General features: G+C 43.0%; 199 protein-coding genes and 7 tRNA genes (2 of these 206 only partly in view). 83 read left to right on the top strand and 123 right to left on the bottom strand.

Annotation, left to right across the window (positions count from 1 at the left end):
• The 6 genes from mfd to DL796_RS10180 form a co-directional block, all read left to right on the top strand.
• Window positions 1–282 carry the 3' end of a transcription-repair coupling factor gene (gene mfd, locus DL796_RS10205; RefSeq protein ID WP_110201606.1) on the top strand. It extends 3,183 nt beyond the left edge of the window, so the window shows 282 of its 3,465 coding nt (coding positions 3,184–3,465); its start codon lies off the left edge, out of view; the stop codon is at window positions 280–282.
• Window positions 283–363: 81 nt separating this feature from the next.
• Window positions 364–1,137 (top strand): CsiV family protein, encoded by a 774-nt coding sequence (locus tag DL796_RS10200; RefSeq protein WP_110201605.1) that lies wholly within the window; start codon window positions 364–366, stop codon window positions 1,135–1,137.
• A gap of 27 nt (window positions 1,138–1,164) precedes the next feature.
• On the top strand, window positions 1,165–2,304 hold the full coding sequence (locus DL796_RS10195; protein ID WP_110201604.1) for a saccharopine dehydrogenase family protein: 1,140 nt from the start codon (window positions 1,165–1,167) through the stop codon (window positions 2,302–2,304).
• Window positions 2,305–2,330: 26 nt separating this feature from the next.
• On the top strand, window positions 2,331–2,570 hold the full coding sequence (locus DL796_RS10190; protein ID WP_110201603.1) for an EF-hand domain-containing protein: 240 nt from the start codon (window positions 2,331–2,333) through the stop codon (window positions 2,568–2,570).
• A gap of 383 nt (window positions 2,571–2,953) precedes the next feature.
• Window positions 2,954–4,474 carry an L-piperidine-6-carboxylate dehydrogenase gene (gene amaB, locus DL796_RS10185; RefSeq protein WP_110201602.1) on the top strand — a complete coding sequence of 507 codons (1,521 nt, stop codon included), beginning with the start codon at window positions 2,954–2,956 and terminating at the stop codon, window positions 4,472–4,474.
• A gap of 67 nt (window positions 4,475–4,541) precedes the next feature.
• The gene (locus tag DL796_RS10180; protein ID WP_110201601.1) at window positions 4,542–5,576 is read left to right on the top strand and encodes a Glu/Leu/Phe/Val family dehydrogenase; all 1,035 of its coding nucleotides are present in this window, start codon (window positions 4,542–4,544) and stop codon (window positions 5,574–5,576) included.
• A gap of 123 nt (window positions 5,577–5,699) precedes the next feature.
• On the opposite strand, the gene DL796_RS10175 is transcribed toward DL796_RS10180, so the two are convergent.
• Window positions 5,700–6,929: a hypothetical protein gene (locus DL796_RS10175; RefSeq protein ID WP_110201600.1), complete on the bottom strand. Its 1,230-nt coding sequence runs from the start codon at window positions 6,927–6,929 to the stop codon at window positions 5,700–5,702.
• A 644-nt stretch (window positions 6,930–7,573) separates the two neighbouring features.
• Between DL796_RS10175 and speD the strand changes: the two genes are divergently transcribed.
• The 5 genes from speD (at window position 7,574) to aguB (ending at window position 12,973) form a co-directional block, all read left to right on the top strand.
• On the top strand, window positions 7,574–8,047 hold the full coding sequence (gene speD / locus DL796_RS10170; RefSeq protein ID WP_110201599.1) for an adenosylmethionine decarboxylase: 474 nt from the start codon (window positions 7,574–7,576) through the stop codon (window positions 8,045–8,047).
• Window positions 8,048–8,079: 32 nt separating this feature from the next.
• Window positions 8,080–8,928, top strand: coding sequence for a polyamine aminopropyltransferase (gene speE, locus DL796_RS10165; protein ID WP_110201598.1), 849 nt, complete (start codon window positions 8,080–8,082; stop codon window positions 8,926–8,928).
• A 193-nt stretch (window positions 8,929–9,121) separates the two neighbouring features.
• Window positions 9,122–11,047: a biosynthetic arginine decarboxylase gene (speA, locus tag DL796_RS10160; protein ID WP_110201597.1), complete on the top strand. Its 1,926-nt coding sequence runs from the start codon at window positions 9,122–9,124 to the stop codon at window positions 11,045–11,047.
• 1 nt (window position 11,048) lies between these two features.
• Complete coding sequence (locus DL796_RS10155) at window positions 11,049–12,092, top strand: agmatine deiminase family protein (RefSeq protein ID WP_110201596.1); 1,044 nt, start codon at window positions 11,049–11,051, stop codon at window positions 12,090–12,092.
• A 23-nt stretch (window positions 12,093–12,115) separates the two neighbouring features.
• Window positions 12,116–12,973, top strand: a complete 858-nt coding sequence (gene aguB / locus DL796_RS10150; RefSeq protein WP_110201595.1) for an N-carbamoylputrescine amidase — start codon at window positions 12,116–12,118, stop codon at window positions 12,971–12,973.
• 84 nt (window positions 12,974–13,057) lie between these two features.
• Here aguB and DL796_RS10145 read toward each other — a convergent pair whose 3' ends face one another.
• From DL796_RS10145 to DL796_RS10130, 4 genes are all read right to left on the bottom strand, one after another.
• Window positions 13,058–13,429, bottom strand: a complete 372-nt coding sequence (locus tag DL796_RS10145; protein WP_110201594.1) for a VOC family protein — start codon at window positions 13,427–13,429, stop codon at window positions 13,058–13,060.
• Between the two features lie 9 nt (window positions 13,430–13,438).
• Window positions 13,439–14,116, bottom strand: coding sequence for a rhodanese-like domain-containing protein (locus DL796_RS10140; RefSeq protein ID WP_110201593.1), 678 nt, complete (start codon window positions 14,114–14,116; stop codon window positions 13,439–13,441).
• A 78-nt stretch (window positions 14,117–14,194) separates the two neighbouring features.
• A tRNA-Arg gene (locus tag DL796_RS10135) sits at window positions 14,195–14,270 on the bottom strand.
• Between the two features lie 58 nt (window positions 14,271–14,328).
• Entirely contained in the window at window positions 14,329–15,195 is an 867-nt protein-coding gene (locus DL796_RS10130) for a LysR substrate-binding domain-containing protein (RefSeq protein ID WP_110201592.1), read from the bottom strand.
• A 98-nt stretch (window positions 15,196–15,293) separates the two neighbouring features.
• On the opposite strand from DL796_RS10130, the gene DL796_RS10125 reads away from it, so the two are divergent.
• Entirely contained in the window at window positions 15,294–16,418 is a 1,125-nt protein-coding gene (locus DL796_RS10125; RefSeq protein ID WP_110201591.1) for an S-(hydroxymethyl)glutathione dehydrogenase/class III alcohol dehydrogenase, read from the top strand.
• Window positions 16,419–16,443: 25 nt separating this feature from the next.
• Window positions 16,444–17,283 carry an S-formylglutathione hydrolase gene (gene fghA / locus DL796_RS10120; protein WP_110201590.1) on the top strand — a complete coding sequence of 280 codons (840 nt, stop codon included), beginning with the start codon at window positions 16,444–16,446 and terminating at the stop codon, window positions 17,281–17,283.
• Between the two features lie 67 nt (window positions 17,284–17,350).
• Here fghA and DL796_RS10115 read toward each other — a convergent pair whose 3' ends face one another.
• Window positions 17,351–19,297, bottom strand: coding sequence for an alpha/beta hydrolase family protein (locus tag DL796_RS10115; protein ID WP_110201589.1), 1,947 nt, complete (start codon window positions 19,295–19,297; stop codon window positions 17,351–17,353).
• 89 nt (window positions 19,298–19,386) lie between these two features.
• The gene (locus DL796_RS10110; RefSeq protein ID WP_110201588.1) at window positions 19,387–22,203 is read right to left on the bottom strand and encodes a TonB-dependent receptor plug domain-containing protein; all 2,817 of its coding nucleotides are present in this window, start codon (window positions 22,201–22,203) and stop codon (window positions 19,387–19,389) included.
• 238 nt (window positions 22,204–22,441) lie between these two features.
• On the opposite strand from DL796_RS10110, the gene DL796_RS10105 reads away from it, so the two are divergent.
• The 5 genes from DL796_RS10105 to infA all read left to right on the top strand — a co-directional run bounded on the left by DL796_RS10105 (window position 22,442) and on the right by infA (window position 26,273).
• Window positions 22,442–22,864, top strand: coding sequence for a LexA family protein (locus DL796_RS10105; protein WP_110201587.1), 423 nt, complete (start codon window positions 22,442–22,444; stop codon window positions 22,862–22,864).
• A complete protein-coding gene (locus DL796_RS10100; RefSeq protein WP_110201586.1) occupies window positions 22,864–24,120 on the top strand; it encodes a Y-family DNA polymerase in 1,257 nt (418 codons plus the stop codon). Before DL796_RS10105 ends, DL796_RS10100 begins: the two co-directional genes overlap by 1 nt.
• A gap of 125 nt (window positions 24,121–24,245) precedes the next feature.
• Window positions 24,246–24,956 (top strand): leucyl/phenylalanyl-tRNA--protein transferase, encoded by a 711-nt coding sequence (gene aat / locus DL796_RS10095; RefSeq protein WP_110201585.1) that lies wholly within the window; start codon window positions 24,246–24,248, stop codon window positions 24,954–24,956.
• Between the two features lie 41 nt (window positions 24,957–24,997).
• Window positions 24,998–25,726, top strand: coding sequence for an arginyltransferase (locus DL796_RS10090; protein WP_110201584.1), 729 nt, complete (start codon window positions 24,998–25,000; stop codon window positions 25,724–25,726).
• Between the two features lie 328 nt (window positions 25,727–26,054).
• Window positions 26,055–26,273 carry a translation initiation factor IF-1 gene (gene infA / locus DL796_RS10085; RefSeq protein ID WP_110201583.1) on the top strand — a complete coding sequence of 73 codons (219 nt, stop codon included), beginning with the start codon at window positions 26,055–26,057 and terminating at the stop codon, window positions 26,271–26,273.
• Window positions 26,274–26,367: 94 nt separating this feature from the next.
• On the opposite strand, the gene clpA is transcribed toward infA, so the two are convergent.
• Window positions 26,368–28,638 (bottom strand): ATP-dependent Clp protease ATP-binding subunit ClpA, encoded by a 2,271-nt coding sequence (gene clpA, locus DL796_RS10080; protein WP_110201582.1) that lies wholly within the window; start codon window positions 28,636–28,638, stop codon window positions 26,368–26,370.
• Between the two features lie 55 nt (window positions 28,639–28,693).
• On the bottom strand, window positions 28,694–29,026 hold the full coding sequence (gene clpS / locus DL796_RS10075) for an ATP-dependent Clp protease adapter ClpS (protein WP_110201581.1): 333 nt from the start codon (window positions 29,024–29,026) through the stop codon (window positions 28,694–28,696).
• A 243-nt stretch (window positions 29,027–29,269) separates the two neighbouring features.
• Here clpS and DL796_RS10070 point away from each other — a divergent pair, with 243 nt between their 5' ends.
• On the top strand, window positions 29,270–29,791 hold the full coding sequence (locus tag DL796_RS10070; protein ID WP_110201580.1) for a TIGR00645 family protein: 522 nt from the start codon (window positions 29,270–29,272) through the stop codon (window positions 29,789–29,791).
• A gap of 53 nt (window positions 29,792–29,844) precedes the next feature.
• Here the strand turns inward: DL796_RS10070 and DL796_RS10065 are convergent, their stop codons facing one another.
• Window positions 29,845–30,174 carry a YegP family protein gene (locus DL796_RS10065; RefSeq protein ID WP_110201579.1) on the bottom strand — a complete coding sequence of 110 codons (330 nt, stop codon included), beginning with the start codon at window positions 30,172–30,174 and terminating at the stop codon, window positions 29,845–29,847.
• A 192-nt stretch (window positions 30,175–30,366) separates the two neighbouring features.
• On the opposite strand from DL796_RS10065, the gene DL796_RS10060 reads away from it, so the two are divergent.
• Complete coding sequence (locus tag DL796_RS10060) at window positions 30,367–30,843, top strand: DUF3465 domain-containing protein (RefSeq protein WP_110201578.1); 477 nt, start codon at window positions 30,367–30,369, stop codon at window positions 30,841–30,843.
• Between the two features lie 5 nt (window positions 30,844–30,848).
• On the opposite strand, the gene DL796_RS10055 is transcribed toward DL796_RS10060, so the two are convergent.
• The 3 genes from DL796_RS10055 to DL796_RS10045 all read right to left on the bottom strand — a co-directional run bounded on the left by DL796_RS10055 (window position 30,849) and on the right by DL796_RS10045 (window position 36,468).
• Window positions 30,849–31,439 carry a carboxymuconolactone decarboxylase family protein gene (locus DL796_RS10055; RefSeq protein WP_110201577.1) on the bottom strand — a complete coding sequence of 197 codons (591 nt, stop codon included), beginning with the start codon at window positions 31,437–31,439 and terminating at the stop codon, window positions 30,849–30,851.
• Window positions 31,440–31,456: 17 nt separating this feature from the next.
• Window positions 31,457–34,357 (bottom strand): M16 family metallopeptidase, encoded by a 2,901-nt coding sequence (locus DL796_RS10050; protein WP_227593058.1) that lies wholly within the window; start codon window positions 34,355–34,357, stop codon window positions 31,457–31,459.
• 155 nt (window positions 34,358–34,512) lie between these two features.
• Complete coding sequence (locus DL796_RS10045) at window positions 34,513–36,468, bottom strand: M1 family metallopeptidase (protein WP_110201576.1); 1,956 nt, start codon at window positions 36,466–36,468, stop codon at window positions 34,513–34,515.
• 339 nt (window positions 36,469–36,807) lie between these two features.
• On the opposite strand from DL796_RS10045, the gene DL796_RS10040 reads away from it, so the two are divergent.
• Both DL796_RS10040 and DL796_RS10035 read left to right on the top strand, forming a co-directional pair.
• Window positions 36,808–37,626, top strand: a complete 819-nt coding sequence (locus DL796_RS10040) for a cyanophycinase (protein ID WP_110201575.1) — start codon at window positions 36,808–36,810, stop codon at window positions 37,624–37,626.
• A gap of 50 nt (window positions 37,627–37,676) precedes the next feature.
• Window positions 37,677–38,285: a hypothetical protein gene (locus tag DL796_RS10035; protein WP_110201574.1), complete on the top strand. Its 609-nt coding sequence runs from the start codon at window positions 37,677–37,679 to the stop codon at window positions 38,283–38,285.
• A gap of 78 nt (window positions 38,286–38,363) precedes the next feature.
• Here the strand turns inward: DL796_RS10035 and gltX are convergent, their stop codons facing one another.
• The gene (gltX, locus tag DL796_RS10030) at window positions 38,364–39,782 is read right to left on the bottom strand and encodes a glutamate--tRNA ligase (RefSeq protein ID WP_110201573.1); all 1,419 of its coding nucleotides are present in this window, start codon (window positions 39,780–39,782) and stop codon (window positions 38,364–38,366) included.
• 332 nt (window positions 39,783–40,114) lie between these two features.
• On the opposite strand from gltX, the gene DL796_RS10025 reads away from it, so the two are divergent.
• The 3 genes from DL796_RS10025 to DL796_RS10015 all read left to right on the top strand — a co-directional run bounded on the left by DL796_RS10025 (window position 40,115) and on the right by DL796_RS10015 (window position 42,512).
• Window positions 40,115–40,190: transfer RNA gene (locus DL796_RS10025), tRNA-Val, on the top strand.
• A 208-nt stretch (window positions 40,191–40,398) separates the two neighbouring features.
• Window positions 40,399–41,781 (top strand): FAD-binding oxidoreductase, encoded by a 1,383-nt coding sequence (locus tag DL796_RS10020; RefSeq protein ID WP_227593057.1) that lies wholly within the window; start codon window positions 40,399–40,401, stop codon window positions 41,779–41,781.
• 74 nt (window positions 41,782–41,855) lie between these two features.
• Window positions 41,856–42,512 carry a hypothetical protein gene (locus DL796_RS10015; RefSeq protein ID WP_227593056.1) on the top strand — a complete coding sequence of 219 codons (657 nt, stop codon included), beginning with the start codon at window positions 41,856–41,858 and terminating at the stop codon, window positions 42,510–42,512.
• A 48-nt stretch (window positions 42,513–42,560) separates the two neighbouring features.
• On the opposite strand, the gene DL796_RS10010 is transcribed toward DL796_RS10015, so the two are convergent.
• The 13 genes from DL796_RS10010 to DL796_RS09950 form a co-directional block, all read right to left on the bottom strand.
• Entirely contained in the window at window positions 42,561–45,863 is a 3,303-nt protein-coding gene (locus tag DL796_RS10010; protein WP_170114249.1) for a ligand-binding sensor domain-containing diguanylate cyclase, read from the bottom strand.
• A 25-nt stretch (window positions 45,864–45,888) separates the two neighbouring features.
• Window positions 45,889–46,455, bottom strand: a complete 567-nt coding sequence (locus tag DL796_RS10005; protein ID WP_110201571.1) for a lysophospholipid acyltransferase family protein — start codon at window positions 46,453–46,455, stop codon at window positions 45,889–45,891.
• Between the two features lie 13 nt (window positions 46,456–46,468).
• Window positions 46,469–47,989: an amidophosphoribosyltransferase gene (gene purF, locus DL796_RS10000; RefSeq protein WP_110201570.1), complete on the bottom strand. Its 1,521-nt coding sequence runs from the start codon at window positions 47,987–47,989 to the stop codon at window positions 46,469–46,471.
• A 1-nt stretch (window position 47,990) separates the two neighbouring features.
• The gene (locus DL796_RS09995; protein ID WP_196597998.1) at window positions 47,991–48,662 is read right to left on the bottom strand and encodes a CvpA family protein; all 672 of its coding nucleotides are present in this window, start codon (window positions 48,660–48,662) and stop codon (window positions 47,991–47,993) included.
• A gap of 91 nt (window positions 48,663–48,753) precedes the next feature.
• Entirely contained in the window at window positions 48,754–49,596 is an 843-nt protein-coding gene (locus DL796_RS09990) for an SPOR domain-containing protein (protein ID WP_110201569.1), read from the bottom strand.
• Complete coding sequence (gene folC, locus DL796_RS09985; RefSeq protein WP_110201568.1) at window positions 49,587–50,903, bottom strand: bifunctional tetrahydrofolate synthase/dihydrofolate synthase; 1,317 nt, start codon at window positions 50,901–50,903, stop codon at window positions 49,587–49,589. The genes DL796_RS09990 and folC overlap by 10 nt, the downstream gene beginning before the upstream one ends.
• Window positions 50,904–50,927: 24 nt before the next feature.
• Window positions 50,928–51,791, bottom strand: coding sequence for an acetyl-CoA carboxylase, carboxyltransferase subunit beta (accD, locus tag DL796_RS09980; protein ID WP_110201567.1), 864 nt, complete (start codon window positions 51,789–51,791; stop codon window positions 50,928–50,930).
• A gap of 116 nt (window positions 51,792–51,907) precedes the next feature.
• Window positions 51,908–52,696: a tRNA pseudouridine(38-40) synthase TruA gene (truA, locus tag DL796_RS09975; RefSeq protein ID WP_110201566.1), complete on the bottom strand. Its 789-nt coding sequence runs from the start codon at window positions 52,694–52,696 to the stop codon at window positions 51,908–51,910.
• 95 nt (window positions 52,697–52,791) lie between these two features.
• Window positions 52,792–55,152, bottom strand: coding sequence for a FimV/HubP family polar landmark protein (locus DL796_RS09970; RefSeq protein WP_110201565.1), 2,361 nt, complete (start codon window positions 55,150–55,152; stop codon window positions 52,792–52,794).
• Between the two features lie 252 nt (window positions 55,153–55,404).
• Window positions 55,405–56,424, bottom strand: coding sequence for an aspartate-semialdehyde dehydrogenase (locus DL796_RS09965; RefSeq protein ID WP_110201564.1), 1,020 nt, complete (start codon window positions 56,422–56,424; stop codon window positions 55,405–55,407).
• A 76-nt stretch (window positions 56,425–56,500) separates the two neighbouring features.
• Window positions 56,501–56,824, bottom strand: a complete 324-nt coding sequence (locus tag DL796_RS09960; RefSeq protein WP_110201563.1) for a hypothetical protein — start codon at window positions 56,822–56,824, stop codon at window positions 56,501–56,503.
• A 53-nt stretch (window positions 56,825–56,877) separates the two neighbouring features.
• On the bottom strand, window positions 56,878–59,577 hold the full coding sequence (pepN, locus tag DL796_RS09955) for an aminopeptidase N (protein ID WP_110201562.1): 2,700 nt from the start codon (window positions 59,575–59,577) through the stop codon (window positions 56,878–56,880).
• Between the two features lie 68 nt (window positions 59,578–59,645).
• Window positions 59,646–60,041, bottom strand: a complete 396-nt coding sequence (locus DL796_RS09950; RefSeq protein WP_170114248.1) for a hypothetical protein — start codon at window positions 60,039–60,041, stop codon at window positions 59,646–59,648.
• A gap of 195 nt (window positions 60,042–60,236) precedes the next feature.
• Between DL796_RS09950 and DL796_RS09945 the strand changes: the two genes are divergently transcribed.
• Window positions 60,237–60,626 carry a hypothetical protein gene (locus DL796_RS09945; protein WP_110201560.1) on the top strand — a complete coding sequence of 130 codons (390 nt, stop codon included), beginning with the start codon at window positions 60,237–60,239 and terminating at the stop codon, window positions 60,624–60,626.
• Between the two features lie 569 nt (window positions 60,627–61,195).
• Here DL796_RS09945 and DL796_RS09940 read toward each other — a convergent pair.
• Window positions 61,196–61,816: a MopE-related protein gene (locus DL796_RS09940; protein WP_110201559.1), complete on the bottom strand. Its 621-nt coding sequence runs from the start codon at window positions 61,814–61,816 to the stop codon at window positions 61,196–61,198.
• A gap of 12 nt (window positions 61,817–61,828) precedes the next feature.
• Complete coding sequence (locus DL796_RS09935) at window positions 61,829–62,428, bottom strand: putative metal-binding motif-containing protein (RefSeq protein WP_110201558.1); 600 nt, start codon at window positions 62,426–62,428, stop codon at window positions 61,829–61,831.
• Window positions 62,429–62,814: 386 nt separating this feature from the next.
• Here DL796_RS09935 and pdhA point away from each other — a divergent pair, with 386 nt between their 5' ends.
• From pdhA to DL796_RS09900, 8 genes are all read left to right on the top strand, one after another.
• On the top strand, window positions 62,815–63,891 hold the full coding sequence (gene pdhA, locus DL796_RS09930; protein ID WP_110201557.1) for a pyruvate dehydrogenase (acetyl-transferring) E1 component subunit alpha: 1,077 nt from the start codon (window positions 62,815–62,817) through the stop codon (window positions 63,889–63,891).
• On the top strand, window positions 63,891–64,871 hold the full coding sequence (locus DL796_RS09925; protein WP_110201556.1) for an alpha-ketoacid dehydrogenase subunit beta: 981 nt from the start codon (window positions 63,891–63,893) through the stop codon (window positions 64,869–64,871). Before pdhA ends, DL796_RS09925 begins: the two co-directional genes overlap by 1 nt.
• Window positions 64,868–66,601, top strand: a complete 1,734-nt coding sequence (locus DL796_RS09920) for a 2-oxo acid dehydrogenase subunit E2 (RefSeq protein WP_110201555.1) — start codon at window positions 64,868–64,870, stop codon at window positions 66,599–66,601. The genes DL796_RS09925 and DL796_RS09920 overlap by 4 nt, the downstream gene beginning before the upstream one ends.
• A gap of 161 nt (window positions 66,602–66,762) precedes the next feature.
• Window positions 66,763–68,877 carry a prolyl oligopeptidase family serine peptidase gene (locus DL796_RS09915; protein WP_110201554.1) on the top strand — a complete coding sequence of 705 codons (2,115 nt, stop codon included), beginning with the start codon at window positions 66,763–66,765 and terminating at the stop codon, window positions 68,875–68,877.
• A gap of 361 nt (window positions 68,878–69,238) precedes the next feature.
• Complete coding sequence (gene proB / locus DL796_RS09910; RefSeq protein WP_110201553.1) at window positions 69,239–70,066, top strand: glutamate 5-kinase; 828 nt, start codon at window positions 69,239–69,241, stop codon at window positions 70,064–70,066.
• A gap of 187 nt (window positions 70,067–70,253) precedes the next feature.
• Window positions 70,254–70,388, top strand: coding sequence for a hypothetical protein (locus DL796_RS11800; RefSeq protein ID WP_265090374.1), 135 nt, complete (start codon window positions 70,254–70,256; stop codon window positions 70,386–70,388).
• A 59-nt stretch (window positions 70,389–70,447) separates the two neighbouring features.
• On the top strand, window positions 70,448–71,257 hold the full coding sequence (gene proB / locus DL796_RS09905; RefSeq protein WP_110201552.1) for a glutamate 5-kinase: 810 nt from the start codon (window positions 70,448–70,450) through the stop codon (window positions 71,255–71,257).
• A 19-nt stretch (window positions 71,258–71,276) separates the two neighbouring features.
• Complete coding sequence (locus DL796_RS09900) at window positions 71,277–72,563, top strand: glutamate-5-semialdehyde dehydrogenase (protein ID WP_110201551.1); 1,287 nt, start codon at window positions 71,277–71,279, stop codon at window positions 72,561–72,563.
• A gap of 168 nt (window positions 72,564–72,731) precedes the next feature.
• Here DL796_RS09900 and DL796_RS09895 read toward each other — a convergent pair whose 3' ends face one another.
• Entirely contained in the window at window positions 72,732–73,160 is a 429-nt protein-coding gene (locus DL796_RS09895) for a hypothetical protein (protein WP_110201550.1), read from the bottom strand.
• 164 nt (window positions 73,161–73,324) lie between these two features.
• Window positions 73,325–73,882, bottom strand: a complete 558-nt coding sequence (locus DL796_RS09890) for a hypothetical protein (RefSeq protein WP_110201549.1) — start codon at window positions 73,880–73,882, stop codon at window positions 73,325–73,327.
• Between the two features lie 287 nt (window positions 73,883–74,169).
• On the opposite strand from DL796_RS09890, the gene DL796_RS09885 reads away from it, so the two are divergent.
• On the top strand, window positions 74,170–74,898 hold the full coding sequence (locus DL796_RS09885) for a helix-turn-helix domain-containing protein (RefSeq protein WP_110201548.1): 729 nt from the start codon (window positions 74,170–74,172) through the stop codon (window positions 74,896–74,898).
• A gap of 86 nt (window positions 74,899–74,984) precedes the next feature.
• Here the strand turns inward: DL796_RS09885 and DL796_RS09880 are convergent.
• From DL796_RS09880 to DL796_RS09825, 12 genes are all read right to left on the bottom strand, one after another.
• Window positions 74,985–75,060 (bottom strand) — tRNA-Lys (locus DL796_RS09880).
• Between the two features lie 195 nt (window positions 75,061–75,255).
• Window positions 75,256–75,331, bottom strand: a tRNA-Lys gene (locus DL796_RS09875).
• Between the two features lie 132 nt (window positions 75,332–75,463).
• Window positions 75,464–75,664 carry a Fe-S cluster assembly protein IscX gene (iscX, locus tag DL796_RS09870; protein WP_110201547.1) on the bottom strand — a complete coding sequence of 67 codons (201 nt, stop codon included), beginning with the start codon at window positions 75,662–75,664 and terminating at the stop codon, window positions 75,464–75,466.
• A 24-nt stretch (window positions 75,665–75,688) separates the two neighbouring features.
• Window positions 75,689–76,027, bottom strand: coding sequence for an ISC system 2Fe-2S type ferredoxin (fdx, locus tag DL796_RS09865; protein WP_110201546.1), 339 nt, complete (start codon window positions 76,025–76,027; stop codon window positions 75,689–75,691).
• A 9-nt stretch (window positions 76,028–76,036) separates the two neighbouring features.
• The gene (hscA, locus tag DL796_RS09860; protein WP_110201545.1) at window positions 76,037–77,902 is read right to left on the bottom strand and encodes a Fe-S protein assembly chaperone HscA; all 1,866 of its coding nucleotides are present in this window, start codon (window positions 77,900–77,902) and stop codon (window positions 76,037–76,039) included.
• Between the two features lie 10 nt (window positions 77,903–77,912).
• The gene (gene hscB, locus DL796_RS09855) at window positions 77,913–78,446 is read right to left on the bottom strand and encodes a Fe-S protein assembly co-chaperone HscB (protein WP_110201544.1); all 534 of its coding nucleotides are present in this window, start codon (window positions 78,444–78,446) and stop codon (window positions 77,913–77,915) included.
• A gap of 186 nt (window positions 78,447–78,632) precedes the next feature.
• A complete protein-coding gene (gene iscA / locus DL796_RS09850; protein WP_110201543.1) occupies window positions 78,633–78,956 on the bottom strand; it encodes an iron-sulfur cluster assembly protein IscA in 324 nt (107 codons plus the stop codon).
• A gap of 25 nt (window positions 78,957–78,981) precedes the next feature.
• Window positions 78,982–79,365, bottom strand: a complete 384-nt coding sequence (gene iscU / locus DL796_RS09845) for a Fe-S cluster assembly scaffold IscU (RefSeq protein ID WP_110201542.1) — start codon at window positions 79,363–79,365, stop codon at window positions 78,982–78,984.
• Between the two features lie 19 nt (window positions 79,366–79,384).
• Window positions 79,385–80,599: an IscS subfamily cysteine desulfurase gene (locus DL796_RS09840; protein ID WP_110201541.1), complete on the bottom strand. Its 1,215-nt coding sequence runs from the start codon at window positions 80,597–80,599 to the stop codon at window positions 79,385–79,387.
• A 52-nt stretch (window positions 80,600–80,651) separates the two neighbouring features.
• Window positions 80,652–81,119 carry an Rrf2 family transcriptional regulator gene (locus DL796_RS09835; protein ID WP_110201540.1) on the bottom strand — a complete coding sequence of 156 codons (468 nt, stop codon included), beginning with the start codon at window positions 81,117–81,119 and terminating at the stop codon, window positions 80,652–80,654.
• A gap of 238 nt (window positions 81,120–81,357) precedes the next feature.
• Window positions 81,358–82,146 (bottom strand): serine O-acetyltransferase, encoded by a 789-nt coding sequence (gene cysE / locus DL796_RS09830; RefSeq protein WP_110201539.1) that lies wholly within the window; start codon window positions 82,144–82,146, stop codon window positions 81,358–81,360.
• A gap of 56 nt (window positions 82,147–82,202) precedes the next feature.
• Window positions 82,203–82,997: an RNA methyltransferase gene (locus DL796_RS09825; protein WP_227593055.1), complete on the bottom strand. Its 795-nt coding sequence runs from the start codon at window positions 82,995–82,997 to the stop codon at window positions 82,203–82,205.
• A gap of 269 nt (window positions 82,998–83,266) precedes the next feature.
• On the opposite strand from DL796_RS09825, the gene DL796_RS09820 reads away from it, so the two are divergent.
• Both DL796_RS09820 and DL796_RS09815 read left to right on the top strand, forming a co-directional pair.
• Window positions 83,267–84,043 carry an inositol monophosphatase family protein gene (locus DL796_RS09820; RefSeq protein WP_110201538.1) on the top strand — a complete coding sequence of 259 codons (777 nt, stop codon included), beginning with the start codon at window positions 83,267–83,269 and terminating at the stop codon, window positions 84,041–84,043.
• A gap of 145 nt (window positions 84,044–84,188) precedes the next feature.
• Window positions 84,189–84,998, top strand: a complete 810-nt coding sequence (locus DL796_RS09815; RefSeq protein WP_110201537.1) for a DUF1338 domain-containing protein — start codon at window positions 84,189–84,191, stop codon at window positions 84,996–84,998.
• A 351-nt stretch (window positions 84,999–85,349) separates the two neighbouring features.
• On the opposite strand, the gene DL796_RS09810 is transcribed toward DL796_RS09815, so the two are convergent.
• On the bottom strand, window positions 85,350–86,279 hold the full coding sequence (locus DL796_RS09810; RefSeq protein WP_110201536.1) for an electron transfer flavoprotein subunit alpha/FixB family protein: 930 nt from the start codon (window positions 86,277–86,279) through the stop codon (window positions 85,350–85,352).
• Window positions 86,280–87,029, bottom strand: coding sequence for an electron transfer flavoprotein subunit beta/FixA family protein (locus tag DL796_RS09805; protein ID WP_110201535.1), 750 nt, complete (start codon window positions 87,027–87,029; stop codon window positions 86,280–86,282).
• 167 nt (window positions 87,030–87,196) lie between these two features.
• Between DL796_RS09805 and DL796_RS09800 the strand changes: the two genes are divergently transcribed.
• The gene (locus DL796_RS09800) at window positions 87,197–88,852 is read left to right on the top strand and encodes an electron transfer flavoprotein-ubiquinone oxidoreductase (RefSeq protein ID WP_110201534.1); all 1,656 of its coding nucleotides are present in this window, start codon (window positions 87,197–87,199) and stop codon (window positions 88,850–88,852) included.
• A 70-nt stretch (window positions 88,853–88,922) separates the two neighbouring features.
• On the opposite strand, the gene DL796_RS09795 is transcribed toward DL796_RS09800, so the two are convergent.
• The 6 genes from DL796_RS09795 to phhA form a co-directional block, all read right to left on the bottom strand.
• Window positions 88,923–90,185 carry a DUF3466 family protein gene (locus DL796_RS09795; RefSeq protein WP_110201533.1) on the bottom strand — a complete coding sequence of 421 codons (1,263 nt, stop codon included), beginning with the start codon at window positions 90,183–90,185 and terminating at the stop codon, window positions 88,923–88,925.
• Between the two features lie 32 nt (window positions 90,186–90,217).
• The gene (gene maiA, locus DL796_RS09790) at window positions 90,218–90,868 is read right to left on the bottom strand and encodes a maleylacetoacetate isomerase (RefSeq protein WP_110201532.1); all 651 of its coding nucleotides are present in this window, start codon (window positions 90,866–90,868) and stop codon (window positions 90,218–90,220) included.
• A 22-nt stretch (window positions 90,869–90,890) separates the two neighbouring features.
• Entirely contained in the window at window positions 90,891–91,874 is a 984-nt protein-coding gene (locus DL796_RS09785) for a fumarylacetoacetate hydrolase family protein (protein ID WP_110201531.1), read from the bottom strand.
• A 232-nt stretch (window positions 91,875–92,106) separates the two neighbouring features.
• Window positions 92,107–93,237: a homogentisate 1,2-dioxygenase gene (locus DL796_RS09780; RefSeq protein ID WP_110201530.1), complete on the bottom strand. Its 1,131-nt coding sequence runs from the start codon at window positions 93,235–93,237 to the stop codon at window positions 92,107–92,109.
• Window position 93,238: 1 nt separating this feature from the next.
• The gene (hppD, locus tag DL796_RS09775; protein WP_110201529.1) at window positions 93,239–94,297 is read right to left on the bottom strand and encodes a 4-hydroxyphenylpyruvate dioxygenase; all 1,059 of its coding nucleotides are present in this window, start codon (window positions 94,295–94,297) and stop codon (window positions 93,239–93,241) included.
• 335 nt (window positions 94,298–94,632) lie between these two features.
• A complete protein-coding gene (gene phhA, locus DL796_RS09770) occupies window positions 94,633–95,436 on the bottom strand; it encodes a phenylalanine 4-monooxygenase (RefSeq protein ID WP_110201528.1) in 804 nt (267 codons plus the stop codon).
• Between the two features lie 412 nt (window positions 95,437–95,848).
• Here phhA and DL796_RS09765 point away from each other — a divergent pair, with 412 nt between their 5' ends.
• Window positions 95,849–97,843 carry a transglycosylase SLT domain-containing protein gene (locus DL796_RS09765; RefSeq protein WP_110201527.1) on the top strand — a complete coding sequence of 665 codons (1,995 nt, stop codon included), beginning with the start codon at window positions 95,849–95,851 and terminating at the stop codon, window positions 97,841–97,843.
• A 102-nt stretch (window positions 97,844–97,945) separates the two neighbouring features.
• Here DL796_RS09765 and DL796_RS09760 read toward each other — a convergent pair whose 3' ends face one another.
• Entirely contained in the window at window positions 97,946–99,160 is a 1,215-nt protein-coding gene (locus DL796_RS09760; protein ID WP_110201815.1) for a hypothetical protein, read from the bottom strand.
• Window positions 99,161–99,361: 201 nt separating this feature from the next.
• Here DL796_RS09760 and DL796_RS09755 point away from each other — a divergent pair, with 201 nt between their 5' ends.
• The gene (locus DL796_RS09755) at window positions 99,362–99,655 is read left to right on the top strand and encodes a DUF6763 family protein (protein WP_110201526.1); all 294 of its coding nucleotides are present in this window, start codon (window positions 99,362–99,364) and stop codon (window positions 99,653–99,655) included.
• 263 nt (window positions 99,656–99,918) lie between these two features.
• Window positions 99,919–101,670, top strand: coding sequence for a response regulator (locus DL796_RS09750; RefSeq protein ID WP_110201525.1), 1,752 nt, complete (start codon window positions 99,919–99,921; stop codon window positions 101,668–101,670).
• On the opposite strand, the gene DL796_RS09745 is transcribed toward DL796_RS09750, so the two are convergent.
• Window positions 101,663–103,078 (bottom strand): formimidoylglutamate deiminase, encoded by a 1,416-nt coding sequence (locus DL796_RS09745; protein WP_110201524.1) that lies wholly within the window; start codon window positions 103,076–103,078, stop codon window positions 101,663–101,665. The two genes, DL796_RS09750 and DL796_RS09745, sit on opposite strands and share 8 nt — an antisense overlap.
• Before the next feature lie 41 nt (window positions 103,079–103,119).
• Between DL796_RS09745 and hutI the strand changes: the two genes are divergently transcribed.
• The gene (gene hutI / locus DL796_RS09740; RefSeq protein WP_110201523.1) at window positions 103,120–104,340 is read left to right on the top strand and encodes an imidazolonepropionase; all 1,221 of its coding nucleotides are present in this window, start codon (window positions 103,120–103,122) and stop codon (window positions 104,338–104,340) included.
• Window positions 104,341–104,439: 99 nt separating this feature from the next.
• Here the strand turns inward: hutI and azu are convergent, their stop codons facing one another.
• Both azu and hutG read right to left on the bottom strand, forming a co-directional pair.
• On the bottom strand, window positions 104,440–104,865 hold the full coding sequence (gene azu / locus DL796_RS09735; RefSeq protein WP_110201522.1) for an azurin: 426 nt from the start codon (window positions 104,863–104,865) through the stop codon (window positions 104,440–104,442).
• A gap of 116 nt (window positions 104,866–104,981) precedes the next feature.
• The gene (gene hutG, locus DL796_RS09730; protein WP_110201521.1) at window positions 104,982–106,208 is read right to left on the bottom strand and encodes an N-formylglutamate deformylase; all 1,227 of its coding nucleotides are present in this window, start codon (window positions 106,206–106,208) and stop codon (window positions 104,982–104,984) included.
• 162 nt (window positions 106,209–106,370) lie between these two features.
• On the opposite strand from hutG, the gene hutC reads away from it, so the two are divergent.
• From hutC to hutH, 3 genes are all read left to right on the top strand, one after another.
• Entirely contained in the window at window positions 106,371–107,102 is a 732-nt protein-coding gene (gene hutC, locus DL796_RS09725) for a histidine utilization repressor (RefSeq protein ID WP_110201520.1), read from the top strand.
• Between the two features lie 67 nt (window positions 107,103–107,169).
• Window positions 107,170–108,870, top strand: a complete 1,701-nt coding sequence (gene hutU / locus DL796_RS09720; RefSeq protein ID WP_196597997.1) for a urocanate hydratase — start codon at window positions 107,170–107,172, stop codon at window positions 108,868–108,870.
• Between the two features lie 52 nt (window positions 108,871–108,922).
• Window positions 108,923–110,452, top strand: coding sequence for a histidine ammonia-lyase (hutH, locus tag DL796_RS09715; RefSeq protein WP_110201519.1), 1,530 nt, complete (start codon window positions 108,923–108,925; stop codon window positions 110,450–110,452).
• Between the two features lie 422 nt (window positions 110,453–110,874).
• Here the strand turns inward: hutH and DL796_RS09710 are convergent, their stop codons facing one another.
• Both DL796_RS09710 and DL796_RS09705 read right to left on the bottom strand, forming a co-directional pair.
• Window positions 110,875–111,216: a hypothetical protein gene (locus DL796_RS09710; RefSeq protein WP_227593054.1), complete on the bottom strand. Its 342-nt coding sequence runs from the start codon at window positions 111,214–111,216 to the stop codon at window positions 110,875–110,877.
• 64 nt (window positions 111,217–111,280) lie between these two features.
• Window positions 111,281–111,862 carry a YceI family protein gene (locus DL796_RS09705; protein ID WP_110201517.1) on the bottom strand — a complete coding sequence of 194 codons (582 nt, stop codon included), beginning with the start codon at window positions 111,860–111,862 and terminating at the stop codon, window positions 111,281–111,283.
• A 162-nt stretch (window positions 111,863–112,024) separates the two neighbouring features.
• Between DL796_RS09705 and DL796_RS09700 the strand changes: the two genes are divergently transcribed.
• Window positions 112,025–113,476, top strand: coding sequence for a DUF4139 domain-containing protein (locus DL796_RS09700; RefSeq protein ID WP_227593053.1), 1,452 nt, complete (start codon window positions 112,025–112,027; stop codon window positions 113,474–113,476).
• Between the two features lie 76 nt (window positions 113,477–113,552).
• Here the strand turns inward: DL796_RS09700 and DL796_RS09695 are convergent, their stop codons facing one another.
• From DL796_RS09695 to sdhC, 9 genes are all read right to left on the bottom strand, one after another.
• A complete protein-coding gene (locus DL796_RS09695; RefSeq protein WP_110201515.1) occupies window positions 113,553–116,291 on the bottom strand; it encodes a M16 family metallopeptidase in 2,739 nt (912 codons plus the stop codon).
• 257 nt (window positions 116,292–116,548) lie between these two features.
• Window positions 116,549–117,421: a succinate--CoA ligase subunit alpha gene (gene sucD / locus DL796_RS09690; RefSeq protein WP_110201514.1), complete on the bottom strand. Its 873-nt coding sequence runs from the start codon at window positions 117,419–117,421 to the stop codon at window positions 116,549–116,551.
• Complete coding sequence (sucC, locus tag DL796_RS09685; RefSeq protein ID WP_110201513.1) at window positions 117,421–118,587, bottom strand: ADP-forming succinate--CoA ligase subunit beta; 1,167 nt, start codon at window positions 118,585–118,587, stop codon at window positions 117,421–117,423. The genes sucD and sucC overlap by 1 nt, the downstream gene beginning before the upstream one ends.
• A 77-nt stretch (window positions 118,588–118,664) precedes the next feature.
• Entirely contained in the window at window positions 118,665–119,897 is a 1,233-nt protein-coding gene (gene odhB / locus DL796_RS09680) for a 2-oxoglutarate dehydrogenase complex dihydrolipoyllysine-residue succinyltransferase (protein ID WP_110201512.1), read from the bottom strand.
• Between the two features lie 49 nt (window positions 119,898–119,946).
• Window positions 119,947–122,763 carry a 2-oxoglutarate dehydrogenase E1 component gene (locus DL796_RS09675; protein ID WP_110201511.1) on the bottom strand — a complete coding sequence of 939 codons (2,817 nt, stop codon included), beginning with the start codon at window positions 122,761–122,763 and terminating at the stop codon, window positions 119,947–119,949.
• A gap of 186 nt (window positions 122,764–122,949) precedes the next feature.
• On the bottom strand, window positions 122,950–123,648 hold the full coding sequence (locus tag DL796_RS09670; RefSeq protein WP_265090372.1) for a succinate dehydrogenase iron-sulfur subunit: 699 nt from the start codon (window positions 123,646–123,648) through the stop codon (window positions 122,950–122,952).
• Between the two features lie 31 nt (window positions 123,649–123,679).
• Window positions 123,680–125,446: a succinate dehydrogenase flavoprotein subunit gene (gene sdhA, locus DL796_RS09665; protein WP_110201509.1), complete on the bottom strand. Its 1,767-nt coding sequence runs from the start codon at window positions 125,444–125,446 to the stop codon at window positions 123,680–123,682.
• A 3-nt stretch (window positions 125,447–125,449) separates the two neighbouring features.
• On the bottom strand, window positions 125,450–125,797 hold the full coding sequence (gene sdhD, locus DL796_RS09660) for a succinate dehydrogenase, hydrophobic membrane anchor protein (RefSeq protein ID WP_227593052.1): 348 nt from the start codon (window positions 125,795–125,797) through the stop codon (window positions 125,450–125,452).
• Complete coding sequence (gene sdhC, locus DL796_RS09655) at window positions 125,791–126,165, bottom strand: succinate dehydrogenase, cytochrome b556 subunit (protein WP_110201507.1); 375 nt, start codon at window positions 126,163–126,165, stop codon at window positions 125,791–125,793. Before sdhC ends, sdhD begins: the two co-directional genes overlap by 7 nt.
• Before the next feature lie 344 nt (window positions 126,166–126,509).
• Here sdhC and gltA point away from each other — a divergent pair, with 344 nt between their 5' ends.
• The 4 genes from gltA to DL796_RS09635 all read left to right on the top strand — a co-directional run bounded on the left by gltA (window position 126,510) and on the right by DL796_RS09635 (window position 133,922).
• Entirely contained in the window at window positions 126,510–127,805 is a 1,296-nt protein-coding gene (gene gltA, locus DL796_RS09650) for a citrate synthase (RefSeq protein WP_110201506.1), read from the top strand.
• A 269-nt stretch (window positions 127,806–128,074) separates the two neighbouring features.
• The gene (locus DL796_RS09645; RefSeq protein WP_110201505.1) at window positions 128,075–129,160 is read left to right on the top strand and encodes a tryptophan 2,3-dioxygenase family protein; all 1,086 of its coding nucleotides are present in this window, start codon (window positions 128,075–128,077) and stop codon (window positions 129,158–129,160) included.
• Between the two features lie 291 nt (window positions 129,161–129,451).
• Window positions 129,452–131,866, top strand: a complete 2,415-nt coding sequence (locus tag DL796_RS09640) for a sugar-transfer associated ATP-grasp domain-containing protein (protein WP_110201504.1) — start codon at window positions 129,452–129,454, stop codon at window positions 131,864–131,866.
• Window positions 131,847–133,922 (top strand): tetratricopeptide repeat protein, encoded by a 2,076-nt coding sequence (locus DL796_RS09635; protein WP_170114247.1) that lies wholly within the window; start codon window positions 131,847–131,849, stop codon window positions 133,920–133,922. Before DL796_RS09640 ends, DL796_RS09635 begins: the two co-directional genes overlap by 20 nt.
• Window positions 133,923–133,956: 34 nt before the next feature.
• On the opposite strand, the gene DL796_RS09630 is transcribed toward DL796_RS09635, so the two are convergent.
• Window positions 133,957–134,466, bottom strand: a complete 510-nt coding sequence (locus DL796_RS09630) for a GAF domain-containing protein (protein WP_110201502.1) — start codon at window positions 134,464–134,466, stop codon at window positions 133,957–133,959.
• A 203-nt stretch (window positions 134,467–134,669) separates the two neighbouring features.
• Between DL796_RS09630 and DL796_RS09625 the strand changes: the two genes are divergently transcribed.
• The 4 genes from DL796_RS09625 to DL796_RS09610 all read left to right on the top strand — a co-directional run bounded on the left by DL796_RS09625 (window position 134,670) and on the right by DL796_RS09610 (window position 137,884).
• Window positions 134,670–134,867, top strand: a complete 198-nt coding sequence (locus DL796_RS09625; RefSeq protein ID WP_110201501.1) for a DUF1289 domain-containing protein — start codon at window positions 134,670–134,672, stop codon at window positions 134,865–134,867.
• An 86-nt stretch (window positions 134,868–134,953) separates the two neighbouring features.
• Window positions 134,954–136,351, top strand: a complete 1,398-nt coding sequence (gene asnS / locus DL796_RS09620) for an asparagine--tRNA ligase (RefSeq protein WP_110201500.1) — start codon at window positions 134,954–134,956, stop codon at window positions 136,349–136,351.
• A gap of 97 nt (window positions 136,352–136,448) precedes the next feature.
• Window positions 136,449–136,667, top strand: a complete 219-nt coding sequence (locus DL796_RS09615; RefSeq protein WP_110201499.1) for a CBU_0585 family protein — start codon at window positions 136,449–136,451, stop codon at window positions 136,665–136,667.
• Between the two features lie 38 nt (window positions 136,668–136,705).
• Window positions 136,706–137,884, top strand: coding sequence for a hypothetical protein (locus DL796_RS09610; protein ID WP_110201498.1), 1,179 nt, complete (start codon window positions 136,706–136,708; stop codon window positions 137,882–137,884).
• Here the strand turns inward: DL796_RS09610 and DL796_RS09605 are convergent.
• From DL796_RS09605 to DL796_RS09580, 6 genes are all read right to left on the bottom strand, one after another.
• Entirely contained in the window at window positions 137,847–138,398 is a 552-nt protein-coding gene (locus tag DL796_RS09605; RefSeq protein WP_110201497.1) for a nitroreductase family protein, read from the bottom strand. The genes DL796_RS09610 and DL796_RS09605 overlap by 38 nt on opposite strands.
• A 115-nt stretch (window positions 138,399–138,513) precedes the next feature.
• On the bottom strand, window positions 138,514–139,059 hold the full coding sequence (locus tag DL796_RS09600) for a hypothetical protein (RefSeq protein ID WP_110201496.1): 546 nt from the start codon (window positions 139,057–139,059) through the stop codon (window positions 138,514–138,516).
• A gap of 192 nt (window positions 139,060–139,251) precedes the next feature.
• On the bottom strand, window positions 139,252–139,479 hold the full coding sequence (locus tag DL796_RS09595) for a hypothetical protein (protein WP_110201495.1): 228 nt from the start codon (window positions 139,477–139,479) through the stop codon (window positions 139,252–139,254).
• 96 nt (window positions 139,480–139,575) lie between these two features.
• On the bottom strand, window positions 139,576–140,028 hold the full coding sequence (locus DL796_RS09590) for a hypothetical protein (protein ID WP_110201494.1): 453 nt from the start codon (window positions 140,026–140,028) through the stop codon (window positions 139,576–139,578).
• A 791-nt stretch (window positions 140,029–140,819) separates the two neighbouring features.
• Window positions 140,820–140,895, bottom strand: a tRNA-Glu gene (locus tag DL796_RS09585).
• Between the two features lie 291 nt (window positions 140,896–141,186).
• Window positions 141,187–141,687, bottom strand: coding sequence for a Spy/CpxP family protein refolding chaperone (locus tag DL796_RS09580; protein ID WP_110201493.1), 501 nt, complete (start codon window positions 141,685–141,687; stop codon window positions 141,187–141,189).
• A gap of 228 nt (window positions 141,688–141,915) precedes the next feature.
• Between DL796_RS09580 and DL796_RS09575 the strand changes: the two genes are divergently transcribed.
• Window positions 141,916–142,614: a response regulator transcription factor gene (locus tag DL796_RS09575; protein ID WP_110201492.1), complete on the top strand. Its 699-nt coding sequence runs from the start codon at window positions 141,916–141,918 to the stop codon at window positions 142,612–142,614.
• A gap of 4 nt (window positions 142,615–142,618) precedes the next feature.
• On the top strand, window positions 142,619–144,004 hold the full coding sequence (locus tag DL796_RS09570; RefSeq protein ID WP_110201491.1) for an ATP-binding protein: 1,386 nt from the start codon (window positions 142,619–142,621) through the stop codon (window positions 144,002–144,004).
• A gap of 193 nt (window positions 144,005–144,197) precedes the next feature.
• On the opposite strand, the gene DL796_RS09565 is transcribed toward DL796_RS09570, so the two are convergent.
• The 3 genes from DL796_RS09565 to DL796_RS09555 form a co-directional block, all read right to left on the bottom strand.
• Window positions 144,198–144,608 (bottom strand): hypothetical protein, encoded by a 411-nt coding sequence (locus DL796_RS09565; RefSeq protein WP_110201490.1) that lies wholly within the window; start codon window positions 144,606–144,608, stop codon window positions 144,198–144,200.
• 943 nt (window positions 144,609–145,551) lie between these two features.
• Window positions 145,552–145,627: transfer RNA gene (locus DL796_RS09560), tRNA-Glu, on the bottom strand.
• A 102-nt stretch (window positions 145,628–145,729) separates the two neighbouring features.
• A tRNA-Ala gene (locus DL796_RS09555) sits at window positions 145,730–145,805 on the bottom strand.
• Between the two features lie 127 nt (window positions 145,806–145,932).
• Here DL796_RS09555 and DL796_RS09550 point away from each other — a divergent pair.
• The 4 genes from DL796_RS09550 (at window position 145,933) to pyk (ending at window position 154,219) form a co-directional block, all read left to right on the top strand.
• On the top strand, window positions 145,933–147,975 hold the full coding sequence (locus tag DL796_RS09550; protein WP_110201489.1) for a S9 family peptidase: 2,043 nt from the start codon (window positions 145,933–145,935) through the stop codon (window positions 147,973–147,975).
• A gap of 200 nt (window positions 147,976–148,175) precedes the next feature.
• Complete coding sequence (locus DL796_RS09545) at window positions 148,176–149,441, top strand: efflux RND transporter periplasmic adaptor subunit (RefSeq protein ID WP_110201488.1); 1,266 nt, start codon at window positions 148,176–148,178, stop codon at window positions 149,439–149,441.
• Window positions 149,442–149,448: 7 nt separating this feature from the next.
• Complete coding sequence (locus DL796_RS09540) at window positions 149,449–152,631, top strand: efflux RND transporter permease subunit (RefSeq protein ID WP_227593051.1); 3,183 nt, start codon at window positions 149,449–149,451, stop codon at window positions 152,629–152,631.
• 142 nt (window positions 152,632–152,773) lie between these two features.
• Entirely contained in the window at window positions 152,774–154,219 is a 1,446-nt protein-coding gene (gene pyk / locus DL796_RS09535; protein ID WP_110201486.1) for a pyruvate kinase, read from the top strand.
• Between the two features lie 17 nt (window positions 154,220–154,236).
• Here the strand turns inward: pyk and DL796_RS09530 are convergent, their stop codons facing one another.
• The 5 genes from DL796_RS09530 to DL796_RS09510 all read right to left on the bottom strand — a co-directional run bounded on the left by DL796_RS09530 (window position 154,237) and on the right by DL796_RS09510 (window position 160,083).
• A complete protein-coding gene (locus tag DL796_RS09530) occupies window positions 154,237–155,193 on the bottom strand; it encodes a DMT family transporter (RefSeq protein ID WP_227593050.1) in 957 nt (318 codons plus the stop codon).
• A gap of 79 nt (window positions 155,194–155,272) precedes the next feature.
• Window positions 155,273–156,331 carry a MaoC family dehydratase gene (locus DL796_RS09525; protein ID WP_110201485.1) on the bottom strand — a complete coding sequence of 353 codons (1,059 nt, stop codon included), beginning with the start codon at window positions 156,329–156,331 and terminating at the stop codon, window positions 155,273–155,275.
• 49 nt (window positions 156,332–156,380) lie between these two features.
• Window positions 156,381–157,286, bottom strand: a complete 906-nt coding sequence (locus DL796_RS09520) for an HpcH/HpaI aldolase/citrate lyase family protein (RefSeq protein ID WP_110201484.1) — start codon at window positions 157,284–157,286, stop codon at window positions 156,381–156,383.
• The gene (locus DL796_RS09515; protein ID WP_265090371.1) at window positions 157,286–158,965 is read right to left on the bottom strand and encodes an acyl-CoA synthetase; all 1,680 of its coding nucleotides are present in this window, start codon (window positions 158,963–158,965) and stop codon (window positions 157,286–157,288) included. Before DL796_RS09515 ends, DL796_RS09520 begins: the two co-directional genes overlap by 1 nt.
• Window positions 158,965–160,083 carry an HpcH/HpaI aldolase/citrate lyase family protein gene (locus tag DL796_RS09510; protein WP_170114262.1) on the bottom strand — a complete coding sequence of 373 codons (1,119 nt, stop codon included), beginning with the start codon at window positions 160,081–160,083 and terminating at the stop codon, window positions 158,965–158,967. The genes DL796_RS09515 and DL796_RS09510 overlap by 1 nt, the downstream gene beginning before the upstream one ends.
• Before the next feature lie 166 nt (window positions 160,084–160,249).
• Here DL796_RS09510 and DL796_RS09505 point away from each other — a divergent pair, with 166 nt between their 5' ends.
• Window positions 160,250–161,242: an HpcH/HpaI aldolase/citrate lyase family protein gene (locus DL796_RS09505; protein ID WP_170114246.1), complete on the top strand. Its 993-nt coding sequence runs from the start codon at window positions 160,250–160,252 to the stop codon at window positions 161,240–161,242.
• 59 nt (window positions 161,243–161,301) lie between these two features.
• Here the strand turns inward: DL796_RS09505 and DL796_RS09500 are convergent, their stop codons facing one another.
• The 3 genes from DL796_RS09500 to DL796_RS09490 all read right to left on the bottom strand — a co-directional run bounded on the left by DL796_RS09500 (window position 161,302) and on the right by DL796_RS09490 (window position 165,327).
• Window positions 161,302–163,563 (bottom strand): carbohydrate binding family 9 domain-containing protein, encoded by a 2,262-nt coding sequence (locus tag DL796_RS09500; protein WP_110201482.1) that lies wholly within the window; start codon window positions 163,561–163,563, stop codon window positions 161,302–161,304.
• 101 nt (window positions 163,564–163,664) lie between these two features.
• The gene (locus DL796_RS09495; protein ID WP_110201481.1) at window positions 163,665–163,961 is read right to left on the bottom strand and encodes a peptidylprolyl isomerase; all 297 of its coding nucleotides are present in this window, start codon (window positions 163,959–163,961) and stop codon (window positions 163,665–163,667) included.
• A gap of 58 nt (window positions 163,962–164,019) precedes the next feature.
• Window positions 164,020–165,327 carry a choice-of-anchor H family protein gene (locus tag DL796_RS09490; protein ID WP_110201480.1) on the bottom strand — a complete coding sequence of 436 codons (1,308 nt, stop codon included), beginning with the start codon at window positions 165,325–165,327 and terminating at the stop codon, window positions 164,020–164,022.
• Between the two features lie 236 nt (window positions 165,328–165,563).
• On the opposite strand from DL796_RS09490, the gene DL796_RS09485 reads away from it, so the two are divergent.
• The gene (locus DL796_RS09485; RefSeq protein WP_110201479.1) at window positions 165,564–166,289 is read left to right on the top strand and encodes an FAD-binding oxidoreductase; all 726 of its coding nucleotides are present in this window, start codon (window positions 165,564–165,566) and stop codon (window positions 166,287–166,289) included.
• Window positions 166,290–166,402: 113 nt separating this feature from the next.
• On the top strand, window positions 166,403–168,127 hold the full coding sequence (locus tag DL796_RS09480; RefSeq protein WP_110201478.1) for a dipeptidyl-peptidase 3 family protein: 1,725 nt from the start codon (window positions 166,403–166,405) through the stop codon (window positions 168,125–168,127).
• Window positions 168,128–168,183: 56 nt separating this feature from the next.
• Here DL796_RS09480 and DL796_RS09475 read toward each other — a convergent pair whose 3' ends face one another.
• Window positions 168,184–169,956 (bottom strand): DUF7927 domain-containing protein, encoded by a 1,773-nt coding sequence (locus tag DL796_RS09475; RefSeq protein WP_196597996.1) that lies wholly within the window; start codon window positions 169,954–169,956, stop codon window positions 168,184–168,186.
• Between the two features lie 119 nt (window positions 169,957–170,075).
• On the opposite strand from DL796_RS09475, the gene tusD reads away from it, so the two are divergent.
• From tusD to DL796_RS09425, 10 genes are all read left to right on the top strand, one after another.
• The gene (gene tusD, locus DL796_RS09470) at window positions 170,076–170,468 is read left to right on the top strand and encodes a sulfurtransferase complex subunit TusD (RefSeq protein ID WP_110201476.1); all 393 of its coding nucleotides are present in this window, start codon (window positions 170,076–170,078) and stop codon (window positions 170,466–170,468) included.
• Window positions 170,469–170,487: 19 nt separating this feature from the next.
• A complete protein-coding gene (gene tusC / locus DL796_RS09465; protein ID WP_110201809.1) occupies window positions 170,488–170,847 on the top strand; it encodes a sulfurtransferase complex subunit TusC in 360 nt (119 codons plus the stop codon).
• Between the two features lie 9 nt (window positions 170,848–170,856).
• Window positions 170,857–171,114, top strand: coding sequence for a sulfurtransferase complex subunit TusB (gene tusB, locus DL796_RS09460; RefSeq protein WP_110201475.1), 258 nt, complete (start codon window positions 170,857–170,859; stop codon window positions 171,112–171,114).
• Window positions 171,111–171,437: a TusE/DsrC/DsvC family sulfur relay protein gene (locus DL796_RS09455; protein WP_110201474.1), complete on the top strand. Its 327-nt coding sequence runs from the start codon at window positions 171,111–171,113 to the stop codon at window positions 171,435–171,437. The genes tusB and DL796_RS09455 overlap by 4 nt, the downstream gene beginning before the upstream one ends.
• A gap of 132 nt (window positions 171,438–171,569) precedes the next feature.
• Entirely contained in the window at window positions 171,570–172,229 is a 660-nt protein-coding gene (locus DL796_RS09450; RefSeq protein ID WP_110201473.1) for an MlaC/ttg2D family ABC transporter substrate-binding protein, read from the top strand.
• A 466-nt stretch (window positions 172,230–172,695) separates the two neighbouring features.
• Window positions 172,696–173,628, top strand: a complete 933-nt coding sequence (locus tag DL796_RS09445) for a hypothetical protein (protein WP_110201472.1) — start codon at window positions 172,696–172,698, stop codon at window positions 173,626–173,628.
• A gap of 602 nt (window positions 173,629–174,230) precedes the next feature.
• Window positions 174,231–178,499, top strand: a complete 4,269-nt coding sequence (locus tag DL796_RS09440) for an RHS repeat-associated core domain-containing protein (RefSeq protein ID WP_110201471.1) — start codon at window positions 174,231–174,233, stop codon at window positions 178,497–178,499.
• Window positions 178,490–178,927, top strand: coding sequence for a hypothetical protein (locus DL796_RS09435; RefSeq protein ID WP_110201470.1), 438 nt, complete (start codon window positions 178,490–178,492; stop codon window positions 178,925–178,927). Before DL796_RS09440 ends, DL796_RS09435 begins: the two co-directional genes overlap by 10 nt.
• A 47-nt stretch (window positions 178,928–178,974) precedes the next feature.
• Window positions 178,975–179,256 carry a type V toxin-antitoxin system endoribonuclease antitoxin GhoS gene (locus tag DL796_RS09430; protein WP_110201469.1) on the top strand — a complete coding sequence of 94 codons (282 nt, stop codon included), beginning with the start codon at window positions 178,975–178,977 and terminating at the stop codon, window positions 179,254–179,256.
• A 287-nt stretch (window positions 179,257–179,543) separates the two neighbouring features.
• A protein-coding gene (locus DL796_RS09425) for an IS3 family transposase (protein WP_110201467.1) occupies window positions 179,544–180,619 on the top strand; the annotation gives its coding sequence in 2 pieces (ribosomal slippage) (window positions 179,544–179,793 and window positions 179,793–180,619; 1,077 coding nt in all).
• Window positions 180,620–180,663: 44 nt separating this feature from the next.
• Here the strand turns inward: DL796_RS09425 and DL796_RS09420 are convergent.
• From DL796_RS09420 to DL796_RS09345, 16 genes are all read right to left on the bottom strand, one after another.
• Window positions 180,664–181,293, bottom strand: coding sequence for an IS1/IS1595 family N-terminal zinc-binding domain-containing protein (locus DL796_RS09420; RefSeq protein WP_196597995.1), 630 nt, complete (start codon window positions 181,291–181,293; stop codon window positions 180,664–180,666).
• Between the two features lie 473 nt (window positions 181,294–181,766).
• Window positions 181,767–182,240, bottom strand: a complete 474-nt coding sequence (locus DL796_RS09415) for a peroxiredoxin (protein WP_110201465.1) — start codon at window positions 182,238–182,240, stop codon at window positions 181,767–181,769.
• 31 nt (window positions 182,241–182,271) lie between these two features.
• Entirely contained in the window at window positions 182,272–182,451 is a 180-nt protein-coding gene (locus DL796_RS09410; RefSeq protein WP_110201464.1) for a PspC domain-containing protein, read from the bottom strand.
• A 145-nt stretch (window positions 182,452–182,596) separates the two neighbouring features.
• Entirely contained in the window at window positions 182,597–183,013 is a 417-nt protein-coding gene (gene arfB / locus DL796_RS09405; RefSeq protein WP_110201463.1) for an alternative ribosome rescue aminoacyl-tRNA hydrolase ArfB, read from the bottom strand.
• A 6-nt stretch (window positions 183,014–183,019) separates the two neighbouring features.
• The gene (gene trhO / locus DL796_RS09400) at window positions 183,020–184,042 is read right to left on the bottom strand and encodes an oxygen-dependent tRNA uridine(34) hydroxylase TrhO (RefSeq protein WP_110201462.1); all 1,023 of its coding nucleotides are present in this window, start codon (window positions 184,040–184,042) and stop codon (window positions 183,020–183,022) included.
• Between the two features lie 127 nt (window positions 184,043–184,169).
• Complete coding sequence (locus tag DL796_RS09395) at window positions 184,170–184,577, bottom strand: hypothetical protein (RefSeq protein WP_110201461.1); 408 nt, start codon at window positions 184,575–184,577, stop codon at window positions 184,170–184,172.
• A gap of 12 nt (window positions 184,578–184,589) precedes the next feature.
• Window positions 184,590–185,324: a M48 family metallopeptidase gene (locus tag DL796_RS09390; protein WP_110201460.1), complete on the bottom strand. Its 735-nt coding sequence runs from the start codon at window positions 185,322–185,324 to the stop codon at window positions 184,590–184,592.
• 8 nt (window positions 185,325–185,332) lie between these two features.
• On the bottom strand, window positions 185,333–185,632 hold the full coding sequence (locus DL796_RS09385) for a GIY-YIG nuclease family protein (protein ID WP_170114245.1): 300 nt from the start codon (window positions 185,630–185,632) through the stop codon (window positions 185,333–185,335).
• 4 nt (window positions 185,633–185,636) lie between these two features.
• Window positions 185,637–186,164, bottom strand: a complete 528-nt coding sequence (locus tag DL796_RS09380; RefSeq protein ID WP_110201459.1) for a C40 family peptidase — start codon at window positions 186,162–186,164, stop codon at window positions 185,637–185,639.
• 103 nt (window positions 186,165–186,267) lie between these two features.
• Window positions 186,268–187,254, bottom strand: a complete 987-nt coding sequence (locus tag DL796_RS09375) for a serine/threonine protein kinase (RefSeq protein ID WP_110201458.1) — start codon at window positions 187,252–187,254, stop codon at window positions 186,268–186,270.
• Window positions 187,255–187,278: 24 nt separating this feature from the next.
• On the bottom strand, window positions 187,279–188,850 hold the full coding sequence (locus DL796_RS09370) for a SulP family inorganic anion transporter (RefSeq protein WP_110201457.1): 1,572 nt from the start codon (window positions 188,848–188,850) through the stop codon (window positions 187,279–187,281).
• A gap of 114 nt (window positions 188,851–188,964) precedes the next feature.
• Window positions 188,965–189,558 (bottom strand): DUF502 domain-containing protein, encoded by a 594-nt coding sequence (locus tag DL796_RS09365; protein WP_110201456.1) that lies wholly within the window; start codon window positions 189,556–189,558, stop codon window positions 188,965–188,967.
• Between the two features lie 13 nt (window positions 189,559–189,571).
• On the bottom strand, window positions 189,572–190,009 hold the full coding sequence (locus tag DL796_RS09360) for an SRPBCC family protein (RefSeq protein ID WP_110201455.1): 438 nt from the start codon (window positions 190,007–190,009) through the stop codon (window positions 189,572–189,574).
• A 72-nt stretch (window positions 190,010–190,081) separates the two neighbouring features.
• On the bottom strand, window positions 190,082–191,263 hold the full coding sequence (locus tag DL796_RS09355; RefSeq protein WP_227593049.1) for a GNAT family N-acetyltransferase: 1,182 nt from the start codon (window positions 191,261–191,263) through the stop codon (window positions 190,082–190,084).
• A 569-nt stretch (window positions 191,264–191,832) separates the two neighbouring features.
• Window positions 191,833–194,067, bottom strand: coding sequence for a M3 family metallopeptidase (locus tag DL796_RS09350; protein WP_110201453.1), 2,235 nt, complete (start codon window positions 194,065–194,067; stop codon window positions 191,833–191,835).
• 194 nt (window positions 194,068–194,261) lie between these two features.
• On the bottom strand, window positions 194,262–195,518 hold the full coding sequence (locus tag DL796_RS09345) for an MFS transporter (protein ID WP_110201452.1): 1,257 nt from the start codon (window positions 195,516–195,518) through the stop codon (window positions 194,262–194,264).
• Between the two features lie 248 nt (window positions 195,519–195,766).
• On the opposite strand from DL796_RS09345, the gene DL796_RS09340 reads away from it, so the two are divergent.
• Window positions 195,767–196,303, top strand: a complete 537-nt coding sequence (locus tag DL796_RS09340; protein ID WP_110201451.1) for a hypothetical protein — start codon at window positions 195,767–195,769, stop codon at window positions 196,301–196,303.
• 241 nt (window positions 196,304–196,544) lie between these two features.
• Window positions 196,545–198,269, top strand: a complete 1,725-nt coding sequence (ggt, locus tag DL796_RS09335; RefSeq protein ID WP_110201450.1) for a gamma-glutamyltransferase — start codon at window positions 196,545–196,547, stop codon at window positions 198,267–198,269.
• A 66-nt stretch (window positions 198,270–198,335) separates the two neighbouring features.
• Here ggt and DL796_RS09330 read toward each other — a convergent pair whose 3' ends face one another.
• From DL796_RS09330 to DL796_RS09315, 4 genes are all read right to left on the bottom strand, one after another.
• Entirely contained in the window at window positions 198,336–198,929 is a 594-nt protein-coding gene (locus DL796_RS09330; protein ID WP_227593048.1) for a GNAT family N-acetyltransferase, read from the bottom strand.
• Between the two features lie 204 nt (window positions 198,930–199,133).
• Window positions 199,134–200,228: a PepSY-associated TM helix domain-containing protein gene (locus DL796_RS09325; RefSeq protein WP_110201449.1), complete on the bottom strand. Its 1,095-nt coding sequence runs from the start codon at window positions 200,226–200,228 to the stop codon at window positions 199,134–199,136.
• Between the two features lie 20 nt (window positions 200,229–200,248).
• Window positions 200,249–202,354, bottom strand: a complete 2,106-nt coding sequence (locus DL796_RS09320; RefSeq protein WP_110201448.1) for a TonB-dependent receptor — start codon at window positions 202,352–202,354, stop codon at window positions 200,249–200,251.
• Window positions 202,355–202,519: 165 nt separating this feature from the next.
• On the bottom strand, window positions 202,520–202,807 hold the full coding sequence (locus tag DL796_RS09315) for a DUF6694 family lipoprotein (RefSeq protein WP_110201447.1): 288 nt from the start codon (window positions 202,805–202,807) through the stop codon (window positions 202,520–202,522).
• A 130-nt stretch (window positions 202,808–202,937) separates the two neighbouring features.
• On the opposite strand from DL796_RS09315, the gene DL796_RS09310 reads away from it, so the two are divergent.
• Together DL796_RS09310 and DL796_RS09305 are read left to right on the top strand one after the other, a co-directional pair.
• Window positions 202,938–203,831 (top strand): pseudouridine synthase, encoded by an 894-nt coding sequence (locus DL796_RS09310; RefSeq protein WP_110201446.1) that lies wholly within the window; start codon window positions 202,938–202,940, stop codon window positions 203,829–203,831.
• A 62-nt stretch (window positions 203,832–203,893) separates the two neighbouring features.
• The gene (locus DL796_RS09305) at window positions 203,894–204,163 is read left to right on the top strand and encodes a DksA/TraR family C4-type zinc finger protein (protein ID WP_110201445.1); all 270 of its coding nucleotides are present in this window, start codon (window positions 203,894–203,896) and stop codon (window positions 204,161–204,163) included.
• A 28-nt stretch (window positions 204,164–204,191) separates the two neighbouring features.
• Here the strand turns inward: DL796_RS09305 and DL796_RS09300 are convergent, their stop codons facing one another.
• On the bottom strand, window positions 204,192–204,776 hold the full coding sequence (locus tag DL796_RS09300; protein ID WP_170114243.1) for an exopolysaccharide biosynthesis protein: 585 nt from the start codon (window positions 204,774–204,776) through the stop codon (window positions 204,192–204,194).
• Window positions 204,777–204,900: 124 nt separating this feature from the next.
• Between DL796_RS09300 and DL796_RS09295 the strand changes: the two genes are divergently transcribed.
• Entirely contained in the window at window positions 204,901–205,650 is a 750-nt protein-coding gene (locus DL796_RS09295) for an SDR family NAD(P)-dependent oxidoreductase (protein WP_110201443.1), read from the top strand.
• On the opposite strand, the gene DL796_RS09290 is transcribed toward DL796_RS09295, so the two are convergent.
• Together DL796_RS09290 and DL796_RS09285 are read right to left on the bottom strand one after the other, a co-directional pair.
• Complete coding sequence (locus tag DL796_RS09290; protein WP_110201442.1) at window positions 205,651–206,283, bottom strand: flavin reductase family protein; 633 nt, start codon at window positions 206,281–206,283, stop codon at window positions 205,651–205,653.
• An 80-nt stretch (window positions 206,284–206,363) separates the two neighbouring features.
• Complete coding sequence (locus DL796_RS09285) at window positions 206,364–207,839, bottom strand: bifunctional 2-methylcitrate dehydratase/aconitate hydratase (RefSeq protein ID WP_110201441.1); 1,476 nt, start codon at window positions 207,837–207,839, stop codon at window positions 206,364–206,366.
• Between the two features lie 179 nt (window positions 207,840–208,018).
• On the opposite strand from DL796_RS09285, the gene DL796_RS09280 reads away from it, so the two are divergent.
• A complete protein-coding gene (locus DL796_RS09280; protein WP_110201440.1) occupies window positions 208,019–209,305 on the top strand; it encodes an NAD(P)/FAD-dependent oxidoreductase in 1,287 nt (428 codons plus the stop codon).
• Window positions 209,306–209,337: 32 nt separating this feature from the next.
• Here DL796_RS09280 and DL796_RS09275 read toward each other — a convergent pair whose 3' ends face one another.
• The 3 genes from DL796_RS09275 to DL796_RS09265 form a co-directional block, all read right to left on the bottom strand.
• Window positions 209,338–210,381 (bottom strand): Vgb family protein, encoded by a 1,044-nt coding sequence (locus DL796_RS09275; protein WP_110201439.1) that lies wholly within the window; start codon window positions 210,379–210,381, stop codon window positions 209,338–209,340.
• Window positions 210,382–210,574: 193 nt separating this feature from the next.
• Window positions 210,575–211,309: a hypothetical protein gene (locus tag DL796_RS09270; protein WP_110201438.1), complete on the bottom strand. Its 735-nt coding sequence runs from the start codon at window positions 211,307–211,309 to the stop codon at window positions 210,575–210,577.
• A 109-nt stretch (window positions 211,310–211,418) separates the two neighbouring features.
• Entirely contained in the window at window positions 211,419–212,585 is a 1,167-nt protein-coding gene (locus DL796_RS09265; RefSeq protein WP_110201437.1) for a dipeptidase, read from the bottom strand.
• 134 nt (window positions 212,586–212,719) lie between these two features.
• Here DL796_RS09265 and DL796_RS09260 point away from each other — a divergent pair, with 134 nt between their 5' ends.
• Window positions 212,720–213,193 carry a winged helix DNA-binding protein gene (locus tag DL796_RS09260; RefSeq protein WP_227593047.1) on the top strand — a complete coding sequence of 158 codons (474 nt, stop codon included), beginning with the start codon at window positions 212,720–212,722 and terminating at the stop codon, window positions 213,191–213,193.
• Between the two features lie 38 nt (window positions 213,194–213,231).
• On the opposite strand, the gene DL796_RS09255 is transcribed toward DL796_RS09260, so the two are convergent.
• The 7 genes from DL796_RS09255 to DL796_RS09225 all read right to left on the bottom strand — a co-directional run bounded on the left by DL796_RS09255 (window position 213,232) and on the right by DL796_RS09225 (window position 222,794).
• Window positions 213,232–213,933, bottom strand: a complete 702-nt coding sequence (locus DL796_RS09255) for a hypothetical protein (protein ID WP_110201436.1) — start codon at window positions 213,931–213,933, stop codon at window positions 213,232–213,234.
• A gap of 25 nt (window positions 213,934–213,958) precedes the next feature.
• On the bottom strand, window positions 213,959–215,170 hold the full coding sequence (prpF, locus tag DL796_RS09250) for a 2-methylaconitate cis-trans isomerase PrpF (RefSeq protein WP_110201435.1): 1,212 nt from the start codon (window positions 215,168–215,170) through the stop codon (window positions 213,959–213,961).
• A 195-nt stretch (window positions 215,171–215,365) separates the two neighbouring features.
• Window positions 215,366–217,954, bottom strand: coding sequence for a Fe/S-dependent 2-methylisocitrate dehydratase AcnD (gene acnD, locus DL796_RS09245; RefSeq protein ID WP_110201434.1), 2,589 nt, complete (start codon window positions 217,952–217,954; stop codon window positions 215,366–215,368).
• A 23-nt stretch (window positions 217,955–217,977) separates the two neighbouring features.
• Window positions 217,978–218,502 carry a hypothetical protein gene (locus tag DL796_RS09240; RefSeq protein WP_110201433.1) on the bottom strand — a complete coding sequence of 175 codons (525 nt, stop codon included), beginning with the start codon at window positions 218,500–218,502 and terminating at the stop codon, window positions 217,978–217,980.
• A 467-nt stretch (window positions 218,503–218,969) separates the two neighbouring features.
• Complete coding sequence (gene prpC, locus DL796_RS09235; protein WP_110201432.1) at window positions 218,970–220,115, bottom strand: bifunctional 2-methylcitrate synthase/citrate synthase; 1,146 nt, start codon at window positions 220,113–220,115, stop codon at window positions 218,970–218,972.
• A 169-nt stretch (window positions 220,116–220,284) separates the two neighbouring features.
• Window positions 220,285–221,163, bottom strand: a complete 879-nt coding sequence (gene prpB, locus DL796_RS09230) for a methylisocitrate lyase (RefSeq protein ID WP_110201431.1) — start codon at window positions 221,161–221,163, stop codon at window positions 220,285–220,287.
• 125 nt (window positions 221,164–221,288) lie between these two features.
• On the bottom strand, window positions 221,289–222,794 hold the full coding sequence (locus DL796_RS09225; RefSeq protein WP_110201430.1) for a fumarate hydratase: 1,506 nt from the start codon (window positions 222,792–222,794) through the stop codon (window positions 221,289–221,291).
• A gap of 174 nt (window positions 222,795–222,968) precedes the next feature.
• Between DL796_RS09225 and pabB the strand changes: the two genes are divergently transcribed.
• The 3 genes from pabB to DL796_RS09210 all read left to right on the top strand — a co-directional run bounded on the left by pabB (window position 222,969) and on the right by DL796_RS09210 (window position 226,024).
• A complete protein-coding gene (gene pabB / locus DL796_RS09220; RefSeq protein ID WP_110201429.1) occupies window positions 222,969–224,420 on the top strand; it encodes an aminodeoxychorismate synthase component I in 1,452 nt (483 codons plus the stop codon).
• Window positions 224,421–224,462: 42 nt separating this feature from the next.
• Entirely contained in the window at window positions 224,463–225,044 is a 582-nt protein-coding gene (locus DL796_RS09215; RefSeq protein WP_110201428.1) for a CoA pyrophosphatase, read from the top strand.
• A gap of 86 nt (window positions 225,045–225,130) precedes the next feature.
• A complete protein-coding gene (locus DL796_RS09210) occupies window positions 225,131–226,024 on the top strand; it encodes a TIGR01777 family oxidoreductase (protein WP_110201427.1) in 894 nt (297 codons plus the stop codon).
• Window positions 226,025–226,035: 11 nt separating this feature from the next.
• On the opposite strand, the gene DL796_RS09205 is transcribed toward DL796_RS09210, so the two are convergent.
• From DL796_RS09205 to DL796_RS09185, 5 genes are all read right to left on the bottom strand, one after another.
• A complete protein-coding gene (locus DL796_RS09205; protein ID WP_110201426.1) occupies window positions 226,036–227,586 on the bottom strand; it encodes an amidohydrolase family protein in 1,551 nt (516 codons plus the stop codon).
• Between the two features lie 137 nt (window positions 227,587–227,723).
• Complete coding sequence (locus tag DL796_RS09200; RefSeq protein WP_110201425.1) at window positions 227,724–228,524, bottom strand: SAM-dependent methyltransferase; 801 nt, start codon at window positions 228,522–228,524, stop codon at window positions 227,724–227,726.
• Window positions 228,525–228,536: 12 nt separating this feature from the next.
• The gene (locus DL796_RS09195) at window positions 228,537–230,255 is read right to left on the bottom strand and encodes a tetratricopeptide repeat-containing diguanylate cyclase (RefSeq protein WP_110201424.1); all 1,719 of its coding nucleotides are present in this window, start codon (window positions 230,253–230,255) and stop codon (window positions 228,537–228,539) included.
• 7 nt (window positions 230,256–230,262) lie between these two features.
• Complete coding sequence (locus tag DL796_RS09190; protein WP_110201423.1) at window positions 230,263–230,478, bottom strand: hypothetical protein; 216 nt, start codon at window positions 230,476–230,478, stop codon at window positions 230,263–230,265.
• A gap of 161 nt (window positions 230,479–230,639) precedes the next feature.
• Window positions 230,640–230,686, bottom strand: partial view of a 5'-nucleotidase gene (locus tag DL796_RS09185; RefSeq protein WP_110201422.1) — the 3' end only. 856 nt of this gene lie beyond the right edge of the window; 47 of the gene's 903 nt are visible here — the last part of the coding sequence; its start codon lies beyond the right edge, outside the window; its stop codon occupies window positions 230,640–230,642.

Here is a 230,686-nt window from a genome sequence, read left to right as displayed (position 1 = left end):
GGCATTTTACCGCCAGAACTTAAAAACCTGTTTGCCATTAACGAGCTTATTCTCGAGGCGGTGCCATTAGGAATTAGCAAAATCGATTTAGTGCACTCAGGTGTTCGTATTCGCTTTAATCAGGATAGTCCTATCGATCCGACTAAAATCATTAAGTTGATACAGATGAACCCAGCTTTATACCGTTTTGAACAAAACGTCATTCTTAAAATTCTAACTGAAGAAGAAGAGCTTAAACCCTTACTAAAAGCGATAAGGCTGGTATTTGAGAAGCTTAAGTAGCCACAACTAGGGCTAGGCATATACCAATTTCGTGTTAAACTCATTGCTCCATATGGGGTGATACAACTACTATTTAAACTGATGAAAAACAAACTAATACAACTACTTATAACCTTTTTGCTTGCGTTCTCGGCGGTTAGCCTCAAGGCTCAAACCGTATTCGATGTGGAAATGGTATTCTTCAAACGCATTGGCGATCTTCATTTTACTGGGCAACAAGAGCCCATTACTCTGGATGAGACTGAAGTTAGCGAATACCTATTAGCGGGTTCAGAAAGCTTATTGCCCGAAGGCTATGCCCTATTAGCTCGTAACGAAAGAACTCTTGAGGGTGTTTATCGTCGCTTACGCTCTAGTCCAGAAATGCGTCCCCTGCTACATATCGGCTGGCGTCAAGAACTCAAAAATAAAAATGAAACGCCTTGGCTAACTTTTAGTCTACAAGACCAGCCTGAACAAGAAGGTTTAGAGGGCTTTCAGGGCGTAATACGCTTGAGCCGAAATCAAGGGCTGTTACTAGAGAGCAGAACTATTGGTTATAAAGAAATTCCGGACAGCCCGAGTACAGAGACTGAAGCAATTGACACTAACCAAGATGCAGAACTATTAGATCTGCCTTTTGAAACAGAATCCGAACAAGTCCCTACAGAAAATGATGCCGTCAACGCCGCCAAAGAAGAAGTTACTGTTCAAGACTTACAAATGCCAGATCAACTGAGCGGTTTTTTTGAAATGTCAGAGACAATTAAAGTAAAGTTGGGCAAGCTGTATTATATCGATCACCCGACTATGGGACTTTTGGTTAAAGTGACGCCCTATCAAGCCAGCCTTGAAGAGCAAGAATCTTTAAACTAACTATCGTATTAATTAAAAGGAAGCTGTATGAGTAATGTTGTTGTACTTGGTGCCGGTATGGTCGGTAGTGTTATCGCACGAGATATGTCCGAAAAACACGAAGTATCGGTTGTCGACAATAATACACAAACACTGAAACTGTTTAAAAAGCGTTTACCGTCTATCGATACCATTGAAGCTGATGCCCTTAATGGTGAAGCGTTAAAAGAAATACTAGAGCCTTTCGATCTAGTAATTTCAGCAGTACCAGGACACTTGGGCTTCAATACTCTAAAAAACATCATTGAGTCTGGTAAAAATGTGGTGGATATCTCTTTTGCCGCTGAAAACTGTCTCGAACTGGATTACCTTGCGAAAAAACACAAGGTTACAGCTGTAATTGACTGTGGTGTTGCGCCGGGTATGGATAACCTTCTACTTGGTTTTCACAATACCAAAATTGAGGTGACTGACTTCGAGTGTTATGTCGGCGGTCTCCCAAAAATCCGTACAAAGCCATTCGAGTACAAAGCTCCTTTCTCGCCTATCGACGTTATTGCTGAATACACGCGACCTGTACACTATTTTGAAAATGGACGTGAGCTGGTAAAAGAACCACTTACAGATCGTGAGCTAATCGATTTTGATCGCGTTGGTACGCTAGAAGCTTTTAACACGGATGGTTTACGCAGTTTGATTTATACCATGAATCATATTCCGAATATGAAAGAGAAAACACTGCGCTACCCGGGTCATGTGGAAGCTATTCGAACACTGAAACAAAGTGGCTTTTTTGATACCGAGCCAGTAACCGTAAATGGTATGGAAATCAGTCCTTTAGAGTTCACATCTAAAGTGCTTATTAATGAATGGAAGTTAAAGCGTAAAGAGCCTGAGTACACTATCATGCGAGTAAGAATTAGTGGTCTTGAAAACGGCAAACGCAAAGAGTTTATTTACGATCTTTTCGATGAGTACGACACCATTAAAGAAGAAACTTCGATGGCGCGAACAACTGGCTTTGCTGCTAATGCGGTCGCTAACTTGATCCTTAAGCAAAAATTTGACAAGGTCGGAGTCTATGCGCCAGAGCATATCGGCGGCCATACAGATTGTTGTAAAACGGTTATCGACTATATGGAAGAACGCAAAGTCCGCTACCGCCTAGAAGTGAACAACTTGGACTAATCACCACTAAAGCACAAAGGAGCTTTATGAAAGCACTAAACGATAAACAAATTGAAGCCGTAAAAGAACATTTCAATTTTTTCGACCGCGATAACAACGGTGCTATCGATGTTGAAGAGTTTGCAGAATTATTGAGAGTTTTGTCACCTGAATCTACTCAAGAACAAGCTCAAAAAGGATTCTCGCTGATAGACACTGACGGTAGCGGCTATATTGAGTTTGATGAATTTCTTGAATGGTGGAAAACCTGCTGGTGGGAATATTAGGACGCCCTCTTTTCTCTTACTGTGGCTCTAATATAGAGCCATTTACAAACCCACTTCGCCCTAAAGCACAATAGAACAAACAATACTGTAATAACTTCCTCTAATTTATTGGGACTTTTCGGTCCGACTACACCGCCCTAGCATTACGGACTTATCTCGATGCAAAAGTTTTATTTTAATAATATTTACTAATGAATAGCATCTAATCTATAGAGATATCTTTTCAAACTTGTCCGACCAGCTCTAAACTTGTACAAACTTTAATCAACGAGCCTAAAATTTACTGGCGGAAATGGGTCTTGAGTGGTAAGGTTGCTCCGCAAAATTGAGATACAAGAAGATACAATTCTTGCTAATCGGTTTAATTTAAGTCAGGGGACTTTATGGAATTCTTACAAGAGTTAGGTATTAAAGCGGTCAACCAATCTGCGAGTTGGGGCCAGGGTTATACCGATACTCAAGATGCAGGTGTGATTGAATCAATCAACCCTGCCACAGGCGAATTAATAGCTAAAGTAAATGCTACGTCTGAAGAAGATTACAACCTCGTCATGCAGCAAGCTGAAAAAGCTTTTGCTGAATGGCGTATGGTCCCTGCCCCAGTCAGAGGTGAATTAGTTCGCCAAATGGCAGAAGCTTTACGTCAGCATAAAGATGCCTTAGGAAGTTTGGTCAGTGCCGAAATGGGCAAGATCAAAGCCGAAGGCGATGGTGAAGTTCAAGAAATGATTGATATGGCTGACTTCGCAGTCGGTCAATCGCGTATGCTTTACGGCAAAACCATGCACTCTGAACGCCCTGAGCACAGAATGTATGAGCAATGGCACCCGCTGGGTGTTACAGGCGTTATTTCCGCTTTTAACTTCCCTGTCGCGGTTTGGTCATGGAATGCATTTGTCGCTGCTGTTTGTGGAAATACGGTGGTATGGAAACCATCACCAAAGACGCCATTAGCCGCTATTGCAGTACAGAATATCTGCAACAAAGTTTTAGAGAAAAACGGTTACAAGGGTATCTTCTGTCTATTTATAGATACCGAAGAAAACGCTTTATCACAGAAGTTTATAGAAGATAAGCGTGTTAAGAAGATGTCATTCACTGGTTCTAGCGAAATCGGCCGTATGGTTGGCATGAAGGTCGCAGAACGAATGGGTAAGTCCCTTCTTGAGCTATCGGGCAACAATGCTCTGATTCTCGATGAATCGGCCGATTTAGACTTAGCCGTTCCTGCTGTGGTATTCGGTGCAGTTGGAACCGCTGGGCAACGCTGTACATCCACGCGACGCTTAATTGTCCATAAAAACGTAGCCGACGAAGTCATTTCGGCCATCGCTAAAGCTTACAAGCAGGTTAAGATTGGCAACCCGCTCGATAACGATACCTTGATGGGCCCTCTTATCGACGAGCAGGCAGTGAAAAATTTTGAGCATACGGTAGCTAAAGCCAAAGAAGCTGGTGGCGAAATACTGGCTGGTGGTAACCGTAAAGAAGGCGCAGGCCACTTTGTTGAGCCTACTTTTATTCGTGCAGAAAATCATTGGGACATCGTTCAAACTGAAACCTTCGCCCCAATTTTGTATGTGATGACCTTTGACACGATTGATGAAGCAATTGCGATGCAAAATCACTCTAAAGCGGGTCTATCATCAGCAATATTCACTAGCGATATAAAAAATGCCGAGCGGTTCCTGTCAGCCATAGGCTCTGATTGTGGTATTGCTAACGTCAACATAGGCACTTCTGGTGCTGAGATTGGCGGTGCATTCGGTGGTGAAAAAGACACTGGCGGCGGACGTGAAGCAGGCTCAGATGCTTGGAAAGCGTACATGCGACGTCAAACGAATACTATTTTCTGGGGTGAAACTCCAGTACTCGCCCAGGGCATAAAGTTCGATCTGGGCTAATTGATTTTTATTGATGCCACACCATGAGTTGTGGCTTTTGTTGTTTTCCTTTTAATAGGAGTTTTATATGGCGGTTTTTAACCTTCGTGCTTATGATGATCACGAACAAATCGTATTTTGCCGAGACGTAGAGTCCGGACTTAAAGCAATTATTTGTGTGCACAACACAAACCTAGGACCAGCCGTTGGTGGCTGTCGTATGTGGGACTACAATTCAGATGAAGGCGCTTTAATTGACGCACTTCGTCTATCCCGAGGCATGACTTATAAAAATGCTATGGCTGGCCTAAAAATGGGTGGCGGTAAATCGGTCATCATCGGTAACTCTAAGACTATGAAGTCTGAAGAGTTATTCCGTGCCTTCGGTCGCTTCGTTGACAAATTAAGCGGTAAATACATCACTGCTGAAGATGTCGGTATCAACCCGCAAGATATGGCTATCGTGAACAAAGAAACTGATCACGTTCTTGGTCTTGAAGGCAAGTCTGGCGACCCTTCTCCAGTAACTGCTTACGGTGTTTTTACTGGCCTTAGAGCGGCTGTAAACCACCGCCTAGGTCGTAGCGACTTAGATGGCTTAAAAGTGTCTGTTCAAGGTCTAGGTCACGTAGGTTACTACCTATGCCGTCATCTTCACGAGCAAGGTGCAAAACTTATCGTTACTGATATCAACAAAGAAAGTGTTGATCGCGTGGTTGACGAGTTTGGTGCAACAGCTGTTGATACTGACGAAATTTATCACCAAGACGTTGATGTTTATGCTCCATGTGCACTTGGCGCAACCATCAATGACAATACAATTCCTAAAATCCGTGCCTCAGTGATTGCTGGCGCAGCTAACAACCAGTTAGCAGAAGATCGCCACGGCGATATTCTTATGGAAAAAGGTATTTTGTACGCACCTGATTACGTTATTAACGCTGGTGGTATCATCAACGTGTCGTTCGAAGAGAACTACAACCGTGATGCAGCGCTTAAGAAAGTAGACGAAATCTACGGCACTTTAACCGAAGTTTTCGACGCTTCTAAAGCTGAAGGCCGTCCAACTAACGTTATTGCTGATGAATTAGCACGTAAACGTGTTGCAGACGCTAAGAAATAAGCCTTAGTAGGCAATAAAAAAGCGAGCTCTATGCTCGCTTTTTTGTGCTTGTTAATCGCTGATTAGAACAACTTAACTCGGTGGAAGCTTTATCAAAAACTTCCACCAAGAAAGTCCAGCCTCTTAATCTATCGCATACTGGAAGTAGATACGATAGGCGGTTGACCAAACTGGGAAATCCACCTTCATCAAGAAGCAGGTATAGTCATCTCTGCTACACTTTGACATTGAGAATAGATCATCGACCAATTCATTAGCCATTGGATAACCAAGCTTTTCACTGAAGTCTTCGTGAGGACCACAAAGTCCTAAATCAGCTTCGTCATGGAAACGATCGAACCACAGAGAATCTGGACTTGTAATAATATTGCTAAGCTGGGCACCACTTGAATAAATACCGGCATTAGCCACACTACGCATGGCGTACTTTTTGTCCAAGAAGCACACTAGATATAAAGACTTTGTTGGGTAACGCGTATGAGCGCCCACACAACTGGCGTTCTTGCCGCCATGGAATGGTCCTAATTGCTCTTGAGGGTAATTTTTGATGACCCCAATATTCTGCTCTTCATTACCAGCATTTTCTGTTGGAACCACCATCCAGTTATCGCCCTTGGTGAAATCATTTATTCGGTTAGAAATAGACGGACTGGTCAATTCTTTGATCACAGAAACAGAGCTCAAACTGTCGCCAAGCTGATCCGTATTCGACACTAATTCTGGCTTATTTACCTCTATTGAGTCTTCGCCTGGCACGATTGGAACCATAATCGGTCTTGAGTTTTCAGTAGTTTGACAGCCTTCATAGTAGCTGAGCGTGAACTGCTGAAGGTATTTGGCGTTTTGTTGGCTTTCTTTAATGATGCAGGCAAAAAATGAGCTCTCCATCGACTCGCCCGTAACCAACTTGGCAGCTTCATACAAAGCTTGACGTGCATCTTTCTTAGACGTAGTAGCCTCTGAACCTGTGGAACTAGACTCTTTTACTAGCTTCTTCAAGGCTGAATGGCTACGAGAGTATTCGTAGATAAGATTTTCGAAGCGCTGAACTGCAGAGCGAGCATCTTCAATTAGCTTCGGGTTAATACTCTTTTCTTGAGCAAGGTCAATAAAGCCCTTTAAACCTGCTGGCCCTGGTAGGCTCTCAATAACCTCAAGCCCATCCACAGCCTTATTAATGGTTTCAACCATTCTCTGACAGGTCGATTTATTGGCCGTTAACCATTTCGACATTCCCGTAATGGTTTTGGCATGATTTGGGAAGTCCTCCACAAGGTTGGCTAACCCATTCTTAATGCGTTCTCCCTCACGACCTATAAGTGATAACTCTTTACGAGATAATGTCTTACTCACGGTTCTCTCCACTAAAAAAGCAAATCTGCATTTATCAAGTCATTATTGCATAATCCATGATTTACCTCACATAATTTTTTGCGATATTTATTGAATAATGCGCTACTTTGAGAAGTAAATCGATACATTTAGCTAAACATATATGAATTCAAATATCTTATAAAGCCTTAATCTTTTACTAAATTTTAAATATGTTTTATGCAAGCCAACAAAAGGTGTAAAAATCTCTGACACTTTTTGCGCAAAAACGAAATATATCTCAAACGAATGTTCATGGCTAGTTTATTTAACGTTTTTTTGAGCTTGCCTGTTATTGGAGAAAATCACCAACAATCACTTTCAAGACTAATCCCAAATAAGTTTTGATTGTTTTTCATACAAAAAAGTACGAAAAAGTATTGCAATTTGAGCAAAAAAGCGTATAAAGCACAGTCTAAATTGTGCTGGTTAAAGCTGTTTTTATTGAGTTTGATTAATTAAAACAGATTATATGATAACTACTTGAATTTATTATATTTTAGCCTGCTCAGTAGGTCTGGGAAGTTTCTATCGTTACGCCCCCAGAGTTTATAAATTTAGAGCTTTCACTATCAATTTTGGCTCTAACTTGCTTATGGCTCCCAAATAAATAGGAGATTACAGAAGTGTATAAAGACTTCGACTATAACCAAGAGATTGATCCTACTGACGCAACAGACACTCAGTGGCCTTCTTTTAAGAACGTCAATGAGAACGATGAGCGAAACGATCATTTCATACAACGTGATGGCAAGCAGTTTGCCGGTACGCACCTAATCATAGATTTATGGGGCGCCTCTAAACTTGATAATTTACAGGTTATGGAGCAAGCCTTTCGTGAAGCTGTGACCGAATGCGGCGCTACCCTGCTCCATATCCACATGCACCATTTTACGCCTAACGGTGGCATTTCTGGTGTTGCTGTACTTGCAGAATCTCACATAAGTGTCCACACTTGGCCTGAACGCGACTATGCTGCGTTTGATGTTTTCATGTGCGGTGATGCTGAACCGCATAAAGCCGCTGAAATCCTACGCAAAGCTTTTTTACCATCGGAGTTATCGGTAAAAGAAATTTTGCGCGGTGAAGTTCACAATTAACAAAGCCAAGCTAAGAGATATTAAATAAGACAATGAGCAAACGTTTTATAGAAACGCTTTACAAAACTTATGGCCAAAGTTTTGTCATCGATGAGATTTTGTTTGAAAGCAAAACCGACCACCAACACCTGATCATCTTTAATAATGAGCAGTTCGGTCGCGTTATGGCTTTAGATGGTGTTATCCAAACCACTGAAAAAGACGAATTCATTTACCATGAAATGCTGGCGCATGTGCCTTTATTCGCCCATGGCAATGCTAAGCGTGTTTTAATTATTGGTGGTGGTGATGGCGGTATCCTGCGCGAAGTTCTGCGTCACCCTGAAGTTGAGCATGTAACTATGGTTGAGATTGATCAAGCCGTGGTCGATATGTGCAAAAAGCACTTTCCTGCTCATTCGGACGGTGCCTTCGATGATTCGCGCGTAAATCTTGTGATTAATGATGGCGTGGAATTTATCGTCAACAACAGCGACAAATTCGATGTAATTATTTCGGACTCAACTGATCCAGAAGGTCCTGGTGAAGTGCTGTTCAGCTCACGTTTTTATGAGGGCTGCAAAAACAGCCTTACTGATGGTGGTATCCTAGCCACTCAAAACGGCGTAAGCTTTATGCAAATCGATGAAGTTGTTACCACTTATAAACGTTTCGAAGGCTTGTTCGCGGATCGCTGGTTCTACAGCGCTCCAGTGCCAACCTATATCGGCGGCATTATGACATTAGCGTGGGGAACTGATGATGAATCACTGCGCCAACAGTCTGCGCAAGAGATTCGCGAGCGATTTACGAAGAGCAACATCAAGACCAGGTATTACACGCCTGAGCTTCATGTCGCCAGCTTTGCGCTACCCCAGTATGTGGTTGATGCTTTAAAGTAAACCTTCATACGAACGGACAATCCAAGGCGGGCTAATAAGCACCGCCTTTTTTGTGCCTCGATGTCGAGCAACTTGTCGAGCAAAATGAAAAATTCGGCTACCCTGTTTAAAAGACTGGATTGCCTTTATACTAACCTACTGATTCATAGCTGGTCCTAATACTAGGCTAGCATTGATTGGAGATAGAACAGTAATGACTGTTACAACAAACGATTGGTCAATTGAGCAAGCGCGCTCATTCTATAACCTTGCTTATTGGAGCGATGGTTTTTTCGACCTTAATAATAAAGGTGAGTTAACGGTGTCTCCTGATAAGGACCGCCCAGACTTGTCTTTTTCGTTATCATCAGTCTGCAAAGAAGTACAAAAACGCGGGTTTCAACTACCTGCCCTACTTCGCTTTGGTGATATTTTGCATCACCGTGTAAATAGTTTATGCCAAGCTTTTAACCAAGCCATCACAGAGCTCGACTATCAGAGCAAATACACCGTCTGTTACCCGATTAAGGTTAATCAACAGCGTCGTGTAGTTGAAGGCATCGTCAAAAGCCAAGCCAAAATCGATAAAGAACATAAACAAATTGGGTTAGAAGCCGGCAGTAAGCCTGAGCTTATGGCGGTTCTGGCTATGTCTGAGGACACTAACTCAACAATCGTCTGTAACGGCTATAAAGACCGCGAATACTTGCGCTCGGCGCTTATTGGCACGCAGTTAGGCCATAAGGTTTATATCGTCATTGAAAAGCTTTCTGAGCTTGAGCTGTTGCTTGATGAAGCCAAACAAATGGGCATCAAACCATCCATCGGCGTTAGAGCGCGTTTAGCTTCTAAGGGTGAATCCAAGTGGCAAACTTCCGGCGGCGAGCATTCTAAATTTGGGTTATCGGCTAGCCAGATTCTGCGCTTAGTCGAAATTTTACAAGAGCAAGATCAGTTGGATATTTTCCAGCTGCTACACTTCCACCTAGGCTCACAAATCACCTCTATTCAGGATATTCGTAACGCACTAAAAGAATGCGCACGTTTTTATGCTGAATTGCACACACTGGGCGTTCCTATCACGACCGTGGACGTTGGTGGCGGTCTTGGCGTTGACTATGAAGGTACACACAGCCAAAGCCACTGCTCGATGAACTACACGCTTGAAGAGTATGCTTATAACGTGGTTAATGCTTTCCATGAAATTGCCGAGTCCAGTGATTTACCACACCCCAACATTATTACTGAATCAGGTCGCGCTTTAACGGCACATCATGCGGTGTTGATCGCTAATGTGATTGATTCTGAGTCACCGGTTCAGCACAAGGTGGAGCAGCCTGAAGAGAACGCCTCTGCTATTTTGCAGAACTTCTGGAATATTTATCAAGACATTCAAGACGCGGATAACGCTAAGCTCATTCAGGCCTTGCACGATACTGGCTATTACCTCAATGAAGCTCAAGGTATGTTTAGCCACCAAGTGCTGAGCCTTGCCGAGCGCGCTGTTGCCGAACGTTTGCATCGCCAGATATTGTTAACGATCAAACAAAAGCTAATACCTGAAACTTTGGAGCAAGAAAGCATTTTAGCGAACTTGAATGAGCAGTTGGCGAGCAAGTATTTTGTGAACTTCTCTATTTTCCAATCCTTACCGGATGCTTGGGCAATAGATCAAATTTTCCCGGTGATGCCTCTAAAGGGTTTAGATCAAGAGCCTACGGAAAGTGCTATTATTCAGGACATAACCTGCGATAGCGACGGGCTATTGGAGCAATATGTTAACAATCATGGTATTACCTCGACCATCCAGTTACCGCAATACCAGCATGGTGAAGAGTACCTTTTAGGTTTCTTCTTGGTCGGGGCTTATCAAGAAATCCTTGGCGATATGCATAACTTATTTGGCGATACTCACACTATCGACTTAAGTCTTAACCAGGCTGGAGAACTCGATATCAATGGCACCAATTATGGCGCTGGTGTGGACGAACTCTTGGATTATGTTGACTTTGATGCCAAGTCTTTACTAGAGTCGTACCGTCGCCAGCTGAAAAACAGTGGCCTAGAGTTAACCCAACAACGCCAATACCTTGCTGAGTTAAGAGAAGGTATTTATGGCTACAGTTATTTAGAAGAGTGATATGAATAATCTATCAAACCGTCGCTGGCCTGCCGAGTGGGAACCACATAAAGCAACTTGGATGGCTTGGCCCTGTCGCCAAGAAATTTGGACTCATGGTATCGAAAAAGCTCAGCGCGCTTTTGCTGAAGTTGCCAATACTATTTCTGAGTTCGAGCCAGTTCATATGTTGATAAGAGCTGAAGATGCGTCCGTCGCGCAGAAGCTGTTAAGTTCAGACATTGAGCTACACTTTTATGCGCTTGACGATAGCTGGGCCCGCGACATAGCTCCGCTGTGGGTTAAGGAAAGTTTGGTGGAAGAAAGTTTGGTGAAAGAAACTTTGAACGAGGGTGAAAACTCTTCTAGCAAGCCTTTAGCTCTCGACTTTCTGTTTAACGCTTGGGGTAATAAATTTACCCCTTACGCACATGATGCAAAAGTCGCAGAGCATATAACTCAGCTGAGCCAAACGAAACGTGAAGCACATGACTTTGTGCTTGAAGGTGGCGCAATTCATGGTAATGGTGCCGGTACGCTACTGACCACAGAAGAATGTCTGCTTCATCAAAATCGTAACCCAAGGCTCGATAAGAACACTATCGAACAGCGTTTGCTACAAGCCTTTGGTGCAAAGGAAGTTATCTGGCTTAAAAATGGTTTAGCTGGCGATCTAGATACTGATGGGCACATCGACAATATTGCTTGTTTTGTGGATGAGAAAACCATCATTACTCAGTCTACAGCAGATACTCATAGCGAAAACTACAGTATTTATGGCGATAATAAAGCCATCATCAAAGATGTTGGCTTTGAGCTTATTGAAATTGCTGAGCCAGAACCGCGTTATAGCGATGGCGTTCGCGTGCCCCTGTCGTACATAAACTATTACATTGCTAATGACATAGTTGTGCTTCCTTCGTTCGGCTGTAAGCAAGATGAGCAAGCCTTTTCGGTAATGAAGGATTTATACCCTTCTAGACAAGTGAAGCAAATAGATGCAAACGAAATCCTCGTTGGCGGTGGCGGAATACACTGCATTACCATGCAACAACCGCTAATCTAAAGTTGGTAAAGTGAGATAAAGAGATGAGAAACGTAACCTTTTCCGCGACACAGTTTGCTGTGAGCAGTGATTTTGATGAAAACTTAAGTCTTGGCGAATCTCTGGTTAGAGAAGCGGCGGCTGAAGGCGCTCAAGCAATACTGCTACAGGAACTATTTGCCGGCTATTATTGGTGCAAAGATCAAGACCCAAAATATTTCGACTGGGCCGAACCTTACGACACAAGCAAAGTGTTACAGCACTTTTCAGCACTTGCTAAAGAATTAAAGGTAGTACTTCCGATCAGTTACTTTGAGAAGTCTGGCAATGCTCACTTCAATTCGCTTGCCATGATTGACGCTGACGGAACCGTACTAGATAACTACCGCAAAATGCACATCCCAGATGGCCCAGGCTATCAAGAAAAGTTTTACTTTAGCCCAGGTGATACAGGCTTTAAGGTGTGGCAAACACAATATGGAACTTTTGGCGCAGCTATCTGCTGGGATCAATGGTTCCCTGAAACGGCTAGAATCCTTGCGTTACAGGGCGCTGAGGTGATTTTTTATCCCACAGCAATTGGCACAGAGCCGCAAGATCCAAACTGGGACTCACGCCGCCATTGGCAAAGAGTGATGCAGGGTCACAGTGGTGCTAACATGGTACCGGTAATCGCCTCGAATCGAATTGGAACTGAGCAAGGCGAAAGCTGTGAGATTAGTTTCTATGGCTCGTCATTTATCACGGATAATTTTGGTGAAAAGGTCAAAGAAATGGACAAGACGTCCAAAGGCGTTATTACGCAGGAATTCGACTTAGATCTGCTTGCAAAGCAAAGAGCTAGTTGGGGCTTGTTTAGAGATCGTCGCCCAGATCACTATCAGCGAATTACTCAACTTTAGGATAAACAGTTTGATGTAAACACAAGAGCCATACTGATAAAGCATGGCTCTTTAATCTGGGCATCAAGGCTATTGAGCTTAAGATTATTTTAATTGCCACAGCTCGATTTTGTTACCTTCAGGATCTAAAAACCAAGCAAAGGTGCCCATTTCATCCTCACAAGCTTCCCCGACCAAAGTACCACCAGCCACTTCAACTTGCTTTAAGCATTGCTGAATATCATCAACAATAAAGTTCACCATAAACTCCTTTTTAGAGGGCTCAAAGTAATCCGTATCGTCTTTAAAAGGTCCCCAGACAGTACAGGCGTTCTTAGGCGCATCTACTTGTAAAAAGTGCGAACCTCCATAACTCGGATCGATATTAAAACCTAACGTATCTCGATACCAGCGCCCTAATTCATCACGGTTTTTCGATTTAAAGAAAATGCCGCCAACTCCAACTACCTTTCCCATAAGCCGCCCTTATTCATTACTCATTAGACTTTCGGTAACACTTTGATCGACAGCGTTAATGACGTTGGTATATCCTAGTTTTTCAAGGCTCGCTTTCGCTTTAGCAGCGCGATTACCGCTACGACAATAAACAACTACTAGTTCATCTTTATCAACCTCTAACTCAGAAGCCCTACTCGGAATTTCATCAAATGGCATATGGACTGCATCAATGTAGTGACCAGTCTTAAACTCTTCGTCCGTGCGCACATCCACCACTGTTGCCGCCTTAAAATCACCTCTTGTAAACGCTATAAAATGCGCTGTGTAACCATCAGGATCTATCTTTTGATTGACCGCTGGATATGGCTTTAAATAACCTAACTTAAAGATCATATTTTCGACAACAAGTGTATCAGTTGCATCAGGACCAAGACTCAGCACTTTTTGGACAGGCGTGTTCTTTAACGTGTAGTTGACCACAACATCAACATTACCCTGATGAATACATTCAGCACCCTTTGGGCAGCGAGAATCTTGCTTTACACGCTCAAATTGAAACTCAACGTCATTAATAAGAATTTTTTCACCTGCTTGCAGAGTAAAGTCTTTCGGTAAGTCGGTCGACTCTTTTACTAACCCATCATCACGACATGCTATCGTCAGTAAGGTTAATGCAGTAATTATTAAAACTTTCTTTAAGGACATGATGTCTCTCCTGTAGCGCTTGGCTGATACATCTATAAGAAATTCATTGTTGTCGTTAACAATAAAAATTGCAAGGAATGGCGTCCCCACCAGGACTCGAACCTGGAGCTTAGGCTTAGGAGGCCCATGATTTATCCAGTTAATCGATGGGGACAAAAGTCAGTATTTTCGATTGGATTAATTATAAGTATTGCCGATAAAAAAAAAACAAGTCATTGAATATTTTCTACCAAAAAGTCGATCAATACTCTGAGTTTCGGCGACATAAAACGGTTTTGTGGATAAACCGCCCAAATCCCCTCAACTGGAATTCGATAGCTTTCAAGCAAGGGAACCAATAAACCTTGGGTGATGTAGTCTTGCGTATAGTAATCAGGCAGCTGTACGATTCCAATACCATTGAGCGCGGCTTGCGTTAAGCCAAAGCCACTGTTGTAGCGTAAATTACCTTTTACTTTAACACTCTTCTCCCTTCCTTCCACGACGAAACGCCAGTGATCGAGAGTCCCCAGAAGGCAGTTATGATTAGAAAGTTCTGAAATCGTATGTGGCGTACCGTATTTATGTAAGTATTCTGGTGCTGCGCATACATAATTCGAACGCTTGCTCAGTTTACGCGCCATCATGGTAGAATCTTCTAAATCGCCAATCCGAATGGCAAGATCGTAATTCTCTTCGACTAAATCAACCCTTTTGTTGGTCAGGTAAGCTTCTACCTCAATATCTGGGTAGCGCATGACAAACTTATTTATTAAGGGTAAGACAATCTGTTCGCCATAAGTTACCGTCGCGGTCAGCTTGATTTTACCTTGTGGCTTGCTTTGCAGGTTTAGCAACTCATCTTCGGCATGTTGCAAACCATCAAGCACCGCACGGCAATGCTGATAATAGATACTTCCTTCTTGGGTAATAGTCACCGTTCGAGTCGTTCTATAAAGTAGCTTTACCCCTAAACGACTTTCGAGCTGGCTTATTTGTCGGCTTACTTGTGCCGTCGATAAATCGAGCTTTTTCGCAGCTGCTGTAAAGCTTCCCTCCTCCGCTACCGCCACAAACTCATTAACGCCCTGCCACTGCACATTGTTACCATATAGTAATAGTGAATTGTCAAATTAGATATTATCATTATTTAATAAATAAATATAATAGTGCCATCGTTAAACAAGAGGAGACTCTCATGTCACAAGAATTTATTAAATCAAAAGCAGCCGTTGCCTGGGAAGCCGGCAAACCATTATCCATCGAAGAAGTTGATGTTATGTTGCCGAAAGCTGGCGAAGTTTTAGTTCGCATTACAGCTACAGGCGTATGTCATACCGATGCTTTTACTCTATCAGGCGATGATCCTGAAGGCGTATTCCCAAGTATTCTAGGCCACGAAGGTGGCGGTATTGTCGAACAGGTAGGCGAAGGCGTAACCAGCGTTGAAGTTGGTGATCATGTGATTCCACTTTACACACCCGAGTGTGGCGAATGTAAGTTCTGTCTTTCGGGCAAGACCAACCTATGTCAGAAAATCCGCGAAACACAAGGCAAGGGCTTGATGCCAGACGGAACAACTCGCTTCTACAAAGACGGTAAACCAATTTACCACTATATGGGCTGCTCAACATTCTCAGAGTACACAGTATTACCAGAAATCTCACTAGCCAAAGTTAATAAAGAAGCGCCTCTAGAAGAAGTTTGCTTACTAGGTTGCGGCGTAACAACTGGTATGGGCGCAGTGATGAATACAGCTAAAGTTGAAGAAGGCGCAACCGTCGCTATCTTCGGTCTAGGTGGTATCGGCCTATCAGCAATTATTGGTGCGACAATGGCTAAAGCATCACGAATCATTGCGATTGATATTAACGAAAGCAAGTTTGACCTAGCCAAAAAGCTTGGTGCGACAGATTTTATTAATCCAAAAGACTACGATAAGCCAATCCAAGAGGTTATCGTTGAGCTAACCGATGGTGGCGTCGACTATTCGTTCGAATGTGTTGGTAACGTTAACTTAATGCGCTCAGCGCTAGAGTGTTGCCATAAAGGCTGGGGCGAATCGATCATTATTGGTGTTGCAGGCGCTGGTCAAGAAATCTCTACCCGTCCATTCCAGCTAGTCACCGGTCGCGTTTGGAAAGGTTCTGCGTTTGGTGGCGTAAAAGGACGCTCAGAGCTTCCTGAATACGTCGAGCGTTATATGAAGGGTGAGTTTAAATTGAATGACTTCATTACACACACCATGAAGTTAGAAGACATTAACGAAGCCTTTGATCTGATGCACGAAGGAAAAAGCATCCGTACTGTTATTCACTATTAAGATAGTTTTCACTTAGGAGATATTTATGAATCTTGAAAATGTGAGCGCCAATAAATCATTTGGTGGCTGGCATAAACAATATAGCCATCAGTCCAAATCGCTCGGTTGCGCTATGCAGTTTGCTATCTATTTACCACCTCAAGCAAGTGAGTCAAACCCTGTGCCAGTTTTATACTGGCTATCAGGCTTGACCTGCACCGACGAAAACTTCATGCAAAAAGCCGGCGCCCATAAAATGGCTGCCGAGCTTGGCGTCGCTATCGTAGCACCTGACACAAGTCCGCGTGGTGATGATGTAGCTAACGATGATGCTTATGACTTAGGGCAAGGCGCTGGATTTTATATCAATGCCACTCAAGCCCCTTGGGACAAGCATTATCGTATGTACGACTACATCAATGATGAATTGCCGGAGCTTATTAAGCAAACATTCCCAGTTAGCGATAAGTGGGCAATATCTGGACACTCAATGGGTGGCCATGGCGCCATCATGATGGCTTTACGCAGCCCAGGGAAATATACATCGGTATCGGCCTTTAGTCCGATAGTGAATCCTGTAAAAAGCCCTTGGGGCGAAAAAGCATTTACAGCTTACCTAGGTACCGATAAAGCCTTATGGAAAGAGTATGACTCGACTGAACTCCTTAAAAAGAGTGATGTTAAGCTCCCTCTTCTCATTGACCAAGGGTTGTCAGACAACTTCCTAGCTGAGCAATTAAAGCCCCAAAATTTTGTCGCAGTAGCTACAGAAAAGGACTACCCATTAACCTATCGTGAGCACGAAGGGTACGACCACAGCTACTACTTCATTAGTAGTTTTATTGAAGACCATTTAGAGTTTCATAGTAAGCACTTGTCTTCATAACTCTTTATGTCTCAGCCTCTAAGCTGAAATTAAAGTATAAAAAAAGCCGCTTAACGCGGCTTTTTTCTTAGTTCACTCGAGAACTGGTCACTCTGCTTTTTAAATTCCTATTTAGGAACTGTAGCATTTTGGTATAAGCTTCTACACGATTGTCTTCATCGGCAAAGCCATGTCCCTCATTTGGTTTAACCAATGAATCGTATGGGATGTTGGCTTCTTCAAGCTTTTCTGTAAGAACCTCATAATGCTCTATTGGTGTTCTTCGATCACCAGTACCATGAACAATCAATAGATCTGCTTTAATTTTGTCTACAAAATTAACGGGAGAGCGTTCATAAGCAAACTCCTCATTGTCATAACCCCAAGCATCGTTCAAAAACTCACGACCACTTTCTCGCTCATAGATATCTGAATATTTAAAGACCTTAATATCATAAGCTCCGGCATAACCAATAGCACATTGGTACAAATCAGGCTCTTTAACCACCCCCATCAAAGCCGCATAAGCACCATAACTGGCACCAGCAATACAGATTCGATTTTTATCAGCAAACCCTTGCTCAACAGCCCATAGCGTTGCATCAGTTAAATCATCCTGCATCTCGCGCCCCATCTTTTTGTAATGGTCGAACTGAAAGCTTCTTCCTCGTCCTCCAGAACCTCGATAGTTTACTTGAAGCACTGCATAGCCATTATAGGCATAGTAATGAGCTTCTGGGTCATAATACCAACGGTCATAAGGACCATAAGGGCCACCGTGTACCAACACTACCATAGGCAAGTTCTTTTCTTTACCCTTAGGTAAGGTCAGGTAACCACGGATTTCCAGACCATCTCTGGCTTTGAAAGAAACAGGATGCCTTAAACCAAGCTCCTCAGTTTCAATCCAAGGCAAGCTCTTCATTTCAAACGAGAGCTTATTCTTTTCAGAATCATACAAATAGAATGAGCCAGGGTCTTGGTCATTTGAAACCTTTACAATAGCGAAACGGTTATCTCTAGTCGGTTGGCCTATGTCAACAACCTTATCCGGAAATGCACTTTCCAGCATGGATTGAATCTTAAAAGCTTTTGATGATTTATCGAAAATTGTAACCTCTGGATAGTTAGGCTGACGCTCTACCCCAATTATCTTAGGGTCATCGTATTTAAATTCGTAGACATAATCTTCGATGTCAGCATCGCCCTCCAAAAGGTACTGCAACTTCTTCTCTTTTGTTTTTAAATCAATTGAGTAAAGCCCAGATTTTCCTTCATCAACATTAGAAAAAACTAGTAACTTACTATCATTATCATAAACTTGTAGAGGACTAATCATGCCATCTTCACGTTTAAACTCTGCAAACTTCTCCCACTCTCCCTCTTTATTCTTTAGATAGAGCAAAATTAGGTTTTGGTCATCGTCGTCCACACCAATACTGACATATGCTTTATTATTCTCACCAATTAATAAGCTTCCGCCTTTCACAGCTCCAGTCTCAAGTTTTTTGTAACGACTAGAATAAACATCAAACTCATAGAGTCCTGGGTAGCCTCTTTCATACATTACTGCTAGAACTTTCTCGTCATCTCCATCTAGGGTATCAACTACCCTAAAACCTTTAGGAATAGAAGAGGATGCACCGGCTTTATTCCGGGGAGGCCAGATTTGATACTTCTTCGAGCCGTCTACATCACCAGCAAAGTAATATCCTGTACGTGCTGGTAGATCTAAAGGACCTACTTTTTTATTTCGTGATACAACTAGGCGTTTATTAGAAACCCAATAAAACTGACCTGCTTCGTAATCTTTAGGAAAGAAAAACCTCTGTTTTATCTTTTTTGTCTTTCTGTCTAAAATATAGACTTCTTTTTTACCAGAAGCCTCACCTCTAACAGCTAAAAACTTACCATCCGGTGATAATTTTAAACTGTCTGCCTGCGGATACTTGAAGAAGTCTTCCACCGTCATTTTTGCTTGTAACCCAAAGGGGATAGCAAGCAAGATAAGTATAATGCACTTAAATTTTTTCATATTGATTCCATTTGTAACGGTTTGTACTGTTTTTATTAGTATTAAAAAAAGCCCCGCATATGCGAGGCTTCATTTCGTATCTAAACAGATTAGAATACGTATGTTGCTTCAAGATAAACCTCTCGGCCGATACCTGCACCACCGTATACAAAGTTGTTGTACCATGGGAAGGAGTTTGCATCGATAGTTCTATCTCTTGGTGCACCATTATCAAACAAATCACGAATCGTTAAACGAGTTCGGAAGTCTGAAGTCCAGTTATAAGATGTTGTTAAGTTATAACGGAAGTGTGGTGGCACTCTATCGCTAAGAGTTCCATCCAATACAAGCGGGTGACCTGGGTCATAAACTGTTGTAGAACCACGGCGCAACATTGTTAACGCAACTCCAAAGTCATTATAACTATATGCTGCGGTAGCATTAATGTTAGAACGAGGCTCCCAGCCGCCAAGAATTGGGTCATCACGTAACTCAACACCATCAAACTCGTGACTTAATAAGTGAGAATAGTTAACTACGAAGTCAAAACGACCATAGTCAATATCGAAACCATACATTAAGCGAGCATCTAGAGACTCAACAGACTCTTCTGAAATGTTACGCGGAGTAACGTTAAAAGAATTAATCTCATCAACATCGTCATCAGGGTTGTATACACGTGTAATTAGGTTAGAAACCTGATCACAGCTAATGTCTGATAAGTCTTGCGATGGTCTTGAGCCTGTTACTTGTACAGAGCCATTAGTTAAACATTCGAACTCACGGAACAATAATGAGCTTGAAGATAGCTGAGCTACTCGATCTTCAAGAGTAACTTTTTGCCAATCTAGTTGGAAGGTCAAGTCATCAGTAATATCATATACAAAACCAGCCCAACGTGTATCACCAGTTTCATCTTTAAGTGGCTCATTACCAACTTCACCAGGACCTAATCGGCGAGCAAAAATTTGTGTTCCAGTACATTCATCTATGGCGTCAAATGTTCCCGGCTCACCTAGGCTCTGCCAGCAAGAATATAAATCAGTTACTGTAGTGTAGAAACCTGTGCGGCTATATACCTGAACTAAATCAGGAGCTCGGAAGGATTCTGAGTAGCCACCACGGAATAAGAAGTTATCTGCTGGACGCCACTCAAACTTCACCGATGGGGTAACTCGAGTGCCGATAGATGATGAGTCTTTATCGTATTTATCCGCACGAGCAGCTATGTTTAAGTCAAATGTTTCATGGAACGGGATGTTCATCTCCATACCAAGTGCGGTACGTGTTCTATCACCTTGACCATCATAACCTGTTAAGCCTAACCAACCAGAGCCACTAGTGTAAGGGAAAGGAGGAGTTTGCGTAATTAACTCGTCAGGTTTGAATTTCAACTCCTGCTTTTCGTACTCAAGAACTGCAGCGTAGGACACAGGGCCTGCTTCCATATCCCACAGGTCACCACGTAACATGAATTGCGCACCAGTTGATGATGTTTCGTTACCGTAAGTCTGAGTACCTAAAGCACTATTTACCAGATCTCGATTTGAGTCATCAACCTGAGCAAATAAGTTATCCCACAAGCCGAAAGTACCATTACCTTGGAATACAGGCGTTGCCCCCGCATAACCTAAGAAGTCACCAAAGAAAACGTCAATTGCTTCTTGTGCTTTAAAGCGTACACGGCTACTTTCAAGCTCGTACTCACTTCGGTAAACGGAAGTTTCCCATTCGTGGTCACCAAAGTAACCTCTAGCACCAAATGATGCATTATACGAGTTGTCTTCGAACTTCGAATCTAGCGAGCGCTGAAGGTCTGACTCATAGAAACTTCTTAAGACTGTATAGTAATCACCATTATTTACATTAAAGATACGCTCTTGAATGAAAATACTATAGCGGTCTACCGATGATTCACTTGAGTTGTATAAAAGCTCACCGAAAAGCTCCACATCCCCAAGGTCATATGTACCATTTGCAAAAACAGATAATTGCTCGCGTTCATTTCGGAAGTTTGTTAGCGCAATATTGTCACGACCACACATATAACCTAAAGATTCTGAGTATAAGAATCTTTCTGAACCAAAGTTTTCACATTGGTTACCCGGATCTACTAATGTAAATGAGTTACGATCTAATACATAAGTGTCGAAGTTAAGCGTTGGAGACTCTATATCTGCATAAGGGTAATCATCATTTGAGTCATACTTATCGTAATCACCAGCGCTAATAGGGTCAGTCTTACGATAAGAAACCCCTACTGTGAAGTTTCCGTTCTCAGTTACCGTGCCAGTTGTTAAATCAACTCTGTAATCGTTTCCTTCAGCTTCAACTGGGCGACCATAAATTACGTTAACAGTTGTTTCATCAACATTTTCTTTAAGAACAATATTAACTACGCCTGCAACTGCATCAGAACCATAGATTGAAGAACCACCACCACTAAGTACTTCAATTCTCTCAATCGCGGCCTGAGGAATAGCACCAAAGTTTACAGCAGAGCTGCTACCTTGGTAGGCAGCTGGATAGTTTGCAACACGACGTCCGTTAATCAGAGTTAGAGAGTTACCCACACCAAAACCACGAATGTTCAATGTGCGGATATCTGGAGTGAATCCACCTGAAAATTCAGGACCTTCGATTTGAATACCGTTGTTTATGGTTAAATCATTCAAGGCATCAAAAACTGTTGTATGGCCTTGTTTTTTCATATCATCACCAGTAATAATCAATACTGGCGAGGCACCTTCTACATGGTTTCGCTTCAAGCGAGAACCCACAACAGTTACGGTATCTACTTTGGCTTCTTCCTGCTGCTCATCATCATTATCCTCTTCCGCGGCATAAGCCGTTGCAGAGAAAGCAACTGAGGCTGTAGCAAAAAGCGCCAACTTTACCGCTTTCGCGATAATGTTTTGCTTTGTCATTGTTCTAAATCTCCCCTAGTTTATTTGTTATTCCTGCCAGAAAAAATTCCGGCTACTCAATACTAATAAAATATTTCGTGTTTGAGAAGCAAAAATTCAATTTTATTAATTGCTTACATGAAATAAATTAATAACCTTGTTTTCTTAGTCATTTTAGTTGGCTTGCGCTTATATCGTAACTTTCAATTATGTTAATCTATAGCTTATATATCTTTCCGTATCTCTTTCTGGATTTAATATGAGCAAGGTTTCCATCTTCATACCGAGTAGCAGCAACTCTTCACTTCCCTTTTATTCAGGTCGCGTATCCGCGGGCTTTCCAGGCGTTGTTGATGAGCATATGGAAGATACACTAAGCCTTGATCAACTTTTGATAAAGCATCCTGAAACAACCTTCTTTGCTCGTGTTGAGGGTGATTCGATGACGGGAGCTGGGATTTTTCAGAGTGACATATTAATTGTCGATCGCTCAGTATCTGCAAAAGAAAACGATATCGTGGTGGCGCTACTTGATAATGAATTTACGGTTAAGCGCCTGAAAACCAGTAACAGCTTATGTTTAAAAGCTGAAAATCCAAATTATGCTGATATTCAGATTACGGGTGAGCATGAGTTGGTTATCTGGGGTGTGGTCACTGGCTTAGCTAGGAATTTCCGCTAATGCTTCCACAGCATGAAGCAACCTACGCCTTATGCGACGTAAATAGTTTTTATGTTGCCTGTGAGCGACTATTTCGCCCGGATTTAATAGGCAAACCGGTTTTGGTGCTCAGCAATAACGATGGTTGCGCCATAGCCATGTGCGACTATTGCAAATCCATTGGTATAAAAATGGGGGCGCCCTATTTTCAGATAAAGCCATTAATAGAAAAGCATAACATTACCTGGTTCTCTTCAAACTATGGTTTATATGGCAATATCTCCCAGCGTTTTAACCAGATACTGCAACGTTTTTCCGATCAGGTCGCGCCTTACTCTGTGGATGAGTCATTCCTTTTATTTCAAGGGTTTGAAGAAGACCTCGTCGAACGCAGCCAGAAATTACGAGAAACGCTACTGCAATGCTTGTCGCTGCCAGTCTGTATTGGGCTTGGTCCTACCAAAACTCTAGCAAAGGTCGCTAACTACTATGCTAAGAAACATAAGAAATCCAGCACAGGCGTTGTAGACTTACGGAATGACCATCATCGCAAATGGGCACTCCAGCACCTTGAGGTTGAGGATATTTGGGGGGTTGGTCGTCGCCTCGCGCAAAAGCTGAGGTTTCAAGGTATCAATAATGCTTGGCAGCTGCATAACGCAGACTATAAAACCTTACAGCGTATGTTTTCCGTCAACATGGAGCGTACCATTCTCGAGTTACGCGGCCAGCCTTGCCTTGAACTGAGTCAACACCCTGTTGCAAAACAGTCAATTTTAAACTCGCGTTCCTTCGGCACTCCTATTAGCAATAAAGCAGATCTCAAGGAAGCACTGGCTTACCACACCACTCGATGCTGTGAAAAACTGCGTCAACAGCAATCTCTAGCAAGTAATATCGAAGTCCACCTTCATACAAAAGACAGACAGCAACTCAGCACAAACTTATCCTTGCTTGAGCCTAGCGACGATACGGGGTTATTTTTGCAAGCAGTTAATCAGGGCTTAGATAACCTCTTTCAAAAGCATCAAACTTATAAAAAAGCAGGCATTACTCTTTATGGCATAGTACCAAGCAACGGTTATCAGTCTGATATCTTTGCCAACTCGAAACAGCGCCCAGAACTGATGGAAAGCCTCGACACCATTAACTCAAAATACGGTAAGGATACAATCAAGTTTGGTAGTCTCGGTTTTGAAAAGCGATGGGCCATGCGTGCTAATGCTCGCTCGCCCCACTACACCAGTCGCTGGAGCGATATTATCCAAATAAAGTAACTTTAGAAAAAGCAGCTTTAAGCACTTCAAAGGCAGCGATTGTAAGCACTGAGAAGATTACTTTAGTGGATAATTTAAGCTACTATAGTCAGCATTAAAACCAATCAACGCTAAAGAAAAATTTAATGAGCAACGATATATTTTTATTAGATCAGTCGCCTCTATTTCCCCCTGCCGATCTGGCTCAAGAAAACCCCAATGGGTTATTGGCGGTTGGTGGCGACTTGTCCGTTGAACGATTAATCGAAGCTTATAAAAGTGGGATCTTCCCCTGGTTTTGTGAAGGCGAGCCGATTTTATGGTGGTCACCGGATCCACGTTGTGTGTTTTTGTTGGATGACGTACATGTTTCCCGCTCGATGAAGCGCGAGTTAAACAAATCTACTTATACCATTACCATAAATAAAAGCTTCGGAGCTGTGGTTGATGGGTGCGCTGCACCACGAGCCAAAGAACCCGAAACATGGATTTTGCCCGAAATGAAAAGCGCCTACCAAGAGCTTCACTCACAAGGTTTCGCCCACTCTATTGAGGTTTGGAAAGACGATGAGCTAGTTGGGGGCTTATACGGCGTGAGTTTAGGTCGCTTTTTCTTTGGCGAATCGATGTTTAGTCGCGCAAAAAACGCCTCGAAATTTGCACTGATTTATCTTACAAACTATCTACTTAAAAATGATTTTATATTGCTCGACAGTCAAGTAGGTAACCCACATCTTTACAGCATGGGCGCTGTAGATATTACTAGAGAGAACTTTTTAGAACTCCTAGCAAAGCACTCAGACTGGCAACAGCCAGACGATCTCTGGCAACCAAAACAGCTTTTAGATTGGCGCTAAAGCTAGTAGTAAAATATTTTTGAGAGTAGTAACCTAAGGCTATGACTCAAAAGGAAAAACCAACACAACACATCAGGTTATTTAAAGGCCCAGAACATGCCTGCGGATACCTAGATGATAAGATTGCAGTATCTGTATTTGCAGATCCCAGTCTGCTGTTGAATAACGATCTGTATTCAGAATTAAGCCGCCAAGGCTTTAGACGCAGTGGTGAGCATGTTTATCGCCCCTATTGCCAGGGTTGCTCTGCTTGTTGGGCCTATCGAGTAATGGTTGAGCAGTTCAAACCATCAAAAAGCCAGCGCCGCGTATTAAAGCAAAACAACCATTTCGAAGTATCCTTAGAAACAGCAGATTGCTATGAAGAGGATTATGAACTCTATCAACAATACATCAGTAAGCGCCACAAAGATGGCGACATGTACCCTCCTTCAAAACAGCAGTACTCTGACTTTTTGTTCTCTGACTGGTGCGATACGGTGTTACTACGAGTAAGGGATAAGGGGCGCTTGATCGCCGTGATATGCCTAGACGTGTTAGATGACGGACTATCTGCGGTTTATTCTTTTTTCGACACCTCAACTGACTACAAAAGCCTTGGTGTTTTTGTGATTCTGAAATCCATCGAATTCTGCAAAGCCATGAACTTGCCGTATTGTTACCTCGGCTATTATGTAAAAGGATGCCAAAAGATGGACTATAAAGTAAAATACCAACCCGCTGAGGTTTTTAGAGATAAACGCTGGTTTAGACTGGAACCTCCGAAATAATCGAAAATATCTCCTGACTTAGTTGCTCATTCCTTATTTATCAATCACTTAAATTAGCGCTCCCTAAGAAAACAGTCGCAACCCCTAAATGTGCCCTGGTTCTTTAGTTTGGAGCTCTAATATAAATTTTTGCTTTAAACGTTTGATCAGTAAAATTAATTAAGAGTAAAGTTTAAAAATAGCGAATAGCTCATATTTTTACGCTCTTGAGTAATACCGCTTAACTAAAAAGTGTTAAAATATTTTTGCGATTGTGCGCCAAATAGTGCATTATACGCCCAATTTTTAGACATCTTGTTAATTGTATTCCACAGGAGAGAGAGGCCGAATGGCAAAAGAAGACGTAATTGAACTAGAAGGTAAAGTTCTGGACACCCTACCAAACACCATGTTTCGAGTAGAACTTGAAAATGGTCACGTTGTTACTGCTCACATTTCGGGCAAAATGCGTAAAAACTATATTCGTATTTTGACGGGCGATAAAGTGACAGTAGAAATCAGCCCTTATGATCTATCAAAAGGTAGAATCACCTTCCGTTCGCGTTAATTAACAATTTGTCGTTGAACATAAAAAAGGTGTTACTGGAGTCAGTAACACCTTTTTTGTTAGGCTTCTACCCACAAAGGTATACTAAGTAAAACTATTCAGCTTCTTCGCTTTGCGCGATTCTTTTCTGAAGAGGCTCGATACGAATATCCAAAGCTTTATCTTTTAGCGAAACATAGACATCGCCGCCATCGACTAATTGACCAAATAATATTTCATTAGCAAGTGGCTTACGAACTTTATCGCTGATCAGACGAGCCATTGGACGCGCCCCCATGTTGACATCATAACCATGCTCAGCAAACCATTCTCGAGCATCATCATCTACATGAAGGTTAACCTGCTTAGCATCCAGTTGGCCTTGTACCTCGGTAAGGAACTTATCAACAATCGATAGAATGACTTTCTTCGGAAGTGCGTTAAACCAAACTGTCGCGTCCAGTCGGTTTCTGAACTCAGGTGAGAAAGTTTTATTGATTGCTTCTTCGCTGTTGCGCGATAAATCTTGGTCTTTAAAGCCGATAGACTGTTTAACCAAATCCTGCGCCCCGGCGTTACTGGTCATTACCAACACCACATTACGGAAATCAGCCTTGCGACCGTTGTTATCGGTCAAAGTACCGTGATCCATAACCTGTAATAACAAGTTAAAGACATCTGGATGGGCTTTTTCAATCTCATCAAGCAACACAACTGCGTGCGGATTTTTATTCACAGACTCGGTTAATAAACCACCTTTGTCATAGCCGACATAACCAGGAGGCGCACCAATCAACCTGGAAACCGTGTGTCGCTCCATATACTCCGACATATCGAAGCGAATCAGCTCAACGCCCATCAGTTTGGCTAGCTGTTTTGTAACTTCTGTTTTACCAACACCTGTAGGGCCTGCAAATAAGAAAGAACCTACAGGGCGACCTTCCTGTCCTAAGCCTGCTCGCGACAGCTTAATAGCCTCTGACAAGGTATCTATCGCTTTATCCTGACCGAAAACCACCATTTTCAAGTTGCGATCTAGGTTCTGTAATAATTTCTTATCAGAAGAAGACACCGTCTTTTCAGGAATTCGAGCAATTTTGGCAATAACCTGCTCAATATCTACAGGCTCGATGACTTTCTTACGCTTATCTTCAGGTTCTATTCTTTGACGTGCACCCGCTTCATCAATAACATCAATCGCTTTATCCGGCAACTGGCGGTCATTGATGTATTTCGCAGAAAGCTCTGCTGCAGTTTTCAATGCCGAAGCAGTGTATTTAACCTGATGATGTTGTTCGTAGCGCTCTTTTAGACCTTCAAGAATAGAAACCGTCTCTTTGACACTTGGTTCGTTAATATCCACCTTCTGGAAGCGTCTGGCTAGAGCATGATCTTTCTCAAAGATACCACGGTATTCCTGGAACGTTGTCGAACCAATGCAGCGTAACTCACCATTAGCCAACACAGGCTTAATCAAGTTCGAAGCATCCATAGTGCCGCCAGAGGCAGCACCAGCACCAATAATGGTATGAATCTCATCAATAAAGAGAATTGCGTGCCGTTCTTTTTTAAGCTGAGCTAACACCGCTTTTAAGCGCTTCTCAAAGTCACCGCGATATTTTGTACCTGCTAGTAACACCCCTAGATCTAAGGAGTGCACCACAGCATCAGAAATAACTTCTGGTACCTCACCATCAACGATTCTTTTAGCGAGACCTTCAGCGATGGCGGTTTTACCAACACCGGCGTCACCCACTAGTAGCGGGTTATTCTTACGTCTACGACATAAAATTTGAACCACACGCTCAACTTCATGAGTTCTACCGATTAGCGGGTCAATTTTACCCTCTTCCGCCATTTTATTGAGATTAATCGCATACTGCTCTAGCGGCTTTGCCTCAGGCGCTTCTTCTGGTTGAACTTCGTCTTCAATTTCTGTGGACTCAAAGTCATCTTCAGCCACACCGTGTGAAATAAAGTTGACCACATCTAGTCTTGAGACATCTTGTTTTGATAATAAATACACAGCCTGCGACTCAGGCTCACTAAACATAGCAACTAAGACGTTAGCACCACTAACGGACTCTTTACCAGACGACTGTACATGAAATACTGCTCGTTGCAGAACACGCTGAAAGCCGATAGTTGGCTGAATTTCGTAATCTTCATTATCTTCAGAAAACTGTGGGGTCGTTTTACCTATAAAGTTTTCCAAATCTTCGCGCAGTTTTGATAGGTCTACTGAACACGCTTTCAACACTTCGACGGCATCCTTATTATCCAGTAGTGCCAGCATCAAATGTTCAATAGTTATGAATTCGTGACGATATTCACGAGCTCGATGAAATGCTTTATTTAGCGACTGCTCTAATTCTTTATCAAGCATATAAACCTCTACTTAGAAGCCATAATGGCTCATTGCCGAGTTAATGGGTGCGGCTTTACGCGTCTTCAGGTTCCATCACGCACAACAGCGGATGTTCGTTTGAACGTGAAAACTCATTGACCTGAACTACTTTAGTTTCAGCAATATCAGGCGTATAAATACCACACACACCCTGCCCCTCGTTATGTACTTGAAGCATAACTCGGGTAGCTTTCTCCTGATCCATGGAAAAAAACTTACGCAACACCTCAATGACGAAGTCCATCGGCGTATAATCGTCATTTAAGATCATAACCTTATACATTGGCGGTTTCTTTAGTTTCGGCCTTGCTTCCGCAACCGCCAATCCTTGATCTTTATCTTCGTTAAATTTATCTTCGTTACTCATATTTGGCTAATACTTGCCGGTTAATGGCTTTACATTTCTATTATGGCTATTAATGAGGGCATTTGGAAGGAGTTCAAGCGAGTAACTTTATAATCTTTACAAGTTCTTACAGTGCCCCTTATTTCATAAGCGCCTAGCCTAAAGCCTCACACAATTCCTTACAGAAATTGTTGTTAAAATATTTACAGAAAGCGTATTTAAATTACAATACTCACACTTCTAAAAGTAGAAATAAGGATTTCGATGAAAAAGGTTGAACACGCGGTAGAAGCAGGTATTTTTAACAGTCGTTGGGCGTTGGCTCCATTTTTTATTGGTCTAATCTGTTCGATTTTTGTACTCCTAAGCGGTTTCGCTCGTGAGTTATGGCACCTATTGACGCATTTTACGACCCTTAGCGAGACTGATACTATCCTTGGGATTTTAGCGTTAGTCGACATGACATTGCTCGCTAACCTTTTGATTATTATTATTTTCAGTGGTTATGAAAGCTTTGTTTCAAAGCTCGATATCTCAAACCACGAAGACAAGCCTGGCTGGATGGGTAAAGTAGGATTTTCAACTTTGAAAGTTAAGCTAATAAGTTCCATCGTTGCCATTTCAGGTATCGATTTACTGAGAACCTACATGCAGCTAGATAACGATAGTACAATTAGCTTAGAAATTGTGCAGTGGAAACTAATGATTCACGGTGTTTTTGTTATCTCTGGGTTGCTCTTTTCAGTTATGGATTATTTAACATCCAAAAGCGGAAACAACCACTAATAAAAAAAGCCCCGTAAATGACGGGGCTTTTCTTATATACCTATTGCAAAGAACTATTCTTCGACAACTTTTGCATCAGGTGCATTTCTTGCAACAGAGCTGATACCGTTGTTTCGGCCACTCTCTGATTTATACATTTGGCTTTTACCAATTTGCTGACCGTTTGAAGCATTTAAGCCAAAATAGAAGCGGCCATCTTTTGCTGTTTTCTTTTCAAAACGACCTTCGTCTTGAGAATTCTTTCGGACTGATTCAATGCCATTTTCACAAGCTGATTGAGAAGAGTAACCCTGACTTTGCAAAATCACCTCGCCGTTTCCAGCTTTTAAAACAAAGTAGCTTTTGCCATCATTACCCTTTGAAATTACGAATTTTCCCGCCATTCTTATTACCTCACTTTGTTAATTAGACTGAACACAATCAGCCCCCTAAGCACAAATACTTACTCATTTAATGACAAAACTCAAGCGTTTAGCACAATTTTTAACAGAATGTTAAACATTTTTGTTGTGCTCTTAGATTAGGTTAACTCATAATTAAACCATAAATATAGAACGGATAATTAAGGGACAATAATGGCCAAGCCAAAAAACAAACCTCTGTCAATTTTAATACTAGCAATCTTAGCGATAGTTTTTTATTTAGTTGAAGGTAAGTTTGATGGAACTGGAGAGCGCCTGCCAGAAGACACAGGCTTCCCTAAGACGAGTCATTCCGACAACCATGATACCTTACAGAGTTATTACGATAAAAAGGTGTCAGGAAAAATGATTACGGTTAGCGCACAGGTAGACAAAGTATTATCTGACGACTTACATCCGCCACGTCATCAGAGGTTTATCATTAGATTAGACAATAACCTAACGGTTTTAGTGGCTCACAATACCGATTTAGCACCGCGCGTCGATAACATCCAAACTGGTGAGCAAATTATAGTTACCGGTCAGTACGAATGGAATGAAAAAGGCGGTGTTATTCATTGGACCCACCACGACCCTAAAGGGCGTCGTGATGGTGGCCAAATTACTTATAAAGGCAAGGTCTATCGTTAAACTGCTTATTTATGCCGCTTGCCATCCCAGCCGCCCGGCTTTAAAACTTTTTCGCCCATCTTGGTTGGAACTTCCTCAAGCTCTGTAGCCATGGAATCATTCCAACGATTCAAGAAACCATATAGACAGATAGCGCCAAGAATTTCGACGATTTGATCATCACTCCAATGCTGCTTCATGCGCTCCATCAGAGGTTGGTCAACATCGTTAGGCACCGCACCTGCTGCTAAAGCATAATCCAGCGCGACACGCTCAGCCTCAGTATAAAGTGGACTTGTTTGATAATTCCAAATCGATTCGAGCTTTTCTTCGCTAATACCATGAATCTGAGCAGCCACTAACGAATGCGCCTCGCAGTACTGACAGCCTGCGGCACGGCTGGCGAAATGAGCCAGAAGTCGCTTAAAGCCTAAGTCAACTTCTCCATCTTCCGCCATGACGGCCTTGGTTAACACACCAAAGCCTTTGACGATTTCCGGACGACGCTGCATGGTCAGTAAACTGTTAGGTACAAAGCCTAAGATTTTCTCAAAAATGGCGAAATCCTCGGCTAACTCAGGGTGTAAATCCTTATCCAATGGTTCTAAAAATGCCATATCAATACCCTCTTAAATTATTCTTGTGTAAGGACATTGCCATGAATATCCAGTACGATTGGTTTGCCCATGCCTAGCTCTTCTAAACGTTTTAGCTGAGTTTTAGCATCCCCCACTATCAAGTAATCCATCTTTTTAGGATTCATGTATTTCTCAATAGTTTGCTTAAAGTCGGCTAGGGTTAAGCCTGTTAGCTCGTCCTGCTCTTGTTGTAAATAGTTCAGTGGCAAATCATAACTACTGATATTGGATAATATTCCCAACATATTGCCAAGAGTTTCAAACTCAAGCGTTTGACGTTTTAGTATAATGTTTTTAGTCGTCTCAAGATCTTCTTCGGTGAAACTATCTTTATAACGCTCAATTTCATTAATCAAAAGTTCTAGCGATTCTTTAGTAACGTTCGCGCGAACACTAGTTTGTGCTCTAAAGCTGCTCATCGCTTTGCGACGAGACACATAAGAGTAAGCGCCATATGTGTAGCCTTTTTGAATGCGTAAAAGCTGGAACAAACGTGCGCTTGAACCTGAGCCAAGACGATTATTCGCATAAACTAAATTATTGTAGTCTTCATGGCCGCCAGGGAATGTCAGCTGACCAGCCGCTAAAACAGACTGCTTAGCATTTGGAATATCAATAAAGTAAAGTTTAGGGTCATTATCAACAGCTTTAGTCTCATAGCTTGGCCATGCAACATCTTTCGCTTCCCATGAGCGCTCTAGCGACGTTAGCGAGTCTAATACCTTGCTCTGCTTAACATCACCGACGATGTGGAAAGCTGCCACACTTGGTGACAAGTATTTATAGTAAAAGTCTTTCACATCGTCCAAAGTAATCCCTGAAACCGTTTCAGCAGTACCACTTACTGGGATTGCTAGGATATGATCTTCACCATATAGCAGTTTACGGCTAACCACTGAAGCAACAGACTGAGCGTCCCCTTCTCGCTGTTTCAAATAAGTTAAAAGTCGCTTTTTAATACGCTCAAACTCAGCTTCATCAAAACGGGGCTCTAACAGCATTTCTTCGACAAGCGCTAGCGTTTGCTTGTAGTTTCGGCTCAAAGTGTTAGCACTAATAGTCATAGACTCGTCACCGGCAGAAATATAAATATCTGCGCCTAATAAGCCAATCGCGTCTTCGAGCTCTTCAGCAGTCTTGTTTTTTGTGCCTTCCATCATCAGCTCAGCGAGAATGTAAGCCACGCCCGACTTTTCAGGCTGATCTAAATAATGCCCACCATCAATGTCTAAACTAAATTGCACTAACGGCAACTCATTATGCTCAATACCTAAAACCTTTAATCCGTTAGTGAGCTCGTCTTGCCAAACCGTTGGTGCCGTCAACAGTGGTGCTTCACCTAGTGGTGGCTCAGTGCGCGGGAAACTTGAAGGCGTTCTTGGAAAATCTTCTGTATCAGATAACACAATTTCTTCTTCCGCACCTTGTACAATTTCTTCTTCAACTACACCAGCGTCTTTCGCCCCTTCAACAGCAAGCTCAATTTGCCCTTTTGGCACAAAGCTGGTCATTACATAATGACGATTCTTAATATATTTATCGTAAGCCGCTAAGATATCGTCTTTAGTAACAGCTTTAATGGCTGCTATATCTTTCTGCAAATAATCCGGCGATCCAGCGTACTCATTGTAAGTCGCTAGATTAAAGGCTTTATTGAGGACGCTTGAAATACTGTTATAAAATTGAGTTTCTTGTCGAACCTTGATTCGCTGCAAATCCTTATCGGAAAAACCTTCTTTTTCAAATTTCTGCAAGGCTTCTTCAATTGCCTTTTTAACATCATCAAGATCCACGCCTGCATTGGCTCGGACACGAATGGTAAACTCACCAGCAATTTCTCTGGAGCTGTTATAGGCGCTGACGTTAGGCGCTAATTTTTTGTCTTCAACAATAACCTTATACAACGGCGCTCGCTTGCCACGCGATAGAATCTCGCCTAGCGCATCTAGGGCATAAGAATCTTTATGGTATTCTTCAACAGTTGGGAAAACCAAGCGCAGTTCAGGCAACTTGGCGAAGTTGTCCTCATGCGATAATGAAATAGTTTTCTCAAGCGTTACAGGGCGTGGCTCTAGCTTTTCAACTGGCTGCCCTTTCTTGATTTCACCAAACCACTTCTTAACTAAACGCTTAGTTTCATCAATATCAATATCACCCGCAATTACGAGGGTCGCGTTATTTGGGCCATAATATTTCGCATAGAATTCTTTGACGTCTTCAAGACTCGCGTTTTGCAAATCTTCAAGACTACCAATCACTGGCCAGTTATAAGGGTGATTTTTTGGGTATAAGTGACTAGATATTACACCGCCAGTGTGACCATAAGGTCTATTATCAACTCTTTGGCGTTTTTCGTTTTTAACAACCTGCTTTTCACGCTCTAATGCGTCTTTAGTCACAGTGTTAATCATGTAGCCCATGCGATCAGAATCGATCCATAAAAGCTTTTCGAAAGCGTCCTTTGGTACAACTTCATAATAAATAGTACCGTCATTCCAAGTACCGCCATTGCGCGTACCGCCCAGCTCACCAATCATTTTACGATTTGCGCCTAAAGGCACGTTTTCAGAGTTGTTAAAAGCCATGTGCTCAAAGAAATGAGCAAAACCTGTTTTACCCAGCTCTTCGCTACTGGAGCCCACGTGGAAAATAGTCGCTATGGCAACAATGGGATCAGATTTGTCTTGATGGAGAATAACTTTTAAACCATTATCCAGTGTGTATTTTTCATAAGGGATGGCAAAGCTCGAACTACCCTTCTTTCCTGCAACCTGCTCTTCAGTGTCGCTTTTCGCATTTTGCTTTGAGCCAACTTTGTCAGTGCTTGTGCAGGCTACCAACATCAGCATCGCCGAGGCAGCAACAGCAAACAGTCCATTAAACATTTTTATTTTCATTTGAATACCCATCAGTCCAATAAGATGGATACTATACTAAACTGCTGCAATAAATTGGCAAGTCTAAATATTGTCCAACAAACTTCCCCTTTCTAGACCACACAAGCCTAAAAAAGGCCTTCCGAAGAAAGCCTTTTTAATAAAACTATGAAACCTTAGTGACCAACGATTTCATCAATCGTGCCTTGTGCTAGAGGATGGTAGCCAGGACGTGCGATTTTATAAACACGCTTAGCGAACTTGGCGCCTTCATCCGTAGCCATCAATTCACGGTATAGTGGAACGATAAGCTTACGACGACCAATTGAAACTAAATAGGTTTCAAGGCGTGGCATCACAACATCATAATTAGTTTTAACGGCTAACATTAACCAAGCATGAGCAATTTCATTGTTGGTTGAGTCCGTTAAACTAAACGCTTGGTCTAGCTGCTTCATTTGCTCTAGGTTTAAGTCCTCAGGCAAATTATTAATAAAGTGCAACCACTCGTGAACCGTCCAGTCAGCAGAGCCCATTTCAGACAACTGAGTTTCGCCGCCTAGCCATGCCTTAGTTTTTGAGTCGATGGTAGTAAAAGCGTCAGATGTTGGGTTTGGCATCATTTCAGGAAGCATTGGCTCATGAATCCAAACGTTTATCTCGTCCATGCTCACCACACCAGGATGCTTTTCCAGCAGGTTTTCATTTAAATACTTTTTAAACTCTTCTGTGGTTAAGCTTTGGAACGCGTGATTATTGAAATACTCCACCAAGAATTCATCAAACACTTCACGACCAAACTTATTTTCAAGGTATGACAGGAACATTTGACCTTTAGTGTAAGGAACGCCAGAGAAAGCATCATCTGGATCACGACCATCAAGATTTACGTTTAAGACGGTATCACCCTTTGGTAACGCTTCAACTTCTTGACGCAAACCCTGCACATCAAGCGCACGCTCCATAGTAGCACGTTTCTTACCGTACAACTCTTCCATGATGCGGTTTTCAACATAGCTAGTGAAACCTTCGTTTAACCAAAAGTCGCGCCATGTAGCATTAGTCACGAGGTTGCCAGACCATGAGTGGGCTAATTCGTGAGCAATTAAGTTCACTAAACTTTTATCGCCCGCGATAACCGTTGGTGTAATAAATGATAAGCGAGGGTTCTCCATACCACCGAATGGGAAGCTAGGCGGTAATATTAATAAGTCATAACGCCCCCAGCGATACGGACCAAACATTTCTTCTGTAACACGAACCATCTCTTCAGTGTCGTTAAATTCAGCCACTGAAGCATCCAACAAGCCAGGCTCAGCATAGACGCCGGTTCTGTCGCTCATCGCTTTGAACTCTAGGTTACCAACGCCAAGCGCGATTAGATATGGCGGAATCGCCTGTGGCATTTCGAAATGATAGTCACCATCAAGCTCAGTATCAGGCTCGTTGAAAGCACTCATCACAGCCAATAAGTCTTTTGGCGTTTTTAAGTTTGCGTTATAAGTCACGCGAACCGCTGGCGAATCTTGGATAGGAATAAAGCTACGCGCATGAATCGCTTGCGCTTGGCTGTAAACGAAAGGATGTTTTTTACCCGCAGTTTGCTCAGGCGTTAACCACTGTAAGCCACTTGCTTGCGGCTGAGTGCGGTAATAAACACGCGCTTTAGTTGTGCTATCGTCTAGCTCGACTGTCAACTTAGAGCCTAATACTGGGTCCTTGTCTGCTAAGTCAAATTCAGTATCAACCCAGCCTGCTTCAGTCATATACTGAGCTTTTTGAATATCGATATCTCTGGTGTCTAAAACTAAAGTAGACACACCGTCTTTTAGACGATCGAAGCTAATGTCTACAAAACCTTCTAGCGACTTGGCTTCAAAGTTAACATTTAACTCTAAATCTAAGTGCGTAAGCTTAACCTCATCAAGGTTTCCGTAGGAGTGCTCATCAACTCGTTTAGTGTCGACTTTTTTAGCGTCTACTTCTTTCTTTGCGTTATTATCAGAGCCTTTGTCGACGGTTTGCTCTTGTTTAACGCCCTCTTTACTGACTTTGCTATCGTCTGACTCTTGCTGACAAGCAGCTAAGCTGAAAGCCGCTGCGAGCAGTAAATACTTATAACTTGTCTTCATTACTTTTCTCTTTTATCGTAGAAGTTTGATATTTAACCCATTCTAAAAGTTTAAGTAAAGTTTGGCCCTTACTTAAAGTGGCTTTATTGTAGATCCTTAAAGCACAGAATAACAGGTCACATCACAATGTTGGATGATTGTATAAAATTCAATCTAAAATGAAGCTTTAACGGTTTAACAAGATGTTAGTTAGGTAAATTAACTTAATCTAATAGGAAAGTGTCAGTATTTTTTACGCATAGCACCAACTCTGCCACATTTTTGGGCATAGGTTGATGATAATATTATTCGCTGTTAGTGCTGGCACTAAAAGCGATTTAAAAGTGGGAGTAAGATTAAATGCCATCACTAGGTAGTGGAAAGTTTGATAGAGGTTACATTATTTCTATCGGGGGGTGTAAGCATCAACTGGATGATCTTGTCGCTGAACAAATTCGAAGTATCTGTTTAAGCGCCTCGGCATCAGCGGTTATTGTTAACGTCGGCCCTTCTTCTATCGAACATAAGCTGGATAAAGTATTAACAAGCAATGGCTTTGAAGACTGTGTTGAGCTCAATATCAGCAGTCGCCAAGACGCTAATAATCCAAAGCTTCTCGAACAGATGAGCGACAAAGAGTTAGTTATTATCCTTGGTGAGAAGCCACTGCAAATTTCAACCATTATTGGTGGTACTCCGGTAGCCAAACAAATTAGAAAGTTAAATGCTGATGGTGTTCATGTGGTAGGCAGTTATGGCGCAGCCGCTTTATTAAGCGAGCACATGATTGCTGGTGGTGAAGAGTCAGTAGCCCCAAAGCAGGATGGTGTGACCATGGCTCCAGGATTAGGTTTAACCAACCGCTTTATGCTCGACTATCACTTTGAGCAACCCGGAAGGTTAGGTCGACTATTAACTGCCCTCTCATACAACCCTTTTACCATCGGTATAGGGATAGATGAAGGTTCAGCATTATTTATAAGCCCTAAAGATGAGTTGCAAATATTCGGCCAAGGTTCGGCGACCTTGATTGACCCAAGCAACTTACAGTATTCATCGATGGGAACGGCCGGCAGTGGTGACTATATCTCACTGTTTGGCTTACAAATGCATATTTTAGCACCAGGAAGTCGTTTTAAGGCTGCAGACAGTAAAGCTTATGACGAACACTGGGCTTAGGTTTACACATTTTAATTAAGTTTTAATAATCATTCGTTAGGTGACATTACATGACAAAATCTAGTATGAAGAATCTTGGTATTATCGTTGCAGGCTCGCTACTTTTGTGGGCATGTGCAGGCCCAAAACCTGTTGAGCCACCTAAAAAGCCAACGCCACCGCCAAAACCAGTAAAAACCTATAACGATATCCATATAGGCGGTAATAACTATATGACTATTCCTTCTACGTGGAATGTTAAAGAAAATATCATGCCTAAAGGCTATGTTAGCTATACTTTGAAAAGCAATGATGTTCACACAGTATTAACGGGCTACAAAGCCAAGCGCTCTGAATTTAATATCGACAAGAGCAAAAAAGATTTAGCGAGCGTTACCATCCTTTATCGCACAGGCTCTAAGACTAAGCGTAAAAACTATATCGATATTACTGACACCCACAAAGCTGGTGGCTACACGCAACATACCTGTCACGCAGCCACTAAATGTTATCAAGTATTCCCTTTATCTAACTGGCGCTCGGTTATGGCGGCGGATTTCCACGTTGGTGGTATGAAGTATACGCTGACAGCTGGTGTTGACGACTTAAAAGGTGTTCATGCTAAAGACGTATTAAAAGCGATTAAAAGCATCCAAGTTAAGCCTTCTGTTACTCAATAAACAAGAAATATTTACCCCAACAAAAAAGCCTGCGATTTGCAGGCTTTTTTGATTCTTGGTAATTGCTGTCAAAGCAAATTAGCTTTGCGCCTCACGCTCAGCGATAAAGGCTAAGGCTTTATCGATACGCTGTAGCACACGCTCTTTACCAATTAACTCTAAAGTAATACCTAAGTCTGGCGACATACCAGAACCGGTTACCGCGACACGAAGCGGCATACCGACCTTGCCCATGCCTAATTCCAACTCTTCCGCCACAGAGCTAACCAGTCCATGCAACACGTCTGCTGACCAATCAAGTTGTTCTTTTAGCTTGCTTTGAACGAGCTCAAGAGGTTGTTTCGCAACTGGGCGAAGGTGCTTTTTAGCGGCCTTTGCATCAAACTCGTCATACTCTTGATAGAAATAACGAACCGATTCAGCTAACTCACTCAAAGTTTTAACACGCTCAGCCATTAATGGAATCAAGCGCTTGATATCCGGGCCATTAGACAAATCTAGTCCAGCCTCGTCAATGTGCCATTGCAAGTGTGGTAACACATCTTCCGCAGGCAACTCTTTCATATAATGCTGATTCAACCAGTTCAACTTTTCAGTATTAAACGCCGATGGAGCACGGTTAACATCTTTAAGATCAAACAGCTCAATCATTTCATCGACAGAAAAGATTTCCTGATCACCATGTGACCATCCCAAGCGAACCAAATAATTGAGCATCGCCTGTGGCAAGTAACCCATATCACGATACTGCATTACACTAACGGCTCCGTGGCGCTTAGAAAGACGTTTACCATCATCGCCTAAGATCATTGGTACGTGAGCGTACAACGGAGGCTCAGCGCCTAACGCTTTAATCATGTTGATTTGACGCGGCGTATTATTGACATGATCGTCACCACGGATGACATGGGAAATCCCCATATCCAAATCATCGACAACCACGGTGAAGTTATAAGTTGGCGTGCCATCAGTACGAGCGATAATTAAGTCATCAAGCTCAGAGTTACTAACCGCGATTTCACCTTTAATCAGATCGTTAAAGACTACTTTACCCTCTTCTGGGTTTTTAAAGCGGATAACGTGTGGCTGACTCAAATCCTGCTCATCAGCACTTAGGTTACGACAATGCCCGTCATAACCGATGTTTTGCTTAGCCTCTTGCTGACTCTCGCGAAGCTTTTCTAAACGCTCTTTTGAGCAATAACAGCGATAAGCTTCACCAGACTCCAACATTTTCTCAATTTGCTCTTTGTAACGATCAAAACGCTGTGTCTGATAATAAGGACCTTCATCGTGGCTTAACGTCATCCACTCCATACCATCAAAAATGGCCTGAACAGACTCTTCCGTCGAGCGCTCGCGATCAGTGTCCTCGATACGTAAAACAAACTGGCCCTGATGCTTTTTAGCATATAGCCAGCAATAGAGAGCGGTTCTTGCGCCACCAAGGTGTAAATACCCTGTTGGGCTTGGTGCAAAACGTGTTTTAACGGTCATAATGTCTACGATTGGTAAAAGTTGCGCCTATTCTACCAAGGCCGACCTGTTTTCAAAACCTATTTTGCAAACTGTAGCTCGGATAAAGGCAGAGTTAACTCATTGATAAAAATCACAGTTAAGGGGCTCACTTGCGATACTATAATGAAGGGCCTAAATCGAAAATAACGATTAAATATCATGCACTTCGCACAATTATTCGCCAAGAACAGATTTTTTTTAACTTTTTATAAAAAAACAGTTGACCTAAAACTCATACAGCCATAGAATGCGCCCCGTTCTTGAGGAACACATCCAAGAGATGAATTTCCTTACTCAGAACTCTGGAATGTGGGTGGTTAGCTCAGTTGGGAGAGCATCGCCCTTACAAGGCGAGGGTCACTGGTTCGAGCCCAGTACCACCCACCACTTTCCATACCCTTTTAGATTGAATTATTTTAAACCTCTGAATTTTTCAGAGGTTTTTTTTTGCCTTTATGTTTTGTCTAATTAGGGATTCGGCAAGAATCTTTACCCGAGTTTTTTAGCTGTGAACAAAACAACTCATTTCAATTAATCAAAAGCTCTGGCAAAATACGCCCTAGCCTTTTGAATTCAAAGAACAACGGAGCTCTTTGTGCAACCTTCGCTAGATTCACTAAGCAATATCCTTGATGCTGATTGTCTCCTAACCGATGACGATTCCCTCGAACAGTACGGAAAAGACTGGACCAATCAGTACCCAGCCAAACCAATGGCCATTGCACTGCCTAAAACCACTGAGCAGGTCGCAGAAATCGTAAAGTGGGCCAACGATAACAATATTGCAATAGTCCCTTCAGGCGGCCGTACAGGCCTTAGCGGTGGTGCTGTAGCCAGCAATGGTGAGCTGGTGGTAGCTTTCGATAAGATGAACAAGGTTCTAGAATTTGAAAAGACTACTCAGCAGGTAAAATGCCAAGCAGGAGTTATTACCGAGCAATTACAGCAGTTTGCCACAGACAACGAGCTTTATTACCCTGTTGACTTCGCCTCTAGCGGTTCATCACAAATAGGTGGCAATATTGCAACCAACGCTGGCGGTATCAAAGTTATTCGTTATGGCCTAACTCGTGACTGGGTTATGGGCTTAACCGTGGTAACGGGTAAAGGCGAAATCCTTGAGCTGAATTCAGGCCTTATCAAAAATGCTACAGGCTACGATCTACGCCATCTATTTATCGGCAGCGAAGGCACTTTAGGCTTAATCACTGAAGCCACAATCAAATTCACACGCCCGCCGACAAACTTGACCGTATTGTTATTATCTATTGAGGATATGACCAAGGTAACAGAGCTCCTGAATCTGTTTCAAAAAGACGTTGATTTAACGGCTTTTGAATTCTTCTCAGAAGAAGCGCTACAAAAAGTGATGGCACATCACCAATTACCGCGCCCTGTGGAAACACAAGGAGCGTTCTACTGTTTGTTAGAATTTGATGCGGACTCAGAAGAGCGTCTCGAAAAAGCTTTAGAAAGCTTTGAAGCAGGTTTAGAACAAGAATTAATTCTAGACGGTGTTATGAGCCAAAGTCAGCAACAAGCGGAAGAGTTGTGGAAGTACAGGGAATACATCTCTGAAACAATCTCTGCCAGAAAGCCTTACAAAAATGATATCTCTGTGACTCCAGACAAAGTTTCTGAGTTCTTGGCAAAAGTAGACAATATTGTAAGTGAACAATACCCTGACTTTGAAGTGATATGGTTTGGTCACATTGGCGACGGAAACCTTCACCTCAATATCTTGGCCCCTGAAAGTATGAGTTATGAAGACTTCACCGCTGCTTGCGAGCAGGTGAACCCTTTGATTTTCAACGTTCTCAAAAACTTGGGTGGCAGTATATCTGCGGAGCATGGCGTTGGTCTTTTGAAAAAGCCCTACTTAAACTATAGTCGTTCTGACGCCGAAATCGCTTATATGAAAGGTATAAAAGCCGTTTTTGACCCTAATAATATTATGAATCCTGGGAAGTTAATTTGATACTCCTAACACTTAGCATCATCGCTATCTTAATTGGTCCAATCGCCTTGAAGGTGATTGGACATAATAGGCGAATGGATGATTTCTTATTTCCCTTTGTACTGGTCTCCGTCGGCTCATTATTAATTTTTGATGTGCTGCCAGTACTTTGGAGCAATATTGGCTACGCCCTATTCCCACTGTTGCTGCTCGGTTTTTTTGGCCCAGCTTTGGTTGAGATTACTTTTAGACGCTTTGCTCATAAAACTCACAGCATAGCTCTTGCTCTAGGTATCTTAGGATTAATGACCCACTCTGCTATCGATGGTGCCGCCGTTGTCACAGTTGAAGGTAATGAAATGCTACCTTATGCCGTGATACTTCATAGGTTAGTGGTCGGTCTAAGCTTATGGTGGATTGTGAACCCGTTGTGGGGCAACCGAAAATCAATGTTTGTATTCGGGGTAATGATTATCGCGACCGTGTTTGGCTACTATATTGGTGAGAAACAGCTTTTTGGACTACACAATACCTACATTGACTTTTTTCAAGCGGTAGTGAGTGGAACATTACTCCATGTCATTATTCACCGTCCTCATAGCCATTCTCACGACAGTGAGGAGCCTCATGTACATACACACGAAGAAGCTGCTGAGCAGCAGTTTGTTAGCTCTATAAAACATAAAGGTTACTTTGTATCTGGGCTTTTGATTGCTGTATTCTTAGTTTTAATACTGCACCATTTACACTAATACACTAATTGTGGCTAAAGCATAAGCTGGTAACTTATGCTTTAGTAATTAAGAGTCCCAATCGATTTTATTGGACTTAGGGATTGAAGAGACATATTCCAGCTGACCACTGGCCAATAGCCCGTTTAGATTTGTGGTAATCTGGGTTCGAATTTCTTGGGGGTGAGAAAACTGGTTGGTGTAAATACCAAGCCATGCGTTACGACTGTTAGTTTTGGCAACCGTTAGCGCTTTGTTAATCACATAAATCAACTGTTCCCAAGTAATCACTTCTTTAGGGTTTTCAAGGAATGGAAAACGTCCGAAACCTACGCTACAAGTTACATCAATACTTGCACCATTACCAAGATCGAACTTACGTGACGCAATAATAGATCGAATTTTTTCAGCAAGTATCATTTGTTCGCGCTTTTCAATACCACGGCTTAGAATCAATAGTGTTGCGCCCTGCCAGCGCACCAAAGTATCTGTGCCGTAACTGATTGTCCGTAAGCATTCAGCAGCTTGCTTTAAGACTTCATTACCACAAAGTGGGCCATGTTCTTTGTTGATCATGGAGAGGTTATCAATATCAACGGCAAAAACCCCTAAGAAAACTCCAGCAATACCATCGTTTTCCAACCAAGTACTGGTAATGTTTTCAAGCTCTTTATCGATGTGTTGCTTCAAGTAGTGCTTACTCTTAAAGCCAGTGACTTGATCGGTAAAAGACTGTCGCTCCAGCTTGCCCTCTAAGCGCTCTGATAAGTACCTCTGCTCAGAAAGTGAATATTGCAAATCTTCAACTTGGTAGAGTAACGTTTTCTTCTCGCTCAACAGTAGCTGTGTTTGCGCTTTACGCTCTTCGAGCTTAAGCTCCTGCTCAGCGATACGGCGTGAGAAATAGCGTGCTAGATAGATAGCCATACCGAGAACAACAACAGTTAAAGCGATTAAATAGAGCGTATATCCCTGCGCGCTTGCCCAGAAGCCTTTATTAACACTCAAACGCAAGACGGCTTCTGTTTCATCCCATTTGCCATTCTTAGGGCGTGATTGTGCGGTAATTAGAAACTTATCCTGCTCAAGATTATGCAACCTTATGGTGGGACCATCCAGATAGATCCAATTTTCTCCATAAGTATCAATTTTATAGCGGTATTCAGATTGCTTCCCATTGATGAAATCGAAAGTAGAAAGTTCAATTGTAACGACACCTGAGTCCTTCACTCTCGCGAAATATTCACCTTTTTGATAGGTAAGATTAACAACATTTCCCTCCTGCAAAACCGACGTAATTTTCAACGGTTTTTCAACTTTATCAATACTAACCTTGTTAGGATTGAACAATGTGATGCCATTAACGCCACCAAAATAGAGATTACCTTCATCATCAATTAAATCTGCATTGGTGAAAAACTCGTTATATTGAAGACCATCGCTATAAGAAAAGTTTACAGGTCTTCCTTTATCGGGATGGTACTTAACAAGGCCATTTGAGGTGGAAACCCATAAGTAACCAGACTCATCCGCTAAAATCGAGCAAATAAAATCATCAACAAAACCATCATCCTCGGTGACCCTCTGGAAATAAACACCGCCTTTTGAGTTGTAACGCACACGATTTAAACCAGAGACTGTTCCTACCCAAAGCACACCAAGTAAGTCTTCGTACAGGACAGTGATGTCAGAATTAGACAGCGTTTGTGGATCGGCAGGCACTGAGTTAAATATTTCTATGCTATTAGTAAGCGGATTAAAGCGAATTAAACCATTGGCAAAGCCCATCCAAATATAGCCTTGTAAATCTTCATAAATCGTATAGACACCATACTTAGTATCCATTAGCTCTTTCGGTAGTAAGTGTCTATAACTAGTAAATTCGAGACTATAGGTATTCGCCGTTTCACTATTACGCCGGACTTTAATCTGAAAAAACTGGTTAACGCCACCAATCCAAATTTCCCCACTTCGGGTTTCGATAATGGTGGACATATCTATAAGATGAACCTTCTCACCATTAACGTCTTGCGCTTCTTTGATAAGATTAAATCTATCTTCACCGAATGGCTTAATAAAAAGTCCTGCTTCACTAATAATCCACAAGTTACGATTTCTATCTTCAATCATCCCAGCGATATAACCAGGTGTAATGAGCTCATCGCCTACGGGTAAAGGTGAGAAACGACTGAGGCTTGAAAAGTCAGAGTTGTATTTATAAATACCCGATGAGTCGGTTCCTATTAAAAAGTCACCTGTGTGTGTTTTTAATAGAGATGTGGTGTAGTTATTTAGATTAAACCCCATCACCTCTTTCTTTTGCAAAAGATGGGTAAATTCTTGCTTAGATTTCCAGTAGTTAACACCATACAAGCCACCAATCCAAAAGATTCCATCCTTGGATTTCCAAATACTTTGTACATAGTCATTAGTAATAGAATAAGGATCACTAATCTCTGTGTAAAATTCGGACGTGATAGATTGGGTCGCAGCATCCCAAAATTTAAGGCCTGTAGAAGTCGCTAACCAATAACCATTATCATGAGACAAAATATCCAGAATACCTGCAAATTTAGACTTACGATTGTCATAAACCTGGTGGTATTCAAGTTCTTCACTGCTCACATCATAAGTAGCGAACCCTTTTTGTCCCATGATGAAAATGGTATTTAGAGTCTGATGATCAACCTTAAGTGATCTAAGCGATAGCTCAGCTGACAAACATTTTGAATTCTTAGATTTACCCTCTAAATCCATAGAGACCAAACAGTTATCGTCTAAAAAATATAAGCGTTGATTGAGATAAACAAAGCTTCTGATATCGTTATTGGCAATTAAGAAATCAAACTGTGCTAAACGAATAACACGCTCATTGGCATGGTCAATGGAGACAATATAGTCGTCAGTTAGTACCAGCATCTGCTGGTTATCGGTAGGTGTTGCTGCAAGAATTTGAATGCTTAGAAAGTTTGGGTCTTCTTGCTTTTCTAAGCCAATTATCTTATCCGCCCAATGCGTAACTTGCAGAGTTACTGAATCCACACTATCAAAACCCTGTGTCGTAAGCGCCCAGATAGTATCATCTGAGTTATAGTAAAGATTAGTAACTGTTGGTGAGCTTAAGCTATTGTCTGCTTTAGGCGCAAACATAACATGCTTAAAGACTCGACCGTCATAACGATTAAGGCCATCTTGAGTTGCGAACCACATGTAGCCATTTTTATCTTCTACAATGCTATTTACTGAACTCTGGCTAAGATTATCTTCAATGGTCAGGGAATTGAAACGAATACGATCGTTTAGATTATGAACTGCTTCGACGGTAGGAACGAATAAAAAAATTGCACAAAAAAATGCAAAGATGTGAGTCAATAATAAAGCCTTTAAGCATTTCGGCTTAAGACTTGGGCGATTCCTCAATTTGAATATCACTGGCAAACTCTGGTTTTATTCCTAATTTATCTTTATAAAAGTCCCTGATCTTATCCATATCCTGCTTAATATCGCCTGTAGGATGGATAAAGTCCCCTATTCCAATCGTCTTTGTTTTAGAGTCCAGAAAACTTAGTACAATCGGTACTTGAGCCTGTACCGCAATATGATAAAAGCCACTTTTCCAATAGGGCTTTTTACTGCGCGTACCTTCTGGCGCAAGTGCCAACTGTACCCGGTCTCGTGACTGGATTTCAGCTACCACCTGCTTTACTACATTATTTTTTGACGATCGTTCAACAGGTATACCACCAAGCCACTTAAAAAACCAGCCAAGCGGTGGTTTAAACAAAGTATGTTTACCCAGAAACGCCACATCCATTTTAAAGCAAAATCTAACCATCAACATAAATACAAAATCCCAGTTAGAAGTGTGCGGTGCAAAAATAATGACGCACTTCTTAAAATCGGGTAATTCTCCAACCTGTTTCCAGCCAAATAGCTTTAACAGAGCTCGCATTAATGTTTTCATGGTCAGATATCTTTTATTGGTTGTGCAAGTCCATGACCATTGCTGAGTTCTCGACTTCCTCGGAGTCACGAGAGGACTTAGCAAGATCATTTCGTTTTTGCTCAAGCGCGTCTAAATAGTTTTTATCGATATCACCGGTAATGTATTCACCAGTGAATACCGATAAATCAAACTCTTTAATCTCAGGGTTACCCTCTTGAACCGCCTCTACCATAGCATCCACGTCCTGATAAATAATCTTATCAGCACCAATGATTTTTCCAACCTCTTCTTCAGTACGGTTGTGAGCAATAAGCTCGTCCGCAGCAGGCATATCAATACCGTATACATTAGGGTAACGTACAGGAGGTGCCGCAGATGCAAAGTATACTTTCTTCGCTCCCGCTTCGCGTGCCATTTCGATAATTTGCTCCGAGGTAGTGCCTCGAACAATCGAGTCATCGACTAACAGTACATTCTTGCCGGCAAACTCAAGATCAATAGCATTCAGCTTCTGACGCACGCTTTTCTTACGCAACTGTTGCCCTGGCATAATAAAAGTACGACCAATATAACGATTTTTAATAAAACCGTGGCGCATTTTCAGGTTCAACTCATTAGCCAACTGCATAGCAGAAGTCGTTGAGGTATCTGGTATAGGAATCACAACATCAATATCGTGATCTGGCCACTCTCTTAGAATCTTCTCTGCTAGCTTCTCGCCCATACGTAGGCGCGCTTTATAAACTGATACGTTATCAATCAAAGAGTCTGGACGTGCTAAATATACATGCTCGAAAATACATGGAGCGAAAGTGTTTTCTTCGATGCACTTCTTGGTGTGTAACTCGCCATCTTCAGAGATAAATACTGCGTGACCTGGGCCAATATCATCAATCAATTCATAGCCCAGCGCATCTAGCGCCACAGACTCTGAGGCAACCATATACTCAGTTCCAGCCTCTGTTTCACGCTTGCCATAAACTGCTGGACGAATACCGCAAGGATCGCGGAAACATAGAAGACCATGGCCGCTAATTAAAGCAACACCGGCATAAGCACCCTTACAGCGTCTGAAAACTTCGCCAACAGCTGTGAAGATATCGTCTGGGTCAAGGTGATTCTTATTAAGAGCATGTAGCTCATGCGCCAAAACATTAAGCAACACTTCCGAATCTGAGTTGGTGTTAAGGTGACGACGATCAGTTGAGAAAAGTTCAGTTTTGAGGTGGTCTGAGTTAGTCAGGTTGCCGTTATGGGCTAAGGTGATGCCGTATGGCGAGTTGACGTAAAGCGGCTGCGCTTCTGCTGAGGTTGAGCTTCCCGCTGTTGGGTATCTAACATGACCAATACCCGAGTTGCCGGTCAGCCTGCGCATATGGCGTGTATGAAACACGTCTCGCACAAGCCCGTTGTCTTTGCGTAAATACAGCTTACCTTGATCACTGGTAACTATACCGGCTGCATCTTGCCCGCGGTGTTGTAACACCGTTAAAGCGTCAAAAATACTTTGGTTAACAGGTGTTTTACCTACGATTCCAACAATACCACACATATTAATTTTGCTCGTCGTTTTTGGTTGAAGATTTAGCGTCAGATGATTCATCATCTTCGGTTGTTCGGGTGTCATCTCCGTTGATCGGCATTTCCGAGCTATCCAGTCCCTTCATTTTAATCAATGCGCCGATAGGATCTGAGTTATTACTCAGTACAGATTCTGTTTGATTATCATCGTTTGGACCGTTTTTCATTTCAGGTACCACATCACCGAGTTTTTCATAAAACCAAGCGGCGACAATTTCCATATGCGGCAGAAGGCTTGATTGATCCCACCATTTATCTTTAGGCACAGGCGTAAATTGCTTTAGGGCTAAAACGATGAGTGCGACAATTAAAACACCTCTTAAGGCGCCAAAGAACATACCTAAAAAGCGATCGGTACCGCTCATACCCGCCGCATCCACCATGCGTCCCACGAGATAATTTATAATACCGGCAACGATCAGGGTAGCAACAAATATGCCAACCCAGGACACCCCTAAGCGGATACTATTCGTCTCGATATGCTCAACAAGAAGTTCTGCAACTGGCTCATAGAACATCTTTGCTAGGAAAAATGCAGCTATCCAGCCGGCTAAGGATAAGGCTTCACGAACAAAGCCACGGAGTAGACTAATCAGCGCTGAAACGCCGATAATCGCTAAAATGACCCAATCAACCCAAATCATTAAAGAGGATGCCTCATAGAATTAAGGTGGCATTTTACCAGAGCATGACGCTTAGCGGAATAAGCGATTTGATGTTTGTCGATCATGGCCGTTAGTGGCCTTGCGGATCGAACTGCAGCACTTTAACTGCTGAGCCTACTATGCCTTGCAAAGCCTCCACACGAGACTCGGCGGCTGATTTGTCTGGGTAAGGGCCAACATAAACGCGAGAGTACTTTCCAGCATCTCTTTGATAAGCTCGATAGCCTTTGTTTCTAAGGTCAGAGACTAGGCTTGTAGCGTTTTCTTTATTTGAGAAAGAGCCGATTTGAATAACCCAAGCGGTTTCTTCAAAAGCTGGTTTTTTAACCTCTTCCTTCTCGGGCTTTACTGTCTTGGTTTTATCTTCTGAAACCTTTTCTGTGGTAGTAGGGGCTTTATCTTCTGACTGTTTAGAGCTTTCTGCCCTATCATCTTTTTTGGGCGTCACAGACTTTGTTGGCCGAGAATTATCTTGGGCTTTGGTCTTTTTAGGTATTTCTGCTTTATCAGCAATTTTAGGGGGTTCCGAAGGTTTTTCTGCTGAATCCTCAGAAATCTTATCGCTAGCCTCTGCTTCGCTCTTAGTTAGGTTTGAATCTTCAACGTCTGTTTCAGGCTTGTTAGCTTTTGTGTTGTTAGAGTTTTGATTGATATCTTTAGTGTTGCGTGCAGGCTTTTTAATAGCCTTAACCGGTTCGTCTTCGTCCAAATTAATGGTTAATGATCCGGTTTGAGCTGTGCTGGATTGCTCAGAAGACCCATCAGTACCCTGTTTTAGCACTGAATCAGTAGGAATTTGGCTTTCGATATCTTGACGATATTTCTCGCTATCAAGAATCATAGGTAGGAAAAAAACAGCTAAAGCTAAAATGACACAAGCACCGACTAGACGGTGTTTAAGTTTTATATCCACGCAAAACCTTCTTTATTCCAACGCTCAACAAAAAGCCCAACCGTTACAAATGAGCCAAAGACCACTAATGCATCCGTATCGGATAAACCAGGGCTTTGTTGGCCAGACTCGTTAAACTCTTCTAATGAAGCATAACATTTAACGTTATTTTGCGACACTTGAGGTAGGCTTTGCAACAATTCGCTGGCTTTTTTACCACGCGGGGCCGGTAAATCGAGTAAGTTCCACTGATCAACCTGCGTCATAAGCTCTAAACAACTGTTAGTATCCTTATCTTTAAGCATGCCACATAGAGCAACAATTCTTTTTATTCCCTTTTCTTTCAACTCAGCCAGCTTGGAGTTCAATAACTTCGCTGAATCTGGATTGTGCGCCACATCAACAATAATCAAGGGACTATCTGAAAGCTTCTGGAAACGCCCCATGACAGAAAGCTTCTCAAAGGCTTTATAGGTCGCAGCATAGGAAACATTTTTATTGAGCAACTCCTGCAAGCAGTAGCCGAAAGCTGTTAATGCTGCAGCCAAATTTTGCAAGTAAAGATCATTTAATGGGAGCTCATAGAAATCGAGCTCAAGTTTAGGCGAGTTATAACTCCAGTACTTGGTATCAACACTTGTGGAGTATTCGCGACCCGCTACCCACTGAATCGCACCGATAACTTCGCAAGGAGGCATTAATAAGGCTTCAGTCTCTTTATCAGCAATGACTAAAGGCTTTTCAGGACGCGCAATTCCAGCTTTTTCAACCGCAATCTGTGACAAGTCGCTACCAAGCCAGTCTTCGTGATCTAAGCCAATCGACGTAACCACAGCAACATCACAGTCGATAATATTGACCGCATCTAAACGCCCGCCTAGCCCAACTTCAAGAACTATTAAATCAACACCTTGTTGCTTGAAAATCCACAGTGCAACTAAGGTGGTAAACTCAAAGTAAGTCAGCTGAATGTCTTGTTTAGCTTGGTATACAGCCTTAAAACCTGCGCATATAAGCTCATCGCTACAATTTTCACCATTCAACTTAATGCGCTCATTAAAATGAACAAGGTGTGGTGAAGTATAACTAGCAACCGATAGTTTATGGCTTAGAGCCAGTGACTCAATAGCAGCCACTGTCGAGCCTTTGCCATTAGTACCGGCCACTGTAATTACTTTGGATGTAGGATTGGTAAGCTCCATCGCAGCTGCAACCTGCGACACACGCTCTAGGCCTAATTCGATATTATGAATCGAGTGGGCTTGCTCTAACCAAGCAAGCCACTGATTGAGATTAGAAAACTCTAAGGGGTTGTCAGAAGTTGACAAGGATTAAAATCTCTCTAAGCTCATTTATGCAGCTGGCTGCTCTATCTTTAACATCTTAGCCGCTAAAGAAGATACTTTATCACGCATATCACGGCGGTCTACAATCATATCGATAGCACCATGCTCTAACCAGAACTCACTGAGACGGAATCCTTCAGGAAGCTTTTCGCGAATAGTCTGCTCGATAACGCGTTGACCAGCAAAACCAATCAAAGCTTTAGGCTCAGCGATATGAATATCACCTAGCATCGCTAAACTCGCAGTAACACCGCCCATCGTCGGATCAGTTAATACTGTAATGTATGGCAAGCCGTGTTCAGATAGCTTAGCGAGTGCCGCACTGGTTTTAGCCATCTGCATTAACGACACTAAAGCCTCCTGCATACGGGCACCACCACTGGCAGTAAAGCAAACAAAAGCTGCACGCTTTTCAATAGCTTTATTTACAGCTCGTACAAACTTTTCACCAACCACAGAGCCCATCGAGCCGCCCATAAACTCAAAGTTAAAGGCACAAGCGACCACAGGAACACCTTTTACTGTGCCTTCAAAGGCCAATAAAGCATCATTTTCTTTAGTCTTCTTCTGTGCGCTTGAAATGCGATCTTTATACTTCTTCGAGTCGCGGAATTTCAACATATCCACAGGCTTCATATCAGGAGCGATTTCTTGACGACCATCCTTGTCCAAGAACAACTCTAGGCGCTGACGCGAAGTAAGGCGCATATGACCACTACACTTTGGACAAACGGCTTGATTACGCTCTACTTCTGCGTAATACAGCACAGCTTCACAGTTTTTGCATTTGCTCCATACGCCTTCTGGTATGGATTTTTTACGCTCACCATTAGGGTTGCGTTTAGGTAATAATCGTTCTAACCAGCTCATAATATTTTTAAGTTCGTTATGGGGTCTAAGACCCTAGCCAATTTAAGTCGTTGCATTGTAACAGGTTTCACCCCAAACGGAACAGAGTTCTGGTAGTACCACTTAGCATTATCAACTTAAGAAGCACCAAGGAAAATTGGTCCAAGAGAATGTCTAGGAAGCCCAAAATTGTCAGGATAATCAACGTCGACAAGATATAGACCATTAGGACTCGCGGTAGCTGGAGCGAGGGTTCGATCTTTAGCTTCAATCAACTCTTTAACCCACATTGCTGACTTTAAACCACGACCGACTGTGATTAATGCACCCGCAATATTTCTTACCATGTGATGCAAAAAGGCGTTAGCTTTTATATCAATAACAACGAAGTCACCGGTTCGAGTTACGTTAAGGTGCTCTATAAACCTGAATGATGTTCTCGATTGGCAACTAGCAGCTTGGAACGAAGAGAAATCTTGTTCCCCTGGAAAATATTGGCAGGCTGCGTTCATAGCATCAACATCCAGTCGTTGTCGACACCAAGTCAGACCATGATTTAGTATCGCCGGACGCGCATGAGTATTCGCAATGATATAACGATAGCGACGTGCCGTAGCACTGAATCTTGCATGAAAATCGTCGCTGACTTGGTGTGCCCAGCGCACGGCGATCGAATCTGGAAGCTGAGTATTAGCGCCCATAGTCCAAGCTTTGAGGGGGCGCTCATTATTAATCTCAAAACTTACAACTTGCCCAGTAGCATGTACGCCTGTGTCGGTTCGACCTGCGCAGTTCACTTGAACTTCTTGATCAGCTATTTTGCTCAATACTTGCTCAAGAGTTTGCTGAACAGATACAGCATGAGATTGTCTTTGCCAGCCATGATACTGGCTGCCATCGTACTCGATTCCCAACGCAAACTTCATGCTTTACTCAACTCATAGTAACTGAAATAAAAGGATTGTGGCTTACTAACAAAAACACCGGGGTTAACCCGGTGTTTTTAGGGTGAAGCACTATTTTACATGCTTGATAAAAGTTTGTCTGCTTCTTCACGTTGAGAGCTATTACCTTCAGACTTAATCTCTTCCAGAATATCTCTCGCAGCTTCGTCATCGCCAAGTTCCATGTAGGCTTTTGCCAGATCGAACTTAGTAGCGGCATCACTTTCGCTTAAGCCTGATTCGTCATCAGTATTAAAGTCTTCAGTGACATCGCTAGTCACGCTCTCATCTTCTTGTGTAACAAGCTCTTCATCATCTTGTGAATCAGTGAACTCAAGTGGGCTGTCGTCCGCAGGGCTTGTGCTCTCGGCAGTTTCAGCAACTTGCTTGTCAAAGTCTTCGAGATCAAGATCTAAACTATTATCATCACTAACCGTATCAACATCCACATCCTTACTCGATAACTCATCACTAAGATCAAGCTCTACAGGCTCGGCATTCTCATCACCGAAAATCTCGTCTTCGCTCGGCAAACTTAACTCGTCTGAAGATGAGTCCATCTGTAAGCTATTATCCTCAGGCGTAACTAGGCTCGATAGGCTAGCAACTTTTAGTCCTAAGGCTGAGTCGTGATCAAAATCTTCCGGTAATTCTTTCTTAAGTTGGAAGAATTTTTCGGACTTCTGCTGACTAGCTACTACTTCCATGAGCTTTACACGAACTTCTTGATTACTTGGCTCTGCGGCTAGCGCATCTTCCAGCACAGTTTCAGCCTCTTCTAGCTTACCTCGAGCAATTAAGATATCGGCAGTACTGATTGCATCCACCTCTTCTACTGGAGCTTTCATGCCATCGTCCCCAATGAAGGACTCACGCTTTTTCTTCGGTTTGATTTCATTAGCAGCTGTCATCATACCTAGCAAGCCGCCATCGTCTTCGACTTCCTTACTATTACGGCGATAAACGATGCCACCACCTATGAGCAGTAATAAAATCAAACCACCGCCGGTGTACAACCAGAAGTTTTCGGCTTCGTAAAATGCTTCGTCTGAATCACCAAAGCCACTTTTACTTTCAGCTTCACGAGCTGGTGATTCTTTCTTCGAACTATCTTCTGTTGAAGCAGTCTCTGTTGGCTCGTTAATTGCCAAGGATTCATCGCTAGCGCTTAAAGTATCATCGGAAGATATAGCGTCTTCGGCGATGCTAGTAGCTGGCTCATCGGCAGCGACTTGATCCGTTTCTTCTGCCGCATCTGCAGCTCCCGATAAAACAGAAAGCGTTTCATCTTCTACAGCAAAACCGTCATCAGTCGCCGTATCACTAGCTTCAAGCTCTGTACCAAACTCAGAAGTGGTATCACCAAAATCCGACTCAGTTGCACCGCTAGAATCTTCTGACTTTGCAATATCAGTAGTTGCTTCATCGTCCAACGCACTTCCGCCAGAGTCTTCTAATGAGCCCTCGTCTACGCTTGCAATGCTTAAGCGACCGCCCTGCTCTACCGTTTGTTCTTCGTTAGATTCGTCGACCGACTTACGAACGTCTAAAGGAGCTTCAGAATTCACGGTTGAACTGCGAATAGTGTTAACCGCGGCTGTTTGCGAAACATCACTTATAGCGCTACGCTCTGGAACCGCTAAAGTAGCCCCTGCCTTTAAACGGTTAATATCATTGTTAATGAACGCTTCGGGGTTATTGTGGAATATCGCCATTAAAGTTTGCTGCACTGAAACGCCTTCAGGGCGAACAGACTTAGCAATACTCCATAGAGTTTGGCCACGCTCAACTGTCCAACTGTCATCAGTAAAATCAGGCGTCGCAGCTAGGCGGCGAGTATCCTCTGAAACTTTTGTTTCCTGTTTGAGCTCTTGTGTTTTCTGTGATTCGGTTTTTGGCTGAGCTTCCGCTTTAGCAGCTGTTTCAGGGCGTGACTCTACTTTGCGCTCAACCTGCTGAGGAGTTGTAGGTTTTTTAGTCACCGTGGCTTGGCTTTGCGAACTTGGCTTTGGAGTGACTTTTGGAGCAACAGTGGCTTTCGAGAATACAGGGGGATCTAATAACAGAGTGTATTCGCGCATCAAACGCCCTTGCGCCCAGTTTAATTCAATAAGGAAATTAATGAAGGGCTCTTTGATCGGCTCGCGACTTTCTACAACAATCGCCTTCGAACCGTCGTTCTTTGTTATTATTTTAAAGAATAAAGTGTTGTGATATGCCTCACGTTGCACACCAAATTTATTGTACGCATCATAAGAAGCTAATTTTGCGCGCAAATCATCTTCACTGACGTTGTTGGAAGATAACAGCGTGATTTCAGCTTTTAGTGGTTGATTTAACCCCGATTCAGCATCGATTTTGCCAAGCCCTAATGACAATGCTGATGGGCTGATTAACGCTGCAGTTACAGCAGCTGTAGCAGCCAACTTACGAAACATAACTTTCCCCTCATTGATAAATAGTCAATAACTCTTCCCAAGTCACCGACCTAAATGTCTCAATTAAAACCAGCGAACTTATCACAGTACATACGGAAATCAGTAAGATAGGAAGTTTTATCTGCTCCGTTTTGATAAGTACTTCACAAAAACAGAGCAGAACTCTCTAAAGCTTTCCTGATATGGGCAAATTTATGCGCCATATTTAAGAATGTACTTTAACTTTTCACTCGTTAGGTACTAATTTTGCTACTATAAATAACTTTTTACAAGTATCTCTGCAATTTGAACCGTATTTAATGCAGCACCTTTACGCACATTATCCGACACAATCCACATTGCGAGACCATTTTCGATACCTACATCCTGACGAATTCGGCTGACAAAAACATCATCTTTACCGCTGGCGTGAGTCACTGGTGTGGCGTAATCAAGCTGTGACATATCGTCTACGACCGTTACACCCTCAGCTTTTTCCAGTAATTCTTTTGCCTGAACCGCAGCTAGTGGCGCACGCATTTTAATGTGTACCGCTTCAGAATGACCGTAAAACACTGGTACGCGTACAGCCGTAGGACTAACAGAAATGCTATCGTCTTCAAAGATTTTGTTAGTCTCCCACACCATTTTCATCTCTTCTTTGGTGTAGCCGTTTTCCTGCATTTCATCGATATTCGGCAAGACGTTAAAAGCAATCTGCTTATCGTAGACTTTTGCGGTCGCTTCGCGTGCATTTAACAGCTCAGCAGTTTGCTTGGCTAATTCTTCAACTGCTTTTTGCCCTGAGCCAGATACCGCCTGATACGTACAGACATTGATATGTTCAATGCCAACAGCATCTTGGATTGGTTTTAACGCCACCATCAACTGCATAGTAGAACAGTTTGGATTAGCGATAATGCCTCGGTTCTTATAATCCGCTATACGCTCAGGGTTAACTTCTGTCACCACTAACGGAATATCTTCGTCGTAACGGAACTCTGACGTGTTATCAACCACAACACAGCCAGCCTCTACAGCTTTAGGAGCATATTCACGTGAAATCGAACCGCCGGCGGAGAACAAAGCGACATCAACTTGTGAAAAGTCGAATTCAGCCAAGTTTTGAACCATCACCGACTTGCCATTAAACATTAAACGCTCACCAGCAGAGCGCTCGCTCGCCAATAAGTAAATATTATCTACAGGGAACTTGCGTTCCTCTAAAATCTCACGAATGGTTACACCAACGGCACCAGTCGCGCCGACGATTGCTATGTTTGCTTTTTCCAATGAAACACTCCTATAAAAGACACATTAAATACTTATTAATCGGTTTTAATCACTCGGTTTGGATTTCAGCTCTAAACTAGCGGCGTTTATTAAACATCATCCACAAACGAATCACGATATAACCAAAGAAACCAGCCGCCATTAGGTACAGCGCAACCTTATCCCACAACTCAGGGTCTTCGCCAACTGGGAAGAATTTGAGTAAAAAGCCAGCCGCAAAAGCGATAACGGCTAAGAAAGAAGCTGATTGCCAGCGGCGGTTTTGTTTCAGTTTTTGAATATGAGCCGCGCGCTCAAGCTGCTCTTCGGTACTACCCTTCAGTCGAGCACCACAGTGACTACAGCTTTCTGCTTTACTTGAAATTCGCTTGTTACAAACAATGCACTGAATAATTGCCATAATATAATCTCTATTAAATATTTTCTTAATTAAACCGACTCACCACTTCGGCTTTAGTCCTGTTTTAATGCCTTACTGGCGATCTCGAAAACGTCTTTCGACAACTCAGGCATCGACAAGATAACCTCTAGTTGCTGTCGCATCTTTTGTTGACGCTCGCTATCAAACTTTCGCCAGCGGTTAAAAGCCCCCGTCAATCGCGCCGAAACCTGAGGGTTTATTGCGTAAAGCGACTTAATCTGACGAGCCAAATATTCATAACCACGCCCGTCTGCGCGGTGAAACTGCCTTGGGTTAGCGCTGGTAAAGGCGCCAATCAGTGAGCGTACCTTATTCGGATTCTTTAACTCAAACGATGGATGATCCAGTAATGACTCAATCCTGTCAATGGTTTCATCAGACGGGTCGGTCGCCATAATGGATAACCATTTATTAATAACCAACTCTTCACTCTGCCACTTTTGATAGAAGTCTTCAGCCACTTTTAGCTTCTGCTCATAATTCGAATGCACAATTAGCTGTAGCGCAATGCTGGCGTCAGTCATGTTATTAGCAGTTTCTAACTGTTTTAACGCCAACTGATAGACACTATCTTTTTCGAGCGTCATTAGATAGCTCAGGCAGGTTCCACACAGAGCACGCTTCGACACTGACTCTTTGTCCTGCTCATAGTCACCCAGATGACGATTAGTCTGATAATGTAACAACCAGTCTAGCTCAAGCTTTTCGGCTAGTTGTTTCTTAAGGAAATCACGGGCTGTAATTAAGTGATCAATATTGATTGAGTTGGTTTGCTCAAGCAGTGTACTGACGCCAGGTATAGTCAAAGCCAATGACTTAAACTGCCCATCTAAAGAAGCATCATCCAGTAGATTTTTAGTGGCGCTGACAACCGAATCATCGAATCTTAGCGTTCCTCCCTTTTCTTGCTGCTCACACAAGTCGAAGATGACGCGACTGAATAGCTCTTGTCCCGCCTGCCAGCGATTGAATGAATCTGAATCATGAGCAAAGAGGAAAGTTAACTCTTTCAGTGAATAGTCGTAGTGCAACTTCACTGGCGCCGAAAAACCGCGCAAGATAGAAGGCGTCACACCCTCAGGAACATCGTCAAAAGTAACAGCTTGCTTGGCTGACTTTAAGTGCACAATATCGCCTTCAACCTTTGCAGCACCTTGCGTTAAAGGCACAGGCTTAAGCTCAATATCATTGCCAAGCGTATCTATAAGCCCGACTTTCACAGGGATATGAAACGGCTCTTTGTCTTTTTGACCCGGCGTCGCAGGACATGACTGCTTAAAATTCAAGGTTAACTGACGCTTATCCGCATCATAATCGCTCGAAACGGTTACTTCAGGCGTGCCTGCTTGCGAATACCAGCGCCTGAATTGCTGGAGATCGTAACCATTGGCATCTTCCATAGCACGCACAAAGTCTTCGCAAGTCACCGCCTCACCATCGTGACGCTCGAAATACACGTCCAAACCACGCTTGAACCCATCACGCCCTAAAAGCGTCTGGTACATTCGAATGACTTCCGCGCCTTTGTTATAAACCGTCACCGTATAGAAGTTGTTCATCTCAATATACGAATCAGGGCGGATAGGATGCGCCATTGGGCCGGCGTCTTCTGCGAACTGGTGAGAACGAATCACCTTTACATCTTCAATACGTTTTACGCCGTGATCGGTCTGATTGGCGGTAAACTCTTGATCGCGGAAGACCGTCAAACCTTCTTTTAAACTTAACTGGAACCAGTCGCGACAGGTTACGCGGTTGCCTGTCCAGTTATGAAAATATTCGTGACCAATAACTGCTTCAACGTCAATAAAATCAGTATCGGTGGCCGTGTCAGGGCTGGCTAACACGTATTTAGTATTAAATATATTAAGGCCCTTGTTCTCCATGGCCCCCATATTGAAATCACCAACAGCAACGATCATGTAAGTATCGAGGTCATACTCTAGGCCAAACACCTCCTCGTCCCACTTCATCGCCTTCTTAAGCGACTCCATAGCGTGATGGCATTGATCCAGTTTTCCTTTATCAACATAAATCTCTAGGCGAACTTCGCGCCCAGTCATCGTGGTAAAACTACTGGTCAGCAAATCATAATCGCCTGCGCACAGCGCAAACAGATAACTTGGTTTCTTAAACGGATCTTCCCACACCGCAAAGTGCTTACCACCTTCAATCTCTCCATGCTCGATACGATTACCGTTCGATAGTAAGTGTGGGAACACGTCAGCCTCAGCTTCAATGCGTACTTTGAAAATACTCATTACATCAGGGCGATCCGGGTAGAAAGTAATCTTGCTGAAGCCCTGCGCTTCACACTGCGTACAATACTTACCGCTCGATAGATACAAGCCCTCTAAGCTGGTGTTCGTGTCTGGCGAAATCTTAACTTTAGTTTTTAAAGTAAAAGACTCGGGAACATTCAGAACCTCTAAGCCACCATCAACCAACTGGTATTGCGACTCATCGAGTTCTCTATCATCAATAGCAATAGACAATAACTCCAGATCCACACCGTCTAAACACAAAGGCTCTTCGCCCGAGATATCGGCTTTACGCTGAACCGTCAGAGTTGTTTCAACAATAGTCGCGTTCGGCGCTAGATCAAACGCCAAGTAGACATCCTTAATATCGTAAGGATACGGCTTATAGTCACTACGGTAATGGACTTGAACTTCCTGTTGCGGCGCTGTCTCGCTAGCCACGCTGTCCTGATGGTTACTGCTATCGCTCATGGTGTAGTCGTTTTAACCTTTTGCTTTGAATGGATTGAATATAAGGACTGATTGTAGCAATCTTGAGATTAATTCGATATAACATAGCGCAAGAAACAAAAAAGACTCAACGGAATAACAATATCATGTGCCGATGCGCAGAACTGCCTAACGTTTTTGTAGGCAACGACGAAAATGACCCCTTTGGTGAAACCCTCACCGAACTCGAATGGGCACCGCAACGCTGGGCAACGCTCAACCAATGCCCCGAATGCCAACAACTGTGGCACATCGACATCGCCAAACAAAACGACATCGGCGTCTGCGCCAAAATAGCCAGCCAACAAGACTGGCAACAACTCGACACCACCAACCTCAAAATCCAGCTCATGGTCCAAAACCACGGCGGCATCACCAACGACACCTGCCAATGGAAACAATGCGACCAACACTGCGTCAAAGGCCTCGCCTTCTGCCCCAGTCATGCCTATTTTGAGATGGATATAAAGCAGTGATCATTGATTTCGCCACTCTGTCTGGTTTTGACTAAATTGGGCTATTCCTCTAAAGGGATTCCGTTGGTCACATCCCAATTTACGCTATAACTTTGCTTTACTCAGCTAGCTCAAAGGGACAAAATAAACCTGAAAATTAAACAATAAATTAAGGATGAAAGAGAAATGAAAACACTAGCTTTGTTCCTTGTCGTTATTAACTTAGTATCCTGTAGCTCGGAAAACACTTATCCTGATTACAAAAATAAGATTATCGGAAAATGGCGAATCAATAATCCAGGAGTACCCTATTATTACGGTGAAGCTGAGTATAAAGAAAATGGTGAAATGATTGGTTGGAGTAAGGCTATCTATCCTGATGGAGCCATTGAAGAAATTTTATTTCACGACTCCTGGAGAATAGAGGGGAATAAAATTTTTTTTTCTCCTTTAAAAAACTATGAGATAGAAGCTCTCAATAAAGGAGTTACAGATACAATAATTGATATAAACAGTAAGGAAATGATTTTGTTAAATGCTGATGGGAAAAAACTAATTAGAACGAGGGTTAAATAGCGTACTGTAGGCTGGGCAGAGTTTACGATGCCCAGCAGTAAAGGCACTGGATCCCGCGGTCGAGCGACCAACGGAAGTGCCCGTGGTTCCGCGGGATGACAATATGGGGATGCGTTACAGCGCACCATTAAAATTAACCTTCAAGACCATTCGGTGCCTCACGCCACACCGTTTACAATATTCTTGTAAGCTTATCTGTACGCCGCAGCATACCTTTCAGCCGAAAGTATTGTAACAACTCCCCTTAAAGTTAGCCGAGTAAGGAAAAGTTATAGCGTAAATTAGTAGGTGACTTTATGGAATCCCCGAAGGGGAATGCCGAGTTTGACGTCGCGTTAAGAAACCTTGACGAGCGAGGGAAATGCGAAGCATCTAACGTTTGGGGTGCCCTTTCTTTTGGTTCGTTTTCTTTGGGCATGCAAAGAAAATGAACAATAATTACTTCACGTCTATAGCAAAACAAATAATCAGACAAATAATACCAAGTTTATAGATTCTGAACCAAGTTCAGAATGACAATACTTAAGCATAGGATGGGTTAGACATCAGTCGTAACCCATCTTACGACTTTATCGACACTTCATCGAAACAAAACCATCACCATCAAGATCTAAATCACCTACTGTTCTAGCATTACAGTCTTCATCGATCCCCTTAGAGTCACAAACCTCTTTGTTGCCAGGGCTTCGCTTTGGGTCATTGTCGTCACAGTCGTCACCGCCACAATGCATCGCGGCGTAACCGTCACCATCTTTATCTTCACAAGGAACTTTACAACTTTTTTCTCGCTCAAAACATTTGCCGTCTTTTCCGCAAGGTCCAGTGCCTTGAACACACTGGCCTGAGCGACATTTTTCTTCACCATTGCAAAACACACCATCGCTACAGTCCGAATTTTTACGACATTGCACTTCAGGCGTTGCATTAGCTGCTGCTTTAAGGTCTTTTTTCGAGGCGCAGGCACAAATCCCCACTTTTAAACCACTCCTATCCCACTTTTTAATCTTCTTAGTTTTTCTGCCACAAGGACATTTTTGTGCGCTACAGCCAACACCCGTATCTTTTTTGTAATCACGGCAATACTTTATTGCCTTATCCATAGTTCCGGCTTGAGCAACTGGTGCGATGAAAAATAGAGCAATCAGGCCAAAAAGTGCTGTAATAAGCGTTGTTCCTATTAATTTATACATTGCTATTCCCTCCTACTTGGAACCGTCACAATTTTCATCGATATCATTACCCGGAATTTCTTCTTTACCTGGGTTGACTGAAACGCTCTTATCATTGCAGTCATCATCCCGAGCCGAGTAACCTCTTGGCATAGAGCAGGCATAATAAACTTTAGATGCATCACCATAACGATCAGAATCAGCGTCTAGATAAAATGGGCTGGAAACACCTTCATCCACATCCCCATCACAATCATTATCGACACCATCACACGTTTCTACGGCTCCCGGCTTAACCGATGGGTTATTATCATCACAGTCATACTGCCCTCTAAAAGCATTATTCTGACTTTGGAATGATAGATTTGTACGAGCTCTTTGGTTATTGCCTTTGGCCTGTGACTTAACCTTTAAATCATGCGCTTTAAGCTTTTTTTGATACTCAGTGTTAGACAGCATTTTGACCTGCCCTACTTTCTTAATATCTTTCAGCGCTTTTGGGTTAATGGCTTTTACGGTATTCGTACTCTTAATCCGTTGGCTTTTAATTTCATCAGCGGACTGCGCGACCTGTGGCCATGCAAAAAAGGTAGAAATAGCGATAATAGTCGCTAGAAAAGATGCTTTACTCATAGATAGTTCCCCTACACATTGATTCCAATTTCCTCTGGATGTCTCTATTATTACCACATACCAATAACTTCTTCCTATACAGCTGTCACACTAATTTCATCGGCAAACGGTACACTTGCACCTATAAACCAGACTTAAAACTGCCTATTTAAGATTAGTTTTACTTATCGAAAACGGTTTATTTCGCAATAAAACTAGTGCCAGTTTACGTTAACGTAAATCTGACTATACAAATTCGCTAAAAATACGTACAATCGGCCTCGCTAAATATTAGATTGAACCTTAGGGGACTTGTTAGATTTAGATAATAACTCTTTGAAATCTAATAACTTTAAATACAAATGATTAATCATTTATAGCCCCCTTCACCAAAGGAGAATGTAGCCTTGACGACTACAACAGTTGCTTCTTTCGAGATTAAGTATCATCAATATCTTGATGCAAATGGCAAACCTACGAAAGATATTCCAGAGTTTGCTAAAGACATGAACATTATGCGAGAGCTTTATCGTGACATGTACAAGTTACGTGTATTCGATGCCAAAGCTTATGCATTACAACGTACTGGTAAAATGGGTACCTACCCTGCCTCTTTAGGTCAGGAAGCTATCGGTATCGGTTACGGCGACGTAATGACACAAGAAGACGTGTTAATCCCGTACTACCGTTCTACAGGCGGCCTACTTAAGCATGGCGTGACCATGGAAGAAATCTTGCTCTACTGGGGCGGCGACGAAGCTGGCTCTAACTATTCAGTAGCAAAAGAAGACTTCCCTATCTGTGTACCAATTGCGAACCAAATTATTCATGCATCAGGTGTAGCTAAAGCGATTCAAATGCGCAAGCAAAAACGCGCCGTTGTGACTGAAATTGGTGAAGGTGGTACTTCTGAGGGTGATTTCTACGAAGGTATTAACGTTGCTGGCGTTTGGAACCTTGGTGTTGTGTTCTTCATCAACAATAACCAGTGGGCAATCTCTGTTCCTACGGATATCCAAACCGCTTGTGAAACTTACGCACAAAAAGCTATCGCAGCGGGTGTTGAAGGTATTCAGGTCGACGGTAACGATATCGTAGCAGTTCGTGAAGTTTCTAACTATGCCTTAGAAAAAGCGCGTAACGGTGGTGGTCCTACAGTAATCGAAGCGATTACGTATCGTTTATGTGACCACACTACCGCGGATGACGCGTCACGTTATGACGATCCAAAGGTCAAAGAAGAAGCTTGGAAAAACGAGCCAATGATTCGTTTACGCAAGTATCTTGAAGACAACAAAGCTTGGTCTGATAAAGACGAAGAAGAAATGAAAGAAAAGACTGCTAAAGAAGTTGATGCGGCGGTGAAAGCTTATGAAGCTGCTCCGAAGCCAACGCCTGAGTTGATGTTTGATCATCTTTATGCAGAACTTCCTGAAATGACAAAGCCTCAGCGTGAAGCGGCTATCAAAAGAGGTGCAAAATAATGGCGGCGATTACTTTAATTGAAGCTGTAAATGCAGCGATGGCCTATGAGCTGGATAACGATCCGGATGTGGTATTGTTCGGTGAGGACGTTGGTAAGAACGGCGGTGTATTCCGTGCCACTGACGGCCTACAAAAGAAGTTTGGTAAAGAGCGCGTTATCGATACGCCACTAGCTGAGTCGATGATTGCTGGTTTAGCGGTAGGTATGGCAGCACAAGGCATGAAGCCGATTGCAGAAATGCAGTTCATGGGCTTTATCTTCCCTGCGGTTGACCAAATCTTCTGTCACGCAGCGCGTCTACGTCATCGTACACGTGGTCGTATTACTCAGCCATTGGTTATTCGCGCACCTTATGGTGGCGGCATCCACGCGCCTGAGCACCACTCTGAGTCGACTGAAGCATTGTTCTCACACATTCCTGGCTTAAAGGTCGTGATTCCTTCGAACCCTTCTCGTGCATACGGCTTAATGCTTGCCGCAATTCGTGACCCAGATCCAGTGATCTTCCTAGAGCCAAAACGTGTTTACCGTATTGTTAAGCACGAAGTTGAAGATAATGGCGAAGAATACCCATTAGAAGCGTGTTTCGTTGACCGTGAAGGTAGCGATATTACGTTAATCTCTTGGGGTGCGATGATGCATGAAACGCTACAAGCGGCTGAGAAATTGGCGGCTGAAGGTATTGATGCAGAAGTTATCGACGTTGCAACAGTAAGCCCAATCGACATGGACACGATTTTAGAGTCAGTCGAGAAAACTGGTCGTGCTTGTATCATTCAAGAAGCGCCGAAATCAGGCTCTGTCGGCTCTGAAATTGCTGCTGAAATTGCCGAGAAAGGCATCTTGAATCTATTAGCGCCAATCGGTCGCGTTTCAGGCTACGACACAGTTATGCCATACTATCGTTTAGAAAAACAATATATGCCAACCGTCGACCGTATTCTTGACGAAGTGCGTACGATTATGGAGTACAAATGAAACAGTTCAATTTACCCGATTTAGGCGAAGGTTTACCGGATGCGGAAATCGTTCGCTGGTTAGTTAAAGAAGGCGATACCGTAACTGTTGATCAACCGATGGTTGAAATGGAAACTGCTAAGGCTGTGGTCGAAGTGCCCTCGCCTTACGCTGGTCGTATCGCAAAATTGCATGGCCAAGAAGGCGATGTGATTAATACTGGTGACTTACTGGTAAGCTTTGGCGACGGTGCTGTTGCTGAAGATGACGCTTCTGACGAAGCCCCTGCAGAACAAAACGCTCCAGAGCAAAGCTCTGAAGCTTCTTCTGACGATGTCGTAGGCGATACATTCTTACTACCAGATCTTGGCGAAGGTTTGCCGGATGCGGAAATCGTTCGCTGGTTGGTTAAAGAAGGCGATACGGTCGCTGTCGATCAGCCAATCGTTGAGATGGAAACCGCTAAAGCCGTGGTCGAAGTCCCTTCACCATTTGCGGCGAAAGTGACAAAGTTTTACGGCCAGCCTGGTGATGTTATCAACACTGGCGATCCACTGATTGAGTTTGGTGGTTCTGGTTCTAGTTCTGGCTCGACAAAAGCAGCGCCTAAAAAAGAAGCTGGCGAAGAGAAACGTGCAGACAGCGGTACAGTTGTAGGTGCTGTAGAAGTTGGCAACAACGTTGTTGCTGAGACGACTAACTCAGTGGTTAAAGCACTTGCTCGTAAGCTTAAAGTCGACCTGACGCAAGTTACTGGTACGGGTAAAGACGGTGCAATTACGCAAAAAGATGTGCGTGAAGCAGCGAAAAACGGTACTGGTTCTGCTAAAGCTGAAGCCGCTCCTGTGGCACAGCAAGAGTCTGGTTTTGATACGAGCAATCCGCTAGCTTATAAAGCATCACCTGCAGTTCGTGCTCTAGCACGTAAACTTGGTGTTGATTTAGGCAATTGCCAGGCTTCGGGTCGCAAAGGTTCGATTACTCGTGCTGATGTTGAAAATGCTTCTAAAGGCGCTTCGGCTCCAGCTGCTAGTCAAACAGCACAGCCAAAGGCCAGCTCTTCAACAAGCTCAACACCTTCAAGCACTGGTGGCTTACCTACGATTAACGTCGAAGTTAAACCTGAAACAGTTCGTGGCGTACGTCGTGCGATGGCGATGGGCATGGCGCACTCACACTCAACAGTCGTTCCGACTACGTTGGTTGAAGATGTGGACATTTCCGCATGGCCAAAAGGTACTGACTCTCTAGCGCGTTATGTTCGTGCCTTGGTTACAGCTGCTAAAGCTGTTCCAGCAGTAAACGCCTGGTTCGACGGTGAGAAGTTTGAGCGCCTATTACACCCTAACGTTAATGTTGGTATCGCGGTAGACTCAGGCGACGGCTTATACGTTCCAGTGGTTCATAACGCCGATCGCATGAGCATGACTGACGTACGTGCGCGTGTTCAAGATCTACGCCAAAAGATTGAAACCAAATCGTTGAAACAGGACGATCAGCAAAACGCTACGATTACCCTGTCGAACTTTGGTTCGATTGCAGGCCGTTACGGCACACCAGTAGTATCGCCACCACAGGTCGCGATTTTAGGTACTGGTCGATTCCGTAACGAATTGAAGCTAACTGATAAAGGCATCACTAACGCAAAAATGTTGCCGCTATCGCTAACCTTCGACCACCGCGCTTGTACTGGCGGCGAAGCAGCTCGCTTCTTAGCAGCTGTGATGGAAGACCTACAAAAAGCTCAGTAAACCTATAGTTTCTAGCTTTAAAGAAAGCGCGTCACTTCACGGTGTCGCGCTTTTTTATTGTATTCTTAAATCCAGAAATATTTCAAAACATTTCAATCCTAGCGCAAGCCTCTCCCCTTTGCTATTCTCAGTCGGTTAATAAATAAAAATGGAGTCATTATATGAACAAAAGATTGATTTCGAGCCTGGTAATTGGTTCGGTTGCGTCTATCGGAGTTATGGCACAAAGCATGGCGAAAGAAACTAAAAGTACACAAAACGTCGATGATCCTTATATCTGGTTAGAAGATGTTGGTGGCGAAAAAGCTTTAGAGTGGGTCGAGAAGCAAAATGACAAGTCACTGAGCTATCTAAAGTCTAAACCTCTTTACAAAGAACTTTATGAGAAAAACCTTGAGGTTTACAACTCAGACGAGCGTATTCCGTACGTTGGTCAGATGGGTGACTACTTCTATAACTTCTGGCGTGACGACGAGAACCCTCGTGGCTTATGGCGTCGCACGACTTTAGAAGAGTACAAAAAAGAAAGTCCTAAGTGGGAAATTATCCTTAACTTGGATGATCTTGCGGAAAAAGAAGGCGAAAACTGGGTTTATAAAGGTTCAAACTGTTTATACCCAACTTTTGATCGCTGTTTGATTAACCTGTCTCGTGGTGGCGCTGATGCTACAGTCGTTCGTGAGTTTGATATCGAGTCTAAAAGCTTTGTTAAAGACGGCTTCCAATTACCTGAAGCCAAGAGCAACCTAAGCTGGATCGATAAAGATACGGTTTATGTAGGCACTGATTTCGGCGACGGTAGTATGACCGACTCAGGTTACCCTCGTGTAACCAAACTTTGGAAGCGTGGCGAACCACTCGAAAAAGCTCAAACCATATTCGAGGGTAACAAAACTGACGTTTCAGTTGGCGCTTATGTTTCGCACGACGGCGATGAGAAATACAAAATTGTTTATCAAGGCCTCGACTTTTACTCGCGCGAGTATTACCTCGTCACAGACAAGGGCTTAGTCAAGTTAGATCGCCCTATCGACAGTTCAATCAGCGGCATTATCAAAGGCCAATTATTGCTAGAGCTTAAGTCGGACTGGACGATTGGTGACAAGACCTACAAGCAAGCATCGTTGCTTTCAATCGATATTGATGACTTTGTGGCGGGCAAAAAGAGCTTTACCGAAGTATTAGTTCCAGATGCACATACGTCAATCGCTGGCGTTTCGAGCACCAAGGACCATGTGTTAATCACGACCTTAAAAGATGTGAGTAGCGAGTTATACCGTTACACCTTTAAAGATGGCAAGTGGACAAACGAAAAAGTCGACATGCCAGAGCTAGGTACTTTATCAGTAACTGGCACTAGCGATGAGCACAATAACTTCTTCATCAACTACCAGAACTTCTTAACGCCAAGCAGTTTGTATTATTTTGATGATGCTAAAGACTCAGCGAGCGTTCTTAAAAGCTTGCCTGCTTTCTTCGATGCTTCACCCTATAAAGTTGAGCAAAAGTTCGCAAAAGCTGAAGATGGCACGCAAGTCCCTTATTTCTTAGTGATGGCAAAAGATACGAAGCTTAACGGCAAAAACCCTACATTATTGTATGGTTATGGTGGTTTTGAAGTGTCACTTCGCCCAAGTTATTCGGCGACTATCGGTATTGATTGGCTAGAGCAAGGTGGCGTTTATGCGCTAGCCAATATTCGCGGTGGTGGCGAGTATGGCCCAGCGTGGCACCAAGCAGCGTTAAAGAAAAACCGACATATCGCCTTCACAGACTTTATCACGGTTGCTGAAGACTTAATTGAACGCAAAGTAACCGACAAAAAACACCTTGGTATTCGTGGTGGTAGTAACGGCGGTCTTCTAGTTGGCACCGTTGCAACAATGCGTCCAGACCTTTATGAAGCGGTCGTTTGCCAAGTTCCTTTACTTGATATGAAACGTTTCAACCAGTTATTAGCTGGCGCAAGCTGGATGGGCGAGTACGGTAACCCTGATAATGAAGACGAGTGGAACTACATTAAGAGCTATTCGCCTTATCACAACGTACACAAAGACGTTGATTATCCAAAAATCTTCTTCACTACCTCGACACGTGATGATCGCGTACACCCTGCCCACGCGCGTAAGATGGTAGCTAAGATGATGGAACAAGGCCATGACCTACTCTATTATGAAAACACAGAAGGTGGCCACGGTGGCGCAGCCAACAACGAGCAGTCTGCTAAGTTAAATGCGTTAATTTACACCTACTTAGTCGATCAATTAATGGACTAAACCTTTGCTATCTTTTGTCACTCTTGCTCTGGCAGGAGTGACAAGTTTCCCCTTCCACACATTCCTAGAAACTTTTTATTGCCTTTGCTATAAATTTATCGCATATTTGTGCCATGAAATTATTTTCTTGTGCTCACAAACCTTCAATCACTGCCCTTCCCGGTCAGCCCATACCCTTTTCGTTGAAAGAGGCAGGTTTGCGCACCCAAAATATTAATCACTTTGCAGTTCTAAAAAGTACAAGTAAAACTTAGCTGACGCAGTAGAGAAATACCAAAAGCCCGCAAGCCTAGCTTCGCGGGCTTTTTTTATGCCATGAATTCAAAACTTTATTAATACGCCGAACACAGCAGGAACAACTATGGATAGCTTTAACTTTAACCAATATCAGAATATCGTAATCAAGGTAGGATCATCTCTTATCGCACCAGACGGTCGCTCCTGCTCGACCCAATACTGCCTACCCCTTGCCAGCTTTATTAAAAAGTGCCAACACCTAGACAAAACCGTAACATTAGTAAGCTCAGGAGCTGTTGCCGCTGGTGTAAACACCTTAAAAATCGATCATAGCGATTTGACGCTTGCCAAAAAGCAAGCTTGTGCCGCCGTTGGTCAAGCTAAACTAATCAACCACTGGCAGCGCTTCTTTGACAATCATGTTGCGCAATTACTTTTAACCGCCGACGATATAAAACACCCAAAACGTCACCAGAACGCTCGAAAAACAATAGAACAGCTACATCAATACGCAATTTTGCCAATCGTTAACGAAAACGACACAGTCGCCACTGCCGAGCTAAAGTTTGGTGACAACGACAACCTAGCTGCGCAAGTCGCCACGTTAATCAACGCAGACTTACTCATTATCTGTAGCGATGTCGATGGCGTTTATAACGACAATCCACACCAGAACCCACAGGCAGAACTGATTCCTTATATAGAACAAATTACCGATAAAACCTTAGCTTTAGGGAAACCGACTCATAACGCCCAAGCAACCGGAGGCATGGTGACCAAACTTGGAGCAGCGCAGTTTGCTTCGAAAGCAGGTATCAACACGATCATCTGTAACGGTAAGTCTGAAGCCTACACATCATTATTAGAGCACAAAATAACTGGCACCTTTATCAGCTCAAATAAGCCATATAATCAACAAAACAAGCCAGGCATTAATATTATTAATGCATAACATAAGCTACTGTTATTCATAGGAATTTTAGAAATTGTGTGAAATCGCTGAGTTTATACGCTATTAGGAGATAGTATGAGTAAATCCAAACCAACATACCCCCCAGTTATATGGGCTTTTAAGCGCTAGCAGGCGCTCAGAGCGCCTCTCAGATTTTTTCAGAGTCAAATTTGACATAAGGATCTGTATGTTAATAATGCAAACCGTGCTTAACATTAATCGACTTAACAAACCGACACATTCCACGGCAGGCATATCAAGCCAGCCAAGTCGCTTGTTGGCGATTAGAAAACAAGCCTCGCGCTTGGGTAACGTGTTCTAGCACGCCACGTCACTTTTAACACATCATAAATTAATCCTTTAAAAGAGAAAGGTCATTTCATGCTCGAACATATTGAATTTGGTAATTACAACAACATCGTCGTTAAAGTTGGATCTGCGCTAATCGCGCCAGACGGTCACTCCTGCTCAGCAGAATACTGTCTTCCAATCGCACACTTCGTAAGAAAGTGTCGCAAAGCAGGCAAGCAAGTCACACTAGTTTCATCAGGTGCCGTTGCAGCAGGTTTTAACCTGTTAAAGCCAGACTACGACAAATTAACTCGTAAAGAAAAGCAGCCGCTAGCTGCAGTCGGTCAATCCATGGTGGTTGCACACTGGCAACGTTTCTTTGACGATGTTGTAGCCCAGGTATTACTAACTTCAGCAGACATCAAAAACCCTGAGCGCGCGCAAAACGCACGCAACACATTTAAAACACTTGAAGAACTTGGCGCCCTGCCAATTGTTAATGAAAACGATACGGTAGCGACGGAAGAACTTACGGTTGGTGACAACGATAACCTCGTTGCACAAGTCGCAAAGCTAACCGATGCCGATCTACTGATTATTTGTAGTGACATCGATGGCGTTTATGACGACAACCCAAAAGTTAACCCTGACGCCGAGTTAGTAAATCAATTCGAAGGAATTAGCGAAGAAGCACTGGCTATGGGTAAGCAAAGCACCAGCGCACAAGGCACTGGCGGTATGCGTACCAAACTTAAAGCAGCTAAGTTCGCCTCGGACAACGGTATTGATACGATTATATGTAACGGTACAAACGAAAGTTACATGCGTTTATTCAATAACCAAAACCCAGGCACATTAGTGCACAGTACAGCTGATAAAGCCAAGTCAAAAGTCGCTTAGGAGAATTTTAGGAGTAATTATGAACATGAAAGAGAATTCATTTGAAGACACTGAGAAGCAAGAGCTTTATGATTTAACACTTCGCGCGAAAGAAGCCGCGAAAACTCTTGCCACACTTTCTAGTAGCCAAAAGAACGACGTGCTTGCTGCGATGGCAAAAAAGCTGAAGACCAACCAAGCACAAATTCTTGAAGCGAACAAAAAAGATATTGAGTACGCTAAAGAAAACGATTTATCGGACGCTATGGTTGACCGCCTGCTTCTAGACGAAGAGCGTGTCGACGGCATGGTAAGCGCACTGCATAACGTTATGAACCTTGCTGATCCAGTCGGTGAAATGAGCCAAAGCTCTCTTCGCCCGAACGGTATCCGCGTCGCTAAAATGCGTATCCCACTAGGGGTTGTGCTGATGATTTATGAAGCACGCCCAAACGTTGCAGTAGAAGCTGCAGCGTTAACCCTTAAATCCGGTAACGTGGTTATCCTGCGTGGTGGTAAAGAAGCATGGCATTCGAATAACGCCATTATCGACTGCTGGCACCAAGCAATTGAAGCTTGTGGCTTCAGCAAAGAAATGGTTTGCATCGTACCTTCGCAAAGCCACTCAGCCGTGAATCACCTACTCCAGTTCCGTGACACGATTGACTTGGTAATCCCTCGTGGTGGCGAGCGCTTGATTCAAGCGGTAACGGACAACAGTAAGATTCCAGTGATTCAGCACTTTAAAGGCGTGTGTCACTTATACGTCGACAAATTTGCTGACTTAGACAAGGCTGAGAAATTACTAAAAGACGGTAAGGTATCGCGCCCTGGCGTTTGTAACTCGCTAGAAAGCTTAGTCATACACAAAGATATCGCTGACGAATTCCTAAAGCGTGTGAACGCCCTAGGTAACGAATTCGGCATTCAGTTTAAAGCAGACAAAAACTCTGCCAGCAAACTGGATAACGCCGAAGTTGCGAGCGATGAAGATTATCATAACGAATACTTGAGCTTAGCCATGAGTGTGAAGCAGGTAGACAGCTACGAAGCAGCTATCGAACACATCCAAAATCACAGCTCAAGCCACACCGAAGTCATCGTCACTAAAGACATCGACCGCGGTAACGAATTCGTCAAACGCATCAACTCGTCTGTTGTGATGGTTAACGCTTCATCACGCTTCTCAGACGGTGGCGAACTTGGTCTAGGCGCAGAAATTGGTATCTCAACCAGTAAACTACACGCCTACGGCCCTATGGGTCTAGTCCAACTAACAACTGAAAAGTATGTAGTGACAGGCCAAGGCCAAGCGAAGCACTATTAATAAACAGCACTATTAATAAACAGCACTATTAATAAACAGCACTATTAATTATTATAAAGCGTTCGAGCAATAGGGTTCTACCAAGCCCTATACTCAAAGCCGCGGAGTCAAATCCGCGGCTTTTTTATTTGTGAGATTTAAAAAGAGTTAAAGCTCCTAGTTTAGGCGCTACATATTTTCCAATACTCTTAACTTATATGTTTCATTATCAATAATTTCTCTGAACTCATTTAAGTGTTCTTCTTGAACAATAAACCAGATCTTATTTTTTTTAATCTTAAGTTTAAACGGAATATCACGGCTCTCCAGTTCTGCGATAACAGCATTCTTAAGTCCGGGCATACCTAAATAAGTAGCCCCAGCAGGAAGCTCTTCAAGACTGATTTCCCTCATTGTCTTATCCACAAGCTTAGTATCACTTATGGAGCAATTAATTTTATCCTTTATAAGCTCACATTCGGCGCCACGCTTTTTAAGCTCTTTCAAGACAGTTGATGGCTCATAGTTTCCAAGCAAGTCTATCTGGTAAGTTTCTGCATCATTTTTAGATGCTGAGAGCATAATCATTAAAGATATTATGAAATAGCTTTTATACATTCGATATCTTGTGAAAAGTTAATTCAGAAATTGTAACCCCCTATTTATCCAACACATCAACCGTGAGGCGGCCCTTTTTAACATTGAAGCCGAAATTACCAAGACGTAAACCCTCGAGTTCACTAACGCTCGTCGAAGCTACGCTTGTTATTAATTTCGCGACACTAATGTTTTGTGCAAACAGCGCTATTGACCGTTAGTTCATCTGAATAAATATAAATTAAATAATCGCTGTCTTTGCTTTCAGCTCCAACAGAGTACTGAACAAGATATGACGAATTATCTAAAGGAGATATTTCAAAGTCGCTTGATAAGTTGTAATTAAAACTCAATCGGTGACCCCTTTTAATAGTTACTAATTCATCTGATATGTCTACTCCATCCTTATTAATCCACTTACCTTTATACGGCATAACCTTACTGGACTCTTCAGCGTTAGAGACTTCAAACGCACTGCCATGGCTAGGAGTTAATAAACCAACTTCATAAACATTAATCAAAATATCATATCTCAACACATTTGATATGCCGATTTCTGCTATGTAATTTGAGTTTCGACACTCAAGAGCTAAGTCTGCTTTAAGCTCTATAAGTTTAGACTTTCTTTGTTTATAGTGCCGAACTTCCTCGCTACCATAGCAAAAATTTGAACATAGAAGACTAATAAACAAAATACTAAACATTCTCATTAATTTAAAATCTATTGTTTCCATAATACTCATATGAGCTACCTTCAGAGTTAACCACACCAACAAATAACTGAAATTAATTTTGACCCCATTAATTTAAATATTATCTTTAGAGTTTTCATCGAAAGCTACTTGACGACTTACTTAATAAAGATGATAAGTTACTCCTAGCCTCCCATTTAAGTCAACAAGCAACTCTTAAACCCTTCAAATTCCTAAACATTCCTGTATATTCCTAGTTATTCCAATCAATTCATCTGGTTATTCCTAGAGCTTTTGAAAACAATGATAGCGTCAATTAACCACATGGAGACACAATAATGACACTTGGTGAAAAGCTACGCTCATTGCGTTCAACTAGCGGCTGGACCCAGCCTGAATTTGCTAAAAAGCTGGGTATTGAACAATCCTACCTATCTAAGCTTGAGAACGATAGAAGCATCCCTTCAGTCGAGATTTTCGATAAGCTGTGTACGGCTTATGAAATTACGCCGGATGACATGATTAAAGACTTGGATAAGGATTATGTCCGCCAAAAGCTGATGCATATCCCTATTATCGCCAATGCGACCAATAGCAAACACGAGGTGGCTAAAGGCAAGCGTAAAGCCGCTGTCATCGTTTGTTCGACGTTTATCCTTGTAGCGGTGCTGTTTTTCTTTACAGCCTACCTAGAGTTGCTATCAAGCAACAAGCAGTGGGAGTATCGCTCACTTGGGATTGATTTCAAGCACGAAATCAATCAATGCCTTAAAAAGCAAAGCCGCAAAGAGTGTTATATCAAGTTCACAGGAAATTTTTTTGAGAACTCCTTCCCTACAAATACACGCTCACAGCACCCAGAGAGTATTATTACTAAAGAATATAAAGGAGAAGCATTTATTAAAAAGCTAGATAAGGGCTTTAGAGAGTATCACGCAAAGCAATTAGAGGATAAACGAAGCACAGCCAACAATATCTTCTTAATATTCGCTGTATTTTTAATGACTTTAGGCATTTTAGGGCTTATCGTCGAAGCTCGCTTTTATCGTATCGACAAAACGAGATAGAGTTATTACAGGCACAAAAAAACCGCTAAGTTTTCACTAAGCGGCTTTTTTATTTTCAAGAGGAGTGTTTTCTCTAGAAAAGAAGATGGTGGGTTGCACAGGAATCGAACCTGTGACCACCTGATTAAAAGTCAGATGCTCTACCGACTGAGCTAGCAACCCAAGACCGTTTAAGGCAGTGCCTTATTCGATGGCGCGTATAATACCGTTTTCAGCTAAAAACACAACCCTTTAAAGTCAGAAATTTTAAATTAATTTATGAAATCAGGCTTCAGGATTTATGAAGCACAAATTCAGGATACAAAAAAACCGCTAAGTTTTCACTAAGCGGTTTTTGCTCTCCAGAGGAGATAAAGATGGTGGGTTGCACAGGAATCGAACCTGTGACCACCTGATTAAAAGTCAGATGCTCTACCGACTGAGCTAGCAACCCATTGATTTGACTATCTTTCTAGCCAAGCTCACCGTTCCGGTAAGACGCGTATAATACTTCTTTTTTGAGAAAATACAACCTTTATACGCGGTTTTTTTCGTATTTTTGTAATCGAGTAATTGAAGATACTGACTATTCGGCTTCTTCAATCCATGCAGCTTGGATCGCTTCTAATATGCGCTCACCGCTACGCTCTGGATCGTCATCAAAATCCTCAAGCTCAAGCACTTTATTTCTTAAATCTACAAAGTTTATGCGCAGCGGATCTTGCTCTGGAAACTTTTCATAAAGCTCAATGGCGATGTCCAAACTGTCTGTCCACTTTAAACCCATTGTTATACTCCTACTAAAGAGCGTCTAGTGACGCTCTGAGACTTGGTTGATGGTGTACTTAGGGATTTCTACAACGAGATCTTCGTCTTCGATAACTGCTTGGCAGCTCAAGCGTGACTCAGGCTCAAGACCCCATGCTTTATCAAGCATGTCGTCTTCCAGTTCGTCACTCTCTTCCATCGAGTCAAAACCTTCACGGACAACTACGTGACAGGTTGTACATGCGCACGACATTTCACAAGCATGTTCGATATAGATCTTATTGTCTAAGGCCACATCAAGTACTGTCTGTCCACTTTCGGCTTCAACTTCTGCCCCTTCCGGACACAACTCTTCATGAGGTAAGAATATTACTTTTGGCATCTAATTACCCTATATTTCATCAATTTCGTCAACTTCGTGACCCACAAGAGCCTTGGCTATGCTAGCGTCCATTCGACGATTAGCAAATTCATTTGTGCTCTTCTCTACATACTCTAATGCGTCTTCAATAGCTTTGGCGCTATCCCCTTGCGCAGTTTCATTCAGCTGCTCTAGAGCTGATTGAATCGCTGCGTATTCTTCATCATTTAGTAATTCTTTACCGTTCTCATTCAATGCAGCTGAGACGGCTTCTATGACGCGTGCGGCTTCTACTTTTTGCTCACGCAGCATACGAGCTTCCATATCACCTTCGGCATGACTGAACGAACTCTTTAGCATGTCTGTGATTTGCTCATCGTTTAGACCGTAAGATGGTTTAACCGTGATATCTGTTTTAACACCGCTGGTCGTTTCTTCTGCCATAACCTGTAACAGTCCATCGGCATCTAACTGATATGTCACTCGAATTCTGGCCGCTCCGGCTACCATCGGCGGTATGCCACGTAACTCAAATCGAGCGAGCGAGCGACAGTCTTCAACTAATTCACGTTCACCCTGTACCACATGAATCGCCATTGCAGTTTGGCCATCTTTGAAGGTGGTAAACTCTTGAGCTTTTGCGATTGGAATAGGTGTATTTCTTGGGATAATCTTTTCGCATAGACCGCCCATTGTTTCTACGCCGAGCGATAATGGAATCACATCAAGCAGCAACATATCATCATCTGATTTGTTACCGATCAGGACATTTGCTTGGATCGCAGCGCCGATAGCGACCACTTTATCTGGGTCGATGTCAGTTAATGGTGGTACTTTAAAATATTGCTCAACTTTTTCACGAACCAAAGGCACGCGCGTAGAGCCACCAACCATAACAACCTTATCTACTTCATCAACCTTTACTCCAGCGTCTTTTAGAGTTCGACGGCAAGAAAGTAGCGTTTTATCAACGATTGGAGCGATTATTTCTTCAATTTGTGCACGGCTCATTTCACCCTGCCAATCAAAAAAGTTTACTTCAACTGAATCTGTATCGGTCAGAGCTTCTTTAACTTCACGGGCTTTTATCATCGCCAACTGATGGGCGCGACGATCGTCGCTATCGACCTTCGCTTGCTCTACCAAATATTGACCTATGGCACGGTCAAAATCGTCGCCACCAAGCGCACTGTCACCGCCTGTAGCTAAGACCTCAAACACACCTTTTTCTAAGCGCAGGATCGAAATATCAAAGGTTCCGCCACCTAAGTCATAAATAGCATGAATACCTTCGCTACCTGAGTCTAAACCATAAGCCACCGCAGCAGCCGTCGGCTCGTTTAAGAGCCTTAACACTTTTAAACCCGCCAGCTGTGCAGAGTCTTTTGTTGCTTGGCGCTGCGCTTCATCGAAATAAGCCGGAACGGTAATCACAACTCCGCCTAATTCGCCGCCGAGAGCTTCTTCAGCACGGCTAGCTAGCGCTCTAAGGATATCGCTTGAGACTTCAACTGGGTTCTTCTGAATACCATTGTTAAGCACAACACCGGGCATTCCACTGTCTGACTCAACTAAAGTGTTTGCACTGAACTCTTTGATCTTGTCCATATCGGCAAGACCACGACCGAGTAAGCGCTTAATCGAGCTAATAACATTTCCAGGCTCAACGGCTTGGCGTGATTTGGCTTCGTGGCCAACGACAACCTCTCCATCGCTTTTATAATGAACGACTGAAGGTAAGGTATGCCTGCCCTCTGGATCGGGCAATGTAGCCGCTTCACCACTTCTAACAGTAGCTATCAGTGAATTGGTTGTACCTAGGTCGATACCCGCCGCTAACCTGTGATGGTGGGCTCGAGTGCTCTGTCCTGGTTCCGAAATTTGCAATAATGCCATAATGACTCAGTTAATCTAATAGTGTGTCTTCAGCCAGCTCGATATCACGCAATGTTTTGTGTAAGAACTGTAGCTTATAAATAGAAATTTTTAATGCGTCCAAATCCCAAGGCTCATGCTCGAAAAGACGCCCAAGCTCCGCTTCTTGCTGCTCAGCCATAGCTTCAATCTTGTCGGCAAAGCTCATTAACTCGCTAGCATTCTTCTGCTTAGTAATAGTATCGAGTTCTTCACGCAACTCGAGCTGCTGCATCAAGAATTCAGCATCGTTAACCGTATGGTCTTGGGTGGTATCAATATTTTTTACTAGCTGTAGTAAGTATTGAGCACGCTTTACGGGATCTTTTAAAACCGCAAAAGCGTCGTTTAAGCGAGTGGTTTTTTGCATAGCCAGCATCTGTTGCTGACTACCACCTTGAGTATGGCGATCGGGGTGTGCTGATTGAAGCAAACGCTTCAACTTGCTTGATAAATCTTTTTTATCAATGAAAAAATTCGGCTCTAGGCCGAATAATTCAAAATAATTTTGTTGCGCATTTGCCATAGTAATTAATTCGTTTGAACAAAATTAATAGATCTTTTATTCGGTTAGTTAAGATCTTCTAAATTTGAAAAAATGCTTCAGAGCGCGGCGGAAAAGTAAAAGAAACACGGAGTTTATAAATAATAAATGAATATTTTCTTTTACTTTCTCCAACAAAGCTATGGAGCATTTTGACAATTTAGATCACTATACAGTGAAGGACTCACCACACCCACACTCACCCTTCGCATTAGGATTCACAAACTCAAAGCCTTCGTTAAGACCTTCCTTTACAAACTCTAAGCGGGTGCCTTCTAGGTACGGCTGACTTTTTGGATCAATGACAACTTTTACGCCTTTATCTTCATAAAGGATATCTTCGTCGTTTAATTCATCAACAAACTCTAAAACGTACTCTAAGCCTGAGCAACCTGTGGTCGCTACTCCTAATCGCACACCGAGGCCTTTGCCACGGTATGCGAGGAAGGATTTCACACGTTCTGCTGCTGCATCTGATAATGTGATCGCCATATTCTAACCTGTACCTATTGAGCTATTACTTTTGACTTCTTTCTTTAAAGTCTTTAACTGCAGCTTTAATCGCATCTTCAGCTAACACTGAGCAGTGGATCTTTACTGGAGGTAAAGCCAATTCTTCTGCGATATCAGTGTTTTTGATAGCTTGCGCTTCATCAACAGTTTTACCTTTAACCCACTCTGTTACTAGTGAGCTTGAAGCAATCGCTGAACCACAGCCGTAAGTTTTGAACTTAGCATCTTCGATAATGCCTTGCTCGTTCACTTTAATCTGTAGTTTCATCACATCTCCACAAGCTGGAGCGCCTACCATGCCAGTACCTACAGTCGTATCATCTTTCTCGAAAGAACCAACGTTTCTCGGGTTTTCGTAATGATCAATAACTTTTTCACTATATGCCATAATAATTTCTCCAACTAACCTAGTGTGCCTGCCATTCAACTTTTGACAGGTCGATACCTTCTTTGTACATGTCCCACAATGGAGAGAGTTCACGTAAACGCACTATGCCTTCACGGACTTGCTCAATTGTGTAATCAATTTCTTGTTCCGTTGTAAAGCGTCCAATACTGAAACGGATAGAACTGTGCGCTAACTCATCATCACGTCCTAACGCACGCAATACATACGAAGGCTCTAAACTTGCTGATGTACAGGCTGAACCAGATGACACCGCTAAGTCTTTTAGCGCCATAATCAAAGATTCACCTTCAACAAAATTGAAACTGATATTGATGATGCCTGCTACTCGCTGCTCTTCGTGGCCGTTAAGATACACTTCTTCCATATCATTAACACCGTCCCATAGGCGCTCACGTAAGCTGATGATGCGCTCATTATCTTTTGCCATATCTTCCATAGCAATTCTTGCAGCTTCACCCATACCAACGATTTGGTGAGTAGGTAAAGTTCCTGAACGCATACCACGTTCATGACCACCACCATGAATTTGTGCTTCTAAGCGCACGCGTGGCTTACGACGTACGTATAAAACACCAATACCCTTCGGGCCATACATTTTGTGGCCTGAAATCGACATTAAATCGACTTTAGTTTTTTCCACATCGATTGGCAATTTACCAGCGCTTTGCGCTGCATCTACATGGAAAATGATTTTACGTTCACGACATAGTTCGCCAATAGCTTCAATGTCTTGAACCACACCCGTTTCGTTATTGACGTGCATAACACTAACAACGATGGTGTCGTCACGTAATGCATTTTTAAATGCATCCATGTCAATCAGACCGTCTTCTTGTACGTCAAGGTAAGTCACTTCATAACCTTCACGCTCCAACTGACGAGTCGTATCTAAAACTGCTTTGTGCTCAGTTTTGACAGTAATAATGTGTTTGCCTTTCTTGCCATAGAAGTGCGCCGCACCTTTGATGGCCAAGTTATCAGACTCAGTAGCACCTGATGTCCAGACAATTTCACGAGGGTCTGCGTTGATTAAATCCGCCACATGCTGTCTTGCTTCATCCACAGCCTCTTCCGCTTCCCAACCAAATTTGTGGGAACGTGAAGCAGGGTTACCGTAGATGCCGTCAACACTCATGTATTGAACCATCTTCTCGGCAACACGCGGGTCGACTGGCGTAGTTGCTGCGTAATCAAGATAGATGGGTAATTTCATTCTCTTCTCCGCTAAATTTCAAAGCACAATTCAAAAATAACCAAAACGCTGATTAGCCGAATGCTATAACGTCTTCCTCACGAAAACGTACGTTCTGGCGCTCAGCAACCTGCTGAACAAAATCTCGCTGGATAACATGATCGAGCGTTATCCCACTTAAAAACTGATAAATTTGGTCGCTTAGCTCGGACCATAACTGGTGCGATAAACATACATCGCCACCTTGGCAGTCGCCTTTACCATTACAGCGTGTTGCAGTAATGGGTTCGTTTACCGCTAATACAACCTCTGCAATACTAATTTGTGTCGCTGGGCGCTTTAATTCATAACCACCACCAGGCCCGCGGATGCTATCGACCAAATTGGCCTTTCGCAAGCGCGAAAACAACTGCTCCAGATAAGACAAGGATATATGTTGCCTTCCTGAAACCTCTGCTAGTGTTATCGGACCTTTGCCTGCATGCAATGCGAGATCTAACATTGCTGTTACAGCGTAGCGTCCTTTAGTGCTCAACTTCATATCAGTACCTTTACTTGATTGGCTTTATGATCTCATACCCGAGTAATTTAGTCAACTTTACACCAATATAGACACTAGCCAACAATAGGCGTTATCTCGTTGAAAACTAAAGGAATATATTTTCTAATTACTTCTACTTATATCTAACTGCATTTGGATTAGTATAAATACCGAGTAATTTAGTAGGTTAAATATTAGTGATTCTCATTAACAGTGCTCACTGCCTGAGAATCACCTTTTAGGAGGGTTTATCAATAGGCTTGGATGACTCGTCATCATCATAAACGCCATCGGGATCTTTAGAGTCAAAACGTGTCAAAGATTCGCAATCTACGTCAGGCAAGTCGAGTTCATCGCAATCAATACCCTGCTTTTTCAAGGCACACGCAATAAGCACCATTTGCTGCTCTAAGGCACGAGAATGTTCATGCAAGCTGCGAATTGCTTGGGAAATAGGATCTTGTTGGTGAGTGCTGATACCGTAGGCTTCAAAAACTGTCTGCTCAGTGTCTTTTTTGCCTGATACTTGGCGCGCAGGAATACCTATCATGGTGGTATCGGCAGGGACGTCTTTGACCACTACAGCATTAGAACCAACACGCGCCCCACTGCTTAAGGTAATCGGGCCTAGAACTTTTGCACCAGCGCCGATAACTACATTATTTTCTAAAGTCGGGTGGCGCTTTCCTTCACTCCAGCTAGTACCACCTAAAGTGACACCATGGTAAAGTGTACAGTCGTCGCCAATTTCAGCCGTTTCACCAATAACAACGCCCATCCCATGGTCAATAAAAAAACGTCGCCCAATTTTGGCGCCAGGATGAATCTCGATTCCAGTTAGCCAGCGAGCCAAAGTCGATAAAGTCCTAGCTAACCACTTCCAGTTCGCACGCCATAATTTATGAGCAACTCGATGTGCCCAGATAGCATGCAAGCCAGGATAGTTGGTCAATACTTCAAAATTGTTACGCGCAGCTGGGTCGCGATGAAAAACACTTTTAATGTCTTCCTTCATTCGAGAAAACATCTTACTCCTCGTTACTACGTTAAACTGGACTATTAACTAAACTTACTCTTGCTCTATTACTGCTTGTTTGACTGGTACTTAATGTGTTTCGTCATTGAAGCTAAAAATCCACGCAGAATGTTTACTTCAGCCTCTGTAAGTTGCGCCTTAGCGAAAAGCCTGTGCAACCGAGCTGGCAACAACTTTGGTTCTTTAGGATCAAAAAAGCCCGTTTCTGTCATCACACTTTCAAAGTGTCGGTACAAACCTTCAGTCTGCTGCACCGTGGCTTTGTTTTCACCACTAACAAGTTCATCGTTTGCATGGTTAGCATCAGACTCAGTTTCATCATGAGCGAGCGCTAAAAGCCGGCACTCATAGCAGATCACCTGGACTGCGGCCGCTAAATTTAGTGACATATACTCCGGATTGGCCGGAATATTAACATGATAGTGACAAAGTTGAAGCTCTTCATTGTGTAAACCAGTGCTTTCACGCCCAAAAACAATGGCCATAGGCATCGCAGTTGGCTCTTTTTCTATAATAGTGCTGATTTCGCGTGGCTCAATCAAAGGCCACGGAAGCGCCCTATTGCGAGAACTTGTGCCAATCACTAATCGGCAGTCTGCTACCGCTTCTTCTAGGCTAGAAGCAATTGTCGCTTGCTCTAACACATCGGTAGCGCCAGAAGAACGCGCAACCGCTTCTTCTGATGGGAATTGCTTAGGATTAACTAACACCAAATGCTTCAAGCCCATGGTTTTCATGGCTCGCGCAGCAGCCCCGATATTGCCTGGGTGGCTAGTTTGGCAGAGTACAATCTTTATCTGATCTAAAAATTGCTGTGCAGAATGCAGTTGTGTCGATTTCACTAAGTGTCTGGATAAGTTGCTAATTTACAAGAAGCTATATTATCAGAGCGCCCCTCATAACCCCACAATTAAATGATCAAAGTTATCTTCCTAGTAATGTGAAATATTGAAAAAAACAATAATTTAGTCTTCTTTATAGCCAATACTTTTGCTATGATTCGCACCGTTTAGCGCTAATGCGCTCAATTTTTGCCCAATTTTGTGGGCAACCTATTCTCTATAGCGAATTTTTCCTATACAGACTGTTCTTTGACTTTGGTGGTATCAACATGAATGCGTACAAAAACATTGCCGTGCGTGCGGCAGAGCGTGCTGGAAATTTTGTGGCGAAAGCTTTTGCTAACCGCGACCGAATTATTGCACAAAGTAAAGGCCCTAACGACTTCGTTAGTAATATCGACAAGCAGGCCGAAGAGATCATTATTGATGCCATTAAGTATAGCTATCCTGATCACGCTATTTTAGCGGAAGAAAGTGGTCAACATGGCGAAAGCGACACAGTCTGGATCATTGATCCAATCGATGGCACAACTAACTTCTTGTTAGGAATCCCTCACTTCGCCATATCAATCGCGGTTAAGCACAAGAACAAAACTCTCGCAGCGGTGATTTACGATCCGATTAAAGACGAAACCTTCACGGCTTCTAACGGCAGTGGTGCACAGCTCAATAACACACGCATCCGCGTAAGTGATAAGAAAAAATTGGACAACTCAGTCCTAGCAACAGGCTTCCCATTCCGCGGTAACCAAAACTTATCCGAATATTTGACTTACTTTGAAACCATCTTCCCACTGTGTATCGACATGCGTCGCGCAGGGTCGGCTTCCTTAGATCTGGCCTATGTTGCCGCTGGTCGCCTGGATGGATTCTGGGAATTCGGTTTAAGCGAATGGGACACAGCTGCGGGCATCCTAATCGTCAAAGAAGCTGGAGGTTTTGTTGGCGATGTTAAAGGTAACCCATACCAAGAAAAGTCGAAAAGCATTCTTGCTGCAAACCCAGGTGTCTTCAAACACTTCATGAAAAGTGTAAAAGACCTTTAATTCTAGGAAAGTGGGCCTTTAAATCTAAAAGTCTATCACCATATTCACACCCGAAGATTGAAAAGGACAGCCCAATGATTGTACAATTGGTCTGTCCTCTTACCAGAGTTAATACACTCATTGTAAACAAGTAGGTTTAAACGATATGAGCACGCAAAATCACAACGCTCTTTTTGACGCATTGTGGAATGATTATTTAGCAATCACGCCTGACGCCAAAGCCATTCACGAAGAATTCAAAGCATTGGGCGACGATACTATTATTAATGATCACATAGCCCTAAGAACCTTTAATGAAGGCGCTATGAACTTAGAAAATATTGGTAAACACCTTGAGCAGTTCGGTTACGAAGCTGCTGGTGAGTATCACTTCGAAGAGAAAAAGCTTTACGCCAAACACTTCCAACACAAAACTGATGAAGACGCACCTAAAATTTTCGTTAGCGAGTTGTTATTAGAAGAGTTTTCAGCTGAGCTACAAATGTTCTGCCGCGGCTTAATCGCCGAAGCAAACTGGAATATTCGTCAAAATGGCCTATCGCTCCCTTCTCGCCCATGGGGCAAAGTAACCCGCGAAGCTTATGAGCGTCTACTTGAAGAAAGTGAATACGCCGCATGGCTAGCCGCTTTTGGCCTACGCGCCAACCACTTTACAGTGTCAGTCAATAAGCTTAAAGGCATGAAAAACATTGAAGCTGTAAACGAATTCCTGAAAGTCAAAGGATTTGAGTTAAACACTAGTGGCGGCGAAATTAAAGGCAACGAAGAAGTTTGCTTAAAGCAAAGCTCTACCATGGCCAACATCGTCGACTGGGAATTCAATGGCGGCAAACACCCTATTCGAACTTGCTTCTATGAATTTGCAGAGCGCTTCCCTATGGAAAACGGCGAGCTTTACCAAGGTTTCGTCGCAGCTAGTGCTGATAAGATTTTCGAATCTACTAACGCAGCTTAATAAAGCATCCCTCGGTGCACTGCCCTAGAAGATTAGCGCTTTGTTCCCCCTTTAAAAGTTAGCCTCACATTTTAAAATTATAGAGCAAATTGGGCAGGGATAGCCCAATTTAGCAAAGACGAAACAGGACGTTTCGTTTTGCGGCTCGTCAATTAATTTTGAATTGTGAGGGCAGTCCAAAGGACCTAACTTTTAGGGGCGAGTTTTTTGGTTCGTTTTTTGCTCGTCAAAAAATGAACTTAAGAATACGATACTAAACAAGTTGAGCGCATCTGTGACGAGTAAGATAATAACAAAAACATAAAAAAACCGCCAAAAGGCGGTTTTTTCTTGAACACTTAAAGCAAAAAATTACAGAGCATCAATCAACTCTGGAACTGCTTTAAATAAGTCTTCAACCAAGCCGTAATCAGCTACCTGGAAAATAGGTGCTTCTTCGTCTTTGTTGATAGCAACAATTACTTTTGAGTCTTTCATACCCGCTAAGTGCTGAATAGCACCAGAAATACCAACGGCAATATACAACTCAGGAGCAACGATTTTACCGGTTTGACCTACTTGGTAATCGTTTGGTACGAAACCAGCATCAACCGCGGCGCGTGATGCACCAACAGCTGCGCCTAACTTATCCGCTAGTGTTTCTAGCATTTCAAAGTTTTCGCCGTTACCCATTCCGCGACCACCCGATACAACAACTTTCGCTGTACCAAGATCAGGACGCTCTGACTTAGTTAGTTCTTCGCTGACGTAATTACTCAACGGCGTATGTGAACCAGCATCAACATTTTCAATTGCGGCAGAACCACCTTCAGTCGCTAAAGCGTCGAAAGCAGTTGCGCGAACAGTAATCACTTTTTTGCTATCGTTACTTTTAACGGTGGCAATGGCGTTACCCGCATAAACAGGACGCTTAAAGGTGTCATCTGACTCTACAGAGATGATGTCTGAAATTTGCTGCACGTCTAACAAAGCTGAGATGCGCGGCATCATATTCTTACCGAAAGTCGAAGCCGGCGCTAAGATATGCGAATAGTCGCCCTCTTGCGCCATTACAGCCTTCTCAACGTCTTCTGCTAATAAGTGCTCTAAAAAGTCAGCTTGTGCCAATAAAACTTTATCAACACCTTCTGCTTTAGCCGCTTGCTCAGCTACTGACTCACAGTTGTGGCCAGCCACTAGCACTACCGTTTCACCACTAAGCTGTTTCGCAGCTGCGATGGTGTTATACGTCGAAGCTTGTAATTCGCTATTATTGTGCTCTGCAATTACTAAAGTCGTCATTTAGATCACCTTCGCTTCATTTTTTAGTTTATCAACAAGCTCAGCCACTGTTTCAACCTTAACACCTTCGCTACGCTCTGGTGGGTTTTCAACACTTAAAGTCTCTGTACGGTTGGCCGTATCAACACCTAAGTCAGCTAAAGCAATCTCATCAAGAGGTTTACGCTTTGCTTTCATGATGTTTGGTAACGATGCAAAACGCGGCTCATTCAAACGAAGATCCGTTGTGATAACTGCTGGAAGGCTTAACTCAATAGTTTGCAAGCCACCATCAATTTCACGCGTCACTTTTGTTTTACCATCTTCGACTTCTACTTCTGAAGCAAAAGTACCTTGGCCCCAACCTAAAAGAGCGCCAAGCATCTGGCCTGTTTGGTTGTTATCACCATCAATTGACTGCTTACCTAAAAGCACCATTTGCGGCTCTTCTTGCTCAACAACCTTCTTTAAAACTTTAGACACAGCTAATGGCTCTAGCTGATCGTCTGTTTTGACTAAAATTGCTTTATCAGCACCTAGTGCTAATGCTGTACGCAAAGTCTCTTGGCACTGTTGATTACCAATTGATACTGCGACAACTTCAGAAGCGACACCCTTTTCTTTTAGGCGAACAGCTTCTTCTACTGCAATTTCACAGAATGGATTCATAGACATTTTAACGTTAGCAGTCTCTACTCCGCTATTGTCCGGCTTAACACGAACCTTCACATTCGCGTCGATAACTCGTTTTATTGCAACTAGAATTTTCATGAAAACCCTATCGTATGTATAATCTCTGCCAAATATAGACGATCTAAACGCCTATCTTTTGTAAAATAGGGCGTAATGGTGACGTTTTACTGGCTGAAGGTCAATAGTTTATCGTGATTTTAGCCATGTTTTGACTGAATTTTAATCAATTTTAAGAGGAGATCTAGGTGGAACGCGAATTTATGGAATTTGACGTTGTGATAGTGGGTGCAGGCCCTTCTGGTTTAGCAGCGGCGATCAAGTTGCGCCAACTAGCCATCGAGAGCGACAAAGAATTGATGGTTTGTGTCGTAGAAAAAGGTTCCGAGGTCGGTGCGCACATACTGTCTGGTGCCGTAATCGAACCAACCGCATTGAATGAGCTAATCCCTGACTGGGAAGAGAAAGGCGCGCCACTGAATACAAAAGTGACAGGCGATTCCATCTACCTCATGAAAAACGAAGAAAAAGCTACAAAAATACCTAACTTCTTCGTTCCTAAAACCATGCACAATGATGGCAACTATATCATCAGCCTTGGTAATTTGTGTCGCTGGTTAGCCGAACAGGCAGAGGCTTTAGGTGTTGAGATTTTCCCTGGCTTCGCTGCTTCAGAAGTTCTTTACAATGACGATGGCTCAGTCAAGGGTATCGCCACAGGTGATATGGGAATTGGCAGAGATGGTGAGAAAAAAGACGGTTATATGCCAGGTATGGAGCTTCACGCTAAGTACACCCTGTTTGGAGAGGGCTGTCGCGGTCACTTAGGTAAAGAGCTTATCGCGAAGTTTAACCTTGATGAAGGCAAAGAGCCTCAGCACTACGGAATTGGCATTAAAGAGCTTTGGAAAATTCCAGCAGAGCAGCATCACGAAGGATTGGTAGTTCACACCGCAGGATGGCCATTAAGCGAGTCAGGCTCTGCTGGTGGCGGTTTCTTGTATCATATCGAAGACAACCAAGTAGCTGTAGGCTTAATTACCGATCTTTCCTACTCTAATCCGCATGTGAGCCCATTTCATGAATTCCAGCGCTACAAGCATCAGAAAGTCATAAAGCAATACTTAGAGGGCGGCGAGCGCATTTCTTACGGCGCACGAGCGCTGACCAAAGGCGGCCTGCAGTCACAACCTAAGATGTCATTCCCGGGTGGTCTTTTAATCGGTGATAATGCTGGAACTTTGAACTTCGCTAAGATCAAAGGTACACACACTGCAATGAAGTCGGGTATTATCGCTGCAGAAACGATTATGGCAGCCTTTGGCGGCAACAGAGCCAATGACGAGCTTGCTGAGTATGAAGCCAACTACAAAGCTTCCTGGGCTTGGCGCGAGCTACATCAACAGCGTAACTTTGGCCCAGCTCAGCACAAATGGGGTAACTTCCTAGGTTCAGCGTATGCCTTTATCGACTTAAATATCTTTAATGGTAAATTGCCTTGGACATTGAGCGATCCGAAGCCGGATTACGCGCAAATGAAACCAGCGGATCAATGTAAGAAAATTGATTACCCAAAGCCTGACGGAAAGCTGTCTTTCGATAAACTTTCTTCCGTGTTTGTCTCAAATACTAACCATGAGGAAGATCAGCCCGTTCACCTTAAATTGCAAGACGATAGCATTCCAATTGAGGTGAACTTGGAAAAGTACGATGAGCCTGCTCAGCGCTACTGCCCTGCTGGAGTTTATGAGGTAGTTCGTGACGATGACGGTAACAACCCTAAATTTGTGATTAATGCTCAGAACTGCGTACACTGCAAGACATGTGACATTAAAGATCCAAGCCAAAACATTACATGGGTCGCGCCTGAAGGTGCTGGTGGACCAAACTACCCGAATATGTAACTTTTAGTTTGAAATAAATACACCAATAAAAAAGCCTCCTAATGGAGGCTTTTTTATTGCAAGCTAGAGCTTAAGAAAAACGTCTTCTTATGCCCAAAGCCACAAGAATCCCTAGAAGGATAACTGGAACGCTTCCACCACCATCATTTGGTTGCGGATCTGTATCACCGCACTCTTCGACTGGCTCACCCGTAGGATCCAGGCGGAAAGCTCTAATTTCACCATCCACAGTACCAACACCAACAATTTGACCTGCATCGTTAATGGCTCTCGCCTCCGTTAAAATCCAAGGAGAATCGCATGCGATAAGGTCGTTTAGATTTTTCATTTCATCATTTTCGTACAGAAAAGCACCAGACTCATTGAGCGTAGGAGCTGATGTTAATGCTCTGCCGACGATTTGCCCAACATTGTTGATCGCCAGTGCACGAGAATCATTAAAATCATCATCTAAAAAGCCTAAAAACTTTAGCTGAGGACTACTGTCAGACATATCGATATAAAAAGCTTCTCTTTGTCCACGAGTATTAGGAATAAAAATACTGCCAACGACTTCTTTTGAATCGTTCACAGCCATGGCAAAAATAGCTCTATTATCGACTGTCTCAATTTCTGTAATATTACTTAGGTCTGATGTATTAGCAAAATATGAAGCAATTTGAACCGTGTCGCCAACTTCTTTATCAGTGAAGCCAACTATGTCATTTACATTGTTTATACCCGTAATATAGGAGCGTCTATCAACTCCCTCGGCAAAAGGCTCTACGACTTGATATAAATCTGCATTTCTGTCGTAGATAATACCGCGATCAACTCCACCTACTTCATCATCAGGATCAACGTCATATTTTCCTGTCAAAATAGATATTTGATTATTATTGATATCAAGAGCTACTGGAGTAGTAAGGTTTTCTAGCTCCGGAAACTTAGTTACAGCACCACTTTCAAAAAACACCGCATAGTGCTCAATAACTTTAATTGTCTGTCCGTTGTCGTTCTGTTGCTCTACGATCTGGTTAGAATAACCAACCGCAGTCATAAGATCATTGACGCCAACTGCATAACTTTCAGTTCCGTCAGGAAGTGAACCTAAATCAATATTCTGTTGGTTTTCGTCAAACTGAACAGCATGCGTAATAAACTCACTAGTTCCATCAGCTACTTCTGCGTCAGCTAAACCAAATGGGTTCCCCGCAGAATCTATATCATTTGCAATACTCAAATCGCCACCTAAACCACCTAAGTCAACAACCTCATAAGGTGCTGCTACTGATGTTGAAACTAGTGTCGCGATACTGAGTGCAAGCAATGTTTTTGTGGTTTTTAATTTCATCAATTCTCTCTTCACAATTTTTTATTCGTTTACTACAATGTAGCGTCTGGTTGCGCTTCAGGTTTCGCATCACTAAAAGCGTCGAGTGTTAGGCAGTGTTGCTCAACTTCTACCAATCTTGGGAAGTCGCTCAAGTCTACCTCAAATCTGCGAGCATTGTACATTTGTGATACTAAGAAAACATCTGCTAATGTCAGCTCTTCACCAAAGCAGAAAGGCCCCTGTGCTTTATACTCAGCTAACATAGCTTCTAAAGCTTTGAAGCCTTCTAAAATCCAGTGCGCATACCATGTCGACTTTTGTTCATCACTAACTTGCAATTCCCCTTTTAGATACTGCAATACACGCAAGTTATCCAAAGGGTGGATATCACAAGCAATTATTTGGCATACACTTCTGACTTTAGCTCTTAGGAAAGGTTCACTAGGAAGTAACTTTGGTCCATCATACGCCTCATCAATGTACTCACAAATTGCCATTGATTGGCTCAAGAGCTTGCCATTATCGTCTAATAATGGCACTAACTCCTGAGGGTTTTTTTCGGCATATTCGGGTTTATGCTGCTCTCCACCATCTTTGACCAAATGAATTGGGATGATGGAATATGATAGTCGTTTAATATTTAACGCTGTTCGAACGCGATAAGCCGCAGTAGAACGCCAATAACTATATAACTTCAACATAAACCCGCTCCTTTCAGTTGTCTTATGCTTCGTACTTTTCTACGACTTGGTTGATCTGACCAAAAATACTTTGGTTATTTTCATCAAACATTTCGATAGTTACACGATCCCCGAACTGCATAAATGGTGTCGTTGGCTTGCCATTCTCAATGATTTCCAACATGCGAACTTCCGCCAAACATGAAGAACCAACAGAGCGGTCTTTGTTCGAAATAGTGCCTGATCCTACGATCGTACCAGCTGAAAGCGGACGTGTTTTAGCCGCGTGAGCTACTAAGGTCGGAAAATCAAAAACCATGTCCACACCACACTCAGGTGCGCCTAAAAGCTCGTCGTTTAGGTGTGTTTTTAATGGTAAGTATACTTTTTTACCATCCCACTTATCGCCTAACTCATCAGGGGTTACGGCTACTGGAGAAAATGCTGAAGATGGTTTAGATTGGAAAAAGCCAAAGCCCTTTGCCAACTCACCAGGAATCAGGCCACGAAGCGACACATCGTTAACGGTCATCAACAAACGAATTTCTTTCTCCGCCTGCTCTGCTGAAGCACCCATCGGTACATCACCAGTAATTACTGCAACTTCAGCTTCCATGTCGATGCCATACTCTTCGCTCGCCATTTTAATGTTGTCACGAGGGCCTAAGAAGGTATCAGAGCCACCTTGGTACATTAACGGATCTGTCCAGAAAGTTTCCGGCATTTCAGCGTTACGCGCCTTACGAACTAGCTCTACGTGGTTAACGTAAGCACTGCCGTCAGCCCACTGGTAAGCTCGTGGTAATGGTGACTCACAAGATTCTTGCTCAAAGTCCATAGCGTCAGAGATCTGACCATCGTTTAACTCTTGATAAGTCTTCTCTAACTTTGGCTTAATAGTATTCCAGTCATCCAAAGCCGCTTGTAATGTCTTAACGTAGTCAACTTTAGTTGCTTTTGTCAGATCTTTACTTACAACAACTAACTGACCATCACGAGTACCATCTCTTAAAGTTGCTAATTTCATTCTATATTCCTAAATTCTTTGTGTATTCGATTGTGGATGCCATTAGATATGGCCCCAACAACACTAAATTCAACCGTTTAGGCCATCTGCTTTATGATGACCTAGCCAAGTAATGAGGATTTTCGTGCTTAGACGAGGCATTTAGCGCACGGAAGTGAGGTGTGTATGAATAATACATGACTCACTGAGTACGCTAAATAACAACGTATAAGCCAGAAAAGACCATTACTCGTTACTCAGAAGCTTTCCAGCTATTGCAGTAGTCCGGATTCTCCACACTCGCCATCGCATCGCCAACTTCTAGCGCATCACGCGTATCAAGCATTACCGCCACTTCATCCGTTTCTTTCTTAGCATGCTTACGCCCCGCTTCGAAAGCTTTTGGATGCGGCCCGTGAGTAAAGCCTGATGGGTGGAATGTCACCATACCCGCATCAATATTATCACGACTAAAGAAGTCGCCTGCGTGATAGAACAAGACCTCGTCAAAGTCATCATTGTTGTGGTAGAAAGGAACTTTCAATGCGCCTGGATCAGACTCAATCGGTCTTGGCACGAAAGTACACACCACAAATCGACTAGCGACAAAGGTTGTGTGTGCTGATGGCGGTAGGTGATAACGGTGTGACATTAATGGACGAATATCACGCCAGTTAATACGCACAACCGACAAGTCACCATGCCAACCGATTGCATCTAACGGTGAGTAGTTAAATTGAACGCGCGATAACTGGCCACGACGCTTAATTTCCACTGTCCACGGCGTATCATCTTGTTGCGCCTTAAACTTATCGTTAATGCTTGGTACGTCCAGCATCGCAGGGTCAAAGATTGCCTGAGGTCCAACTAAGCCCTTCTCAGGCAGCTGATAGCTGTCGTTTGTCGCCTCGATTAACAACATCGTCATTGGTTCTTGTGGCTCGATGCGCCACATAGTTCCGCGAGGCATGACAACGTAGTCACCCTCACGGATTTCCAGATGACCATAATCACAGAACAAGTCGCCTTGACCTTTATGAACGAAGAATAATTCGTCACCATCACCGTTGCGAGCGAGGTTCAGCATGGCTTCATTACAATTCCAAATACGGAATTTACAATGAGCGTTGTATAACAAATTTTCAGCGCCCCAAGGTGAATTAGAGTTTTTATCCAACTCATTCAAATCATAGGCACGCGGACGCAAGGGCCCTTCCCACTTTTCCCACGCCGTTGGTGGGTTCTTGTGGTGGAAATGAGCCGTTGGACCGAAGAAACCGCTTCGCCCTGCTTCACGCTCGTATGGTGCTTCTTCTGGTAAATCAGCGTGTGCTTGGCGCGAAATGGTTCCTTCCTTATGCGGGAAAGAGATCCATTTACGCATCTTAAATTACTCCACGTTTCTGTTGATCTAGCTCGATAGACTCGAACAAGGCTTTGAAGTTACCTTCACCGAAACCTTGGTTACCCTTACGCTGGATGATTTCAAAGAAAATCGGGCCAATCACTGTGTTTGTGAAGATTTGTAGCAAGATACCTTCTTCATGATCTAACGAACCATCGATTAAAATGCGGTTTTTGCGAAGTTTATCAACGTCTTCGTGGTGCTCAGGAATACGCTTAGGAATCATGTCGTAATAAGTGTCCGGCGTATCCATGAACTCCATACCGCCTTCACGCAACTTCTCAATAGTACCGTAGATATCGTCCGTTGATAGTGCGATATGCTGGATGCCTTCGCCGTTGTATTCTTTGATGAACTCTTCAATCTGTGATTTATCATCAGCTGATTCGTTAATCGGAATACGAAGCTTGTTACAAGGACCTGTCATAGCTTTTGAGAATAAGCCTGTTTGCTTACCTTCAATGTCGAAATAACGAATTTCACGGAAGTTTGCGATGTTTTCATAGAAACTTGCCCAAACATCCATACCACCACGCTTAACGTTGTGCGTTAGGTGGTCAAGCGTATGCAAGCCCATGCCTGTAGGGAACTTTTCAACGTTTTCGTAGAAGTCGAAATCAGCGTCATAAATGTTGTCTTCTTTGCCCCATTTATCAACAAAGTAAAGAACCGAGCCACCGATGCCATAAACGCCTGGGTGCGCATTGTGTTCTTCTTTATCAAATTCTTTTGCGCCATTTTCTACAGCATATTGTAATGCTTTCTGCGCGTCTTCAACGCGCCACGCCATGGCACAAGCACATGGACCATGCTGTTGGCTAAATTCGTTGAAATAACCTTCTTTTTCACCATTAACCAAAAAGTTAATATCGCCTTGACGGTATAAGAAAACTTCCTTCGATTTATGCTTAGCAACTTCAGTGAAGCCCAATAGCTCAAACAAATCTTTAAGCTTTTGAATACCTTCAGCATTTGGCGCTGAGTATTCAACAAATTCAAAACCATCGGTTCCAAGTGGATTAAAAGTAGTATCAGTCATTTTAAAAACTCCTCACGTGAGGTGAAATTACATTTCTTTTGGGATTGCTATCGACTCAGTTCGCCTTTGTTTATTCAATACAGAGCTCGATATACCGTTATTCATGCCCAAAAGACCTAGTTATACAAATATTTAAAAAAGAATAATTAATCCTACGCTTTGCTCCACTGAGCGCGTATTTGAGCCGCAACGATAAACGTTGGGATGAGTTGTTTGTCTAATTTCAATAACATAAATCAAAATTTTAAAGCAGTTTCAGTGCTTTAGTTATCTCCATATTATGCAACAGCCCGCGACACTTCACAATCTCGCGGGCTTTCTTTAGAACACAAGACTTAACTCGCCTTTTGCTCTTCCTTTGGTGGATATAGTGGCTCACGTAAACCGAGACGTTTTGCTTCTTTAACCATCGCCATCACATCACCGTTAGCTAAATCAAACAGCTGCTTAAAATCGTCAATAACGAAGTATTTCGGTTGCATGATGTCGATACGATATGGAGTGCGAAGCATTTCAATCGGATCGAATGGTGCACGGATTACATCAGGATCTTCTAAGCTGTGTGGTGTTTCGCCGATAGACGATAAAATACCACCACCATAAATACGCTGACCTTCGGCAGTATTAATCAAGCCAAACTCAACGGTGAACCAATATAGGCGTGCTAAATAAACACGGTCTTCCTTGCTGGCGTTATAGCCAAGCTTACCGTAAGCCGCTGTAAATTCAGCAAAATACGGATTGGTTAGCATCGCCGTGTGACCATATATTTCATGGAACACATCGGGTTCTTGCAAGTAATCCATTTCTTCGCGAGTACGAATAAAAGTCGCACAAGGGAATTTTTTATCCGCCAATAAAGCAAAGAATTTATCGAAATTGATGAGCGCTGGTACCCAAGCGACTTCCCAGCCTGTTTCTTTGCGTAGGACACTTGAGACTTCTTCTAACTGAGGAATGCGGTCTTTTGGTAATTGAATCTTTTCTAGACCTTCAAAGTACTCAGGGCAAGCACGACCTTGAATCAGCTTCTCTTGGCGCGCCATTAATTCGCTCCAAATTTGATGCTCTTCATCGGTGTAATGGATAAAACCATTCTCGTCCATCGGACGTGCTTTGTATTTTGTACCTTTTGCCATATACCTACCTAACTATCTGTTATCACAGTTTTAAACTGTAATTTTTAATAAATGTCTGGTTACTAACTCATTAGTATAACGCATCAGAACACCCTATCAGGTCAGATCCCTTGGTGGGCGTTCCTAATAGGCGCACACATTATTACAGTTAATACTGCAAAAACAAGTGCAATTCACCGAAAGTATGCTAACTGGCTGTTGATATTGCCCAAACAATTTGAACTCTCAGCCACTTAGATATCTAAACCTGTGGAATGTTCAATAGCACTTTTTAGCCGGAGCCAGCTCTAAGAAGAGAATATAGAAGCCAATATTTTGAATTTCTTACACTTCTTTACGCAAAGAACCGATCGATTGAGCCATAATGGTCTTAATTCAGTAAACCAACTCTATTTAAGGATAATTGAGCAATATGCGGATCACAGCCACTTTACTTACTGCTTACCTTTTTGCTTTACCTCTAGTCACTACCAGCAGTAAAGCCAAGTCTGTCAATTCACCCGAACAGTTTGCCTATTTGGCCGCTGAGAAAGCATTCGCCAAGGGGCACTTTAAAACTTATGAAAAGCTCAAGAAATCTTTAAAAGATTATCCGCTATATCCCTATTTAGAATATAAAGAGCGTTTGGACGATCTTAGTTTGGCGAAACGAAAAGAGATTGACCAATTTATTAAAACCTATAGCAACTCACCGCTTGCGGGCCAACTTAAGAGCCATTTTATTAACCATCTAGCGGCTAAAAAAGAGTTCGATGTCTTAAAAGACTATTACAGTTATGGCCAGAACCCTCGTTTGGACTGTGCAATTTTAGAGCACAAGTTGCAACAAGGCGCTTCAATCAAAGACTTGACTGATGATATCGAAGACCTATGGAGCGTTCCAAAATCGCAGCACAAAGCCTGTGATGATATTTTTAACCAATGGATTAAAGCAGGCTACCCCAAGCACAACACCGCTTACCACCGACTGTACCGCACCGCCCATGAAGGATCTGTTGGTTTAGTTAAATACCTCAAACGCTTTTTAGACAAAGACAAACAATACATTGCCGATATGTGGGTCAAGGTTAAAAAGAACCCTGGTGTCGTCAATCGTCGCAACTTCTTCCCAGGGATCGATCCTGAGATGGAAGCTCCTATCCTAGTATTCGCTATAAAGCGCCTTGCTTGGGGCGATAGGGAAAACGCTTACAAAGTGTGGCAACACACTAGAAACCGGATTCCACTTTCGACCAGCCACATTGATGAAGTGGAACGCACGCTATTTTTAGCCATGGCCACAGAAAACCGAGCCAAAGCCTTGGAGTGGTTAGACAATGATAATTTAGGCAGTTTTATTACTGATGATTTAGTGAATCATTGGAAGCTAGCGGTGTTACTAAGGAGTGAGCGCTGGGACACCATCAAGGAACTATACACATTACTCCCTAAAAACCAGCAAAACAGTAACCAGTGGCAATACTGGAACGCAATTGCACAACAAAAAACGGGAAATCAGTCGGAAGCGCTATTAACACTGAAACTACTGGCAGAAAAACGCGACTATTACGGTTATCTAGCGGCCACGAGACTAGAACAACCGCTAAAGCTAAACCATGTACCAGCACCAATTCCTGAGGATACCTTTAAGCAGGTTAAAAATAGTGACAATGTAAAGCGAGCCAAAGAACTGTTCGAACTTGAGCGATATATTAATGCCAGTAGAGAATGGCGCTACTTGATCAAAAACATGAATAGTGATGCCGAAATACAAGCCGCCTCAAAAATTGCCCACTCTTGGGGTTGGTATAACCAAGGTATTCTCACCATCGCCAAGTCAGGCTACTGGGATGATACTGAAATCCGTTTCCCGACCGCCTTTAAAGACAGCTATATTAAAATGGCAGAAAAGGTAAATCTACCACCTCAGTGGTTGATGGGCGTGTCACGTCAAGAAAGTGCTTATGGCCCATTAGCAGTGTCTCCAGCCGGTGCTTATGGCTTGATGCAGGTAATGCCTGCTACCGCTAAAGTGTACTCAAAAAAGTTTAATATCCCTTATAAGAGCCGTCGTGATCTGCTGAAACCACAAACTAATATTGAAATGGGTAGCCGCTACTTAGAGCTTCGATATAAGCAAATGGAGCAAAACCCCATTTATGCTTCGGCTGCTTATAATGCAGGAAAACAACGCATTGATATGTGGAAAGAATTCGGCCGATACCCTACCGAGATTTGGATTGAAAGTATCCCTTATACGGAGACTCGTGATTATATTAAGAAAGTTATGACCTATCGCGCGATCTACGCTTTGAAACTTGGTGTTGATGACGACACCTTCCAATATATTTTAACTACTGAAACTGGCGGCTTAAGCAGCTGTGATGTCGCCCAACAATCTTCTGAGAAAGAGAACGCTAGCTGTTAATCCAAGCAAACTCAAAAAAGGCCAGTGGTTTTTTAATCCACTGGCCTTTTGTTTAACTAAAACTCGAATAGCGCTAATGTCTATGACCTTAAAAATAACAGCTTAAAAATAATGCTCGAAACTTAAAGAAATATAATCATCGTTTCGAAAAGGATAAAGAATACTGCTATAAGGCCCTTTGTCCTCGTCAACCGTAAATACTCGCCCTTCTAAAACCACTTTCCAATCATCACCAAGCCTGCGACTTGCTTCAAGGTTCATAAAACTTTGGCCGTCGGCATAAGAAAATGCTAACAATGCTTCGGTTGATTGAATATCGTTCATGGCTAAACGAAAACCAACAACAGCAACGTCATTTTGCTCATAACCGCCTGGCAAAATGTCGCGCGAATCGGTTTGGTATTCAAGAATCATGCCCAAATCTGCGCCACTTTCGGTAATTCCATAGAATGAATACTCAAAACCACCGACAGCAGCCCAGTAGCGATCTTCACCAAATCCTGAACGCGTCATAGCTTCGAGCTTCCATAGCCAAGCGCCTTTGGTGGCTTGCAGATCTAGCCCCGTTTGATCGATAGTCGTATAGACGGGTTGTAATTGTGGTGCTGTAGGATTAGACGTATCCAATGTAAATAGCGGCTCACGGCTGTTACCAGAAAAGTGAGACACCCCAATATCCCAATCCCCCACCCACTTAGACCAACGAATAGCCCCGTCTAAACGATGCTGTCCATCATCATCTGTGTATAAAGGATTATCCTGATTGATTGGCAAAGGGAATCGAAAACGCCCTTCGTCACCAGCAAACGTTCGCTCGCGAAACCCTGGTAGCAAAAACAGTTCAACTAGACCGAACTCCTGCTCTGTAGACAAAACAACCATCTGTTGGCCCAATTTGTCTTCACCATCAATATTCTCTACAAAGTCTGTTTGGTTGATGATATCGACTAAGTGCTGTGACTCAGCAACGCCCCAAAATACTTTGCTGACTCCTGCCTTGAGCTCCCAGTCATCACCAACATAGCGAACCATGAGTTCACGAATATCAGCATGTGTACGCTCATCATCAAGACTGTCCCACCTCAAGAATGGCTTAAATACTATGCTCCAATCAGAGTCCTCCCAGCGGTGGTAAAACTCAGGCTCAATAGCTATTGAAAACTCAGATTGTTTTTGTCCAAAGTCGCCTTCCTTGAAGAAATAACGTCCCTCAGTAGAGATTACCCCACTCCACTCAGCAGCCTTTGCAGGCGTGTTTACTAAGCAGGTTGAAAGCAAAAGGCTACCGAGGATAGTTCCCTTAGTGTTTTTTATCATAAATTGACATACTAGTTGGTCTGTTAGTGAAAGCATTGTAAAAAAATCCCCAGTTGATTACTAGCAAAGCCACTCATTGAAGTTTTATAAATATAGAACTGCTCGACAATCCGGTCTCAATATCCGTGCATTTTTTAACCAACATGGTAATCTATTCCTAACAAAAGTAACGAAGCAAAACCCTCGTTACTAGGAGGAAACGTGGAACACGCTATTAAGGCTGAAAGAGGTCAATGGTATAAACGCCTAGACTTGAATGAGGCTTTTGAAGTGGTTGCAATAGACCGTGACGAAGAATGTATTGAAATACAATACTATAGCGGTGAAGTTGAAGAAATAGACGAAGCAAGCTGGCAACTATTGGAGCTATCACCAATCGCACCACCAGATAATTGGTCCGGCGCTTTCGGTACAGATAATCGGGTTGAATATGAAGTACAAGCAGACTCATTAGAGTCAGCATTAAACCTAGTTGACTCGAACCGCCTCGATTAGTTTGAACATTTAGACGACTCAGAACGCTTCGAAAAATAATTTAGTAGAAACATAAGCGTTCAGAGCACGCTTGATTTCTCCTTTGAAACACTCTTTTCTAAGGTTACTACCTACTTTCTGTATAGGCATTTGTTTGCCCTAGGCCTAACCCAACGCCTTAACTTCATGGACTTTCCCTTATCAATTAGTTACATTCTGATAATTAAGTACTGACCATAGTGCGCATTGACGTTGCCATAATTAAAACCGTTAGGGAAAGACCTTTGAAAAAAGTAAAACTCACGCATCAACACAGCTTGGCTTTTGCCGCTGCATTTTTATGCTTGCTACTATTTGTAAATTACTTTTTTTATCAATCCCAACATAAAAACTATAGTTTTCAACAAGACAAATTCTGTCAATTTCTATTAGCAAGTTTCACCTCTTCAATAGAGTATGGGCTGAACTTTGGTAACAAAGCCGAACTAGAAACAACGCTAGAGCCTCTAAAAGGCAACCCAGACGTTGCCTTTTTTCGTGTGGTCGATACTCAAGGAACTACCGTTGCAGAAATTGACAACCGAGAGCTTCTTGGTATTCACCACGACTTACTAATAAACACGATAAAAAAAGATATTACCCAGACCTTTGGTTCGTCTCAACTTAGCATCATACCGACGCAAATTCTTGAGCAACAAGAAGCCAGCAGTCGACGCTTGGGGCAAATACAAATAGGCCTCACACCTTTTAATTACAGTGAATCCCATAAAAATATTAGCTATATTCTATTGAACCTCGCGTTAATTATTCCTCTAGCCCTTCTCTGGGCTTTTGTCAGATTCAGACAGGTCTCACAAGTTAAAGTGGTCAATAAAATGATTAAGGTGCTTAATCAACCCGAAACCATTAAAGACTTTAAAGGAAGCATCAATACGGAAGAAGGCACTACCTTGATGGATTCAATCGAGCACCATGTCATCAAAACACAAAATCTGCGGCATAAATTAAGCGTTTTAAAATCAGAAGTTCAGCAGGCTCGACTGGATGCAAACACAGAGTTGCACGAGTTTATTGGTTTTATCACAAAGCAAGATTTTAATAGCTCAGTCAACAGCTTAATGCTGTTTTACGAGATCATAAAACAGCCCGTCCACAAAGCCAATCACGCCGTTTGGTGTCGAGATTTACTTGCTAAAATCGTTGCCGACTTATCGCCCCTAGCTCGTGAGAACAGTACATTAATTCAAGAGTCTTTTAGCGGCAACCGAATGAATCATCAGGTTCAAATAGACGAAAAAGCATTTAAGCAAATGCTGCGTTTAACGTTACAGCAGTTATTACAAATTTGCGCAAACCACACCTTGGATATTCACTTTGACTTGAGGCAGGACTTTCAAGACAGCGCTATCTTAAGGGTTTCCTTTTCGTCAGAATCAGACACCTTTCAGCATGCAGTTAAAGAACAAAGCTTATTTCAATTTAGAGAAGAGCTACCCGTTACCATCCACAGTAATAATATCCAGTTAATCTCAGCCAAGCATTTATTAAAAAAGTTTGGTGGAGAATATATCTATCTTAGTGATGAGATACGCTTTGAAATACCGCTAACCACCCTAGTCCTTTCTGATAAAAAGAGTCAGCCAGAGCAGATAAAGCCACTGGGCTTAGATCTTAAAGTATTGGTTTATGACTCAGATCCAATCGACAAAATGGTGCTTATTGGTTATTTAAATAAGCTGGGCGTCACGGTCGATAAAGCCACTACTAAGCAAGTTGTCTTGCAAAAGATACGACACGATAGCTACGATGCGATTCTAGTGAATTCGGAGTTTTTGAAGGACGATCATGCTTTTTCTTTTGAAAACTTCACCAGCGAACTAGAGCTGATGGAAAATAAACCTGACATTATTGTGGTAAGCCATGACGGTTCAGTTCTAGAGTCAGACACCCTATCGCGCCTCGACACAGCACATTTTGTTTCAAAACCGGTTGAGCCTAAAAAACTCAGTCAGATTCTAAGCGGCCTCATTAAGTAGCGCTTAAGCGCTTCAAGGTCGCTTTAAAGTTCTGGCTGATATCGACTTCTGAAATGTGTTGACCCTTTTCGACAAACTTCTGCCCTCGAACCCAAACCGACTCAATGACGTCATTACTAAACTGGTGATTAAAGATAAAGGCGTCGAGAAGCTGCTCTTGGGACTTTCCAATAAGGGGTAGCGAATCTGTATTCAATTCTATAAAGTTTGCCTTATAACCCACGGCCAAGGTTCCTACCGCTTGTTGCAAACTCTGTGCTCCGCCTTTCGCCGCCTGTGTCCATAAATAGTGGCCTGTGGAGCGATTAGAATGGTCAACCAACACTGTGCGCGAATGCTCGAGAAGTCTTTGTTGATACTCCAACCAGCGCAACTCTTCTGTAGCACTTACCGAAATATGACTATCACTACCAATCGACCAGCGACCGTCTTGCGACTTGAAGCTATTCATAGAAAAGAAGCCGTCGCCCAGATTCGCTTCAGTAGTTGTGCAAATCGATACAACAGCTTTGGAGTTTGCAATATTGCTAACTTCCTGCTCGTTAAGATGTGTCGCATGGATGAGACACCACTTATCATCAGGGTTTAAATTATTATAAAGCCACTCAATCGGACTCTGTCCGTAATGGGCTAAACAATCGTCAACTTCCTTAATCTGCTCCGCAATATGGATGTGGATTGGTGCAGATTCAGATTGTGCGCGCAAAGTTTTAATCGCAAACTCAAGATCGGCGCGGTCAACCGCACGTAAAGAATGCGGCGCGATGCCATAGCTTTGATTATAGTCACTCGCTAAAGCATGAACCTGCTCTAAAAGGCGCCCGTAAGCCTCTTGGTCGTGAATAAATCGTTTCTGCCCCTCAGTAGGTGCCTGATTACCAAAACCGCTATAACGGTAAAATACGGGCAATAAAGTAACATCGATGCCACTTTGCTTAGCGGCCTCATAAATTTGCAAAGACATTTCAGCCGGATTATCGTAAAAACCACCGTTCTTATTGTGGTGAAGATAGTGGAACTCGCCAACTGACGTATAACCCGCTTTTAACATCTGCATGTATAAAGCGCTCGCGATGTGATTTAAATCATCGGCTTCAATTTGCTCAACAAAGCCATACATAGCCTTGCGCCACGTCCAAAAACTGTCTCTCTTGCCATCCACCAGATCGCCACTTGCCTCACCTAGGCCAGCCATAGCCCACTGGAAGGCATGAGAATGGTTATTGACCATCCCCGGAATTACTGCACCATTTATGACTTTGCCACTAAAGTTTTTCGGTTTTTCGCTTTGTGGTTTGATTTTAGTGATGACGCCATTAGAATCATGTTCCAACAAGACATTTTCCTGCCAGCCATCAGCGAGCAGAATGGATTTTGCAAAAACCTGTTGAGGATGGATACTTGTCATAATGGTATAGAAGTCAGTTTTAACGATAACAGGATCATAATATGAGCCACAACGAAACGAAACCTTTTGATTACATTATTCATAATGCCAATATCACGACTCTTTCGCCGCAGTATAGTGACGACGAGAATCCCTATGGCATTATTCGAAATGGCGCCATAGGAGTGAATGGTAATGTTATCGCTTATATTGGCGCATTCGACGAAGAACTTAAAGCACAAAAGACCATTGATGCACAAGGCCAGTGGCTAACACCTGGCTTAATCGACTGCCACACTCACCTTGTGTATGGTGGCAATCGCGCGAATGAATTCGAAATGCGACTTAATGGCGTGGCTTATGAAGAGATTGCAAAAGCTGGTGGCGGTATTATTTCAAGCGTTAAAGCAACTCGCGAAGCCAGTGAAGATGAACTCTTTGCAAGCGCAGCCAAACGTCTAAAAAGCTTTCTTGCGGAAGGTGTAACCACCATAGAAATTAAATCAGGTTATGGCCTTGATACAGAAAATGAAATCAAAATGCTAAAAGTAGCCAAACGCCTCGAAAAAGAATTTCCTGTAAGAGTTAGCTCTACTTTTCTAGGAGCTCACGCCCTGCCGCCAGAATATAAAGATGATGCAGATGGATATATAGATCTTGTGTGCGAAGAAATGATTCCGCAAGTGGCCGCACTTGGCTTAGCTGACTGTGTTGATGCTTTTTGTGAGAATATTGGCTTTACTTATCAACAAACCGAGCGTGTATTTCAGGCTGCACATAAACACGGGCTCAAGGTAAAACTTCATGCTGAACAGCTATCCGATCAATCTGGTGCTGGTCTTGCAGCGGACTATAAAGCACTTTCAGCGGATCATCTAGAATACTTATCACAAGAGTCAATTGAGAAAATGGCTCAGAGTGGCACTGTTGCGGTGCTATTGCCTGGCGCCTACTATTTCTTGCGAGAAACCAAACTACCGCCATTGGATGAACTTCGTAAAGCAGGAGTACCAATCGCAGTAGCATCAGACAGCAACCCAGGTACTTCTCCTGCGCAATCGTTACTACTAATGTTGAATATGGCTTGTACTTTATTCCGCATGACGCCGTTAGAAGCATTACAAGGGGTCACCATCAATGCAGCCAAGGCATTAGGTATAGAAGAGCAAGTTGGAACAATTGAAATCGGTAAAAAAGCTGAACTAGCCCTATGGGATATTGAGCACCCTAACCAGTTGAGTTATCAATTAGGCGGAAATAACCTGACCAAAGTATTACGCTAAAATAAATTCACTTCTAAATTAATTCACTTTTAATGTAATACCCAATAAAAAAGGCGCACAAAGCGCCTTTTTTAATAAACTAAATACTCAAGCATCTAACTATTCAACAACAATAGTACCCTTCATGATGAAAGAGTGACCTGGGAAGCTACAAATAAAGTCATAGGTTCCTGCTTTATCGATTGTGAAAGAGATTGTGTCGCTTTCACCACCACCGATAATTTTTGTATGTGCAATTACAGCGTCAGAACCCGCAGGAATATAATCATTATCTTTAGCTTTTTGAGCCGCTTGCGCGAACGCTTTAGAATCTGTACCTAATGCTAAAACCACAACGTTATGACCCATAACGTTCTTTGGCAATTTGCCCGTATGGTTCAATGTTAGCTTGATCTCTTCACCAGCTTTGACCTTAATCTCACTAACGTCAAATTGCATCTGATCATTACCATTAATAGTAACGTCTTTAGCAAATAATGGCATTGCTAAAACTGATAAAGAAAGAGCTAATAAAAACTTACGCATATTAATCACCTTTTGTTAACGAGTTTACATAACCATCATACACCTTTGGCACGTGAAAAGCCTGTGAAATAAAGCATTCTTCGCTGTATATTTTTTAAAAATAACAACACCTTGGATTAGAAATACTTATCGCAAAATCTTCTCAAGCTATCCAGCAAGTTTTTAATCACTAGTGACACATTTTCTGCTTTTTCATGGTCAAAAAGACGCAACTTCTCATCAAGATAAGCAGCCTGTGATAGCTCTAGTTGAATGGTGAAGATATTGTCTTCAGGCTTAGCATATTGGCGCGTAATATAGCCGCCTTTAAAGCGACCATTGATGACTTTTGAGTATTCGCCCGTATCAAACTTTTCTAGCGTTCTTGCAAGCTTCTGATCAATCGTTTTACCTTCATTGGTACCGAAATTAAAGTCTGGCAGCTGTCCATCAAAAAAACGAGGAACGTGCGACTGAATAGTATGCGCTTCGAACAGTAAACAGTAACCAAACTGTTCTTTGGCCCGTTTAATTAGGCGCTCTAGCTCTTGGTGATATGGTTTCCAATAGAGCTCAGTTCGTCTCGAGACTTCTTCTGAACCGGGCTCCTCGCCTTCATCATATAAAGCATCACGATCAAAGGTCGATGTCGGACACAGCTCAGTGTTATCAGCACCTTTATATAAAACCTTGCCACTCGAATCTCTATTTAAATCAATCAAGTAGCGCGAATAGTTGGCATTAATTCTGCTGATACCCATAGCATCTAAAAAATCATAGAGCTGAACTAAATACCAATCGGTATCGGCGCTATTTAACGCCACAGGAGTCATCTGCTTCAGTACGTCAAATGGAATGAATTGCCCATGATGTGGCATTGAAACGATAATCGGAGAATCCTTATTTTCAACATCAAATACAGGGATGTCTTTCTCCGATAAGCGCAAACTAGCTCTATCCAAAGGCATTTTATCAGCTTCGAGGTAGTGCGACTTTGCTTCAGGGGAATTAATTCTATCTTCGCTATAGTAAAAATTAACCAACTTTTTCGCGTCATTGATGAGCAAAGGACATTGTTTTTCAACCAAATCCCATGACTTATCAGCAACAAGCTTTGAGCTGAGGAAGCACTTGATCTGATATAAATAATCAATAAAGAAATCGGTCAAAGTACGGTGGTACTTTTCTTCCGCTCCCAATACCTGAGTTAACTTAATAATATCGCTGTGAAACCTTTCCCGCGCTTCTACCGGCGAGTACTCGTGGATATAACTCCAAGCCACTTTTAAGTGAGCTAAATGATTAAACTCACCTGCTTCAACTTGTTGTTTTTTAAATCGTTCTACTAAAGAGTCGGCGCTCATATTAAATATGCCTTCACAATTTGCTTATTTTTCTTGAATAAACGGTCAATTTACTTGTATAGTTCAAGCTTGTATATACAAGCTAGCATACAGCAATAACTGTGAGATTCAAGAATCGAGCTCAAGTCTAAGAAGTTAGCTTATCAAACGCAATCAACGCCTATGATTACAACCGATGTTCGCCGCTTTATGGCGGTAAAAAATTATATAAGACAAGGAATTGAAGACGGTAATTGGTCTGAGCATGGCCGTATACCTTCAGAAAACCAACTGGCTGAAAGCTGCCATGTAAGCCGTATGACCGCACGCCGAGCTTTGGATGAGTTGACCGAAGAAGGTATTCTCTATCGAGTACAGGGGCGCGGCACTTTTGTTGCTCCAAAAAAGTTGCACTCACCCATGCTGGAAATCCGCAATATCGCAGAAGAAGTGCAAGAACGTGGCAATCATTATTCCAATGAGTTGTTGCTACTACAAAAGGAATACTGCCCTACTCACCTAAAACATTACTTTAATTTTGAAGAAGGCGAAGATATCTACCATTCGATCATGGTCCACAAAGAAAATAAAAAGCCTATTCAAGTGGAGCAGCGCTACGTAAACCCTAAAGCAGCGCCCGATTACCTAAAGCAAAACTTCAACAAAATGACGCCTAACGTCTACTTGTCTGAGGTTGCGCCACTGACCCAAGCAGAGCACCAGATAGAAGCAAAAGAGGCAGATCCATTTATGAAAGTGACTCTTGAGCTTCAAGAGAATGAGCCAGTACTCTCCATAGATCGAACAACTTGGTCAAAAGATATGCTGGTCAGCTTTTGCCAATTATTACACCCAGCCAGTCGTTTTAAGTTAACTGGCAAGTTTACCACTGAACATCAATTAACTGAGCTGTAACTTAGAAACAGTACTTTGAAACAGCTCTTAGAAACAGTATTTAGAAACAGAATTAAGAGGAATTACAATGTCACAGTCTTCCAAAAACGACCAAAGCATTGACGCTAACCGTTTTGATGCTAGTCGCGAAATCAGAGCTCCGCGCGGCACTGAGCTTAATGCCAAGTCTTGGCTAACCGAAGCGCCACTTCGTATGTTGATGAACAATCTCGATCCCGATGTTGCAGAGCACCCTCACGGTCTAGTGGTTTATGGTGGAATCGGTCGCGCGGCTAGAAACTGGGAATGTTTCGACAAAATCGTTGAAAGCTTAAAAGAGCTTAACGATGACGAAACGCTTTTAGTGCAGTCTGGTAAGCCCGTTGGTGTCTTTAAAACACACGCTGATGCCCCTAGAGTTTTAATCGCTAACTCTAACCTAGTGCCACACTGGGCTAACTGGGAGCACTTCAACGAGCTCGATCGCAAGGGCCTCATGATGTATGGCCAGATGACTGCCGGTTCTTGGATTTATATTGGTAGCCAAGGTATTGTCCAAGGAACTTATGAAACTTTCGTCGAAGCTGGTCGTCAGCATTTCGATGGCAAGACTCAAGGCAAGTGGATTCTAACCGGTGGTCTTGGTGGTATGGGTGGCGCTCAGCCATTAGCGGCAACTATGGCTGGTTACTGCATGATAGCGGTTGAGTGTGATGAAACTCGAATCGATTTCAGAATGCGTACGGGTTACGTCGATAAGAAAGCTACCAGCATTGATCAAGCCATGGAAATGCTTCAAGAGGCCTTAGACAAAGGCGAAGCTATCTCAATTGGTTTACTAGGCAACGCCGCCGACGTGTTCCCTGAATTACAACAGCGTGGTGTTAAGCCTGATTTAGTGACTGACCAAACCTCGGCTCACGATCCTGTTAATGGTTATTTGCCACAGGGCTGGACGCTCGAAGAGTGGCGCGATAAAGCACAGTCAGCGCCGGAAGAAGTGACTAAAGCAGCTAAGCAATCAATGGCCGTTCAAGTCAAAGCGATGGTAGCCTTTGCGCATGCAGGAATCCCTACCGTCGATTACGGCAATAACATTCGCCAGATGGCGCTCGAGGAAGGCGTAGAAAACGCTTTCGACTTCCCTGGTTTTGTGCCAGCTTATATCCGCCCTCTTTTCTGTCGTGGCGTTGGTCCGTTCCGCTGGGTAGCGTTGTCGGGTGACCCTGAAGATATTTATAAAACTGACCAAAAAGTTAAAGAAATCATTGCAGATGATCCACATCTTCACAATTGGTTAGATATGGCTAAAGAGCGTATCCAGTTTCAAGGCTTACCATCACGTATCTGTTGGGTAGGCTTGGGCTTACGCCATAAGCTCGGCTTAGCATTTAATGAAATGGTTAAAAACGGCGAATTAAAAGCGCCTGTGGTAATTGGTCGTGATCACTTAGATTCAGGCTCCGTTGCTAGCCCAAATCGTGAAACTGAAGGCATGCAAGATGGCTCGGATGCCGTATCTGATTGGCCTCTTCTAAACGCCATGCTCAACGTTGCGGGCGGTGCAACTTGGGTATCGCTGCACCATGGCGGTGGCGTAGGCATGGGCTTCTCGCAGCACTCTGGCGTTGTTATTTGTTGTGATGGTAGTGACGAGGCAGCCGAGCGCATTAATCGCGTATTATTCAATGATCCAGCCACGGGCGTTATGCGCCACGCGGACGCAGGTTATGAAAGCGCCATTGAATGCGCCAAAGAAAACAATCTCAAGTTGCCAATGGTTAAGTAAGAACTGACAAGACAGTCTTATACAATAAAACGTATTATTTAAGGTTATATTTATGACAATGTACACATTAACTCCCGGCGCGCTAACACTAGCAGACTGCCGTGATATCTACACAAAGCCTTGTCAGATTGAGTTAAACGCTGACTTTTACCCAGTTATCGAACGCTCAGCACAAACAGTTGCCGATGTGGTCGAAAACAACCAAACCGTTTACGGCATCAATACCGGCTTTGGTCTTTTAGCTTCAACGCGAATTCCGCGTGAAAAACTCGAATTACTACAAGAAAGCTTGGTGCTTTCTCATGCCGCAGGTATTGGCGACTTATTACCGGATAATGTGGTTCGACTTTTGATGGTGCTAAAGCTTTCAAGTCTGTCTCAGGGCCACTCAGGTGTGCGACGTGAGACTGTAGACGCACTGATTAAGCTCGTTAATCACGAAGTCTACCCGTGTATTCCTGAAAAAGGCTCTGTTGGTGCCTCGGGCGACTTAGCGCCACTGGCACACATGAGCTGTACGCTTATTGGTGTTGGTGAAGTTCGCCACAATGGCAAAATCATGAGCGCTGTGGAAGGCTTAAAAGTTGCAGGACTTGAGCCATTAACTCTAGCCGCCAAAGAAGGATTAGCATTATTAAACGGTACTCAATGCTCAACGGCCTTGGCTTTAGCAGGACTATTTGGTGCCGAAAATAACTTTTCAGCGGCAATCGTAGCCGGCGCTTTAACGACCGACGCCGTACTTGGCTCGACCGCGCCATTCGATGCACGAATTCATCACGTTAGAGGACACGACGGGCAGAAAAAAGTCGCTTTGGCGTTGCTTAACTTAATTAAAGACAGCGAACTTAACGCTTCACACCTAGACTGTGACAAGGTTCAGGATCCTTATTCGCTTCGTTGCCAACCACAAGTTATGGGAGCTGCTTTAGATCATATGCGCTTTGCAGCATCTGTATTATTAACTGAGGCGAATGCGGTTTCTGACAACCCTCTAGTATTCCCAGAGGATGGCGATATTATTTCCGGTGGTAACTTCCACGCCGAACCAGTGGCTATGTCTGCTGACTTATTAGCAATCGTGATTTCTGAAGTTGGTGCCATTGTCGAGCGTCGTATCGCACTCATGTTAGACAAACACCTTAGTGGCCTTCCAGCATTCTTGGTTGAAGACAGCGGCGTAAACTCAGGCTTTATGATTGCGCAAGTTACCGCAGCCGCCCTAGCCTCGGAAAATAAAACCTTAGCGCATCCAGCTTCCGTCGATAGCTTACCAACATCAGCTAACCAAGAAGATCATGTGTCGATGGCAACCTTCGCCGCGCGTCGACTGCGCGACATGAACTTCAACACCGCCGGCGTTATTGCTGTTGAATTATTAAGTGCCGCACAGGGCTTAGATTTCAGAACACCACTTAAAACCTCAGCGACACTGCAAAAAGCTTACGATGCTATCCGTAATAAGGTTCCTTACTACGATAAAGACAGACACTTCGGCCCTGATATCGAAGCTATTCGTGAATTAATCGACAGCGGCTTATTTAACCAGTTTGCAAAGGAGTTAGAACTACCTAGCCAATAAGCAAATTTTAAAGCCACTAAAAAAGCGCCGTTTCGGCGCTTTTTTAGTTAACTCAACACTACTCTTCTGACTCTCGCTTTTCTTTCAAAAGCATTTTCTTTGAAGAGAAAAGCCATAATAGTAATCCTATAACCGCAATTATCGTAATTTCCAACCAAAGTGGTATGGACAAATACCTATTAAGAAATAAGCCTGTTGCAAGTCCAAATAGGAATAATATAAAAGTCTTCATGAGGTAGTCCTTCCTTGTAGTAGTAGTTTTATTATTTTGCATCACAAATATTTACCTGAAGATATTATACAAACTGTAGATTATGTAAAGTCCTAAAATATAACTCTTATTAAAATACAAAAAGCGCCTAAACGGCGCTTTTTATTACACTTCCTAAAACCTAGGAATTACATTCCTTAAGATAGCTCCGCTACATACCCAGAGATAGCTCTGCTATGCGTCGGCGTGCTTTGCGTAACTGTGATGTGAATTCATCGTTCTGTAATAGATGCTGATAATTATCCGACTGGTATAGGTGGTTTACCAATTTCTTTTGGCGCTGATATTCTTCGGGAAGGTAATCAACACCAACTTTACACCAAGCCATACCTTTTAAGCGTAATTGCTCAGGGTGGCCTTCGCCTTGTACAAACTTACAAATCGAAACGATTCTATCAGCCATGTGATCATCAATATCAAGAACCTCTGCTTTCGCTACTGATGATGCAGCTAATAACAATACTCCAACTAGGAACGGTTTAAACATTTTCATCACTCTACTTTGCTATATGGTTTATACCAATAACTGTTAAGCCGTCCCTTTTAAAATGTCTTCCTTATTCTTTTTGCTTTTTAACAGTTATATCAAACTCAACTTCAACTTCGTGTTTAACCCAGTCTGGATTTTTCCAAGCACCAAGTCCTAAGTCAAAATCGAGTCTGTTGATTGTAAAATTGCCTGACAGTTTCAACAAGTCGACTAGTTCACGGATTTGTAATTTGAAGCTGTAAGGCTTTGTTATTCCTTTGATTTCTAAATCCCCGCTGATTTTATAAAGATCTTCAGATATAGCTTCTATCGACTCTGACTTAAAGTAACTTCTAGGAGTGTTATCAATATCAAACCAGTTTCCTTTTTTGAGCTTTGTGTCACGTTTTGAACTGCCACTTTCAGCAGAACCAAGTTCGATCATGACATTGATATAACTTGCGTCTAAATCTTCCGCATTAAAGTCTGCAGAAACCTCAAACTTTTTAAAGTGGCCAGTAAACTCAGTCTTTCTGTTTTGAACCCCACTAAACTCTATTTTACTGTTTTCCATAACTACCTGATCATAGACCTTAGAGTGTGAAGTGGCTGGTAGTAATGAGGCAACTGCTACGAAAATCGCGAAAAAAACTAGCTTTTGTTTAAACATTTTTAAACCTTTTAAAAATTTTGAAGAATCTAACCCTTTTAGGTTACTCTGACGTTTATAGTGGTCAAAGCACTAAAATACAAGGAATCTTTCATGCAAATTAAACATAACTCATATAGCCTTTTGGCAATATTAATTTCTGCAACGTTAGGAGTGCCTTCTATGAGCGCAGCAAAGTCAGCTACCGATAAAGATGCAATCACCATTTATAGCAGTGCTCAACCAGGCTCTATCTCACCGAACAGCTACCGCCCAGTACCTGGCCAACATAACCGTAATTACAATGTTCCAGGTTATGCTGTAGTAAAAAGCACTCAAACCCATAATATAAAGAAAGGCTTGAACAGGCTCGAAGTGGATGATGTGGCAGCGCTACTAGATCCAACGACGGTTTCATTCCGCTCGTTAACTGACCCTAGCGCTCATGTGTTAGAGCAAAATTACCAGTTTGACTTGGTTAGCCAGCAAAAGTTACTCCAACGTTATCTAGGAAAAGTCATAACGGTAGAACAGGTACAAGGTAACGACATTAATAAAATCGAAGGCGAATTAATCAGTGCCACAGGTGGGCTGGTTTTAAAAGACAGCCGCGGTAACATCCATAGCATCAATAATTACAGCAATATCAAATTCCCACAACTGCCTGGTGGTTTAAGAACCAAACCCACATTACTTTGGGACTTAAATGCTAACAAACCTGGTAAGCATGACATCGAGCTAAGCTACCAGACAGAAGGCATGACTTGGTGGTCAGATTATAATCTTATCTATAGCGAAGAAGACGCTTGTAAACTCGATCTTTCAGCGTGGGTCAGTATTATCAACCAGTCCGGTGCCAGTTTTGAAGATGCTAAACTTAAATTAGTGGCTGGTGATGTCAATCGAGTAAAGAATCAGAGCTCGCCAAGACCTGAAGTGATGTATTCTAGAGCTGAAGCAATGGCGGACTCATCAGGCTTTCAAGAAAAAGCATTCTTCGAATACCACCTGTATACTCTAGGGCGCCCTGCTACGCTCCCGGATAATTCAACCAAACAACTTGAGCTGTTCCCATCTGTTAGTGATATCAGCTGTAAGAAAGAGCTGGTATTCGATGCATCGAGCCAATACGCCTACGGTGGCTTAAATACCAACCAAAGCTATGGTCGTAACACTCAAAGCGATGTAAACGTTTATTTGCGCTTCAATAACAACGAAGAAAATAATATGGGCATGCCACTTCCTGCGGGTCGTATTCGCGTTAATCAAAAGGACTCTGACGGTAGTTTAGAGTTTATTGGCGAAGATATTATTGATCACACGCCTAAAGACGAAGACGTCCTGATCAAGATGGGCAATGCTTTTGATATTAAAGGCGAGCGAACTCAGACCGACTATCACGTTAATACCAAGGCTCGCACTATGAGCGAAAGCTTTGAAATCACGCTTCGCAATCATAAACCTGAAGATGCCAAGGTCGTGATTAGAGAAACGCTATATCGCTGGTCACAATGGAAGATTGGCCGTAAGTCTCATGACTTTACCAAGCAAGACTCGCGCCATATACATTTTGACGTAGAAGTTCCTGCCAATGGTGAGGTAACGGTGAATTACACTGTAAATTATTCTTGGTAAGTTTGTATATCAAAAACTAATATCTATAAAAAAAGCCGTGAGGTTTAATTCACGGCTTTATCTTTATTGACTAAAATTACTCGGCTTTAGCCTTATCTCCAGCTTTAACAATAGAGATATTATCTAAACTTAGATGTTTGCGGAAAGCTCTGTTGATATCTTCAACAGTTAAAGATTTTAATGCCTCCTCAAAGTCTTTATCCCACATCATCGAACGATTTAGATCGATATTGCCTGCCAGAGTCCACACAAGACGGCTGTCCTTGGCGCGATCAACTCTACGGTTCTGTAACATTCCTTTTACCGCATCGTCTAGCTCCTGCTGAGTAAACCCTTCATCAATGACCTTCTGGAACTCTTCTTTGAAACCCAGCTCAACCTTCGATAGATTTTCTGGGGCACAAATTGCATAGGCAGTAAAAGTCGCCTTATCGTCATAAGAGCTTGCTCGAATAAAGGCTCCAGCGCCATAACTCAAACCGTCTTTTTGACGCAATCTTTTGGCCAAACGGCTATTCAAGAAACCGCCACCAAAGATTTGATTGGCTACTAGTAGCGCTGGGTAATCAGGATGACTGTCGCTAATAGGAATTTGAGTCCTAGCACCAAATGCTGCTCCAGCTTTGTCAGGAGTGTCGACAAACTTATTGATTGACTCCACATCGGAAGCTGAGGTTTCAATTCTCTTATACTCGACTTTAGAGTTCCAATCACCAAGTGCCTTTTCCAAGACTGATTGTAGTTGCTCTTTATCGAAGTCACCAACCAACGCTATGTCCGCGTCTTGTGCGCCTATAAAGTTGCTATGGAAAGCCTTAAGCTGTTCTGGCGTAACCTTATTAATCGCTTCAATTTGTTCGTCAATACTCATGGTGTAGTACGGATGCGACTCATCATAAGTGCTCAAGTGACGATCTAACTGCAAGAATACTTGAGTTTGAGGTTGTTGCTTTTGCTGCTCTAAACCAACAACTCGCTCACGCTTAAGGATTTCTAGCTCTTCGTTGCTAAAGCTTGGTTGCTTCAAAACCTCTTCGACTAAACCAATCACCTCAGCTAAATTTTCTTTTTTAGTTTCCACTGTAACCGTCAGTCCAGTAGAGCCACCACCAACGCTGACATTGGCTTTAAGGCGGTCGAACTCAGCCTGAAGTTCTTCGCGGGTGTGTTTAGTCGTTCCCCGCTTTAGCATGCCTGCTGCAATCGATGGCACAACGCCGCTGTTACGAAGATCATCAAGATTACCGATATCCAGTCGAATTGTTGCAATTACTGACTCACCACGGGTTTTCTTAGGTAAGTAAACAACTTTGGCGCCATTACTAAGCGACGATTTTATAACACGTGAATCGATATTCTCATGCGAAGGGTCAAAGTCCTCACCTTGCGCCACAGCCTCACGCCCTTTGTAGTCTTTAAGCATTTCAGTAATGTCTTCTGACTTTACGCGAACAATCGACTCAGCGCGCTTTGGTTTTTGCTCAGGCAAAAACAGACCTAAAGTACGGTTATCCCTAATGAGATATTCGTTAGCGGCGGCCTGAACATCTTCTACCGTTACCTTCTCTAGACGATCACGGTTTAGGAACAGAAGTCTCCAATCGCCCATGCCGACCCACTCAGTGAGCCCAAGCGCAATGCTTTGTGATGAGTTAAACCTTAGTTCGATTTGCTTTAATATTTTCGCTTTGGCGCGCTTAACCTCATCTTCTGTAATCGGATTATTAGCAATATCTTCCAATGCTTTTAAAATGGCTTCCTCTGTTTTTCCGATGTCTTTGTCTTTGGCCACCTGGGCAACGAATAATAATACGCCAGGTTCGCCTAGCTGGAATGGAAAGCCAAAAGTCGAAGCAGCAAGCTCATTCTTTACAAGTGCTTCATGTAAACGCCCCGTCTGGCTGTCGCCTAATATTTGTGTCAAAACCTGAGTTGCTGCGAAGTCTTCTGCTGAGCCAGCGGGTGCCTTATAAAGCACTCCAAGCATCTGTACATCACCAGGACGACGAATAACAACACGTCTTTCGCCATCTTGAATAGGCTCTTCAGTGTAAAGCTCTGGAATAACACGCTGTGGCTTTGGAATATCACCAAACTCTTCTTCAATAAGCTTGATGACATTTTCTTCATCAATTTTTCCTGACACAATTAAAGTTGCGTTATCAGGCTGATAGTACTTGCGGTAAAAAGCTTGCAGATTACTAATATCAACGTTTTCTAAATCAGAACGTGCACCAATGGTAGTTTTACCATAATTGTGCCAATCGAATGCCGTTGCCATGAGTCGCTGAATTAAAACTCGAACTGGGTTGTTTTCACCATTTTCGAGCTCATTACGTACCACAGTCATTTCGCTATCCAAATCTTTTTTAGCGATAAAAGAATTGATCATTCGATCCGCTTCTAGATCCAATGCCCATTCGAGGTTTTCAGGAGTTGCGGTAAAGGTTTCGAAATAGTTGGTGCGATCGTACCAGGTGGTACCGTTTGGTTCAGCGCCATGGTCGGTCAGTTCCTTAGGGATATCTTTGTGCTTAGGCGTGCCTTTAAAAACTAAATGCTCTAGCAAGTGAGCCATCCCTGTTTCACCATAGTTTTCATGCTTTGAACCGACATGATAGGTAATATTTACAGTAACAGTTTCCTGGCTTGGATCGGGAAACAGTAAAACCTGTAAACCATTATCAAGACGATACTCTGTAATACCTTCTACTGAAGTAACTTTCTCTACCCCCTCAGGTAACTTGGCATAAGCGGACGCCACTCCAGTGGCTAATGCAATTGCTAAGAAAGTTTTTTTGAATGTTAAAACCATAGATATCCCTCTAATTATTTGTAATACCCTGCTTTCTGCATGGTTGTTCGTTGGATTTACATAATGCCAAAATACCCTAAAGCATTAAAGCTCGATAAAGTATCTAACAAAGCTTTGTATCTGTATATAGACTAAATGTTAATAAATATGACACTCTTACAAAGCACTGACACCAATAATCTTACGAACAACAGTCGCATTTTATACAGGCAAAAAAAAGCCGCAGGCTAAGCTGCGGCTTTTCAGAACAGGAAAAATTACCAACCTGTCACTTCTTTCATTGCTGCGCCAATGTCAGCTAAAGAGCGAACGGTTTTAACACCTGCGTCTTCAAGAGCAGCAAACTTCTCAGCAGCTGTACCCTTACCACCAGCGATAATAGCGCCCGCGTGGCCCATACGCTTGCCTGGAGGTGCTGTAACACCGGCAATGTATGATACTACTGGCTTAGTGACGTTTTCTTTGATGTAAGCAGCCGCTTCTTCTTCAGCTGAACCACCGATTTCACCAATCATCACGATAGCTTCAGTCGCAGGATCTTTTTCGAACAATTCTAAAATGTCGATAAAGCTAGAACCTGGGATTGGATCACCACCGATACCAACACACGTCGACTGACCAAAGCCGTAATCAGTTGTTTGCTTAACCGCTTCGTACGTTAAAGTACCAGAACGCGAAACAATACCAACTTTACCTGGCTTATGGATGTGACCTGGCATAATACCAATCTTACTTTCGCCTGGAGTGATAACGCCTGGGCAGTTAGGGCCAATTAAACGCACGCCTAAACGGTCACATACGATTTTAGCTTCTAACATATCAAGAGTTGGAATACCTTCAGTAATACAGATAACTAGCTCGATACCAGCGTTTGCCGCTTCAAGGATAGAATCTTTACAGAAAGGAGCTGGAACATAGATAACCGACGCTTCTGCACCAGTTTTTTCTACAGCTTCAGCAACTGTGTTGAATACTGGTAAACCTAAGTGCGTTTGACCGCCTTTACCAGGAGTTACACCGCCAACCATGTTTGTGCCGTATTCGATCGCTTGCTCAGTGTGGAAAGTACCTTGTGAGCCAGTGATACCCTGACAAATAACTTTAGTGTCTTTAGTTAATAAAATACTCATTATTTGCCCTCCGCTGCAGCAACAACTTTTTTGGCTGCGTCAGTTAAGCTTTCTGCCGCGATAATATTCAAACCAGACTCAGCAAGAACTTTTGTACCTAACTCAGCGTTGTTACCTTCTAGGCGTACAACAACAGGGTCTTCGATACCAACTTCTTTAACCGCACCGATAATACCTTCAGCAATAAGGTCACAACGGACGATACCACCGAAAATGTTAACCAATACTGCTTTAACGTTGTCGTCTGAAAGGATAATTTTAAATGCTTCAGAAACACGCTCTTTAGTCGCACCGCCACCTACGTCTAGGAAGTTCGCTGGCTCACCACCGTGTAACTTAATGATGTCCATTGTTCCCATCGCAAGACCAGCACCGTTAACCATACAACCGATGTTGCCGTCTAACGCTACATAGTTAAGTTCAAACTTAGCTGCGTGCGCTTCACGCTCGTCTTCTTGCGAAGGATCGTGCATTTCCGACAATTGGTTGTGACGGTATAAAGCGTTGCCATCGATGTTAATTTTTGCATCTAAGCAGTGTAAGTCGCCATCTTCTTTAATAACTAGAGGGTTAATTTCAAGAAGAGCTAGATCCTTTTCAACGAACATTTTAGCTAGCTGGATGAAGATATGTGTAAATTGCTTTACTTGCTTACCTTCTAGACCTAATTTAAACGCTAACTCACGACCTTGGTATGGCTGAGGGCCTACTAATGGATCGATAGTCGCTTTAAGAATCTTTTCAGGAGTTTCTTCAGCAACAGTTTCGATCTCAACACCACCTTCTGTCGACGCCATGAAAACAACGCGACGTGTAGCACGGTCGATAACTGCGCCTAAGTAAAGTTCTTGTGCAATGTCTGTGCAAGACTCAACTAAGATTTTGCTAACAGGCTGACCATTAGCATCGGTTTGATAAGTTACTAAGTTTTTGCCTAACCACTGCTTAGCAAACTCTTTAACTTCTTCTTTAGTTTTAACAAGCTTTACACCACCTGCTTTACCACGGCCACCAGCGTGAACTTGAGCTTTTACAACCCACATGTCACCACCGATTTGACCAGCAGCTTCAAAAGCTGACTGAGGGTTATCGACTGCATAACCTTCAGATACTGGTAAACCGTATTCACGGAATAATTGTTTACCTTGATACTCGTGTAGGTTCATTTGATGTTCCTAATTTCACTTTAATAAAAAAACAAAATGCCGAACATTAAGTTCGGCATAAACTTGAAAATAAATGCTTAGACATCCAATAAGATGCGCGCAGGATCTTCAATAAACTCTTTGATAGTTTTCAAGAAGCCTACTGATTCACGGCCATCAATGATTCGATGGTCATACGATAGCGCCACATTCATCATAGGACGAATAACGATTTCGCCGTCAATGACAACTGGACGGTCTTCCATGCGATTCATACCCAAAATACCACTTTGTGGTGGGTTGATAATTGGTGTCGCCATTAACGAACCAAATACACCACCGTTAGAGATAGTAAAGGTACCGCCTGTCATCTCTTCGACAGTCAATTTGTTATCGCGAGCCTTTTGACCAAACTCACGAATTTTAGCTTCGATGTCAGCTAGGCTCATTGTGTCTGCATCACGCAAAACTGGGACAACCAGACCGCGTGGAGAAGAAACCGCCACACCGATATCGTAATAACCGTGATAAACAATATCATCACCGTCGATTGAAGCGTTAACTGCTGGGAAGCGTTTTAACGCTTCTACTGTAGCTTTTACGAAGAACGACATGAAACCAAGGCGTGTGCCATGTGTTTTCTCGAACTGCTCTTTGTAACGTGCACGTAATTCAACCACTTCTTTCATGTTGATGTCGTTGAAGGTCGTAAGTAGCGCTGCATTGTGCTGTGCTTCTACCAAGCGAGTAGCAATCATTTTACGCAAACGAGTCATTGGAACACGCTTTTCTTCACGTAAACCAGTAGAAACCGGTGCGTCGCTAGTCGATTTTGCAGCTGGAGCTGATTTCTTTCCGCCGTCTTTAATAAACTTCTCAACGTCTTCCTTGGTTAAACGACCACTTTTACCTGTCGCAGGAATATCGTTAGGGTTTAAGTTGTGCTCTGCCACTAAACGACGAACCGCTGGTGATAAAACGTCGCTATCTTTCGAAGACTCCGCTGAGTTATCAGCAGCCTTGTCGTCAGATTTAGGCGCTTCTTTTTTCTCTTCAGAAGAGTCATCGCTTGCTGCTGAAGCGTCGCCGCCAGCACCAGCTTCAAATTTGGCGATCGCTTCTTCTTGTAGAACCGTATCACCCTCATCTTTTAAGATTTCAGAAATAGCACCATCTTCAGGCGCAACAACTTCCAAAACAACTTTATCAGTCTCAATATCGACCAAGTTCTGATCACGAGATACCGCTTCACCCGGCTTAACGTGCCAAGTAGCAATGGTTGCATCCGCTACTGATTCAGGCAATACAGGAACTTTAATTTCGATAGCCATGTTTTAACCTTATACCTTTATTAAATTTTAAAACCGTTTTATGAAGCGTTTAGTCTAAACCTAACGCATCATTAATTAATTTCGCTTGCTGTTCGTTATGAATACTTGCATAACCAACCGCAGGAGCTGCTGAAGCCGCACGACCCGCGAAGATAACAGGCTCTTTCGACGGTACTGCATCATCTAAATTATGACGGCTGCAATACCAAGCGCCTTGGTTCTTCGGCTCTTCTTGACACCATACAAATGTATTCGCATTTTTATAGGTCTTAAGAATATTTTGCACTTCTTCATGCGGGAACGGATATAGTTGCTCGATTCGAACAATCGCCACATGGTCCAGCTTTTCATCACGACGCTTTTTCAATAGGTCATAATAAACTTTACCGGAACACATAACCACCCGCGCCACTTTCTTTTTATCGAATTGATCGATTTCGTCAATCGCATTTAAGAATTGGCCATTGGTCAGCTCTTCGATGCTCGATACAGCATCACGATGACGTAACAAGCTCTTAGGTGTCATAACAATCAATGGCTTACGAAGCTCGCGTACCATTTGACGACGAATCATGTGGAAGGCCTGTGCTGGCGTTGATGGCACTACTACCTGCATGTTTTGTTCAGCTGACAGTTGCAAGAAACGCTCTAAACGTGCCGAACTGTGCTCTGGACCTTGACCTTCATAGCCATGTGGCAAGAACAGTGTTAGACCCGATAAACGTCCCCACTTTTGTTCGCCTGAGCTGATAAATTGGTCGATAACAACCTGAGCACCATTTGCGAAGTCACCAAACTGGCCTTCCCAAATAACCATAGAATTTGGCTCGTTAGTCGAATAACCATACTCGAACGCCATAACCGCTTCTTCAGACAACACAGAATCAATAACCGTGAATAACGGCTGATCTTCTTTAATGTGTTGCAACGGTATGTAGACTTCTGCATCCTCTTGATCGTGCAATACAGCATGACGGTGGAAGAATGTTCCACGACCACTGTCTTGACCACAAAGACGAACTTCAAAGCCTTCATCAAGTAAAGTGGCATAAGCCAAAGTCTCGGCGAAACCCCAGTCCATTTTGACTTCGCCCTTAGCCATCTCTTTACGAGTAGCCATTAGCTTTTTCACTTGGCGCTGTAACGGTAAGTCTTCTGGGTAATCGCTAATACGCTCGGCCAATCTATCGAAAGCTTCCTTCGATATCGCCGTATTAGCAGGTGACTTCCAAGACTGTCCAACAAAAGGACTCCAATCAACGCTAAATTCATTTTTATAGGTCGGAATTCGGTTTAAAACCACCGAATCTCCCTTGTCTAGCAAGTCGCGATAGTCATCAACAAATTTCTTGGCTTTTTCTTTCGAAATGCTGCCTTCTGAAATTAACTGATCTTCATACACCTTACGCGTGGTTGGGTGCTTTTTAATTTTTTGGTACATAATTGGCTGAGTCGCATTCGGCTCATCAGCTTCGTTATGACCATGACGACGGTAACAAACTAAGTCAATTACCACGTCTTTCTTAAACTTGTTACGGAACTCAAGAGCTAAACGAGTCACGTATAAAACGGCTTCAGGATCGTCACCGTTAACATGGAAAACTGGTGCTTCGACCATTTTCGCAACGTCCGTACAGTAAGCTGTTGATCGGGTGTCGAAAATCTTTGAGGTTGTAAAGCCAACTTGGTTATTAATGACTAAGTGAACAGAACCACCAACATAGAAGCCACGAGCCTGTGACATGTTAAACAGTTCCATCACAACGCCCTGACCTGTAAACGCTGAGTCACCGTGAATTAACACAGGAACAACTTGCTCACAGTCGGTGTCGTTACGACGCTCTTGGCGCGCTCGAACAGAACCTAAAACAACAGGACTTACGATCTCTAAGTGTGACGGGTTAAAGGCTAGCGCCAAATGAACTGGGCCACCCTCTGTTTCCACATCGCTTGAATAACCCATGTGGTATTTAACGTCACCAGAATTACCCTCTTCGACCACTGCGTTCTTACCCGCAAATTCATCGAACAGGACTTCTGGTCGTTTACCCATCACGTTGACAAGCATGTTTAAACGACCACGGTGCGCCATACCGATGACGATTTCTTTAGTACCTTGCGTTCCCGCCTGATTAATAAAGTCACGCATCATCGGGATTAAACTGTCACCGCCTTCTAGCGAGAATCGCTTTGCACCCGGGAATTTAGAGCCTAAGTATTTCTCAAGACCTTCCGCCGCAGTCAAACCTTCAAGAATTTTCTCTTTAGTTTCGTTGCGGAACTTGTGTGAAGAGGATGCCGACTCAAGTTTTTCTTGAATCCAACGGCGCTCTTCAAGGTCGTTGATGTGTAGGAATTCAGCACCAATTGAACCGCAATAAGTCGATTCTAAACGCTCAACAATTTCCTTTAAGGACTGTTGCTCTGGACCGGCTAAATTACCTACATGGAATTTTTTATTCGGGTCAACGTCGCCTAAGTCGTATGCTTCTAGACTTAAATCTGTTGGGTAAGGGTGTTTCCACAATCCAAGTGGATCGATTTTTGCGTGGTGATGACCACGAGCTCGATAAGACTCAATAAGATGGAGAACTTTGACCTGCTTTGGGTCAGCAGCTGCATCGCCACCTTGACTGAAAGCCAATTTCTGACGATTTAATCCGATTTGCCGAAAATGTTCACGAATCGCACCATGTGGCACTTCTGTTTTTTCGTTTACCTTTTCATACTCATCGAATTTTTCTCGCCATTCGGCATCGACTGATTGAGGATCTTCAAGATATTGTTCGTAAAGTTCTTCTAAATAGGCGGCGCTACCTCCTGAAAGGTAGGCACTAGCAAACATTGCCTCTAAGCCGTTTTTCATTTTAATTTAACACCACTTCTCGGTATTTGTATCGCTATGATAACCAAAAATCGCAACCCTTAACACAGTTAAGCCTCGATTTTACGAAGCCTAACTGTTAGAGATGCGATTTACGCGTTGTTCAATGTGCTACTAATACAGCAACCTTATTCAACGTTTTGGCTAATCACTATTAGATATTGCTAATTATACACCACTTTTCAGCAACATAGAACGTATATGACCAATTGCTTTAGTTGGGTTTAGACCTTTTGGACAAACATCAACACAATTCATGATACCGCGACAACGGAATACGCTGTAAGCATCATCTAAATCAGCCAAACGCTCTTCTGTATGCGTGTCGCGGCTATCCACTAAGAAGCGGTAAGCCTGCAACAATCCTGATGGACCAACGAACTTATCAGGGTTCCACCAGAACGAAGGACAAGCAGTTGAACAGCAAGCACATAAAATACACTCGTATAAACCATCAAGCTTTTCACGGTCTTCTGGAGACTGTAAACGCTCTTTAGCTGGAGTTTCAGTGTCTGCGATTAAGTATGGTTTGATCTTTTCATACTGCTTATAGAACTGAGCCATATCCACGACTAAGTCACGAATCACTGGTAAGCCTGGTAATGGACGAATAACTACTGGAGATTTCAAACTTGAAACCGCAGTAATACACGCTAAGCCGTTTTTACCATTGATGTTAAGACCGTCAGATCCACAAACACCTTCACGACACGAGCGTCTAAATGATAAAGTAGGATCTTGTTCTTTCAGATCTACCAATACGTCTAGCAACATTTTGTCAGAACCTTCAGCAATATCGATATCGAACTCTTGCATGTAAGGTTTCTTGTCCGTTTCAGGGTTATAACGGTAAATTTTAAATTTCATAATTATACTCTTTATGCTTTGCCGTTACGGATTAATAAGTACGAGCTTTCGGCGGGAAAGCATCAACTTTTTCAGGGTGCATATTAACGTCACGAGTACCCATTTCTTCAGTTTCTGGATAGAAAACAGAGTGTACTAACCAGTTTTCATCATCACGATCTGGGAAATCTTCACGACTGTGCGCACCACGGCTTTCTGTACGGAAGTCCGCAGCCATAGCAGTAGCGTAAGCAACTTCCATCAAGTTCTCAAGCTCAAGACACTCGACGCGCTCTGTGTTAAAGCCTTTCGACTTATCTTTCAACACAGCATTTTTCATGCGCTCACGAAGTTTCTTAACTTTCTCAAGACCTTCTTTCATCAAGTCGCCAGTACGGAATACGCCGAAGTGGTTTTGCATCGTTTGCTGAAGTTCTTTACGCAATTCAGCAACACTCTCACCTTCGCTCGACTCTTCCCAACGCTTATAACGCGCCATAGAACGCTCAGCGTCTGAATCATTGAACTCAGAAAACGGAAGCTCACCTTCGCGTAACGACTCTTCAAGGTGTAAACCAGCGGCACGACCGAATACAACCAAGTCAAGCAACGAGTTACCACCAAGACGGTTTGCACCGTGAACCGATACACAAGCAACTTCACCGACCGCGTAGAAACCTTTAACGATACGCTCTTCGCCATTCGGATCACGGTCAATTACTTGACCAAATTTGTTGGTTGGAATACCACCCATCATGTAGTGACAGGTTGGAACCACTGGGATTGGATCTTTAGCAGGATCGACGTGAGCAAAAATTTTAGAAAGCTCACTAATACCTGGTAGACGCTTATTAAGAACTTCCTGACCTAAGTGATCAAGCTTCAAGAATACGTGGTCGCCCTCTTCACCAGCACCACGACCAGCAAGAATTTCTTTCATCATCGAGCGTGCAACAACGTCACGCGATGCTAAGTCTTTGGCGTTTGGCGCATAACGCTCCATGAAGCGTTCGCCATCTTTATTGATAAGATAACCACCTTCACCACGACAACCTTCTGTCACCAATACACCTGCGCCAGCGATACCCGTTGGGTGGAACTGCCACATTTCGATGTCTTGTACCGGTAATCCAGCACGTAACGCCATACCAACACCGTCACCAGTGTTAATCAATGCGTTAGTAGTCGATGCGTAGATACGACCCGAGCCGCCCGTTGCGAAAACTGTTGCACGCGACTTAAACAAGGCTACTTCGCCAGTTTCAATCGACATCGCAGTAACACCGCAAACATCACCTTCTTCATTACGAACGATATCCATCGCATACCATTCATTGAAGAATTCAGTCTGCGCAGCTAAGTTCGCTTGATATAAGGTGTGTAGAAGCGCGTGGCCTGTACGGTCAGCGGCAGCAGCAGTACGCGCAGCTTGCTCGCCACCGAACTCTTTAGACTGGCCACCGAAAGGACGTTGATAAATTTTACCGTTATCCAGACGTGAGAACGGCAAGCCCATGTGCTCCAGCTCATATACGGCTGCTGGACCATTTTCACACATGTACTCAATCGCATCTTGGTCACCGATATAGTCCGAACCTTTTACGGTATCGAACATGTGCCAGCGCCAATCGTCTGGGTGAGAGTTACCGAGCGCTACTGTAATACCGCCTTGAGCAGATACTGTGTGCGAACGGGTTGGGAATACTTTTGAGATTAATGCTACCTTTTGACCGCTTTTAGCAAGTTGTAGCGAGGCACGCATACCAGCGCCACCGCCCCCTACAATTACGGCATCAAAAGTGTACGTAGGTATAGACATGCTTTATAAGCTCCACAATATCTGGATGCCCCACACGAGGAGTGAAAGACAAATCACAATAACAATCGCTTGGAAAGCGACACGAATGCTCACTTTAGGCATATAGTCCGTAGAAACAATCCATAGGCCAATCCAAGCGTGCATAACCACTGATAACAGAGTTAAGAACGAGAATACCTTCATAAAGGTGCTCGCGAACAATCCCTGCCACGCAGCAAACGTAATTTCTGGTGTTGTTGCAAAGAAGTAGCCTAAGTAAACCACATAGGCCAACATGATTACCGCAGATAGGCGTTGCAACACCCAATCGTGTAGACCTGAACGGCCTAAGCTAGTGACGGTAGTTACCATACCCACACTCCTAATAATACTGCTGAGATAGCTGAAAGGATGATGACACTCCAGGCGCTTACGCGACCGCCTTTAAGCGTTTCTCCGATCCCCATATCCATTAACAAGTGACGAACACCTGCGAATACATGGTAAACAACCGAAGTTAAGATAGCCCAAAGGATGAATTGCCAAAGGAATGACTCAGTGAACATCGCATGTAGCTCGGCGTGGCCAGCGCTATCAAACGACTTTTGCAGCATCCAAAGAAGGATTGGCATAGCAATGAATAGAACAACACCTGTAATACGATGCAAGATTGATGATATTGCAGGTATAGGTTGTCTTACCGTAGTAAGATCTAAGTTTTTTGGTCTCTTTTTAATCACAACGTATCTTTACAAATTATTGCCTTGGTCGAAGAAGGCATGAGTTTATGCTTTCGCCAGGATTTCTACAATAGCAATGTATGTTCGACCCAGAAATACAAATAGCCTGACGAACTCCCCAGTGATACATATTTCAGGGGGAAATTATATAAGTGCTTACCACCGATTACAATTAATTCCCTTGCCTATTTTCATTTGGTGGTTAAAACTTAAGCTTATCTACAAAAAGACATAAAATTAATTTATGAAATTTATTCAAAATTTTGTAGAATGTGTGGCCTTCTTACTCTTAAACACAGCTTTTAGATTAAAAAGTAAGCAATTTATTGTCCCGAGGAGACTATATGTCGGATAAAACAGCTAAACTTAGCCTACCAAATGGCGAAGAACTCACCCTAGACGTGCTATCACCAAGTCTAGGTAAAGACGTTGTCGCCGTTGGTGCATTAGGGAAAGCGGGTTATTTCACCTACGACCCTGGCTATGTATCTACTGGTGCTTGTGAATCGAAGATCACTTATATTGATGGCGCCAAAGGACAGCTACTTTATCGCGGTTATCCGATCGAACAGTTAGCGGATAACTCAAATTTTGAAGAAGTTGCCTATTTATTACTAAATGGGGAGCTACCAAATAAAGAGCAGTACCAAAAATTCGTAGCAAAAATTAACAACCACACCATGGTTCACGAGCAAATGATGAGCTTCTTTAACGGTTTCCGCCGTGACGCTCACCCAATGGCTATCATGGTTTCTGTCGTTGGAGCTTTATCAGCGTTTTATCACGACTCGTTGGATATTAATAATCCGCAACATCGTGACATCAGCGCACTTCGTTTAATTTCTAAAGTGCCAACTATCGCTGCAATGTGCTATCGCTATTCAGTAGGCCACCCGTTCGTTTATCCAAACAACGATATGAGCCTTGCTGAAAATTTCTTGAACATGATGTTCAGCATGCCTTCAGAGAAGGACTGGAAGCCAGATCCAATCTTAGTGAAAGCTATGGATCGCATCTTCATCCTACACGCAGACCACGAGCAAAACGCTTCAACGTCTACAGTACGTTTAGCTGGCTCATCAGGCGCTAACCCATTTGCAGCTATCGCATCGGGTATTGCTTGTCTATGGGGTCCTGCTCACGGCGGTGCTAACGAAGCATGTTTGAACATGTTGCGTGAAATCGGTGATGTGAAAAACATCCCTGAATACGTAGCACGCGCTAAAGATAAAAACGATCCATTCCGCTTAATGGGCTTTGGTCACCGTGTTTACAAAAACTTCGACCCACGTGCTAAAGTTATGCGTGAAAGTGCTCACGAAGTATTAGAGCTACTAGGTAAGCAAGACGATCCAACGTTCAAGGTTGCTCTAGAGCTAGAAAAAATGGCGTTAGAAGATCCGTACTTCGTGGAGAAGAAGCTTTATCCGAACGTAGATTTCTACTCAGGCGTTATTCTTGATGCTATCGGTATCCCAACCAACATGTTCACAGTAATCTTCGCATTATCGCGTACAGTCGGCTGGGTATCTCAGTGGAATGAAATGATGGGCGAATCTAGCCGTAAAATCGGTCGACCTCGCCAGTTATACACGGGTGAGAAAGAACGTGATTATGTCGATATTCAAGAAAGAAAATAAGCGAAAACTTTAGCTTAAAAAAGTTAAAATCTTTGCTGACATTATTTTTTTGAAGTGTCTATAATCGGAAAGGAGTGGTGTAAAAGCCACTCCTTTTTTTGTTTTAAGGCGCAATCATCAGCGCTGCTTTGTTAATGATTAATTTTTTAATCCTCATTTAGTTAACTAAACTCCGTTTAAAAAATTAGCCATTGCCTCGCCGCACTTTAGCTTGCACCTTAAAACACAACATTAGAATGCTAAACAAACAAAATATATGCTGGTGGACTATGCAGAAGAACGTTAAACCTTGTTACTATCCCGATTATCTACAGCTGGATAAGCTGCTAGATGCTCAACACCCAGAAAGCAAAAAATACGGGGCAGAGGCACACGATGAAACCTTATTCATCATTGTGCACCAAGCTTATGAGCTCTGGTTCAAACAAGTTTTACACGAGATCCATGCTATTTTGCCGACATTGTCTCAAGAACACGTCGACGAAGATAAATTAAGTACGGTTAATCTTCGTATTGAGCGTATTCATCGCATCCAAGACGTTTTGGTTGATCAGATTGACATCCTAGAAACCATGACGCCGCTCGACTTTCTAGACTTCCGTGATTACCTGATCCCAGCTTCTGGTTTCCAAAGTATTCAATTTAAAGAAATTGAAATCTTATTAGGACTAAAGTCTGAGTTCCGCATTAATTTCGATAAAAAATCTTTCTATAACCGCCTTAACGAAAAAGACCGCAACTATTTATTGAACCTTGAAGAGCAACCGAGCTTGTTTGATGCTGTCGAAAGCTGGCTCGAACGCATGCCTTTCTTGGAGTTTGGCGATTTTAAGTTCTGGGAAAAGTACAAACAGGCGGTAGAAGATATGTTGGCGCACGATGAGCAAGTCATCAAAGAAGCTGACTATTTAACAGATGCTGAAAAAACATTCCAGCTTAATGATTTAGCAAATACACACGCTAACTTCGACGCCTTATTCGATAAGGACAAATACCAAGAATTAAAGCAACAGGGCCGCTTCCGCTTGAGCCAAGAAGCGACTTTAAGTGCCCTTTTCATCAACCTTTATCGTGAACAACCAATGCTCAACTCACCTTTTAGATTGCTACAAGGCTTGATCGATATTGATGAGAAGTTCACGACATGGCGCTATCGCCACACAACTATGGTTCACCGTATGTTAGGAACCAAAATTGGTACAGGTGGCTCATCGGGGCATGATTACTTAAAGCAAACGACTCAAAATAATCGTTTCTTCAGAGATTTGTTTAATCTGACAACCTTCTTAATACCTCGCTCGTCATTACCAGAGCTACCTCCAGAAGTTGTCAAAGCCGTCAACTTCCACCTGTAAGACACAGAAAACTCACTGGTAGAGCAATTAACAGACTGCTCTACCAGTGAACATCAGCCCTACTGCAAAATCTTCTTCTATAATTTATTGCCAAGAGTCTATTAATAGGCTTATATACAGCTGAACCTTTAAAATTTTAACTTTATTTACGCTTTTTAACTTGTGAGGCTTTTCACACCCATAAAGCACTTTTGCTATACAATTGCTACACTTTATCAATCAATGGCTTATTAGTCTCTAACTAAGCTGTACGTCGTTATTATTTATTGCGCAGGAAATATTCGTATAAATATGCTAAAAAAATTGAATAAACCGTCTGTTTGGTTCGCCCTAGTAGGTTTGACCTTACTGACGTTACATATTTGGCTACAGCCTTCCCATGTGAAGCAACTTGGGGCTGAATTGCTGCACCGTTATTCTTTAACCATGACGTTTGATGCCGGCAACGAAGATATTGTTAATCGTACCTATTTACCTTTGACCAATGATCGCCAAGAAGTGATTAACGAGTCGTTGCAATCGGGAACCCTAGAGTTCACGAATAATGAATCGCTGGTCGGTCGCCAAGGTGTTTGGACAGGTTTTTCGACCACACCAATCCGCTACAGTGCAATCATCTCGTCGCGTGAGCAAAAATACGAAATCGATCCGGAACTCGATATTCCAACCGACTACCCTCCTCACCTTAAGCGCTGGCTTGAGCCAACTGATGTGATTCAGGTTAACGATCCCCGGATTCTTGAGCTTTGGATGAATATCCAGCCGAAAGAACGTAAATTGTTATCTACGCTAAGAGCTATTCACGATTACACTTATAACGAAATCGAAGGCGCGCCTTTTAAAGGGACCACAGATGCCATTACAACCATGGTTCTAAAGCGGGCTAGCTGTAACGGTAAAAGTCGACTATTCGCGGCATTAGCACGTTTAAATGGGATTCCAACGCGATTGGTTGGTGGCGTCATTCTCGAAACATCTAAGAAGAAAACCTCGCATCAGTGGGTAGAAGCTTATGTGCAGGGACACTGGGTTCCTTTTGATCCTTTGAACGATCACTTTGCCAAAATACCACATCATTACCTTGAGCTTTATATTGATGATCAAGCGTTGTTCAGTCATACCCGAAACATCAACTTTGACTACATATTCGATATCAAGCGTGAACACATCGCCGCCCCACTGCTTCGCTTTGATAATGATGAAGGTGCATTTTTTAACGCTGCTTCGTTACTGGCAAAACTCGGGATCGAGAATAAAACAGCAGGAATTTTCTTACTGTTCCCGTTCGTCGCATTTTTAATTTCTTTTGCGCGGAATGTCTTAGGTCTCAAAACCTTCGGTATTTTCATGCCAATGCTAGTATCCGCCGCTTGTGTTTACACCGGTTTTTGGATGGGTCTTGCTGGCTTTATCGGGGTGTTGTTAACGGCTTGGTTGGGTCAGCTGTATTTCGACAAGCATAAGCTACTAAAAATCCCGCGTTTAGCCGCCATTATTACCTTAAACACTATTTTGTTTATCGGTATCTTTATGGTGCTCGGTGAACAAACACCATTACAAATGGGGATGATGACACTATTCCCTGTAGTTATTATTTCGTTTATCGCAGAGCGCTTAAGCAACATGACGCAAGACAATAACTGGCGAGAACTTATCCTAACCAGTCTTGGTAGTGTGGCTATGATTGCTGTGTGCTACTTAGCTTTCTCATCCATTACTTTGCAAAGTTTCTTTGCCCTATTCCCAGAAACCTTGCTGCTAGTAATGGCTGCGCAAATCTTTATCGGCCAATGGACAGGGTTGCGTATCTCTGAGCTTTTCCGCTTTAAAAATATTAATAAGCAAAACAATACCATGGGGATCAACCAGCGTAATCGCGACTACGTCTACAAACTAAATGACCGTAAATTACTACAGCTAGCTATTGATAAAATTGAAACGAAAAAAGTCTTACTGCAACACGGCGTTCCAGTGCCACAAACATTAGACGCTTGCGATAGTTTTAGACATTTGGATGAATTCGTTGAGCATCTGCGAGACTTTAATAGCTTCGTAGTAAAGCCTAATCGCGGTTCCCAAGGTAACGGCATCTTGGTGATAGTTGAGAATGATAACGGTACCTTTGTTACTGCATCAGGTAAACGCTTGAGCCTATTAGATATTCGCTATCATGTCTCTGAAATTATTACGGGTAACTTTGCCCAAGACGGACAGCCTGATACCGCTTATATAGAGCCACTACTGATTGAGCATCATGGCATTTCTAAAATTGCCAACCTTGGTCTGAGTGATATCCGCGTGATTTTGTGTAATCAGGAAATCATCAGCTGTATGCTTCGAGTTCCGACAAAATTGTCCGAAGGTAAAGCGAATCTACATCAAGGCGCTATTGGCCTCAGTGTAGATATTGAAACCGGTTTGACCACAAAATGTAGTTTCAAAGGCAAAGAGCTGCAAGAACACCCCGATACCGGCTTTAATATTGTCGGTGTGCAGGTTCCATTCTGGAATAAAATTAAGCAAATAGCAGAAAACTCCCAAAAAGCGATCCCGCTTGGCTATATCGGTGTGGATATCTGTATTGACGAAAAACTGGGGCCAATGGTGCTAGAAGTTAATGGTCGCCCTGGCCTCGAAATTCAGAACGTTCAACACAAAGGTTTTTCTGGAGAAATGGAGACGGCACGTGACAACACCAAAATATAATAAAGGGCTGTCGGCACCTGCTTTGTGTGCGATTGCTCTAGTTTTAACAGTAATTTTGCTAATTGTTGAGCACGCTCAAAGAGAAGTAATCAATGATGGTACCTTAATACAAATCGATGTTGACGATAGTCCGAGTGAAAGCGTCGATTCGGGTAGCGATGACGACGAATTTGATATTCCGAAGTCAGTGCCAGAAGGTCAACCTAATGGTGAAATCACTAATGAAGTTATCAAAGATACAGTACTCGCTTTGTCAGATTACGACTTCTCGAAGAAAGTATTGTGGCGTATTCATCGTCTCGAGCCCCTAAAAGGCTTTAGTGAAGCGGACAAAAACGAAATTCTATTTAGGGCTGCTGTACAGCTATTTTCTAATGGTGAATACAAAAAAGCACACACACTAATTGGTAAATTACCTCGAGCAATGCGCCATAAGGAGCGTCCAGGTTTTTACTATGCCCTAGCGCTAAGCAAGGATAACGAGATTGATCGCGCTATACGCGCCTACCAAGGACAGTTAGAGCGCTTCCCTCACCATCAAGCAAGCGCTATTAATTATGGCCTATTGCTGCATGATGCGAAGCAATATGAAAAAGCCGTAAAAGCTTTTAAATATGCAGTGAACACCACCAGTGGTCGTCGCAAGGCGAAGTCTTACCGTAACTTAGGTAAAGCCTATTTCGAGCTTGGCGAGTATGACAAAGCCGCCAAACGCTTTAAAAAAGCCATTGAGTATCAGCCAACTAACAGTACCAGTTGGCTACACCTAGCCGAAGCACAACAGAAACTTCCAAAGTTTTCACAAAAAGAAGTTCTGGAAACCTATCGCAAAGCATCATCTTTAGCACCAAACCGCTATACGCCGGCCCTAAAGCGCGCTAACTATTTGTTTTCGCAGCTACTTTTTGCTGAAGCGGAAGATGGCTATGCTGAAGCCCGTAAGCGTTCGAGTGGTATTGTCGACACTATTTTAATGCAAAGCATTAATTACCTCGCCGCCGGTAATCTTGATAAAGCAAAAAAGACAGCGAGCTCGGCCAAACAACCGAGTGATGATCAAGAGCTTCTGCTAAATTTAATCATTGCACTTAGTGATCAAGACTACAACAAAGCAGCAGAAGTCGTGAAAGCGATAGACAAGGAAAAGCGCTTTGACAACAAAAACTTGTACCACTATTTACGTTTAAAACTAGCCGTAATTAGTAAAGATGAGCAATATATAAAAGCGTTTAATAAAGACTTGTTCGAAGATTCAATCGTCGGTTGGCCGAGTCAGCTCGAATATGCACGCGCCCTTTTGCTGCTTGAGCAATACGAGGAAGCTCAGCAAATTGCAGCCACACTCGCTGAAAAGCTACCTAATAGCGCAGAAGCACATCTCATCAACGGTCAGCTACAACTGCACAATGGGCAAGAACTTCCTGGCTTTAATAGTCTTAAACATGCTTTTAACATTTACCCTGAAAGCCGTCGCGTTGCGTTTATCTACGCGCACGAAAACTTTAAGTTTGAGCGCTATAAAGAAAGTATCAAGATCATCAATAGCTTATTGAAAAACCACCCTAAGGATATTGAAGCACTTGAGTTAAAAGCGCAGGCACATCATGCCATCGGTGAAAACGACTTAGCGAGAGCGGCGTACACAGAAGCCTTTGAGCTCGACGAGAAGAACATTCACTCCATTTACGCTCTAGCCAAGCTTGAGTCAGATTTGGGCAATAAGCAACAAAGCTTAACGGTACTCAAAGACTTGCTCGATCGTGATAGTTCCTATATCGCTGCACGAGAGCTAAAAGCAAAGATTTTGTGTGAGCAACGCCGATTTGCGGAATGTTTAAGCGAAGCCGATAAGATTCTTGGCCTCGATAAGGACAACGAAAAGGCGAAAGCCCTACTCGAGAAGCATCAGGATAAGCGAGAAATCGCTACTGACAGCGAAGATTCTGATTCAGAAAAAGAGCGAGCCGAGATGGATGCGGATAAAGCTGATAAAGGCGCTAAGGCTAAGAGTAAGAAATCATCCGATAAAAAAACCACTAAAAAAGACGACTCCTAGTCGTCTTTTTAATATCCGGCGAAATTAGCAAAGATTACAAGTCACTTTTTTCAAGAAATACTCGCGCCAAGGACTCGAAACCTTGTGCATCTTCTTCATCAAAGCGGTTACTGATAGGACTATCAATATCCAACACCCCTTTCACTTCCTCGTTAACCAGCAATGGCACCACCACCTCGCTCAACGAAGCAGCATCACAAGCGATGTGACCTTCAAAGGCATTAACATCTTCAACCAGCTGTGTTTGCTGAGTTTCTGCGGCAGTTCCGCAAACTCCACGTCCGAAAGGAATGTGTACACATGCCACCTTGCCCTGATAAGGCCCTAAGATTAAATGTTCAGCCTTCTCTGGATTCGTCACATAAAAACCCGCCCAGTTCAGATCTGGGATCATCTGGAAGATAAAAGCTGAGGTTTGCGCCATATTAGTTACTACATTGCGATCTTCGCCAAGCAGTGCGCCCAACTGGAGTGCTAACTGACGATAATATTCAGGTTTATTCTTGCGATATTCCGCAACTTGATTCGGGTCGAGCTCAAACATAACGGTTTAGACGTATAAATGGATATAGCGAGCACAATAGCTTACAGCCAAGGGCTTGACAAGAGTATTTTTGTTAGGGCTTATGTCTTAATCATATAACAATATATTGTGGTAATTCTCAGCTTTTACCACTAGCCATGCAGTGTTACACGCGGTAACATAAGCAAGGTATAAAACCCTTCAAGTTTCAGGAGAAAGTAAGCGTGTCAATTTCTAGCAAAGGTAAACGTAGCCCAACCGCGTCCCCTTGTATCGGTACCTGTAGCACTGTGTTGGGTGACGAAGTCTGTCGCGGTTGCGGCCGAACTTTCGATGAAGTCCTAAATTGGCATAGTTTTAGTGATAATGAAAAAAAAGCCGTCAATTTTCGACTAAAAATGGAAGGTAAATTAAAGTTCTAATACAATACCTCATCTTTTTGTAAGTGATTTTATACTTATTAAACATAAACATCATAATTCAATAAGCCGAAACGGAGCTTAACACTATGTTAGTAACTATTGTCGATGCCCTAGCGGGTAAACCAGGCATTGGTGAAGAAGTCACCGTCCAAGGGTGGGTTCGCAATCGCCGTGACTCGAAAGCTGGATTGTCATTCCTAAATGTACACGATGGCAGCTGTTTTAATCCAATCCAAGCCGTAGCCGACAATAATCTAGAGAATTACAATTCTGAAGTGGTTAAGCTTACCGCCGGTTGCGCTGTAAAAGTCACAGGTACTTTGGTCGAATCTCAAGGTAAAGGCCAGGACTATGAAATCCAAGCCACTTCGGTAGAAGTTATGGGTTGGGTTGACGATCCGGACACATACCCAATGCAGCCAAAGCGCCACAGCATGGAGTTTTTACGCGACAACGCACACTTACGCCCTCGCACCAACATTACTGGCGCCGTAACCCGTGTTCGTAACTCTATCGCGCAGGCTATTCACCGCTATTTCCATGAGCATGGCTTTAACTGGATCCATACGCCAATCATCACAGCCTCTGACGCTGAAGGTGCTGGCGAGATGTTCCGCGTAAGCACGCTAGACATGATGAACCTGCCGAAAGATGACAAAGGTAACATTGATTACAGCAAAGATTTCTTTGGCTCTGAGTCTTTCTTAACGGTTTCTGGTCAGCTAAACGTCGAAGCTTACGCCATGGCCATGTCTAAGGTTTATACCTTTGGCCCGACATTCCGTGCGGAAAACTCGCACACCAGCCGCCACTTAGCGGAGTTCTGGATGGTTGAACCAGAAATCGCGTTTGCCGACTTAAATGACAACGCAGACTTAGCTGAAGACATGATGCGCTACGTTTTCGAAGCGGTATTGAACGAGCGTCAAGATGACATGGAATTTTTCCAACAACGGGTCGATAGCGAATGTATCAACCGTCTACGCAATGTCATCGACAACAAGTTCGAGCGCATGGACTACACAGACGTTATCGAGATACTGAAAAAGTCTGACAAGAAGTTTGAATACCCAGTTGAGTGGGGAATCGACTTACAGTCTGAGCATGAGCGTTATATCGCCGAAGAGCACGTTGGTCGCCCGACAGTTGTCATGAACTACCCGAAAGACATCAAAGCCTTCTACATGCGCCTTAACGACGACGAGAAAACCGTTGCTGCAATGGATGTTCTAGCACCAGGCATTGGTGAAATCATTGGTGGCGCACAACGTGAAGAGCGTCTAGACGTGCTTGATAAACGTATCGCCGAGATGGGCTTACCGGCTGAACACTACTGGTGGTACCGCGACTTACGTCGTTACGGTACAGTGCCACACGCAGGTTTCGGCCTAGGCTTCGACCGCTGTGTATCATACGTCACAGGCGTATCCAACATCCGCGACGTCATACCGTTCCCACGTGTACCGAACAACGTGAAGTTTTAGTCAAAAACTTAGACTGAACAATTAAAGGCTGCAATTTTTGCAGCCTTTTTTATATGCTGATATAGTCAACTCAGCAATACACTGTGAGGATCATGGCATGAGTAAAGACAGTAAAGATAACGACAATAAAAAACAGAAAGTGACTAAGTCTGGCTACAAAAGCGAGATCACTAACTTCCTAGAAGAGTTGGATGAAACCATTAACCCTGACTCCCCTGCTCGTCAAGCTGAGCGTAAGAAGTATGAAGAAATTAACGCAAAGCGCGACAATCCAGATTACGAAGAAAAAGAATCTAAGCTCTGGAAAGGTTTTTAACCCCAAAAGCTATCTATAAATTTTAGTAGGAATTAGCCATGCGGACACTGTTTGTAGCACTTACCATACTATTCACTAGCCACGTCTCAATCGCCTCTATCGACATCACAGTAGAGGAAATCAGACTGTATAAAGCCGATGACGTAATCCCCGAAATCGTGAATCGCTACGACAGTACTGTGAATAGTTTCATAACCGATTACCGCAACGCGGACAGTTTCGAAGCAGCTAAAAAAATCACACAAAAGCACTCCCAAGCCTTATGGACAACAGCCACTAAAGACTTACAGCAAACCCCATCAAGCTTTGACGATCGTCCGCTTTATTGGGCACGCCTTAAAATGTCTAAAGCTGTGCACTTAGGCAAAAGTGGTCAGTCTTTCAGTCGCGACCAAATCAACCAATTGGTAGCGATAATCGACCAAGCTTCGCGTGGTTATTCCGACATTAATTTCAAAGCAGACTCTGATATTAAAATCCTAATTACCGGCTTCGATCCGTTTTTGCTTGATCGCAACATTAAGCAAAGCAACCCATCTGGCGTAGCTGCTTTATGGCTAGATAATAAAATTATCGAAAAAGATGGCAAGACCATCGAAATCCAAGCTGCCATGTTTCCCGTAAAATACCAAGACTTCGATGACGGCATCGTCGAAAAAGTTACAGAACCATTCCTTAAAAACAACTCTATCGACATGCTAGCCACCATAAGCATGGGACGCGAACACTTCGATCTAGAGCACTTTCCAGGGCGCAGACGCTCAGCCTCAGCCCCAGGAAACAACAATATGCACTCAGGTGGCTCTCGTACAAACCCAGTCATACCAAAGCTAGGAAATAAGCCACTCCAAGGCCCTGAGTTTGTCGAATACACCCTACCCTATGAAGCCATGATGCAAACCAAGGGTAAGTATAAGATTAACGACCGTCGCCAAGTGACCACGCTAGATAAAACCTTTAATCCCGATAGTCTACAAGAGCTAGAAGGCGCTATCGCAGTCGAGGGCGGCGGTGGCGGTTACCTATCGAATGAAATCTCCTACCGCACCGTATTACTAGGCAATAAACTAGGCACAACAGTACCCACGGGGCATATTCATGCCCCGCGGATAAAAAGCTTTGATAAAGAAGTGATTCAAGAAATCGTAGAACAGATACAAAGGATGTTGGTTAATGGTGTTAGCCCCACCTCACAAAGTCCTCAACCTCAGGAATAGGCTTCGCTTTAAGCTCTGTCGATGGCGTGCCAAGGTAAATAAAGCCAACAATGGTATCTTCGAAGTCTAAACCTAGTGGCTCTTTCATATAATCATTAAATGCCAAGCTTCCTGTGCGCCAATAAGCGCCATAGCCTAAATCGAAAGCACCTAGAATAAGGTTTTGCACGCCAGCGCCCGCTGACAAGATTTCTTCCACGTGTGGCACCTTCGGATGATTCTTCGCTTTAGCCACCGCCACGACCACCATAGGCGCCCTATGAGGCTTCTTCTTAAGCTTTTCCTGCTTCTCCACGTCCAAATCAGGATCATCTTTCAAAGCAGCCTGCAGCATATAGCTACCGAAGCGATCTAACGCCTCCTCGCCCTCAAAAACAATATATTGCCAAGGTTTTAACCCCTTGTGATCAGGGGCTCTAAGAGCCGCTTTCAACATTAACTCCAAATGGTTTCTCGACGGAGCTGGCGCCTCCAAGCGACCACACGAAACACGGTTAATAATAGAATTTATCATTGTAAATGATTCTCAGTTATAGCTTATGGTTGGATGATACAATATATATTCAGAAAGGGCTAATTGGGGGTGTAGTAACACGCAGTTTCCGACCGTAGAAACACCTTAAGCTTCTTTAACAGCAATGATGGACTTCTGACACCACACCATTTTTTGGATAAAAAACATACGTAGAATCAATATTAATGTGTAGGCTCAAAGTAAAGTCGCTTCCATTATCTATGGACTGGTATCTTAAATAGAATTTTGCAGGCCAACCAACATACTTTTTAGACCCAACCTTTCCTACAATACTTGTTTCCCAGCTCTTCAACGTACTCGGATAGCTCCCATTGTATTGTGCGAAGATTTCTTTGGCTTCTGAATGTGCCTCACTTCGAGCATTTGATATGGAAACGTTTAACGACAAAATAGCTATTAAAAAGATGCCAATGGTTAATATTTGACGAATAAACCTCTTCCCTAGTGACTTTCTATAAAGATATTTCTGCACCAACGATATTAATATCTTTATTGCAGAAACAAGTGCTAAAAATCCACCAATTAGCCACAAAACAGATGTTGTAAAATCTGGGGGAATAATTATAAGAGGAATTAAAAGCATTGGAGGAAAAATATACCAAAGTATATTTGAGTGTTCTAATGACTTTGGTCTCTCCATAACTATAATAATTTCTCTGTTAATTTAATAAACATATATAGCCTACAGTTTAATTAAAGCTCATAAGTGACAGTAACCTTGATAAGCGAAAGCGCTCAAGGGAACTTCCTTTGGTCGTAATCGAGTGGAATAGCAAGTTGTTAATGTAAAACCTCGAAGGCGTTTCACTTCTTCGAGGCTACGCTAGCTATATTATTTGTTGAGTTCGAGCTGCGCATTTACTTTGCCCGATAATACTTTTTGTACTGCATCATCCCAGTCACTTATTGCTGCTGGATCTGCACTGCTACCGTCGGGCAGTAATGATAAACCGCCAAGTAAAGCTCCAATTTCATCTGCATTTGTTAATGAATAATAGTTTTCAAGAAATGCAATCATTGCCAGGTATCCCTGCTTCGTTGTGATTTTAAATTCATTCATAATACATCAATTATTCTTGATTAAACTGAACACATAGCACCGCCAACAACTACAAGGCTGTCCAAACCACGAAGTAGTTGATGTTGCTTGGCCTTGTTAAAAGTGCTCACCTGTAAACTCCTTTTTAAACTCTGAAAATGGCTTACAGGCCCACGCTTCCCACATATTTTTCATATACAGAAAGAAATCATCAGACTCCATATCCAAAGCATCATATGTCGGATCAATTACGCTCATCAGTAGTCCCTTGGGCCTATACCTGATTTTAAATACTATTTTGCCATTTTCTTTGATCACAAATGATCTAATCACTAAGCCCTGCAAGGAAACAGTTGTATTTGGTTCTAACCTCCATACATTCTTTTTGTGCTGTAGTATTAATGACCGCTCATCTTTGTGGAAGGCAAACCACTTACCGTTCTGTTTCCAAACTGAGCCAAAACCAGTTTTACCCCACTCCATGTCTGGTGCATCAGATACCTTACCAGTCTCGGTATCGAATTCCTTTACCCCTCCAGCAAACCAACTATGGCAGATAAATTTCTTCATAATCGATACTTTTAACATAAGAATACCCGAATTGGACTGTAACTCGCTAATTTATAAGGAATGACTTTTGCAATTCCCAAAAGCGGCTAATGTCCTAGTAAAAACAGCGTGAAAGTGCAGTATCTTTCGGAGTTCCAATAAGACATGTACTAAATAGCAATTTCCCTACAGCCCTATTCCTGTATTCTTATTTGTTTTATTTACGTTTATTAGAGGTTACTTGAAGCTCAAGGTGGAGTCAAAGCTTCATAAAAGCAGCTTACAGTAAAATCACTGTTCGGAACTTTTTAAGTGAATTATAGGCTTCATAAATAGTATGACAGTGACTTAGAGTTACCAAACTTTCAGCAAACATATAATTCCCCTTTAAAAGTTAGCCTCACGGCACAAAATTACCGTGTAAATTGGGCAGGGATAGCCCAGTTTAGCAAAAACGAAACAAGGAAGTTTCGTTTTGCGGCACGATCAGTAATTTTGGGTCATGAGGGAAACGCTCTAGCGTCTAACTTTTGGGGCGAGTTTTTTGGTTCGTTTTTTGCTCGTTCAAAAAATGAACGTTAAAAAATACAACAAAGTCTTTAAAATGAAGGTATAGATGAGCAATCCCTTAGAAAACTAGGAAAATAACTACTTTAGGGAGGCAGAAATTTGCTCCCGTAGGGGAGGCAAGAAACTGCTCCTGCGTTTCTTGCACTCCAACCATCCATGGTTGTCGTCGAATTGTTTAAGGGCTCCGCTATGGGAAATACAGATATAAAAAAACCCAGCTAAAAAGCTGGGTTTTATTTATATGGTATCCCGTAGGGGAGTCGAACCCCTGTTACCGCCGTGAAAGGGCGGTGTCCTAGGCCTCTAGACGAACGGGACACTGGTTTTGCTGTTTGAGAGTGTTTGTTACATATCCCTCAAATGCGGGCGAAATAATAATGTTATCTGGGGGCTTTGTCAAAAGATAATTGCACTTTTTTTCATAAAAAAGCGTATTTTTTTATTTTTGCTCTAAATTCAAACACATTGCTTAAATTTTCATCTGGGATTTTAGAAAAACCGCTAGGAATTCTCTTTTCTAAAAGTTCCTAACGGCTATTAGCTTTGGTTGTTAGGGTTCTCACCACCCTACTTTTCCAACTTTTCTCTAGCTTGTCTCTTATATTGAGATTATTTGCCTTCTGATTTACGCTCAGCGATGCGTTTTTTCTTTTCCGCCCAACGCTGCTTCATCTTTTCTTTGATTTCGGCTTTTTTTGCTTGTTGCTCTGGGGTTAGTACGGCGTTCACTTGGTTAGCTGCGTTTGCTTTGATCACCACTTTGTCGGCGAAGACATTCTGGTACTGTGCGTGTAAGCTGCGAACGGCTTGTTCACTGTAGTCTGGGCTGTTGACCAGATCTCGAAGTGCCTGTTTATAAGCTTTTAATGGTTCTCTTAAAGCTGCTTTTTGCTCTTTGGCATTTTTCATAATAGCTTTAACTTCAGCTTTTTGTTCGTCGCTTAGGTCTAGCTTTTTAAGGATGTGCATTTCACCGTGGGCATGGTGCTTTTTAGCATGAGCTTTATGATGCTTATGGTTTGGGCCTGCTTCTGCTGGCGCCATGGCGAAAGCGCCTGCAAATAGAGCTACAATTGATAAATACATTAAAGGTGTTTTTAAACGGTTCATAGTATTTCCTCTCAGTCGGTTTGTTTTGATTTGAACAGTAAACAGTCTAGACTGAGCTTTGCTAAGTAACGCTAAGCCAGTGTAAAGTTTAGGTAAAAGTAGTTTATTCAAAGCGTTAACGAGGCTATAACTTAACTATTCGAAGGGTCATCCCTACATTAATAGCTAGCAATATAGCTGAAAAACCGCAATTTTGAGTATTTTATAGAGCAACCTTATTCAACTCCTATGAGCAAACAAGTCCTAATAATCGACGATGATAAAGAGCTGTCCGGCCTTTTGCTGGAATATTTGACCAGTGAACAGATTCACTGCGAGCAGGCGTTCGACGGTGAAACTGGCCTAAGCTATTGTAAACAAAAGCCTTATGACTTGATTCTACTGGATATTATGATGCCAGGAATTGATGGTTTGGAGACTTTGAAGCAGTTACGTCGATTTAGCAAAGTGCCGGTTTTGATGTTAACCGCTCGGGGCGAGGACTACGATAAAATTTTAGGGTTGGAGCTGGGCGCTGATGATTACCTGCCCAAGCCTTTTAATCACCGCGAATTGTTAGCGCGAGTAAAGGCGATACTTCGTCGCTTCGAATATGCGCAAGAAGAAAAGAAAAGTAATATCCAAAAAGCTGGCAACTTAGTGATGAACCATAATACCCATGCCGTTCACATCAGCGGCGAAAGCGTGGAGCTGACGGGTACTGAATACCAATTCTTAAGCTTTTTATTGGAAAGTTTTGGTAATCTCGTGACTAAAGACGAATTAAGCAAAGAAATCCTCGGTCGCCGGATTGTTCAGTACGACCGCAGTATCGACGTTCATATCAGTAATCTTAGAAAAAAATTAAAGCCAGAGTCGAATTTAGAGATTAAAACCATTCGCGGTTCTGGATATCGACTCGTGACAAAAGAATCATCGGAAACCTAATACATTGAAAATTCTAAAATCAATAAACCCTTTTAACTCTTTGTTTGGCAGAATCTTTTTAGGCTTCTGGGGAACCGTTGTATTAATTACTGGCGTGGTGCTTCTAATTAATCAGCAGCTCGCAAACTGGGATAAGGTTCGCCCTGTCGATAAGTACCAACAAAAGTCTTTGTATAAAGTGTCATCAATGCTTAGCGAGTCGCCTCGTTATAACATTAAGGTCATGGCGCGTAAGCTTGAGCGCAAGTTTAAACACACACAGATTATTCTTAAAGATGCTGACACTGGGAAGATGGTTTATCCTCCAAGAGTCCACCCTAAAATAAACAAAGGGATTATTTCTAACTTAGCCTTAAAGTCAAAGCCACTGCAAGTTAGAAACGAACATATTACGTTGACTGGGCCGGAACTCTTTAGTCGTGGCGATAAAACCTATCAGCTGATTTTAATGACAAAAAACCGTCACTCAGAGCACTTCTGGCTACAGCTGTGGAAGATGCCGATTTGGTTAAAGCTCATACTTATGGCCTTAATCACCCTTGTGCCCTGTTGGCTTATTGCACGTAACATTAGTAAGCCCGTAACAAAACTAAGACACAGCAGCCAAACGCTTGCTGGTGGAAACCTACAACATCGTGTATCTGGTTTCGAAAACCGACAAGATGAAATTGGCTACCTAGCTAGCGACTTTAACCACATGGCAGATAAGCTTTCTGCGCTTATCAGCTTGTATAAACGTCTGCTTGCCGATGTGTCGCATGAATTGCGCACTCCCCTGACCCGTTTAGAATTATCGTTAGCCATGGCGCTAAAAGAGCCTGAGAATAACCACCGTCAACTGGCGCGTGCCGAGCGTGAGCTTCATAAGCTGGACGATATTATTGGCAACGTTTTGCGCTTAGCCAAGCTAGAAAATCACGAAGTTTCGATTGAGCAAGAAGATGTTGACCTAACCACCTTGCTGGATCAAACGCTTCGCTCCGGTCAGCTAGAAGCCAGCGAGAAAAACATCAGCATTGAGTGCGATATTGACGATGGACTAAATATCATTGGTGATGAAATTTTGCTCAGCTTCGCTTTCGATAACGTTTTACGCAACGCCATTAAATACAGTCCCAACGATGGGTTAATTACCGTAAACGCTTCTGAGCAAACAGGCTCCATCGAAATCGTCGTTCAAGATCAAGGCCCAGGCGTTGATGATAGCGAGCTAGAACAGTTGTTCGTGCCCTTCTTCCGCGGCAAACAAGCCATGAAAGAATCCAACGGCGCAGGACTTGGCCTCGCCATCGCCAGCAAAGCTATTTATCGACACGGCGGCACTATTCATGCAGAAAACGTACAACCGAAAGGTCTAAAGGTCATGATTGAGTTGCCGGTGGGGAGTTAGGAAGAGTAAAGGTTTGGCATTTAGTAAACGTAGGGTGCGTCGTGACGCACCAAATATTCAACCAACCAGAAAGCGGTGCGTTGTAACACACCCTACGCTAGCTGTTATCTCTTCGATTCCCTGAGGAACAACTATCTGGTTTATGACTGATATTTCTTCCATGGCAAATTTTCTCTGTGTTAGTATAACCCTGCTAGTAAAGGCGCTCTTCAGCTCTTCCTGTCGAGGTCGTGTTTTTAGTTGGTGTTTCAATGCCCAGATCAATGTAGGCAATTATGTAACCATATTCTTTATCTGTTAGCTTACCAGAACTGTACTGTTCAGTAGCATATTCAAATGTCCAAGCGTTACCATTAGGTGGTAAAGGAATAGACAGGTCTACACTTAATAAACTTTTATCGACTACATCATAGCCTTTGTCTACAGCCTTTCTTGCACAGTAGCTAAGAACATATTCAACGGCATATTTATCTACCGCTGGAGCACCACTATACTCTGTTTGACACGCTGTTTTTAGCTTACCTTCCTTTGTAATGTAATCGAGCTTTCCTCTGGTTGTGCAAGCGGATAAAAATACTAAAGTAAGTAAAAAAGTGATTCGCAATGTTTGAATCCTCCCTAAGATCTAACTGAATAACACCAAGGCTAGACTATAAGCTTCTGATTTATAAGAACATTTTTCATGATCGTGAAAAGTGGCTAATACCATAGTAAAGGCGGTCTTGGTGTGCAGCATCGCTCCGAATCGCAATAAAACATGTAATAAATGGCGAATTTCCTACAGCCCTATCCCAGTATTCTTATTTGTTTTATTTAGAATGCTTAGAGATTACTCGAAGCTTAGAGATGAGTCAAAAGCTTGTGGGTAACGTAGCCTAGATTGGGGTAACGTACTAATGGTACATACTATTTTGTTTAAATCGAAGGAAGTAATAAGCTTTCCCCCCGAAAGCGCTGATGCTCTTTCAAGGCTACGCTTACTAACAAACAACACCCAAGCCCCCTTTAAAAGTTAGCCTCATGATGCAAAATTACCGTGCAAATTGGTAAGTGACTATAAGGAATCCCCTTGCGGGAGAAAGTCCAATTTAGCAAAAACGAAACAAGGAGGTTTCGTGGTGACTATAAGGAATGCCCGTGGTGCGGCACGATCAGTAATTTTGGGTTATGAGGGAAACGCTTTAGCGTCTAACTTTTCGGGGTGAGTTTTTTGGTTCGTTTTTTTGCTCATATAAACGACCAAAGGAAGTCCCTTCAGGGGAAATGAACATTAAAAAAATTATATCAAAATCTTCAAAATGAAAGCATAGACGAGCAATCCCTTAGAAATCTACGAAAATAGCTACTTCGGGGCGCAGAGTTTTGCTCCTTCGGGGAGGCCGAAAACTGCCGTAGGGGAGTACTCCGCGCTTCGGGCCAGCGTCGCCCTGCTCCGCTGTTTAAATTTGTTCCCGACAAATTTTTCGAACCCTTACAGGGCTTCTCCATCCCCATACAAAATATACAGAAATAAAAAAGCCCGACCAAATGGTCGAGCTTTATTTATGTGGTATCCCGTAGGGGAGTCGAACCCCTGTTACCGCCGTGAAAGGGCGGTGTCCTAGGCCTCTAGACGAACGGGACACAAAACTTTTAAATCAATGTTCTTTTTGTTAATGCGCGGCGGATACGACGGAAGTTTATTCTAATAAACGACTGAGTATCCAACAATGCAGTAACGAAAAGTGGTGGAGCTAAGCGGGATCGAACCGCTGACCTCTACACTGCCAGTGTAGCGCTCTCCCAGCTGAGCTATAGCCCCAAACTGGCGCGCATTTTAGCACGGAGGTCGATCCTGTCAACTGCATTTTAAGAGATTTTATCGACTTGTTTCTGAAAGCTTTGTATAGTGCTGGCACTTAATCTGAACAAATGGGGTTTTATTTTATATGAAATACTTGGCCTTCCTTTTGGGTGTTGCCGCTTCCACCCAAGCTATAGCAACAGATAACCAAACCTTTACTGCTGAAGACTTGGTCACTTTAAAGCGTGTTAGTGGCGCAACTTTGTCGCCAGACGGCTCGATGGTGGCTTATCACCTGCGAAGCACGGACTTAGAGGCTGATAAAGGTCTTTATGATATTTATACAGTTTCGAGCGACGGTAAAACCACCACTCAGATTACTACACACAAAGCTGCTGATACCTCGCCGACTTGGTCTAAAGATGGTAATTCAATCTATTTTCTTTCTAGCCGTAACGGATCAAACCAGCTTTATAACTACAATATAAAGAGTAAGAAATTATCACAAATAACAGATTTCCCTGTTAGCGTTGATACTTATAAGATTTCTAATGATGGCGAGCATTTAGTGTTTAGCGCGACGGTTTTCCCTGAGTGCGATAGCTTTGAATGCAGTAAGGAAAATTTTGAAAAGCAGAAAAACTCTAAAGCCACGGGAAAGCTTTACCATAAAACTTTCGCGCGTCACTGGGATACATGGTTAGACGGTACTCAGAGTCAGTTATTTAGTGCTGAACTATCTAAAACAGGCGCAGAAAACGTTCGCCCTGTATCGCACAGCTTGAATGGTAACGTCCCTTCTCGCCCTTTTGGTGGTGCTGAGGAATATACCATTAGCCCTGATGGTGAAAATGTTGTCTTTACATTACGTATCTCTGATGAGAAAGAGTCTCGCTCGACCAACTTCGATTTATACCAAGTGTCGATTAAAGGTGGCGAAGCGGTCAATATCACAGCGGATAACCCTGCTTGGGACACGCAGCCAGTGTTTAGTCCTGATGGCACTAAGCTCGCTTGGCTCGCTATGGATCGCCCTGGGTTCGAAGCCGACCGCTTACAGATTCATCTTAAAGACCTAGAGTCCGGCAAAGTAACTAACTTGACCAAAGACTGGGATCGCTCAGTGTCTTCTTATCACTTTGGCCATGATGGTAAAACGATTTATGTTACGGGCAATAATCTTGGTAAGAAATCTTTATGGGCGTTTGATATCGACTCTAAAACACCTACCCTACTAACCGACAAAGGTTACGTTGGTGGCGTTAGTGTTGGGCAAGATCAGCTTATTTATCAGTACGATGATTTACAGAACCCAGCTGATTTATATCGTTTAGATTTAGACTCTAAACAGTCTCAGCAAATTACTCAAGTCAATAAAGAGCACACAAAAAACTTTAAGCTTGGCGAATATGAGCAGTTTAAATTCGACGGCTGGAACGATGAAACGGTTTACGGCTATGTGGTCAAGCCTGCAGATTTCGATCCTAAGAAAAAGTACCCGCTAGCATTCTTAATTCATGGCGGCCCACAGGGTAGCTTTGGCGATCACTTCCACTATCGCTGGAACCCACAGACTTATACCGCTCAGGGTTTTGTCGCTGTCATGATCGATTTCCATGGTTCGACTGGCTATGGGCAAGAATTTACCGACTCGATCAGCGGTGACTGGGGCGGCAAGCCTTTAGAAGACTTACAAAAAGGCATGGCTTACATCGAAGAGACTTACGAATACATCGATACTGATAATAGCTGTGCGCTAGGCGCTTCTTATGGCGGCTACATGATTAACTGGATTGCTGGTCAATGGCCAGATCAATTTAAGTGTTTGGTTAACCATGATGGCGTGTTCGATAATCGCATGATGTATTACGCCACTGAAGAGCTGTGGTTTGTTGAGTGGGAAAATGGCGGCACTTATTACGATGTTCCTGAAAACTTTGAGAAGTTTAACCCTGTACACCATGTGAAGAACTGGAAAACGCCGATGCTAGTTGTTCAGGGCACTAAAGATTTCCGTGTTCCTGAAACACAGTCGCTCGGAACTTTTACAGCGCTACAGCGTCAAGGGATTCCTAGCCAATTGCTTGTTTTCGAAGACGAGAATCACTGGGTATTAAAGCCTAACAACAGTATTCAATGGCACAATGTTGTAAATAACTGGCTTCATCAATGGTTAACTGAGCAATAAGAATTTAACCTGCTCTAACTAACTCATTGAATTAAAGGCGCTTTTTAGCGCCTTTTTTAATACACGCAAAAGATTCGATTGTGTGTCACCTGAAACATTTCTTAACTTTTTGTCACCACAAAACATTAGTTATGACGCTTAGCACTCCGTATAATGAAAAAATTGGAATTATCTAGTATTAGAAATACTTGCGGGGCTTTATGACAAAACGAATTATAATTGGAACATCCATTTTATTGGGTACAGTTGTGTTGATTGGTGCGATGGTCTCTTTAAAACCAGAGCCGCCTAAGAAAAAGCCTGTGGTTCAGGCTACGGTTGTAGAAACTCAGGTGGTTAACAAAGAGCCGATACAATTTATTGTCGATAGCCAAGGGCCTGTTAAGCCAGTAATTGACACCACTCTTGTAGCTGAAGTCAGCGGCAGGATTACTAAAATTTCTGATAAATTCCGTGTAGGTTCTTTTGTCAAAAAAGGCGACGTGCTTTTTGAGATAGATTCCGCAAACTATATAGCCAATGTTCGAAGCGCAGAAGCAAGCCTAGCCCAGGCCAAAGCGGCTTACCAAGACGCAAAAGCACGCACGGACCAAGCTCGCAAAGACTGGAAGAAAATTGGTCGTGGCGAGCCAACTGATTTAGTGTTAAAAATCCCGCAATTAAACCAAGCCAAAGCTGGCGTGCAATCTGCTGAGGCCGCTTTATATCGTGCACAGCAAGATTTAGAGCGTACAAAAGTCAAAGCAAATTTCGACGCATTGATTAAGACAAAAAATGTTGGCTTGGGTCAATATGTGAATGTCGGCAGTCAAGTGGCTACCCTTTATGGCACTGATACTGCGGAAGTTCGACTTCCAATTCCAGATCAACAGCTGGCCTATCTAAATCTGCCTGTTCAAAATCAACCGAACACTTACCCTGATGTTCGCTTAAGTGGTATTTTCGCTGGCGAAGAAAAGGAATGGTTCGGTAAACTCGTTCGCACCGAGGGCGTGGTTGAGGAATCTAACCGATTGACTTATTTAGTTGCGCAAGTTAGTGATCCTTACGGCTTAAAAGATGGTGCTAACCACGAAACGGCTTTGCGTTTTGGTACTTTCGTTAAAGCCGAAATCGCTGGTCAAGAACGTGAGAACCTTATCAAGCTCCCTCGCCAAGCGCTTTACTACAACAAACAAGTGCTCTCGCTAGTCGATGAGAATAAGATCCAACTAGTTGACGTAAAACTAGCGCGTACAGAAAGCAACACCATATACGTCAGCGAAGGCTTAGAGAATGGCCAAGAAATCATTATCACTCCTGTGCAAAACCCTGTGAATGGCATGAAAGTTAAAAAGTTTGCGACCCTGCAAGCAGAAAGGCAAAAAGCTGCTGAAAAAAAGGCTCAAGAGCTAGCTGAAAAAAATAAGTCAGAAAGCAGCGAGTCAAGCAGTAAACAAGTCGACTCAGCGACTGTAAGCCAATAAGGAGACTATGATGCCAAGTTCAGAAAATTCTCAAACAGGTATCATTTCCTGGTTCGCACGCAACTCTGTTGCGGCTAACCTCTTGATGATCGCGATCTTTGTCGCTGGAGTCATCGGCATATCACAACTACGACAGCAGGTATTCCCTGATATCGTCGTCAACTCGATTAGCATTCAAGTACCCTACCCTGGCGCGGCGCCGCAGGAAGTCGAAGAAGGGATTATTATTCTTATTGAAGAGAATATTAAAGAAGTCGAGGGAATCAAGAAAATCACTTCCAGCGCCTCCGAAGGTAACGCTCGAATCACCGTCGAGGTTGAACAAAACTACGATGTAGCGGCGCTTTTGGATGAACTTAAAATTCGAATTGACGCTATCCCTAACTTACCAGATTTAGCGGAACGCCCTGTTATTTATGAAAACCGTCAGCAAAGACAGGTCATGTGGATCAGTGTGTTTGGCGACGCTAATGAGCGCACTCTTAAAGATTATGCTAATGAAATCAAAACAGAGTTGTTAGCTCGTCCACATATTTCAGCAGTTCAGGTTAACGGTACTCGCCCTTATGAAGTCGGCATTATGGTTAGCGATTATCAACTTCGCAAATATGGCCTAACACTACAGCAAGTTTCTCAGGCAGTTCGTAACCATTCGTTAGATTTACCGAGCGGTACTATTAAAACCCTTGGCGGCGATATTTTGGTGAGAACCAAAAACCAAGCCTACACTGGCTTAGACTTTGCACAGATACCATTGCTGACACGCCCTGACGGTACGACTTTATTACTCGGCGATATCGCAGCTATTGACGACGGTTTTGCGGAGTATGAGTTTATTTCTCGCTTTGATGGTAAAGATTCGGTCAACATGCGAATTCGCTCATCGCTTGAATCCGATGATTTACTTATTGCAAACGAAGTTTACGAATATCTTGACACCAAGGTGAACAGTTTACCTGCGGGAATTTCTATTGATGCTTGGGGTGATGGCACTTATTACCTCAAAGGTCGTTTAGAAATGATGCAGAAGAACATGATCGCGGGTGTCATATTAGTATTCATCATTCTAGCACTATTCTTGCGATTCAAACTGGCTTTCTGGGTCATGATCGGTATTCCGCTGTGTTTCCTCGGCGCCTTTGCTTTGATGTATATGTACCCCGCCTTCTCCATGACGATTAATATGATCACCCTCTTTGGCTTTATTCTGGTGCTCGGGATTGTGGTCGATGATGCAATTATTATCGCTGAGAGTGCCTGGTCATCGATTGAGGAAAAGGGGCACAGCATTAATAGTGTTGTTGAAGGTGCCAAGAAGGTAGCCTTGCCAGCGACCTTTGGTGTACTGACAACGATTGCTGCATTTTACCCAACGTTAGCCATTAGTGGCCCTTGGTCGAACGCCATGGCCTCGATTGGCTTGGTCGTTATTTTCTGCTTATTGTTCTCATTAGTAGAGTCAAAGCTGATTTTGCCAGCACACTTAGCGCACATGAAACTGCGTAAAGTTGAGGACACCAAGAACCCTGCGCTACGCAAAGTAAAAATGTTCTTTCGTGGAATTCGCTTAAAAGTCAGCAGCATCCTAAAAAGCTTTATTCAAAACAAGTACCAGCCAGGGCTTGAAACTCTATTACGCTACCGTGGTTTAACCGTATTGAGCTTCATCTGCTTACTTTTTATTACGACAATCGGTTTTGTCGGCGGTGGCTGGGTTAAAACCTCACTATTCCCCAATACTCCAGGCGATGGTGTTTTTGTGGAAGTTAAAATGGCTGAGGGCTCTACAGCTGAGCAAACCATTAAGAGTATCACCATCGTTGAGCAGAAGCTGAATGAAATCCATGAAGAAATTAAAGCTGAATATGGCATCGGTGTTAAACAGCATTCTGTGACTTGGTCAAACAACAACACAGGCGCCTATATGTGGACTGAATTAGTGCCAAGCGAAAGAATACCGATCAATCAGTTTAAGTTTATTGATATGTGGCGTGATCGCGTTGGTCTGCTACCTTCTGTTCAAGAAGTTAGCTTCGGCGCGGGTGGCGGTGGCCCTGGCGGCGGCGGTGTTGGTTTCCGTCTAATCGGTAGCGATATCGACGAATTACAAGTTGTTTCTGAAAAAATCAAAAACGCGCTAGCCCAATATGATGGTGTCTATGACATTAGCGACGGCTTGTCGGGTGGTAAAGAAGAGATTGTGGTTGAACTAAAGCCTCACGGTCGTAACTTAGGCTTAACCACACAAGGACTTTCTACTCAGGTGCGTAATGCTTTCTATGGCTCAGAGGCTCAGCGCTTCCTGCGTAATACAGAAGAAGTCAAAGTCTTTGTGCGCTACCCGCTTGAAGACCGCCGCTCTATTGGCAACTTAGAGCAGATGCCAATTAGAACACCTGATGGTCAATATGTGACTTTCTCGGATGTGGCGACTTATAAGCTACAAGAGGGTTACTCCCGTATTTCTCGTGTCGATGGCGTTAGGGCAAACAGTATTAGCGCGGATGTCAGTCAGGAATCAAGCACTTCTCCTGGTGAAATTAATGCCGACATGATGATGAATGTGATTCCTGATATTTTACAGGAGCACCCAAGCGTTAAGTTTGTTCCAGGCGGTCCAAGCGAAGACCAAAAAGTTCTTACAGATGAATTAATGCTAGGTGGAGCTATCGCACTACTAATGATTTTCGGCTTGATGGCGATTCCACTAAAATCATACATTAAACCTGTTGTGGTTATGTCAGCCATTCCTTTCGGCATTATTGGCGCCATGGTAGGTCACCTTCTAATGGGCATTAGCCTCAGCATGTTCTCCTTCTTCGGCATCATTGCCCTCTCAGGGGTTGTGGTGAATGACAGCTTGCTAATGGTCGACTTCATTGGTCGTGCGCGTGAGCAAGGCATGAGTCGCATAGAAGCTGCGATCAAAGCTGGCACACAACGTTTCCGTGCAATCGTATTAACCTCATTAACGACCTTCTTCGGCTTATTACCGATCACCATGGAAACAAGCCTTCAAGCACAATTAGTTATCCCGATGGCAGTATCGCTAGCCTTTGGTATCGTTTTTGCGACAGTCATTACCCTAATTTGGGTCCCGTGTTTATACGTTCTGATGGGCTCAATTAAAGACTGGTTCTTAAACCGTGATAGCAAAAGTTTGACTCAGCAAGCCTACGAAAATAACTAATGTGTCAATGATTGAACAATAAGGGGCTTCGGCCCCTTTTTTGTGGCTGAAAGAAAGGTTTTCATAAGAGTTTCATTGAATTCTAGTTGTATTAAATTAGGATAGGATTAAACTATTTGTAAGCCCTAAAAAAGAAGTAAATATGTTAAAAAGAACCAAAATTGTTGCGACTCTCGGTCCAGCAACAGACACAGAAGAAGCCATTCGTTCGCTTATCGAAGCTGGGGCGAATGTCTTCCGTTTAAACTTTTCACACGGTGAAGAGCAAGACCATATCCGAAGAGCCGAAAAGATCTTAAAAATCGCCAAGGACATGGATCGCTATATCGGCATTTTAGGCGACCTTCAAGGCCCCAAAATCCGTATTTCCAAGTTCAAAAACGACAAAGTAACCATTACTGCAGGCCAAGAGTTTGTGCTCGACGCAGAGCTCGATGTTAATGCTGGTACAGAAGAAGCTGTTGGAATTGACTACAAAGCTTTACCACAAGACGTCAGAGCGGGTAATCACCTGATGCTCGATGATGGTCGAATTCAATTAGAAGTCACTAAAACTACCCTTTCGAAAATTATCTGTAAAGTGGTTGTAGGCGGCGTGTTAAGCAATAACAAAGGTATCAACCTGCTAGGTGGCGGCCTTTCTGCGCCAGCGTTAACTGAGAAAGACAAAAGAGACATCAAAACGGCAGTTAGCATGAATGTTGACTACCTCGCAGTGTCTTTCCCGCGTAGCGCCAGTGATATGGAGTATGCGAGAGAGTTGCTAAAAGAAGCCGGTGGTAACTGTGACTTAGTGGCTAAGATTGAGCGCGCAGAAACAGTTAATGACCCTCAAATTCTGGATGAAATCATCTTGGCGTCTGATGCAGTGATGGTTGCGCGTGGCGATCTAGGTGTTGAAATTGGTGATGCGCAATTAATTGGCGTTCAAAAACGGATTATCGAACGTTCACGAGCACTAAATAGAGTTGTGATAACTGCAACCCAGATGATGGAAAGCATGATTCATAACCCAATCCCTACTCGCGCGGAGGTGTTTGACGTCGCCAACGCTATTCTTGATGGCACTGATGCCGTTATGTTGAGCGCCGAAACCGCAACTGGTGATAACCCTGAGCGTACGGTCGATGCTATGGCTAACGTGTGTCAAGGTGCTGAAAACCAGTCGCTGGCGCAAATATCAAATCACCGCATCGATACGCAGTTTAAGCGCATAGATGAAACTATCGCGATGGCTACTATGTACAGCGCCAACCACCTAGAAGGTGTGAAAGCGATTATTGCACTAACTGAGTCTGGCTCAACAGCCCTTTGGTTGTCGCGTATCCGCTCAGGAATTCCAATTTTCGCACTAAGCCGTAACATTAAAACTCTACGCAGAGTGTCCCTATACCGTGGTGTCGAAGCGGTTAATTTCGATCCAACGGTGCTGGCCCGTCACGACGTTAATCGCTTGGCGATTGAAGAGTTAGTGCACTATGGACATGTAAAAGACGGCGATTTAGTTATTATCACTAAAGGTAACTCGATGGGTGCGCTTGGTGGAACTAATGCCATGAAAATTGTGCGTGTTGGTGAAGTTCTTTAGCCAGCAATTATTAGTTGTCAGTAACTAATAAAAAGCACCACGCCCACAAACGCCAGTGCAATGCCTAGGAGCTTTCTCCTAGGCAATTCTTCTTTTAAGAAGAGCCAAGCAAATATCACGATAAAGACATTAGCAGTTTCATTAAGAACCGAGGCTGTGCTTGCGTCCGTGTACTTGTAGCCTGCTAACCAGAACATCATCGAAATATAAGTGGCAAGCACGCTCGCTGTGAAAATTAGCTTCCATCTTCTAGGTTGTTTGATTTCAGAATATACCTTTATCAGTTTTTGGCTTAGCGCCAACACCAGAAGTGTTCCAACAATACCGCCTATCAACCGTAATGTAATCAGCCAAAAGAAGCCATCGCCCTCAATTATTCGCTTCACCATTACAATACCTATAGCGTTTAGTAGCACTGCCCCAACGGCAAAGAATAAACCTTGAGCAAAGGTCTTGGCATCAACCTGCTTGCGGTTCTTTTGGTAAGTCACCATGAAAATTCCGAGCAGCACCAACAAGAAAGCACAAATCTGTACAAAGTTTAACGACTCACCGAGGAAAACCACCGATAAAATAACAACGAAAGGACTATAAAGACTCGCAACTATGGCGGTATTGCCTGCTCCTACAATTTTCAAGGCTAGAAAATACCAAGTGTCGGCAACGGCTATGCCGATAAATCCGCTGGTTAAAACTATGGTCCACTCCCAAGCTGACAAATCGGGTAGCGTCAGTCCTTCCGCTAGCATCGACGTAGGGATTAGCAAAGAAGCGCCAAGTAAGTTTTTAAATAAGTTTAAAGAGGTTGCGCTAAGCGATTCACCTGCAAACTTAAACAATACGACTGCGGTTGCCCATGTTAAAGCACTCGCTAGAGCAAAGAACTCGCCTATGCCAACATCAACTCCACCAATTATCGCTAAGGGCACTGCAACCTCTAGGTATTCGCTATTAAAGAAAAGAAAAACTACCACAAAGCTTCAAGTCTGGATAGTTCTTAATCCAGACTTATGGCTCAGAAGGAACGGTTTCAAGAACGGTTTCAAGAACTGCCTATACGGGAATGAGTACGGTGTAATCCAGATCTAAAACAAAATTCGATGGCAATCGGCTTTTTTCTGCTAGCGCTTTATCGTACTGCGGTTTTAATTCGTTCCACGAGCTATTTTTATAGCCTAAAGTACGCAAGCGCAAAGCCCCCACTCCGGCTCCTAACTCTTGGCATTGCAGCACTTGAGTTGCCGCATATATCGTATCGCCGGCGAAACTTGGGTTTAAGTGAGAACCGCCATTAATCGCCGCAAGCCACTGGGCATTAGCAAGGCCATTATGTGAAATAGTTCGACACAAGGAGATGATATGTCCGCCATAGACTAAACGTTGCTGATGCTTCCCCGAAGCCATTTGATGCTGATTAAAGTGCACTTTGGCATTATTTTGATACAACTTAGTCGCTATCGTATGTTCAGCATGGTCAATGGTTAAGCCATCAATATGATCTATCCACTCGCCAACTTTATAATCATTAAGGCGATAGTTTTCACCGCTTAGGCGAGTATCGTAGGAAGTGATAGATAACTGCTGAGGTATGGAAACACTGCCTAGCGGCACCATAGAATTAAGTTGAGGCTCCACAGCAAAAGTATTGTGCATGCCCTCTTGGCGTTTATTGACCATGACCCAACGCTTCCAGCTCAAGACCTGATAGCCCTCTTGGTTTACCGCTTTAGAATGAACATAAACAATCCCTGTTTTGCCGTTTGAGTTTTCTTTCAGGCCAATAACTTCAGACACCACACTAATCGTATCGCCCACGAAAAATGGCTCAATAAACTCAACCTCAGCATAGCCTAGGTTTGCTACGGCATTAAGAGATATGTCGTTGACGGTTTTGCCAAATGCAATTTGAAACAGTAGGAAGTTATCGACCGGCTGCTTAGAATAACCCAGTTGTTGAGCAAAGTCTTGGTTGCAATACAAACTAAAACGGCTACCAGTAAGCGCTAAATATAGACTGGTATCAGCCTCAGTAATGGTCCTCGGTATCGCATGCTCTAGCACCTGCCCTAAAGCAAAGTCTTCAAAATAAAAACCAGTGGAAGCTTTATTCATAAATACCCTAATCCCTACTTAATCCTATAACTCGGCTCTGTGACTTATCCTAGCGCACAGCGCCTAACAGCTCGCCTTGCCCAAGTTCGGTCACCCTGTTATATAAGCATATCACTCTTTCGGCCCACTCACGCAACGATGGCTCAATCAGTCTATCATCAATAACGGCAACACTACGCCCTTCTTGATTGGCTTTTTCTATAGCGTCAATAATCGCCCGTGCTTTAGCGATATCGGCTTGTTTAGGAGTGAAGGCATCGTTGGTATAGTCCAACTGTATCGGGTGCACTACAGCTTTACCGTCGTATCCCAGATCTCGTGCCTGACGACAGGAAAACTCACAAGCTTCAACGCTTTTGAGATCAAAATGAGGGCCATCGATAATACATTTTTTAAAAGCCCTAGCAGCTAAGATCACGATCGACAAGCTGGTCAAGAGCCCGATTCTGTCTGGCGTTTGATTGATTTTCAAGCCATTAGCGAGATTCGTCGTGCCCATAATCACTGCTACTAAACGCTCACTTGCGCCACAAATCTCTTCTGCATGTAAAACACCAAGGGGACTGGCAATGTTAACCATAATATCGACTTTCTTGTGAAGGCTTTTATCAATAGTTTCTATCGCGTTAAGCAACTCTTGCTTCGACTCAATGTGAGGCAATAAAACAGCGTCAATATCTAAGTCTGCGATGACTTTTAAGTCATCATCAGCCCACTCACTGTCCAGTGGATTAATCCGGACTACTAACTCTGAGTGCTGATAATCCGTAGACTTCAGTAGTTCCTGTCGCAAAAGTTGACGACCAGTTTCTTTGTGCTCAGGTGGCACTGACTCTTGAAAATCAAAAATTATACTATCAGCATCAAGTGTTCGCGCTTTCTCCATATACCGCTCTACATGAGTTGGGACATAAAGCATTGTTCGACGTGGGCGAAATTTGTTCATCGTTTCCATTAGCTTAAACCTTTGCTTTTAATTTCTTGAATCAATTGTTTGCGTAGAACTTTTCCGTTCTTGGTTCTAGGGTACTCTTGCATAAAGTGGACTTTCTTAGGGGCTTTGTATTTCGCTAAATGCTGTAAACCAAAATCGATAAGCTGTTGCTCAGCAAGCTCCGCTTGTGCTTCTGGAATAACACAAATAGAGACTAAGGTTTTATCTGGCCCCACTTCTTCGCCAATAGCAACACAATCAGCTATCTCTGGATGAGACTTAAACACTCGCTCCACTTCATGGGGCGACACACGAAAGCCAAAGGTATTGATAATGTCATCTTTACGCCCCAGAAACCATATATAACCATTGTTATCTTGACGCGCATAGTCGCCAGTATAAAACCAGCCATCGTGTCGAGCTTTTACGGTTTCTTCAGGCAGGTTCCAGTATTCTAAAAACAACCCTGGATCATCCTCGTGAATACAAATCATGCCCTCTTTGCCTGTTTCTACAGGCTTCGATTCGGCATCGAGAAGTTGCACAAGATGTCCTGGCTGGACAAAACCTGCTGCCCCAGGAACCACTTTGGCGTCTTTGTTCTGCGAAATGTAATAAGACACTTCCGACATACCGATAGCTTCATAAATCGGCCGACCAAATCGTTGCTCCCAAAGCGACTGCATTTCGTCAGAAAGATGCTCGCCGGCGCTCATGCAGTGTTTTAAGGATGGTAAATCGTCACCGGTATAATTCGTTTTTTGTGCAATCTGGCGGTAAATAGTCGGCACGCCAATAAAGATGGTGCACTGATGCTTTTTAATCAACTCAGGCCAAGTGGTGGCATCATTCTGCCCTTCATAAGCTATAACCGTGTGGCCATGAAAAAGGGGGTCCATCAATGCAGAGCCGAGTACATAGGTCCAGTTAAACTTACCTGAATGCATAATTCGCTCTGTCTGCTTATCGTCTAAATCAAACCAATAACGACTCGCAGGTAATCTTCCAAGCAAAGCTCTTTGTGCGTGCAACACACCTTTGGGAAAGCCAGTGGTACCAGATGTATAGACAAGATAAGCAGGATCGTTAACACTTGTTTTGTGACACTCGAAATCATCGCTAAAGCGATCTAAGTCACTAGTTAAATCAACCACTGTAACCTTGTTATCGGTTGATATTGAAGGGCTGCCACTATCCTTCTGACTGCTATCGTCCTCACCACAAAGTAACACCAGCTCAATATGAGTATCTGCAAGCTCTGGCTCAAGTTCGCGCCACATGGCGCTATCTGTTACTAGCACCTTAGCGGTGGAATCTTTTGCTAAATAAGCTACTTCACTAGCAGCGAGTAGCGTCGAGGTTGGAACTGCAATAGCGCCGTATTTGATGCAGCCAAAAAAAGCCACAGGATAATCGATTGAGTTTGGCAGACGAATAAGCACTCGATCTTGAAGTGAAATTCCATAATGCTCGAGCAGATTGGCAAACTGCGAGGTCAGCTTTGTTAAAGCATTATAGGAAACGCTATTAGCTGTGCCATTAACTTGATCTTCAATTATTAAAGCATCCTGCTCACCTTTTTCTGTACCAGAGTGCTGATCAACACAAGCTTCGCAAATATTAAAATACTCAGGCAAGTTCCAGCGCCAGTCGCCCTCTTTGCCTTGGCTTAAAATAGAATCAAACGAGTACTTCATCATTAAATCATTCCGTATGGCCAGTTTTCGCGTATAACGTGAACCGGCAGTCGCTTAATCACTTCTAAAGCAAATGCTTTATCCTTTTCTTCCAACGAACACAGTGCATAAGCACGCAATAAACTTTGTAAGGCTTTACCAAACATCGGGGGATCAAGCATTTCACCTTCAAACTTAATTGCGCCACCGAGTAACGCATCAGCTGCTATGGCAGCCTCTAATATTTGAACATTTCGTTGAATTTGCAGTGGCGATGGCGTGAACGCGGTTTTACACAAGTGAATATGGTAAGGATGAATGACTTGTTTACCAGTTAAGCCCATCTGCGCTTCGACAAGTGCGTGCTGATGGACCACGTGCGACTCATGCTCCCCATGTAAATCCAGCCAGCGACGAACTTCATTAGGCTCGATGTATGACTCAGGCATCGGTGTTTTGTTAATTAAGACTTCAACACCACCGATCACCCCTTTTCCGGCAATACGCGCTTCAAACAGCAACATACGCAAGTAAGTTTTCAGTTCATCAATCCAGCCTTCGGGCGTTAAATGAATCGCCATAGCTTTTGAGAAGTCATGAATTCCAAAAACCACATGGCGAACCGTTGAGTACTGCATCAGATCCGGCGAAATTTTTAAGGAGCGCGGGTGTTCGATAATGGGTTGAATTTCAATCTTAGGATTAACACCAACGAGCCAAGCCGATAAATCACGAATCTCAGCAGCGCCATACACTTCGCCAGCTTTGGCAAGCACGATAACATCAATAAATTCGGCACATTCTTTTATGAGGGATAAATCTTTGTCGTACTCGTCTGTACGGAAGGGGTTGATACGTAGGGCTATTTGAAACTGTCGTTCTTCGAAGAGCGGGAGTTCTTTCCTTAATAATTCTCGGCTCATTTCCTTTTGCCGACAGCCATCCTCTAAATCAAATAATAAGGTATGAGCCTTAGTGTTATGAGCATGCTTTCGCATACGGTTCGAAGCTTGCTCCATGGTTTCATAAACTCCATCGGCTGGAGAATACTTAACTGGCGGATAATACAGCTGAATTCCTGGCCAATATCCCCCTAATACCATTTGCTCATCGACATTTTCTAAAAAAGAATGTTCCTGCATCACTTCATCTAATCCGACCAGTTGTGTTGATAAATAAACCACATTCAAACGCTTATTTCAAATTATTGTTTGAATTTTTCTAATCAGTAGTTAGTATAAGGCAAAAGATAGCTAATGAAGGTTTTACTTCGTTTTTGCTATACACTTGATTTATAAGGAGAAAATAGTGAGCTCAATGGTTCATCCTAATACCGCCCTGTTCAATGCTGAAAAGCAACTGCCGGTTATTCCTAGTTGCGAACATTTCGCAGGTAACGAAAAACTCATCACTAAAGCGCTAGAGCTTCAAGATAAGTTTGGCCCTATTTTTGATATTACGTGCGACTGTGAAGACGGCGCCCAAGCCGGTAAAGAAAAAGAGCACGCTGAAATGATCGCTAGAGTCTTATCCAGTGATCTCAATAAACACAATATGGCAGGCGTTAGAATTCATGATTACAGTCATGATCATTGGCGCGCGGACATCGATATTCTTATGCCTGCAATTGGTGATCGAGTGGCCTACTTTACCCTCCCTAAAACCAATAATGCCGTCAATATCCAAGAAATGGTGGATTATATTAAAGCTAAAGCCAAAGAGCATGGCATCGAACGCGAAATTCCTATTCACGTCTTAATCGAAACACATGGCGCCTTAAAAGAAGCTTGGGAAATAGCCGCGATTGAATGGGTCCAGGTATTGGATTTTGGCATGATGGACTTCGTTAGTGATCATCAAGGCGCCATTCCAGCTTCTTGTATGCGCAGTCCCGGTCAGTTTGAACACCCTCTTCTTGCGCGAGCCAAAGTCGATATGGTGACAGCAGCTTTAGCTAATAACGTGGTGCCATCGCATAATGTTACATTAGACTTAAAGAATCCCTACCAAACCTATAAAGATGCTGAACGAGCTCGTAATGACTTTGGCTTTTTACGTATGTGGAGTATTTATCCGACACAAATTAAGTCCATCGTAGATGCCATGAAGCCCGACTATTCTGAGGTGAACGATGCCTGCAATATACTGATAGCTGCTCAAGACAATCACTGGGGACCTATCCAATACGATGGGGAACTGCACGATAGAGCGACTTATCGTTATTACTGGCAATTACTTCAAAGAGCACAAGTTACAGGCTTGGATATTCCACAGGAAGCGCAGAAACGATTCTTTGATTAAAGTCTTATTGACTAGATTACCGACAATAAAAAAACGCGCTCAAGGCGCGTTTTTTATGATTACAGCTGAAAAGCATAACTGAACTTGGTAAATATTGATTTGCCCGTTCTCTCAAACTCGTTAACCGTATCATTTTCAAAACCATTATCAGAAACGCCGAAGTAAAAGGCTGTTCGCGGATTCCATTTATAGGTATAGAGCAGTTGACGACTTACTCTTGTATCTTCACTTACTTGCTCAGGATTCGAATATAACTCTGTGTTATATTCAACATCTTTATAGCGAACGATCAGACGTAAGTAACTCTTGTCATCAAAATGGTAGTTGGTTTCTAGATTAAAAATCGTCGCATCAAATAGCGCCTCGCTACCTATATCAAAATCAGTTTTATTGATATCAGCGCCTATATACCAGTGCTTGTTAAACTGCCAATTCGAATATACGCCATATCTTAGCGCCTTACCCAGGCGAGCATGACGAAAGTCGATCGCATCCTCAGAAAGAACATTAAACCCGACACTTAACTGTCCTACCGGTCTTAAACTACCCTCAAACCACTGATAATCTCTATAAAACCATTGGTCTGCAAAATACTCATCACTCGTTCCCGCGCCAACCATAAAATAAGACCGCAATCGCCCATCAACTGTAAAATGAACTTCTTTTTGCTCTTCATATTTTTGACCAGAGGTTAGATGGCGCTCTTTATATTCACCACCCACTTTATATTCATAGAAAAAGTCACCCTCGTCGCCATACCAACGATAACCTACACCACCGACATCCTTGGTGTTACCGACGATGGCAAGAAAGCCTAAATCAGTTCTAAAGTCATCATCGAAATCCGCATGTGTCAGATACCAATTCCAGTGTTTATCACGATGGCTATAGTTCAACTCGAAGCCCCGTCCTGTCGTTTTTGGAGCTAAGCCAAACCGCTGCTGCATATCCTCAGTATTCTTCGAATCTGAGTGCATGATCTGATAACGCAATGTTCCTGCGTCATAAAGCTTTTGGCTTCCATCGATGGATAAGACCGTGTTTTCATAGTCACCCGCTGAGCGATTCGTAGCCAAAAAGCCCAGCTGTGAGTTATCACCGACATCTAACGAATAACGAGCAACAGCAACATCACTTTCAACATCCTGCATATTGTCGTCTTGCAAAGTGTACAAACTCGAGCTTTGTGCCCCAGGGATAATGAAACTTGTAGTTCTGTCGCTGGCGACTAACACCCCGTACGAATGCGCATCATTTTTACCGGTATATTTAACACCGTAGTCAGGATCTGCAATATTTCTGGTGTGGAGCAAGTTATAGCGTGTACTAAAGTACTCAGCACCATCTAAGAAGAAAGGACGTTTCTCTGAGTAAAATAGTGAAAAACGATTATTAACATCAAGCTGCACTTCATCTGTTTCGACCTGTGAAAAGTCTGGGTTAACAGTGGCGTTCAATACAGAGTTATCCGTCACACCCCAGCGGAAATCCATTCCAGTATCGTAATCCACACCGTCACCCTGCCAGTCAGTTTGTGCAGGTGGCGCCCTAAACTCAGATTTGTTGGCCGCGACATATGGCGTTAATTCGATATTGTTACCACTGACAATATCGTTTAGCCCCTTAGCTTTGCCGATTTGGCATAAAGTACAACTTAAGTCGCGATCGTTTGGTGAATAGGCAAAACGATGGTTAACATCTCTAGGGTAAAACCTAACAAAGTCGATTCCCCAAGTTTTGGCGCCTTTGGAATTCGGGAAACGCAACACCTTAAAAGGAACCTCAATTTCAACCACATAGCCAAAATCAGTGATTTGCCCAGCACTACTCCAGATGCCATCCCAAGAGCTATCTTCACGTTTTAAAACATCATCCTCGATACTATCACTTTGAATCCCGAGCGGGCTCACAAAGAAATTATAGGCCTTACGTTCGTCATTAAAAGTATCTACTTTAAAGCCCACAATATCCTCGCCATAGATTTCATCACGCTTTTTATAGGATGCTTGGATTTTTTCAGGGTTTGGGTCGTATGCTTTTATCGCAACATACAAAGACTCACCATTTTCGATGACGTACGCGGTGGTCCTAACTCCTGGCTTAATGTTCTGCCCAGGCTGAGTTTCGTAACGAAAATCGACCGCGGTAGCATCTTGCCAAAAAGCTTCATCAAGCTTACCGTCAACCTTAATCGCTTGGTCTGTTTTGGGAATATTGATTTCCGATGTTTGAGCTACTTCCGCCCCTACGTCGTCCTCAGCAAACGCCACGATAGGTGAGAACAGCGAAACGAGTAATACTAGTCGGTGAAACTGGCTCATAAAAATATTATTCTTCTTCGATAAAGTGCTTCATTATAACGGTTTGTCTTAAGATTTGGACGAAGTTTGTAACAAAACTTTTCGTCAGATTTGCATTAAATTTAAACCGTCTCGGGTACAGACTCCTCGCGCTCGATAATTTCTATTAGGTGGTAACCAAAGCTTGTTTTGACAGGGCCGTGAACGACCTTCAGAGGTTGGCTAAAAACCACCTCATCGAACGCTGCAACCATCATACCTTTGCGAAATATGCCGAGCTCCCCACCTCGTGAGGCAGAGGGACACTGGGAATGCTTTGAAGCCATGAGTGAGAACTCGGCTCCAGAATCGATTTCCTTTTTAATGTTTTGGCAGAGCTTTTTATCAGATACTAAAATATGCCTTGCTGATGCTTTCATAATGACTCCCCTTTTCAAGCACCAGCAAGACTACACTAATTTAGATGTTTTTTGTAGTTTAACGCTTAACTTTTCGTCTCCAAGCCCCTAATAATGCTAAGAAAACTAGGGTTAAGGCACCTGTGCTACCCCCACCTGAACCTGAGCTTGTCGTTGAGCTAGGCGGATTAGGATCTGACTGGCGAGTGTCGTTATTAGCGTCTTCTAATGGTACTTGCAGTAAAGATGAAAACTCTGGTGAAACATCATCCAAGACTTCCCCTGTATCCGCATCAATAACTTCTAACCTAAAGTCGTAATAATTTGCAGGATAACCTGATTGCCAATCACCACTGATCTCATAGACATCATCGGCGCTAAAGCCATTTACTGTAAAGACATCTGTCGTGGTTTCAAACAGCCATTGGTTGCCGTTACTGCGCTGGTATAGGTTGACATAAACGTCACGTGAATTGCTGTTTTCCGTATCAACATCAAAGGAAATCGTAAACTCACGATAGAACCCATCGCCATCAGCATCAGTAAAGATCTCTGTTTTTACGCTATCAACATAAGTATCTGTGTAAACTCCGCTAGACTCATAAGTTTTATCTTCTAATGGCAAGTTGGTTAAATCATAGTCGTTATAAGGGCTTAAGGTATCGACCACACCATAGTAACCGTACTCAAACAAATCGATTAGAACCTCGTAACTCCCTGGTGGGAAACCAGTATTCAGCCGTGTAGTTACGCTGTACTCATCAGAGCTGTAATCTGAGTAGATTTCAAAAACATTCGTGGTGTAATAGTGAGTCCACTCTGCATCACCGACTCTACGGATAAACAACTCGGCATAAACGTCAAAATAGTCGCTATAAGACGAATCCACGTCAAAATCTACACGCAACTTACTGTAATACCCATCGCCATCGAGGTCATCATAAAGATAGACTGCGCCATCATGGATATAAAGGTGATTACTACCGTATTTCTCGGCATTACCTGACGATTTTGCTAAGGTGCTATTCGCTTGGCGATGCTTTTGTATTTCAGCACGCGTTTTCTTTGCCTTGTTATTAAAGTCTAAAGCTTGGAACGCCTTGAGCTCTTGCTTTAAATTCTTGGCAGACTTCTGATTGCTATAGGTGTTGGTGCGCTGAAGCGAGGCGCTAGTATTAAATAGCGGTGGTTTACTGACAGTGATCGCATCGCTTTTGTCGTTAACAGTGGTCGTTGTCGCTGCTCGCTTTGCGATAGCCTTCGTTATGGTCGCACTTGTCTCACTACCCACAGCAACCGGTTCTTTTTCTGGTGCCGCACTCGCGCTGGTGCTCGCTAACATAACCGCCAGAGCAACTGCAGAATATTGTATGGTTTTATTTAACATCACTGTCTCCTATCGTTAATTACCCCTTTAACATGCGCACCGCTTAACTTATGACAGCTAATCATGGCGTTCACTCGGGAGCCTGATTAACAGTAGAACAAATGTGAAATGAACCATAACTGAATCAAAATTGACAAAAGTTTATATTTAGCCTGATTTTGGCCTGCCTAGATATTTACATGAGGTTTTATATAATAGGTGCCAAAATCCAATTCTGGAAACAACCAAGGTCAATAATGGCAATTCCTAGCTACAAAGTTCGCCTAGAAACGAATGAACCGATTACTCCAAATGTACGAAAGCTTGTTTTTCGTTTAGAAGATCCGAAAACGATTACTTATAAACAAGGACAGTTCGTTTCTTTTATGCTTGGCACCGAGGACGGTCGCCCCATTAAGCGAAGCTACTCAATCGCCAATATGGAAACCGATGGTGTTGACTCAACCTATATTGAGTTTGTGATTTCTTACGTTGAAGGCGGAAAAGCAAGCGAACTTTTCTTCAACGCGGAACCTGGCAAAGAAATGGAGATGACCGGACCATTTGGCCTGCTTTGCTTAACCGAAGAGTTACCTAAACGGGTGTTTTTAGTGGGAACAGGTACTGGCGTCGCGCCGTATAGAAGTATGATCGAGCAAATGAGAACTCGAACCGATACAGAGTTTCACATTCTGTTTGGCGCACAATATCTAGAAGATATGTTTTACTTGGACGATTTCAAAGCAGTCGCGTTGCTGGATCATGTCCACTTCCACCCTTGCTTGAGCCGTGAAGAAAAGCCCGGCTGCTTTTCTGGCTATGTCCAGCATAAACTCGCTGAGCTGAATCCAAACCCTGAAACTGATATCGCTTACCTTTGTGGCAACCCGAATATGGTCGATGAAGTCTTTGAAATGCTTAAAGATAAAGACTTTGGCGTTAAGCAGGTGAAGCGTGAGAAGTACGTGTTTAGTCGTTTTTAGAAGGCTCTCTTAGGTAATCTTTATTGGTGAACATCAACTCGGAAAGATTACCTTATGCTGTGGTAATATAAGCTCCATTGACACCTTAAAGCTTTACAACAATAGGATAAGGCATGAAAAAATTTAATAATATATCAATCTGTGCTTTGAGTTTTTCAGTACTGATGGCGTTAGGCGCCTGCTCTGATAACTCAGACAAAGCAACTGAAAAAGCCACCAATGACGTTAAAACAGAACGAGCTCTTGTTCAGTCAGAAGCAACACAAGAATCAAGCGATAAGGTTAACGAAGAGTATTCCCGCTTCGACATTTATGCACCTTTCACGCTAACCAGTGACTTGAGCCACCTTTCGGATAATCAAAAAGAAATGATTGGGCTGTTGATTGAAGCCGGTGAAATCATGGATGGCCTATTCTGGAAACAGGCTTATGGTAACAAGCAAGAGCTATTAGCAAGCATCGAAGATCCTAAAGCTAAAAAGTTTGCTCAAATTAACTATGGTCCTTGGGACAGGCTGGATAACAATAAACCTTTTCTTGAAGGCTATGACAAAAAAAGCAAAGGCGCCGAGTTTTATCCAGATGATATGACGGTTACCGAGTTTGAGAACTGGGAACAAGAAGGTAAAAAAGGTCTATACACACTGGTTAGACGCGATGACAAAGGTAATTTGGCCTTAGTCCCCTATTCTACAGCCTTTAAAGAAGAACTGCTAAAAGCTAGCGAACTTTTACATAAAGCATCTGAGCTTGCTGAAGATAAAGATTTTAAAAACTACCTAAAACTACGCGCTGATGCTTTAATCACTGATAACTACCAGCCGTCTGACTTTGCTTGGATGGACATGAAAAACAATCCTGTCGAAGTCGTTATTGGTCCTATTGAAACCTATGAAGATCAGCTGTTTGGTTATCGCGCTTCGTTCTCAGCGTATGTCTTAATTAAAGATCTTGAGTGGAGTGAGCGCCTGTCTCGTTTTGCCGCCTTTTTACCAGAGCTTCAAAAGGGCCTACCAGTCGAGCAAAAGTATAAACAAGAAATGCCTGGAACGGATAGTGACTTAAATGCCTATGACGTGGTGTTTTATGCGGGCGACAGCAACGCTGGCTCAAAAACTATTGCGATCAACTTGCCTAACGATGAAAAAGTGCAACTGGCCAAAGGTACCCGTCGCTTACAGCTGAAAAACGCTATGCGCGCTAAGTTCGACAAAATCCTAGTGCCTATTGCTGACGAGTTGATTGCTGAAGACCAGCGTAAACACATCACCTTCGATGCATTCTTCGCTAACACCATGTTCCACGAAGTTGCTCATGGCCTAGGTATTAAGAATACCATTAATGATAAAGGTACTGTGCGTAGCGCTCTTAAAGAAACTGCATCAGCCCTAGAAGAAGGCAAAGCTGATATTCTTGGTCTTTATATGATCAGCAAGCTTTATGAGAAAGGAGAAATTAAAGAAGGTGAACTGATGGATAACTATGTCACCTTCTTAGCCGGCATCTTCCGCTCAGTTCGATTTGGCGCTAGCAGTGCCCATGGTAAAGCTAACATGGTTCGCTTCAATTTCTTTAAAGACAAAGGTGCTTTCGAGCGCGATGAAGAAACTGGCCAATACAGCGTCAACTTCGACAAAATGACGCAAGCGATGAACGACTTATCAGAAACCATTCTTGTGATTCAAGGAAACGGCGATTATGAAGCCGCTAAAAACTTGTTGAACAACCAAGGGGGTATTAGCAAGCAGCTAGCAGCTGATTTAAAACACCTTGAAGAAAAACAAATCCCTGTAGACGTGACTTTTAAACAGGGTAAAGAGGTTCTTGGTTTAAAGTAACCGCTCCAAAAATCTGAACTAACTTAAAACGCCACTATTGCAGTGGCGTTTTTTTGTTAGAAGCTTGAAGGGTCCGTGTCATAAATAACAGGGATAATAACCGTTATAGCGCTGTCTTTGTCTAAATTTATCGTTTGGTTATAGTTTTGACCGGATATTGATTGTGCGCCACAATTTCCCGTTCCCGTCGTAACCGAGCACGAAATAACCCCACTAATCGTCAACCCCGAAGGCAATGAGTCAGACACTTGCATACCATTAACTGTATGGGGCCCCGAGTTAGACACCACAATAGTATAGCTAGAGCTCTGTCCCGGAGTATAACTTACAGATGAATCATCTTTTGTGACTGAGATATCGGCTAGGCAGCCAGCAGAAATGACTGTAGCGTCATCATCATCAGTCGCTCCATCGCTATCACTATCCACTCCATCGTCTCGACCTGGATCATCTGTAAGTTCGGTTATTTGATTAAGATTATCAATATCTCCAATAACCGACGCATCATCAATCGGATCCATATTTAATTGCCCCTGATTGCTGATAGAGCTAAGCGCACATATCGACATATCGGAATTCACTCTTGCACGGTACTGTAAAGTCACAGTGCCAGATGCAGGCACACTACCCTGCCACTCAAGTCGCCCTGCGGTCGAGTTATAAGTCAAACTTCCGCTCGAAGCTGACACTACCGAATCAAAACTTACGTTTGCATCCAGCACATCTATAAACTCAGGCTCAGTACTCGTGGGATTATTAACTTGTGCAAAATCATCTTGTTGATTAGTTATCGTCACCGTATAGGTCAGTAGCTCACCAGGGCCAGCGATTCCATCGCTATCTTCATCAGTGACCGTTTTAGTTGCAGTTAAAAATTCTAAAACCCCGAAGCTAACATTTTCAAAAGCAAACCAAGAAACAGCTTCGTCAATACCCGTCCTATCAACATCGGTCACTTGGTCTTCATCCATATGCACAAAGAAGTTGGTCAGCCCAATCTCCGTCCCACACAATCTAACCCAGCTGCCATCACCACCAGCCATCGTATTATGTTTTGCAATAACATTTGGAATCGAAGTGTAACTAGCCCCTATGTTTATAATCTGGCACTCGTCGTTGTGTCTGTCGACGATTCGATCTACTACGCCCGCCGAGTATCTATTGCCGTTATTGAGACCACTCACTGGTTCGATTGCCATCCACCCAATTACTTCGGTAGCATGAGAATTCTCAGCTTCACCGCCCTCAAGAGTTAAGCTGAACCCGGTAATATCTGGCAAGGTGTTTCTGTTGGTTGATGGTCCCCAAACAGAAGAAGTCACCCAGTCAGCTTCATTAAAACTGCTGACGCTATGGATGATGGCTGGGCGAGTTGTGTAGTTGTGGCTGAACGAGATGACGTCTCTGGCTGAGCCTGAACCGGCCTTGCTTCTTAATGTGTTCGTGGGGTGGTTATAAGCTTCAACCTTGGTTCCATCTGGAAATACCCAAGTCCCTTGCTCAATGACTATCCATTGGACTGATTCACTTACCCACGGGACAACCGGACAGGTGTTTGCCGCTGGTGGTGTTGTGCCAGCATACCGATTAAACGACTCGCAGGGGCTTTGAACGCCAATTTCGAAGCTGTTTCCACTTACATTACGAATTCTTGCCGATAGTGAATTGACGTTGTTGTGACTAACCGGACCAGCAATCACCACAGGGTTTACATAAGACTTTTGGAGGTTAACTGTGACCCAACCACCATTATCAAGGGTGGTTGTTACTTGCGCTTCACCTGTTTCGAAAAAAGCAGTAGCACTCGCTTTAACACTTATAACACTCAAAATAAGCGTTACGCAAAGTATATAAATATACCGCCCAAGGTTCTTCATGTATGCGCACCTAACAATTTGTTTTTAATTACTATAAAATATCCATACTAATCTATTTGTTTAAACGCTGTATGGCAACTTTTTCTTTATTGGTTACTGCAAGCCCACATTCTGCACAAGGTCAGTTTAGCGCTATTCAATTTGCCAAAAGCTTGTTGTCAGTAGGCCATGAGCTCAAACGCGTATTTTTTTATGGTGATGGCGTTTTGGTGGCTAGTCGTTTAAACCACCCGCCTTCTGACGAGTATAATTTAACCAAGTCATGGGCAAAACTAGCGATTGAGCACGATTTTGAGTTAGTCGCTTGTGTCACAGTAGCCATGAAGCGCGGCATTACCAATGCAGTAGAAGCGGATCGCAACGCCCTAACGGGTGATAACCTAGACCCAGCTTTCGAAATTAGCGGCTTAGGGCAATTAACCGAAGCCATGCTTGAAAGCGATCGGCTTATAACGTTTGGATGAACTTCGTGAGATATTCATTATGAGTAAATCCCTATCAATCATCTTCAATAAAGCCCCTTATGGCTCGCAGTCTGGCCGCGAGTTACTCGATATTGCTCTAATGGCCGCGGCTTTTGACATGGAAATAAAAGCTTTGTTTATTGAAGATGGCGTTTATCAGTTGCTCGATAACCAGCAACCCGATGTGCTCTATATGAAGAATCATAGCCCAACCTTTAAGGCGCTGGATTTATATGGCATCGAAACACGCTTAATTGCGGAGCATGATTTGGTTGAGCGTGGCATCACCCAGGAGCAGCTTTTGCCAGTTGCCGAAACCACCTCACAAGAAACCATCAAGCAAGTCATCTCTGAGTCTGACTTTGTCTTTATGCTATAAGCACTATTTATGAAAACACTCTATATTCTGAATAAACCAAGCCTACTGTCACAATGTCAATCAGCCATGAGCGCGGACGACGGCCTAATTCTTATCGAAGATGCAGTGATTGTAGCAGCACAAGAAAAGCCAATGTCGCAGTATTACGTAATTGAAGAGGATCTCATAGCCAGAGGTTTAAAGCCCAAGGAAGGTTGGACAATTAAGGACTACGAAGGATTTGTCGAACTCACTTTAGCCTATGATAAAACGGTGACTTGGCTATGAGTGTTGACCTCACCACTCTTCCCCGTGATAAAGAAGGATATCTAACTGACTCATCGGTGTGGAATGAGGCGGTTGCAACCGCTATCGCCGAAGAAGAAGGTATTGAGTTAAACGAAGATCACTGGCAGGTAGTCCAGTACGTCAGACAATTCTACGTTGAGTTTAACACTAGCCCCTCGATCCGCCCTTTGGTTAAGTATTTAGCTAATCAGTGGTCTACAGAAAAAGGTAATAGTATTTATCTCCACATATTATTCCCTGAAGGCCCAGCCAAACAAGCCACCAAGATTGCGGGGCTTCCAAAGCCAGCCCGCTGTATTTAAAACTCGCTCTATTGTGAGAACTAAGACCTAAAGCCATTAAGCATTAGTTCAGGTCGATTGTTTAAGATGGTCGGCAAAGGTAAAATAACAACCACTTTATTAGTGTCAGACATCCTTATTTAAGGGGAAACCATGAAACATCTTGCGTCTAAAGCTTTGATTGCTTTAACATTTTTAACCTACAGCCTATCTAGTTTGGCGTTCGAAGATCCTAAAATTCACCTAGAGACGGTGACTCAAAAAATCAGTACTGAGATTTTAAACAATAAAGAAAAGATTAAAACTGACTCAGAATATGCCAAAAGTCTGATTCGCGACTACTTATTACCTGAAGTCGACAGTGAGTATATGGCAAAACGAATCCTTGGTAAGACATATTGGACGCAAGCCACCGCAGAGCAACGTGAAAAATTTATCAAAGAATTCATAGGCTTACTTTTAAATAGCTACTCTAAAGGCCTTGCTAACTATGATGGTCAGCCAATTACTTATGATGACACTCAATACTCAAAAAGTGGCAATCTAGCCAACGTGCGCTCAACCATACAACCGAACGAAGGCGAACCTATCATTATTGATTATCGCTTAAAGGTTCAACCGGATGAAACTTGGTTAGTCACTGATGTGATAATTGAAGGCGTCAGTATGGCTAAAAGCTATGCTAACCAATACCGTGAGCAAATTTCTAAAGTGGGATTAGAGGAAACATTAAAGCAACTCGAAGCTGAAAACCAGCGAGCTAAGGAAGCCACAGAAATTAGTGACGTTAACGAAACAGGCGATAACTCTTAAAAGATAGTTACCACTAAACCTGATATTAAAAAAGCCACCTGAGGGCAAGGGGTTCAGTAAAACTGGACTTTTTGATAAGAGGTTTGAAAGCCACTTCTAAAATACTTAGGGGTGGCTTTTTTGTAGTATATACGTATATGACCATAGTTGACAAACCGGTGCATACATAGCTTTCAGTTAGGTTGTGGCAATTCATTAGAAAATTTTAAAGCGATTAAAGTTAACAAGCCTTTGAGATTCAATGCCATTGCCTTAACTAGAGTCAAACTCCTGCCAGCAAAGCAACTTAGTATTGTGTCTTAAGATAAATCCCTAGATTAGAATTCCAGCAACCTTGGAGATGTATGCCTTTTTAAGGATGCTGGTGCTAGTAAGCAAGTTTTAAGAGAAGGATTGAATATTGTAGCTTAGATAATGATGTGCTTAAATCTCATTACGCTAATTACAAGAATAGGAATGCAAGCGAATGTCCACCACCAAAGATCAAAATGCTCTTTTTAATCTATTTAACCTAGTAGTTATTTTATTGGGAGCAATATGTCTATTTGTTGCCCAGACGAAAATGTTAGAGGGGTATCCAACTATTAAGATATTCTTAAATAATGCAGGAACCTCTGGATTTGTAGCAGTATTGCTAATCTATACAGTCGAAAAATTCTCTAGACAAAAGCAGCAGAATGCTGCAAATAAATTAGCTGAAGAGTTAAATCGAGATGTTGTACAAGCTGTATATAAAAGACACATCCCCAAAAGTGTTATGACTGAAGTTGAAAAATGTCTTTTACAATCAAATATTTCTCGGGAAAATTATGAGGTTATCTACACGATTAAAGAAATGAAAATAGGTAATGCCTTTGGTGAACTGGATGAGAATATAATTACCGAGATTGCCAAGAAGTATTATCTCTGTGAAATTATATTAAAGTACTCATTGAAGAATATAAGTACTACAAAGCAAAAACATACAGTAGAGTTTAATCTTGAGTCTCCAATTGATCCAGAGTACAAAGCATTGGTTAAAATTAGAAAAATGAAGATTGGTGAAAACCAGCTGACCGAAGATGAAATTGCAGAAAGCTCTAATACTGAAGGAGATGATCAGGTATCATTTAGCAGAGAAGTTGTACTTGACCCAGGGGAGACAATAGTAGTTCAAGGCGAAGGGAGTCTAATAAAGCAACACCTAGATTCAGAGCTTTGGGTTTGCATGCAGCCAACCGAGGGGATGCGTTTGACAGTTTCAAATAATATTGAAGGTCTGAATGTGTACGCTAAGGCTAACCATTTCCAAGAGTTAGAGTCTGTTTGTAATGATAATAGCACCCTCATATGGATGTTACCGTATGGTATCTTTCCTTATCAGTCTGTAACGCTCTGGTGGGAATGTGATAGCAACTAGATGGAACTAACTGTTGATAAACACCTCAAACACTATATAATCCGAAAATCGATATTTCTTGATATTCCTTGCTAACGGACATATCATGAATATATGCAGGTAAACCGCAAAAAGGGGAAAATATGAAACATATTCAACAATCAGGTAACTTTTTAGTAGGTGCTGGCTCTGGAGGCTAGGATAAGCTTGCTCATTCAAATTCTCAAAAAACCCGCTTAGCGGGTTTTTTTGTATAATACTGTAAAAAATCTATACTTCTGATTAATAAGGATTTTTTCAAGATGTCATCACCTGTTATGAGCTGTATGAATTAACTTGACTCTCTTCAAGCTTTTAACGGTACCTGCCTCAAGTATCTGCCTATACAATGCCCTTAAGTTACTTTAAAAGCCTAGCTAAATGCATCAGCTAGATGCCCCATCCGAGAAGATTTGCGTCAAATTACACAAGGAAGTACTCCCTTTCAATTTGAACCGTACTTGTAAGGTATATCTTACAAGTAGTATGGCTTTTCACTGAATATTCTATGCGAATTTGCATCAGCTATTGACCTAAAGTCAGTCCTAGGCGATAAATACAAAAAATATAAAAGGACTACCTTTATGAAAAGGCTCATTATTGTAATTTTCACTACTTTGTTCCTGTTTTCTCCACTTACTTCTGAAATTGTTATAGCTGATGAGGCAGAAAGAATAATCGTTCGTGGTCAAAGAACCACCTGCCCACCAGGTACGATAATGGTAATGCGTACCTTTGTAAGTTATGGATGTGTTCGCCTAGGTAGCGGAGCCTTTCGAGGTATGACGTACTCTGGTGGGTATGGTTCTGGTGGCGGAGGTGATTCCTCTTTAACCGAGACTCCAGAGTCAGAGGATAAAGAGTCTGATCCCGATCAGTGTGAAAAAGGTAATCCAATCTTAATAGGAACAGGGAATAAGCTTCAAACAGATGTAGATTTTATAGGCATGGGAGAGTTTCCGTTAACCGTTGTGAGAAATTACAATAACTTCTCTAATCACAGTGGTGTTTTCGGAAACAAATGGATTGCAAGCTTTGAATCTAAACTCACTTTTAATGGGAGTTATCCGTATTACTCAATAGATAAACACGGTGCCCAAGGCGAAATTATAAGATACTACGTGGACAGCGGGTTTCCTTCAGGAGGCTTTTATCAAGCTAGGAATAATGATGTTGTCAATACAGTCCAAAGACAGTCTGATGGAGGTTATAAACTCAGCGCAGGTTCTGGATATTCCGAAAAATATAACTCAAGTGGTAAGTTATTAGAAAAACGTTTCCCGGGAGGTATCACTCACACTTACAGTTATACAAATGGAAATTTAACAAAAATCACCCACTCTTCGGGTAGGTTTATAGCTTTAAACTGGAGTTCGGGAAAGGTTTCTAGTCTAACGGATAATGCAGGAAATAATTATACCTATAGTTATTCTGGGGGATATTTGGCTGGAGCATCTAAGCCTGGCTCCCCATCAGTTACACGGACGTATATTTATGGAGATTCTAGATTCCCCGGGGCTCTAACACAAATCAATATTAACGGCACTAAATATGCAACCTTTGCCTATAATTCTAGTGGGAAAGGTAAGTCAACATCTCACTGGGCATCTTCATCCACAGAAGTAGAAAAGTACCAATTCTCGTTTGGAACCAATCTTACAACTGTAACTAACCCACTAGGACACAGTGATCGTTATCGATATCAGGAAATCAACGGCGTCAATAAGTTAGTGAAAGTTGAACGGTTATACTCTCCTAACTGTCCGTCAGCAAATAAAAATATTGCTTACGACTCAAAAGGTATGACTGACTACACTTTAGACTGGAAAGGTGTAAAGACAGACTATACATATAATGATAATGGCCAGTTATTAAGTCAAACTTATGCCAAGGGAACTCCAGACGAAAAAACTACATACTTCACATGGAATAATGGGGAAAGCTATGTAACAAAAATTGAAACCTTAGATTTGAGAACCGAGTATGAATATGACTCACTTGCAAGAGTAACTAAAACGACTCTTACAAACTTATCTCAGCATGGAGTAGCTGCTGAAAAACGGATAGTGTCGACAAGCTATACTAGTCACAGCAATGGAGTCACAGCATCAAAAACTATTGATGGGCCAAGAACTGATGTAGCTGATACTACCACTCTCTATTATGACAACAAAGGAAACCTAACGAGCATCCAAAACTCTAAGGGTCATACCGTTACGTACAGTAATTATGACTCTTTGGGTAATCCTCGTAGAATAACTTCCGTCAATGGTTTAATTACAGACTACACGTATGATGCCCAAGGAAAAATTCTAACTCAAAAAGTACATCATCTCAAAGGCTTACAAACTACGAGCTTCACATATAACGCATTAGGTTTAATCACTCGCGTAGATTTGCCTGATGGTAACTTTGTTAGAAATGTCTATGACCAAGCTTACAGGTTAACCAAAACACTTGATAGAGTTGGCTCATACATTCTTTACACTAGAAATGCTAACAGTGATGTTATTAGCAGAAAAATAATGAAGGAATTTACAGTTGTAGTTATGCCACCGCCCGACTGCGGAGGATTTGAACCCTTTATGACACTTGACGAGGGTATATCCAATCAACTTAGAACTCTTCTTGGCAACTGTGAGCCGACCGTCACTACAGAGTTCCGGTCAATAAAAACTGATAACTACCAGTATGATGCTATGGGACGTCTACAAAAGGCTCTAGGTGTGAATGGCCAGGTAGCCGATTACCAGTATGACGATAACAGTAATATTTCACAAGTGGTTGATTCTTATGGCAATTCCACTGTATATTCTTATGATGCTCTCAATCGGGTCAAATCTGTTACAGATCCGAGTGGTAAGGTGACACAATATTCTTACGATAATGGTGGAAGAACTGCTTCAGTTACCGATGCTCGTGGCTTAACAACCACCTACAAGTACTCTGGCTTTGGTGAGCTAGAAGAAATTATAAGTCCTGATACAGGTGTAACAACTTACAGTTATAATAAAGCTGGTCAAGTCACACAGATTATTAGAGGTAGTGGCATCACGTCTAACTTTACCTATGACGCTATAGGTCGAATTAAGACCGAAAGCAGTGGCTCTAGCTCCAAAACATATGCTTATGACTCTGGTACCAACCGATTAGGAAGGCTTTACTATGTTAATGACTCTTCTGGGCAGACAGTATATTGGTATGACAGCGTTGGAAATATTACTCGTAAACGTTCAAAGATTGATGGAATCTACTATAATACTTACTATGCTTATGATGGCATGAATCGTGTTACTCAAGTGACATATCCATCTGGACACAAGATCTTATATTCTTATGATAATAAAGGACAAATATCTCAGGTTAGTTACAATGACGGGGCGAGCACTATAAATGTTGTAAGCGACATCAAATACCTGCCATTTGGGCCAACTAAAGAATATCAGTATGGAAATGGGATATATCGATTTATTGATTACGACGTAAGCTTTAGGCCAACTCGTATTTATAGTCACCCTGTTCAAGACCTAAGCTATACTTACGATAATAATAACAATATTACTAAGATTCAAAACTCAAAAATTTCTAGTAACACCCAGACCTATACCTATGACTCTTTGAATAGACTTAAAACAGCCAATTCTGCGTCAAAAGGTAACTATTCGTATTACTATGACTCTGTAGGCAATAGAACTAAACACTACAAAAATGGGGTTTTGCAAAAAACATACTCCTACTCTAGTACAAGCAACCAACTTACCCAAACAACAAGTGGTGGCTTAATAGCACCTTATAATTATAACAGTAATGGTAATTTGTCAGCGACTAGTAATGAAAGTTTTACTTATAACTCTGAAAATAGGCTTTCTCAGTACAGTAAATCAGGCCAAACTACACAATTTAAACACAATGCCATGGGGCAGCGAACATCCAAGTCCAGTAGTTATGGTACTTATCATTACTTATATGACGAGACAGGTTTACTCATAGCTGAGCATGATTCAAGTAGCACAGTCTTAAAAGAGTATGTTTATTTGCACGGTAAAATAATCGGGGTAATAAAAAACAACGTACTTTACTACGTTCATAATGACCATTTGGGAAGAGCTGAAAGAATTTCTAATGGGACTCAATCTACCGTTTGGAGGGCAAGTAATTATGAATTCGATAGAGTAGTAGAACAAGATAGTATCGGTAATTATAACCCTGGATTTCCTGGACAGTATTTTGATCAAGAAACTGGGTTATATTACAACTACTTTAGGGATTACGACCCAAGTATAGGGCGTTATATTCAATCTGATCCAATTGGTCAAACAGGAGGAATAAATACTTACACCTATGTAAACAATATGCCGACCTCTTATATTGACCCCTTAGGTTTGAAAATTTCTTGTGCAGGCTTGGTGGATCAGATGATGGCAATTATTAGTCATCCGAAAATGGTTGACAGAGGTCAGCTCGGCGGCTTTTTTATGGGTGCGGCGTATAATTTAGCCCGAAATGGAAATACTCGTAATACTCAAACATCAGGGTTTAGGCCTGAATTAGTTTCAGGTGGTCAAAATGGAGATGTAATAAGACATGTCTACATGAATGCTGGCGGGGTTGTAACTGGTGGCAATGCTGCATACAGTGTATATGGTGGTATGCAGGCTTTGGATCATGCAGATTTGGCTAGAGGATCAAAAACGCCAGAAGCTATGGCAGAAATGGCTGGTAACTTAGCAGGAGCAAAAGTCGGAGATGCGATTAATAAGAGCTTCGATAAAATAAAGAACGGCTCTGAATGTGAAAAGCAAACTGCTATTGACCAACTTAAAAGTCAGATTGGTGATATTTTATGCAATTGAAGAAAATAATTATTATTTTAGTATCCGTGCTTATTACAGCATTGAGTTATTACGCTGGGTGGTGGAAAGGCGAAAGTAGAGTGCTCTATAAAGAAAGTAAAGGCGAAGTAACAATAATGATATATCGATCAGGGAGTTTCATCTCTGGTTATCAAGCAGAGCTTTCAGTAGATAACTTGGTTGGTGAAACTATAAATATTCCAATGTTTAAATTTTATGACTCGCCAAATGACTGGAGAGGTTTTATCGATGAAATATACTGGATTAATGACAAAGAAATTGTCATTAAATTTCATCCTAGCTTATTTGCCCACAACAAGAAAATGTATCTCTTACAAAGTAAAAAGAGTGATGTATTTGGTGGCGTTAAAGTTATATTTAATGTCCCAAATGATAGTGAGATAAATAAGTATGAAAAGATGCATTAAGTTTAACTTCACATTTGCATAGTTATAACCATAACAAGGAGGAGAATATGGCAGCATTTACCGTTCGGGTTGTTCTTTATAAAGCTGACTTAGAAGATTACGAAGAACTATACGAGTACATGAATAGCGAAGGATTTGATAAGACAATCACTTCAGATGACGGGGTTACTTTCCAGCTACCAGACGCAGAGTACAACTATCAGGGAAATATATCTCGCTCTGATGTACTAGAAAAAGCCAAAATAGCAGCTAGAAAGACACAGAAAAATTACTCTGTGCTTGTTACAGAGTCAAATGGTCGATCTTGGTACAACCTAAATAAGGTTTAGGCTAGTAAATCAAGTCGATTCAAAAAATGAATAGACTCAAAACCTGATAATAACTGTCTTGTGAGATTGAAGTGAGCATGCATGACATACTCTTCTCGAAGTTGCATACCTTTCCAAGGAAGTTGGTTAGCATACGAAATTTGATCATCAGGAACGTCAACATCATCTCTTTGAGCTGTTTCTCGATACTTTGCAGTGACACGGGAGGTAGGGTGACCTTTCCCCCAAAATTCAGTCCATGACAAGGATGAGATTTCCAGTTATTTTAACGAAGAGGAGATCTCCGAATGAAGAAACGATACAGCGAAGAACAAATAATCAGTGCCATCAAGTCGCATGAATCAGGCCGTAAGGTCGATGATATTTGCCGAGAGCTCGGTATTTCTAACGGAACTTTCTATAACTGGCGAAGCAAGTATGCTGGATTGGAGGTTAACGAAGCCAAGCGCTTGCGGGAGTTAGAATCCGAGAATAATAAGCTTAAGAAGTTGTTAGCAGAAAAGCTCTTGGAGAATGAAGCCCTGAAGGATGTCGTCTCAAAAAAGTGGTAGGCCCTGCGAGCAAGAAGAGTGTGATTAACCATCTTAAAACAGGCTTTGCGGTAAGTGAAAGGCGCTCTTGTCAGCTTGTGGGGTTGAGTCGTAGCGGTTTCCGCTATCAGGCAAAGGTTAAGGATGAGCAGCGCCTTAGGCTACGGCTCAAAGAGCTGGCTAGTCAATACCCACGCTATGGCTATTTATTGTTGCACAACCTGCTTAAGGCTGAGGGACTGGTCATTAATAAGAAGCGGACATATCGGCTTTACACCGAGGAAAAGCTGCAGGTGCGTACTAAGAAGCGTAAGAAACTGACTCGCCCCAGAGTTGTGATGGACACGCCATTGAAGGCAGACGAACGATGGTCGATGGACTTTGTATCTGATCAACTCAGTAATGGCCGCCGTTTCAGGGTGCTTAATATCGTGGATGATTTTTCAAGAGAAATGATAGGTCAGTTGGTCTCTGTGTCCATCTCGGGTCAGCAGGTTGCACGCTTTCTCAATGAACTGATTGAGCAGCGAGGGAAACCAAAAAACCTGGTTTGTGATAATGGCCCCGAATTTACCAGTAAAGCTATGTTCTTTTGGTCGGAAGATAGCGGTGTAAAGCTGAGCTTCATTCAACCAGGAAAACCGACACAAAATGCATTTGTAGAAAGTCTTAATGGTAAGTTTAGAGACGGTTGCCTTAATCAGCATTGGTTTCGAAGTCTTGAAGAAGCTAAAAAGCAGATAGAGCAGTGGCGTTATCACTACAACCATGAACGCCCACACAGTTCATTAAATTACATGACGCCTGTGGCGTTTGCTAAACAGGCAGCTTAGAATGAAAATCTCATCAAAGCCATGGTACTAATGTAGGGGAAAGGTCAAGGGTCTACATCGCTTAATAAGGTACTGGGGAACTTTTTGCCATGTTCTTGCAGGTTGTAGTCATCGTCTAACCAGTACTGAGAGTATCTGCGAAGAGCAGAAGTGAAGTCTTGATCACCACGTTGGTGTGAAACCTTATGAATTATTTCTCTATCTGCATGAGGGTCATAAGTAGTATGGACAGGGAAAATATAACTGCTAGAGCAGTCAGCAGTAGCGGTAGAGCGGATAGCAATATTTCTTCTATCAAACCTTCGGCGCCAGTTAATCATGTAGGTTTGTCTATCGGTACAGAGAAAATTCTTCTTTTGCTTTTCACCTATATGTTTTAGCTTTGCTTCCCTTTGTCTATTAAAGCGCACGCATGCTTTATAGGCTTTCTCAATATTGTCATAGATCACCTGAGGGTGAATATCCAGCACCTCCATTATCCTTTTAATTTTATTGCTATTCAATACATGGTTAATTGTTGGGATGTACAGGTGTGAGTATGGCCCTCTACTTGGATGTTGCTCGTTTCTTGTGATAACAAATCGCTTACCACATTCTTTACAGCCCCAGCGCTGATTCCCAGTATCAGTTTTTCCTTTTTTTAGGTATTGCTTCGGGTGATCACTGACACTCAATGCATTGATATGGTTGGTGCAGTCATGATTAGGGCAACATAAATTATCTGGATGCCACAATAATGAGCGGCCTGTTTCAACAATAGCTTGGTTGTTTTTTAATGATACTGACTGCTTACATTTTTTGCAGATAATTACTCGAGTTGAAGGCCTTTGGATTTTTTTTGACCTTTGATTACTTAAAACAGGCTTCGCTGAGCCTGAGACTCTGTAGTTTGGGTCGTTCCGAGAGTTACTTGCCGGTACACCAAAATTCTCACAGCGTAAATTTTTACACGAGTTAACCTGCATACCTTCGAATTCAGGAGGTATTCAATTTCGTTTCTGACTAGATTTTTGGTTGGACAATGAAAAAGACCCTAGTATAAATTTCCTTATATACGAGGTTCATATTAATTAGCCCGGCCAAATAAGTCCAGTTTTACTGAACCCCTTGACCTGAGGGTGGCTTTTTTAATTGTCTACTGTAGGACTTAAAGTAGTGAGAGAATATTCTCTGCTGAGCTTTTCTCGAAGCCCTTCTCATCTACTTCAAGCGCAGTCACTACGCCATCTTCAGCAATCATGGCGAAACGCTTCGAACGAACGCCCATGCCAAAGCCAGTGCCGTCCATATCAAGACCTAATGCTTCAGCAAAGTCAGCATTACCATCGGCAACCATGAGTAAATTCTCTGCATTCTGGTCTTTTTCCCAAGCATCCATAACAAAAACATCGTTAACCGACATACAAGCTACGGTATCAACGCCCTTTTCTATAATTTGATCGTAGTTGACAACGAATCCTGGTAAGTGAGCTGCCGAGCAGGTTGGAGTGAAAGCACCGGGCACTGCAAACAGAACAACTTTTTTTCCAGAAAATATTTGATCCGTTTTAATATCTTCAGGACCATCTTTCCCCATAACCTTTACCGTAACATTTGGCAATTTATCACCGACTTTTATCATAGATACCTCTTATTAATTTTTTGCCACGCTGTTATTCATTAGGCATGACAATCCACAAAATAATGTAAATGATTACACCCGCAAAAGCAGTAAAAATAGTCAGCAATGTGTAGAGAATCCGTGTTAGCGAAGTATCCCAACCTAACCACTTTGCAATACCGCCACAAACCCCTGCAATCACTTTATCTTTTGACTTCTTGAACTCTGCCATAAATCTCTCCTTAAGTTAATGTAACTTTCGATTTAAGAACAACTTACTATTTAATATAAGGAGTTATAGGCGGGATGCAAGGAACTAGATTTTAACAATTGTAAAGAATTGACAGTTACCATCATTACAATATCTTCAATAGTTTTTAAAAATCCACTTTGCCACGCAAAGATTTTTTCTGCCCTTTTTGTTTTTTATTTTCTAAACGTCGGCGTTTTGCAGCCTTCGAGGGTTTGGTAGGAATTCGCTTTTTTGGCGCTTTTAAACAACGCTGAATCGCTTCTCGTAAGCGCTTAATCGCGTCGTCACGGTTGCGTTCTTGGGTGCGGAAGGATTGCGCCTTGATAATAAGAACACCCTCTGTTGTGATTCGAGAGTCATTACTTTTTAACAGTCGCTCTTTAACTTCCTTAGGTAACGAAGAATGTGCGATATCAAAGCGAAGGTGGATCGCCGAGGCGACCTTGTTGACGTTTTGACCACCCGCGCCCTGCGCGCGAATGGCCTGTAAGTCAATTTCATGATCACCTAAGGATATATTTTTGCTAATAAACAAAGACATTAAGAACTAACTGGCCTTTGATTGGCTTTTGTTAGCTTGCTGCGCTCTTGATTGTTTCTTCCACTGACGACGCTTTGCAATGGCTGTTATAACTTCCGAACCGATATGCTTCTCACCGCGAGCTTTAGCTAACTGAACCTGACGTTCGCGCTCAATGTAACGCTGACGTTGTTCAGGCGTTTGTTTATCGTAGCAATGTGGGCAGCTAACACCTTTCTCATACTTCTCATGCTGCATTTCTTCTTCCGTGATAGGCATACGACAAGCATGACATTGGTCATACTGCCCTTTCTTTAAGTCATGATCGACCGCCACGCGGTTGTCGAAAACGAAGCACTCGCCTTCCCACATCGACTCTTCTTTATCCACTTCTTCTAAATACTTTAGGATGCCGCCCTCTAAGTGGAATACGTTCTCGAAGCCCTGTTCTTTCAGATAAGCCGTCGATTTTTCACAGCGGATACCACCGGTGCAAAACATCGCGACCTTCTTATGCTTATTAGGATCTAAGTTTTCTTTAACGTATTCAGGGAATTCACGAAATGTTTCTGTTTTTGGGTTTACAGCACCTTTAAAAGTACCAATCCCAACTTCATAATCATTGCGCGTATCGATCAATAAGACTTCAGGATCAGAAATTAAATCGTTCCAATCTTTAGGCTTGACATAAGTCCCCACCACTTCTTTAGGGTCAATACCTTCGACGCCCATAGTGACGATTTCTTTTTTTAGTTTTACTTTTGTGCGGTAAAACGGCATAAACTCTTCGAAAGACTCTTTATGATCAAGCCTAGCCAAACGCTCGTCACTCTTAATCCAAGTTAGAACATTATCAATGCCTTGGCGTGTGCCAGCGATGGTGCCATTAATACCTTCTTGCGCAAGTAACAAGGTACCTTTAACGTCATTATCAAGCATGACATCGAGCAATGGTTGACGGATTTCTTCGAAGTTTTCGAGAGTTACGAATTTATATAAGGCGCAGACAACAATAGACTTTTCGCCTGCTTTTGGTGCAGATATCGACATTTTCAATTTTCCTCAGCTTTCTGGAACGTAAATCCAGTGCAAATTTCAGGCGGAATTGTAATAGAAAACTAAGGAATTGTGTAGTCTTTATGATTATTTTCTGTACAACAACCACAAAAGCTTGGTATTAATAACGGCGGCTATGATTATTGAGCACTTTTACACCAGCGACTAAACCGAATATGAAGGAAGTGATAAAGCCAATAACTGCTCCGAATAAAAGCGGTAGACTAGCCTCATTATAAAGATTCAAGAATATATCGATAACGGCTAATGATACGGCCCCAAGAATAGCACCACTTACGGACAAGGTTATAATATTTAAGTGATATAACTTGTTAAGTAATGCGAAGGTAGGTAGGCCAATGATAAAAGTTACCATGTAACTAATAACCGTCATAACTAACAACACGGTCAACATAGCCACGTCATACTCTTCACTAAATAGCAGAGAAAGCATAACAATCAGAAGAGAAGGGATTAGCGGAGCAACAAATAAAGCTCTTCCGACTTTATAGGTATCATTATTAGCCATAGTTTTTCCTGATTAATACCAAACACTGTGCCCTTGTTGTTTTAACCAAGCTTCGGCTTTTATATACTCTGGGCAGAATGATTCAACCAAGCTCCAAAAGCGTTTGGAGTGATTAAGATGCTTTAGGTGGCTTAACTCGTGGATGATGAGGTAGTCGATGACGTATAACGGTGTTAGCAGTATGAGCTGGTTGAGTTGTACTACACCCTTTCGCGTGCAATGCCCCCATTGGGTTTTAGTTTTACGAAAACGAATTCCGTTCAGTTTATTTTCTAGGCCCATGATTTCTGACCAGGCTTGCACCTTTTGTGGCAAGTTTTCTTTGGCATAATTTAAAAGCCAACGATCCATTTGTTTTGCGATTGAACTCGGCGATAGGTCTTTGTTGCGGATTAAAAACTCGTCATCAGTAAGGGTAATTTTGTTAGCGCCTTGGCTAACTCGAATAATAAGAGGTTGGCCCAATACGCTAATCAGTTGCCCGTTTTCCAGGACTAGGCGTGATTGATGCCTTTCTGCTTGCTCAACGAGCTTGCGCGCTATCCATTTGGCTTTTTGATAAACAAATCCTTCAATCCAATCGTCAGGAGCTTTTTTAGGCGCTCTAACTTTTACGCGATTATGGTGAACCTCGATTGAAAGCGTTTTACGATCGCTACGGACTATTTCATAATCAAAGTTTTCATAGTCAAAGCTCTCATCATCAAGGCTTTCATAGTCAAAGCTGTCTAGATCTACAAACTTCATAATGTCGCCTAGTGGGTATCGGCTATTTCATTAATCACTAACTGGCCTGAGGCAAGCAGTTTCTTTTGACTGGCTGTGAGTTTCTTGACTTTGATTTCAGCTTTAAGCGCCAAAGATTTGGAGCTAAATTCGGTATGGTAAATCATGGTAAGAGGCTGACGACCACGCAGGTATTTTGCGCATCGCGGGCCGTTCGACTGATGCTCTTCGAAGCGGCGTTGTAGATCATTGGTAATCCCAGTGTATAAGGTTTCATCTTTACAACGTAAGATGTATAGGTGCCACATTGGTGCTTCTTGTTCTGACATGTTCTTACTGGTCGTCATCGGTATAAAGTCGGCCTGCTCTTATGAAGCGAGGCTTGAAGTATACATTTTCAATCGAGCTGACACTAACCTTTTTCCCGCTAGAAGGCGCATGAACAAAACGCCCATGGCCTATATATATTCCTACATGTGATGGCTTGCCGTTGATTCGATAGAAAAGTAAGTCGCCGGGCTGTAAGTCGTCTTCAGCCACTTCGTCAGAAGCTGCTAGTTGCGCATAAGAAACGCGAGGCACCTGCTCGCCGACTTTGGTATGAGAGTAATAGACTAGCCCACTACAATCAAAGCCTTGTTCAGGGTTGCTACCACCATAACGATAATCCACCCCCACCATAGCTTCAGCGATCTGGGCTATTGTTAGGCCTTTATTACCGCTGTGTTGAATCTTTAAGGTGTTTATAGACTTAGTACTTTTGCTCGATGACTTTGGCGTACTGGCACAACTACTGAGCAGCACAGCTATTAATGCTAACAGTAGGCTTCTGTATAAATAATGTAGATGGGTGCTTTTCATGAGCTTAGACTAGCACGAGAAAACTGAATTTACACTAAACAGGTCACTAATTGCATCAATGCCAAGAATTCTTCTTCGCTAACCAGCAGGCTTGAAAGTGGGTTTAGTATGTAGGAAGACTCACAGGGGCTTCTTGTAATTCGGCAAACTGAACGCGCAAGTCTAGAATTTGCTCTTGCCAGTATTGCACCGAGCCGAAATAGGGAAATGCATGTTTAAACGCTGGATCATGCCAGCGACGCGCTAACCAAGCGCTGTGATAGATCATTCGAAGAGTTCTTAAGCATTCAACCAGCTGTAACTCGGCAACATTAAAGTCACAAAACTCTTGGTAGCCTTCAATGATTTCAAGTAGCTGCTTTTGTTGTTGATCACGCTCGCCAGATAGCAACATCCACACATCCTGTACCGCAGGCGCCATACGCGAATCATCTAAATCGACGAAATGCGGATTATCATCGCGCCACAGAATATTCCCCACATGGCAATCACCATGAACTCGAATATAACGTTGCTGACCGGCTTTTTGCCACAACTCATCCACTAACTTCATGACGTCGCGCGCTAAGCTTTCGTAAGGCATTTTCACCTCAGGCGGCAAAGCATGCTCGATAATATAATCGATGCTGTCATGACCATAGGTTTGGGGAGTGAGTTCTGGGCGCAAAGCGTAAGTTTTAGCCTGGCCTACTTTGTGAATACGACCTAAAAAACGACCAAGTGTGAAAAGATTATCAAGGTTATCAAGTTCTGGGGCATGGCCACCTTTACGCTCGAATAAAGCACAATAGTAGCCCTTATATTCAAATAGGCTTTCACCCTGAGTCAGCATAGGAGCTACCACTGGAAGCTCCTGCTCTACTAACTCAAAGCAAAAATCATGCTCTTCTAAAATCTGAGCTTTAGTCCAGCGATTCGGACGATAAAACTTTGCAATAATAGGATTCGAGTCTTCAATCCCTATCTGCAATACTCGGTTTTCGTAACTGTTTAGAGCAATAGCACGACCATCCGAATAAAAACCTCTCGACTCGACAGCGTCCAAAATAAAGTCTGGAGTCAGCGCCGCAAAAGGCTGTTCTTTGCTCATGCTATTGTCGTCAGTCAATGTTGCTTAGCCTCCGAGTGCATCATCAGCAACAAAGTAGCGAGGATCTTCAGCTGCATTTCGCTCAACTAAATTACCCGCTTTTTTCAGCAACTTAATGCAGTCAGGGCTTAAGTGTAACAAGTGGAGCTTTTTACCCGCTTTTTCGTACCGTGCCGCTAAGGAATCAATCACTTCAACACCTGAGTGATCCCAAACACGAGACTCTGCAAAGTCGATATAAACTTCGTCTAAATCGGTACGCGCCGTAAATTGCTCGGCGAAATGTGTTGTCGAGCCAAAGAACAAAGGCCCACGGACCGTATAAAAGGCTTTCCCATCTTTTTCAGTACGGCGAACTCGCACGCGCTTAGCGCTTGTCCAGGCGAAAACCAGTGCCGATAGAATCACACCGACAAATACCGCCATCGCTAAATCTGTAACTACGGTTACTACCGAAACCACGACTAAGACGAAAGCGTCGTGGCGTGGAACTTTACGCATAATACGGAAACTGGCCCACTCAAAGGTGCCAATAACCACAATAAACATAACGCCAATCAAGGCTGCAACTGGAATCTGCTCAATCCAGCTTGAGGCAAACAAGATAAAGGCCAACAAGAATAACGCTGCAGCGATACCTGAAGCACGACCACGACCGCCCGAGTTTACGTTAATCAAACTTTGTCCGATCATGGCGCAACCGCCCATACCACCGAAGAAGCCGGTCGCAGTATTGGCCAAGCCTTGGGCGAAACACTCGCGGTTACCTTGTCCGCGTGTTTCGGTGATTTCATCAATCAAGCGCAAGGTTAATAAAGACTCAATCAAACCAATCGCTGCTAGCACCACCGCATAAGGCAGAATGATTTTGAAAGTTTCAAGGTTTAAAGGCACCGATGGAATGTGGAATTCAGGGAAACCACCGCCGATACTGGCGATATCACCAACGGTTTTAGTCGGCATATTAAAGCCAAGAACCAACGCTGAAACGACCAAAATAGCCGCCAATGAAGCAGGAATCGCTTTGGTGATTTTTGGCATGACGTAGATGATGACCATGGTCAATAACACCAAACCGAGCATCAAATAGAGCTCAGAGCCCTGCATCCAGGCCACGTCGATACTAGAACCTTCGAGGAAAGTACCATCCAACCAGCTTGGAGCATTTTCGTCTTTAACGCCGAACTGCTTCAATTGCGCTAGGAAAATCACAATCGCAAGACCATTCACAAAGCCAAGCATTACAGGGTGTGGCACCATACGGATCAACTTACCCAGTTTCATCCACCCCGCGAGCATCTGGATAATGCCCATCAAGACCACTGTGGCAAACAGGTATTCCACACCATGATCGGCAACTAATGCCACCATAACTACGGCTAAAGCGCCCGTAGCACCAGAAATCATACCGGGACGGCCACCAAAAATTGCCGTGATTAAACCCACCATAAAGGCTGCATAAAGCCCTACTAATGGATCAACATTCGCGACAAAGGCGAAGGCAACAGCCTCAGGCACCAAGGCCAGAGCCACCGTTAAACCTGACAACAAGTCATTTTTCAGGCTAGCTGTTTTGTTTACTAATAAATCAATCATGTTTCATACCGAGCAGATGAACCACCCCAGAACGGGGTTAGACAAGGCGCGCATTCTACAGAAAAGACTACTCCATCACAAATAGCAACTGCATCAATGGCACCCTTATGAAATCTAGATTTTATCCGGTGTTAGGCGCTTTTCGCTACCCATTGAAGCGGTCAGGACTTTTTTCATGGCTTCACTCGGCGACATGTCCAACTCCTTGACCTTATCCCTTGGCATAAACAGGGTAAAGCCACCGATTTGATAACTCATGGGGATGTAAACCGCTATCAGCTCTGAACGTTCGCCAAGCTCAACATCTTCGCTGGTGACAAAGCCAATCACTTCTGCGCCTTCTTGAACCTCAACCAAAACAGCTTTTTGTAGCTCTTCTTTCTCAGAAGGTGATAAAAAGCGAACCATATCGTTAAAAGCGCTATAAACGGCGCTAACCACTGGAATTCGCTCCATCAGTCGGTTAAGCCCCTTGATAATCAACTGCCCCAAGTAAAACTTAATCAGTAGCCCAAGGCCAAAAATTAGAAGAATCCCCAAAATTAGACCAAGACCCGGCCAATACATGCTGGCTGGCATCACCAACAATAGCAGCTTACTTAGGTAGGTTTCTAAAGTGGTTATTAACCAAACGATAATGGCTATGGTTAAAACAATAGGCAGGATCGCAAAAAGCCCCTGTATAAAAATTTTACTTAATGTTTTCATAAATGGTGAGTCATTATTCCTTTTCTGCAAAATCTTTAAATTGTTGCATGTAGCGCTTAGTTTGTTTTGGAAAAGCTTTCTTCATAAAAAAGCCCATCAACTTCATGCCGAAACTTGTAAACTGAAACTCGTTGCTCGAGCTCCAGTGAGTCTGATCCGAGTCAACCGCTTTAAAGTGGTTTTCAACTCGGTTAAATACCCCGTTTGTTTCATAGGTTCCTGTAAACACTTGTGGCAGGTTTCGCGTTTCAATAGTTTCTATCATTTCGCACTTTCTTTTACCCATCAAATAGACCAGTTTCGACTTTGCGCCCGGTTGCCCCTCTTCGCCACTAACATGCTCAAAAGACACCAGCTCAGGTTGCCATTCTTTTAAATTATCGGGGTTATCAAACAAAGCCACCACTTCATCCACAGGCTTATTGATAATGATATCTAACTCATACTTCATGGGTGACTCCTATGTACTAACGCATTGATAATACTCAGTCTATAACGCCCCACCCAGCAATCCTAGTAAAATTTAGTCATGTCTTTGCTTGTAGGGGCTGTGTGCTAAGTAGTCAATGCAACGCAAATCCAGCCAATCGTTTTCACGATTTACAGCGTCGGTGATAGCCTCGCGGAATTCGGGGCGACAGACATAATGCAACGAATGGGTAAACACCGGCATAAAGCCGCGCGCGAGCTTATGCTCGCCTTGTGCACCTGGCTCAAACACCTGCAAACCTTCTTTAATCGCGTATTCAATGCCTTGGTAATAACAGGTTTCAAAGTGTAAGAACTCAACTTCCTCAAAACAGCCCCAGTAGCGCCCATAAAGCCTAGACTCTGAGCGCATGAAAAAAGCCCCGGCAATAGGCTTACCTTGGTGTTTAGCGAATAATAATAAGGTTTGCTTAGGCATCGATTCCGCACAAGCCCTAAAGAAATCGTTGGATAGCTGGGCCCAGCCCCCTTTTTTATCGAAAGTGTTGCGGTACATCTTATCGAATAGTTGCCAATCCTCGGCTGTCGCACTTTCGCCATCGAGCCATTCAAAAGTCCAGCCGCTATCCTCTTCTAAAAAAGGCTTACGCTCACGAACGATATTTTTACGCTTCTTCGCCTTAAGCGAGGCTAGAAAATCCGCAAAGTCTGAATAATCATGGTTGTGCCAATGAAACTGAATATCCTGGCGGCGTAGAAAAGAGTCAGACTGCAACGATTCAGTCGCAATAGAGTCACAGACTGCGTGTGTTAAGAAATTAAGGTGCCAACTACTCATACCGCTTTGCTCCACCCAGCGACAGGCCGCATCAATCAAAGCAGGCGTGTTTTCAGGCGCTAAGCGACTTAATAAACGAGGCCCAGTAACTGGCGTCATCGGTACCGCTGTAAGCGCCTTAGGGTAATAATCTAGGCCATGTCGCTGATAAGCGTCCGCCCAAGCCCAATCAAACACATATTCGCCATAAGAGTGGCCTTTGATGTAATTAGGCAACACAGCAACTAGATCGTCGCCTTGATAAAAAGCTAAATGACAAGGTTGCCAGCCGGACTCAACACAAACCGACCGAGTCGATTCTAACGTCTTAAGAAATTCATATTGAATAAAAGGATGATCTTGCTGGTCTTCGGGTAAAGCTTTTAAAAGTCCATTCCATGCTGTAACAGGAATTTCGCTAAGCTCAACAACCGGTTTTAAACGAATATAATCTGACAAGGTGGGTGACAGTTAAAAAACGATGAAATGATTGTAACGAAGGGCCAAATTAAAGCCAATAAAAAACCCGAACGCCGTGATGGGGGTGACGTTCGGGCTGGGGTATTTTGGGGTAATACCTAATGAAACGACTTTTTTAGATAACTTTTAGAAAAACGTAACGACTAGCGCCGATACCAAAACTACAGCTATAATAGCTACTAATGCACTTTCGATATGTTCACTCATAACCATCTCCTATTAGATTAAGACCGTGAATGTTTAACTTGGAGCCTATTATAAGACTTGAATGTTACAATTATAAGACAAATTCACAGGACATTTACTAACCATTAGGATAAGTAAAACTAATAGAATGCAAATATGAGATGAAAATGAGGTAAGTGCCAATCAAAACCTCAAAAAAGCGTGTTCAAGCTCTCAGTTCTTACTCTAAAACCCTCTCAAATGCCCCTTTAAGCCTCGCTGCGATGCAAAAATGACTTTAACGAGGAATTACATGAAAGTAAAAAAAAGCCGCCCTAGGGCGGCTTTAGACCATCAAATGACGGTTTGATTATCTTAGCTTACTACTTACTTTCGTCAGCTTCGATTAATCCACGGCTGATCATTAAGTATTTTGGATCAGCTTCTTTACCACGGAACTTCTTGTATAACTCGATCGGATCTTGTGTACCGCCTGACGATAAGATGTACTTTTTGTACTTTTTGGCAGTTTCTTTGTCGAAGATGCCGTTTTCACGGAACGCTTGGTAAGCGTCGGCAGCGAAAATTTCAGACCAGATGTAGCTGTAGTAGCCCGCTGAATAACCACCACTCGCGCTTGAGAAGATGTGGTTGAAGTAAGTTGTGCGGTAGCGAGGTGCGATTTCAGGAATCAAACCAAGCTTGTCCAAAGTTGCTTTCTCGAAGGCGTTAGCGTCTTTAAGCTCTTTACCGTCAAGCGTGTGCCATGCCATATCAAGCAATGCCGCCGCCATGTACTCAGTAGTGGCGAAGCCTTGATTAAACTTAGAAGCCGCTTGGATCTTGTCGATAAGTTCTTGTGGGATCACTTCGCCTGTTTTGTAATGCTTAGCAAATTGCGCTAATACTTCCGGCTCTAACATCCAGTTTTCAAGCACCTGCGATGGGAATTCTACGAAATCACGAGGAACTGAAGTACCGGTTTGTGAAGGATAGACGCCATCAGACAGTAAGCCGTGTGCCGCGTGACCAAATTCATGGAACAAAGTGCTCGCTTGGTCAAACGTTAATAACGTTGGCTCGTCGCCTACCGGACGTGGGTAGTTCAATACGTTTACGATGATTGGTTTAACAAACTCGCCGTCTTCTGTTACGAACTGCTTACGGTATGAGTTCATCCAAGCACCACCACGCTTACCGTCGCGTACATAGTGGTCGGTTAAGAAGATGCCAATTAGCTCACCATCATTATCCGTCACTTCGAATGTACGAACATCGTCGTGGTATTTAGGCAGGTCAAAGCGTTCTTTGAAGTTCATGCCAAATAAACGGTTCGCTGTGTAGAACACACCTTGTAATGTGCTTTCTAGCGAGAAGTATGGCTTAACGGCTTCTTCGTCTAGGGCGTATTTTTCGTTACGAACTTTCGCCGCATAATAGCGCCAGTCTGAAGCTTTAAGTTTGAAGTCTTTACCTTCTTTTTCGATTTGCTCTTGCATCAAAGCACGCTCAGCTTTTGCTTGCTCTAGAGCAGCTGGCCATACTTGATTTAATAGCTCATAAACGTTTTCGGCGTTCTTCGCAGTGCGTTCTTCTAAAACGAAGTCAGCATGCGTGTTATAGCCTAGTAATTGTGCTTTCTTAGCGCGTAGCTTGGCTAGCTTAGCAGCAATTTCTTTGTTGTCATTGGCGTTGTCGTTATCACCACGGTGAGTATAGCCATGATACATCTTTGCGCGTAACTCTGGCTTTTCAGAGTACATCAAGAAAGGTGTTTTACTTGGGCGGTGTGTGGTGAAAACCCACTTGCCTTCGTGGCCGCGCTTTTTCGCTGTATCAGCGGCAGCGTCGATTAAGCCTTGTGGCAAGCCAGCGAGGTCTTCTTCGTTGTCGATCACCATTTCCCAGTTATTGGTCTCAGCCAATACGTTCTCTGAGAAAGCTAGCGCCAATTCCGTCATTTCTTTGTTAAAGTCTCGTAGCTGCTGTTTTTGCTCTTCGTTTAACTTAGCGCCACCACGCACGAACGACTTGTAGTTATCTTCTAATAGACGCATCTGATCTTCGCGCAAACCAAGCTCGTTACGTTGCTGGTAAACCGCTTCAACACGCTCGAATAACTTTGGATTTAAGCTAATATCGTCGCGGAAAGCCGATAGTTTTGGGCCAACGTCTTTTTGAATTTCTTGTAGCTTAGGATTGGTGTTGGCTGAAGTCAGGTTAAAGAATACGCTAGAAACTTTGGTTAACAACTTACCGCTGTATTCCATTGCTTCGATAGTGTTCTCGAACGTCGGTGCTTCTGGGTTATTAGCAATAGCGTCCATTTCAGCGCGTGCTTCTGCAATCGCTTTCTCAAACGCTGGGCCATAATGCTCATCTTTGATTTTATCGAAAGGCGGCATACCAAACGGCGTATCCCACTGTTCAAAGAACGGGTTACCACCTGTGCTAGCTGAATCTTTCGAATCTTTAGCACCATCATTATTATTCATTTGTGCTTGATCCGTCTGTGCAGGCTTAGTCTCTGCTACGCCAGCGTCTTTTGCTGAATCATCACCACAGCCAACGGCCAAAACTGCCGATACAATAGCTGCCCCAATAGTCAATTTTTTCATATCTATCTACCTATAGTTCTAGTATTAATACTTGCAACTGATCTTTTATACGTGGTCTATACCTAATAGGCAAGACAGACCAGAGCTTACAAGCTCCAAAAGTGTAACAATTTTCAACAAAGTTAAACCTCTAGTGGCAAACGCGCCCCTGATTCGGCAATAAAGTCCAATATAATCAGAGGGTTAACAGAAAGCTATAGCGCCAAGGTTTCTTGCTCTTCTGTATGCTTATCGATCATCGCTTGTTGGCGCTTGCGCGTTTTGATCATGACTAATATAGAAAGGAAAACCAGTCCAGCACCCGCTAAAATCACCCAGCGCGAGCTAAGAATACTCAATGGCCCGCCTAAGCTCGCGACCAACACATTCGCCACACAAAATGTGGTTGTTTGCAGCCCCATAACTTTGCCCTGCCCTAAATGGCCAAAATATTTTGATAAATAGGTCGGTACCATACCGTTGGCGATGGCGATAAAGACGCCAATAGTCGCGAAAACGATATAAACCAGCTCCATTTCAATAAACGGCTGACCAATAAAAGATAGGCATAATAAGCTTGAGCCGACGATGATTAGCTTAATTTCGCCATATCGAGCATTCAATTTATCGACAAAAAAACTGCTAACAATAATCATGCAGGCGGTTAAAGCGACCGTCGCCCAGGCTATGGTTTTACTGCCTTCATCAAGATAATCGACAAACCACACGGGGTAAAAATCATAAAAAGCGTTTAAGCCCATGGTGTACAAAAAGTAGAACCAGAAGATGGGTAATATATTTTTGTCTTTGAGTAGCGTTAATGAGTTATTTCGACGGATCACAGTCCAGAAACGCAGCATACTGGTGTCTTTCGCTTCTTGACTTCGCTCGATGGTTAAAAACACCAACACGAGCGCCACGGCAATTCCCGCGGCGGCGATTAAAAACACCGAAGCCACGCCATAAACCACCAAGAAGCCTCCAGCGATAGGTCCAATCATCCAGCCAGCATAGTTAGCCGCATAAGACATCGAAATCGCTTTAGTTCGCTCTATATGGGGGTGTAGCTCAGCGGCAATCGCTCGCGCAATCGACATATTCCCTTCACACACGCCAGTCAGCAACCTGGCTAAACTAAAGGCGATAAAAGATTCGTAGTAAATCGCAAGCGCAGTGAACAGATACCCGACGGTGCTTCCTAACAAAGTAATCAGTAAAACCTTGCGGCGACCATAGCTGTCCGACAAGGCGCCAACAAAGATATTGCCAATAAGTAGCCCTAGAGGATAAAAAGCCAGTGAAAAGCCGAGTAGGATTTTGGGGTGGATGCCCATAAAGTGAGTGAGATCGTTGGGCGGTGAGTCTAAGAAGTATGGCGCTAGAACTGGATATGGTAAGGCTATTCCCGCAGTACCTAACACCGAAAGCAACATCACACTGGTGAGAACCCATACTGCTTTTTGTTTAGTCATAGAATAGCCCTAGCTTAAGATCAATCGTTACCTTGCGTGTCAGCAATCATAGTCCACCGGTAGAATATATAAAGCACTTTCGACATATAAAAAGTCAATCATCTCATAGATTTAGGCAATATCAGAAGTAGCAGAAAAAGCTCTAAACTTGGCAGCATGACGATTAATTACGCTGTCCTGAGTTCACGGAATTCAGCACTCTCCTTTGTTATAGTGAAATGGTCTCTTAGACAAAATAGGAGGTTTGTATGTCACGTTTACTCTATCAGGCCGATCATCTCAATGAATTGGAGAATACCTACGAGGATCTCCGAATGACTGGTGTTGCAGACGATCACCTTCACGTCATTGCCAAAAAACAAGGGCGGGTTCTTCGCCGTGGCCTTAACGCAGCAAATTATTGGTACAAAACCGATATTCTCAATGGTGCGAGCAAAGGTGCTATTTGGGGCTTTTTAGCAGCTATCGTCCTCGCTACAGTATTTTTAGCGACAGACTTATTCGGTAGTGACTACCAAGTATTTGGTATTTTAGCGACATTTGTCCTGCTCACCGCTTTTGGAACTTGGTTTGGCGCTTTTGTCGGATTGCAGTCGAAAAACCACACCCTGAAGCAGTTTTACCATTTAGTTGATGAAGGTAAATACTTATTGCTTATCGACTTAACCCTCGCCGAGGAAGCTCAAATTAAGCAAGTCATGGCCAGTCGTCATCCCGAACTGACTCTATTAAGCAGTGACGCCGAAACGACGATACCCTTAAAGATCATGCAACGTATGCATTAAACATTAGGACGCTAACGTTAAGCGATACGTTAGCAGCCCACTTTCAACGGCCAAGGAAATCAATTTTTCTTGGATAATTGTCTAGTGCCTGTGCAACTTGGTTTCCCCCTTGAGTTTTCTTACACATGCACTGTTTCCAGAAAACCATCAGCAATGGTTAGCATATTACATTCTTACAAAGCTTTTACTTGTCTGTCACAGCGTTTATTATCAACCCATATAAAACCATCTGGGGAAATCAATGATATTAAAATCTATTAAATATGCGCTGCTCAGTACGCTACTGTTCGGAACTGCCACAGAGGCTGCTGATCGCGTCACTGGCGAGATGCACGCAACTCGTTCGGAAGTTATAGCGCCAAACGCTATGGCAGCCACCAGCCAACCATTAGCTACGCAAATCGCCTTAGACGTTATGAAAAATGGTGGTAACGCCATAGATGCGGCGATTGCGGCGAATGCGGCTTTAGGTTTGATGGAACCTACCGGCAGTGGCATCGGCGGCGATTTATACGCGATTTTATGGCACGAAAAGACACAGCGACTTTATGGTTTGAATGCTTCTGGGCGCTCGCCGAAAGCTCTAACCTATGAAAAGCTGGAGCAAGAACTGAAAGCCTTGGGGCGCGAGGATTTGCCACCTTATGGAATGCTACCAATTTCCGTACCCGGTGCGGTTGATGGCTGGTTTGAGCTGCACCGTAAATTCGGCAAAATGCCAATGGACAAAATCCTACAGCCGGCGATCGATTATGCTGAGAATGGCTTTCCGGTTTCTGAATTGATTGCCTACTATTGGGATAGAAGCGTCCCTCGATTAAGCCCGCAGCCTGGTAGCTTTAAAGAAACCTTCACTATTGATGGTAAAGCGCCTCGCGAAGGACAGATGTTCAAGAACCCAGAGCTCGCCAACACCTACAAACTTCTCGCGAAAAATGGTCGTTACGCTTTCTATCAAGGTGAAATCGCCAAGAAAATTGATGAATTTATGAAGGCCAATGGCGGCTACCTACGTTATGAAGACTTAGCCGAACACCGTTCAAACTGGGTTGAGCCTTTGGGTGTTAAATACAAAGGCCATACTTTGTGGGAATTACCACCGAACGGCCAAGGCATCGCAGCACTACAAATGCTACAAATATTAAAAAACTTTGACTTAGCTGAGATGGGTTATAACTCGACTGAGAGCTTACACACTATGGTCGAAGCGAAAAAACTGGCTTTTGAAGATCGTGCTAAGTTTTATGCTGATATGGACTTTTCGAAACAGCCAATAGAACAGCTGATTTCAGAAGAATATGGCAAAGAGCGCGCTGAGTTAATCGGCGAACGTGCTGCAAAAACGGTACAGGCCGGTAACCCTAATCTGACCGAAGGCGATACCATTTATTTAACCACAGCTGACAAAGACGGCAATATGGTCTCTTTAATTCAAAGCAACTATCGGGGTATGGGTTCTGGCGTTGTGGTTCCTGGATTGGGCTTTGTTTTCCAGGATAGAGGTCAGCTCTTTTCGATGGATAAAACTCACGCCAATGTTTACGAGCCAGGAAAACGCCCTTTCCATACAATTATACCGGCATTCGTTACTAAAGATGGTAAGCCTTATATGAGCTACGGAGTCATGGGCGGGGCTATGCAACCTCAAGGCCACGTACAAATTCTTGTCAACATGATTGATTACGGTATGAATTTACAAGAAGCGGGCGACGCTACACGCTGGCAGCACATGGGCTCGACCGAGCCAACCGAAAGCCAAGCGAAGTATTTAACCGATGGTGGTTATGTTGAAATCGAGTCTGGTGTATCAACCAAAGTGTTGAGGGAGTTACAGCAGAAAGGACACGAGGTTAGATTCGGTAATGGCGGATTCGGCGGCTATCAGGCTATTTTACGCGATCACGAAGAAGGTGTTTATCGAGGCGCCTCTGAATCACGCAAAGATGGACAAGCCGCGGGCTATTAAAGTTAGCCAAGTTTCACCCAGCAAAAAAGCGGTTTAAATAAACCGCTTTTTTGCTTACTTTTGCATTTAGGCCACTTGCCCTTGGCGAGTAGCGGCTGGGGTTAAAACCCTTTCGCTTCCTGGTTGCTCTAGACTATCATTGTCACCAAGAGCAACAGAGCCTGTTAGAGGCTTTTCCATTATATAATCATCCATAATGAAGCCAGCTCCAATGTCCTTTTCAACACTATCAACCGTCTTGAAACCTAGCCTTTTATAAACTTCAAGTGTTTCAGAATTGAACTTGTTTACGGCTAAACGTATCTTGTCGACAGATTGCTCTAACGCTTTTGATGCGATAGTTTCCATCGCTTTAGCGCCAACACCATTACCACGAACTTCTTTGATAACATAGATTTTGCTTAAAAATAATGCATCTTTTTCAAAGTGGTAACTAAAGTAACCCACTGGGTGATTATTATCAAAAAGTAGATAATAGCTTGCACCATCTTTAATTTGTCGTTTTATTGCTGGGGTCGATTGATATTTAGCGAGCATATAGTCCACCTGCTCTCTACCAATAATTTGAGGGTAATGCTCCTGCCAAATTTTCGTTGCTAACATTTCAACTAACGTAATATCACAAGCTGATGCTACTTCTTTAATTATTGTGTCTTCCATAGTTTCATCCTAACTGAACACTGTCGCTTTACGTCGCCAATGATACTGCAACCATTAATATTTTCTTGTGAAAAAGTGACTTTTTTCAAAATATGTCTAACGGTTCAAACTTTCTAATTCATTCCTGCATTGATACCCTAAATAAATATTATTTTTGCATTGTTTCGGATTAGTTTATAACGTAAGAGTTGATACAAATTGATACTATTTTCTCTTGGCCTTTCCACGTTTCTTTTTATTTCTGCACCAAACCCAAAACCAAATACCACTAATACAGATCCAAATTAGGGATATTCCACTTATAACCACAAGTGAAAAATAAGCCCAACCGCCAACTTCACCTATATGAAGCGGGTAAATCTTGTGGGATAACTTAGTGCCTACAGTTTGGTTTCGATAATCGACTACCTCTGAAATTTTGCTGGTGCCAGGAACAAATTTGATAAAGCTTCGACCGTTTGGGTGCCACTCTTCGGGCTGTTTTAAGCGCAGACTGTCCCTATCGAGGTACAGCATAATGGTTTGAGCGTCAGGTAATAGTCGTTGCATTTCTTTAACACGAGTAAACCAATCAGTCGGCAACTGTTCCGCCCTCTTATGCTGCTCTTCAAGCAAGCCTTGATAATCAACAATCTCCTCAGGCTTTTGCGGGAATAAGAAATTCAGCCCAGTATTAAAGCTAGTGCTATATATCATTCCAATACCTGTAAGCACTAACAGCAGCATAGGTACAAACAAGACCACACTTAAGCTCCGATGCGATTGCCAAAGGGTTTGCCCCCATTTCTTTTTAGTCGGGCGAGATAAGGTGATGGCAATGTCACGTTTCTTAAAACGACCTTTAGGCCACCACTTAATTAGCCCAGTAATCATCACAATCAGCGCCAAAAGTCCAAGGATACCCTGTAGCTCTTCGCCAAAGCCATCTAGCAAAAGATGGTGATGAAACTCTACAAACCAACTGAGCCAGTCGCCATACCTCGGCCGGTGCAGCAGTAATTCGCCTTCTGGGGAGTAATACAGCCGACCTCTATTATCGTCTATTGACTCAATCCAAGGATGCAAATCCGTCGGTACAAAAGCATAGCGCTCCTGCTCTGACAAAGCGCCAGATTGCAGCACTCGAAGGGCCTGATGCTGATTAGCTTTTACCTGCTGCTTTAACTGCGGATACTGTATTTTGAGAAGATCGTTTTTATAAAGGAGTATGGTGCCTGTTAACGTCACCAAAAAAAGCCAAAGGCTGAGCGCAATGCCCAGCCATTTGTGGATCTTGGTCGAAATTTTCTTCACTGTCATACCTAATAAGGCCTAAAAGCCTACCAGGCGTATTGCCAGTTTAGACGTACCGTACGCCCACGCCCCATGAAGTTTCGTGTATCATGAGCAGCAGTTTGCGCGTAGTAAGTGAAGTACGACTCGTCGAGCAGGTTTTCGATACCTAATGTGAAGTTACCTGCGTTTTGGGTCATTAAATTCACTGTGAAATCGAGTGTAGAGTAACCATCAAAGTTATTAACCGAGTCAGCACCTGTGTAGATGTGGCGGTCGAAGAAGTGGTTCCACTGCAATCGGCTATCAACATCAGAGCTCCAATGTTGTGTCCAATATAAGTTTGCTCTACGAGGCGAAATATTACGCCCGCCTAACTTGGTATCTACTTGACCGTCTTCATCGCTATCAAACTCACCATCGTTGTCGGCATACATAACACCCAATAAAGTATCGTTTGATAACGCATACTCAGTAGTCACTTCAAAACCTTGGATTTCAGTTTTTTCGCGGTTAACTTCAAAGATGCCATCAGAGTTTGGCGATAAACGAGCACCCAAGTCTGAGTTCGACTCAAAGTAACTTGCGGCGAAAGTCAGATTATCGCCATAGTACTCAACGCCAACTTCATTGTTGTCAGTCAACACAGGCTCAAGGTTTAAGAATGTATTTACAGACTGATTCGGCTCGCTGATTCCGCGCATAACACGGCCAACGTCAGCCATGCTAAAGCCTTCAGAGATACTTACAAATCCACGCCAATTCTCTGTAAACTCATAAACCACGCCTAAATTGGTCAATAATTCATTAAACGAAGGATCGCCACCTTCTACAAAATGCCCACCATAAGAAGCCAAGGTTGTGAAATCATCAACCTTCAACTTGCCGTATTCATAACGTAGGCCTGCATTGAAACTCCAATCGCCAGTGTTGAGGCGCGCTTGTACAAATGGTGCCCAGTTTTCAAATTCAGTTTCAGGAACCCACTTACGTTTTGTTTGAGCCAGTTCTTGGAAAGTGCGGTCACGCAAAAAGTCTAAACCGGTAGTAATATCAATGTTGGAGTCACCGACCTTTAGCCAGTTCAAAGTAATACGTGAGCCCAGTTTATTCGAATCGTTACGCGACTGATCGTAAAGGTCGCTACCGTAAGTCGGATCTTGGAAGGTCGCAAAGTTACCGCCACCATAGAGCGCAGAAAAACTTTGTGAGAATAGCTGCCAGTTTAAATCGGCACCAAGCCAGTCAGCGTCACTGTAGTTTAAGCTAACAGTGGTCACTTCATTCTCAGCTGGATCGAGCTCTAATTCACCAGGTGTTGAAATGGTAGGAATACCATTTTCGCGATCACCGCCGACAGAAATATAGTCGCCATTCGAAGCGATATCGAGGTGGTTAAGCATGAGCTTAAGCTGGCGTTCTTGATCAAATTGGTAAACAGCCTTACCAAAGAAGTCATAGCTGCTTGAGTCCATAGTGTCGCCCTGAGTGGTATCGACACCGATTAACTGACCATTGCCATCAACATACATTCCTGTTTCGCGTAAGTGTAGACCACCAATAAATTGCCACTGGCCTTCTCCGTGTGAAATCAAATACCCAGCGTCATAAGATAAACCTTCTGAACTTTGGCTAGTTGGCGCCGAAACACCTGCCGTTACTTGGTGTTGAGTCCCTTCTGTAGCAGACTTTGTAATGATATTGATGATACCGCCGCTGGCGCCCATTCCTTGAATGGCACTCGCACCATGAATGACTTCCACACGCTCAATCAGCATAGGATCAATCGTATAGCCTGAACGCGAGCCATTACGTAAAGGATTCGACTGCGGAACCCCGTCGATTAGATAGAGCGGAGTACGTCCACGAAAGCTCTCCCCTGAACTGGTAAGCTTTTGGCGCGATGGGCTGTATGAAGGAAGTAAGTTCCCCAAAATTTCAGATAAGGAGTTACTCACTGCTAGCTGCTGTTGGATTTGCTCACTATCAATGATAGTAACCGTTGCTGGGACAGCACTTTTCTGTAATGGTGCACGCGTTGCCGAAACCACAAGAGTTTCATAATCTTTAATGGCTTCTTCGGCCTCAGATGTTACAGCTACAGATGTAGCTAAGATGCTCAAAATTGCAGATGATATTATTGATTTTTTCATTGGATTTACCAATCAGGAAGTAAGGCGCAAATGATAAGGCTTCTCATTTGCAATTCCAACCCCTTTTTATAAAAATTTAGAATTTTCTTTATTTGAAAGCCCTCTCTCTTTGTTTCAGGCATAAAAAAAGCGCCTTTCGGCGCTTTTAATCAAGAATTTGCTAACTTACTTGCTCATCTCAATAATTTCTTCAACAGTCTTACCATCCAATGCTTCAAGAACGGCTTCTTCAGCTTTTTCAGGATTACCCATGTTTTCCATGGCAACTTTCATTGATACTGACATGATAGCCATACCAAATTCAGTTTTTTCTGCTTCGGTCATATCTTTAGTCATCTCTTCTACCGACTCTTTCATAGCAGCTTCGCTTGATGCGTCAATAGTTGGAGCACCACAAGCCGTAAGAACCAAAGTCAATGCAAAAGCCGCAAACAAATATGCAATTTTTTTCATAATTATATCGTCCAGTTGTTAATCAAAAACAATCATACTCCGAAAACTAGTAAATAGGAATCCTAATATCCTATCGTTTAAAAAAATAATTCTTGCTACAATCATTACCCTAACACACCACACCCCCCCAATGTCGAAAGCTAGCCACCCTTCTTTTGTCACTTTGCCTTCCTATTCTGACTGTAGGAATGTATTAGAGTTTTTGGTTAAGAAGTTTCCACACATCTCAGAGCAAGTGTGGCGCAATAGAATAAAAACAGGGAAAGTGTTTTGGCGTGATGGCGGAGTCATAAATATTGATGAGCCATATCAACCTAATTCTACACTAGGCTATTACCGCGAGGTTCCTCAGGAACCCACAGTTCCTTTTGAGGAATTAATTATTACTCAAAATGACCATTTCTTAATTGCGCACAAACCACACTTTCTGCCTGTCATGCCAGGCGGCCAATTCGTTAATGAATGCTTACAAGCACGGCTTATCGAAAAAACTGGCATAAAAGAGTTACAAGCAGTGCATAGACTCGACCGCGACACTGCTGGGTTAGTGCTATTTTCAACAAACCCCGCTACTAGAAATAAATACCACCAGTTATTTGCAGAACGCCGAATAGCCAAGACTTATCAAGCTCTGGCCTCTATCAATAGTAGCGAACCAATAATAGGAAAAAAGTGGCACGTAAAGAACCACTTAAAACGTTCGCAACCAAAATTTCTCTTCGAGAACACCACTCAGTCAGATATAGGTCAGTACGCAGAGTCTATTATCGAGTGTATTGCTCAATCTCAAACTAAAGCTCTGTTCTCCTTATCGCCTATAACAGGTCGTACTCACCAATTACGATTGCACATGCAGCACATCGGATACCCGATCCTCAATGATCGCTTTTATCCAACCTTACAACCCAAACAGCCGGATGACTTCCACAACCCCTTGCAATTACTAGCGAAAAACCTTTCTTTCGTAGATCCCGTGACAAAGCGAGAAGAAACCTTCAAAAGCCCTACAGACCTTGAATTTTAAGGAATCCAGCCTAATATAAGAGATACACAGAAGACTCTCATAGCAAACTTATAGGTATCTAAATGGCAACCGGTTGGGCAAAAGAAGGTGCTGTCCAGGAACAAATCGAAAGCACCATCAAAGATGCGGTAGAAAAAGCTCGAAGCGAGATGAACAACTCAGGTGAGTCATTAACGCATTGTGAGTGGTGTGACGTCAAAATTCCTGAAGCTCGTCGTAAAGCAGTCAAAGGAGTCCGCTTCTGTATCGAATGCCAACAAGAATTTGAAAAAGAAAAGCAAGCTAGTAGCAGCTACAATCGTAGAGGCAGTAAAGACAGTCAGTTACGCTAAACTCCAACGGTTTGCATGTACCACACATCTACTGCACGTAATTAACCCACAGCAGGTAAAACGAGCTGACCATGATGATGCTTGCTATTGTAATTACCACACCGTCTTCCGTACTCAGTCCGACCGCCGCTAAAACAATCGCAAATGCAGGGAGCATGACGGCGAAAGGAACTAACTCTAAGGGAATCATGACGAGCCCCGCTAAAGCGCATAAAACAGCTATAAAACGCTTAACCACGCCTTCAGATAGTATTTTTACTCGGGGCTTAAACCAACGGTCCACTTTCTTGGTATAGGGGCAAACTTTGTCAATAACCTTGCCAAGCTTATCCTGGCTAAAACCGATAGATGTGAGTTTGTTTGGTAACCAAGGGTGTTTTTTACCCCATGCCATTTGAATAGCTATTAAGAATATGAGAATTCCGCATGCGCTTGGAATCCCTGGTATAGCGCCTGTCGGAAATAAGGCTACCAACGCAGGCGCTAGCAAAATCGGTCCAAACCCACGATGTTCTAGGTGTTCGACGACTTCTCCAAGCTCAACATCTTCCCCCTCAGCATTGTCTTTAACTGACTTTAAAACCTCGGTGATACCCATTCGTTTTTCAGGCATAGACATATCCTTTTCCTTATAGCTTGGACTCCATCATACTTAATGTGGCTAATATCCTCAGTAAGCCTGTTCAAATTTTAAAGTTTTTCACTTTCTATTCACAGTATTTGGGGGATACTGAAGTATGAAAACCGCTATTATATTTGGTGCAAGTGGCGGTATTGGTCGTGAATTCGTAGCTTACTGCTTGCAAAAATATGACCATGTGTTTGCTTGCACCCGTCAATCGCAAAACTTTGAGACCATCGAAGGTGAGCATCAAGGCGCCCTACATTTAATGCAGGTAAACCCTACTACCGAAAGAGAGTTAAAGGTCTTTGCACAATTTCTGGGTGGCCGGGAATTCAATGTGCAGCTTATTATTAATGCATGTGGCGTATTACACGATCAAGACGGCCTTGCCCCAGAAAAGAAAATCGAAGACTTTAATGTCGAAAACTTTGAAAAGAGTGTTCTCGGCAACACAATAATTACTCCCTTAATAGCAAAGCACTTAATGCATCTATTGGATAAAGGAGCGAAACAACTCAATACCACTGGAGTATTTGCTTCGTTATCGGCTCGCGTAGGCAGTATTAGTGATAATTATTTAGGCGGATGGTATAGCTATCGAGCCAGCAAAGCGGCTCTTAATCAGCTCATCAAAACGCTATCGGTTGAGACAGAACGTCGCTTTAAGCATAGCGCCGTCATTGCTATCCATCCCGGAACCACTGACACCAGTTTATCTAAGCCATTTCAAGCCAACGTCCCTGCGGAGAAATTATTTACGCCTGAGTATGCCATCAGAAAAATGATGGCAGTGATTGAAAACGTAACGTTGGACGATAGCGGCAAGTTTTATGCGTGGGATGGTTCATTGATAGAGTGGTGATTATTCAAACTTAGGTTCTTCGCCTAACCTCGCGTAAGGAAACTCACCTTCTTTTGATAAGCGATAGTATTGATTTAAGCCACCAATACCAACATTACTCTGACTTTCCAAATCTAGATAGCCTTTATCGTTAACGGCATCGTCTGGAACTATAATCGTTTGAATTTCACCAATCACGAATCGAGTATCGTTCAGTTCAATCGGTAGTTGCTGATAGAACTTAACGCCAAATTTAGTGGTCGCTTCTTTAACATACGGAGCCTTGAACCCATCCACGTACTCTTCTGTAAAACCACATTTCGAAAACTCGGAAACATCCTCTGGAAATTTGATCGAGGTGTAGTGAGCATTTTCAAAATGACTCGCTGGAACATGGTTTATCGTAAAGTAGCGAGTATGCAGAATATTTTCATAAGTGTGACGAGGTACTTCGTCAGTCGGTCGTGTAATAAAACCAATCAACGCAGGATCGCTCCCGAGATGGACAACTGAGCTAAAAATAGCAAGATTGCTCTGCCCTTCTGTATTAACCGTACCAATTAAATTAGCGGGCTTCACTCCAGTAATACTGTTAGTCAAGTTCAGTCTGTATTTGCGCTCCAGTTTCTGGATATCGCTAACTGATAAATTCATTTAATTCCTCCTGTTATCTAATCTAACTATGGCACAGGCGGTATCAATATTTAGCGAAGCCCTTTAATAGGAATTAATTGCTATATAACCAGTAAGTTCATGAACTCATTAACTGGAGTGTTTAATAGCGCTTCTTCATCCAGACACAAATCAATGATTTCTTCACCATGTCGTTTCGGGAAACGGGAATAAACATTGCGCTTAAACTTTTCTACCAATACAGGAATCCCCTCGTCCCTTCTTCGTCGGTGGCCCAAAGGATATTCAACAGCTACATTGTCAGTTTTTGAGCCATCTTTAAAAAATACCTGCACCGCATTAGCGATACTTCGCTTGCTCGGATCATGATAGTCCTCAGACCATTGCTTATTTTCTGTCAGAGTCATCTTCTCGCGCAAAGCATCGATTTGAGGATCGCTCGCCACATCATCTTCGTAGTGATCCGCATTAAGTTCGCCAAACAACAAACCACAAGCAACCATATATTGCAGACAATGATCTCGATCTGCGGGATTATGTAACTCCCCTTCTTTTGAAATAATTCGAATCGCAGATTCGTGGGTAGTGAGTTCTATTCGCTCTACATCGTCTAGCTTATTGACCACATCATTGTGTAATTCTATCGCCGCCTCTACTGCTGTTTGGGCGTGGAACTCAGCTGGATATGAAATCTTAAATAAAATATTCTCCATGACATAGGAACCAAGCTCACGCTGAAAACTAAAAGGTTTGCCCTTAAACGACACATCATAAAAACCCCAAGTTTTAGCACTCAGCGCACTGGGATAGCCCATTTCGCCGGTTAAGGTCACCATCGCTAGGCGAACCGCTCTTGAGGTTGCGTCGCCCGCCGCCCAAGATTTGCGAGATCCAGTGTTAGGCGAATGTCGATAGGTTCTTAGTGACTGGCCGTCGACAAAAGCTTGCGAAACCGCATCAACAATATCCGCTCGGCTACCGCCCATCATCTGCGTCACTACAGCGGTAGACGCCACCTTAACTAAGATAACGTGATCCAAGCCAACTCGGTTAAAGCTATTATCGAGCGCTAATACGCCCTGTATTTCATGCGCTTTAACCATGGCCTCTAAAACAGTCCCCATGGTTAAAGGCGCATAGCCTTCGGCGATAGATTGTCGGCTTAAAAAATCCGCTATTGCAAGAATACCACCCAAGTTATCCGAAGGATGCCCCCACTCGGCCGCTAACCAAGTGTCGTTAAAGTCTAGCCATCGAACCATACAGCCAATATCGAAAGCGGCTTTGATTGGATCCATTTCAAACTGAGTGCCTGGCACTCGCGCACCATTAGGAACCGTAGTCCCTGGAACAATAGGTCCTAAATGTTTAGTACACTCAGGGTAGCGCAAGGCCAAAAAACCACAGCCTAGTGTGTCCATCAGGCAGTATCGCGCTGTTTCCATTGCCTCATGACTATCAACCACGTAATCCGCCACATATTCAGCGATCCGTACCAATTCTTCGTCAGCCTCAGGGCGAATGTTCGACTCAACATTTCTCGACTCAACACTTTTCGACTCATTTAAACTAGACATCGAAATCTCCTTGCGCTTTTAAAAACCAATACATCCACCATAAACAGACGACATCACTATCTCAAGTCGCAAATGTTAAGTTTTAAAAAGCCACGGTAAGCTTACCAGTTACTAGATACTTTTCCTTACCACAAAAATCAGCCACAATGATGTTCATAAAATAATCACTATAAGCATATATGGACACGCTATACCCAGAGACTTATTACGCGGCGACAAGAAACAAAACCATCTCGAGCGATGAGTTTATCGATAACCTTGATCTAGAAACCTGCATCATCGGTGGCGGTTATGCGGGTCTAATGACGGCTTTGGGGCTAGTCGAACGAGGACATAAAAATATCGCTATCGTCGAAAAACACGGTGTCGGCTTTGGGTGTTCCGGTCGAAACGGTGGCTTAGTTTTTGGTGGTTACTCTCTAGGCGTTAGAGCTTTAGCCCAGCAAGTTGGTCTTGAGCGAGCGAAAGAGCTTTACCAACTAACTCAAGCAGCCGTAATCCTAATACGAAGACGTGTCGTTCAATATACGATTAACTGTGATTTAGTGGATAAAGGGGCACTCTGGGCAAACTGGTTTAAAGATCAAAGCCTACTACACGAAAAGCAAAACTTCATGCGAGATCAGATGGGGATTGAGTGGGATTACCTTCCACCGGAAGAGTTAAGCGAGCAACTCAAAAGCAACCAATACCACGGCGCTTTATATGAACCTAACGCGATGCACTTCCATCCGCTGAATTACGCTTTAGGGATTGCGCAAGAGCTACAGAAACAAGGCGTTAAGATTTTTCAAAACTGTGAAGTTACCGAACTGGATTACAGCGCTCCAACCAAACTGGTTAAAACGGTAAAGGGAGTCATCAAAGCAAAAAATATTGTAGTCGCTGGTGGCGGATATATTGGTAATTTCTGCAAACCTGTTTCCAGTTCCATACTACCCATCGCTACTTATGTCATGGCTACTGAGCCTTTAGGCGAGCGCTTAAAAGAGTCCATCAACACGCAAGCGGCAGTCTACGATACACGGTTTGCCTTCGACTATTACCGCCCACTCAAAGACACGCGAATACTCTGGGGTGGTCGTATTCACGCCAGCACCAAGAAACCTAAAGACCTAAATCACATCCTAAGACGCGATATGTTAAAAGTATTCCCGCAACTCGAAGGTGTAAAAGTCGAGTACGACTGGCAAGGTTGGATGGGCTATGCTCGACACCAAATGGCACAAATAGGACAGTTTGCCCCGAACGTCTGGTACAACACAGGCTTCGGCGGGCATGGTGTCGCGCCAACCACTGCCGCGGGTGAAATAGTCGCCGCTGCTATTACTGGTGAAAATGAAGACTACAAAAAATTTGAACCTTGGGGACTGACATGGAACGGAGGAGTTTTCGGCCCGCCCGCTGCCCAGCTAAGCTACTGGTGGTATCAGCTTAAAGACTGGCTCAAAGAAAAAACAGAATAAAAAAGCCTCAAACGAGCTAGAGGCTTTGAGTGTTATTTTGCTTTGCCTCTAACAATAAAGCCATTATCCACACCAAACCAGAAAACGTCTTTATCCGCATCATAAAACATGTGACGAATAGAGCCACCGCTTTTAACAGTCGTTTGGCTGATAAATGCTTCTGTCTCGGTATCAAACGCCAACATTTCATTAGGATACGATCCAGTTTCACCAATCCAAATACGCCCGTCGCTATCTAGCGCTGTACCATAAGGTTGACTATCATGACCATTTGGCGACAGCCACTCGGTAAACGTTTCAGACTCAGGATTAAAACGCCCTAAATAACCATGATTAAAATCTACGTACCAAACATTATCATCAGAGGTTATTTCAATACGGCGTGGACGTGCTTTTTCGCGTGGAATATCGAATTCTTCAATAGTGAAACTCTCAAGATTCACACGAGCCAGCTTATTAGTTCCAACCAAAACACTCCATGGCGTACCTTCCGAATCGAGCTTAATACCATAAGGACGTGAGCCTTTTTCTGTGGCCGTTACAAACCGCACCTTACCGTTATTCGTATTAAGATGCCCAATAGCGTTTGAATGCTGCGCGGTAAACCAAATATTTTCATCCGCATCAAAAACCAACGTGTGCGGATCTTTGATCGCCTCAGGCATAGGGAATTGTTTAATATCGCCTGTTTTGGGATCTAACCGACCGATATGAGCATTCTGATTACCCGCGTACCAAACGCCACCATCGCTCGCCACAATTAAATTATGCGGATGCGAACCCTCGGGAACCGAAAACTGTTTCATAGCACCAGTCTCAGGATTCAAACGAGCAATATAATTACCCGCCTGCCCACAAAACCACACCATACCATCAGGTGACACCGCAGGATCACGCGGACGACCACCCCACTCGACCTCAAAAGGTTCTAATTCCAATAATGACGGCAAAGACGAACTGTCTTTAACTGAAGGCTTTTCAGCTTCGGAAGCACTCGCCACCGAACTAAAAGTCATAGCTGACGCAAACAGCAGTGAAGAAACCACCGCAGGAAAAACTAAATAACGACGAAACATACTGACTCCATGGTTAAAAAGCCTAGAGCCAGTATAAAGATTAAACAATTCCGTAGCAAAGTCAGACTTAACAAACTAGAAGTTTACAGACAGAACCAAATGACAGCTTTACGTAGCCTCGATTAGCGTTAGCTTAATCGAGTTTCCCTTCCAAATAAAACCTCGAAGTTCCTTCGAGGCTACGCTTGCTCAATCATCGCTCTGGACCAGTTTTATTAAAGTTAAAATTCTTAAAAGAATATTGTATTTCGCTATAACAAACCCTTTCCCAATGTTTATCCCATATACTTTTTTCCATTTTATAATTTTTATTAACGAAGGAAGAACGACCACGAGTGATTTCCTCCACTGGATAAGGCTGCATCATTGTTTTAATAGATAGAACACTACTTTCTTTAATAAGAACAGGCTGTAAATCCTCTCCTATCAAAACTAGGTAACTTGCAATACTAGCTAAAATATGTACACACCTATATGATCCATTTGAATCTGAAGCAATCACTTCATACGGAATATATGCTCTGTTCTTAATTTGGTCCTTTGAATTATTTGGAGTAACAAATAACCATATGAAGCCAACCATTACGGGTCCTAACACAACGATGTAGGTTACTGGGTTTTTAAGATGAGTACGCCACTTTCTGATATCATCATTTTCTGGGTCAGAGAAGGTTACTGCGCTAAGAATGATAAGCATCATTCCAACAGCTATTGAATAGAATAAAACTTCAGGTTTTTGTAATGAAAACTCAAATGGAGAAAGTGAATTACTAATTTCTGTATAGGGGACATTCCAATAAGAAAAGTAAAATCTCGCGCTAATATACCCAGCTATAAATAAAACCCCTGTAATCAAAGATATTAACAGGCCCCAGTGTTCTTTTATAAACTTCCATAATTCAGAGTTAACTATATTTTTTATCTTCATTACAGTGCTTTACTATAGTCATTTTTAATGGAACTATCCCATAATTAAAGCCACATAACAAATGTGGCTTTAATGCAAATATGACTTGCATATCAGCTATTTAGGCAACTTATTTCCACACTTCCTTCATCAAGTTGTAGGCGTTTAATCCTAAAACTTTTTCAATACGAGCACTGCTATGGCCCCTATCCGCTAACTTATTGGCAAGTTTGTAGAATTGGTCGGGGCCTATAATATCAGGCATAAAGTTTAAGTTACCGAGTTTTTCGCCAGCGGCGGCAGCGCCGTTGTCTAAACGGTGTTGCGTCATTTTGTCGGTGCTTTGTTGCACCTTTTTCATGTCGTCGATTCCTGTGTAACCACCATCGGTGCCAATCGAAACATGGTCTTCGCCACAGACGTTTATCGCGTGTTCGATATGCGCGACAAGGTGATCCGAGTTGGCTTTACTGTCGGGCGCGAGAAACGGCATAAAGTAGACGCCGAACAAGCCACCTTTGTCCGCGAGCAGACGTAATTCTTTGTCGGTCTTGTTGCGCGGGAAGTCGGCTAACGCACGGCAGCCACTATGACTAATGGTTACAGGCGCTTTACTCGCGGCTAACGCTTCTAGGCATGTTCGTTCTCCGCTGTGACTTAAATCTATAAGTACATTCGATTCATTCATCTTTTCAACGACCTTGTAACCAAACTCAGTCAGCGGCAAGCGTGGATTCGTATTCGCCCCGCCACCGATCTGATTCTGGCCGTTATAGGTTAACTGCATGGTTAAGACGCCAAGGTGCTTAAAGGTATCAATATGATCGAGGTTATCGCCAATGACGTGGCTGTTTTGAAATCCTAAGGTCACCGCGACTTTATTATCTTTTTTCGCCTGCTCGATGTCCTTGAAGGTTCTAACTAGCGTCAGCACGTCTGAATTGGCATCTATCAGTTTTTGGTGCTGACTTAAAATCGTTACCGCCTGCTCGAAAGCATCATCCCCTGGATACGCAGGAAAAGGCGCGCCTGTGGTCTGTCGATAACAGCTTAATCCACTCGCCAATACATCCCTTCGCAAGCGCTCCGTCATGCGCCAGTTATCTTGAATACCGCCTGTTGGGTCGTTTATGTCATACAACACACCCAAGCCATCAAAAACAAACCAATCGTCATACTGTTCGCGACTGATACGCGTAATACTTGATGAAGATGCAAATGCCCCGCCAGAGCCAAGTTTCAAACCAACTGCCGCAGCAGCTAGCGCCGTATTCGTCATAAAAGTGCGTCTATTCATGGTTTCGTCCTTAGTGGAGGTTAACTGTCCATTGCTGCAATCTATTACTACAAGCAACAACATTGCAACACATTGCGCAACATGTTACATTTATTTCTGCAATTAAGTCAACTTTATAGAATTTGAGCTAGAGTATGTATTCAAAAGACGGCATAAACGGTAAGGCGCTATTAGGCAAACGAGCGGAAGATCTTAGTAACCTCATCGAAGAACAAAGCCAGCCCATATTCGATAGCTTAGGCATTATCGTCCCGATTAAGTCCTGCTCCACCCTACTCAGCCTATTCGAGCTACAACAAGCCTCCGTCACCGATCTCGCCCGTCAACTCGACCAATCGCACCAATTGGTCAAACAAAAGCTACCAAAACTGCTAAAGCTCGAGGTTATACAACAATCGCCAGACAAAGACGACAAAAGACGCACCCTCTACTCGCTAACGCCCGAAGGCGCAGCCCAGAGTAAAAAGATTAAAGAGTATTTAAAACAATCCGAAAAACTCGTCGACAGTATTTCAAAAGACATAGGTGTCGATATCTTCGACACCATTGATAAAGCTATTAACGCTATGAAGGAAAGAAGTTTGTTGGATAGGTTTAGCCTCGATTAGCTTTGATAAATCGAGGCTCAGTCCAAAGTTAACTGGAATCATTTGGCGGTAAGTATAAAGTTATACTCAAGATAAAGTCGTAATTCTGAAACAGACACCCTCTCCCACATTAACCCCTGACTTAATCCATCGATTTCTGCTTTATAGTTTTCACCAAATATTTGAATAGTTGAATTTATGTCATCCGCAATCATAGACAGTAGTTCTTTTCGATACTTTTCAGGGTTTACAATACTTAGAACTAACTCACCATTTTTTTCAACTTCGGTTCTACCGGTAACTGAAATATCCTCAATAAAATCATTAATACGAGTAACAAGCTTTTCAACAGCCGTTTTATTATTAATTGGCGTTTTAATATACAAATAAACGACCGATGTATCTGTCCTCTCGCCTTTCTCAAAATCAAGCTGCAGGTCTTTTAAGGTAACTGGGTAAACGATTTCCTTGCCAACGCCAAGCTCTATTGATTTGCTTTTATTCGCAAGCTTTAAAATATCCTTTACCGTACTGACCAGCTCCTTTTCGCGCAATACCTGATCTCGAGAGTCATTCAATAACTTGACCTGTTGCACTAAATAATCCGCAGGTTTTACTAAAGTCACTGCCGGCGAGTCATACCAATCAATCCTAGAACCAGTTACAACTATTGTTTCGGCTTCATTTGCTTTAGTAACATTACCCCCTAAAGAAAATATTGCTAATAGGCTAACTAAAGCTAACTTTGTTATTGTATTCATTATATTCCCTCTTCACTTTTCAAGTTTAAACAGTAAAACAATCCCCAGGTACTCTTACCCAGCCTTCCATTAAGATTCTGGCGCTACGGCTCATAAAGACTTTTTTGGCGATCCATTGGTCGTTTTGGAGTTCCGTTTCGGCGCCGACTTTCAAGGTGCCTGACGGATGACCAAAGACAACGCTTTGGCGATCGCCGCCACCTGCGGCTAAGTTCACCACCGTTCCTGGAACTGTAGAGGCTGTGGCTATGGCTACGGCTGCGGTGCCCATCATGGCGTGGTGTAGCTTACCCATAGACAATGCGCGTACGTTGAGGTCGATATCGTTGGCGCTGATATTTTTACCGCTAGAAGATACGTAGTCTGCTGGCGATGCGACGAAGGCGACTTTTGGCGTGTGCTGACGGTTTGCGGCTTCTTCGATATTTTCGATAAGCCCCATAGCCTTTGCACCATAAGCCCGTATAAGCTCGAACATTTCTAAGGCTTCGTCGTCGTTATTAATCGCTTCCTGTAATTCAGTACCGTTATAGGTTTTACCGTTAAAGTTGATTTCGTCTGCATTCAAGAAAATTGTTGGAATTCCTGCGGTAATCATGGTGGCTTTGAATGTACCTATGTTTGGTACTTCTAGCTCGTCTACCAGGTTACCCGTCGGGAACATTGAGCCTTCGCCTGCAGGATCGAGGAAATCCACCTGCACTTCTGCCGCGGGAAACGTCACGCCATCAAGGATAAAGTCACCTGTTTCCTGTACCTGACCATTTGTGATCGGTACGTGAGCAATAATCGTTTTCTCGATATTAGCCTGCCAGATTCTAACTTCTGCATGGCCATTTTCAGGAATACGATCAGCATCGACGAGACCACTATTAATCGCGAAAGAGCCTACGGCCGCAGTTAAGTTACCGCAGTTACCACTCCAGTCGATAAAAGGTTTGTCGATAGAAACCTGACCAAATAAGTAGTTCACATCATGATCGGCAATATCACTTTTCGACAAGATAACCGTTTTACTGGTACTCGACGTTGCGCCTCCCATACCGTCGGTATGTTTACCGTAAGGATCTGGGCTTCCAACCACTCGTAATAACAGTGCATCACGTGCAGGCCCTGGAACTTGCGCTTCTTCAGGCAAGTCCGTTAGATTAAAGAAAACACCTTTACTGGTTCCGCCACGCATATAAGTGGCTGGAATTTTTATTTGTGGAGGAAAGGTTTGTGCTTTATGAGCCATTATTTTGCCTTAATTAATATATTTGTCACTTTGTGAGATGACATAATAAAATAAATCCGTCATTACGAGGCCTTTAGGCCGTGGTAGTCTCTTAGAGAATACAGTACTACTTGCTAGAGATTGCCACGTCGAGCTAGCTCGACTCGCAATGACGCACTATTATTTGTTGCTTAAATAACTAGCCGCAATGACGTCTTAACTCGCGGCTAAGAAATCCTGCGCAAAGCGCTGTAACACACCGCCAGCGGAGTAAATCGACACTTCTTCAGCGGTATCTAAGCGACATGTCATTGGCACTTCGACTCGCTCACCGTCTTTGCGCTTGATGACTAAGGTCATGGTTGCGCTCGGCGCGATGTCACCTTCGACGTCATAAGTTTCTGTGCCGTCGATGTTTAGTGTTTTGCGGGTTGTACCTTCTTTAAACTCAAGTGGTAAAACGCCCATACCGATTAGATTCGTACGGTGAATTCGCTCAAAACCTTCTGCAGCAATAACTTCCACACCCGCTAGGCGAACGCCTTTCGCCGCCCAGTCGCGCGACGAACCCTGACCGTAATCGGCTCCAGCAACAATGATTAGCGGTTGCTTGCGCTCCATGTAGGTTTCAATGGTTTCCCACATGCGCATTTCTTTGCCTTCTGGCTCAAGACGCGCTAACGAACCTTGTTTCACCGAACCATCTTCGTTACGAACCATTTCGTTCAGAAGTTTTGGGTTAGCGAAAGTTGCACGCTGTGCCGTTAAGTGATCACCACGGTGCGTTGCGTAGGAGTTATAGTCTTCTTCTGGAACGCCCATCGAGTCTAAATAAGCACCAGCAGCGCTCGACTTTTGAATCGCGTTTGATGGCGATAAGTGGTCAGTTGTAATGTTGTCGCCTAAGACGGCTAACGGACGCATATCCTTCATCGTACGCTCGCCAGCTAATGCGCCTTCCCAATAAGGAGGACGGCGGATATAGGTGCTCATTGGACGCCAGTCATACAGTGGCTCTGTCTTATCGCCCATATCAACTTTGACATTAAACATTGGCTCATAAACATCGCGGAATTGTTGTGGTTTTACTGACTCAGCAACAATCGCATCAATTTCTTCGTCCGTAGGCCAGATATCTTTAAGCGTTACTGGATTGCCGTCTGGGTCAGTACCTAGTACGCCTTTTTCAATATCAAAACGAATGGTACCGGCGATAGCATAAGCAACGACTAATGGCGGCGATGCTAAGAACGCTTGGTCAGCGTGTGGGTGAATACGGCCGTCGAAGTTACGGTTACCTGAAAGCACCGCTGTCGAGTAAAGGTCACGCTCTTCAATCTCTTGCTTAATTTTTGGGTCAAGCGCACCACTCATACCGTTACACGACGTACAGGCATAACCGACAACACCAAAGCCTAGCTTCTCCATTTCAGGCAGAAGGTTCGCTTCTTCTAGGTATGCAGTAACAGCTTTAGAGCCTGGCGCTAAAGATGTTTTAACCCAAGGTTTACGCGTTAAGCCAAGCTTATTAGCGTTACGCGCAATGATACCAGCAGCAATCATGTTGCGCGGATTACTGGTATTGGTACAACTGGTAATTGCCGCAATAATACAAGCACCGTCCGGCATTTTGCCTTCTTCAATTTCGTAATCTTTAACAATGCCTTTGGCGGCTAAGTCTGTAGTAGAAACACGCGCGTGAGGATTCGATGGGCCCGCTAAGTTACGAACGACTGAGGATAAATCAAACGTTAAGACTCGCTCGTACTCTGCTTCGGTTAAAGCGTCAGCCCAAAGGCCGGTTTCTTTAGCATACTTTTCGACTAACTTAACTTGCTCGTCATCACGGCCGGTTAATGTTAAGTAGTCAATCGTCTGCTGATCGATATAGAACATGCCAGCAGTTGCGCCGTACTCTGGGGTCATGTTTGAAATTGTTGCACGGTCGCCAAGCGTTAGATGCGCAGCACCTTCGCCAAAGAATTCTAAATAAGCCGAAACTACACGTTCATTACGCAGGAATTCAGTAATCGCTAACACGATATCCGTGCCCGTAATACCTGGCTGTGGTTTACCCGTCAGCTCGACACCAACGATGTCTGGAAGACGCATGTAAGAAGCACGCCCTAGCATGACACTTTCAGCTTCAAGACCACCAACACCCACAGCGATAACGCCAAGCGCGTCTACCATTGGTGTGTGGCTATCGGTTCCAACTAATGTGTCTGGGAAAGCGACGCCATCTCTGGCTTCAATCACTGGCGACATACGCTCAAGGTTAATTTGATGCATGATGCCGTTACCTGGTGGTACTACGTTGACGTTTTTAAACGCTGTTTTACACCAGTTGATAAAGTGGAAGCGATCTTCGTTACGACGTTCTTCAATCGCACGGTTCTTCTCGAAGGCATCTTTTTCAAAGCCCGCATGCTCAACCGCAAGCGAGTGGTCCACGATTAATTGAGTTGGCACGACAGGGTTTACCTGAGCCGGATCACCACCGCCTTCGGCGATAGCATCGCGCAAGCCCGCTAAGTCAACAAACGCAGTTTGACCTAAGATATCGTGACAAACCACCCGTGCTGGGAACCATGGAAAATCCAAATCACGCTTACGCTCAATGATCTGCTTTAAGCTATCCGTTAGCATTTCAGGATCACAACGACGCACTAAGTTTTCCGCCAGTACTTTTGAGGTGTACGGAAGTTTGTCATAGGCACCTGGCTGGATGTCTTCAACCGCTTGACGCGTATCGAAGTAATCTAAATCAGTACCTTCGAGTTTCTTTCTGTAATTTGTATTCATAATACCTTAGGTCTCTTAAAAATTTATTTGTAACGCTTCTCTTTAATAAATTTATCAAAGTGTTCCGAATCTATTTCTTCGTCGTATTCTTTTAAATATGCTTTTATTGAATTCTGCTCTTCGATGACAAGCTTGCCATCTTCATCATAAGCATAGTTCATAGCATCCTTCTTTTTATACTTAACGTGTGTAATTAATAGATATACGCCATGCTCGTCTTGGCCTATATCAAATGTCTCACTACTACTTTCTAGTGACTGTAACTTTATAGTACCGTCATTATTCTCTTCCGTGAAATACTCAAACTTAGGAGAAGCAACCGCCATAGAAAAACTGTAAAGTCTGAAATAATCTTCTGTTATTTCGTAAAGACTGTCGTCTCCATGTTTTTGCAACTTGTCTGCCATGTCCTTCTCTTTACCGACTAATCCCTTAGATTGCTCCTTGCTTTTTTCCGTATCAATAGCCCAAACACCCAAATACCAGTCGTCTTGTGCAGAACTAACCATAGATACCACCATTAATATAATTCCAATAAAATATTTCATCGTATATCCCTATTCCTTGATTGAAGTTTACAAAAGATCCTAAATCTAGTTCAGGATGACAGTCTTGCTCGTCATTGCAAAGCCTTTAGGCTGAAGCAATCTCATAACCTTGCACACATCACTTCAAAAGATTGCCCCAAGGGCATTTCCGTTGGTCACCGCGGTCGCATGCGACCTCGCAATTACGTATTTTGCTTTTCTATTAAGTGAATTTTAGCGTTGCCATTCACCTCAATGTCAAAGACTGAAAATATGGCGATGGAAACACTTAAACAATTTTTCAGCGCCACAAACCAGTCTTCGTAAACCTAAAATGATTTTTTAGCCTCAAAAACTAAAAATTAAGACTTAATAAATGGTGCTGTGAAGGCGGCAAAAGCTAGCGAAAAACCGGAGGTTACCAAAATGGTAATTGAGGACTTAGAGCTAGCTTTTAACAAACTTCACGGTGCCAGGGATTAAGTCGATTAACGTTTGTCGATTCCAACGAACTCTCTAGGCTCCGGCCCCGTGTAATTCGCGCTTGGGCGAATAATCTTGCCGTCTACGCGCTGTTCCATAACGTGTGCTGACCAGCCTGCAATTCGTGACATTACGAAAATTGGCGTGAACATTGATGTTGGAATACCCATTTTGTTATATGACACAGCTGAGAACCAGTCTAAGTTAGGGAACATTTTCTTTTCGTCCCACATCACTGTTTCTAGGCGCTCTGCAATGTTGTACAAGTTAGTATCACCTTGCTCAACCGATAATTCTTTAGCCACTTTCTTGATAACGTCATTACGAGGATCGCCCGTAGTGTAAACAGGGTGACCGAAACCAATTACGATTTCTTTGCGAGAGATACGCTCTTTGATGTCAGCTTCCGCTTGATCTGGGTTGTCATAACGCATTTGGATGTCTAACGCGACTTCGTTGGCACCACCGTGCTTAGGACCGCGCAATGCACCAATTCCGCCACAAATAGCTGAGTACATATCTGAACCTGTACCCGTGATTACGCGGCTAGTGAACGTCGATGCGTTAAACTCATGCTCAGCATACAAGTTCAAAGAAATTTGCATCGCTCGAACCCATGAGTCTGGGCATGGCTCACCGTGTAATAAGTGTAAGAAGTGGCCTGCGATAGAGTCTTCATCAGTCTCAAGTTCAATCGCTACACCGTTGTGCGAAAAGTGGTACCAGTAAAGAAGCATTGATGGGAAGGAGGCCATTAAACGATCCGCAATATCTTTTGCTTCGTTCATTGGCTGACTTTCGCGCTCTGGCAATACCGTACCTAGAATCGAACAACCCGTACGCAAAACGTCCATCGGGTGTGCATTTGCAGGAATAAGTTCTAGTGCGTCTTGAACTAGCGCTGGTAAACCGCGAAGTGCTTTTAATTTACGCTTGTAGTTCTTTAGCTCAGCAACATTTGGTAATTTGCCGTGAATTAACAGGTGCGCAACCTCTTCAAACTCACAGTTTTCTGCTAAATCTAAAATATCATAACCACGGTAGTGTAAATCGTTTCCGCTACGACCCACAGTACATAGGGCAGTATTACCTGCTGGTACGCCTGATAGGGCTACCGACTTTTTTGGTTTTGGTAAAACTGACTCACTCATATTGTGTACTCCTGTTTTAAATTTAAATTCTATTTCTAGCTATGTCATTGCGAGGAACTTCGAGTTTTTCGAAGTGACGTGGCGATCTCATAAAGTACCTAGAGAGTAACCTAAAAGAGATTGCCGCGTACCAATCCCTCCCAAGCCCTCGCAATGACGTATGTAATACTTACTTTTCTTTTCCTTCGGCAAAAAGCTGGTCCAGCTTCTGCTCATAATCATGGTAGCCAAGGAAATCATAAAGCTCTTCACGAGTCTGCATGATTTCTACCACATCACGCTGATGGCCTTTCTCGAGCACGTCACGGTAGAAAGTCTCAGCGGCTTTGTTCATGGCACGGTACGCACCACAACAATATAAAACAATATCCACGCCCTGCTCGCCTAACTCTTCACACGAGAATAGTGGCGTTTGGCCAAACTCAGTAATATTAGCCAAGATTGGAGCATTTACGTGCTCACGGAAGTATTTGTATTCTTCCAGCTTACTCATCGCTTCTGGGAAAATCATGTCAGCGCCAGCTTCAAGACACGCGTTAGAGCGATCAATCGCCGACTGCATACCTTCGACACCAAGTGCGTCTGTTCGTGCCATAATCACGAAGTTTTCGTCGGTACGAGCGTCTACCGCAGCTTTAATACGGTCAACCATTTCTTGCTGGCTTACGATTTCTTTGTTTGGACGATGACCACAACGCTTCGCCGCAACTTGATCTTCCATGTGGAAGCCCGCTGCGCCGGCTTTAATCAAAGAACGCGTGGTACGCGCGATATTAAAAGCACCACCGAAACCAGTGTCGATATCAACCAATAGCGGCAAGCTACACACGTCAGTGATACGACGAATATCGACTAATAAATCTTCAGCAGTAGAAATCCCTAAATCCGGCATCCCTAACGAGTTAGCAGCCACACCGCCACCAGAAAGGTAAACCGCTTTATGACCTACTTGCTCAGCCATACGCGCCGCGTAAGCCGTAATCGTACCCATAACTTGTAACGGATTATTCTCTTCAACCGCTTTTCTTAATTTTAAACCTGCACTCATAATTCTTTGCCTTTATTAATTATTCCGTCATTGCGAGTCGCGACTAGGTGCGACGTGGCAATCTCAATCACATGAGCAAATAGAGATTGCTTCGGCCAAAGGCCTCGCAAAGACGTGTTGTAAATTTATGAAGCTAATTTCACTTTCCAAATTTGCGGCCCCGTCTTATGGACGCTCTCACCCGACGAATCAACCGCAACCGTCACTGGCATATCTTCGACGTCAAACTCATAGACCGCTTCCATACCCAGTTCAGGGAATGCGACAACTCGTGAGTTTTTAATCGCTTTAGAGACTAAATAAGCCGCGCCACCGGTAGCCATTAAGTAAACCGACTGATGCTTTTTAATCGCTTCAATCGCTTCGTCACCGCGTTCAGCTTTACCGATCATGCCGAGTAAGCCCGTTTTATCGAGCATCATTTCAGTAAACTTGTCCATACGCGTTGCGGTTGTTGGGCCGGCTGGGCCTACGGCTTCGTCGCCAACGGCGTCAACTGGACCAACGTAATAAATAAAGCGATTATTGAAATCTAACCCTTCTGGCAAGCCTTCGCCAGAGTCGAGCAAATCTTTAATTTTCTTATGCGCAGCATCACGGCCTGTTAGGATTTTGCCGTTCAGCAATAACACATCGCCCGGCTTCCAGCTGGCGACTTCTTCAGGAGTAACGTTATCCATGTCCACACGCTTAGCGTCGGCTGAAGCTTCATACTCCATATCTGGCCAATCTTCGATTGACGGTGGCGCTAACATCGCAGGACCTGTACCGTCTAACGTGAAGTGAATATGACGAGTCGCAGCACAGTTTGGAATCATGGCTACAGGCTTAGAAGCCGCGTGAGTCGGCCAGTCTTTAATTTTGACATCTAATACTGTGGTGACACCGCCTAAACCTTGTGCACCAATACCTAGCTTATTAACCGCTTCATAAATTTCGATACGCAGTTCTTCAACTTTATTGTTCGGGCCACGCTTTAAAAGCTCCTGCATATCGATCGGATCCATTAAGGATTCTTTCGCTAGCACCATCGCTTTTTCAGCAGTACCGCCAACACCGATACCCAGCATACCAGGCGGACACCAGCCTGCCCCCATCTTAGGTACTGTTTCCACAACCCAGTCGACAATTGAGTCGCTTGGGTTAAGCATAACGAACTTAGATTTGTTCTCAGAACCACCGCCTTTAGCTGCACAGGTGACTTCTACCTTATCGCCTTTAACCATTTCGACGTGCACCACGGCTGGCGTGTTGTCTTTCGAATTTAGGCGTTTGCCCGCAGGATCCATCAATACCGAAGCACGGAGCGGGTTTTCTTTATTGGTGTAAGCGCGTCTTACGCCCTCGTCCACCATTTCTTGAATCGTCATGCCACCCTCGAAGGTTGCATCCATACCGACTTTGACGAAGGCACAGGCAATACCTGTATCTTGGCAAACTGGACGATGGCCCATAGCTGACATGCGCGAATTCACAAGAATTTGCTTCATGGCATCTTTAGCAGCAGGACTTTCTTCTTTTTCATAAGCCGCAGACATGGCTTGGATGAAATCTTTAGGATGGTAATATGAAATGTACTGAAAAGCGTCAGCAACGCTTTCGATAAAATCTTCGGCTTTAATTGTGCCCATGCAAGGTCTCTCCGAATCTTGGTTTGTCGAGCTTATGTGGGCTTCGCTATACAAGCTACACATAAACCTCTAAAATCGGTGCATCATTATACAGGCTGGATCAGGCGTTTCCCAAATTTTGGAGCCTAATAAGCGAACCAGCATCATTTTTAGACTATATTTTAATCGATTTGCATGAAAAAAGAGCAGCAACAAGACACTTTCGTCGAGTTACCCTATCTTGAGCCCGCTGGCGTGCGCGACTTATTTTCACACTTTGTGGATGAGCCGTGGGCGTTACTGTTGGATAGTGGCAAGACTCTACACCAAGCTTCGCAGTTCGATATTATTTTAGCTCGACCTAGGGCTACCTTCGCCTTCTCACATGATAAAAGCACTATTACTGGCGCCGATATCGATACCACAAACGAGCCATTTGAAGACTTAAAGCGTTTTTATGAGTTTGGGCTGAAAGATTACCAGCCTCTACCAAGCAAGATGCCAACCTTGCCTTTCAATGGCGGAATCGCTGGCTTTTGTAGTTATGACGCAGGGCGTTATGTGGAAAACTTACCCTCTATCGCCACAAACGATATAGGGCTTCCTGAGCTCGCTTTTGGCTTGTATGAATGGGCTTTTATTAGCGACCATAAAAACCATCAAAGTTACTTGGTTAAGTTTTGCCGCTACTGCGACAGTTATTGGAAAGACATTGTTGCCGAGTTTGATTCGCTTTATAGCAATAGTGACAACCCAACTCCCGCATCGTCCAAAGCAGAGCTTAGCTTAAGCACGCCATGGCGTAGCAATATGGACAAAGACGCTTATATCGAGCGCTTCCAGAAAGTACACGACTATATTCATGCGGGCGATTGTTATCAGGTTAATTTGGCTCAACGTTTTTCAGCTGATTTCGAGGGGCATCCTTGGAACGCCTACTTAAAACTAACCGAGCATAATCAAGCGCCTTTTTCGTCGTATATGAATCTTGAGAGTCAGCAAATCTTATCGCTATCGCCGGAGCGCTTTATTCAAGTGTTCCCACAAGGCAGTAGCAAAAAGAAAAAGCTGAGAGTGGTGACGCAACCGATCAAAGGAACGCGCCCTAGAAGCCAAGACGAAGCTGAAGATAAACGTCTTTCTGATGAGCTACAACACAGCGAGAAAGATCGTGCTGAAAACTTAATGATCGTGGATCTACTGCGTAACGATATTGGTCGTAATGCCGAGATAGGCTCAGTCGAAGTGACCAAGCTATTTGAATTGCAGTCTTTTATTTCTGTGCATCACTTGGTCAGCACTATCGAAGCAAACCTTGCCGAGAGCAGCGATATTTTCACTTTGTTAAAACATTGCTTCCCCGGTGGCTCGATTACTGGCGCACCCAAAGTACGCGCGATGGAGATTATCGAAGAGCTTGAGCCACACCGACGCAGTATCTATTGTGGCTCCATGCTGTATTTAGACTTTAGGGGCTACTTGGATTCAAATATCGCTATACGCACACTGGTTACTGATAACGGTAAGATTCACGCTTGGGCTGGTGGCGGATTAGTGGCAGATTCAGAAGCTAACAACGAGTACGAAGAAACTTTGCACAAATTAAGCAAAATATTACCCGTGTTAAGCGTTGAAGAGTTACAGTAAGCTAATGATTAACAAAATCTAAAGATAAGTTCCCAAGATAAGATGATCACCCTCGAGCACATACAAAAAGCTCTTGATGCTTCAGATGAAATCACGCCACGGGTTGCAGAGTTGCGCCCTAGCGCTGTATTGGTGCCTTTGATTGAGAAGAAAGATGGGCTACATCTACTTTTGACTCAACGTTCCGAACACCTGCGTCATCATGCCGGGCAGATTAGTTTCCCAGGCGGAAGTATGGATAAAACGGATGATAGCTTGATCCATACGGCCCTACGCGAAACGGAAGAGGAAGTTGGGATCCTGCAAACTGAGATTGATGTCATGGGGAAACTCCCTTTACAGCCAACGGGCTCAGGCTTTCTTATTCAACCCGTTGTAGGCAAGATTCCTACCAATTTTGAGCTAAACTTGTGTAAAGATGAAGTTTCTTCAGCCTTTGAAGCACCCGTCGACTTTTTATTTAACCCCGAAAACCAAATACATTCTTATCAAGAGTTTGGCGGGAAAAACTACTCTATTTACTCTATCCCGTACGAAGGTTGGAATATTTGGGGAGCCACAGCCAATATTATCGTTAAGTTCTCAAAGCTTATACATAACTCACCTTATATTAATAAATTTTAGCCAACTTCGATCTCGATCCCTTCACTGAATATCCACCTAGCATTTGCTATAGTAGTTTTATTCGCAGAACGAGTTAAGGTGATTTTATGCCACATATTCTTATCACTGGTGGAACTGGCTTTATCGGCAGGAATTTAATTCCTCTGTTAAAAGAAAACTCCTATGAAATTACGGTGCTGACTCGTTCACCGGATAAGTATAACGCCTACCCTGTTTTTAATAATGTCACATTAACCAGCTCTTTATCCGAAGTTGAGCCCGTCGATATAGTGATAAACTTAGCTGGAGCTAATCTCTCAGCAAAGCGCTGGAGCGATAGTTATAAACAGGAAATAGTAGAAAGCAGACTTAACTTAACCGAGAACTTAATTTCATGGCTTCAAGGACAGTCTCACAAGCCACACACTTTCATCAGTGGTTCCGCCATCGGCTTCTATGGCGCTAGAGGCAATGAAATACTGAGTGAAGACTCTACCTCAGGAAGTGCATCTGAATTTCAGGTAAGGCTTTGTACGCGCTGGGAAGATGCCGCATACCGTGCTGAGTCTCTAGGAATACGAGTTTGCTGCATTCGAACTGGCGTGGTACTCGGCGATGAGGGCGCCTTACAGAAAATGTTACCACCGTTTAAGTTTGGTCTGGGTGGAAAGTTAGGCACTGGCAATCAGTACTTTTCTTGGATTCATATTGATGATCACGTCAAAGCTGTTATTCACCTTATCGAAAACTCAAGCTTGTCAGGGGCATTCAACCTCACAGCACCGCACCCTGTTACCAACGAGCGACTCACAAAAGTCATGGGCAAAGCCCTAAAGCGCCCTACTTTTGCCTCTATGCCTGCGTTTGCCTTAAAAATCATTGTCGGAGAGATGGCGACAATGTTGTTGACTGGACAACGGGTTCACCCTAAGAAACTTGAAGAATCAGGCTTCACCTTCGAGTATCCAACGATAGATGAAGCCTTAGATGACTTGATATAACTTGTGTTGCTTTACTGAGCTTGTTTAGCTTCTTGTACGAGTTGTTTTACATCCTCACGGAGCTTTCTCGCATCATAGATAATGCCGTCTTTTATGGTATATTTTACGCCACCGACATACTCGGCTTTATTGTCTAGACCTAAACGATAGTGACCGTGACCATACAGCACCTTAAAGTTGGCGATAGGATTCTCTTCGATAATTACTAAGTCAGCTAATTTGCCAGCCTGGATAGTCCCTATTTTATCGTCTAAGCCTAACGCTTCAGCCCCTTTGATGGTCGCAGACTGCACCACTTCTAGCGGATGAAATCCAGCCTCTTGCAATAGCTCAAGCTCGCGAATAAAGCCAAAGCCAAAGATTTTATAAATATAACCTGCATCCGAGCCGGTCGTCACTCGACCGCCATGATTTTTGTAATCATTTAAAAAGCTCATCCAGATCCTGTAGTTATTTTTCCAGTCGACTTCGTTCTGCGTGGTCCAGTCGAAGAAATAAGAACCATGGGATTCTCTGTTAGGTTCAAAGAACGCTTTTAACTTTGGATGTGTGAAGTCTTTATGCCATGGTGCATTACGGGCTCGCATCACATCACGACTTGCTTCATAAATAGTAAGAGTAGGATTCAGTGTAAAATCAAGCTCGATAAGCTCATCACGAACGGCGTTCCATTTGTCAGAGCCTTTTTCGGCAGCTTGTTGCCACAAACGACCTGCTTCTGTGAAGCGATGTGATTCGTTATTGTAGTTATATTTTATGGGGTAGTCCTGAATCACTTTATCTTCAAACAAAGCTTCCGGTAAGCCATACCAGTGTTCCATAGAAGTTAATCCAAGCCGAGCTGAGTCGAGCGCATTGGTATCGACCACGTTAAGCTGAGCGTGATGCATCATAGTGCCTAACCCCTGCTTTTTGGCTTCGTCTAAAGCCGCCTCCATCATGGGACGTGGCAAGCCAAAGAATTTAATGCCTTTCGCCCCCTTATCCGCGACATGACGAACCCAACGACGTGTTTCTTTTGGTGTGGTGATTTCTTTATCCCAATCCATGTTAAAGCCGACATAAGGCACAATTCTTGGCGCAACGATTTCGTTTTTCTCACTTAACCTCTGATGCTTCAAAGTCCAGTCCAAACCGTTAAAGCTTCCTGGCTCACGCACCGTCGTAATACCATGGCCTAACCATAACTTAAACGGATACTCAGCCGGTAAACCATCAACACTGCCAGCAATATGGCCGTGCATATCAACAAAACCAGGCAAAATATAGTGACCAGAAACATCTAGCTCTTTATCACCCTCTTTCGCTTTAGGCCGACGCGATTCGTTGATTGGTACGCCCGGCGCACCAACAGAGCGAATCGAAGCAATCTTGTTGCCTGCAATAATGATATCTACAGGGCCATATGGTGGCGCACCTTTTCCATCGATAAGCGTAGCACCGCGCAGTATAAGTCGTTTATACGGGCCTTCTCCCTCAGAGCTGAGTGGCGCATCCAGAGTACGAGCAGATACAGTAACGCTAGAAATACAGAAAAGTATAAATAAAAGATAACGAATCATTGCAGTGTCCCCAAAATCAATTAAGCACAAGATGCACTATGCAAAGCAATTAATCAAGACGTGATGGTACCTCAGGTTATTTAATCTAGGGTTAGAAACATTAGTTTAGGTGATGGAAATGAACTGCCAGTAGCGCCTTAACCAAAATCCGAAATATTTAAACCAAACTCGTTTAAAGACTCTTGATCCAGCTTCAGTCCAGTCAAAGGTGGAATCACTAACGTTGAAATGGACGTTAAATCCATAATGGGTAAATCTTTAAGCTTAAACTTATCTATACGTGGATGATGGACAGGAATAAATGGAGCTTCATATAAAATCATTTCATGTTCCAGCGGATACCATTTATTCAATACACGTACAGCTGCATGAAGGTTTTTCTGAGTGGTTTTAAAGGTTTTAAGCGTATGCTCCCCTGCTAGACCTATCTGCCATAAAATCGTATAAGCAGATGTGTTTAAGGGCACACCGCTAAATAGGAACTGAGTCGCTTCATAAGCTTGACAACCTGTAGTACCAGGGTCTATGCCAAGATCGGCATAAAGACATGCATCGGCAGAGACGCCTGGGAGCATCTGGGCTGGATACCCTTCGCTTCGCAAAGTTTCGATAGCAAAGTGTCCAACACAAGCAAATATTCCAGGGTGGCCATAGAGTGCCAATACAACTTTATTTCCATCTCGCACTGCCTGACAAACCACATCCTTCATCTCTTGATAGGTTTGACGTCGAGACTTCCCTTCGCCGTAGAGGTACTGCAAGCTTTTATAGGAGGGGGTTATTGATTTAACCCAGTCTTCTGATAGTTTATCTGGCAAGATACCAAAAACCATCTCTGCCTGCTCAAGATAGTCTTTCGATAAGGTTGTAATTTGCCCAGCTAAAGTGATACCTGTACCTATACAGGTCAATGAGCCGCTAGAGGGTGTTGTTTTCATAAGGGTGATAACTTAATAGATTTGAATTTGGTTTCTGCCGTTTCTTTTAGCTTTATACATCGCATTATCTGCTTCTATAATCAGCTCTTCTAAAGACTCACCGTTAGTTTTAGCAGCTACTCCGAAGCTAGCAGTAATTTCAAAGTCATCGGGTAATTTTGCATGCTCAATATCTTTAAAACATTTAACACAACGCTCAATAAACTTCTTCGCGTCAGCGCTGTTACATTGAGGCAGAACAACGATAAACTCCTCGCCACCAAGTCGCCCAAAAACATCAACTGCCCTCATTTGCTCTTTAACACATTGGCTAACTTTAGTTAAAACCCAGTCTCCCATTGCATGCCCATACTTATCATTGACCGTTTTAAAGTAATCTAAATCAAAAATAATGACACAATAATGACTCTTGTTTATCAAGCTTTCATGGTGGACTTCATGGGCTAATTTTAGCGCATAGCGACGGTTTAAAGTATTAGTAAGATCATCAATTTGAGACAACCTTTGATAACGTTCTTTTTGCTTTTTAACTCGCCATAACCACAAACTAATTCCCGATAGTAAAATTAATACTATAACTGACAGTAATTGAAAGTTTCTCTTCGACTGTTCTTCTACTTGATGGGTTAGTTCTAACAACTTATTTTTATGGTCTAAGATTTGTATTTGAGCATTTTGGTCTAAGTGGGCGTACTTTACCTTTTGATAGGCTAAGTTTTTATTTGCCTGTAGTGTTAACATTTTGTCTTGAATTTCCGCAAGCATAGATAAAGCATCGTACGCCTCAACGTAGCTTTCATTCATCTCATAGTACTTTGCCAGTAACTCAGTCGCCTCCTTGCGATTCATGCCAGCCTCTTGCAACGCTGGTTCTTGCAATATCTCATCAATATTAGCTTTAGCTTTTTCGAGTTCACCTTTCCTTAAGTAAATTCTTGCCAATCCAAGCTTCATTTGTAATATTTCGGGAAGGTAGCCAGTCTCCGCTGATTTTTTTAATGCTGTATTGTAAGCCAACTCAGACTGCTCTAACTGTTCATGATTAAAGTAGTTTAATGCTAAATTTTTGTAGAGGTATGCATCGACCACAGTCAAGTTTAGTCCTTTGCAGAAATCTATAGCCTCTTTGAGTCTATCTTCATGGTCATGCTGACTATTTTGAAACAAGAATATGTTTGCGATTAATGCTTTCGAGTAGCACTGATCAGGATTATCATTCATAGCTAATGCAATATCCCTTGCTTTTAGTGCGTACTCTAATGCCTCGTCATAGGCTTCGAGCTCGACAAAAACATTAGCCGCAGCGTAATAAGAGTTGAATTGTAAAGCCTCATCACTAATCTTTGGTACTATTGATAAAGCTTCGAACAAATGATTAAAGGCATCTTGATATTGATTCAAGCTCATAAAGACTTGTGACAATAAGGAATACGCAGCTAACCTTGTGTCCTCAGACACTCCGGGTAGCTGCAGTAATAGTTCTAGCGGTCTTTTTGCTTTCTGGTTCTCTGACTTCAGTATATAGAAGTATGATTTCTGAATATAAAATTGAGCTTTCTGTTCATTACTTACAAATTCATCCAAGCGCTCTTGCAAGTCTTGAATTAACTGAAAAGCTTTTTCAGAGTCATAAGTGTTGCTCTCTCTTAGCTGCGCCAAGTTCTCTTCTATATTTGCTTTTGCACTGCCAAAAGCAGCGAAAAGAACCAGAATACATAAGAATCTATTCACTTAAAGTTTACAGGTTATGCTCTTTTACATTATGTACGACCACGGCGTACTCTCCACCACCAGTCAGCTCCTTTACTTTTGCAGTATCGTTGCTTTGTACCGCATTGATTTCCTCATCATTCAAACCAGCCGCTTTCATGGTTGCAACAGGCTCAGATTTGTAGTCTTCCATTAACTTTGCATTCGTGCCTAACTCAGTTAAAAACTTGTTTAAAGTTGACATTTTAGTCCCCAGTTTGATTATTTATTATTCCCACAAAGACAAATAGTACAGAATTCAAGCAATTATGTCAGTATTTTTTGCACACGAAATCAATGCAAAATTAAAATTTAGACTGGAAATAGAGAAAATGACTAGGGATATTATTAATTAAGACTTATTGATTAGGACTTATTGATCACGCCACTTGGGACATGTCCACTGGCGACAT

The sequence above is a fragment of the Kangiella spongicola genome (assembly GCF_003194565.2).
GTDB classification, from domain to species: domain Bacteria; phylum Pseudomonadota; class Gammaproteobacteria; order Enterobacterales; family Kangiellaceae; genus Kangiella; species Kangiella spongicola.
Note: the sequence above shows the minus strand (reverse complement) of the source record. Positions and strands in the feature narration are given on the sequence as shown.

What these genes read in the sequence shown, in the direction of transcription:
- DL796_RS10050 (WP_227593058.1), bottom strand. Translation starts at nt 34,357, where the DNA reads ATGAAAATAAAAATGTTTAATGGACTGTTTGCTGTTGCTGCCTCGGCG.
- DL796_RS09610 (WP_110201498.1), top strand. Translation starts at nt 136,706, where the DNA reads ATGCGGACACTGTTTGTAGCACTTACCATACTATTCACTAGCCACGTC.
- cysE (WP_110201539.1), bottom strand. Translation starts at nt 82,146, where the DNA reads ATGTTTTCTCGAATGAAGGAAGACATTAAAAGTGTTTTTCATCGCGAC.
- DL796_RS09205 (WP_110201426.1), bottom strand. Translation starts at nt 227,586, where the DNA reads ATGATTCGTTATCTTTTATTTATACTTTTCTGTATTTCTAGCGTTACT.
- pepN (WP_110201562.1), bottom strand. Translation starts at nt 59,577, where the DNA reads ATGAGCGATAGCAGTAACCATCAGGACAGCGTGGCTAGCGAGACAGCG.
- DL796_RS09455 (WP_110201474.1), top strand. Translation starts at nt 171,111, where the DNA reads ATGAGTGTTGACCTCACCACTCTTCCCCGTGATAAAGAAGGATATCTA.
- DL796_RS10155 (WP_110201596.1), top strand. Translation starts at nt 11,049, where the DNA reads ATGAATAATCTATCAAACCGTCGCTGGCCTGCCGAGTGGGAACCACAT.
- DL796_RS09190 (WP_110201423.1), bottom strand. Translation starts at nt 230,478, where the DNA reads ATGTCAACTTTAAACAAGTTTTTAACTGAGTTAGGCACGAATGCAAAG.
- prpC (WP_110201432.1), bottom strand. Translation starts at nt 220,115, where the DNA reads ATGAGTGAGTCAGTTTTACCAAAACCAAAAAAGTCGGTAGCCCTATCA.
- prpF (WP_110201435.1), bottom strand. Translation starts at nt 215,170, where the DNA reads ATGGCTCATAAAGCACAAACCTTTCCTCCACAAATAAAAATTCCAGCC.
- hutG (WP_110201521.1), bottom strand. Translation starts at nt 106,208, where the DNA reads ATGAGCGCCGACTCTTTAGTAGAACGATTTAAAAAACAACAAGTTGAA.
- DL796_RS09375 (WP_110201458.1), bottom strand. Translation starts at nt 187,254, where the DNA reads ATGAGCAAAGAACAGCCTTTTGCGGCGCTGACTCCAGACTTTATTTTG.
- DL796_RS09395 (WP_110201461.1), bottom strand. Translation starts at nt 184,577, where the DNA reads ATGGCTAATAATGATACCTATAAAGTCGGAAGAGCTTTATTTGTTGCT.
- odhB (WP_110201512.1), bottom strand. Translation starts at nt 119,897, where the DNA reads ATGGCTATCGAAATTAAAGTTCCTGTATTGCCTGAATCAGTAGCGGAT.
- DL796_RS09780 (WP_110201530.1), bottom strand. Translation starts at nt 93,237, where the DNA reads ATGCGTAAATGGATCTCTTTCCCGCATAAGGAAGGAACCATTTCGCGC.
- DL796_RS09545 (WP_110201488.1), top strand. Translation starts at nt 148,176, where the DNA reads ATGACAAAACGAATTATAATTGGAACATCCATTTTATTGGGTACAGTT.
- DL796_RS09960 (WP_110201563.1), bottom strand. Translation starts at nt 56,824, where the DNA reads ATGGCAATTATTCAGTGCATTGTTTGTAACAAGCGAATTTCAAGTAAA.
- aguB (WP_110201595.1), top strand. Translation starts at nt 12,116, where the DNA reads ATGAGAAACGTAACCTTTTCCGCGACACAGTTTGCTGTGAGCAGTGAT.
- DL796_RS10110 (WP_110201588.1), bottom strand. Translation starts at nt 22,203, where the DNA reads ATGACAAAGCAAAACATTATCGCGAAAGCGGTAAAGTTGGCGCTTTTT.
- DL796_RS10045 (WP_110201576.1), bottom strand. Translation starts at nt 36,468, where the DNA reads ATGAAGACAAGTTATAAGTATTTACTGCTCGCAGCGGCTTTCAGCTTA.
- DL796_RS09370 (WP_110201457.1), bottom strand. Translation starts at nt 188,850, where the DNA reads ATGATTGATTTATTAGTAAACAAAACAGCTAGCCTGAAAAATGACTTG.
- DL796_RS10015 (WP_227593056.1), top strand. Translation starts at nt 41,856, where the DNA reads ATGGATGATTTCTTATTTCCCTTTGTACTGGTCTCCGTCGGCTCATTA.
- asnS (WP_110201500.1), top strand. Translation starts at nt 134,954, where the DNA reads ATGTTAGTAACTATTGTCGATGCCCTAGCGGGTAAACCAGGCATTGGT.
- DL796_RS09210 (WP_110201427.1), top strand. Translation starts at nt 225,131, where the DNA reads ATGCCACATATTCTTATCACTGGTGGAACTGGCTTTATCGGCAGGAAT.
- DL796_RS09915 (WP_110201554.1), top strand. Translation starts at nt 66,763, where the DNA reads ATGAACAAAAGATTGATTTCGAGCCTGGTAATTGGTTCGGTTGCGTCT.
- DL796_RS09365 (WP_110201456.1), bottom strand. Translation starts at nt 189,558, where the DNA reads ATGAAAACATTAAGTAAAATTTTTATACAGGGGCTTTTTGCGATCCTG.
- DL796_RS09255 (WP_110201436.1), bottom strand. Translation starts at nt 213,933, where the DNA reads ATGAATACAATAACAAAGTTAGCTTTAGTTAGCCTATTAGCAATATTT.
- trhO (WP_110201462.1), bottom strand. Translation starts at nt 184,042, where the DNA reads ATGTCGATATCTGCACCAAAAGCAGGCGAAAAGTCTATTGTTGTCTGC.
- DL796_RS09950 (WP_170114248.1), bottom strand. Translation starts at nt 60,041, where the DNA reads ATGACTGGGGCAGAAGGCGAGGCCTTTGACGCAGTGTTGGTCGCATTG.
- iscX (WP_110201547.1), bottom strand. Translation starts at nt 75,664, where the DNA reads ATGGGTTTAAAGTGGACAGACAGTTTGGACATCGCCATTGAGCTTTAT.
- purF (WP_110201570.1), bottom strand. Translation starts at nt 47,989, where the DNA reads ATGTGTGGTATTGTTGGAATCGTAGGTAAAACACCTGTTAACCAAAGT.
- gltA (WP_110201506.1), top strand. Translation starts at nt 126,510, where the DNA reads ATGTCGGATAAAACAGCTAAACTTAGCCTACCAAATGGCGAAGAACTC.
- DL796_RS09435 (WP_110201470.1), top strand. Translation starts at nt 178,490, where the DNA reads ATGCAATTGAAGAAAATAATTATTATTTTAGTATCCGTGCTTATTACA.
- DL796_RS10065 (WP_110201579.1), bottom strand. Translation starts at nt 30,174, where the DNA reads ATGGCGGGAAAATTCGTAATTTCAAAGGGTAATGATGGCAAAAGCTAC.
- DL796_RS09700 (WP_227593053.1), top strand. Translation starts at nt 112,025, where the DNA reads ATGAGCGCAGCAAAGTCAGCTACCGATAAAGATGCAATCACCATTTAT.
- DL796_RS09820 (WP_110201538.1), top strand. Translation starts at nt 83,267, where the DNA reads ATGAATGCGTACAAAAACATTGCCGTGCGTGCGGCAGAGCGTGCTGGA.
- DL796_RS10090 (WP_110201584.1), top strand. Translation starts at nt 24,998, where the DNA reads ATGACTCAAAAGGAAAAACCAACACAACACATCAGGTTATTTAAAGGC.
- DL796_RS09815 (WP_110201537.1), top strand. Translation starts at nt 84,189, where the DNA reads ATGAGCACGCAAAATCACAACGCTCTTTTTGACGCATTGTGGAATGAT.
- DL796_RS09360 (WP_110201455.1), bottom strand. Translation starts at nt 190,009, where the DNA reads ATGAAGTATGAGTTAGATATCATTATCAATAAGCCTGTGGATGAAGTG.
- DL796_RS09595 (WP_110201495.1), bottom strand. Translation starts at nt 139,479, where the DNA reads ATGAATGAATTTAAAATCACAACGAAGCAGGGATACCTGGCAATGATT.
- prpB (WP_110201431.1), bottom strand. Translation starts at nt 221,163, where the DNA reads ATGAGTGCAGGTTTAAAATTAAGAAAAGCGGTTGAAGAGAATAATCCG.
- sdhD (WP_227593052.1), bottom strand. Translation starts at nt 125,797, where the DNA reads ATGGTAACTACCGTCACTAGCTTAGGCCGTTCAGGTCTACACGATTGG.
- DL796_RS09805 (WP_110201535.1), bottom strand. Translation starts at nt 87,029, where the DNA reads ATGAAAATTCTAGTTGCAATAAAACGAGTTATCGACGCGAATGTGAAG.
- tusB (WP_110201475.1), top strand. Translation starts at nt 170,857, where the DNA reads ATGAAAACACTCTATATTCTGAATAAACCAAGCCTACTGTCACAATGT.
- DL796_RS09670 (WP_265090372.1), bottom strand. Translation starts at nt 123,648, where the DNA reads ATGAAATTTAAAATTTACCGTTATAACCCTGAAACGGACAAGAAACCT.
- iscA (WP_110201543.1), bottom strand. Translation starts at nt 78,956, where the DNA reads ATGGCGATCACATTATCAGATGCAGCAGCAGAACGTGTGAAATCCTTC.
- DL796_RS09225 (WP_110201430.1), bottom strand. Translation starts at nt 222,794, where the DNA reads ATGGGCACAATTAAAGCCGAAGATTTTATCGAAAGCGTTGCTGACGCT.
- sdhA (WP_110201509.1), bottom strand. Translation starts at nt 125,446, where the DNA reads ATGTCTATACCTACGTACACTTTTGATGCCGTAATTGTAGGGGGCGGT.
- DL796_RS09580 (WP_110201493.1), bottom strand. Translation starts at nt 141,687, where the DNA reads ATGAACCGTTTAAAAACACCTTTAATGTATTTATCAATTGTAGCTCTA.
- DL796_RS10200 (WP_110201605.1), top strand. Translation starts at nt 364, where the DNA reads ATGAAAAACAAACTAATACAACTACTTATAACCTTTTTGCTTGCGTTC.
- pabB (WP_110201429.1), top strand. Translation starts at nt 222,969, where the DNA reads ATGAAAAAAGAGCAGCAACAAGACACTTTCGTCGAGTTACCCTATCTT.
- DL796_RS09810 (WP_110201536.1), bottom strand. Translation starts at nt 86,279, where the DNA reads ATGACGACTTTAGTAATTGCAGAGCACAATAATAGCGAATTACAAGCT.
- DL796_RS09410 (WP_110201464.1), bottom strand. Translation starts at nt 182,451, where the DNA reads ATGGCAGAGTTCAAGAAGTCAAAAGATAAAGTGATTGCAGGGGTTTGT.
- DL796_RS09795 (WP_110201533.1), bottom strand. Translation starts at nt 90,185, where the DNA reads ATGAAATTAAAAACCACAAAAACATTGCTTGCACTCAGTATCGCGACA.
- DL796_RS09270 (WP_110201438.1), bottom strand. Translation starts at nt 211,309, where the DNA reads ATGAAGATAAAAAATATAGTTAACTCTGAATTATGGAAGTTTATAAAA.
- DL796_RS09240 (WP_110201433.1), bottom strand. Translation starts at nt 218,502, where the DNA reads ATGAAATATTTTATTGGAATTATATTAATGGTGGTATCTATGGTTAGT.
- DL796_RS10180 (WP_110201601.1), top strand. Translation starts at nt 4,542, where the DNA reads ATGGCGGTTTTTAACCTTCGTGCTTATGATGATCACGAACAAATCGTA.
- iscU (WP_110201542.1), bottom strand. Translation starts at nt 79,365, where the DNA reads ATGGCATATAGTGAAAAAGTTATTGATCATTACGAAAACCCGAGAAAC.
- tusD (WP_110201476.1), top strand. Translation starts at nt 170,076, where the DNA reads ATGGCAACTTTTTCTTTATTGGTTACTGCAAGCCCACATTCTGCACAA.
- infA (WP_110201583.1), top strand. Translation starts at nt 26,055, where the DNA reads ATGGCAAAAGAAGACGTAATTGAACTAGAAGGTAAAGTTCTGGACACC.
- hppD (WP_110201529.1), bottom strand. Translation starts at nt 94,297, where the DNA reads ATGACTGATACTACTTTTAATCCACTTGGAACCGATGGTTTTGAATTT.
- maiA (WP_110201532.1), bottom strand. Translation starts at nt 90,868, where the DNA reads ATGTTGAAGTTATATAGTTATTGGCGTTCTACTGCGGCTTATCGCGTT.
- DL796_RS09920 (WP_110201555.1), top strand. Translation starts at nt 64,868, where the DNA reads ATGAAACAGTTCAATTTACCCGATTTAGGCGAAGGTTTACCGGATGCG.
- DL796_RS09485 (WP_110201479.1), top strand. Translation starts at nt 165,564, where the DNA reads ATGGCAATTCCTAGCTACAAAGTTCGCCTAGAAACGAATGAACCGATT.
- hutC (WP_110201520.1), top strand. Translation starts at nt 106,371, where the DNA reads ATGATTACAACCGATGTTCGCCGCTTTATGGCGGTAAAAAATTATATA.
- DL796_RS09430 (WP_110201469.1), top strand. Translation starts at nt 178,975, where the DNA reads ATGGCAGCATTTACCGTTCGGGTTGTTCTTTATAAAGCTGACTTAGAA.
- DL796_RS09285 (WP_110201441.1), bottom strand. Translation starts at nt 207,839, where the DNA reads ATGTCTAGTTTAAATGAGTCGAAAAGTGTTGAGTCGAGAAATGTTGAG.
- DL796_RS10100 (WP_110201586.1), top strand. Translation starts at nt 22,864, where the DNA reads ATGCTTCCACAGCATGAAGCAACCTACGCCTTATGCGACGTAAATAGT.
- fghA (WP_110201590.1), top strand. Translation starts at nt 16,444, where the DNA reads ATGAATCTTGAAAATGTGAGCGCCAATAAATCATTTGGTGGCTGGCAT.
- DL796_RS09925 (WP_110201556.1), top strand. Translation starts at nt 63,891, where the DNA reads ATGGCGGCGATTACTTTAATTGAAGCTGTAAATGCAGCGATGGCCTAT.
- hutH (WP_110201519.1), top strand. Translation starts at nt 108,923, where the DNA reads ATGACAATGTACACATTAACTCCCGGCGCGCTAACACTAGCAGACTGC.
- clpS (WP_110201581.1), bottom strand. Translation starts at nt 29,026, where the DNA reads ATGAGTAACGAAGATAAATTTAACGAAGATAAAGATCAAGGATTGGCG.
- DL796_RS09615 (WP_110201499.1), top strand. Translation starts at nt 136,449, where the DNA reads ATGAGTAAAGACAGTAAAGATAACGACAATAAAAAACAGAAAGTGACT.
- DL796_RS09275 (WP_110201439.1), bottom strand. Translation starts at nt 210,381, where the DNA reads ATGTTTCGTCGTTATTTAGTTTTTCCTGCGGTGGTTTCTTCACTGCTG.
- DL796_RS09330 (WP_227593048.1), bottom strand. Translation starts at nt 198,929, where the DNA reads ATGGAAGACACAATAATTAAAGAAGTAGCATCAGCTTGTGATATTACG.
- fdx (WP_110201546.1), bottom strand. Translation starts at nt 76,027, where the DNA reads ATGCCAAAAGTAATATTCTTACCTCATGAAGAGTTGTGTCCGGAAGGG.
- speE (WP_110201598.1), top strand. Translation starts at nt 8,080, where the DNA reads ATGAGCAAACGTTTTATAGAAACGCTTTACAAAACTTATGGCCAAAGT.
- DL796_RS09945 (WP_110201560.1), top strand. Translation starts at nt 60,237, where the DNA reads ATGAAAACACTAGCTTTGTTCCTTGTCGTTATTAACTTAGTATCCTGT.
- DL796_RS09785 (WP_110201531.1), bottom strand. Translation starts at nt 91,874, where the DNA reads ATGAAATTAGCAACTTTAAGAGATGGTACTCGTGATGGTCAGTTAGTT.
- DL796_RS09630 (WP_110201502.1), bottom strand. Translation starts at nt 134,466, where the DNA reads ATGTTTGAGCTCGACCCGAATCAAGTTGCGGAATATCGCAAGAATAAA.
- DL796_RS09590 (WP_110201494.1), bottom strand. Translation starts at nt 140,028, where the DNA reads ATGAAGAAATTTATCTGCCATAGTTGGTTTGCTGGAGGGGTAAAGGAA.
- DL796_RS09885 (WP_110201548.1), top strand. Translation starts at nt 74,170, where the DNA reads ATGACACTTGGTGAAAAGCTACGCTCATTGCGTTCAACTAGCGGCTGG.
- DL796_RS09540 (WP_227593051.1), top strand. Translation starts at nt 149,449, where the DNA reads ATGATGCCAAGTTCAGAAAATTCTCAAACAGGTATCATTTCCTGGTTC.
- DL796_RS09500 (WP_110201482.1), bottom strand. Translation starts at nt 163,563, where the DNA reads ATGAGCCAGTTTCACCGACTAGTATTACTCGTTTCGCTGTTCTCACCT.
- DL796_RS09710 (WP_227593054.1), bottom strand. Translation starts at nt 111,216, where the DNA reads ATGAAAATGTTTAAACCGTTCCTAGTTGGAGTATTGTTATTAGCTGCA.
- DL796_RS10040 (WP_110201575.1), top strand. Translation starts at nt 36,808, where the DNA reads ATGCCATCACTAGGTAGTGGAAAGTTTGATAGAGGTTACATTATTTCT.
- DL796_RS09525 (WP_110201485.1), bottom strand. Translation starts at nt 156,331, where the DNA reads ATGAATAAAGCTTCCACTGGTTTTTATTTTGAAGACTTTGCTTTAGGG.
- proB (WP_110201553.1), top strand. Translation starts at nt 69,239, where the DNA reads ATGGATAGCTTTAACTTTAACCAATATCAGAATATCGTAATCAAGGTA.
- hutI (WP_110201523.1), top strand. Translation starts at nt 103,120, where the DNA reads ATGAGCCACAACGAAACGAAACCTTTTGATTACATTATTCATAATGCC.
- DL796_RS09260 (WP_227593047.1), top strand. Translation starts at nt 212,720, where the DNA reads ATGTATTCAAAAGACGGCATAAACGGTAAGGCGCTATTAGGCAAACGA.
- DL796_RS11800 (WP_265090374.1), top strand. Translation starts at nt 70,254, where the DNA reads ATGTTAATAATGCAAACCGTGCTTAACATTAATCGACTTAACAAACCG.
- DL796_RS09490 (WP_110201480.1), bottom strand. Translation starts at nt 165,327, where the DNA reads ATGTTAAATAAAACCATACAATATTCTGCAGTTGCTCTGGCGGTTATG.
- DL796_RS10145 (WP_110201594.1), bottom strand. Translation starts at nt 13,429, where the DNA reads ATGGGAAAGGTAGTTGGAGTTGGCGGCATTTTCTTTAAATCGAAAAAC.
- DL796_RS09310 (WP_110201446.1), top strand. Translation starts at nt 202,938, where the DNA reads ATGTCGAAAGCTAGCCACCCTTCTTTTGTCACTTTGCCTTCCTATTCT.
- DL796_RS09835 (WP_110201540.1), bottom strand. Translation starts at nt 81,119, where the DNA reads ATGAAGTTGAGCACTAAAGGACGCTACGCTGTAACAGCAATGTTAGAT.
- DL796_RS09765 (WP_110201527.1), top strand. Translation starts at nt 95,849, where the DNA reads ATGCGGATCACAGCCACTTTACTTACTGCTTACCTTTTTGCTTTACCT.
- DL796_RS09440 (WP_110201471.1), top strand. Translation starts at nt 174,231, where the DNA reads ATGAAAAGGCTCATTATTGTAATTTTCACTACTTTGTTCCTGTTTTCT.
- gltX (WP_110201573.1), bottom strand. Translation starts at nt 39,782, where the DNA reads ATGACCGTTAAAACACGTTTTGCACCAAGCCCAACAGGGTATTTACAC.
- DL796_RS09605 (WP_110201497.1), bottom strand. Translation starts at nt 138,398, where the DNA reads ATGATAAATTCTATTATTAACCGTGTTTCGTGTGGTCGCTTGGAGGCG.
- DL796_RS09640 (WP_110201504.1), top strand. Translation starts at nt 129,452, where the DNA reads ATGCTAAAAAAATTGAATAAACCGTCTGTTTGGTTCGCCCTAGTAGGT.
- hscA (WP_110201545.1), bottom strand. Translation starts at nt 77,902, where the DNA reads ATGGCATTATTGCAAATTTCGGAACCAGGACAGAGCACTCGAGCCCAC.
- truA (WP_110201566.1), bottom strand. Translation starts at nt 52,696, where the DNA reads ATGAAGTTTGCGTTGGGAATCGAGTACGATGGCAGCCAGTATCATGGC.
- DL796_RS10125 (WP_110201591.1), top strand. Translation starts at nt 15,294, where the DNA reads ATGTCACAAGAATTTATTAAATCAAAAGCAGCCGTTGCCTGGGAAGCC.
- DL796_RS09340 (WP_110201451.1), top strand. Translation starts at nt 195,767, where the DNA reads ATGTCACGTTTACTCTATCAGGCCGATCATCTCAATGAATTGGAGAAT.
- acnD (WP_110201434.1), bottom strand. Translation starts at nt 217,954, where the DNA reads ATGAATACAAATTACAGAAAGAAACTCGAAGGTACTGATTTAGATTAC.
- DL796_RS09515 (WP_265090371.1), bottom strand. Translation starts at nt 158,965, where the DNA reads ATGATGAAGTACTCGTTTGATTCTATTTTAAGCCAAGGCAAAGAGGGC.
- DL796_RS09675 (WP_110201511.1), bottom strand. Translation starts at nt 122,763, where the DNA reads ATGAAAAACGGCTTAGAGGCAATGTTTGCTAGTGCCTACCTTTCAGGA.
- DL796_RS09390 (WP_110201460.1), bottom strand. Translation starts at nt 185,324, where the DNA reads ATGAAGTTTGTAGATCTAGACAGCTTTGACTATGAAAGCCTTGATGAT.
- DL796_RS09445 (WP_110201472.1), top strand. Translation starts at nt 172,696, where the DNA reads ATGTCCACCACCAAAGATCAAAATGCTCTTTTTAATCTATTTAACCTA.
- DL796_RS09890 (WP_110201549.1), bottom strand. Translation starts at nt 73,882, where the DNA reads ATGAGTATTATGGAAACAATAGATTTTAAATTAATGAGAATGTTTAGT.
- DL796_RS09495 (WP_110201481.1), bottom strand. Translation starts at nt 163,961, where the DNA reads ATGAAAGCATCAGCAAGGCATATTTTAGTATCTGATAAAAAGCTCTGC.
- DL796_RS09695 (WP_110201515.1), bottom strand. Translation starts at nt 116,291, where the DNA reads ATGGTTTTAACATTCAAAAAAACTTTCTTAGCAATTGCATTAGCCACT.
- DL796_RS09760 (WP_110201815.1), bottom strand. Translation starts at nt 99,160, where the DNA reads ATGATAAAAAACACTAAGGGAACTATCCTCGGTAGCCTTTTGCTTTCA.
- pyk (WP_110201486.1), top strand. Translation starts at nt 152,774, where the DNA reads ATGTTAAAAAGAACCAAAATTGTTGCGACTCTCGGTCCAGCAACAGAC.
- azu (WP_110201522.1), bottom strand. Translation starts at nt 104,865, where the DNA reads ATGCGTAAGTTTTTATTAGCTCTTTCTTTATCAGTTTTAGCAATGCCA.
- DL796_RS09200 (WP_110201425.1), bottom strand. Translation starts at nt 228,524, where the DNA reads ATGAAAACAACACCCTCTAGCGGCTCATTGACCTGTATAGGTACAGGT.
- DL796_RS09280 (WP_110201440.1), top strand. Translation starts at nt 208,019, where the DNA reads ATGGACACGCTATACCCAGAGACTTATTACGCGGCGACAAGAAACAAA.
- hutU (WP_196597997.1), top strand. Translation starts at nt 107,170, where the DNA reads ATGTCACAGTCTTCCAAAAACGACCAAAGCATTGACGCTAACCGTTTT.
- DL796_RS09705 (WP_110201517.1), bottom strand. Translation starts at nt 111,862, where the DNA reads ATGTTTAAACAAAAGCTAGTTTTTTTCGCGATTTTCGTAGCAGTTGCC.
- DL796_RS09320 (WP_110201448.1), bottom strand. Translation starts at nt 202,354, where the DNA reads ATGAAAAAATCAATAATATCATCTGCAATTTTGAGCATCTTAGCTACA.
- speA (WP_110201597.1), top strand. Translation starts at nt 9,122, where the DNA reads ATGACTGTTACAACAAACGATTGGTCAATTGAGCAAGCGCGCTCATTC.
- DL796_RS09575 (WP_110201492.1), top strand. Translation starts at nt 141,916, where the DNA reads ATGAGCAAACAAGTCCTAATAATCGACGATGATAAAGAGCTGTCCGGC.
- accD (WP_110201567.1), bottom strand. Translation starts at nt 51,791, where the DNA reads ATGAGCTGGTTAGAACGATTATTACCTAAACGCAACCCTAATGGTGAG.
- DL796_RS10195 (WP_110201604.1), top strand. Translation starts at nt 1,165, where the DNA reads ATGAGTAATGTTGTTGTACTTGGTGCCGGTATGGTCGGTAGTGTTATC.
- DL796_RS09325 (WP_110201449.1), bottom strand. Translation starts at nt 200,228, where the DNA reads ATGACAGTGAAGAAAATTTCGACCAAGATCCACAAATGGCTGGGCATT.
- DL796_RS10035 (WP_110201574.1), top strand. Translation starts at nt 37,677, where the DNA reads ATGACAAAATCTAGTATGAAGAATCTTGGTATTATCGTTGCAGGCTCG.
- DL796_RS09300 (WP_170114243.1), bottom strand. Translation starts at nt 204,776, where the DNA reads ATGCCTGAAAAACGAATGGGTATCACCGAGGTTTTAAAGTCAGTTAAA.
- DL796_RS09510 (WP_170114262.1), bottom strand. Translation starts at nt 160,083, where the DNA reads ATGCAGGAACATTCTTTTTTAGAAAATGTCGATGAGCAAATGGTATTA.
- DL796_RS09385 (WP_170114245.1), bottom strand. Translation starts at nt 185,632, where the DNA reads ATGTCAGAACAAGAAGCACCAATGTGGCACCTATACATCTTACGTTGT.
- DL796_RS09550 (WP_110201489.1), top strand. Translation starts at nt 145,933, where the DNA reads ATGAAATACTTGGCCTTCCTTTTGGGTGTTGCCGCTTCCACCCAAGCT.
- hscB (WP_110201544.1), bottom strand. Translation starts at nt 78,446, where the DNA reads ATGGCAAATGCGCAACAAAATTATTTTGAATTATTCGGCCTAGAGCCG.
- DL796_RS10055 (WP_110201577.1), bottom strand. Translation starts at nt 31,439, where the DNA reads ATGGCATTTTTAGAACCATTGGATAAGGATTTACACCCTGAGTTAGCC.
- DL796_RS09215 (WP_110201428.1), top strand. Translation starts at nt 224,463, where the DNA reads ATGATCACCCTCGAGCACATACAAAAAGCTCTTGATGCTTCAGATGAA.
- DL796_RS09345 (WP_110201452.1), bottom strand. Translation starts at nt 195,518, where the DNA reads ATGACTAAACAAAAAGCAGTATGGGTTCTCACCAGTGTGATGTTGCTT.
- DL796_RS09940 (WP_110201559.1), bottom strand. Translation starts at nt 61,816, where the DNA reads ATGTATAAATTAATAGGAACAACGCTTATTACAGCACTTTTTGGCCTG.
- DL796_RS10060 (WP_110201578.1), top strand. Translation starts at nt 30,367, where the DNA reads ATGGCCAAGCCAAAAAACAAACCTCTGTCAATTTTAATACTAGCAATC.
- DL796_RS09745 (WP_110201524.1), bottom strand. Translation starts at nt 103,078, where the DNA reads ATGACAAGTATCCATCCTCAACAGGTTTTTGCAAAATCCATTCTGCTC.
- DL796_RS09290 (WP_110201442.1), bottom strand. Translation starts at nt 206,283, where the DNA reads ATGAATTTATCAGTTAGCGATATCCAGAAACTGGAGCGCAAATACAGA.
- DL796_RS09645 (WP_110201505.1), top strand. Translation starts at nt 128,075, where the DNA reads ATGCAGAAGAACGTTAAACCTTGTTACTATCCCGATTATCTACAGCTG.
- sucD (WP_110201514.1), bottom strand. Translation starts at nt 117,421, where the DNA reads ATGAGTATTTTATTAACTAAAGACACTAAAGTTATTTGTCAGGGTATC.
- DL796_RS10105 (WP_110201587.1), top strand. Translation starts at nt 22,442, where the DNA reads ATGAGCAAGGTTTCCATCTTCATACCGAGTAGCAGCAACTCTTCACTT.
- DL796_RS09415 (WP_110201465.1), bottom strand. Translation starts at nt 182,240, where the DNA reads ATGATAAAAGTCGGTGATAAATTGCCAAATGTTACGGTAAAGGTTATG.
- DL796_RS09520 (WP_110201484.1), bottom strand. Translation starts at nt 157,286, where the DNA reads ATGGAAACGATGAACAAATTTCGCCCACGTCGAACAATGCTTTATGTC.
- DL796_RS09840 (WP_110201541.1), bottom strand. Translation starts at nt 80,599, where the DNA reads ATGAAATTACCCATCTATCTTGATTACGCAGCAACTACGCCAGTCGAC.
- DL796_RS09900 (WP_110201551.1), top strand. Translation starts at nt 71,277, where the DNA reads ATGAACATGAAAGAGAATTCATTTGAAGACACTGAGAAGCAAGAGCTT.
- aat (WP_110201585.1), top strand. Translation starts at nt 24,246, where the DNA reads ATGAGCAACGATATATTTTTATTAGATCAGTCGCCTCTATTTCCCCCT.
- clpA (WP_110201582.1), bottom strand. Translation starts at nt 28,638, where the DNA reads ATGCTTGATAAAGAATTAGAGCAGTCGCTAAATAAAGCATTTCATCGA.
- DL796_RS09450 (WP_110201473.1), top strand. Translation starts at nt 171,570, where the DNA reads ATGAAACATCTTGCGTCTAAAGCTTTGATTGCTTTAACATTTTTAACC.
- DL796_RS10070 (WP_110201580.1), top strand. Translation starts at nt 29,270, where the DNA reads ATGAAAAAGGTTGAACACGCGGTAGAAGCAGGTATTTTTAACAGTCGT.
- phhA (WP_110201528.1), bottom strand. Translation starts at nt 95,436, where the DNA reads ATGGCAAAAGGTACAAAATACAAAGCACGTCCGATGGACGAGAATGGT.
- DL796_RS09315 (WP_110201447.1), bottom strand. Translation starts at nt 202,807, where the DNA reads ATGAAAAAAATTGCATATTTGTTTGCGGCTTTTGCATTGACTTTGGTT.
- proB (WP_110201552.1), top strand. Translation starts at nt 70,448, where the DNA reads ATGCTCGAACATATTGAATTTGGTAATTACAACAACATCGTCGTTAAA.
- ggt (WP_110201450.1), top strand. Translation starts at nt 196,545, where the DNA reads ATGATATTAAAATCTATTAAATATGCGCTGCTCAGTACGCTACTGTTC.
- DL796_RS09995 (WP_196597998.1), bottom strand. Translation starts at nt 48,662, where the DNA reads ATGATTTGGGTTGATTGGGTCATTTTAGCGATTATCGGCGTTTCAGCG.
- sucC (WP_110201513.1), bottom strand. Translation starts at nt 118,587, where the DNA reads ATGAACCTACACGAGTATCAAGGTAAACAATTATTCCGTGAATACGGT.
- DL796_RS10190 (WP_110201603.1), top strand. Translation starts at nt 2,331, where the DNA reads ATGAAAGCACTAAACGATAAACAAATTGAAGCCGTAAAAGAACATTTC.
- DL796_RS10005 (WP_110201571.1), bottom strand. Translation starts at nt 46,455, where the DNA reads ATGAAAACATTAATGCGAGCTCTGTTAAAGCTATTTGGCTGGAAACAG.
- DL796_RS09380 (WP_110201459.1), bottom strand. Translation starts at nt 186,164, where the DNA reads ATGAAAAGCACCCATCTACATTATTTATACAGAAGCCTACTGTTAGCA.
- DL796_RS09305 (WP_110201445.1), top strand. Translation starts at nt 203,894, where the DNA reads ATGGCAACCGGTTGGGCAAAAGAAGGTGCTGTCCAGGAACAAATCGAA.
- tusC (WP_110201809.1), top strand. Translation starts at nt 170,488, where the DNA reads ATGAGTAAATCCCTATCAATCATCTTCAATAAAGCCCCTTATGGCTCG.
- DL796_RS10140 (WP_110201593.1), bottom strand. Translation starts at nt 14,116, where the DNA reads ATGTCCTTAAAGAAAGTTTTAATAATTACTGCATTAACCTTACTGACG.
- DL796_RS09265 (WP_110201437.1), bottom strand. Translation starts at nt 212,585, where the DNA reads ATGAATAGACGCACTTTTATGACGAATACGGCGCTAGCTGCTGCGGCA.
- DL796_RS09480 (WP_110201478.1), top strand. Translation starts at nt 166,403, where the DNA reads ATGAAAAAATTTAATAATATATCAATCTGTGCTTTGAGTTTTTCAGTA.
- DL796_RS10115 (WP_110201589.1), bottom strand. Translation starts at nt 19,297, where the DNA reads ATGAAAAAATTTAAGTGCATTATACTTATCTTGCTTGCTATCCCCTTT.
- DL796_RS09295 (WP_110201443.1), top strand. Translation starts at nt 204,901, where the DNA reads ATGAAAACCGCTATTATATTTGGTGCAAGTGGCGGTATTGGTCGTGAA.
- DL796_RS09970 (WP_110201565.1), bottom strand. Translation starts at nt 55,152, where the DNA reads ATGTTTCGTAAGTTGGCTGCTACAGCTGCTGTAACTGCAGCGTTAATC.
- DL796_RS09600 (WP_110201496.1), bottom strand. Translation starts at nt 139,059, where the DNA reads ATGGAGAGACCAAAGTCATTAGAACACTCAAATATACTTTGGTATATT.
- DL796_RS09895 (WP_110201550.1), bottom strand. Translation starts at nt 73,160, where the DNA reads ATGTATAAAAGCTATTTCATAATATCTTTAATGATTATGCTCTCAGCA.
- amaB (WP_110201602.1), top strand. Translation starts at nt 2,954, where the DNA reads ATGGAATTCTTACAAGAGTTAGGTATTAAAGCGGTCAACCAATCTGCG.
- DL796_RS09350 (WP_110201453.1), bottom strand. Translation starts at nt 194,067, where the DNA reads ATGAAAAAATTGACTATTGGGGCAGCTATTGTATCGGCAGTTTTGGCC.
- arfB (WP_110201463.1), bottom strand. Translation starts at nt 183,013, where the DNA reads ATGTCTTTGTTTATTAGCAAAAATATATCCTTAGGTGATCATGAAATT.
- DL796_RS09935 (WP_110201558.1), bottom strand. Translation starts at nt 62,428, where the DNA reads ATGAGTAAAGCATCTTTTCTAGCGACTATTATCGCTATTTCTACCTTT.